Annotated in this window: 198 protein-coding genes, 1 tRNA gene, 1 pseudogene, 2 riboswitches and 1 other annotated feature (1 of these 203 running past the window's edge); of the genes and pseudogenes, 164 read left to right on the forward strand and 36 right to left on the reverse strand. The window is 35.6% G+C overall.

What is annotated here, in order from left to right:
* The 3 genes in view from RBU59_RS00300 to RBU59_RS00310 are tightly spaced (each overlapping or abutting the next) and all read left to right on the forward strand, a layout consistent with a single transcriptional unit that may run on beyond the window.
* Positions 1 to 107: the 3' portion of a hypothetical protein gene (locus RBU59_RS00300; RefSeq protein ID WP_308145895.1), read on the forward strand. Its footprint begins 91 nt before the window's first position; 107 of the gene's 198 nt are visible here — the last part of the coding sequence; the start codon falls outside the window, past its left edge; it ends in the stop codon at positions 105 to 107.
* Positions 76 to 321, forward strand: coding sequence for an iron chelate uptake ABC transporter family permease subunit (locus RBU59_RS28715; RefSeq protein ID WP_442871724.1), 246 nt, complete (start codon positions 76 to 78; stop codon positions 319 to 321). The genes RBU59_RS00300 and RBU59_RS28715 overlap by 32 nt, the downstream gene beginning before the upstream one ends.
* Complete coding sequence (locus tag RBU59_RS00310; RefSeq protein ID WP_308145896.1) at positions 285 to 434, forward strand: hypothetical protein; 150 nt, start codon at positions 285 to 287, stop codon at positions 432 to 434. The genes RBU59_RS28715 and RBU59_RS00310 overlap by 37 nt, the downstream gene beginning before the upstream one ends.
* 243 nt (positions 435 to 677) lie before the next feature.
* On the opposite strand, the gene RBU59_RS00315 is transcribed toward RBU59_RS00310, so the two are convergent.
* The 4 genes from RBU59_RS00315 to RBU59_RS00330 all read right to left on the reverse strand — a co-directional run bounded on the left by RBU59_RS00315 (position 678) and on the right by RBU59_RS00330 (position 4334).
* Positions 678 to 1100 carry a permease gene (locus RBU59_RS00315; RefSeq protein ID WP_330698449.1) on the reverse strand — a complete coding sequence of 141 codons (423 nt, stop codon included), beginning with the start codon at positions 1098 to 1100 and terminating at the stop codon, positions 678 to 680.
* 354 nt (positions 1101 to 1454) lie between these two features.
* Positions 1455 to 2324, reverse strand: a complete 870-nt coding sequence (pstA, locus tag RBU59_RS00320) for a phosphate ABC transporter permease PstA (protein ID WP_308148660.1) — start codon at positions 2322 to 2324, stop codon at positions 1455 to 1457.
* Entirely contained in the window at positions 2317 to 3228 is a 912-nt protein-coding gene (pstC, locus tag RBU59_RS00325; protein WP_308145897.1) for a phosphate ABC transporter permease subunit PstC, read from the reverse strand. Before pstC ends, pstA begins: the two co-directional genes overlap by 8 nt.
* A gap of 116 nt (positions 3229 to 3344) precedes the next feature.
* A complete protein-coding gene (locus RBU59_RS00330; RefSeq protein WP_308145898.1) occupies positions 3345 to 4334 on the reverse strand; it encodes a phosphate ABC transporter substrate-binding protein in 990 nt (329 codons plus the stop codon).
* Between the two features lie 630 nt (positions 4335 to 4964).
* Between RBU59_RS00330 and RBU59_RS00335 the strand changes: the two genes are divergently transcribed.
* From RBU59_RS00335 to RBU59_RS00360, 6 genes are all read left to right on the forward strand, one after another.
* Positions 4965 to 5222, forward strand: coding sequence for a hypothetical protein (locus RBU59_RS00335; RefSeq protein ID WP_308145899.1), 258 nt, complete (start codon positions 4965 to 4967; stop codon positions 5220 to 5222).
* Positions 5223 to 5481: 259 nt separating this feature from the next.
* Positions 5482 to 6297 (forward strand): MBL fold metallo-hydrolase, encoded by an 816-nt coding sequence (locus RBU59_RS00340; protein ID WP_308145900.1) that lies wholly within the window; start codon positions 5482 to 5484, stop codon positions 6295 to 6297.
* Between the two features lie 481 nt (positions 6298 to 6778).
* Entirely contained in the window at positions 6779 to 7513 is a 735-nt protein-coding gene (locus RBU59_RS00345) for a 4Fe-4S double cluster binding domain-containing protein (protein WP_308145901.1), read from the forward strand.
* A 31-nt stretch (positions 7514 to 7544) separates the two neighbouring features.
* Positions 7545 to 7898: a hypothetical protein gene (locus RBU59_RS00350; protein WP_330698450.1), complete on the forward strand. Its 354-nt coding sequence runs from the start codon at positions 7545 to 7547 to the stop codon at positions 7896 to 7898.
* A 53-nt stretch (positions 7899 to 7951) separates the two neighbouring features.
* Positions 7952 to 8389, forward strand: coding sequence for an NUDIX hydrolase (locus RBU59_RS00355; RefSeq protein ID WP_308145902.1), 438 nt, complete (start codon positions 7952 to 7954; stop codon positions 8387 to 8389).
* An 83-nt stretch (positions 8390 to 8472) separates the two neighbouring features.
* Positions 8473 to 8772 carry a hypothetical protein gene (locus RBU59_RS00360; RefSeq protein ID WP_308145903.1) on the forward strand — a complete coding sequence of 100 codons (300 nt, stop codon included), beginning with the start codon at positions 8473 to 8475 and terminating at the stop codon, positions 8770 to 8772.
* A gap of 183 nt (positions 8773 to 8955) precedes the next feature.
* A riboswitch (cyclic di-GMP riboswitch) is annotated at positions 8956 to 9034 on the forward strand.
* Between the two features lie 456 nt (positions 9035 to 9490).
* Here RBU59_RS00360 and feoB read toward each other — a convergent pair.
* Positions 9491 to 11635: a ferrous iron transport protein B gene (gene feoB, locus RBU59_RS00365; RefSeq protein WP_308145904.1), complete on the reverse strand. Its 2145-nt coding sequence runs from the start codon at positions 11633 to 11635 to the stop codon at positions 9491 to 9493.
* 93 nt (positions 11636 to 11728) lie between these two features.
* Positions 11729 to 11968, reverse strand: a complete 240-nt coding sequence (locus RBU59_RS00370) for a FeoA family protein (RefSeq protein ID WP_308145905.1) — start codon at positions 11966 to 11968, stop codon at positions 11729 to 11731.
* A 283-nt stretch (positions 11969 to 12251) separates the two neighbouring features.
* Between RBU59_RS00370 and RBU59_RS00375 the strand changes: the two genes are divergently transcribed.
* Positions 12252 to 12599, forward strand: a complete 348-nt coding sequence (locus RBU59_RS00375; RefSeq protein ID WP_308145906.1) for a cupin domain-containing protein — start codon at positions 12252 to 12254, stop codon at positions 12597 to 12599.
* A 182-nt stretch (positions 12600 to 12781) separates the two neighbouring features.
* Here RBU59_RS00375 and RBU59_RS00380 read toward each other — a convergent pair whose 3' ends face one another.
* A complete protein-coding gene (locus tag RBU59_RS00380; protein WP_308145907.1) occupies positions 12782 to 14455 on the reverse strand; it encodes a ribonuclease J in 1674 nt (557 codons plus the stop codon).
* Positions 14456 to 15075: 620 nt separating this feature from the next.
* On the opposite strand from RBU59_RS00380, the gene RBU59_RS00385 reads away from it, so the two are divergent.
* The 12 genes from RBU59_RS00385 (at position 15076) to RBU59_RS00440 (ending at position 27253) form a co-directional block, all read left to right on the forward strand.
* Positions 15076 to 15402 carry an ArsR/SmtB family transcription factor gene (locus tag RBU59_RS00385; RefSeq protein ID WP_308145908.1) on the forward strand — a complete coding sequence of 109 codons (327 nt, stop codon included), beginning with the start codon at positions 15076 to 15078 and terminating at the stop codon, positions 15400 to 15402.
* Positions 15393 to 17033: an FAD-dependent oxidoreductase gene (locus tag RBU59_RS00390; protein WP_308145909.1), complete on the forward strand. Its 1641-nt coding sequence runs from the start codon at positions 15393 to 15395 to the stop codon at positions 17031 to 17033. Before RBU59_RS00385 ends, RBU59_RS00390 begins: the two co-directional genes overlap by 10 nt.
* Positions 17034 to 17127: 94 nt before the next feature.
* The gene (locus tag RBU59_RS00395; protein WP_308145910.1) at positions 17128 to 17475 is read left to right on the forward strand and encodes an ArsR/SmtB family transcription factor; all 348 of its coding nucleotides are present in this window, start codon (positions 17128 to 17130) and stop codon (positions 17473 to 17475) included.
* Between the two features lie 22 nt (positions 17476 to 17497).
* The gene (gene arsB / locus RBU59_RS00400) at positions 17498 to 18562 is read left to right on the forward strand and encodes an ACR3 family arsenite efflux transporter (RefSeq protein ID WP_308145911.1); all 1065 of its coding nucleotides are present in this window, start codon (positions 17498 to 17500) and stop codon (positions 18560 to 18562) included.
* A 237-nt stretch (positions 18563 to 18799) separates the two neighbouring features.
* Entirely contained in the window at positions 18800 to 19096 is a 297-nt protein-coding gene (locus tag RBU59_RS00405) for an ArsR/SmtB family transcription factor (RefSeq protein WP_308145912.1), read from the forward strand.
* Between the two features lie 115 nt (positions 19097 to 19211).
* Entirely contained in the window at positions 19212 to 20225 is a 1014-nt protein-coding gene (locus tag RBU59_RS00410) for a permease (RefSeq protein WP_308145913.1), read from the forward strand.
* A 178-nt stretch (positions 20226 to 20403) separates the two neighbouring features.
* Complete coding sequence (locus tag RBU59_RS00415; protein ID WP_308145914.1) at positions 20404 to 20748, forward strand: thioredoxin family protein; 345 nt, start codon at positions 20404 to 20406, stop codon at positions 20746 to 20748.
* A gap of 488 nt (positions 20749 to 21236) precedes the next feature.
* Positions 21237 to 21857, forward strand: a complete 621-nt coding sequence (locus RBU59_RS00420) for a TetR/AcrR family transcriptional regulator (RefSeq protein WP_308145915.1) — start codon at positions 21237 to 21239, stop codon at positions 21855 to 21857.
* Positions 21858 to 21935: 78 nt separating this feature from the next.
* Entirely contained in the window at positions 21936 to 23687 is a 1752-nt protein-coding gene (locus tag RBU59_RS00425; RefSeq protein WP_308145916.1) for an ABC transporter ATP-binding protein, read from the forward strand.
* A complete protein-coding gene (locus RBU59_RS00430) occupies positions 23684 to 25414 on the forward strand; it encodes an ABC transporter ATP-binding protein (protein ID WP_308145917.1) in 1731 nt (576 codons plus the stop codon). The genes RBU59_RS00425 and RBU59_RS00430 overlap by 4 nt, the downstream gene beginning before the upstream one ends.
* 94 nt (positions 25415 to 25508) lie before the next feature.
* Positions 25509 to 25994 (forward strand): methyltransferase family protein, encoded by a 486-nt coding sequence (locus tag RBU59_RS00435; protein ID WP_308145918.1) that lies wholly within the window; start codon positions 25509 to 25511, stop codon positions 25992 to 25994.
* Positions 25991 to 27253 carry an ABC transporter ATP-binding protein gene (locus RBU59_RS00440; protein WP_308145919.1) on the forward strand — a complete coding sequence of 421 codons (1263 nt, stop codon included), beginning with the start codon at positions 25991 to 25993 and terminating at the stop codon, positions 27251 to 27253. The genes RBU59_RS00435 and RBU59_RS00440 overlap by 4 nt, the downstream gene beginning before the upstream one ends.
* 93 nt (positions 27254 to 27346) lie before the next feature.
* Here the strand turns inward: RBU59_RS00440 and RBU59_RS00445 are convergent, their stop codons facing one another.
* Positions 27347 to 27721: a helix-turn-helix transcriptional regulator gene (locus tag RBU59_RS00445; RefSeq protein ID WP_308148662.1), complete on the reverse strand. Its 375-nt coding sequence runs from the start codon at positions 27719 to 27721 to the stop codon at positions 27347 to 27349.
* A 49-nt stretch (positions 27722 to 27770) separates the two neighbouring features.
* Between RBU59_RS00445 and RBU59_RS00450 the strand changes: the two genes are divergently transcribed.
* The 3 genes from RBU59_RS00450 to RBU59_RS00460 all read left to right on the forward strand — a co-directional run bounded on the left by RBU59_RS00450 (position 27771) and on the right by RBU59_RS00460 (position 30102).
* The gene (locus tag RBU59_RS00450) at positions 27771 to 28466 is read left to right on the forward strand and encodes an energy-coupling factor transporter transmembrane component T (protein ID WP_308145920.1); all 696 of its coding nucleotides are present in this window, start codon (positions 27771 to 27773) and stop codon (positions 28464 to 28466) included.
* Positions 28467 to 28552: 86 nt separating this feature from the next.
* Complete coding sequence (locus tag RBU59_RS00455) at positions 28553 to 29947, forward strand: ABC transporter ATP-binding protein (protein ID WP_308145921.1); 1395 nt, start codon at positions 28553 to 28555, stop codon at positions 29945 to 29947.
* Positions 29948 to 29979: 32 nt separating this feature from the next.
* Positions 29980 to 30102: a hypothetical protein gene (locus RBU59_RS00460; protein ID WP_308145922.1), complete on the forward strand. Its 123-nt coding sequence runs from the start codon at positions 29980 to 29982 to the stop codon at positions 30100 to 30102.
* 14 nt (positions 30103 to 30116) lie between these two features.
* On the opposite strand, the gene RBU59_RS00465 is transcribed toward RBU59_RS00460, so the two are convergent.
* The 3 genes from RBU59_RS00465 to RBU59_RS00475 form a co-directional block, all read right to left on the reverse strand.
* Complete coding sequence (locus RBU59_RS00465; protein ID WP_308145923.1) at positions 30117 to 30809, reverse strand: hypothetical protein; 693 nt, start codon at positions 30807 to 30809, stop codon at positions 30117 to 30119.
* A gap of 86 nt (positions 30810 to 30895) precedes the next feature.
* The gene (locus RBU59_RS00470) at positions 30896 to 31300 is read right to left on the reverse strand and encodes a DUF3021 family protein (protein ID WP_308145924.1); all 405 of its coding nucleotides are present in this window, start codon (positions 31298 to 31300) and stop codon (positions 30896 to 30898) included.
* A 1-nt stretch (position 31301) separates the two neighbouring features.
* Positions 31302 to 31757 (reverse strand): LytTR family DNA-binding domain-containing protein, encoded by a 456-nt coding sequence (locus RBU59_RS00475; RefSeq protein WP_308145925.1) that lies wholly within the window; start codon positions 31755 to 31757, stop codon positions 31302 to 31304.
* A gap of 154 nt (positions 31758 to 31911) precedes the next feature.
* On the opposite strand from RBU59_RS00475, the gene RBU59_RS00480 reads away from it, so the two are divergent.
* The 8 genes from RBU59_RS00480 (at position 31912) to RBU59_RS00515 (ending at position 42925) form a co-directional block, all read left to right on the forward strand.
* Positions 31912 to 33681, forward strand: coding sequence for an ABC transporter ATP-binding protein (locus RBU59_RS00480; RefSeq protein WP_308145926.1), 1770 nt, complete (start codon positions 31912 to 31914; stop codon positions 33679 to 33681).
* Positions 33674 to 35377 carry an ABC transporter ATP-binding protein gene (locus RBU59_RS00485; RefSeq protein WP_308145927.1) on the forward strand — a complete coding sequence of 568 codons (1704 nt, stop codon included), beginning with the start codon at positions 33674 to 33676 and terminating at the stop codon, positions 35375 to 35377. The genes RBU59_RS00480 and RBU59_RS00485 overlap by 8 nt, the downstream gene beginning before the upstream one ends.
* A gap of 200 nt (positions 35378 to 35577) precedes the next feature.
* The gene (locus tag RBU59_RS00490; protein WP_308145928.1) at positions 35578 to 36192 is read left to right on the forward strand and encodes an MptD family putative ECF transporter S component; all 615 of its coding nucleotides are present in this window, start codon (positions 35578 to 35580) and stop codon (positions 36190 to 36192) included.
* Entirely contained in the window at positions 36185 to 36865 is a 681-nt protein-coding gene (locus RBU59_RS00495) for an energy-coupling factor transporter transmembrane component T (protein ID WP_308145929.1), read from the forward strand. Before RBU59_RS00490 ends, RBU59_RS00495 begins: the two co-directional genes overlap by 8 nt.
* A gap of 12 nt (positions 36866 to 36877) precedes the next feature.
* The gene (locus RBU59_RS00500) at positions 36878 to 38248 is read left to right on the forward strand and encodes an ABC transporter ATP-binding protein (protein ID WP_308145930.1); all 1371 of its coding nucleotides are present in this window, start codon (positions 36878 to 36880) and stop codon (positions 38246 to 38248) included.
* 61 nt (positions 38249 to 38309) lie between these two features.
* Positions 38310 to 39278, forward strand: coding sequence for a helix-turn-helix domain-containing protein (locus RBU59_RS00505; protein WP_308145931.1), 969 nt, complete (start codon positions 38310 to 38312; stop codon positions 39276 to 39278).
* Between the two features lie 121 nt (positions 39279 to 39399).
* On the forward strand, positions 39400 to 41184 hold the full coding sequence (locus tag RBU59_RS00510) for an ABC transporter ATP-binding protein (RefSeq protein WP_308145932.1): 1785 nt from the start codon (positions 39400 to 39402) through the stop codon (positions 41182 to 41184).
* The gene (locus RBU59_RS00515) at positions 41177 to 42925 is read left to right on the forward strand and encodes an ABC transporter ATP-binding protein (RefSeq protein WP_308145933.1); all 1749 of its coding nucleotides are present in this window, start codon (positions 41177 to 41179) and stop codon (positions 42923 to 42925) included. Before RBU59_RS00510 ends, RBU59_RS00515 begins: the two co-directional genes overlap by 8 nt.
* Positions 42926 to 42996: 71 nt before the next feature.
* Here RBU59_RS00515 and RBU59_RS00520 read toward each other — a convergent pair whose 3' ends face one another.
* Positions 42997 to 43143: an iron dependent repressor, metal binding and dimerization domain protein gene (locus RBU59_RS00520; protein WP_330698451.1), complete on the reverse strand. Its 147-nt coding sequence runs from the start codon at positions 43141 to 43143 to the stop codon at positions 42997 to 42999.
* Between the two features lie 40 nt (positions 43144 to 43183).
* Here RBU59_RS00520 and RBU59_RS00525 point away from each other — a divergent pair, with 40 nt between their 5' ends.
* Positions 43184 to 43426, forward strand: coding sequence for a hypothetical protein (locus RBU59_RS00525; RefSeq protein ID WP_308145934.1), 243 nt, complete (start codon positions 43184 to 43186; stop codon positions 43424 to 43426).
* Between the two features lie 212 nt (positions 43427 to 43638).
* On the opposite strand, the gene RBU59_RS00530 is transcribed toward RBU59_RS00525, so the two are convergent.
* From RBU59_RS00530 to RBU59_RS00540, 3 genes are all read right to left on the reverse strand, one after another.
* The gene (locus RBU59_RS00530; protein WP_308145935.1) at positions 43639 to 44055 is read right to left on the reverse strand and encodes a Fur family transcriptional regulator; all 417 of its coding nucleotides are present in this window, start codon (positions 44053 to 44055) and stop codon (positions 43639 to 43641) included.
* 138 nt (positions 44056 to 44193) lie between these two features.
* On the reverse strand, positions 44194 to 45009 hold the full coding sequence (locus RBU59_RS00535; protein WP_308145936.1) for a metal ABC transporter permease: 816 nt from the start codon (positions 45007 to 45009) through the stop codon (positions 44194 to 44196).
* Positions 44996 to 45682 carry a metal ABC transporter ATP-binding protein gene (locus RBU59_RS00540; RefSeq protein WP_308145937.1) on the reverse strand — a complete coding sequence of 229 codons (687 nt, stop codon included), beginning with the start codon at positions 45680 to 45682 and terminating at the stop codon, positions 44996 to 44998. The genes RBU59_RS00535 and RBU59_RS00540 overlap by 14 nt, the downstream gene beginning before the upstream one ends.
* Before the next feature lie 141 nt (positions 45683 to 45823).
* Between RBU59_RS00540 and RBU59_RS00545 the strand changes: the two genes are divergently transcribed.
* From RBU59_RS00545 to lon, 7 genes are all read left to right on the forward strand, one after another.
* On the forward strand, positions 45824 to 46843 hold the full coding sequence (locus tag RBU59_RS00545; protein ID WP_330698452.1) for a metal ABC transporter substrate-binding protein: 1020 nt from the start codon (positions 45824 to 45826) through the stop codon (positions 46841 to 46843).
* A 382-nt stretch (positions 46844 to 47225) separates the two neighbouring features.
* A complete protein-coding gene (locus RBU59_RS00550; RefSeq protein ID WP_308145938.1) occupies positions 47226 to 48215 on the forward strand; it encodes a CobW family GTP-binding protein in 990 nt (329 codons plus the stop codon).
* Positions 48216 to 48224: 9 nt separating this feature from the next.
* Positions 48225 to 49790, forward strand: coding sequence for a permease (locus tag RBU59_RS00555; RefSeq protein ID WP_308145939.1), 1566 nt, complete (start codon positions 48225 to 48227; stop codon positions 49788 to 49790).
* A gap of 61 nt (positions 49791 to 49851) precedes the next feature.
* Entirely contained in the window at positions 49852 to 50790 is a 939-nt protein-coding gene (locus RBU59_RS00560; protein ID WP_308145940.1) for a TIGR03943 family putative permease subunit, read from the forward strand.
* Between the two features lie 43 nt (positions 50791 to 50833).
* Positions 50834 to 52006, forward strand: a complete 1173-nt coding sequence (locus RBU59_RS00565; RefSeq protein ID WP_308145941.1) for a CobW family GTP-binding protein — start codon at positions 50834 to 50836, stop codon at positions 52004 to 52006.
* Positions 52007 to 52604: 598 nt separating this feature from the next.
* Positions 52605 to 53171 carry a TetR/AcrR family transcriptional regulator gene (locus RBU59_RS00570; RefSeq protein ID WP_308145942.1) on the forward strand — a complete coding sequence of 189 codons (567 nt, stop codon included), beginning with the start codon at positions 52605 to 52607 and terminating at the stop codon, positions 53169 to 53171.
* A gap of 101 nt (positions 53172 to 53272) precedes the next feature.
* Positions 53273 to 55654 (forward strand): endopeptidase La, encoded by a 2382-nt coding sequence (lon, locus tag RBU59_RS00575; protein ID WP_308145943.1) that lies wholly within the window; start codon positions 53273 to 53275, stop codon positions 55652 to 55654.
* 401 nt (positions 55655 to 56055) lie between these two features.
* Here lon and RBU59_RS00580 read toward each other — a convergent pair whose 3' ends face one another.
* A complete protein-coding gene (locus tag RBU59_RS00580) occupies positions 56056 to 56973 on the reverse strand; it encodes a glycosyltransferase (RefSeq protein ID WP_308145944.1) in 918 nt (305 codons plus the stop codon).
* A gap of 487 nt (positions 56974 to 57460) precedes the next feature.
* Between RBU59_RS00580 and RBU59_RS00585 the strand changes: the two genes are divergently transcribed.
* The 13 genes from RBU59_RS00585 (at position 57461) to RBU59_RS00645 (ending at position 75007) form a co-directional block, all read left to right on the forward strand.
* Entirely contained in the window at positions 57461 to 58963 is a 1503-nt protein-coding gene (locus tag RBU59_RS00585) for an aminotransferase-like domain-containing protein (RefSeq protein WP_308145945.1), read from the forward strand.
* Between the two features lie 82 nt (positions 58964 to 59045).
* Positions 59046 to 60215 carry an aminotransferase-like domain-containing protein gene (locus tag RBU59_RS00590; RefSeq protein ID WP_308145946.1) on the forward strand — a complete coding sequence of 390 codons (1170 nt, stop codon included), beginning with the start codon at positions 59046 to 59048 and terminating at the stop codon, positions 60213 to 60215.
* A gap of 417 nt (positions 60216 to 60632) precedes the next feature.
* Complete coding sequence (locus RBU59_RS00595; protein WP_308145947.1) at positions 60633 to 61904, forward strand: polysaccharide deacetylase family protein; 1272 nt, start codon at positions 60633 to 60635, stop codon at positions 61902 to 61904.
* A 27-nt stretch (positions 61905 to 61931) separates the two neighbouring features.
* A complete protein-coding gene (locus RBU59_RS00600) occupies positions 61932 to 62693 on the forward strand; it encodes a bactofilin family protein (RefSeq protein ID WP_308145948.1) in 762 nt (253 codons plus the stop codon).
* 152 nt (positions 62694 to 62845) lie between these two features.
* Entirely contained in the window at positions 62846 to 63550 is a 705-nt protein-coding gene (gene pyrH, locus RBU59_RS00605; RefSeq protein WP_308145949.1) for a UMP kinase, read from the forward strand.
* Positions 63551 to 63641: 91 nt separating this feature from the next.
* Entirely contained in the window at positions 63642 to 64196 is a 555-nt protein-coding gene (gene frr / locus RBU59_RS00610) for a ribosome recycling factor (protein ID WP_308145950.1), read from the forward strand.
* A 112-nt stretch (positions 64197 to 64308) separates the two neighbouring features.
* The gene (locus RBU59_RS00615; RefSeq protein WP_308148664.1) at positions 64309 to 65007 is read left to right on the forward strand and encodes an isoprenyl transferase; all 699 of its coding nucleotides are present in this window, start codon (positions 64309 to 64311) and stop codon (positions 65005 to 65007) included.
* 15 nt (positions 65008 to 65022) lie between these two features.
* Positions 65023 to 65820, forward strand: a complete 798-nt coding sequence (locus RBU59_RS00620; RefSeq protein WP_308145951.1) for a phosphatidate cytidylyltransferase — start codon at positions 65023 to 65025, stop codon at positions 65818 to 65820.
* Between the two features lie 259 nt (positions 65821 to 66079).
* Positions 66080 to 67231 carry a 1-deoxy-D-xylulose-5-phosphate reductoisomerase gene (locus RBU59_RS00625; RefSeq protein ID WP_308148665.1) on the forward strand — a complete coding sequence of 384 codons (1152 nt, stop codon included), beginning with the start codon at positions 66080 to 66082 and terminating at the stop codon, positions 67229 to 67231.
* A 44-nt stretch (positions 67232 to 67275) separates the two neighbouring features.
* Positions 67276 to 68643, forward strand: coding sequence for an RIP metalloprotease RseP (gene rseP, locus RBU59_RS00630; RefSeq protein ID WP_308145952.1), 1368 nt, complete (start codon positions 67276 to 67278; stop codon positions 68641 to 68643).
* Positions 68644 to 68745: 102 nt separating this feature from the next.
* Complete coding sequence (ispG, locus tag RBU59_RS00635) at positions 68746 to 69801, forward strand: flavodoxin-dependent (E)-4-hydroxy-3-methylbut-2-enyl-diphosphate synthase (RefSeq protein ID WP_308145953.1); 1056 nt, start codon at positions 68746 to 68748, stop codon at positions 69799 to 69801.
* A 333-nt stretch (positions 69802 to 70134) separates the two neighbouring features.
* Positions 70135 to 74709: a PolC-type DNA polymerase III gene (locus tag RBU59_RS00640; RefSeq protein ID WP_308145954.1), complete on the forward strand. Its 4575-nt coding sequence runs from the start codon at positions 70135 to 70137 to the stop codon at positions 74707 to 74709.
* 226 nt (positions 74710 to 74935) lie between these two features.
* Positions 74936 to 75007 (forward strand) — tRNA-Glu (locus RBU59_RS00645).
* Between the two features lie 114 nt (positions 75008 to 75121).
* On the opposite strand, the gene RBU59_RS00650 is transcribed toward RBU59_RS00645, so the two are convergent.
* Positions 75122 to 75379: a hypothetical protein gene (locus RBU59_RS00650; protein WP_308145955.1), complete on the reverse strand. Its 258-nt coding sequence runs from the start codon at positions 75377 to 75379 to the stop codon at positions 75122 to 75124.
* A 434-nt stretch (positions 75380 to 75813) separates the two neighbouring features.
* Here RBU59_RS00650 and RBU59_RS00655 point away from each other — a divergent pair, with 434 nt between their 5' ends.
* The 12 genes from RBU59_RS00655 to RBU59_RS00710 all read left to right on the forward strand — a co-directional run bounded on the left by RBU59_RS00655 (position 75814) and on the right by RBU59_RS00710 (position 89285).
* Positions 75814 to 76443, forward strand: a complete 630-nt coding sequence (locus tag RBU59_RS00655) for a flagellar brake protein (RefSeq protein WP_308145956.1) — start codon at positions 75814 to 75816, stop codon at positions 76441 to 76443.
* A 397-nt stretch (positions 76444 to 76840) separates the two neighbouring features.
* On the forward strand, positions 76841 to 79480 hold the full coding sequence (alaS, locus tag RBU59_RS00660) for an alanine--tRNA ligase (protein WP_308145957.1): 2640 nt from the start codon (positions 76841 to 76843) through the stop codon (positions 79478 to 79480).
* 141 nt (positions 79481 to 79621) lie between these two features.
* Positions 79622 to 79798 (forward strand): 30S ribosomal protein S21, encoded by a 177-nt coding sequence (gene rpsU / locus RBU59_RS00665; protein WP_033166800.1) that lies wholly within the window; start codon positions 79622 to 79624, stop codon positions 79796 to 79798.
* A 133-nt stretch (positions 79799 to 79931) separates the two neighbouring features.
* Positions 79932 to 80306, forward strand: coding sequence for a YabP/YqfC family sporulation protein (locus RBU59_RS00670; RefSeq protein ID WP_308145958.1), 375 nt, complete (start codon positions 79932 to 79934; stop codon positions 80304 to 80306).
* A 56-nt stretch (positions 80307 to 80362) separates the two neighbouring features.
* Entirely contained in the window at positions 80363 to 81604 is a 1242-nt protein-coding gene (yqfD, locus tag RBU59_RS00675) for a sporulation protein YqfD (protein WP_308145959.1), read from the forward strand.
* On the forward strand, positions 81579 to 82649 hold the full coding sequence (locus RBU59_RS00680) for a PhoH family protein (protein WP_308145960.1): 1071 nt from the start codon (positions 81579 to 81581) through the stop codon (positions 82647 to 82649). Before yqfD ends, RBU59_RS00680 begins: the two co-directional genes overlap by 26 nt.
* 30 nt (positions 82650 to 82679) lie before the next feature.
* The gene (locus RBU59_RS00685) at positions 82680 to 84029 is read left to right on the forward strand and encodes an HDIG domain-containing metalloprotein (protein ID WP_308145961.1); all 1350 of its coding nucleotides are present in this window, start codon (positions 82680 to 82682) and stop codon (positions 84027 to 84029) included.
* Between the two features lie 80 nt (positions 84030 to 84109).
* Positions 84110 to 84607: an rRNA maturation RNase YbeY gene (gene ybeY, locus RBU59_RS00690; protein ID WP_308145962.1), complete on the forward strand. Its 498-nt coding sequence runs from the start codon at positions 84110 to 84112 to the stop codon at positions 84605 to 84607.
* Between the two features lie 26 nt (positions 84608 to 84633).
* Positions 84634 to 85743, forward strand: coding sequence for a DUF3048 domain-containing protein (locus RBU59_RS00695; RefSeq protein ID WP_308145963.1), 1110 nt, complete (start codon positions 84634 to 84636; stop codon positions 85741 to 85743).
* Positions 85744 to 85835: 92 nt separating this feature from the next.
* The gene (locus RBU59_RS00700; RefSeq protein WP_308145964.1) at positions 85836 to 87464 is read left to right on the forward strand and encodes a putative polysaccharide biosynthesis protein; all 1629 of its coding nucleotides are present in this window, start codon (positions 85836 to 85838) and stop codon (positions 87462 to 87464) included.
* A gap of 134 nt (positions 87465 to 87598) precedes the next feature.
* Positions 87599 to 88342, forward strand: coding sequence for a BofC C-terminal domain-containing protein (locus RBU59_RS00705; protein ID WP_308145965.1), 744 nt, complete (start codon positions 87599 to 87601; stop codon positions 88340 to 88342).
* Positions 88343 to 88631: 289 nt separating this feature from the next.
* Positions 88632 to 89285: an HAD family hydrolase gene (locus RBU59_RS00710; RefSeq protein WP_308145966.1), complete on the forward strand. Its 654-nt coding sequence runs from the start codon at positions 88632 to 88634 to the stop codon at positions 89283 to 89285.
* Positions 89286 to 89300: 15 nt separating this feature from the next.
* On the opposite strand, the gene RBU59_RS00715 is transcribed toward RBU59_RS00710, so the two are convergent.
* Positions 89301 to 90167: an AraC family transcriptional regulator gene (locus RBU59_RS00715; RefSeq protein ID WP_308145967.1), complete on the reverse strand. Its 867-nt coding sequence runs from the start codon at positions 90165 to 90167 to the stop codon at positions 89301 to 89303.
* Positions 90168 to 90304: 137 nt separating this feature from the next.
* On the opposite strand from RBU59_RS00715, the gene RBU59_RS00720 reads away from it, so the two are divergent.
* The 9 genes from RBU59_RS00720 (at position 90305) to hemL (ending at position 101337) form a co-directional block, all read left to right on the forward strand.
* Complete coding sequence (locus tag RBU59_RS00720; protein ID WP_308145968.1) at positions 90305 to 92098, forward strand: L-fucose isomerase; 1794 nt, start codon at positions 90305 to 90307, stop codon at positions 92096 to 92098.
* 17 nt (positions 92099 to 92115) lie between these two features.
* Positions 92116 to 93582, forward strand: a complete 1467-nt coding sequence (locus tag RBU59_RS00725) for a rhamnulokinase (protein ID WP_308145969.1) — start codon at positions 92116 to 92118, stop codon at positions 93580 to 93582.
* Between the two features lie 65 nt (positions 93583 to 93647).
* Complete coding sequence (locus tag RBU59_RS00730) at positions 93648 to 94088, forward strand: RbsD/FucU family protein (protein ID WP_308145970.1); 441 nt, start codon at positions 93648 to 93650, stop codon at positions 94086 to 94088.
* 464 nt (positions 94089 to 94552) lie between these two features.
* Positions 94553 to 95710: a glutamyl-tRNA reductase gene (hemA, locus tag RBU59_RS00735; RefSeq protein WP_308145971.1), complete on the forward strand. Its 1158-nt coding sequence runs from the start codon at positions 94553 to 94555 to the stop codon at positions 95708 to 95710.
* A 26-nt stretch (positions 95711 to 95736) separates the two neighbouring features.
* Positions 95737 to 96366 (forward strand): precorrin-2 dehydrogenase/sirohydrochlorin ferrochelatase family protein, encoded by a 630-nt coding sequence (locus RBU59_RS00740; RefSeq protein WP_308145972.1) that lies wholly within the window; start codon positions 95737 to 95739, stop codon positions 96364 to 96366.
* 21 nt (positions 96367 to 96387) lie between these two features.
* A complete protein-coding gene (gene hemC, locus RBU59_RS00745; protein WP_308145973.1) occupies positions 96388 to 97269 on the forward strand; it encodes a hydroxymethylbilane synthase in 882 nt (293 codons plus the stop codon).
* 99 nt (positions 97270 to 97368) lie between these two features.
* On the forward strand, positions 97369 to 98877 hold the full coding sequence (cobA, locus tag RBU59_RS00750; RefSeq protein ID WP_308145974.1) for a uroporphyrinogen-III C-methyltransferase: 1509 nt from the start codon (positions 97369 to 97371) through the stop codon (positions 98875 to 98877).
* A 116-nt stretch (positions 98878 to 98993) separates the two neighbouring features.
* Positions 98994 to 99962: a porphobilinogen synthase gene (hemB, locus tag RBU59_RS00755; RefSeq protein WP_308145975.1), complete on the forward strand. Its 969-nt coding sequence runs from the start codon at positions 98994 to 98996 to the stop codon at positions 99960 to 99962.
* Between the two features lie 100 nt (positions 99963 to 100062).
* Positions 100063 to 101337 (forward strand): glutamate-1-semialdehyde 2,1-aminomutase, encoded by a 1275-nt coding sequence (gene hemL / locus RBU59_RS00760; RefSeq protein WP_308145976.1) that lies wholly within the window; start codon positions 100063 to 100065, stop codon positions 101335 to 101337.
* 125 nt (positions 101338 to 101462) lie between these two features.
* Here hemL and pdxT read toward each other — a convergent pair whose 3' ends face one another.
* Together pdxT and pdxS are read right to left on the reverse strand one after the other, a co-directional pair.
* Positions 101463 to 102053, reverse strand: coding sequence for a pyridoxal 5'-phosphate synthase glutaminase subunit PdxT (gene pdxT, locus RBU59_RS00765; RefSeq protein WP_308145977.1), 591 nt, complete (start codon positions 102051 to 102053; stop codon positions 101463 to 101465).
* Complete coding sequence (pdxS, locus tag RBU59_RS00770) at positions 102054 to 102929, reverse strand: pyridoxal 5'-phosphate synthase lyase subunit PdxS (protein WP_308145978.1); 876 nt, start codon at positions 102927 to 102929, stop codon at positions 102054 to 102056.
* 462 nt (positions 102930 to 103391) lie between these two features.
* Here pdxS and RBU59_RS00775 point away from each other — a divergent pair, with 462 nt between their 5' ends.
* The 14 genes from RBU59_RS00775 (at position 103392) to RBU59_RS00840 (ending at position 118951) form a co-directional block, all read left to right on the forward strand.
* Positions 103392 to 104612 (forward strand): NAD(P)/FAD-dependent oxidoreductase, encoded by a 1221-nt coding sequence (locus RBU59_RS00775; RefSeq protein ID WP_308145979.1) that lies wholly within the window; start codon positions 103392 to 103394, stop codon positions 104610 to 104612.
* Positions 104613 to 104714: 102 nt separating this feature from the next.
* On the forward strand, positions 104715 to 106313 hold the full coding sequence (locus RBU59_RS00780) for an NAD(P)/FAD-dependent oxidoreductase (protein WP_308145980.1): 1599 nt from the start codon (positions 104715 to 104717) through the stop codon (positions 106311 to 106313).
* 27 nt (positions 106314 to 106340) lie between these two features.
* Positions 106341 to 107192 (forward strand): glutamate 5-kinase, encoded by an 852-nt coding sequence (gene proB, locus RBU59_RS00785; protein ID WP_308145981.1) that lies wholly within the window; start codon positions 106341 to 106343, stop codon positions 107190 to 107192.
* A gap of 93 nt (positions 107193 to 107285) precedes the next feature.
* Positions 107286 to 107495, forward strand: a complete 210-nt coding sequence (locus RBU59_RS00790) for a DUF896 domain-containing protein (protein WP_308145982.1) — start codon at positions 107286 to 107288, stop codon at positions 107493 to 107495.
* Positions 107496 to 108056, forward strand: a complete 561-nt coding sequence (locus RBU59_RS00795; protein ID WP_308145983.1) for a 5-formyltetrahydrofolate cyclo-ligase — start codon at positions 107496 to 107498, stop codon at positions 108054 to 108056.
* Between the two features lie 46 nt (positions 108057 to 108102).
* Complete coding sequence (locus RBU59_RS00800) at positions 108103 to 109347, forward strand: glutamate-5-semialdehyde dehydrogenase (RefSeq protein WP_308145984.1); 1245 nt, start codon at positions 108103 to 108105, stop codon at positions 109345 to 109347.
* A gap of 258 nt (positions 109348 to 109605) precedes the next feature.
* Positions 109606 to 110106, forward strand: coding sequence for a hypothetical protein (locus RBU59_RS00805; protein WP_308145985.1), 501 nt, complete (start codon positions 109606 to 109608; stop codon positions 110104 to 110106).
* Between the two features lie 277 nt (positions 110107 to 110383).
* The gene (miaB, locus tag RBU59_RS00810) at positions 110384 to 111832 is read left to right on the forward strand and encodes a tRNA (N6-isopentenyl adenosine(37)-C2)-methylthiotransferase MiaB (RefSeq protein ID WP_308145986.1); all 1449 of its coding nucleotides are present in this window, start codon (positions 110384 to 110386) and stop codon (positions 111830 to 111832) included.
* A gap of 247 nt (positions 111833 to 112079) precedes the next feature.
* The gene (gene rny, locus RBU59_RS00815) at positions 112080 to 113627 is read left to right on the forward strand and encodes a ribonuclease Y (protein ID WP_308148666.1); all 1548 of its coding nucleotides are present in this window, start codon (positions 112080 to 112082) and stop codon (positions 113625 to 113627) included.
* A gap of 689 nt (positions 113628 to 114316) precedes the next feature.
* Positions 114317 to 115513, forward strand: a complete 1197-nt coding sequence (locus RBU59_RS00820; RefSeq protein WP_308145987.1) for a pyridoxal phosphate-dependent aminotransferase — start codon at positions 114317 to 114319, stop codon at positions 115511 to 115513.
* Positions 115514 to 115574: 61 nt separating this feature from the next.
* Positions 115575 to 116375, forward strand: coding sequence for a pyrroline-5-carboxylate reductase (gene proC, locus RBU59_RS00825; protein WP_308145988.1), 801 nt, complete (start codon positions 115575 to 115577; stop codon positions 116373 to 116375).
* A 219-nt stretch (positions 116376 to 116594) separates the two neighbouring features.
* Positions 116595 to 117128: an NUDIX hydrolase gene (locus RBU59_RS00830; RefSeq protein WP_308145989.1), complete on the forward strand. Its 534-nt coding sequence runs from the start codon at positions 116595 to 116597 to the stop codon at positions 117126 to 117128.
* Between the two features lie 197 nt (positions 117129 to 117325).
* Positions 117326 to 117934, forward strand: coding sequence for a stage II sporulation protein M (locus RBU59_RS00835; protein ID WP_308145990.1), 609 nt, complete (start codon positions 117326 to 117328; stop codon positions 117932 to 117934).
* 132 nt (positions 117935 to 118066) lie between these two features.
* Entirely contained in the window at positions 118067 to 118951 is an 885-nt protein-coding gene (locus tag RBU59_RS00840) for a tyrosine recombinase (protein ID WP_308145991.1), read from the forward strand.
* 144 nt (positions 118952 to 119095) lie between these two features.
* Here RBU59_RS00840 and RBU59_RS00845 read toward each other — a convergent pair whose 3' ends face one another.
* The 3 genes from RBU59_RS00845 to RBU59_RS00855 form a co-directional block, all read right to left on the reverse strand.
* Complete coding sequence (locus tag RBU59_RS00845; protein ID WP_308145992.1) at positions 119096 to 120124, reverse strand: 3-deoxy-7-phosphoheptulonate synthase; 1029 nt, start codon at positions 120122 to 120124, stop codon at positions 119096 to 119098.
* A 254-nt stretch (positions 120125 to 120378) separates the two neighbouring features.
* The gene (def, locus tag RBU59_RS00850) at positions 120379 to 120837 is read right to left on the reverse strand and encodes a peptide deformylase (RefSeq protein WP_308145993.1); all 459 of its coding nucleotides are present in this window, start codon (positions 120835 to 120837) and stop codon (positions 120379 to 120381) included.
* Entirely contained in the window at positions 120828 to 121073 is a 246-nt protein-coding gene (locus RBU59_RS00855; protein WP_308145994.1) for a helix-turn-helix transcriptional regulator, read from the reverse strand. The genes def and RBU59_RS00855 overlap by 10 nt, the downstream gene beginning before the upstream one ends.
* Positions 121074 to 121324: 251 nt before the next feature.
* On the opposite strand from RBU59_RS00855, the gene RBU59_RS00860 reads away from it, so the two are divergent.
* The 34 genes from RBU59_RS00860 to RBU59_RS01025 all read left to right on the forward strand — a co-directional run bounded on the left by RBU59_RS00860 (position 121325) and on the right by RBU59_RS01025 (position 161699).
* A complete protein-coding gene (locus RBU59_RS00860) occupies positions 121325 to 122650 on the forward strand; it encodes a pyrimidine-nucleoside phosphorylase (protein WP_308145995.1) in 1326 nt (441 codons plus the stop codon).
* A gap of 22 nt (positions 122651 to 122672) precedes the next feature.
* Positions 122673 to 122999, forward strand: coding sequence for a hypothetical protein (locus tag RBU59_RS00865; protein WP_308145996.1), 327 nt, complete (start codon positions 122673 to 122675; stop codon positions 122997 to 122999).
* A 30-nt stretch (positions 123000 to 123029) separates the two neighbouring features.
* Positions 123030 to 123614 (forward strand): DUF1653 domain-containing protein, encoded by a 585-nt coding sequence (locus RBU59_RS00870; RefSeq protein ID WP_308145997.1) that lies wholly within the window; start codon positions 123030 to 123032, stop codon positions 123612 to 123614.
* 227 nt (positions 123615 to 123841) lie between these two features.
* Positions 123842 to 124183 (forward strand): YmaF family protein, encoded by a 342-nt coding sequence (locus tag RBU59_RS00875; RefSeq protein ID WP_308145998.1) that lies wholly within the window; start codon positions 123842 to 123844, stop codon positions 124181 to 124183.
* A 100-nt stretch (positions 124184 to 124283) separates the two neighbouring features.
* The gene (locus tag RBU59_RS00880; protein WP_308145999.1) at positions 124284 to 125120 is read left to right on the forward strand and encodes a purine-nucleoside phosphorylase; all 837 of its coding nucleotides are present in this window, start codon (positions 124284 to 124286) and stop codon (positions 125118 to 125120) included.
* Positions 125121 to 125473: 353 nt separating this feature from the next.
* Positions 125474 to 126400, forward strand: coding sequence for an MDR/zinc-dependent alcohol dehydrogenase-like family protein (locus RBU59_RS00885; protein WP_308146000.1), 927 nt, complete (start codon positions 125474 to 125476; stop codon positions 126398 to 126400).
* A gap of 93 nt (positions 126401 to 126493) precedes the next feature.
* Positions 126494 to 127561, forward strand: coding sequence for an S-methyl-5-thioribose-1-phosphate isomerase (mtnA, locus tag RBU59_RS00890; RefSeq protein WP_308146001.1), 1068 nt, complete (start codon positions 126494 to 126496; stop codon positions 127559 to 127561).
* Between the two features lie 270 nt (positions 127562 to 127831).
* Positions 127832 to 129088: a BMP family lipoprotein gene (locus RBU59_RS00895; protein WP_308146002.1), complete on the forward strand. Its 1257-nt coding sequence runs from the start codon at positions 127832 to 127834 to the stop codon at positions 129086 to 129088.
* A 240-nt stretch (positions 129089 to 129328) separates the two neighbouring features.
* Positions 129329 to 130867: an ABC transporter ATP-binding protein gene (locus RBU59_RS00900; protein ID WP_308146003.1), complete on the forward strand. Its 1539-nt coding sequence runs from the start codon at positions 129329 to 129331 to the stop codon at positions 130865 to 130867.
* Entirely contained in the window at positions 130854 to 132038 is a 1185-nt protein-coding gene (locus RBU59_RS00905; protein ID WP_308146004.1) for an ABC transporter permease, read from the forward strand. The genes RBU59_RS00900 and RBU59_RS00905 overlap by 14 nt, the downstream gene beginning before the upstream one ends.
* Entirely contained in the window at positions 132038 to 132997 is a 960-nt protein-coding gene (locus RBU59_RS00910; protein ID WP_308146005.1) for an ABC transporter permease, read from the forward strand. The genes RBU59_RS00905 and RBU59_RS00910 overlap by 1 nt, the downstream gene beginning before the upstream one ends.
* Positions 132998 to 133082: 85 nt before the next feature.
* Positions 133083 to 134366, forward strand: a complete 1284-nt coding sequence (locus RBU59_RS00915) for an amidohydrolase family protein (RefSeq protein ID WP_308146006.1) — start codon at positions 133083 to 133085, stop codon at positions 134364 to 134366.
* Positions 134367 to 134523: 157 nt separating this feature from the next.
* Complete coding sequence (locus tag RBU59_RS00920; protein WP_308146007.1) at positions 134524 to 135228, forward strand: ABC transporter ATP-binding protein; 705 nt, start codon at positions 134524 to 134526, stop codon at positions 135226 to 135228.
* 48 nt (positions 135229 to 135276) lie between these two features.
* Positions 135277 to 138669 (forward strand): FtsX-like permease family protein, encoded by a 3393-nt coding sequence (locus RBU59_RS00925; RefSeq protein WP_308146008.1) that lies wholly within the window; start codon positions 135277 to 135279, stop codon positions 138667 to 138669.
* A 104-nt stretch (positions 138670 to 138773) separates the two neighbouring features.
* Positions 138774 to 139346 (forward strand): Ig-like domain-containing protein, encoded by a 573-nt coding sequence (locus tag RBU59_RS00930; protein WP_308146009.1) that lies wholly within the window; start codon positions 138774 to 138776, stop codon positions 139344 to 139346.
* A 183-nt stretch (positions 139347 to 139529) separates the two neighbouring features.
* Positions 139530 to 139865, forward strand: coding sequence for a DUF6442 family protein (locus RBU59_RS00935; RefSeq protein WP_308146010.1), 336 nt, complete (start codon positions 139530 to 139532; stop codon positions 139863 to 139865).
* 9 nt (positions 139866 to 139874) lie between these two features.
* Positions 139875 to 140084 carry a helix-turn-helix transcriptional regulator gene (locus RBU59_RS00940; protein ID WP_308146011.1) on the forward strand — a complete coding sequence of 70 codons (210 nt, stop codon included), beginning with the start codon at positions 139875 to 139877 and terminating at the stop codon, positions 140082 to 140084.
* A gap of 231 nt (positions 140085 to 140315) precedes the next feature.
* On the forward strand, positions 140316 to 142196 hold the full coding sequence (locus tag RBU59_RS00945) for an S-layer homology domain-containing protein (RefSeq protein WP_308146012.1): 1881 nt from the start codon (positions 140316 to 140318) through the stop codon (positions 142194 to 142196).
* 16 nt (positions 142197 to 142212) lie between these two features.
* Positions 142213 to 144048, forward strand: coding sequence for an efflux RND transporter periplasmic adaptor subunit (locus RBU59_RS00950; protein ID WP_308146013.1), 1836 nt, complete (start codon positions 142213 to 142215; stop codon positions 144046 to 144048).
* A 29-nt stretch (positions 144049 to 144077) separates the two neighbouring features.
* The gene (locus tag RBU59_RS00955) at positions 144078 to 144797 is read left to right on the forward strand and encodes an ABC transporter ATP-binding protein (protein ID WP_442871725.1); all 720 of its coding nucleotides are present in this window, start codon (positions 144078 to 144080) and stop codon (positions 144795 to 144797) included.
* A 2-nt stretch (positions 144798 to 144799) separates the two neighbouring features.
* The gene (locus RBU59_RS00960; protein ID WP_308148667.1) at positions 144800 to 145966 is read left to right on the forward strand and encodes an ABC transporter permease; all 1167 of its coding nucleotides are present in this window, start codon (positions 144800 to 144802) and stop codon (positions 145964 to 145966) included.
* Positions 145967 to 146032: 66 nt separating this feature from the next.
* On the forward strand, positions 146033 to 147205 hold the full coding sequence (locus RBU59_RS00965; protein ID WP_308146015.1) for a D-alanyl-D-alanine carboxypeptidase family protein: 1173 nt from the start codon (positions 146033 to 146035) through the stop codon (positions 147203 to 147205).
* Positions 147206 to 147310: 105 nt separating this feature from the next.
* Positions 147311 to 148180 carry a metallophosphoesterase gene (locus tag RBU59_RS00970; RefSeq protein ID WP_308146016.1) on the forward strand — a complete coding sequence of 290 codons (870 nt, stop codon included), beginning with the start codon at positions 147311 to 147313 and terminating at the stop codon, positions 148178 to 148180.
* Positions 148181 to 148190: 10 nt separating this feature from the next.
* The gene (locus RBU59_RS00975; protein WP_308146017.1) at positions 148191 to 148793 is read left to right on the forward strand and encodes a hypothetical protein; all 603 of its coding nucleotides are present in this window, start codon (positions 148191 to 148193) and stop codon (positions 148791 to 148793) included.
* Positions 148794 to 148871: 78 nt separating this feature from the next.
* Positions 148872 to 149654: a segregation and condensation protein A gene (locus tag RBU59_RS00980; RefSeq protein ID WP_308146018.1), complete on the forward strand. Its 783-nt coding sequence runs from the start codon at positions 148872 to 148874 to the stop codon at positions 149652 to 149654.
* Between the two features lie 40 nt (positions 149655 to 149694).
* A complete protein-coding gene (gene scpB / locus RBU59_RS00985; protein ID WP_308146019.1) occupies positions 149695 to 150264 on the forward strand; it encodes an SMC-Scp complex subunit ScpB in 570 nt (189 codons plus the stop codon).
* Positions 150265 to 150427: 163 nt separating this feature from the next.
* Entirely contained in the window at positions 150428 to 151948 is a 1521-nt protein-coding gene (locus RBU59_RS00990) for a spore germination protein (protein WP_308146020.1), read from the forward strand.
* A 67-nt stretch (positions 151949 to 152015) separates the two neighbouring features.
* A complete protein-coding gene (locus RBU59_RS00995) occupies positions 152016 to 154274 on the forward strand; it encodes a GerAB/ArcD/ProY family transporter (RefSeq protein WP_308146021.1) in 2259 nt (752 codons plus the stop codon).
* Between the two features lie 242 nt (positions 154275 to 154516).
* Positions 154517 to 154606, forward strand: a complete 90-nt coding sequence (locus RBU59_RS01000) for a DegV family protein (protein WP_308146022.1) — start codon at positions 154517 to 154519, stop codon at positions 154604 to 154606.
* Between the two features lie 28 nt (positions 154607 to 154634).
* The gene (locus RBU59_RS01005; RefSeq protein ID WP_308146023.1) at positions 154635 to 154928 is read left to right on the forward strand and encodes a DegV family protein; all 294 of its coding nucleotides are present in this window, start codon (positions 154635 to 154637) and stop codon (positions 154926 to 154928) included.
* Positions 154929 to 155071: 143 nt separating this feature from the next.
* Complete coding sequence (locus RBU59_RS01010) at positions 155072 to 155233, forward strand: DUF1328 domain-containing protein (RefSeq protein ID WP_308146024.1); 162 nt, start codon at positions 155072 to 155074, stop codon at positions 155231 to 155233.
* A 141-nt stretch (positions 155234 to 155374) separates the two neighbouring features.
* Positions 155375 to 155968 carry an AAA family ATPase gene (locus tag RBU59_RS01015; RefSeq protein ID WP_308146025.1) on the forward strand — a complete coding sequence of 198 codons (594 nt, stop codon included), beginning with the start codon at positions 155375 to 155377 and terminating at the stop codon, positions 155966 to 155968.
* Positions 155969 to 156378: 410 nt separating this feature from the next.
* Positions 156379 to 157197 (forward strand): DNA-3-methyladenine glycosylase family protein, encoded by an 819-nt coding sequence (locus RBU59_RS01020; protein WP_308146026.1) that lies wholly within the window; start codon positions 156379 to 156381, stop codon positions 157195 to 157197.
* Positions 157198 to 157385: 188 nt separating this feature from the next.
* The gene (locus tag RBU59_RS01025; RefSeq protein WP_308146027.1) at positions 157386 to 161699 is read left to right on the forward strand and encodes a 2-hydroxyacyl-CoA dehydratase; all 4314 of its coding nucleotides are present in this window, start codon (positions 157386 to 157388) and stop codon (positions 161697 to 161699) included.
* A 67-nt stretch (positions 161700 to 161766) separates the two neighbouring features.
* Here the strand turns inward: RBU59_RS01025 and vanT are convergent, their stop codons facing one another.
* The 3 genes from vanT to vanG form a co-directional block, all read right to left on the reverse strand.
* Complete coding sequence (vanT, locus tag RBU59_RS01030) at positions 161767 to 163974, reverse strand: serine racemase VanT catalytic subunit (protein WP_308146028.1); 2208 nt, start codon at positions 163972 to 163974, stop codon at positions 161767 to 161769.
* Positions 163975 to 164053: 79 nt separating this feature from the next.
* Positions 164054 to 164821 carry a D-alanyl-D-alanine carboxypeptidase family protein gene (locus RBU59_RS01035; RefSeq protein WP_308146029.1) on the reverse strand — a complete coding sequence of 256 codons (768 nt, stop codon included), beginning with the start codon at positions 164819 to 164821 and terminating at the stop codon, positions 164054 to 164056.
* 56 nt (positions 164822 to 164877) lie between these two features.
* Positions 164878 to 165927 carry a D-alanine--D-serine ligase VanG gene (vanG, locus tag RBU59_RS01040; RefSeq protein WP_308146030.1) on the reverse strand — a complete coding sequence of 350 codons (1050 nt, stop codon included), beginning with the start codon at positions 165925 to 165927 and terminating at the stop codon, positions 164878 to 164880.
* Between the two features lie 351 nt (positions 165928 to 166278).
* Here vanG and RBU59_RS01045 point away from each other — a divergent pair, with 351 nt between their 5' ends.
* The 8 genes from RBU59_RS01045 (at position 166279) to pheT (ending at position 178098) form a co-directional block, all read left to right on the forward strand.
* On the forward strand, positions 166279 to 166914 hold the full coding sequence (locus tag RBU59_RS01045) for an ABC transporter ATP-binding protein (protein WP_308146031.1): 636 nt from the start codon (positions 166279 to 166281) through the stop codon (positions 166912 to 166914).
* On the forward strand, positions 166911 to 167684 hold the full coding sequence (locus tag RBU59_RS01050) for an ABC transporter permease (protein WP_308146032.1): 774 nt from the start codon (positions 166911 to 166913) through the stop codon (positions 167682 to 167684). The genes RBU59_RS01045 and RBU59_RS01050 overlap by 4 nt, the downstream gene beginning before the upstream one ends.
* A 151-nt stretch (positions 167685 to 167835) precedes the next feature.
* Positions 167836 to 168870 (forward strand): asparaginase, encoded by a 1035-nt coding sequence (locus RBU59_RS01055; RefSeq protein ID WP_308146033.1) that lies wholly within the window; start codon positions 167836 to 167838, stop codon positions 168868 to 168870.
* A 159-nt stretch (positions 168871 to 169029) separates the two neighbouring features.
* Positions 169030 to 170160 carry a GGDEF domain-containing protein gene (locus RBU59_RS01060; RefSeq protein ID WP_308146034.1) on the forward strand — a complete coding sequence of 377 codons (1131 nt, stop codon included), beginning with the start codon at positions 169030 to 169032 and terminating at the stop codon, positions 170158 to 170160.
* A gap of 113 nt (positions 170161 to 170273) precedes the next feature.
* Positions 170274 to 171542: a D-alanyl-D-alanine carboxypeptidase family protein gene (locus RBU59_RS01065; protein ID WP_308146035.1), complete on the forward strand. Its 1269-nt coding sequence runs from the start codon at positions 170274 to 170276 to the stop codon at positions 171540 to 171542.
* 233 nt (positions 171543 to 171775) lie between these two features.
* Entirely contained in the window at positions 171776 to 173977 is a 2202-nt protein-coding gene (locus RBU59_RS01070) for an ASKHA domain-containing protein (RefSeq protein ID WP_308146036.1), read from the forward strand.
* Positions 173978 to 174279: 302 nt separating this feature from the next.
* Positions 174280 to 174568, forward strand: a binding site (T-box leader).
* 89 nt (positions 174569 to 174657) lie between these two features.
* The gene (gene pheS / locus RBU59_RS01075; RefSeq protein WP_308146037.1) at positions 174658 to 175701 is read left to right on the forward strand and encodes a phenylalanine--tRNA ligase subunit alpha; all 1044 of its coding nucleotides are present in this window, start codon (positions 174658 to 174660) and stop codon (positions 175699 to 175701) included.
* 12 nt (positions 175702 to 175713) lie between these two features.
* Positions 175714 to 178098, forward strand: coding sequence for a phenylalanine--tRNA ligase subunit beta (gene pheT / locus RBU59_RS01080; protein WP_308146038.1), 2385 nt, complete (start codon positions 175714 to 175716; stop codon positions 178096 to 178098).
* A 227-nt stretch (positions 178099 to 178325) separates the two neighbouring features.
* On the opposite strand, the gene RBU59_RS01085 is transcribed toward pheT, so the two are convergent.
* Entirely contained in the window at positions 178326 to 179561 is a 1236-nt protein-coding gene (locus RBU59_RS01085; protein WP_308146039.1) for a sensor histidine kinase, read from the reverse strand.
* Positions 179558 to 180274 carry a LytR/AlgR family response regulator transcription factor gene (locus RBU59_RS01090; protein ID WP_308146040.1) on the reverse strand — a complete coding sequence of 239 codons (717 nt, stop codon included), beginning with the start codon at positions 180272 to 180274 and terminating at the stop codon, positions 179558 to 179560. The genes RBU59_RS01085 and RBU59_RS01090 overlap by 4 nt, the downstream gene beginning before the upstream one ends.
* Before the next feature lie 338 nt (positions 180275 to 180612).
* On the opposite strand from RBU59_RS01090, the gene RBU59_RS01095 reads away from it, so the two are divergent.
* From RBU59_RS01095 to RBU59_RS01120, 6 genes are all read left to right on the forward strand, one after another.
* On the forward strand, positions 180613 to 181380 hold the full coding sequence (locus tag RBU59_RS01095) for an ABC transporter ATP-binding protein (protein WP_308146041.1): 768 nt from the start codon (positions 180613 to 180615) through the stop codon (positions 181378 to 181380).
* Between the two features lie 3 nt (positions 181381 to 181383).
* Positions 181384 to 183534 carry an FtsX-like permease family protein gene (locus RBU59_RS01100; protein WP_308146042.1) on the forward strand — a complete coding sequence of 717 codons (2151 nt, stop codon included), beginning with the start codon at positions 181384 to 181386 and terminating at the stop codon, positions 183532 to 183534.
* Between the two features lie 218 nt (positions 183535 to 183752).
* Entirely contained in the window at positions 183753 to 185525 is a 1773-nt protein-coding gene (locus tag RBU59_RS01105) for a GGDEF domain-containing protein (RefSeq protein WP_308146043.1), read from the forward strand.
* A 361-nt stretch (positions 185526 to 185886) separates the two neighbouring features.
* Entirely contained in the window at positions 185887 to 188679 is a 2793-nt protein-coding gene (locus RBU59_RS01110; RefSeq protein ID WP_308148523.1) for a bifunctional diguanylate cyclase/phosphodiesterase, read from the forward strand.
* A gap of 310 nt (positions 188680 to 188989) precedes the next feature.
* On the forward strand, positions 188990 to 189220 hold the full coding sequence (locus tag RBU59_RS01115) for a hypothetical protein (protein ID WP_308146044.1): 231 nt from the start codon (positions 188990 to 188992) through the stop codon (positions 189218 to 189220).
* A gap of 278 nt (positions 189221 to 189498) precedes the next feature.
* A complete protein-coding gene (locus tag RBU59_RS01120) occupies positions 189499 to 192705 on the forward strand; it encodes a DEAD/DEAH box helicase (protein ID WP_308146045.1) in 3207 nt (1068 codons plus the stop codon).
* Positions 192706 to 192873: 168 nt separating this feature from the next.
* On the opposite strand, the gene RBU59_RS01125 is transcribed toward RBU59_RS01120, so the two are convergent.
* Genes RBU59_RS01125 through RBU59_RS01135 form a run of 3 tightly spaced genes read right to left on the reverse strand, consistent with a single transcriptional unit; the run spans position 192874 to position 195779 of the window.
* On the reverse strand, positions 192874 to 193911 hold the full coding sequence (locus RBU59_RS01125) for a hypothetical protein (RefSeq protein ID WP_308146046.1): 1038 nt from the start codon (positions 193909 to 193911) through the stop codon (positions 192874 to 192876).
* A 21-nt stretch (positions 193912 to 193932) separates the two neighbouring features.
* Positions 193933 to 195165 (reverse strand): tyrosine--tRNA ligase, encoded by a 1233-nt coding sequence (gene tyrS, locus RBU59_RS01130; RefSeq protein ID WP_308146047.1) that lies wholly within the window; start codon positions 195163 to 195165, stop codon positions 193933 to 193935.
* Between the two features lie 56 nt (positions 195166 to 195221).
* Positions 195222 to 195779: a folate family ECF transporter S component gene (locus RBU59_RS01135; RefSeq protein ID WP_308146048.1), complete on the reverse strand. Its 558-nt coding sequence runs from the start codon at positions 195777 to 195779 to the stop codon at positions 195222 to 195224.
* A gap of 74 nt (positions 195780 to 195853) precedes the next feature.
* Positions 195854 to 195950: riboswitch (THF riboswitch) on the reverse strand.
* Between the two features lie 296 nt (positions 195951 to 196246).
* Here RBU59_RS01135 and RBU59_RS01140 point away from each other — a divergent pair.
* The 6 genes from RBU59_RS01140 (at position 196247) to RBU59_RS01165 (ending at position 203173) form a co-directional block, all read left to right on the forward strand.
* On the forward strand, positions 196247 to 196672 hold the full coding sequence (locus tag RBU59_RS01140) for a hypothetical protein (protein WP_308146049.1): 426 nt from the start codon (positions 196247 to 196249) through the stop codon (positions 196670 to 196672).
* A gap of 188 nt (positions 196673 to 196860) precedes the next feature.
* On the forward strand, positions 196861 to 198741 hold the full coding sequence (locus RBU59_RS01145; protein ID WP_308146050.1) for a TIGR03960 family B12-binding radical SAM protein: 1881 nt from the start codon (positions 196861 to 196863) through the stop codon (positions 198739 to 198741).
* On the forward strand, positions 198741 to 199532 hold the full coding sequence (locus RBU59_RS01150; RefSeq protein WP_308146051.1) for a TIGR03936 family radical SAM-associated protein: 792 nt from the start codon (positions 198741 to 198743) through the stop codon (positions 199530 to 199532). Before RBU59_RS01145 ends, RBU59_RS01150 begins: the two co-directional genes overlap by 1 nt.
* Positions 199522 to 200703: a ribonuclease E/G gene (locus RBU59_RS01155; RefSeq protein ID WP_308146052.1), complete on the forward strand. Its 1182-nt coding sequence runs from the start codon at positions 199522 to 199524 to the stop codon at positions 200701 to 200703. Before RBU59_RS01150 ends, RBU59_RS01155 begins: the two co-directional genes overlap by 11 nt.
* Positions 200704 to 200728: 25 nt before the next feature.
* Positions 200729 to 201199, forward strand: coding sequence for a Cys-tRNA(Pro) deacylase (gene ybaK, locus RBU59_RS01160; protein WP_308146053.1), 471 nt, complete (start codon positions 200729 to 200731; stop codon positions 201197 to 201199).
* Between the two features lie 201 nt (positions 201200 to 201400).
* Complete coding sequence (locus tag RBU59_RS01165) at positions 201401 to 203173, forward strand: vWA domain-containing protein (RefSeq protein WP_308146054.1); 1773 nt, start codon at positions 201401 to 201403, stop codon at positions 203171 to 203173.
* 260 nt (positions 203174 to 203433) lie between these two features.
* On the opposite strand, the gene RBU59_RS01170 is transcribed toward RBU59_RS01165, so the two are convergent.
* On the reverse strand, positions 203434 to 204621 hold the full coding sequence (locus tag RBU59_RS01170) for an alanyl-tRNA editing protein (RefSeq protein WP_308146055.1): 1188 nt from the start codon (positions 204619 to 204621) through the stop codon (positions 203434 to 203436).
* A gap of 407 nt (positions 204622 to 205028) precedes the next feature.
* Between RBU59_RS01170 and RBU59_RS01175 the strand changes: the two genes are divergently transcribed.
* The 10 genes and pseudogenes from RBU59_RS01175 (at position 205029) to rsfS (ending at position 209902) form a co-directional block, all read left to right on the forward strand.
* Positions 205029 to 205217, forward strand: coding sequence for a hypothetical protein (locus tag RBU59_RS01175; RefSeq protein ID WP_308146056.1), 189 nt, complete (start codon positions 205029 to 205031; stop codon positions 205215 to 205217).
* Between the two features lie 23 nt (positions 205218 to 205240).
* Positions 205241 to 205411 (forward strand): annotated as a pseudogene (locus RBU59_RS28720) (GNAT family N-acetyltransferase); the annotation flags it as partial.
* Positions 205412 to 205523: 112 nt separating this feature from the next.
* Entirely contained in the window at positions 205524 to 205832 is a 309-nt protein-coding gene (gene rplU, locus RBU59_RS01180; protein WP_161839166.1) for a 50S ribosomal protein L21, read from the forward strand.
* A gap of 21 nt (positions 205833 to 205853) precedes the next feature.
* Complete coding sequence (locus tag RBU59_RS01185) at positions 205854 to 206171, forward strand: ribosomal-processing cysteine protease Prp (protein WP_308146057.1); 318 nt, start codon at positions 205854 to 205856, stop codon at positions 206169 to 206171.
* A 49-nt stretch (positions 206172 to 206220) separates the two neighbouring features.
* Entirely contained in the window at positions 206221 to 206508 is a 288-nt protein-coding gene (gene rpmA / locus RBU59_RS01190) for a 50S ribosomal protein L27 (RefSeq protein WP_308146058.1), read from the forward strand.
* A gap of 171 nt (positions 206509 to 206679) precedes the next feature.
* On the forward strand, positions 206680 to 207966 hold the full coding sequence (obgE, locus tag RBU59_RS01195) for a GTPase ObgE (protein WP_308146059.1): 1287 nt from the start codon (positions 206680 to 206682) through the stop codon (positions 207964 to 207966).
* 20 nt (positions 207967 to 207986) lie between these two features.
* Positions 207987 to 208292 carry a ribosome assembly RNA-binding protein YhbY gene (yhbY, locus tag RBU59_RS01200; RefSeq protein WP_308146060.1) on the forward strand — a complete coding sequence of 102 codons (306 nt, stop codon included), beginning with the start codon at positions 207987 to 207989 and terminating at the stop codon, positions 208290 to 208292.
* A 28-nt stretch (positions 208293 to 208320) separates the two neighbouring features.
* A complete protein-coding gene (gene nadD / locus RBU59_RS01205; RefSeq protein ID WP_308146061.1) occupies positions 208321 to 208947 on the forward strand; it encodes a nicotinate-nucleotide adenylyltransferase in 627 nt (208 codons plus the stop codon).
* Positions 208937 to 209515: a bis(5'-nucleosyl)-tetraphosphatase (symmetrical) YqeK gene (gene yqeK / locus RBU59_RS01210; protein ID WP_308146062.1), complete on the forward strand. Its 579-nt coding sequence runs from the start codon at positions 208937 to 208939 to the stop codon at positions 209513 to 209515. Before nadD ends, yqeK begins: the two co-directional genes overlap by 11 nt.
* Positions 209516 to 209542: 27 nt before the next feature.
* On the forward strand, positions 209543 to 209902 hold the full coding sequence (rsfS, locus tag RBU59_RS01215; protein ID WP_308146063.1) for a ribosome silencing factor: 360 nt from the start codon (positions 209543 to 209545) through the stop codon (positions 209900 to 209902).
* Positions 209903 to 210095: 193 nt separating this feature from the next.
* On the opposite strand, the gene lexA is transcribed toward rsfS, so the two are convergent.
* Positions 210096 to 210713, reverse strand: coding sequence for a transcriptional repressor LexA (gene lexA / locus RBU59_RS01220; protein WP_161839158.1), 618 nt, complete (start codon positions 210711 to 210713; stop codon positions 210096 to 210098).
* A 249-nt stretch (positions 210714 to 210962) separates the two neighbouring features.
* Between lexA and RBU59_RS01225 the strand changes: the two genes are divergently transcribed.
* The 5 genes from RBU59_RS01225 to RBU59_RS01245 all read left to right on the forward strand — a co-directional run bounded on the left by RBU59_RS01225 (position 210963) and on the right by RBU59_RS01245 (position 215203).
* Positions 210963 to 211331: a LysM peptidoglycan-binding domain-containing protein gene (locus RBU59_RS01225; protein WP_308146064.1), complete on the forward strand. Its 369-nt coding sequence runs from the start codon at positions 210963 to 210965 to the stop codon at positions 211329 to 211331.
* 163 nt (positions 211332 to 211494) lie between these two features.
* Positions 211495 to 211998 carry a flavodoxin family protein gene (locus RBU59_RS01230; RefSeq protein WP_308146065.1) on the forward strand — a complete coding sequence of 168 codons (504 nt, stop codon included), beginning with the start codon at positions 211495 to 211497 and terminating at the stop codon, positions 211996 to 211998.
* Entirely contained in the window at positions 211995 to 212690 is a 696-nt protein-coding gene (locus RBU59_RS01235; protein ID WP_308146066.1) for an NAD(P)H-dependent oxidoreductase, read from the forward strand. Before RBU59_RS01230 ends, RBU59_RS01235 begins: the two co-directional genes overlap by 4 nt.
* A 17-nt stretch (positions 212691 to 212707) precedes the next feature.
* A complete protein-coding gene (locus RBU59_RS01240; protein WP_308146067.1) occupies positions 212708 to 213499 on the forward strand; it encodes a GNAT family N-acetyltransferase in 792 nt (263 codons plus the stop codon).
* Between the two features lie 402 nt (positions 213500 to 213901).
* Complete coding sequence (locus RBU59_RS01245) at positions 213902 to 215203, forward strand: hypothetical protein (protein WP_308146068.1); 1302 nt, start codon at positions 213902 to 213904, stop codon at positions 215201 to 215203.
* Between the two features lie 154 nt (positions 215204 to 215357).
* Here the strand turns inward: RBU59_RS01245 and RBU59_RS01250 are convergent, their stop codons facing one another.
* Positions 215358 to 216311 carry a S8 family peptidase gene (locus tag RBU59_RS01250; RefSeq protein WP_308146069.1) on the reverse strand — a complete coding sequence of 318 codons (954 nt, stop codon included), beginning with the start codon at positions 216309 to 216311 and terminating at the stop codon, positions 215358 to 215360.
* Between the two features lie 461 nt (positions 216312 to 216772).
* Between RBU59_RS01250 and RBU59_RS01255 the strand changes: the two genes are divergently transcribed.
* Positions 216773 to 219058, forward strand: coding sequence for a DUF5050 domain-containing protein (locus tag RBU59_RS01255; RefSeq protein ID WP_308146070.1), 2286 nt, complete (start codon positions 216773 to 216775; stop codon positions 219056 to 219058).
* 421 nt (positions 219059 to 219479) lie between these two features.
* Positions 219480 to 220790 carry a UDP-N-acetylglucosamine 1-carboxyvinyltransferase gene (gene murA, locus RBU59_RS01260; RefSeq protein ID WP_308146071.1) on the forward strand — a complete coding sequence of 437 codons (1311 nt, stop codon included), beginning with the start codon at positions 219480 to 219482 and terminating at the stop codon, positions 220788 to 220790.
* A gap of 192 nt (positions 220791 to 220982) precedes the next feature.
* Here the strand turns inward: murA and RBU59_RS01265 are convergent, their stop codons facing one another.
* Positions 220983 to 221579 (reverse strand): hypothetical protein, encoded by a 597-nt coding sequence (locus RBU59_RS01265; RefSeq protein WP_308146072.1) that lies wholly within the window; start codon positions 221577 to 221579, stop codon positions 220983 to 220985.
* A gap of 270 nt (positions 221580 to 221849) precedes the next feature.
* Between RBU59_RS01265 and RBU59_RS01270 the strand changes: the two genes are divergently transcribed.
* Positions 221850 to 222350, forward strand: a complete 501-nt coding sequence (locus RBU59_RS01270; protein ID WP_308146073.1) for a cupin domain-containing protein — start codon at positions 221850 to 221852, stop codon at positions 222348 to 222350.
* A gap of 97 nt (positions 222351 to 222447) precedes the next feature.
* Here the strand turns inward: RBU59_RS01270 and RBU59_RS01275 are convergent, their stop codons facing one another.
* Positions 222448 to 223503 (reverse strand): tyrosine-type recombinase/integrase, encoded by a 1056-nt coding sequence (locus RBU59_RS01275; protein ID WP_308146074.1) that lies wholly within the window; start codon positions 223501 to 223503, stop codon positions 222448 to 222450.
* Between the two features lie 489 nt (positions 223504 to 223992).
* Here RBU59_RS01275 and RBU59_RS01280 point away from each other — a divergent pair, with 489 nt between their 5' ends.
* The 3 genes from RBU59_RS01280 (at position 223993) to RBU59_RS01290 (ending at position 230656) form a co-directional block, all read left to right on the forward strand.
* Positions 223993 to 226617, forward strand: coding sequence for an N-acetylmuramoyl-L-alanine amidase (locus tag RBU59_RS01280; RefSeq protein ID WP_308146075.1), 2625 nt, complete (start codon positions 223993 to 223995; stop codon positions 226615 to 226617).
* A 191-nt stretch (positions 226618 to 226808) separates the two neighbouring features.
* Positions 226809 to 229175 carry a family 10 glycosylhydrolase gene (locus tag RBU59_RS01285; RefSeq protein ID WP_308146076.1) on the forward strand — a complete coding sequence of 789 codons (2367 nt, stop codon included), beginning with the start codon at positions 226809 to 226811 and terminating at the stop codon, positions 229173 to 229175.
* A 569-nt stretch (positions 229176 to 229744) separates the two neighbouring features.
* The gene (locus RBU59_RS01290; RefSeq protein ID WP_308146077.1) at positions 229745 to 230656 is read left to right on the forward strand and encodes a helix-turn-helix domain-containing protein; all 912 of its coding nucleotides are present in this window, start codon (positions 229745 to 229747) and stop codon (positions 230654 to 230656) included.
* The last annotated feature ends 30 nt before the right edge of the window (positions 230657 to 230686 follow it).

The following is a 230686-nucleotide window of genomic DNA, read 5'->3' on the forward strand; positions in this document are numbered from 1 at the left end:
ATATAAATGATAAATCAGCTGCAACAAGAGTGATTACCGATGCTTCTGGAAGAGAAGTTGAAATACCGGAATTCTATGGTAGTCGTATTACTTTTGTCCGGACTTAAAAGTTTATCTCCGGAATCCCTGATACTTGCCGGAGTTGCCTTAAGTTCGTTATTCAGCGGAGGTTCTGCCCTGCTTCAATATTTTGCAGCGGACGTACAGGTAGCTGCTGTTGTGTTTTGGACATTTGGAGATATTGGCAGAACAAGTAAAATTGGTCTTTTGAAGAGGCTTGTGGTATGTATATTAACCGTGCCAGGACATATAAGAACATAAACAAGGATGAAGAAGAAAAGATGAAGCAATTTCTTAAGTCAAAACTGAAGGATGGTTTGATTGATGAAAGGGTAAATACTACGATTACAGCCTTATACTGGAGTAAAAAATAGTTTACGCGATTGATGGTAACAAAGTTAAAAATGGCTTACTTCAAAGGGTAAGCCATTTTTTCGGATATCATTTATTAATCTGCAAATCATATTATGATATAGATGGAGGAAAATTCCAGCTCATAGTCTATTAATTCAAGTCCTTTGCTTTTTCATAAAGAACTTCAACTTCATTTTTAGAGATTATTTTCGAAAGAATAAAAGCGATTATGATAATACCGGGAATATCAATTAAAAGTCTGGTTATAGCAAATCTACTTCCCAATGCAGCCGTTTCGAAAAGAAACATAGGAATTTTGGTGTGGACCAGGCACCTATAAAAATTAAAATATTCATGAATTTTACACCTTTTTTCATAAATACTGCTGTAACAGGAAATGCACCGTACAGAGGTCCGGCAGCGGCTGATCCAATTAAGATGGCTAATAATACACCTTTAAGTCCGGAACCTTCTCCCATATATTTTACCATGGTTTCTCTTGGTACCCAGACGTCAAGCAGACCAAGTAAGATAAATATAGGCGGAATTACATGTAACATTTCTTTTATTGAATTTCCTGTAATAGTCAGAGCATTCAGCCCTATTTTGGGGATAAACAGGACAAGTATAACCATCATAACCAGTACAATTATAAAAACACGATATCTTTTTAACCATTTTTTCATTTCTAAATCACCACCAATCCAATTATGATTGCAACGATAAAGGAAAAAATAAATGCCAGGATATTTCTGAAAATAGATATTTTTTTACCAAAATATTTGATTTCAACAGGTTTACACAGACGCAACTTTCAAATGGGGTGTTAAATCAGGAAAAGAGCTCGAGAAACTCTGTGATGGCCTGTTGCTTATTGATGAAAAAAGCTTTAATTGCAAGATGAAAAAATTTTCTATTAGAGGAAGACTATTTGCTGTTATTCCTGTGATATGAAACTTTAATAATCGGATTGCCATTTTTTCGTTATAATGAAAGTAACAACAACTAATTTCTTTCTATTGCTGTCGAAGAGGGAAAGCTTATGGTCTATACATCATTTTATCCATTTTTCTGCTTAACATTCTCGCTATTATACTAAAGCTGAATACTAAAAGAATCAGAATTGCCGAAGAAATATTAGCTATCTGTACTGCATTAGGAGCCAGAGATTCTGTTCTGGAAGCCCAGATATGTAATGCCAGGGTTTCTCCCGGACGGAATGGATTAATAGGGCAGTTTGGGGAAGTAATATCCCAATTAGACCAATTAATATCCGTACCCATACCTGCAGTATATAGAAGCGCAGCTGCTTCACCAAAACCTCTTCCAGCTGCTAAAATTACTCCGGTAACGATTCGTGGAACACATGCCGGGAGCAACACACGGACAATTGTCTGCCAATATGTGGCCCCAGTGGCCAAGCTGCCTTCTTTATATGATTTTGGTAATGATTTAAGAGCATCTTCCGTAACTGTTGTTATTAAAGGAATGCTTAAAATTGACACTGCCAAAGCACCAGCCATTAGATTCCACTTTGAACCGGTCATAACGATAAATACGAGATAACCGAATAAACCTACCACGATGGATGGCAGAGAAGAAAGTGTTTCAATACAGATTCGTATAAAAGAGGTAGTTTTATTCTTTTTTGCATATTCTCCCATATAAATACCTGCAATTATACCAAAGGGAACACTAACTAATAAGGATAGAAATACTAAATAAATTGTATTAAATAATTGATTTCCTATTCCTTTTTTATTAAAAGCCAAAAGCGAAAAGTCAAAATTTCGGAATCCTATCAATAAAATATATACTATAAATAATGCTAAAAAGAGAATAAAACAACTGGCACCTATTATGATTCCCGTAGTCATCATTTTATCTATTAACTTAGCTTTGTTATACATTTCTTTCAATTTTTTTGGTTCCTTTCCGCGAGATAAAATGTACAAAGAATATAAAAATAAGTGAAATAATAAATAAGAGTAAAGCCATTGTCCATAATGCCGTATTATATTCCCCACCTTCCGCAGCTCCACCCATGTCCGATGCAATGGCAACTGTCAAATTTGAAGTGGGGGAAAGTATATTTTTTGGAAAGGCACGCATTTTACCAATTACCATGGCTACTGCCAATGCTTCACCAAAAGCACGAGCAAGTCCCAATATAATACCTGTCAATATTCCTGATTTGGCTGAAGGAAGTATAACATGGCAGATGGTTTGCCAGCGGGTAGAGCCCAATCCATAAGCTGCTTGTTTATATTCATTTGGAACACTGGCGATGGCATCCGATGCAACTCCGGTTATAGAGGGGAATATCATTACTGCTAACACAATTCCGGCTGCCAATACAGAAAATCCAAGTGGCGCTTTTAAATACTTTTGAATAAATGGAACCAGGACAGTAAGACCGATCCAGCCATAAATAACCGAAGGAATTCCTACAAAGATTTCTACAGCAGACCGAAATAAGCTTCCTACTTTTTTTGGTGCAATTTCTGTAAGAAAGATAGCGGAAGCCAGACAAAAAGGAGTTACAATTACTAAAGCAAGTAAGCAGGTACTTATAGAGCCAAATATATAAATAGCAGCACCTACTTTACCTCCGCCTTGAAAATCATCAGCGGGTGTCCAAGCTTGTGAAAATAGAAACTCTGTCACGCTATGATGATATTTGGTAAAGGTACCAATTCCTCTATAAAATAAAAAAGCACCAATGGAGAGAGTAAGTATAATCATTAAAAATCCACATGCTGTTACAATACTTCTTCCTAAATATTCTTTTTTAAACATAGTATACTTGAACAATGAAGTATTCCTCCTTGCAAAAGAAACTGCTGCAATGAATACTAAAACAGCTGAAAATTGTTTTTACGTATCATCCTTGCATCAGTTCCTTTCAATTCTTATAAATGATGTTCCCTTTATCTGGTCACTGTCATTTTTGAAGCAGTATTATAACCAAGAGATTCCATAACCTGACCATATTCATCTGACATTATATAATCGATAAAAGCTTTTACAGCACCAGCAGCTTCACCTTTTGTATACATATGCTCATATCCCCAAACAGGATAACTTCCATTGTATGTATTTTCCAGTGTTGGCTCAACCTTATCAATGGCCATTGTACTTACGGTATCATTATTAACCAAATATGATAATGCGACATAACCGATAGCACCTTTCTGGTTAGCAACGGTTTGTAATAAGGTACCGGAGTCATCTGTTTCCAAAGAGGCATTAGATGCTTCTTCATTGTTATCTAAAGCATATTCTTTAAATAATGCACGAGTTCCGGAAGTAGTAGGACGGGTGACTAATACAATCGGTTCATTGGGACCGCCGACATCTTTCCAATTAGTGGTTTTTGCAGTAAATATATCAATTAATTGTTGTTTCGTTAAACTTTTTACTGTTTCGGCTACATCTTTATTAACAATAGGTGCCATAGTGATTACACAAACTTTATGGTCAACCAAATCCTTAGCCTGATCAGCTTCTAATTTACTTTCAGCTTCAACATCAGAATTTCCGATATCTACACTGCCTTCTGCTACTTGTTTTAATCCCATACCGGAACCGCCGGCACTTAAAGTAATGGAAACATCAGGGTTCTTTTCCTGAAATTTATCAGCTGCATCTTGAGCCAAAGGTAATAATGCTGAAGAACCGGAGCCTGTAATACTGCCGCTTACGCTTTCCTGTGTCGCTGCGTCTGTTGGAGCAGTAGTCTGTGTATCAGTTGATTGAACTTCTTCTGTAGGCTGGGGTGTATCCGTAGGCTGATCGGACCCAGTTTCGCTTTGAACATTACCGCTTCCTGTTTCTGTGTTTGAATTCTTCGAACAACCTGCCATGCTAATTGCTAATACGGATATTGTTACTAATGCAATCAATTTTTTTAATTTCATAATTCTTTCCTCCTATATAATAATTAGGTAGTTTTTCTACCCAAGGAGGAATTATAGGACTAAATTGTAAATTTAAAATTATGCTTTTGTTAATTTATGTAATACTAATGTAAATATAAATTAAGGTTATATATAATTTTTTCAATCAATAACTAAAATGAAAAATTATATTTACCAATTTCAAAGTTGGTAAAATAAAAAAGAAAAAAAGGAATAAATCGCATAAATTCAGTATTCTTGTACAAAAGGTAGCAAAACAAATGGGAATGTAATAAAAGCTGAAAGGCAACTTCATCGTAGGAAGCTGCAAAGCAGATGGGAAGTATTTAGGCTTTCTAACTAGGTAGGAAATGAAGCATTTGAATACACGAGAGTATTAGAATATTAAAAGTTAAATAAACCGTAGCCTTATCTTTTAGGGTTACGGTTTTTTATATTTATAGCTACAATAATCTGATTATCCTTGTAATTTAAACCAAGCTACTCATAGTTCAAGTAAATGAAAGCATAACATATTTTGGTAGAAGAATGGATAATAATGGGGTATAATAATATAAAAGTAGCTCTACATATTAACAAACAATAAAATATCATTATAAGATAAAGCGCAAGTTAAAGTAATTAATTGATGTGCTAGATATTAAATTTCAAAAAGCCTTTACTACTTTTTCTGATATAGCTTCTTCATTGCCTCAAGAATTGTTAAATTTGTTAGCTGTTATTATTTCCTTAGTAGCAATGTTAACAGTAATTCGTAAAGAATATTACCTTGTTTTTTCTATTGCGGATGTTTTGGAGCAATACAAGTTTAAAAATAGAACATTATCTATATTAAATCTAATGATTATCGTAAAAATATTTGATATTGCTAAGGACTGTATGATTTAACCAACCATATAACGCTGCTTTTTTGATGTATTTACTTCCGAAGTGGACGACCATGGAATTGATTTTGTAGTAAGGGGAAAGAAGAGCTATTGATTTGATACTGTTTCAAAGGGCGAAAATGCTTTTATAAAAACGTAGTGTAAAACAGAAATTTTTAGAGAAGGTGAAATCGTGAAGATTTTTTTATGTATGCATCCCAAGAATCGCTTATCCTCTGTGCAACTATGAAATTAATATTGTACAGAGGAGTGTATATTAAATGAATAGATTAAATAAACCAGTTATTACGCGTGAAACAATTAAAGAAATGGAAGATATGTCATTCTTTATCCATGCTAAGATTTTTAATGTCTTATTAATTGTTGCACAAAAACAGACGAATTGTTTTGTACTAAAATCAAGTGAGGGTCTCATAGTAATAGATGCCATTTGGCCGGCAAAAGAAGCTTTTGAGGCAATAGTTGATGCAATCAAAGATGTAGGGTGGAACCCTGACACAATAAAAGTACTAGTTTTAACACATGGACATGTTGACCATACAGGATGTGGGAGATGGTTTGTTGAAAAATATAATGTTACCACATATCTTTCGAAAGCAGATGATAATTTTTGGAGAGAGCATCCTACAAAACCTGATAGACCGGAAACGTGGAAAGATTATAAAATCGATGTTTATATTCATGATGGTGATACCATTACATTAGGCGATAAAACAATATATGTCTACGAAACGCCTGGTCATACTCCGGGAGGATTAAGTTACATATTTCCAGTAAAGGAAGATAATGAAATACATATGGCAGCATTATGGGGAGGTACAACACCACCGTGGACAAAGTATGAAGTGGAGCAATATGTCAAGTCATTAGATTATTTTATCAATGTAGCTGTATGTAAAAAAGTAGATGTTGCTTTGAGTAATCATATAGCTGTGGATAATGGCTTGGAAAGAATTATGTATTCAAAAGCAAGAATGGACTATATGCCCAATATTTATATTATCGGGCAGGATGGATTTTATAATTTTTGTCAGGTATTTCGTACACTGAGTTATGAGATGCTGGAAAAATTATGAGAAAAGCACGCCTATGAACTTCAGTTTGCCAAGATATTATATTTGTTTGATTTTCTGAAAGACAGTCATATGAGTAATTAGAAAAGTCAAAATGAAGATAAACCTATCAACTATCAATTTTTCTGGTTGGTAGGTTTTTCATATCTATGAGACATATTTTAAGATATCGATTATGATATTTAAAGGAATAAAGATTTAAAAATGCGCAAATACGAGAAAATATAAGTGACAACTGGTTATTTGTTGAGGGCAAATGGAATAAATAGGTAGAAATCTATTTTTGGTGATGCTATAATTTGTTTAATAGTTCGAAATTAATGGCAACTGCTTATGAATTTGCATCAATGATATGACAAATAAGAAATTGATTAACTGCAGGAGGATAAATTTATGAAGATTTTATTTATTAATCTTCCGTATTATGGTCATGTAATTCCAACACTTGATAAATCTGAATGTTTGAATTGGAACGAGGTGCTGAATGAATCAAGAAATTGAACGTATTTTATTAGAAAATGGTGCATCTATGGTCGGCTTTGCAAAGATTGATGAACTATATAGTAATGTGGATTTGAATGTACCAAGAAGTGAAGATACGGCAACAGAGCCAATAAACATACCGAATTATCCATTTGGAATATCTATTATTCTTGCCCACCCCAAAGATGTTATAAAGAACATTCATCATGCTCCTACCATGGATTATTATAAAGCATATCATAGATTAAATAATAAGCTGGATAATTTAGCAATTCTATGTGCTGAATACATAAAGGAGCAAGGTTATAATGCATATCCGCAAACGGTCTCAGCTACGAAAGAATATGGTATATTTCGAACAGTAATGCCTCATAAGACAGTAGCCGTTCATGCAGGATTGGGCTGGATTGGAAAGAGTGCATTATTTATTACAGAAAAATATGGTTCAGCTGTTCGATTAACATCGGTACTGACGGATGCTCCATTGGAATATAACAAACAAATAATGACATCAAAATGTGGAAGCTGCATGCTCTGTACATCCGCATGTCCAGGGAAGGCTATTTCCGGACGTGTTTGGAGTCCTGGGCTTGACCGTGATGAATTTTTTGATGCTATGGCTTGCAGGAAGAAAGCAAGAGAAATTGCAGCTAAAACGATTGATAAGCAAATCACACTGTGTGGTAAGTGTATCGAAGTATGCCCATATACCAGAAAATATACACTCGATATATGACAAAGAAATACAAGGGAATGCGGAGGAAAAAATGATAATGAATTGTGAATTTTGGTTGGCATTAGATAATTTAATAAGTCAATCTGAAATAGTAATTGATAGACCAAAAGGGACTGCTCATCCAAGATATCCGGATTTTATTTATAAAGTGGATTATGGCTTTCTGAAAAATACTACCGCTATGGATGGAGCAGGAATCGATGTATGGGTTGGAACGGATGAAAGAAAAAGCATCGATGCAATCATATGTACCGTTGATTTAATGAAGAGAGATTCAGAAATTAAGATACTGATTGGATGCACGGAGGAAGAAAAAGAAATTGTTTATAAAACTCATAATGAATCAGAACATATGAAAGGTATTTTAATAAGACGGGAAAAATAAATAATAGATTCTTAAATTATAATTTTACTGATTGTAAAACAGGGGAGATGTCTATGCTAAAAGTAAATTTTTACGATAATATCGATGACAGTTTATTGAAATTTGCTGTTATTGTATCGAAAAGTCAAGGTAAATGGGTGCTCTGTAAGCACAAGGAACGAAGTACCTATGAATGTCCAGGCGGGCACAGAGAAGCGGGAGAGGATATTTTATCAACTGCAAAAAGAGAACTTTATGAAGAAACCGGTGCAATAGAATACTCCATAATGAAGATATGTGTTTATTCGGTATGTGGTAATGATGGAGTTGTTGAAAATAGTACAGAGACTTTTGGTATGCTATATTTTGCTGATATTACAAAGTTTGAAGAACTGCCGGTATTTGAAATGGAAAAGATAGAATTATTTAATAATCTGCCTGATAACTGGACTTATCCAGAAATTCAACCCAAATTAATGGAGAAAGTACTTAGTGTTATTGAATATGTATAAAGGACTCTATAGAATTATATAGGCTTCTAAAAAAGGAGGGCGTATTTATAACGGAACAAGTCGGTGGTGATAATGAGAGGGATTTGGTAGAAATGGTTTTGCCAGGAACTGAAAAACCATTTCCGCATTTGAATCTTAAAGAACAGCGTAAAGTATTTGAAGATGCAAGATTTGAAATTATCCGGGCCGAAGAAGCCTATAGACCTATTCAGTTTTATGATGTTGGTGCATTTGTATGGTTTGCACACATTATAGAATGGGAGTTTCCGGATTTTTCAGTGGAAAAGTGTTTTTCACAGTTATTAGAAATGCAGAGAATAATTGAAAAAAGCGGTAAAATTAAAGGAACTATACATCGATACTTAATTATTGCGAAGAAATAAGTTTTTTATGCCAATAATATTAACAGCCACAGATATTTTAATCTAATAACGTAGAATTTACTAAAGGCACAGAAAATTCCGTGTCTTTAGTCTGTATAAATAACTCTATTGACTTTTAGACTTATATACTCTAAATTTTGTTTATGAGGAAATTTATGAAATTTTATAAGTATTTTGAAAATGATATTATTCAGGCAAACTTATCGAAAGGTAAGGATGCAAAGCTAAAGGACCGCCAATAATACGGTAGCCAGTTGCGATACGGTTATTACCCTGGTGCCAAAACGCATCGGGGTTTTTCTTTGCAATAGAGAAAATACAAAATTTTTTTCACATTTATAAAAACCAACCTCTCTCCGCATTCGTTTTATTAATATAGGGGAAAATAAGAAGGGAGGTAAAGGATAAGAAAATGAATTTGATATCAAAGATACTAAAATAAATCGCTCTGGAATTTCGAATTCCAAAAGAAATTGATAAGAATTTGTTTCAAAGAGGCTTCTTTTGTTTCTTCTTGTTGTTCTTATATATATCGGAAACTTAGTTTCCGGTGGTTTTCTTGCGCTTTATGGTATCGTAAAATACCGCAGGTTGTTAGAGAGGTATGACCTCCGATACAGGAATTATCTACGGGAAAATTTAAAGGCATCAGGACCGCAAATCTTGATGCCTTACTTTGCAAGTAAGTGAGAAAAGCTTACAAAATGTATTTGTTAATTTAGCCCAACCCTAATAAACGTACTGTACTGGCAACTATAAAGCAAATAACTACACCGGATAGTGTCGGGATAAGAAATGAAACTGCCGTCCATTTTAAACTGCCGGATTCTTTCCGGATTGTCAGGCAGGTGGTACCGCAAGGCCAATGCATTAAAGAAAATAACATAGTACATATGGCTGTGAGCCAAGTCCAGCCATTCGATACCAGTAATGTTCTTAATTCTGACAGGTTATCCAGTTCCACCATGCTTCCTGTGGCCATATAACTCATGATAATAATGGGCACAACAATTTCGTTGGCGGGAAAACCAAGGATAAATGCCATCAGGATATATCCGTCCAGTCCTAATAATTTTGCGAAAGGATTTAAGAAAGCCGCACAGTGAGACAGCAGGCTTAGATCTCCTATCTGTATGTTAGCCAAAACCCAGATGATAACCCCGGCAGGAGCGGCAACGAGAACTGCACGGGCCAGAACAAATAATGTCCGGTCAAAAATGGATCTAACAATTACTCTTGCCACTTGAGGTTTCCGGTAGGGAGGAAGCTCCAGAGCGAAAGAAGAGGGAAGGCCTTTTAGTAGTGTTTTGGAGAGTAACTTAGAGATTAGCAAGGTCATTACTACGCCCAATACGATAACTCCTGTTAGCATTAGTGCAGCTAGTATTGATTGGAAAGGTCCTGCCACTCCTATAAAAAACATGGTTATAATCGCGATAAGGGTGGGAAATCGACCGTTACAGGGAACAAAATTATTCGTTATCATTGCAATCAGCTTTTCTCTCGGTGAGTCTATGATTCGGCAGCCGATAATACCGGCGGCATTGCAGCCAAAACCCATGCACATAGTAAGTGCCTGTTTTCCGTGGGCACAGGCCTTTTTAAAGAAATTATCCAGGTTAAATGCCACCCTCGGCAGATAACCCAAATCTTCCAGAAGTGTAAAAAGAGGAAAAAAGATTGCCATAGGCGGAAGCATGACAGAAACAACCCAAGCCAAAGTACGGAATACACCTAATACCAACAGACCATGCACCCAGGAAGGAATTCCTGCCCAGTGACAAAATGAGGTGAGACGGTCCTCCGTCCAAAACAGAAAATCAGCAATCATACTGGAAGGATAATTGGCTCCGGTAATTGTCAGCCAGAACACGATACCCAGAAGACCAATCATTATGGGAATACCAAAAATCCTGGAAGTCAGAATATGATCGATTTTACGGTCTGTCTGGTTATAGGTTTCATCTGTGTAAGTAACAACTTCTTTCCCTATATTTTCTGCTATACTTACAATTTGAGATACGATTTTATCTCTCAGGTCATCCTCATTGATACCGGCTTTCATTAATTTATTTTTTGCTTCTTTTACATTAAGGGAAATATTTTCACAAGACATAAGATTAACTTTTAAGTACTTTTGCAGAGGCTCTAATAATGATTCATCTCCATCAAGCAGTTTTAAAGAAACCCAACGGCTGTTAAGTGTATCTTTTATAAGCTCTTTTACGGATGGTTCCAAAAGCGCAATTGCTTCCTCAATGATATCATCATAAGTTATTTTAATAGGTGTATTTATCCTTATTTTATTTGTAATATCATAAACAGAATCCATAAGTATATTAAGTCCCTTTTTGCTTCTTGCATTGGTACCGATAACTGGAACCCCCAGTAATTCAGACAGTTTATTTAAGTTGATATTGATTTTCTTTCTCCTGGCTTCATCTAAAAGATTAACACAGACTACAACTTCAGAAGTTATCTCAAGTGTTTGAAGAACCAGATTTAAATTTCTTTCCAAGCAGGTTGCATCGGCTACGATTACCGTAGTATCCGGATTTCCAAAACAAATAAAATCCCTGGCGATTTCTTCTTCTTCCGAATTGGCCATTAAGGAATAAGTACCCGGTATGTCTACTAATATGAAATCGGTGTCCTTATGCCTGTATTTCCCTTGTGCATTTGTAACTGTTTTGCCGGGCCAGTTACCGGTATGTTGGTTCAGCCCTGTAAGGCCGTTAAACACAGTACTTTTTCCTACATTGGGATTTCCACCAAGTGCGATTACTTTTTCTTCACTGGTATTTGCAGTCTTAAGTCCTTTTTCTAAAACGCCAGCTCCTGTAGAATGGCTAGTCAGCCCCATTTTTATGTTACCTCCTGATATAAAATGAATAAGTTAATAAAATAGAATATATAACCATGACCAGAAAATGTGGCTTCATGGTATATATTTAATTTATAGAGCTTCCACCAGGATTTTTGAAGATTCTTCTGTACGTAACGCAATAACAGCACCTCTGATCCGGTATGCAATCGGGTCTCCGGAGGGACTCTTTTGTAAAGCTTCTACCTCTGTCTCCGATATTAAACCAAGGTCCAGCATTCTTCTTCGGCTCATACCGTTTGCGGTAAGTGCCTTTACTTTTGCTTTTCTGCCAACCGGAAGCAGGCTTAATGGAATCATATTTTCATTCATAATGAAACCTCCTAAAAAAGGAAACTTATAAAGTTAGTCGTATCTAAAAATTTTAATTTACACTAACATATGAAAATTAAATGAAAGTGTTACGCGTATAAAGATATAATAATGATATAATTTTAGAGGACTAAGGTAAAATTTTACTTGATAATCAAATAAAAAAGTATTATATAAACAGTGTTATGAAACACTGTTTTGAATCTGGGAGGAAAATGCAGTTATTTTTTGCCCAAATTTGGGTATAATAAAGCTTAAGCTTTAATTAAAGGAGGATTTATCTATGAACAAGTTTATTTTTAATGATTATTTTCATGAGCCACAGGGAAAAATTGCCAAGCGAATGCTGTTCAAAAGCGATAATGTAATTGCCTTTATTCTAAACATTGCAAAAGGGGAAATACTACCGGGGCATACACATCTAGAATCAACCCTATTCCTGCAGGTCATGGAAGGAAATTCCAAGGTTGTCACGGATGGCAATGAAACCTCGTTGCAGGTGGGCGAGTTAATGCAGGTTGATGGGCAGGAAAGTTTGCAGGTTATAAACACCGGTGAAGATGTCTTGCGCCTTTACGTCACAATTTCACCAATGGGTTCAGAGGCCTTTGCAACAGATGCAAATATTTAATAACTTATCTTTATACTTGCTATGAGATAAACTTTTTATCGGTATTGAAAACGGCTGGACTTTCCAGCCAAAAAACGGTATTTATTTCCGGTCATTTTTAGGCAAATAAAATCCAGCACTTTTCATATGTTGATAAGCGGTTTAAGCGATTGCCTTTGAGCACTTCATTGTATTAGCTATAGCTAAGCTTCCATAATAATCGGTAAAATCAGTGGACTTCTCTTCAATTTCTTCCATAAAAACTCATTAAGGTCATCTTTTATCTCTGTTTTAATTTTGTTCCACTCGGTTATATTATTGCGAATACATCTATCTAAAGTTATATTTACTACTTTCTTGGCTTCAATCATTAATTCCTCGGATTCCCTTACATAAATAAATCCACGGGATACCATATCAGGGCCTGATAGAAGTTGATTCGTTTGTTTTTGTAAAGTAAGCACAACGATGATAAGCCCATTTTCTGAGAGATGTTGTCTATCACGAATAACAATGTTTCCAACGTCTCCGACACCAAGACCGTCTACAAAAATGCCCTTAGCCGGAACCTGAGCTATAATTTTTCCCTTTTCTCCTGATAATTCCAATACATTACCGGATTCCAATACAAAAATATTTTCTTTTTTGATTCCTAAAGTCTGAACTAATTCGGCCTGAGCGGTACGATGCCTATATTCTCCATGGACAGGAATTGCATATTTAGGTTTTAGTAATGCATAAATTAATTTGATTTCCTCTTGGCAGGCATGCCCTGAAACATGGGTATCCTGGAAAATTACATTTGCACCTTTCCTGGATAATTCATTGACTACTTTTGAAACTGCTTTTTCATTACCAGGTATTGGTGTAGAGCTGAAAATAATCGCATCACCTGGTTTTATTGTAACCTTTTTATGGCTTGAATCGGCCATTCTGGATAGTGCAGCCATTGCTTCCCCTTGGCTTCCTGTAGTTATAAATACCAATTGTTCATCCGGATAATTCCTCATTTGTTCCACTTCAATTAACGTCTTATCCGGTATTTTTATATATCCTAATTCAGAAGCAACGTCTATTACATTTACCATACTTCTTCCTTGCACGATAACTTTTCTGCCAAATTTATAAGCCGTATTGATAATTTGCTGGACACGGTCAACATTTGATGCAAAAGTCGCAACAATAATTCGGTTTTTCTTGTTTTCCGTAAAAAGATTGTCAAAAGTTCTTGCTACCATTTTTTCTGATACTGTAAAGCCTGGTCTTTGTGCGTTGGTACTATCGCAAAGAAGAGCAAGTACGCCCTTTTTCCCAATTTCTCCAAATCTCTGCAAATCAATCGCATCCCCAAATAAAGGAGTATAATCAATTTTAAAATCTCCTGTATGAACGATAATTCCTGCCGGAGAATAGATCGCAAGGGCAGATGCATCTGCTATACTATGGTTCGTCTTAATGAATTCAATTCTAAAAGCGCCTAAATTTATGGAACCACCGTGTTTTACAACTTTTCTTTTTGTCTTTTTTAATAAATTATGTTCTTTCAACTTGAGATCAATTAGACCTACCGTTAGTTTAGTCGCATAGATGGGTACATTTAACTCCTTTAAAATATAGGGCAGGGCACCAATGTGATCCTCGTGTCCATGTGTGATAATAAATCCTTTAACTTTCTCCTTATTTTCCATTAAATAAGTAATATCCGGTATTACTAAATCGATACCTAACATGTCATCATCCGGAAATGAAATGCCGCAATCCACGACAATAATACTGTTTTCATATTCAAAAGCAGTGATATTCATACCAATTCTGTCTAAACCTCCAAGCGGTATGATCTTTATTTTGTTATTTTTTATTTCTTCGTTTTTTTTCAATCCTTTATTCCTCCAGTTACTATTTGAGTTTTTAAACTCTAAAAAGACTTATTTTATATGGATATACTGTGCTGGAAAGCATAGTATATCCAAATTTGTACCATGATTTACCTAATCTTAATGTTTCAGTTCCCATTCATAAAAACTTCTACATATAAAACATCTGATTTATAACAACGCTTCAACTGTTTTACTTTTATTTTTCTGGTGGCATAATTTTGGCAGGGAATTGCCGATTATAAATTAATTTACATTACTTTTCACAAAACTGTAATATCGTTTGATAGTACAATCTTTTAAAAGCTTAGACAGGTATTGCAAAATAATTCCGGACACATTAGTGCATTTATTATAGCAGTTCTTTGTCTATAAAGTCAAATGATTTATAAAAGCAAGCTATTAAAAGATTTTTATAATATAATTATTACAATGTTAAAATCGTCTTTGAAATAATTCTTGATATAATATTGATACACTAAATGGGAAAGCTAATCCTATAAAATATTTTTTGATTATACTAAATTTACATTAGCATATTGACAACTATCAATATCAAAGATATAATCTGAATATAGATATATTTCTATATCATAGACAAACTTCTATGCGAGGTGATAAAAATGCAATATCCATATACTGATTATGTACCAATCTTTAAAGCGCTTGCTGATGAAACAAGACTTAAAATTGTAGAAATGTTATCCTGTGGTGAAATGTGTGCCTGCGATATATTAGAACCCTTTCAGATCACACAGCCAACATTGTCTTACCATATGAAAATCTTAACCGAATGTGGTCTTGTTTCAGGCAGGCGTGATGGAGCCTGGATGAGGTACCGTGTGAATGAAGAAAAAGTAAATATGGTAAAAGAGATGTGGAATTATATAACAACAGATACGCAATCCTGTATCTGTAAAGTGAAAAAGGAGGTAAATAAATGCGAATAATAATTATAGGGGCAGTAGCCGCCGGTACCAGCGCCGCGGCCAAAGCCAGAAGAAACAATGAAGAAGCTGAAATTATTATTTATGAAAAAGATAGCTTTATCTCTTATTCCGGATGTGGTATGCCATATTATATCGGGGGTGAAGTGGAAACGGCAGAAGAACTGACTCCAAGAAATCCGGCTTTTTTTAAGAGTAAATACAATGTAGATATTTTTATAATGCATGAGGTAATAGCGATTCATCCGGATGATAAGACAGTTATTGTCAAAAACTTATGCACCGGAGAGATGTTTACAGATCATTACGACGGGCTGATCGTTGCCACCGGAGCAAGAGCAGTAGTGCCTCCTGTTAAAGGAGCAGATAGGGAACATGTTTTTACCTTACGTAACATAGGAGATATGAATCGAATTAAAACATATATTAACATGAAGAATCCCAGTACGGCGGTGATTGTGGGTACTGGTTTTATTGGTCTTGAAGTCTGTGAAAACTTAAAAAATCTTGGTATAGAAGTAACTCTGATGGAAAAACTGCCACAAGTCACACCCGGGTTGGACAGTGATATGGCAGTGTATGTGAAAGAACATATCGAAAAGAAAGGTGTTACAGTATTGACCGGTGTCTCTGTTAGTGAGATAACCGGTGACAGCGTAATTTTATCTGATGGGCAAGTAATAGAGGCAGAAATGGTTCTTCTCTCCACTGGGGTTCGTCCGAATACAGAGTTAGCGAAAACAGCGGGGATTGAACTTGGTGCTTCAGGAGGTATCAAAGTAAATAGTAAAATGAAAACCAGCCAAAAAGATATTTATGCATGCGGCGATTGTATAGAGCAATTTCATGTAATAACAGGAAAACCTATTTTTCGTCCGTTAGGCTCCACTGCCAATAAAACAGGACGGATAGCAGGGGATAGTATTACAGGAGGAAACTTGGAATTTAGGGGCATTCTTGGTACCGGAATTTTCAAGATTTTTGATTTGTCAGTAGGACAGACTGGGCTTTCTGAGCGGGAAGCAACGGAGCAGGGATATGAAGTTGTCATATGCCATAATATTAAACCGGATAAGCCGGAATATATGGGCGGTCAGGAATTAATAATTAAAGGAATTGCCGATAAGACAGACGGAAGAATCCTGGGAGTTCAAATCATTGGTTCAGCGGGTGTTGATAAACGCATTGATGTATTTGTGACTGCCATTACTTTTAAAGCAAAAGCAGAGGATTTATTCCATCTTGATTTGGCTTATGCCCCGCCTTTTTCCACCACGAAAGATCCAGTTATGTATACAGGTATGATACTTGAGAATGCGATCCATGGAGGCAGACCGCTTTTGACCGCGAAACAATTGGATAAACTAATGGCATCAGGAGAAAAATACACACTGATTGATGCCAGGGTTTCCCCGCAATATGAAAAAGAGCATGTGGAAAATGCAAAGAGTATACCTCATGCTAATTTAAGAGCTGCTGTCGAGGAATTAGATAAAGATACCATTGCAATTACTTATTGCAATAAGGGGGTTACCGGTAATGCAGCCCAGAATATTCTAATTAATAATGGATTCAAAAAGGTATACAATCTTTCCGGTGGGCATAAACAATATAAAAAATCACATAACCAATAAAATCATATAACAATTGTAACAAATGGTTTTATAAATGCATACTATATGATTAAATGCTCATATGCAAATATAAAAATACAGGAGAGGTTTAAAGATGGTGGATATTTTTAAAGCTTTGTCGGAGCAAAACAGATTAAGGATATTATCTTTACTGCTGGAAGATGAATTATGTGTCTGTGAAATCATTGAATCTCTTAAAATGACTCAGGCCAATGTTTCACGCCATTTAACAGACCTAAGAAAATGCGGTATATTGGAGAATTATAAACGGGCCCAATGGACGTATTATAAGATAAACAACAGATTTATTATCGAGAATGGGGAACTTTGGTTCTATCTTAAAAAAAATCTGAAAGAACTTCCATCTTACACGGAAGATATGGAAGCCTATCAAAAATGCAGAGCGCAGGATTTATGTAATTGTATGAAAAAACCACATTAAAATTAAAGGAGTGATTGTAAGAATGAGTAAAGATAAAACACAGGGAATTGGATTTTTTGAAAAATATTTAACGATTTGGGTATTACTATGTATGGTGGTTGGTGTATTAATCGGTAAATTTCTGCCTGCCGTACCAGAATTCCTGGGAAGATTTCAATATGCTCAGGTGTCAATTCCCATTGCCATATTAATCTGGCTGATGATTTATCCGATGATGATGAAAGTGGATTTTGCCAGCATCAAAAATGTAGGCAAAAATCCGAAAGGCTTATTTGTTACCTGGGTTACAAACTGGCTGATTAAACCTTTTACTATGTACGGAATCGCTGCGTTTTTCTTCTATACAATATTTAAAGCAATGATACCGGCTGATTTAGCGAAAGAATATCTAGCTGGAGCAGTACTTCTTGGTGCGGCCCCTTGTACTGCAATGGTATTTGTATGGAGCCATCTTACCAAGGGAAACCCGGCATATACCGTAGTACAGGTGGCTACTAATGATTTGATTATTCTAATTGCGTTTACACCGATTGTAGCTTTCCTTTTGGGAGTCAGCGGAGTGACGGTACCATGGGATACTTTAATTCTTTCCGTGGTCTTATTCGTAGTAATCCCTCTGGTGGGAGGAATTTTAACCAGAGTGCTAATCACGAAAAATAAGGGGTTAGACTATTTTGAAAATAAATTTATTCCCAAGTTCAACAACGTTACAATAATCGGTTTGTTACTGACATTAATTATTATCTTTTCTTTTCAGGGTGACGTTATTTTGGAGAATCCGCTGCATATTGTTTTGATTGCAGTGCCGTTGATCATTCAGACTTTCCTTATCTTCTTTATTGCCTATATTGCTTCAAGAGTATTGAAATTACCTCACAATATTGCGGCACCTGCAGGGATGATCGGTGCATCTAATTTTTTCGAATTAGCTGTTGCAGTTGCTATTTCCTTATTTGGCTCCACATCCCCCGCAGCCCTGGCAACGATAGTAGGTGTACTCACAGAAGTACCGGTCATGCTGATTCTTGTTAAAATTGCAAATAAAACGACCCATTGGTTTCCACATGGGAAGGTTAATCTGAAATGATAAATTAAGCTTTTAAATAGTAACTACAAAAGTTGCTTTAAGATAAGAACCCGTAGATATGAAATGTCGAATCCTCAAAACAACGCCTCAATGCTATTAATGGTGAGATTGGAAAGCCTTTAAATACTTGGTATAATACTATTACCCTAATAAAATATGAAGAACATATTGACATAAATAGATTTGAAGAATATACTGAAATTATGATATCGAAGAAAATAGATTTGAGGTGATGAAATGGAACGTACGTATGCGGAAGATGCCAAGGTATTTAAGGCTTTTTGCGATGAAAACCGTTTGCAGATTCTGGAGATGCTTCGCAGTGGTGAAAAGTGTGCATGTAAACTATTGGAGAATTTAAATATAGGGCAATCTACTTTATCCCATCATATGAAAATTCTCCTTGATTCTGGTATTGTCAAAAGCCGCATCGAAGGAAAATGGACGCATTATTCCATTAATGAGGAAGGTACTGTCTATGCAAAGGAACTTTTAAATACTCTGACAACTACAAATATTACAAATGAAGTCTAATGTAACATATACAAAGATGAGCATGATGAAAAGCCATATTCGTTTGGCTTTTTATGTATTAGACATATCGATTTTTATAGATATGTTTCTAAACCTGCAGAAAGAAGGAAAGATTATGCAATTATTAGAAAATATCTGGTTATTTTTTCAAAATCAAATACTTGGTATGAAATGGCTTAACACGCTGATTGGTAATGCACTAACTGCTGTCGGTTTGGATATAGAGGGCAGATTGGGAGGCAGTATACAGTTTTTTATTTATGATACGGTTAAGATTTTTATACTCCTGTCCGTCCTGATTTTTTTTATTTCCTATATTCAAAGCCATTTCCCGCCGGAGAGGACAAAGAAAATACTGGGACATTTTCATGGTATTACTGCAAATTCTCTTGCGGCTTTACTCGGAACGGTTACTCCTTTCTGCTCCTGCTCATCAATTCCGCTTTTTATAGGCTTTTCCAGTGCAGGCCTGCCGATTGGTGTTACCTTTTCCTTTCTTATTTCTTCCCCATTAGTAGATCTGGGTTCGCTGATCCTGCTGATGAGTATTTTTGGAGGGAAAGTTGCAATTACTTACGTAATTGTGGGTCTGGTTCTTGCAGTGATAGGCGGAACCCTGATAGAGAAGCTCGGCATGGAAAAGTATGTGGAAGAGTTCGTAAAAACTGCCGGAAGTGTGGACATTGAAGCTCCGGATTTAACCCGCAGGGACCGGATTTTCTATGCAAAGGATCAGGTAAAGGCAACAGTAAAAAAAGTTGCACCCTATATTTTTGCAGGTGTAGGTATCGGTGCGATTATACACAATCTGATTCCGGAAGCCTGGATACAATCTATTCTCGGCAGCAATAATCCATTTTCAGTTATATTAGCAACTCTTGTTGGCGTACCAATGTATGCAGATATTTTTGGTACAATACCGGTAGCGGAGAGTTTATTCGCAAAGGGCGCCGGACTTGGAACTATACTCAGTTTTATGATGGCTGTTACTGCTTTAAGTCTGCCCTCCATGATTATGCTGCGCAAAGCCGTAAAACCTAAATTGTTAGGTGTATTCGTCAGTATTGTAACGGTTGGAATAATATTTATTGGTTATTTATTTAATGCGTTTCAATTTTTATTTATATAAGGAAGAATAGAATGAGCGTAGCTAATGGTATAAATCTTGAGGCTGCCATTCTTATATTGACTGTAGACCAGCCTAATTATATATTTATAAGAAGTACTGGAAGTAGCACAGAAACAGCTTAAACATAATTTAATATAGGATATAATTAAAATTAAATCATATCAAGGAGGATTTACTCATGTCACTTTTTGGAAAAAAGAAAGATGAAAATATCGGATGCTGCTGCGAGGGTGGTTGTGGTGCAAAAACTATGGAAGAAACAAGGCAGGTACAGAAAACAGGTGGCTCAGTTAAGGTTCTGGGCTCCGGATGTGCAAAGTGCAATGAACTGGAGGCAAACACAAAGGCAGCGCTTGCGCAGCTTGGTATGGATACTACGATTGATCATGTGACAGATTTTATGCAAATCGCCGCTTATGGGGTAATGAGCACCCCTGCATTGGTGGTAGACGGCAAGGTAGTAGCCTACGGAAAAGTCCTGAAGACACAGGAGGTTATTAAAATACTGCAGAAAGTTAGATAATGCTAACAGTTTTAAACAATGTGTTTTAAGATATGAAAAGAGTAAGGTTGCAGATTTACTTTAGATGCCATATGATAAGTGATTTAAAAGGAATATTATGAGTTATAATACTTTTCATTGAAATAGTAAGGAAACATGATATAATGGGTTAGTAAACACTAACTAAAATATACTGATTTTAAACTTTTATTTAAACATATAATGGAGATATTAATGTTAGAAATTTGTCCGAATCAAAAATAGCTTATTAGTGATTGGAATCGCAGGAAAGGCAATCAGCCAATATCTTGTCTACAGACTTCAAAGCACGGCTGGTTATGAGGCATGTGTAGACTTTAAATGTTTCTAACCGGATCGTTAAATGTTAATTGATTAAGTGGAATAAGATTCATGAAAAATACACCATATTTTACTTGACAATTGAATCAAGAAGTCCTATATTTAAAACAGTGTTATGAAACACTGTTTTAAATATAGGAGGAAAATACATGGCAAAGCAAATTGAAGGTGTATATGAGAAAGTGTATGAGTGTGGGAAGAAGGAATTCTTAAGTAAAGGATTCAAGGATGCATCGCTTCGTACTATAGCACAGGAAGCTGGTACCAGTACCGGTTCTATTTATACACGTTTTCAGAATAAAGAGGGATTATTCCATGCCATTGTATATCCAGTTGTGGATGAATTGAAATCATGGTTCTTAGAGGTGCAAGAGTTATTTCACAAAAAGGATTCTGATTATCAGAAGAAAAATATGTTTCATTATAGTGGAATGGAAGCTGAAAAATTAGTGTCTTATATTTATGATAACTACGATATATTCAAGCTGTTGCTAGAATGTGCCGAGGGAACAGAATTTTCTGATTTTTTAAATCAGCTGGTGGAGATTGAAATGGAATATACGGTGAAATACATGGAGGTTACAAAGGATGATGCACTCAAAAAGGAGACGATTACATCTGAATTTCTTCACATCGTAACCAGTTCATATTTTTCCGGAATATTTGAGATGGTACGACATAATATGAAAAGAGAAGATGGTATGTTGTATGCAAAGCAGTTAAGAGAATTTTATTATGCTGGATTTGCTAATATTTACAACTGGAAATAAAAACATGCCTGAAAAATACGGGATTACCCGTAATTTTTTTAAACACAAGGTTAGACATAACTAACTAAAGGAGGGTTTATGGAACAAAAAAATCAAAGTCCGCTGAAACGAATATGGGCATTGGCAGAAGTAGAACATAGAAGACTTCGGTTTTCAGTTATTATGGCGGTTTTTGGGGTAATGTCAGGTCTCATCCCTTATTTCTGTGCAGGGAAAATCATTATAATGTTACTCGAACAGACAGCAGATATTAAAAGCTGTATACTTTGGCTGATACTGGCTTTGACAGGCAGTATAGGAAAAGTGCTGCTTACTACTTTTTCAACTTCACAATCCCATAAGGCGACCTTTGCAGTATTGGCAGAGGTACGAAATAAATGTGTACATAAGCTGGCAAAACTGTCTATGGGAACTTTACAGAACCAATCTGTGGGAAGATGGAAGAGCATATTGGTTGATCAGATTGAGAGCATGGAAACAACACTTGCCCACCTTTTACCTGAAATGACGTCTAATGTTTTATCTCCGTTATTACTAATTATTACCTTGTTTTTTCTTGATTGGCGGCTGGCATTGCTATCGGTTGCCACCCTTCCGATTGGTATGATATTTATGATGACTACCATGAAATCCTATCCGGTAAAATATCAGGAATCTGTCCAAATAGGTAAGAAAATGAACGATTCTATCGTAGAGTATATTAATGGGATTGAAGTGATTAAAGCTTATAATCAGGGTCAGGTAGCTTATACAGGTTATGTAAATGCAGTTAATGCCAATGCCTCATATTTTTATAATTGGATGAAAAGTGCTCAGTTTGGCATGGCATGCTATCGTAATTTCAGCCCTGCTGTTTTATTTGGGGTACTACCTGTGGGATTAGCATTTTATCTTGGTGGAAGCATTACATCTTCTGAGTTTATTATGATAATGATTTTATCCATGGGAATTGTGGGACCGATTATCGCAGCTTCCAATTTCATTGATTCACTGGCCCAGACAGGTACCATTATCGAATCCATTGAAACCATATTAAAAGCACCGGAACAACACCATCCAAAAGATCCGGTACAATTAAACGGAACAGATATTGAAATGAATCATGTTTCTTTTTCTTACGAAAAAGAGCAGGGAAATATTTTAACAGATATTACATTAAAAATCCGTCAAGGTACAGTCAATGCTTTTGTCGGACCAAGTGGAGGCGGGAAATCTACGATTACAAAACTAATCGCTGGTTTTTGGGATATTGAAACAGGAAGTATCAAAATCGGCGGAACAGAAATCAGTGATATTCCGCTTACACAAATAGCGGACCAGATTGCGTATGTATCTCAGGATAATTTCCTATTTGATGATACCATCCGGGAAAATATACGCATGGGAAAAGAATATGCTACCGATGAAGAAGTGGAAGAAGTAGCAAGCAGGGCAGGTTGCGATACTTTTATTCGAGGCCTTGAACGTGGGTATGAAACAAAAGTAGGTGGTGGCGGAGCTCACCTTTCTGGCGGCGAACGGCAGAGAATTGCCATTGCAAGAGCCATGCTAAAAGATGCACCGATTATAATACTAGATGAAGCGACGGCTTATATCGACCCGGAGAATGAAGCAGTTCTTCAAAAAGCAATCATAAAACTGGTACAAGGAAAAACCTTGATTATGATTGCTCATCGGTTATCGACGATTGTTGATGCAGATCAGATTATTCTCGTGGATCATGGGAAAATCAGTGCTGCCGGAACTCATAAGCAGTTATTACAGGAATCTGAATTGTATCAGAATATGTGGAATGCCCATATCGGAGCAAAGGATGGTGAACAGGAATGATAGAGATTTTTCGAAAAATATGGAGATTCGCCGGTGAGGAACAAAAAAACATTCGTAACTCTATCCTCATAGGATTTCTGAATGCAATCTTTCATATGCTGCAGATTGGTGCAATTTTTCTTACTATTTCGGCATTGGTTGAAAAAAGTTCTGACCATACAACAATATGGTATGTGTTTGGTCTGATTGTGGTAAGTATAGCAGGTAAAATTGTCACAAATTATTTCTCTCAACTGCAACAAACGCATGCTGGATATTTTATGACTGCCAATAAAAGAGTTTTTATTGGAAACAGAATGAAATTAATACCAATGGGATTTTTTAACCAGAACAGTCTAGGAAATATTATGGGTATTAGTACCACGGTATTGGGAGATGTAGAAACCACAGCACCAATGGTTTTGGTTTTGACTTTAGGCGGTTTTATTACAACTATAGTATTTACGGTTTACATGCTGGTGTTTGACTGGAGAATGGGCTTAATTACAGTGACAGGTGTTCTTTTATTCTGTCTGATTACTTCTGCCATGGAGAAAAAATCAAGAGGTACCGCACCCAAAAGACAAAAAGCACAAGCAGAACTTGTAGAAAATATAGTTGAGACCATACAGGGAATGGGAATCGTAAAAGCCTTTAACCTTACAAAAACTGATAACAAGAAGGTAGATCAAGCAATTGAAAACAGTAAAAAAATGAATCTGGCAATGGAGCAGCTGATTACTCCTTATACGATTATGCAGGCAGGAATATTACGGATATTCAGTGTGATTTTGATGGCGGCAGCATTATATTTCTATTTTGATGGAACCATGCAGCTTACATATTCCCTGATGTTTATTGTGGTTTCATTTATTATATTTGAACAGATAGAATCCGCAGGACACGGAGTTGCAATCCTTCGTGTGTGTGGCAGTTCCATTGAACAGGCAAATCAGATGGATGACGTACCATTAATGGATGAAAAAGGAAAGACAATAAATCCAGAGAATCAGGATATTATATTTGAACATGTGGACTTTTCCTATGAGAAGAGACAGATACTAAAAGATATGAACCTTAAGATCAAGGATAAGACAATGACAGCCATTATTGGTCCAAGCGGTTCTGGAAAAACGACCATCTGTAACCTGATTGCAAGATTCTGGGATGTAGATGGCGGTAATATCAAAATTGGCGGAAAAAACGTCAAAGATTATACACTGGAATCATTAATGGAACAAATCAGTATGGTATTTCAGAATGTATATCTTTTTGGAGATACCATAGAAAATAACATCCGCTTTGGAAGACCAGATGCAACCAGAGAGGAGGTTATAAAGGCAGCAAAAAAAGCATGCTGCCATGAGTTTATCAGCAGGCTTCCAAATGGATATGAAACGGAGATTGGAGATAAGGGTTTTGCTCTTTCGGGAGGTGAAAAGCAGAGAATTTCTATCGCAAGAGCTATTTTAAAGGATGCACCAATCATCATTTTTGACGAGGCGACAGCCAATGTAGATCCGGAGAATGAAGTACACTTGCAGAAAGCTTTTGAAGAACTGACCAGAAATAAAACAATTATCATGATTGCGCACCGATTAAAAACAGTCCGCCATGCAGACCAGATACTTGTAGTAGATGGAGGGAAAATTGTTCAAACAGGGAAGCATGAAGAGCTGATTAAACAGGAGGGAATCTATAAACGTTTTGTTGGTGAAAGAAAAGAGGTTGTTTCCTGGAGCATCTAAAAATAACAGATATCAAAATAATTTCATGGGCAAAAGATGTAAAAACTATATACTATAGTAGTTAACTGAATAAACGGAAAGTCTGGTGATAATGATGAATCAAAGAAAGCATTTGCCAATATTTGGTGTGGGTCCAATTTATGGGGCGGCGATTATATTTTTATCAGTAGTAGGCATTGCGATATCAGAAAAGGGATATCTTAACAGCGGCAGAGTAGGTATGCTCAGAGTGCCTTTTTTAATATTGGGTGTTCTACTGATTGTTTTTGGAATATTAATCTGGCTTGAAGCAGTTTTAAGGTCAAAGATTGATGAGAATATAAAAAACAATCATCTTGTAACAACAGGCATATATGCCAAGGTGCGTAATCCATTATATTCTGCATTTATGATAGTATGCACTGGAGCAATCTTCTGTGCTGATAATCTGTGGTTACTGCTTTTACCAATCCTTTATTGGATTAGTATGACCGTGCTTATGAAAGCTACTGAAGAAAAATGGCTTAAGGAGCTATATGGAATGCAATATATCGAATATTGCAAAAAAGTAAATCGTTGTATTCCTTGGTTAACAAAATGAGTAAAAAGGTGATGGAAATTAATAATTGTAACGTTTGGTATCAGGATACCGCGGTATTACTAGAAGAAAAGAAAGACTATTCCGTATATAAATTCAAATGTACGGGAAAAGGTATTTTGTATACGTATAACATTTTTGATGAAATTGATGTAATCTTTGCAGAAATTGACAGTAAAGATGTTTTTATCCCTGAAATACCCGATAAAAATATCATCGAAATCTCATGGTGTAAAAAAGGACGTGTAGAGTGTGAATTTTCAGATAATACGGTAGCATACATACAAGAGGGAGATTTCGGCATTGATGCAACCAGTTATACTCCAAGATGTTATAGTTTTCCAATGGGTACTTACGAAGCTGTGACAATTGCGATTAATAAGGAAAGATTTTCACATGATACAAGGAAAATCATGAATCAGTTTTCAATTGATATTGATCAAATTTGCGATACACTTGCTGCCATTATAGGATTAAGAAATATTGAAACAGTAGAAGAGGGAAATAAAGAACAATTTTTGGTAAACAATATTGAAATAAAAGATATTACTTTTGTTTATGATAAAGAGCCTGTTATTGAAGAACTGTCTTGTAGTTTGAAGAACAAAACCACTACTGCTATTATAGGTCCATCCGGTTCTGGAAAAACTACGTTATGTCATTTGATTGCGAGATTTTGGGATATTCAAAGCGTTACAATTATGATTTCAGAAAATGATGTAAGAGAGTATCGGTATGATAGCCTCTTATCAAATATCACAATGGTCTTTCAGGATGTTTATTTATTTGCAGATACGATACGAAATAATATAAAATTTGGTAATCCGGATGCAACAGAGGAAGAGATCATTGAAATTTCTAAAAAAGCATGCTGCCATGAGTTTATTATGAAGCTGCCAGAGGGATATGATACGGTATTGGAAGAAAACGGTGCAAGTTTATCCGGTGGAGAATGGCAGAGAATTTCAATTGCCCGCGCTTTGCTAAAAGAGTGCAATCTTGTGATTTTGGATGAAGCAACTTCAAGTATCGATCCGGAAAACGAAGAAAAGTTAATGCTTGCAATTAAAGAATTATTAAAAAACAAAACAGCCATTATTATTGCTCATAGTTTAAATACAATCAGAGAAGCGGATCATATTATTGTAATTGATCATGGAAATATTGTACAGGAAGGTATTCATAATCAATTAAAAGAAGAGGAGGGAATATATAAGAAGTTTATTGCCACAAGACATAAAGAGCTTTCATGGAAAATATAAATGATTTCGTTTTAAGCAAAAGCAAACCAAAGTTTTCCGGTTTGCTTTTGTTTAGTGCTTATACCAGAGGCTTACTCGAAATTCAAAGGCTCTTTATCGCATAACTTTTCGGTACTCTAAAGGCAGAATGCCAACATTTCTCTTAAAAAGCTCTGCAAATCTGCTGGCATTGGAATATCCAATGGTCTGTGCAATCTGTGCGATACTTAAATCGGTATGAGATAATAAGAATTCAGCATGTTCGATTCGTGCCTGTTGGATAAATTCAGTAATAGTACAGCCATGAATTAGTTTAAAACTCTTTTTTAATTTCGTTTGTCCCATACATGCGATTCTTGATAGTTGTTCTAATGTCAGCGGAAAAGCAGCATGATCTTTAATGTATGCTGAAACATTCGTAATCTGTTCGATATCCTTATCCGAAAGGTGGGATTGGTTCTTTCCATGTCCATGAAAATGCTCCACCACCAAAGAAACCGCCTCATTTACCTTTGTTTAAAAAGGCGGGAATTACAGCGTGAGAGGAGTACATTTTGACCCGAGGACAAAGCTGTTTTTGTTATTGCTCTGTGTTATTTGCACCATGCTTGCACCCTCCTTACGATATGAATTGATTCTCGTTTGTCTGATTGCAGTATTTTCACTGTTGTCAGGGAAACCTGGTCATGCTGCAAAAGGCATATTGTTTTATGGGATGATTTATGGAATTACTCTGCTCTCAATGTTTAAAATGACAGGAACCACACAGGCAATTTTTGCTGCATTTTTGGGGCTGGTAAATAAAGTATATCCATGCGGTTTTATGGCTGGGCTGATGATCAAAACCACAAAAACAGGTGAATTCATGGCGGCCTTCTATAAAATACATATGCCGGATCGATTGGTGATACCTTTTGCGGTTATGATGCGGTATCTTCCGGTAGTGAGAGAAGACTGGCGTTATATTAAGGATGCCATGCGTATGAGAGGTATCTCATTATCCATTCAAAATATCTGTCTGCGTCCGATACTGGTAGCAGAATGCCTGTATGTACCGCTTATGATGGCAGCCTCCAATACAGCCGATGAATTGTCCATTGCTGCCGTAACACGCGGAATAGAAAACCCGAGTCCCAGAACAAGCCTTACTGAAATTAGATTTTCGGGAAAGGATCTGATTGTCATTATAATTTTTATCAGTTATCTTGTCATGGGACTTATGAAAGTGATTTAAGGAGGGCAAATGTTAAGAAAAAGCATCTTTACAGTCCTCAGTCAAACATTATATGCACAAAATGCAGCGTAGAAAGGGAGGAAAAGATGGAGAAAATTCAACTTGATAATATTTCTTTTTCCTATGACGGAACAGAAAATGGGATAATTAGAAACATTAGTATATCAGTTCCAGCAGGAGGGTGCATAGTATTAACAGGACGCAGCGGCTGCGGAAAAACTACTGTTACAAGATTGATCAATGGACTGATACCTGAATTCTTTTCCGGAAAATTAACAGGCAGTGTATTTATAGACGGTGAGAATCTTGCAAAGAAGCAGATTTATGATATAGCTAAAAAGGCTGGATCTGTATTTCAGAATCCAAAGACCCAGTTTTTTAATACGGATACGGATGGTGAGATTGCCTTTGGGTTAGAGAACTGTGGAGTGATACGACAGGTCATTGTAGAAAAAGTAAAGAAGACTGCAGATGACCTGAACATCAAAAATCTTCTGAAACGCAATATTTTTTCCTTATCGGGTGGCGAAAAACAAAAGATAGCATTTGCTTCTGTATATGCCATGAATCCTGACATATACCTTTTGGATGAGCCGTCCTCCAATCTTGATACTGATGCAATTATTAATTTACGGGAATATATTCAAATTCTGAAAAATCAGGGAAAGACCATTATCATTGCAGAACATCGTCTATATTATCTAAAAGATCTGGCAGATAAAATCTACTACATGGATGCAGGAGAAATCAAGTATCGGTGGAGACAGGAGGATTTTTTAAAATTGTCTGTAAAGGAAAGATTGAAGCTGGGACTTAGAAGTTTTGAATATGAAGTACCAAAACTGAATGAAACTTCATCTTTCAATGGCAATGCTGCTTTTGAAATTAGAGATTTATCCATTGGTTACGGGAAAAAGGAAGTGTTAGGTGGAATTCAATTTAAGGCAAACAGGGGAGATATCATTGCAGTAACCGGACATAACGGGGTTGGTAAATCTACGCTGTTAAGAACTATATGCGGATTGCAAAAAGCGTTGGAGGGGACTGTATTATGGGATGGAAAAGTTCAGCATCAAAAAAGTATGCTAAACAGAACTTATATGGTTATGCAGGATGTGAACTATCAGTTATTTGCTGACAGTGTGGAGCATGAAACCTGCTTTGGACTAAAAAAAGCCGATTCAAAAAAGGTGGAACAGATATTAAAGAAACTGGATCTATATGATTTAAAAGAGAAACATCCAAATACATTATCAGGTGGGCAAAAGCAACGTCTTGCAGTTGCTGTTAGTATGTGTTGTGATAAGGATATTCTGGTTTTTGATGAACCTACCAGTGGTCTTGACTTAGAAAGTATGGGAATGGTATCGGAATTGATGAAGAAGCTGGCAGGCATGGGAAAAATTGTTTTTGTTGTTACCCATGATTTTGAATTGGTTACTCTGGCGTGTACAAGAATGTTCAAATTAACTTCTCCATGATAAAAAATTATTATTAAATCAAAGAGTTGATCATGGAACAGGAAACAGTGAAAATAGAGCAGGATCACATGTTATCTATAATAGCATTGGATATAAATGAATCGGAAATATCATTATCGATTAAAAATGCTTATGGTACTGTATTCCTAATATAATAACTGAATACAATTTATAACACGAACATAAGAAATAGCACAGGGTATGCTTTCTTTATATTACGGTTCATATTAAGATATGTAGCTCCGAATAAAAATCCTTTAATTGCGCAGAAAATTCCAGCATATAGGCTTCCTTTGGTCAGAATATGAATAAGGCCCCAGGTCAATGCAGTAATAATTCCTCCATATGGAATATTTTTTATGGAAAACCAGCATTCAAATGCTTTTTGTGCAAATATAATAATTAATGAAAAAATCATGGTTTCAAACATATAATAGACATATTGAAAAATAAATAAAAGTGCACCTCGATGCTTATATTCCAGCAATATTTTAAAACCATGCCAATCCATGTAACTTAAGATCAAACAGAATATTATACTAAAAAGTACTAGAAAAATCTGAACGAAAGTTAAGGGTTTTGAAGTTTCAAGTATTTGAAAATTACATCTTTTTTGTGCGGTGCGCAGAAAAATCATAATAAAGACACCCCAACTTATACAAGTTATAACCCAGTGAATAATACTCTGAATTGTACCAGCATCATTAATGAATGTATCAAATAACAATGGCTCTAAAAGATAGCCATAGATTCCCTCTATGCAAGCGCAAAGGAAAATGCCCTGTGCCAATAGTAAATAAGTGAGTCCTGTGTGGAAAGATGATTGTAAAGTTAATTTTTTTTCTTTCTTGATAGGTGTCATATTTAATAGACCTCCATTCTTAATAGACATATTAGTATGTATTCAATTTTGTTGCTTAGTGAAGTCCTATGATAATTAAGTTTAAGTTAATTATTCAAAGAATCAAGAAGCTTATTCATTTCCTTAGCTTCTTCTTTTGCCATATGGTAAAAATAAATATGGATGATAGATATAATACTTAAGTAAATCAGGCTGTTGGTAATAAGATTGCCAATATGAAATAAAAACCAGTGGCCAAAGTAAGCAAATGCGAGAGTAACAGGATAGAGCAGCATGGTTTCAATTAAGAAATGAGTGAGAAACCTGGTGAAAACAACATGATACAATATAGCATCCAATGTAACTGCAATAATCAAATAAACAACAAGCTCAAAATGTAAGGAGGAAAAATTAACATTATAGATTATAAGATTAAAAAAATCAGAGATGAGTGTAATAAATAGATAGGCGATAGCAACAGCAGAAAGATATTTATTAAAGATATGTTTCATGTCAGATTACCTCCTTTGTCATAGTTCTTAATTTGATTTTTAAAGTAGCAATATATTGCCTGGAAATAATTAGTTGTTCGTTACTTTTAAGTGTTGCAAGCATTCTGTGATTTGGATATGGTACAACTTGCTTTAAATAGTCCAGGTTCAGAATGCAGTTTTTACTAATTCGGATGAAGTTAGTCTGGGGTAGTTCCTGTTCTAAATTCTTTAGTGAATTTTTTATTTCATAGATTTTATCTTTGGAATAAAGAAAGGTTGATCCATCAGTTGAATCAAAATATAGTATTTCCTTTAAGGAAATCATTGTATATTCAGATCCGTTATATCCTTTTATATAATAATCATAATTTTGGATATAATTTGCTAAACACTTCATATGATGGTCCAATTTTGTACATATCAGTATAGCTTCATTTTCTTTTACATGAGGATTCTCATGGATTGTTAATTTCATATATGAATTCCTTATCTATTTGTTATTATGTAATCACAGATTGCATTATAGTAATAAAACATAAAACTTTCAAGAGTTGAAAAGTGAAATACCCTATAACTTATATAAAATACCATCGATTAAAAAATACTAAAAATTGAAAGGAATTGCAAAAATGATGAAAAAAAGAGAAAATTCCATAGGTCTGCTTTTGACATGGGCTGGTAAAGATAGATATTTTCTATATTTGTCCGTATTTTGTTCCTTGATCAGCGGACTTTGCACCATGGTTCCTTATTATGGAGTATACCAGGTGCTGACAGCAATTTATCAGAAAGCATGTACAAAAGAGGTGCTTGTTCATAATAGCCTAATAATTTTTGCAGCAATCGTGGTTCGCTTTGCGTTATTTGGCTTTTCCACAGGATTATCACACAGGGGGGCGTATCGTACGCTTTATAAGGTTCGGTGCATGATCCTGGACCATATGGCAAAGGTTCCGTTAGGCGTGTTAAGTGAACATAATACAGGTTCTATGAAAACAGTATTAAATGAGGATATTGAAAAGCTGGAGTTATTTCTGGCACACCATCTGCCGGAGTTTATTTATTATATGTGCGGTCCGGTAGCCATATTTTTTTATCTGTGTTCCGTTAATATTGGGTTGGCCCTGGTTTCCTTAATTCCGCTGGTGTTTGCAATGGCAGTGATGGGAATTATGTTTTCCGGCATGTCAAAGGTGTTAGGTGAGGCAAACCTGTCCCTTGTAAATTTAAACTCGGTAATCATTGAGTATATAAGCGGTATGAAGGTCATAAAAGCATTCCATATGGGAGGCAGCTCTTTTCAAAAATACAAAAATGCCATAGTTAAAGAAAATACCATATGGAATCAGATATCTAAAAAGATGGGACCTTCTTATGCGTCCTATATCGTGATAACAGAATGCGGACTGCTTTTTATGGTACCCATTGGAGGTTATTTTTTTTTGCAAGGCACCCTTACATTAAATGTATTTCTTCTTTTTCTTTTTATCGGATCGCTGTATCTGACAGAGCTAAGACCGCTTCAGGAGCTAGGCTCAAATTTTGCCAAGGTGTTACAGGCGGTTACAAAATCAAAAGAAATCCTGGATATTCCTGTTTATGAGGGTGGTGAGGATTTTCCGAAAAGACATGATATCAGCTTAAATAAGGTAAGCTTTGCATATCCGTCCAATGAAAAGGAAGAGGTCCTGAGAAACTGTAAGCTGTCGATACAGCATGGCGAGAAGGTGGCATTGGTCGGAAAATCCGGTGCCGGGAAAAGTACCATTATTCATATGATTGCCAGATTTTATGATACAGGAAAAGGCAGTATCACCATAGGCGGTAAGGATGTACGGGAATTAAACTATGAGCAGTTGTTAGAAAATGTATCCATCGTCTTTCAAAAGACCTTTTTAACAAGGGACAGTGTGATTGAGAACATTCGAATGGGAACACAGGCAACGTTGGAACAGGTAAGGGAGGCAGCTAAAAAAGCCCGGATTGATTCCTTTATTATGAGCCTGCCAAATGGATATGATACGAAGGTTGGAAGCTATGGCACACGTTTTTCAGGGGGAGAAAAACAAAGAATTGCCATAGCGAGAGCCATCTTAAAGGATGCTCCTATTCTGATTCTGGATGAGGCAACTTCAGCAGCAGATCCCGAGAATCAACTGGAAATAGATAAAGCAATTAATAATCTGTGTAAAGGAAAAACGGTTCTTATTGTTGCCCATCGTCTCAGTGCATTGAAGATCTGTGACCGGATTGCCGTTGTAGAAGACCATAAGGTAAGTTTCATTGGTAATCACGAAGAAGTTTTAAAAGAAAATACTTATTACCAAGGAGCCTGGGAAATATTTCAAAAAGCACGAAGCTTTGCCTATCAGATGGAAGGAGGTACTCTACATGAATAGAAATCGGCCAAGGAAGTGGAATAAAGAACTCTTTATTTCCATATTTTGTGTTATGCTGGAAGGACTGTTATCCGGGTGTAATTTTATGGTAATGTATTATGTATTTCAGTCTTTGTGGAACCGTCAGATGGCTATGGGAAAAATACTTGAAATCACAGGAGGGATTGCTGTTATTTTTCTTCTTAGACTTATGATTTATAGTTATGGTTATGTAAAAGGGCAGATAGGCGGTGCTAATGTCAGCAAAGAGATACGGTTATTTCTTGGAGAAAAATTAAGAAGAATCCCTCTTTCCAGATTTCAGAAATCTCAAACCGGGGAATATATTAATGTTGCAACCGAAAATGTGAACAGCTATGAACAGATTTTGACACATAAAATGGGGGATATCATTAAAAATATGACACTTTCTGTTATGCTGGTTATTTTTGTGGCAATCTTATATGCTCCTTCGGTATGGATTTTATTAATTGCAGAACTTTTATTCTTACCTGCGATTGCAATTTCTTTTTATGCTGTAAAAAAATATGGGATGAAAAAGAATGCGATCTGTGCGGAAAATGTCAGCAGTATGGTGGAATATATTACCGGAATACAGACTTTTCGGGCATATGGAATCGGAGGAACAAAAAATAAGACCGTTACGGGTTCTATGAAACAATTTAGTGACATCAGTTTTATTTATGAATTAAAAATTATTCCGGTTGGAGTAATTTATAGTATTTTAATCGGAAGCACTCTTCCGTTAGAGATATTAGTTGCCGGGAATGGTTGGATAAGCGGAACACTGGATACCGCTCCGTTTATCATGATTTGCCTGCTGCCATTATTTTTATCAAAATTATTAAGTACTATATTTGTAGATATGACAAGTTATAAAAATTTGATGATTGCAAAACAAAAAATCAACACCGTCCTTGAAATTCCTGAAGAGCTGCAAACCAGCCGGATATTTGATCCGAAAAGGCACGATATTGTCTTTGAACACGTTGGTTTTTCTTATGAGAAAGGAGAACCTGTCTGCAAGGATATGAATATTCAGATAGAGAACCAAAAACTGACTGCAATTGTAGGGGATTCCGGGTCTGGAAAATCTACGGTTTTAAATCTGATTGCTAAGTACTATGATCCGGATTCCGGCACCATCCGTATAGGCGGACATTCCATACAAAACGTGGGCACAGAGCAGGTGCTTTCACAGATATCCATAGTGGAACAGGATGTATTTCTCTTTGATGATACCATAAAAAAAAATATCCGGTATGCAAAAGAAACAGCTACGGATGAGGAAATAGAGTGGGCTTGCAGGGAAGCAAACTGCGATGAGTTTATACGAAAAATGCCCCGGGGTTATGAAACAATGGCAGGCGAAAACGGAAATCAGTTATCGGGAGGCGAAAGACAGAGACTTTCCATTGCAAGGGCCCTTTTAAAAGACGCTCCAATTCTTTTATTGGACGAAGCTACGGCAAATCTGGATGTGGATAATGAATTAGCTGTAAAACAGGCGATTGCAAACCTGCTAAAAAAGAAAAAGACAGTTGTGATGATTGCCCATACCATGTCTATTGTAAAACAGGCAGATCAGATTTTTGTGATTGCTGACGGGAAAGTCAAAGAAGAAGGAACACATGAAGAATTGCTTCACAACAATGGAAAATATGCTGCTATGTGGAAGGCTGAGCAGCAGTTATAGAAATAAACAATCGGAAAACTATGCGATGATACTTATCAAGAATTGGTTTTATGTGATTATCCAGTCCAATCGGAATAAAAAAGTCTGATTGGACTAGATTTTTAAAATGACTTCCTATATCCTAACAAATGGAAACGCTCTGTGAGCGGTTTTATCTGACATTCAAGTTAGTCGCAACTAATTAAAAGGAGGAATCATTAATGTTACAATCAGCAAGTAGCGGTAGTCTGAGAGGAAAGGACCTGATTACAATTGGTATCTTTTCAGCAATTTATTTTGTCATCAATTTTATATTTATGCTTATGGGAGGGTTACATCCTATCATGTGGATCCTTATGCCAGGGTTTATCGCCCTATTTACAGGAGTTCCTTTTATGCTTTTGTGTTCCAAGGTTCAAAAAATGGGAGCCATATTATTAATGGGAATTATTACAGGTTTGATCTATTTTGTAACAGGTATGTTTACCGTTGTGATACTGGTCACATTTATGATTGCCTGTGTTTTAGGGGAGATGGCACGTTTTATCAGCAGGTACCATAGTGTAAATGGGAATATTGCAGCGTTTGTCTTTTTCTCTCTTGGAATGACAGGATCACCTCTTCCAATCTGGATGATGCATGAAAAATTCATGGCACAGATTAGTGGGCAGGGGATGCCGGACAGCTATATAAATGCATTGGAAAGTCTTTCCTCTCAGGTTATGCTTATTGTTCTTTTTCTAGCACCGGTGCTTGGGGCCATTCTTGGGGCATGGATTAGCAAAAGATTGTTCCGTAAACATTTTGAGAAAGCAGGAATGGTTTCTCATGCATAACCCGGTAAGTAGAAGTTCCATTTTAGACCCGCGGACATTTTTATTGCTTTTGCTGTTTGCAAATGTGATTACGTTCTTTCAAAATAACTTTTGGGTTGAAGTCGGATGGATTATGTTTATAGATATTTTGATGCTGGCAGCCGGGAGATACAAAATGGCAGTTCAATGGATAGTATCATTTTGTATCCTGTTACTATTACAATACATAATATTGCCGGCAGCACCTGAAGTGATAGCTATGATTTTTGTGATATTAGTGAATTATTCTATTCGGATGTTCCCCTGTTTGATGGTAGGTGCACTTATGATAAGAGAAATATCTTTACGAAGATTTGTTCTTGCTATGAGAAAATTACATTTTTCAGAGAAACTAATCATTGCATTATCCGTTACTATCCGCTATTTTCCGGCAATTAGAGAAGAAACAAACTATATCAAAGAAGCGATAAGTCTAAGAAAAATAAAATCTTCTAAGAAGCTGGAGGTTATGCTGGTACCACTTATGATGTCTGCGACAGCGACTGCGGAAGAATTATCTGCAGCAGCTGTAACAAGAGGAATTGAGAATCCTATTAAAAAGACAAGTTTACTCACATTGAAATTACACTGTATAGATTATGTATGCTGTGTGATTGGAGGTTTGTTTCTTGTCGGAACTTTTATAATACAATAAGGAGTTAAGGTTATGGTATCCATACAAGATGTATCCTTTGGATATGATGGACAGGATCAAATACTAAAAAATATTAATTTGGAAATAAAAGAGGGAGAATGTATCCTTTTATGCGGAGAATCAGGCTGTGGAAAAACAACGATGACAAAACTGGTAAACGGTCTGATACCTCATTTTTGCGGAGAGTGTAAATTAGAAGGAACGGTGCGGATAAAAAACATAGAAGTATCAAAAACCAAATTATACAAAATAGCGGAATCAGTCGGTTCTGTATTCCAGAATCCCAAGAGTCAGTTTTTTCAATTGGATACAGATAGTGAACTAGCGTTTGGAATGGAAAACCAAGGGAAAAGTATGGAGAAAATGAGAACGAGATTTCAGAATCTTCATCTGGAGAAACTATTAGGCAGAAATATATTTGAGCTATCTGGAGGAGAAAAGCAGATATTGGCATTTGCTTCGGTATACGCTATGAATCCCTCTGTCTATGTACTGGATGAACCTACGGCAAATCTGGATTTTTCTGCAATTCATTCGCTAAAAAAGTTACTTCAAATCCTAAAACAGAAGGGATATACTATAATCATAGCGGAACACAGGCTATCCTTCTTGTATGATTTGCTGGATAGAGCAGTCTATTTAAAAAATGGAGAGCTGGTACAGATTTATTCCAGAGAGGAGTTCCTGGCCCTGCCCGAACAGACACGTAAAAGTATGGGCTTGAGATGTTTAAAAGAGCAAGACGGAGAACTACCTGAAGCTCATTTGGACAGAAAGACCTGCGGATTATCTGTTGAGGCACTTGCGGTTGGATATAAAAAGAAGTCACCACTGTTTCAGGACATTTCTTTTTCAGCGGTTCCTGGTGAAATACTCGCCATAACAGGGTATAATGGAATTGGAAAAACAACTTTAATTCGCAGCGTCTGTGGGTTAATGAAACAAATGAGCGGAAATATATCATTGGATGGAATTGTTATGTCTGAAAAAATGAGACGTAAGAACTGTTTCCTTGTTATGCAGGATGTTAATCATCAGTTATTTGCGGAGAGTGTATGGGAAGAATGTAAAATGTCAGGTGATGGGCTGGAGAATTCTGTAATACAATCTGAACTAAAGCAAATGGGGTTATTGGCGTTTGCAGATAGCCATCCTATGGCACTTTCCGGAGGACAAAAGCAGCGTCTTGCTATTGTTACGGCTATTCTTTCTGATAAAAAGATTCTTATTTTGGATGAGCCAACCAGTGGGCTGGATTATGCAAATATGATAATTGTATCCACCCGTTTAAAGAAACTTGCAGATTCCGGACGAATTGTAATTGTGGTGACCCATGACAAAGAGTTTATGCTGTCTATCTGTGACAGGGTTCTTAGGATATAAGGTATCTAAAAACATGTAGAAAAGCAGATTGAGAATATCCGTTTAAAAAAGGGGTGAGTCCATGAAATTTCAGGAAACAAAGGAAGAGGAACAGATGGTTCTTTTGGCAGAATCAAAGGAATGCAGTGTTTTTCAAATGAAAAATAGTACCGGAGAAGGTATCATGACCATGTATCAGGTATTTCCGGGAGTAAGTATTTCTTACAATGATTATCATATGGAAAGTTTTGATTCCACTTATACCACAAACAGGAATCTGTTCTGTATTGATCATTGCAGAGAAGGCAGACTGGAATATGCATCGGCACAGGGAGCTTATTCATACTTTGAGGCGGGAGACTTAAAATTAGACCGAAGAATTACACATCAGGGACATTTTGAATTTCCGCTTGTACATTATCATGGGTTGATGATTACGTTCGATATGGATCAGGCGAGGACGACTTTAAAAGAAGAAATAAGGGATTTCCCCGTAGATCTATTAAGTTTACAAAAAAAATTCTGCAATGGAAAACAACCTACGGTAATTCATAATGCACCTGCAATTGAACACATTTTCAGTGAACTATATGTGGTGCCGGAGAAGATTCGTATCCCCTATTTTAAAATCAAAATATTCGAGCTGCTGCTCTATCTGGATGTACTGGAACTTCCAAAGAACAGAGAGGAAAAACCTTATTTTTATAAAAATCAGGTAGAGAAAATAAAAGCGATGCACAAATTAATGACGGACAATATGGAAAGACATTATACTCAGGAAGAATTAGCAGCGCAATTTGACATTCCACTCACACCAATGAAAAATTGTTTTAAAAATGTCTATGGAAGCCCAATTAATACCTATATGAGAATATACCGGATGAATCAGGCGGCGGTGTTATTAAAAAGTCAAAGTGATATGAGTGTTACGGATATTGCCGGTAAAGTTGGGTATGACAGTCCAGGCAAGTTTTCAGCAGTCTTTAAAATTATAATAGGAAAAACGCCGTTGGAGTACCGTAAAATATTTGGTCCAAATGGAGCAAAGTAGTCGGAACGGAGAAGTAAAAAGAATAGTAATTCATTATGATATGGATGGTCGGATAATTTTGGCTATCCATTTTTATATGGAAAAGGCAGAATCCGATTAGAAAGGAAGGAGAATATCGTATATGGAAAAGAAAGAAAAGTATTGGTTTTCCTGTCTGATGAATTATGCAGATGGAGGCAAAGGTAAGCTTATGCTGTCGGTGCTGCTGTCGGTAATAAGCATCGTATCAGGCCTTGTACCATATTATTGTGTCTACAAAATGATTGCGTTATTTACAGAAAACAAGGTGACTAATGATTCATTGGTTTATTGGGGTGCAAGTATCCTTATGGCTTATGTAGTAAAGGTGATTGCCTTTGGACTTTCAACGGGAATTTCACATCAGGTGGCATATCATATTCTTGAAAAATTAAGACTTCGTGTCTCGGATGTATTTATGCATGCACCGCTTGGAGAGGTCACAAGCCATTCGATTGGAGAAATTAAAAATGTTATGGTTGATAAAATTGAGAACATTGAGCCTCCACTGGCACATATGATCCCGGAGGGAGCGGGACACGTTGTATTGCCAATAACAAGCCTTGCAGGACTTTTTATCGTAGACTTTAGAGTTGCACTTGCTTCACTGGTTACCCTGCCGTTTGCGTTCCTATGTATGCTGCTTACCTATAAATTCAGTGGAAAGAGCTTTAATAAATATAACGAGGCCAATAGTTATATGAATAGTGCGATTGTCGAGTATATTGAAGGAATTGAGGTGATTAAGGCATTTGGACGGGAGGGAACTTCCTATGAGAAATTTGCCAGATCGATAACGGAGTACCGTGATTTTATCCTAAAATGGCTTTCTTCCACCTGGATTACCATGAAATTAGCATTTGCTCTTTTTCCGTCCACACTGCTTGGTACACTTCCGGTTGGGCTGCTGTTATACAGTAAGGGAAGTCTATCTCCTGCACAGGTAGCGCTCTGCTGTATGCTGTCCATGTCCATGATTGGTTCCCTGGCTAAGTTGGAAGTATTTAGTGAGGGCATTAGGGAAATGCAGTTTACCATAGAAAATCTGCAGCAGTTTCTTAATATGCCCTCCTTATCAGAAGCAAAAGATAAGGTAAAGCTACAAGAATATAATATCAACTTTCATAAGGTTACCTTTTCTTACGACGGAAAAGAAGAACATGTGGTATTGCATGGAATCAACATGAGTCTGCCGCAAGGAAGCTTCACGGCGCTGGTAGGACCATCAGGCGGTGGTAAGTCTACGATTGCCAAATTACTTGCGCGTTTTTGGGATGTAACAGGCGGATCAATAGAAATAGGCGGCATAAATATAAAAGACATTCCGCTTAAGCAACTTGCAGATACGGTTAGCTTTGTAACTCAGGATAATTTCCTTTTCCGATGTTCCCTGCTTGAAAATATACGACTGGGAAATCCAAAATCATCCGATGAGGAGGTATATGCTGCAGCCAAAGCGGCCCAGTGTCATGAGTTCATTTGCAAGCTGGAGAAAGGATATGAGACTTCTGTAGGAGAAGCCGGAAAAAGATTATCAGGGGGAGAAAAACAGCGTATAGCAATTGCAAGAATGATATTAAAAAATGCACCAATTGTCATTCTGGATGAAGCAACTGCTTTCACCGATCCGGAAAATGAAGAAAAGATTCAGCGCAGTCTTGCGGCACTCACGAAAGGGAAGACGCTTCTTGTGATTGCACACCGACTTTCTACTATTAAGAATGCAGATAATATCGTGGTTCTCCAAAATGGTAGAATAAATGCAGAGGGAAGGCATGAGGAATTACTGAAAAATTCTCAATTGTATGCAGATATGTGGCAGGCTCATATTGGAGCAAAGTACTGGTCTGTCGGATTACAGGGAAAGGAAGTGGGGCAAAATGTTTAAAACAATAAAGCGTATTATTGACTGGTGCGGTGAATTGAAAGGTAAATTATATATTGGGTTTCTGTTTTCCTTCTTTTCGGGATGGTTTAGTGCGATGCCCGTTATTATAGCTGCTTATACAGTAGGCAAGCTGATTGAGGAGAAAAGAGGAACTGAAAAATTTGATTCAAAATGGATAGGGCTTAGTTTCTTTATAATGCTGCTTTTTATATTTCTTCGTTTTCTGTTTGACTATCTCAGGGCGAAATTTCAAGAAGCAATCAGTTATGAGTTGGTTGCCAGAGACAGACTTGCAATTGGTGATCTTTTAAAACGGGTATCTTTAGGATATTTTCAGAAGGTGAATACTGGCGATATCCTAAGTTCCATCACAACAGGATTACATACGTTAGAAAATATGGGCATCCGTATGCTTGATAATTTTATTGGAGGGTATCTGAATTTCTTGTGCATTTTTCTATGGATCACTATAATCAATCCCAGGGTATCTTTAATAACAATGGCAGCGGTGGCAGGTTCCTTTTTATTTTTGATGGTAATTTCAAAGCATAGCGTACAAAATGCATCCGTATCTGCGCAGGCGGATCGTGAACTGACCAGTACGGCAATTGAATATGCAAGAGGGCTACCTGTTGTAAAGTCTTTTGGACAAGATGGTGCGGCCTTAGTTTCTATGAGAAAGGCTTGTAAAGAGAGTAAAAGGATTCATTTAAAAATCGAATGGGGATTTGTACCCGCCAATTGTCTTCACCAGATTGTGTTAAAGATAGGTTCTATAATGCTTCTGCTGTCATCTGTTTATCTTGGATGGATGAATCAGTTATCAATTACGAATATGCTATTATTATCGTTTTTGTCTTTTGATGTATTTGCTTCCATTGAACCTATCAGTGATAGTTCACATGTATTAGGAGTAATTGAAGATGCGATGAATCAATTAGATGCCTTAAGGTCGGAAGAATTTATAGATGAGGGAGGCAGGGAGATTTCGCTTACTCAATATGGAATCGAGTTTCGTGATGTATCTTTTGGTTATGATTCCAGGCTGATACTAAACCATGTAAGTTTTGTAATTCCAGAAAAAAAGACAACGGCAATCGTTGGATCATCCGGGAGCGGAAAAACAACAATCTGCAATCTTATTGCAAAGTTCTATGATGTAAATAGTGGAAATATTGAATTAGGCGGCGTGAATATAAAGGAATTTACCTGTGACAGTCTGCTGTCTAATATTTCTATGGTATTTCAGAATGTATATTTATTTCATGATACAATTCGTAATAATATCTGTTTTGGAAATCCGAATGCCACAGAGCAAGATATGATGCATGCAGCAAAAAAGGCCTGCTGTCATGATTTTATTATAGCCCTGCCAAACGGATATGATACAGTAATCGGAGAGGGAGGAGGAACACTATCAGGTGGTGAAAAGCAAAGAATATCCATTGCAAGAGCAATCCTTAAAGATGCACCAATTGTTATCCTGGATGAAGCTACTGCTTCAATCGACCCTGAAAATGAACACTATATTCAGGCAGCAATTTCAGAACTGACAAAAGGAAAGACGATTATTACAATAGCACACCGCCTGGCAACGATAGAAAATGCGGATCAAATTTTGGTTGTGGATCATGGAGAAATTGTGGAAAGCGGAACTCATAAGGAATTAGTGAAAAAAGAAGGTGTTTACAAGAAGTTTGTTGATATACGGGAAAAGGCTGAAAGATGGAATATTGCATAAAATAGAAAAAATCTCTTGTTAAAAAGAAAGTAAAAGCAATACGGAAGCTTAAAGTTTTCCATATTGCTTTTTTAGAAATCGCTGTTACATAAATATTTTTTGATACACTGATAGCTTTCGTTGCTTATAACATGTTCTATTCTACAGGCATCCTCCGCTGCTGTCTCTTTGCTGACTCCGGCAGAAATAAGCAGACTGGTAATTGTCTTATGCAGCAACTAACTATATATAGGGTTATAAATATGAAAGGAACTTTAAATGGATATTATTGATAAGGATTTTGGATTGCGAATCCTATATGAAAATGCAGAACAAACTACTTATTCTTTAGATACTGAAAATTCCACCAGCAGAATGATACGGTATCGCTTGTATCCGGGGGTGGATATAATATTAAGTGATTTTCAGGAAAGATATATCTGGGCAGGAGAATGGAAGCTAACTTTTTTAATGTTGCATCGGTTATGTAATAAGGAATCTAAAAGTAGTGCTTGTAGTTGATACAAAAGGAACAACGCCATTCCACTCTATCCAAATTTCATCAAGATCATGATTATGAATAATATTATGAAGTTCTTCCATAATACGTTTAGGCTGCTGTTCCAATAAGCTGATAGGAAAGGTCTGGGTACTGCTCCTAAAAATCCTGATATTATATATATGTCTGTTTTCATATAATACCTCACTGAATAATTATTTTAGGGGGAGAACAATCAGTGTTGATCACAATCCTTACAAACTCCAAATATTTCAAGGTTATGTCCCATTACATGAAAATTTTCATCCTCCAATTTTGGTATAAATTTTTCCATTGGACAATTGTCTAATGTTATAATCTTATGGCAATTTATGCAGACGGCATAATGTTTATGCTTAAATTGATTTATTTCATATACAGCCATTTCATTACTCATCATGTTGGTCTTAATCACAATACCTTTTTTTACGAATAATTCCATTATTCTGTAAATAGTAGATAACCAGACCGGTTCATCGGATGTTTTCTCCATCTGAGTGCATATTTCAGTTGCACTTAAAGGTTTGTCTGAGCTTTCAAGTATTGTGAGTACATTTTCACGCTGTTTTGTTCTTTTTATACCGGCTGGCCAGTTTATTTGTATTTCTTTCATTTTTCGCACCTCGTCTATATACTTATTTATAGAGTTTAATTTATCTTTAAATTTATAAATGAATTTCATTCGCATTTGCAAATAATTATAGAATGTAAATAACAGGAAGTCAAGAGCTTTAAAAACGATATAAATGTACTATTTACTTCGAACAGAACGTATAACTGACTTAAGCTTTTGGGTTATTAATACTATTACAAGAATGCCGACTGAGATAAGAGCAGTAAACCCGCCGGGTGCAACATTGAGATAGTAGGAAAGAAACAGGCCAAGCATAATATCTATGAAACTGAAAACAACCGAAAAGATTAAGGTAACCTTAAAACCTTTCCCAAGCTGCAATGCAGTGGCAACAGGCAGGGCAATCATAGAGCTGAGGACCAGGACACCTACGATTCTGATGGATACGGATATGGCAGCGGACACCAGGACCGAAAAAACATAATTAATCAATTTCACTCTAACACCTGCAATTTTAGCTGCTTCTTCATCATAAGCAATATAAATCATCTGATGATATAATATAATAATTGTTAATACTGAAATTACACTGAGTATTAATACCATAATCATATCAAAGCGTGTTACAGTTAATATACTGCCGAACATAAAGGAATCCGCATTTGCATGAAGTTTCCCGGAACTTATAATGGTAATAGCAGTACCTACACTTAAGGACAGAACAATTGTGAGAATTAGATCCGTATACTTTTTAAAATAACTTCTAAGAAATTCTATCAAACCTCCACAGACAGAGGTAAAGAGAAAGGCTCCAAGAATCGGGTTTTGATTTGTCATCAGACCAATGGTGATACCTGCTAATGATGCATGAGACAATGTATCACCAATCATGGAATACCGGCGAAGAACTAAGAATATACCAATACACGGGCATAATATTGAAATAAATATTGAGACAAAAATTGCGTTTTGCATAAAGCTATACTGAAACATAGTTTTCTTCATCCTTTCCTTTATTATTTATATATTCGTCAGCGTACTGTATGGGAGTGCAGAGATGACCCTGCCCATCTACTAAATGATAGATTAAAGTTGAGTAATTAATAGCGGCATCCAGATTATGCTCTACTGAAATAATTGTGATATTGCTTACTTTATTTAATTTTTTTAAGAAAGCATAGATTTCTCTTTGACTTTTAATATCCACACCAGTTGAGGGTTCATCCAGAATCAGCAAATCAGGGTTTCCCATCAATGCTCTGGCAATCAATATTTTTTGGTTCTGACCGCCGGAGAGATTACCCATCAAGGAATCTTTAAAATCGGTCATTCCAATCTGCTCAAGACTTTCCATTATTATACTGTTATTTTTAAGTTTTAATAATTTTCGATAGGAATTCAGTACTTCATAAACTGTAATTGGAAAATTTGAATTTGTAAAATCATTTTTTTGGGGGACGTATCCAATCCTTTCCGCCTGGATACTAAGTTTTCCTTTTGTGGGTTTTATAAATTTTAGAATCAAACGCATTAGAGTACTTTTCCCACTGCCGTTTTCACCTACTACAGACATGTACTCCCCATTATGAACTTCCAAATCAATACCATCCAAGATATACGGCGGTATACCGGTATAAGAAAAACATAAATTCTCTGCTTTAATCATATGAGCAACACCTTTCTAGATAATAAATATTATTATTAACGCAAATGCGACGCATTTGCACTTGACAAATATATCCTAACAAGTTATTATGTTAATGCAAATGCGATGCATTTGCAAGTAGAAAATTGGAGGTAGATAAAAATGTTGAAAAAATGGACTACAATGCTACTATGTGTAATTATTATTGTCAGCTTTTCTGGTTGCAGCAATAATAAGCAGGTAAACGCACCGGATGAAAATACTGTGTCTGTTAGCAGTACTGATCAAACAAGTGAATCGGTAGAAAGCACTGAATCTGAGAACAGTATGGAACAAACAAGTGAATCACAGTCAAACTCACCAGATAATAGTAAAATTAAAGTTTCTGTAACCTTTAATGCAATGAAAGAATTTGTTTCAGCAGTGGGAAAAGACAAAGTTGAAGTTTCAACGATTATACCCGATGGTACGGAACCGCATGATTTTGAGCCAAAAGCCCAGGACCTTGCACTTCTTAGTACAGCCAACATGTTTGTGTACAGCGGGCTGGGAATGGAAGCGTGGGTGGATGATGCTGTTAAAGCCGCCAATAATACTGAACTGATTACGGTAGAAGCATCCAAAGGTATTGATGCTATCGAAAATAAGGATCAGGAAGAAATCGAAGAACATGGACAATATGATCCCCATATCTGGCTAAGCTTAAAAGGTGCTAAAACCGAGGTTCAGAATATCAAAAATGCACTTATACAGGCTGATCCGTTCAATAAAGATTATTATGAAGCAAACAGCAATGAGTTTGTTTCACAGCTAGAAAATCTGTATAATGAATATAATGACAAATTCCAGTCTGTTGAGAAAAAGAGCTTTGTAACAGGACATGCCGCTTTTGGGTATCTGTGCAGAGATTTCGGCCTGGAACAAAATAGCGTGGAAGATACATTCGCAGAAGGCGAACCCAGTGCCCAGCAATTGACCGAACTGGTTGATTATTGCAAGAAAAATAACGTTAATACTATCTTTGCCGAAGAAATGGCAAGCCCTGATGTATCAGAAACTTTAGCCAACGAAGTAGGTGCAAAAGTTGAAACGATTTATACGATTGAAAGTAATGAGGATGATTTAACATATTTAGACAGGATGAAAAATAATCTGACTAAGATTTATGATAGTTTGAAATAAGTTATTAAAAGGTCAAAGCTAAAAATAGAATAGCAGTGGAATCTCTTAGGATAGTATTTCATTTAAAACCTACTATTTACGCTTATATAAGGCGGTACGAGATATTTAGAGAAAACCTTAGTTAGTTTACTCAAGAAAATAATAATATAAAGGGCCTGAATTAGTGCTAATAACACAAATTTGTGGTCCTTTTCTGGTTAGCATCCTATGGCTAAAGGCTGCCTTAATAAAAAATTAATAAAATGAACACACATATGAGAAATAAAAGCATTATAATTAATTAAAATAAAATTGGTTAAAGAAAGGGCTGCCATGGATAATTATAATTTATTTAGTGTGGCTGACCATTTGTTGTACAATGGTTAATCAGTAGGTGATGAGAATGATAAAAATAGATATTATATCCGGATTCTTAGGAGCCGGTAAAACTACCTTGATTAAAAAGCTGCTGGAGGAAACCTTTGAAGGAGAAAAGCTAGCCCTGGTAGAAAATGAATTTGGTGAAGTTGGAATTGATGGCGCAATTTTAAAGGAATATGGGATAGAAATCAGGGAGATGAATTCCGGGTGCATTTGCTGTACCATATCTGGGGATTTCAGCTTGGCATTGAAAGAAATCTTAAAATTACATCATCCGGACAGAATTATAATAGAACCTTCCGGAGTAGGAAAATTATCGGATGTTATAAATGGCTGCAAACCGTTTCTCAAGGAAGGGATTGTGGAATTAAATATATGTATGACAGTAATTGATGGTATGAAATATAAAATCTATATGAAGAATTTTACTGAATTTTATAAGAACCAATTAATAAATGCCAGAACCATCATATTAAGCAGATCACAGAATATGGAACCGGAAGCGATTGAATATATTATTCATGACATTAAAAAGTATAATTCAAAAGCACTGATTATAACCACTGACTGGAATCAGATAAATGGCAAAACAATTATAGGACTGGCAGAGAATGAAGAAGAAAATAATCTGGAGAGTAAAATTTTAAAAGAACTCAATTTTTCAAAACAGCGTTTAAATGCTCCAAAGAAAATTATAAGTGCGAAAATGCAACTGGATAAAAATCAGGAACACCATCATGCAGATGAAATATTTTCAGTATGGGGAAAGCAGACTGCAAAAGTATTTAATTTTGAAAAGCTAAAAGAAATCCTAAATGGTTTGCAAAATACGCAAGGCACTGTTCTTCGAGCTAAAGGTATTATAAGAATAGAAGATAATAGTTGGATTCAATTTGATTATGTGCCAGGTGAAAGCAATATAAAAGAAACCGTACCCGATTTTACCGGCAGGATCTGCGTAATAGGAGAAGATATTAATGAAACCGAATTATCAGGTTTATTTGGTTTATAAGGAGTAAAGATGGCTGCTTATATCGATGTTATAACGGGTTTTCTGGAGAGTGGTAAAACAAGTTTTATCAAAGAAATCATAGATAAAAATAGCCTTATGGAATATGATAAAACGGTATTACTGGTATGTGAAGAAGGTTTTACGGATTATGAAAAAGAATTGCTTACAAATCACAGGATTGAGTTGATTATAGTGAACGATGAATCAGATTTGAATCATCAGCTTTTTCAAAGAATAAAAAGAGAGTATTCTCCTGACTATATCATGATTGAATTTAATGGAACGTGGGATATAAATGCACTATTTAGCATAAAGACTCCTTTTAATTATAGTTTTAGGAACGTAATTTTTGTAAGTGATGCAACAAAATTCACTGAATATTTAAAAAATATGGCATCAATAATACAACCGCATATTTTAAATAGTGATATTGTTGCAGTCAATCGACACGAACAATTAAGCAAAAAGCAGAAGAAATACCTACAACTGGATATAAAAAATATTAATCGAAAAACAGAGATCATTTACGCTGGAGAATCTTCTGAAATAAATATGATAGAGAAATACTTTGCCCCTTTTGAGAAACATATTAAGATAAGTAAAGGAATAATTGCATTTACAATACTTTTTGCCTGCACTGCGATTCTTCCGGATTTTATGCTGATTAAATTATATGAAAACCTTCAATCAACTGCTACTATTTTTTTAAGCATTTTGATTGAGGCAATACCGTTTATTTTATTGGGTGCGTTTATTTCTTCTATTATTCAAATCTTTATACCGTCCGGATGGATTATGAAAAAGATGTCAGGGCAGAGATTCAGTTCGTTTCTTGCGGCTTCTTTAGCAGGTATATTCATGCCAATCTGTGACTGCGGTACTGTTCCTATTGTTTTAGGACTATTAAAAAAAGGTACGCCTTTACCACAAACATTAATATTTTGGCTGGCATCTTCTGCAGTTAATCCGGTGGTATTAATGACTGTATATTATGCATTTCCTGATAAGCCGTATCTAGTTTTCCTGCGAATGTATGCAGGAATCTTAATCGCACTTGTTACAGGTCTTATTCTAAGTATCAGCAAAATTGAAACAAAAGATGTTATAAATCATAATAACACGGGTCCTAAAATAGGATCAGACATTCTGGATTTAAAATATGAGGGTAAAATCGGTAAATTGGAGGCGGTAGTTAAAGGAGCTAGATTAGAATTCTTCAGAGTAATGAAATATTTAATTATTGGTGCTTTCTTATCGTCCTTTCTGCAGACCGTTTTATCTCAGACATTAAAAAATTTACTTAGTACAAATCTCTCTTTACAGTTTCTTATTATGATTGCAGCTTCTATTTTTATGTCTACCTGTTCCACCTCAAATGCATTCATAGGCAGAAGTTTTCTTAAGAATATATCAATTATGCCGGTTATGTCATTTATTGTTCTGGGGCCTATGCTGGATTTTAAAAATATGTTGATGCTTTCAGAAACAATAAAAAAGAAATATCTGTTATTATTTGCTCTGATTGTAAGTTTATTAGGGTATTTACTGTTTTATACAATCACTTTATTATTATAACTTATAATATCGATTATATATTTAAAGATATTTCCTGATTATTTAAACAGAGGGAGTAAGGATGAAAAAAACGAATAAAGAAGTTATCTTACAATTAATCATATTGATTTTTACTATAACATTATTATTATATGGGATGATAAGCGGTAAAATAAATCAATTTGTACATCCCAGATTCCGATTTGGTCTTTGGATATCAATACTTGTGCTTATGTTATTTGCTTTTAGCCTTTTAACGGATAGTAAGAAAGGCAGACATAATATTAATCTGCAAAAGTATTTTATTTATATTATCCCATTGATTTTCGCCCTTATTTTTCCTCCTATAAGCACAGGCAAAGCAGATATCGTATTAGCAGACAATATAACTTCTGCTAAACCCGATGAAACTAACGGTCGGAGAGAGAATATTGCTTCTACGGAAGAAAATATAAATCAATCCAGTGATGATAATCTTACAGATGATGTGGAGAATAATAGTTATACCGAAGAATCGGATGAGAGTACATCTACTGATAATACGGAATATTCTGACGTAAGCGAATATTTAAAGGATACCCAGGGAACCCAAGACAGCAAGGATAAAAAGAAATTATCAGATTCATCTTTAACATATGATTCGAATAATGTGAACGGCATTTATGTTATCAGTGATGCCGTATATGCAGATTGGATTATGGATATATATGACCACCCCGATGATTTTTTAGGAAAAAAATATAAATATCTGGCGCAGGTATTTTCCATGGACGGGTTAAAAGAAAACCAGTTTATAGCCGGGCGGTATTTTATGGTTTGCTGCGCAGCTGATTTAGTTGGTTATGGTGTAATATGCAATAGTGATATTAGAAACAAACTTAAGGAAGATCAATGGATTTATGTTACAGGTACTATATCGAAAATTAAATATGAGGGGACGTATGTTCCTATAATGAAAGACGCAGTTATTTCAAAAGCCAAGGCTCCGAAAGAGGAGTATATCTATTATAATAACTATTGAAAATCTATATGTTTAATATTGAAATGATAGGAGAGAAATATTAATGAAAAATACAGTAAAAGATAAAATACCGGTTACTCTGATTACGGGATATCTGGGTTCAGGCAAGACGACGCTAATGAATGAACTTCTAAAAATGCAGTCGGATAAGAAAATCGCTATAGTTGTAAATGATATGGGTGCAATCAATATTGATGTTACGTTGATTAAGAATAAATCCCTAACCAGATATCCGGATATGGAACTAATAAACATGCAAAACGGATGTATTTGTTGTACCTTACGTGAAAAATTCATGGAACAGATAATCGAATTATCAAATAAAAACATTGATGCTATTCTGGTAGAAGCCTCTGGCATCAGTGACCCTGTGTCCATCGCAGATGCTTTTCTGGCTTATGAAGAAACACAGGAAGACACACCGGTATACCTGGATTCCGTTATAACTGTCGTAGATGCTGACAGGATATATTCAGAATTTCTCGATGAATTAAGTGATAGAACTGACCTGGAGAGAGACGACCTTAAGACAGAGGAAGAAGAGAAAGACCCTGATATCATTAATTTGATAATGGATCAGATTGAATTCTGCAGTCTCATTTTGCTTAACAAATGTGATTTACTGACAAAAGAACAATTAGGTGAAGTGAAAGAAATCATTAAGATACTTCAACCAGAAGCAAAGATATTTGAAACGAAATATTCTAAAGTAGAATACGATGATATTGTTTCCCATAACCCTTATGATTACGACAGAATCAGGGATTCTTCATTAATCAATAAAACTTTATACAGAAGTAATCATAAGGAAATAAGAAAGGATGGAGTACATGAAGAATATGGAATATCTTCGTTTGTATATACTGAACACCGTCCATTTATCTATGATAAATTTATGAACTTTTTAGAGAATGAATATCCGGAAGCTTTAATACGTGCTAAAGGGTATATCTGGTTTGCAGATGATGATATACATACACAATTGTTTGAACAGACAGGAAGAAATGCATCTGTAACTGAAATATCAAACTGGGTAGCAGCATTACCCAAAGAAGAACAAGAAGAAGCATTCGCTAATTATCCCGAGATATTAGAAGATTGGGATGAAACCTACGGTGACAGGATGAATCAGATTGTTTTTATTGGAAAAGATTATTTAAAGGCCGAGATAATAGAGAAGCTAGATCAATGCCTAGGAACTTATATGAATACTTAATACTGATACGTAATAGATGAGAGGGTGATAAACCACTTTATCGTATGAAGCTTACAAAACAGATGGGAATGTTACTAAAATTAAAAGAATATTTAAAGCCGAAAACCCAGTGCTTTCGGCTTTCTTTAGATGTGTTGTGTCCAGCGAAACTGGACTGCGCAGCATAGGCATAACCAATCAGTTAAAAGTCTGATCTTCAGAAAGCTTAATATAGAAATGTGAACAGATGTTTTTAATTAACAGGATTTACCCTGTTTTGATTCGCCTAGCAGGATAGAACTTCTGTCATTTTGGTTAAAATACTGCAATTAAGTTAAATATCTATTATTGTGATAAATTTGTAGAAGAATTATAATTAACTACAGATTAAACAAATAAATTTAAGCAAAATGACGGAAAGGTGTTGTGCACTATGTCGATATCAAAAAAGATGCAAGTAAATTTAACAATAAAAAGGAAAGAGAAACGGACGGTATTTATAAATCTACTAGTTGAGAAGCGCTCATCCTAATATTATGAAGACTGCTAACAATATATGAAAAAAAGGTTGACAATAAATGAATGATCGTTTATTATAAAACTACGTCGAGGTGATATCATGAGAAGAAAAGATGATGAAAAAGAAAGAAGCATTAAAGAAGCAGTAATCAAACTGATCCTTCAAGAAGGTTTTCATGGAGCTTCCATCTCTAAAATCGCGAAATTGGCGGGGGTTTCGCCGGCAACAGTTTATATCTATTTTGAGAATAAGGAAAACATGCTGCAGGATATCTATACGGAATACTCAGAGGAAATTTTTGATTATTTATTAGACAGAGTAGACTTAAAGATGAATGGACAGCAGATGATTGAAATACTCATCAGGAGCTATTACAATTATATAATCGAAAATAGAGAAATCTTCAGCTTTGTGGAACAGTTTTCTAACTGTCCCTCGTTAGCCAGCGGTTGTTCAGGAAGAAAAAATATCTGTAACATTCATAATCTGATTGAAGAAATGAAGAAGAAACAGATCATTAAAAATTATAGCGACGATAATTTACTTGCTATCATATTTTATCCAGTTAAAGCAATTGCGGCAGATAATCATAAAAGCGAAGCAGAAAGAGCGGATTTGCTGAAAGAGATGATTATTATCATACAGGATGCAATATTAAACCATTAAAATTTAAGCGGGATCATTTTGTAATGAATTTTTCAAAGTAATCTCGCAATAATTTAACTTTATTAATAAATGAATATTCATTTAAAGGAGAGGATGATAGTATGTCAAATATATATAATTCACATAATCAAGGAATAGTATTTCCGGTTTCCAATACAGTTTTATTACCTGGAGTTGTTACAAAAATATACTTAAATACAGTCAATGATCTGCTGACTGAATATCTGAAGGAAGAAAATGTTACCAGGATAGCTTTACCGTTAAAACAGAATTCCGAACAAAAAGAATTAAAAGAAGAGGACTTTTACAGAATGGGAGTAACATTTTATGTAAAAGAGATTGAAAAAACGGAAAAAGGAGTTCAGCTGTCAGTCCAAATAAAGGACAGGGTTGAAATCAAGACGGTCCGGTTCGAAGATACTATCATACATGCAGAGTATGAGTTAAGTCCGGATAACATAGATTTAAATGATAAAAGCAGGGACGAAATGCTGGATTATCTTAAGAAAGTCGTACATGAGATAAGCGGTAAATTCCAGGGCGGTGAACAATACAGCCGGATTATAGACGAGTTCAGGGACTTAAATACTTTGATGGTGTATTTGAGTCATTATATGTCCATACCCAACGAGGAAAAGTATGAATTATTGGAAATAGAATCCTTGAAAGCCAGAAGCCTTCGGTTTATGGATCATCTGTTAAAACAGAAAGAAGCCATAGAACTGCAGCTGCAGATTAATGAAAAATTCTCTGAAAAAGCAAATAAATATTATAGGGAATCGGTACTAAGAGAACAGCTGAAAGTCATTCAGGAGGAACTGAGAGAAGGCAGGGATGAGGGAAACAAAAAGGATAAAGATTATATGACGAGGATTAAAGAGTCAGGGATGCCGGCGGAGATTGAAGAAACGGCATTGGAAGAATTGGACAAACTGGAGGCACAGGGTCCAAATAGTGGCGAATATAATGTTATCCGCAATTATCTCGATCTCCTGGTTTCCCTTCCCTGGAGAAAGGCCGAAACGAAACCGATTAGCCTTGAAAATGCAAGAAGAATATTGGATGAACAGCATTATGGTCTGGAAAAAGTTAAGGATAGAATCATACAGCATTTGGCGGTAATGAAACTGAAAAATGATAAAAGAGGTTCCATACTACTGCTGGTGGGACCGCCAGGAACAGGGAAGACAAGCCTTGGCAAGAGCATTGCAGAAGCGTTAGACAGAAAGTATATACGTTTAAGTTTAGGCGGAATCAGAGATGAAGCAGAGATCAGAGGCCACCGCAGAACTTATATAGGTGCTATGCCGGGAAGAATTATACAAAGTATTAGAAAGGAAGGCGCAAACAATCCGGTTATGGTTTTGGATGAAGTAGATAAACTCTTAACAGGAGGTTATAGCGGGGATCCTGCCAGTGCTTTGTTAGAGGTGCTTGACCCGGAGCAGAATAATAGTTTTACCGACCACTATCTGGATCTGCCTTATGATTTGTCGGATATTTTCTTTATTGCAACGGCAAATTCGCTGGAAAGCATCCCCGGCCCTTTATTGGATAGAATGGAAATCATTCAGGTATCCAGTTATACTATGGACGAAAAATTCCATATCGGAAAGAATTATTTGCTGCCCGCCGTATTAGAGGAGCACGGACTGACATCGGAGCACCTTGCGGTTGAAGATGAAGTTCTTTACAAAATTATCAGTGACTATACACTGGAAGCCGGAGTCAGAGGTCTGAAGAAACAATTAGCCGCATTAGCGAGAGTAACCTCTGAAAAGATTGTATCAAATAAAGCAGAACTGCCTTACAAGGTTTTGGAAAATGAGTTGGAGGAGTTGTTGGGAAGAAAGGTTTCAAGACATGATAAAGCACAGCTGGACAATCCTCCGGGAGTTGTAACAGGCCTTGCCTGGACACCTGTGGGCGGTGAAATACTTTTTATAGAAGCAACAGATATGCCGGGCAGCGGGGCAGTTACATTAACAGGGAAACTGGGAGATGTGATGAAAGAATCAGCAAGAATTTCTCTTAGTTTGTTAAAGTCTAGGTTACCCCTTAATTCCGTGAATTTTAAAGAAAGAGATCTTCATATTCATGTTCCCTCAGGGGCAGTTCCCAAGGACGGTCCATCTGCAGGCATCGCCTTATTTACCGCATTGGCTTCTTTGGTTATTGGTAAAAAGGTAGATTCCAAGATTGCCATGACAGGTGAGATTACATTAAGAGGTGCCGTACTGCCAATTGGCGGATTGAAAGAGAAGTTGCTTGGTGCCCAAAGGGCGGGTATTCATAAAGTGCTGATTCCCAAAGACAATAACATTGATTTAAAGGAAGTACCCGAAGAAGTCAAAAATCAGCTTATAATCATACCTGTAGAAACCATAGAGGATGTATTAAAAGAAACCTTAGGGATCACTCTGCCAAGAATTGAGCATGTTTTTAACCAACAGACTACAGGAGTATTGTCGTTTGAGGTATAAATAATATATTGGATTAAAAGAAATTTTGAGAGCGCGGTGCTAAATAACGGTTAAAGTTAGAAAACGCCGCGCTTTTTCTATTGGAATAATTTGAAAAAATAATTTTATCAAACAGTCACATGGCAATGATATAACAGTATATCCCGTTTTATATAACTTACGTCAGGTCCGATAAAGTACGTGTTAGAAAGGAATATTAAGGGTGTTACTGTTCACTTCCCTGCAAAAAGCAGCAGTTCCGCGAACAATAACACGCTTCGCGATGCACACAAAACGAGGAGGCAGCGTTCCTACGCTGCAATTCTCCGGTTTTCTGTGACAATGCACTCATAAAAAACACATCGCGTTTGTTGCCTGTGAACAGTATCTTAAGGGTCAATGGACTTACATCAGAAACATCTTTAATTACTGTTTTGAATGTAATAATTCATATTCTCCATTGCCCATTCAGTATTATATGAATGGTTCACCATAGAACTGGGATCGTAAATGGATGCGCAATAAGCAGTTCTTTGTCCTGCTGCAAGCTCTCTAAAAAACTCTAGGTATTTCCATTTAAATTTATTGACAAACGGTTCATTTTTATAGGACCTGTTATGAATATTAAAACAGGTATTGGTAATCTTATCCTGTTTACAATATCCCTGTACGGTACATCCAGCACAGGGTATCATCTGTGTCATATCTATATCAATCAGAGGATTCATATATTGATCGCTCATATAACCTGCCTTGAAACCGGTATAGTGCATCACTCTTGGGGTAAGCTCCGCATCACCATAACAGGTCTCTTCACTCCAATAACCTATCTGCTGTATTAGTTCAGGCCTCATACCCATGCAGCACCCATGTACAAAGTCCAGTACCGCATCAATATAACCATTTGTCAGTTCTAGATAGGTAACACCGCCGATTGATTTAGCAATTACTGGCGGATAGATCGGGATGTACGGTGCAGTCCTTTGAACTCCCAATAATCCTACATCAGGAAACGTATTAAATACTCGCATAAAACGTGTAAGCCAATCCTTAGTTCTTATAACAACATCACTGTCAACGGAGAAAAAATACTGATCAGGCCTTCTTTTAGAGAGATTCAGGTTTAAAGCGAATATTGGCCCTGAATTAAGGGGCAGCTGCGTTTTTGACTTAATACGGCTGTCGGTCAGTGACTGAATAAATCCCCACGTATCATCCTTGGAATTGCTGTCAATGATATGCATTTCAAAATCTTCCGGTGTATCCAGGATGGATTTTAGGCTTCTAGCTGTTAAACCCATACGATTAAATGTAATATAACTTAAAAAAGGTGGAACCATATAATCAACCCTTTCCATAATTTTTATATCACAATCTATTTTATGTCAGTAGTACAAAACAGTTACCACTTTATTCTACTAAATAATACAAAATTAGACATTATGAAAATTGATATGATTATTTTCTTATACATATATCCTGGCTAATCCAATATTGTAGATACATTCACATAAGATAATAAGAGATTGTTGTCAAAAAAGAACGAGAAAAGGAATTGGCGTGATGCGGCAAACTGTCTTAAATATCAATAAGCAACTACTAATAACTATTTATATTAAAAATTCTTCACTGTTTCAAAAAATACACCTACCTTTTCTCATTTTGACATAGGCGGGATATCACATCCGGAAGATATACCTTTTCATAAGAGGTAGTTTATCCTGAAATATAATATTGGTTGGTTGTAATTTTTTAAATTGGAGGTTGAAAACACAGGGGTTACTTGTTATAATGTCAAAAAGGTTGAGACCAAAGGGAGATATTGGTATGGAAATAATCATAGACAAGGCGGCTAAGCAGCCAATTTATATTCAAATTTATGAACAGATAAGGTTGATGATAATTTCTGGCGAACTGGAAGAGGGAATCGTATTACCGCCGGAACGAAAACTGGCAGCTGAACTTGGTGTCAACCGAAGTACAATATTAAACGCATATAACCGCTTAAAAACGGATGAATTCATTGAAGCCAGAGTCGGGCAGGGAACCGTAGTATCTGTAAAAGCAGAAAATAGGAATGAAATTGTAAGTCCAAAATGGAATCAGTTATTTAACAGTCGGCTGGATGACTTTAATAATAATATGATAGGCAGGTTGTTCCCATTGCTTGGGAAGAAAGACATTATTTCCTTTGCACTTGGAATGGCTAGTCCGGATTTGATACCGGAATTACCTTTTGAGTCATTAGCGGACCTTACGAAAGCTAAGGCAAACAGAGAGATTTTATCACAGACACCGGTGGCAGGAAATGAGGAGCTCAGAGAGAATATCTGCACACTATTGGCTAAAGAAAATATAAACAGTACACCTGAAGAAATTATGGTGTTAACAGGTTCACAGCAGGGTATCGACATAGCAACCAGAATTTTAATTCAACCCGGTGACGTGGTAATTGTGGAAGCACCAACCTATTTTTTGGCATTAGAAAGTTTTAAAGCGGCAGGAGCAAAAATTATTGAGGTGCCAATAGATAATAATGGAATGTTGATGGATGGGATAGAACAGCTATTTATAAAATATCATCCAAAATGTATTTACACTATCCCGAATTGTCAAAATCCATCCTCTTATTCCATGAGTTTGGAAAGGCGAAAGAAATTACTGGAACTGGCATATCGGTATGATGTTTTTATTTTGGAAGATGATGCGTACGCCGGTCTTGATTTTAAAGAAAAAACACTGCCTACGCTTTATCAGATGGATACAAACGGATATGTCCTTTTACTTAGAACTTTTTCAAAAACAATTTGTTCCGGTATAAGACTGGGTTATATGGCTGCGCATAAGAGAATGATAGCCCAGTGCTGTTATGTGAGGCAGAATATGGATATTCATCCCAATACTATATCGCAGTGGTTAATTTGTGAATATATAAAGGGCGGTACATATGAGACACATATGAAGAAAATAAAAGAAGAATATTTAAAAAAATGCAATCTGATGCATAACGAATTATTAAACCATGCGCCAAAAGGTTTGACATGGTCTAAGCCATCCGGAGGTTATTATTTCTGGTGCCGTTTACCGAAAGAAGTAAGAACTTCAGAATTACTGGTATTATGTATCAGGGATGGAGTAGCCTTTATGCCTGGTATACCGTTTTTTACATATGAATGTGGTGAAAATTTCATGAGACTTAATTTTACTACTCCTACAGCCGGGCAAATTCATAAGGGAATACCAATCTTATGTGCCAACATTAAAAAATTAATTAATACGGAGACAAAGGAAAACAGAGTAAGCCCAAGTAACTTTCTACCGCTCTATTGAAAATTTGCTGCCCCGATATTTTGTTAATAGTAAAACGACCGGTGTATCATCACCCTGTCGTCAGACTCAGAATGGAGGATATATGAATACAACATACTCAGAACGGATACTTAAAACACCGAAATCGTTTATCAGGGAAATATTAAAGGTTACAGAAGAAAAAGATATTATCTCCTTTGCAGGAGGTCTGCCCAATCCGGTTTCTTTTCCGCAGGATATATTGCAGGAATCTATGAACCGTATTGTTAATGTGGAGGGAGCTAAAGCATTTCAATATTCTACAACAGAGGGCCTTAAACCATTACGGAAATATATTGCAGAGCGGTATGAAAAACTGCATAATTTGAAAGTCTCTGCCGAAGATATTCTGATAACAACCGGATCGCAGCAAGGACTTGACTTGATGGGAAAAGTTATGGTAAATAAAGGAGATGTCATACTTCTTGAAAAACCTGGTTATCTGGGTGCGATTCAGTCTTTTAGTTTATATGAACCGAAATTTATTCAGATAGACCTTAAGGAGGACGGGTTAGATACGGATCAATTAGAACAGGAATTGAAAAAGCAGCAGGTAAAGTTAATCTATACAGTACCAAATTTTCAAAATCCAACCGGCCTTACCTATTCTAGGGAAAATCGAAAAAAAATCGCAGATATTCTGTCCGGGTATCCGGCTGTCTTAATAGAAGATGATCCATATGGCGATTTAAGTTTTGATGGGGAAACTTATCCGTATATATCAGATCACACATTAGAAAACGGAGTTCTGTTTGGTTCTTTTTCCAAGATTATAACACCGGGAATGCGTATCGGCTGGATCTGTACGAAAAACAGAGAACTAATGAGTCATCTGGTTACTGCCAAACAGGCCGCTGATCTCCATACAAATATTTTTTCTCAATATCTTATAGATGATTATGTGCGACATAATGATGTGGATACACATATCCGTAAAATAAGCAGCCTATATAAAGATCAGTGCAGAGCAATGTTAAATGCCATTGATAAATATTTTCCAAAGAATGTCCGGGTAACGAGGCCAAAGGGAGGTATGTTTCTCTGGGTTACGCTGCCTGACGGAAAGAGTACCATGGACCTTTTTTATCATGCCCTGGAAAGAAAAGTGTCTTTTGTTCCGGGTAATCCTTTTTATGTATCAGGAGAGTATTTTTCTACAATGCGGTTAAATTATACGAACTCAAGTAAGGAGCTGATAGAAGAGGGTATAAAAAGACTGGCTGATGTAATGTAAACATTACTGCTATTTAGTAAATAATTAATAACTCACAGGAAGATTGATAAGCAGCCCCAATATAGAAATTGAAATATAATAATTCAATTTCTATATTGGGGCATTTTCAAGTAATCACCTGCGGTTGAATATATCATATATATAGTTACTGCTCACTCCCCTGCAAAAAGCGGCAGTTCCGTGAGTAATAACACTCTTCGCGATGCGCACAAAACGAGGAGAAAGCGTTCCTACGCTGCAATTCTCACGGTTTCCTGTGACAATACACTCACAAAAAACACGTCGCGTTGTTGCCAGTGAACAGTAACTATATATATTATGAAATTAATTTTTTATAAAAATTATATATATTATTTTTCATCATAATGTGTTAAAATATTCCTAGTATAAATGAATGGTAATTAAAGGGGAAAAATTTTGGACAAAGCAAAGCAGAATTGTAATAGTAGCTCCAATACTCCAAGAAACAACCGTGTTAAACGAATAAAGTTGTGCATTATTATCATTGCTTTGGTTTTATTAATTCTGCCGACTATCTTATGTATTGTATTGTTTTTTAGATTAAATTATATTCAAAAACAGTTAGATATCTTAATGATAGACAAGTATGGGGTGACTTATAGCAGCAAAAATTGTACCAGCAATGAAACTGTAACTTATTCGGCTACTACATATAAAAGCAGTGGGGGCGCTGGTTTAACAAAAAAGAAACCGACGGAAGATAAAATTTCAGTATATGATAAATTACCTTCTCTTGAAGAAAATAGCAGGAGCGAGTATAATAATAACGGGCAGAACAATAGCCGCAATAAGAACGGTAAAATGGATCAAAAAAAATCCATGGATCAAAATAAATCCAGGAACAAAAATAATTCAAAATATGCTGCAGTCGGGGTAATCGGCGGTACAGCGGTATCTACTAAGAAAACCGGAAATACTGCGAATAAGGATAAAACATCCGATACTAAGGTCCGTTCAGATGGTGCCAAAGCTTCTGTTAAAGATACTGCCAAAAAATCAGACTTTGACAAATACAAAGATTTTGATAAAAAGACAGTATATATTACTTTTGATGACGGACCGAGTAAATATACGGATGATATCTTAAAAATTTTAACAGACTATAATGTGAAAGCAACTTTCTTTGTTATAGGCAAGGCGGATGAACATTCTAAAAAAATGTATAAAGAAATATTAAAAGAAGGCCATTCACTTGGGATGCACTCCTATTCCCATGACTACAATAAAATTTATAAATCAGCAGAAGATTTTGATAAGGACTTTACAAAGATAAGGGATTTGTTATATGATACTACTGGATACTTTTCTTCTATTTATCGCTTTCCAGGTGGAAGCAGCAGTAGTGTTATGAAAGAAGATGTTTCTGTATTTATTAAATATCTGAACCAGAAATCTGTTGTATATTTTGATTGGAATGTTGTGAGCGGAGACGCAACGGGAATGGATTATACTCCGAAACAATTGTATAACAACGTAATAAATGGAATTAAATTACATAACAGATCCATTGTATTAATGCATGATACTGACATGAAAGAAAATTCAGTTAAATCCCTAAAGATGATATTAAAGACATTAACTGAACAAAGAGTAAAAATATTACCATTGAATGAAAATGTAACACCCATACAACAAGTAAAACTTAATTCAAATCTATCAAAAAAGTAATAGGAATTGTATTCAGGAGGATGAAATATGGGGTTTTTTAAGGATTTCAAGGACGATTTATCTCAGGCAGTAAATGAACTATTGCCAGAAGAAGTGTTTGATGGCGATGCGAAGGTTAATACTTTAGAAGATGGAGCAGAAGGAACAGATTCAGAAATTGCTGCTGAAGAGATAGCAGATTCAGATCTGGATGATGACAATGTAGACATGGATATTTTGGATGCCATATTAACTACGGATGAAGATACAAAAGAAGAAAGTCAGGAAGAGAAAGAAGAAACAGAAAACGAATCTGATCAGGAAACTAAGAAAGATACTGACTCCAATGAACCGCCCAGAGATAGCAGTGACGAAGTAACTGTAATAACCAAGGGAACTATACTAACCGGTAACATTACATCAGAAGGTTCTCTGGAAGTTATGGGTACAATAAAAGGTGATATCGAGTGTCAGGGTAAACTATCTATTGTTGGTTTAGTAACCGGAAATTGTATTGCGGCTGAAGTTTATATTGGGGCAAAACGCTTTGAGGGCAGTATTACCAGTGAAAGCAGTATAAAGGTTGGCCTTGGTACAGTGGTAATTGGTGATGTAACAGGCACTTCCTGTGTAATAGCGGGAGCTGTTAAAGGGGATGTGGATGTAAGCGGACCTATAATAATAGATTCTTCAGCAGTAATAAAGGGAAATATTAAAGCCCAATCCATCCAGGTCAATAATGGTGCTGTGATTGACGGTTTCTGTTCTTTATCCTATGCATCCATAGATATTGATAATATCTTTGAATAATGGAAATCTTTGTTCGGATTAACGACTTCAATATCTAGAGCGGATTGTTGAAAGAATAAAATAAAATAGAAAGGACGCCACATTCTGATTCTTTCAACCTATTTTATTGTGGCAGTACCGCAGCAGCTGAGCGGTATATAATGGGTGTTAATATGAACAGATATAAAAGAGTCTTACTGAAATTAAGCGGAGAGGCTTTGGCAGGAGATAAAAAAACCGGTTTTGATGAGACTACCTGCATAGCAGTAGCAAATCAGGTGAAACAGCTGGTAGAAGATGGCGTTGAAGTTGGAGTTGTAATTGGCGGCGGTAACTTCTGGCGGGGAAGGACAAGTGAAACGATTGATCGCACAAAAGCAGATCAGATTGGTATGCTTGCAACTGTCATGAATTGTATTTATGTTTCTGAAATTTTTCGGCATGTCGGAATGAATACGCAGATTCTAACACCTTTTGAATGTGGCAGCATGACCAAACTTTTCTCTAAGGATAGAGCTAACAAGTACTTTAACAAAGGCATGGTAGTTTTTTTAGCAGGCGGTACCGGTCATCCTTATTTCTCCACGGATACCGGTGTAGTTCTGCGTGCAGTTGAATTGGATGCAGATGTTATTTTAATGGCGAAAGCTGTTGATGGTGTTTATGACAGTGATCCAAAAAAGAATCCGAATGCAAAGAGATTTGATGAAATCAGTTTACAGGAAGCCCTGGACCGTAAGCTTGCTGTAGTAGATCTATCAGCAACTGTTCTTAGCTTGGAAAACAAGATGCCAATGCTTGTATTTGCCCTTGAAGAAGAGAATAGTATTGTAAAAGCAGTTCGCGGTGATTTTAAAGGAACCAGAGTAACTGTATAGTAAACGTATTAGCGACTATTCAGCCGCTTAAGATCAACAAATATTGGGATGAACTGAATAGGTGCGAAAATATATCATTGGAGGAATTATTATGGATTCAAGAATCGAACAATACGAAAGCAAAATGATGAAATCTCTAGATAATTTAAAAGAGGAATTTTCAACGATACGTGCAGGAAGAGCAAATCCGCATTTGTTGGATAAGATTAGGGTAGATTACTACGGAACACCGTCAACTCTTCAATCCGTGGCTAATATTTCAGTACCGGAACCAAGAATTATTCAGATACAGCCGTGGGAGAGCAAGTTGATCAAAGAAATTGAAAAAGCTATCATGGCCTCCGATTTAGGTTTAACACCTAATAATGATGGTAAAGTTATTCGTTTAATTTTCCCTGAATTAACAGAGGAAAGAAGAAAAGATTTGGTTAAAGATGTTAAAAAGAGGGCGGAAAATGCGAAAGTAGCAATTCGTAACATAAGAAGAGATGCAAATGATGCCATTAAGAAAATGAATAAAAACAGTGAAATTTCCGAAGATGAAGTAAAAGTGTTGGAGGACAGCATCCAAAAAGTGACAGATAAATATATTAATGATATAGACAAGACGACGGAAGATAAATCTAAAGAAATTCTGACTGTATAAGAATTTAAAAGAGGGGCTGTTGCAAGTGAAATAACACGATGAATAGCAACAGTCCCTTAACTACGAATATTATTTGGAGGTCTCCATGGGAGATAATTATGATCAGGAGGGTATGAAAATACCGGAACATGTTGCTATTATACTAGACGGCAACGGCCGTTGGGCTAAAAAGAAATTAATGCCCAGGAATTATGGGCATGCGCAAGGTAGTAAAAATGTAGAAAAGATTTGTGAAGAGGCATATCACATGGGCGTAAAATATTTGACGGTATACGCGTTTTCTACGGAGAATTGGACCAGACCACAGGATGAGGTCGATACACTTATGAAATTGCTGCGAAGTTACATGAAAGATTGTCTAAAAACAAGCAGTAAAAATAATATGAAAGTAAGAATATTAGGGGATATTTCCAAATTAAACAAGGATATAAAAGAGAGTATTTTAGAGTTGGAAAAAGCATCAGCAGAGAATACAGGACTAAACTTTCAGGTAGCTTTGAATTATGGCGGCAGAGATGAGATTATTAGAAGTATCAAAAAAGTCGCGGCAGATGTAAAAAGTGACAAAATAAGTTTAGATGATATAGATGAAAATAGCTTTAAGGATTATTTGGATACCAAGGGAATACCCGATCCGGACCTTTTGATCAGAACAAGCGGAGAACAGAGGATTTCTAATTTTTTATTATGGCAGATGGCTTACACGGAATTTTACTTTACAAATACATTATGGCCTGACTTTGATAAGAATGAATTAAGGAAGGCATTTGAATACTACAATAGTAGAAATAGAAGATTTGGTGCGGTATAATAGGAGGAAGAGTATATGTTTTGGGTAAGATTCCGTAGTTCCGTAATTCTTGTTATCATTGCAGTAAGTACACTTATATTAGGCGGAGATGTATTGTTTTCTGCAATTTTGGCTATTTCACTCATAGGTATGATGGAGTTATACCGGACCATGAAGTTAAATAAATCTCTTATTGCAATTCTTGGTTACTCAGCAGCTGTATTATTTGATCTTATTATAAAGTTTCACATGGATAAGTATAATATGCTGTTTATCATCCTGTTCTTATTGTTACTAATGATGATTTATGTATTTACTTATCCTAAATACCACGTAGAGGAAATATCAATGATATTTTTTGGTTTATTTTATGTGGCAGTTATGCTTAGTTTTGTATATCAGGTAAGAATGCTTAATGATGGGTTTATACTGGTATGGCTGATTTTTATCGGAGCCTGGGGTTCCGATACCTGTGCTTACTGTGTGGGTATTCTTATAGGTAAACACAAAATATTACCAAAATTAAGTCCTAAAAAATCTCTTGAGGGTTGTATCGGTGGCGTACTTGGAGCGGCGCTTTTAGGTTTTATCTACGCGGTTGTTTTTAGAAACAGGATTGCAGGGGATGGAAATCCTCAAATAGCTTATGCAATAATATGTGCTATTTCAAGTATTATTTCCCAACTAGGTGATTGGGCGGCTTCTGCTATTAAAAGGAATCATAATATTAAAGATTATGGTAATTTAATTCCTGGGCATGGTGGTATCTTAGATCGTTTTGACAGTATTATTTTTGTAGCTCCGGTAGTTTATATGTTATCCAATATGATATGATTATAGAATTATGAAAAGAGAAAATTCAATACGAACCGGAGAGACATATAAACTGTTTCTTCGGTTGTAATCATTTAAAATACATTCGGAAAAATATAACAGTAACAAATATTCAGTTCTGGTGTAATATATATGATAGGGCGTTAGTGTGAAAGAAAATATAATAAACGAAAGGAATGCCACATATTGATTCTTTCAACCTTTTTATTTGTGGCAGTAACACATCTGTGAGCAGATGTGTTATGCAATGGGTATTATGATGAAACATATTTCTATTCTTGGGTCGACCGGTTCTATAGGCACTCAGACTCTGGAAGTTGTCAGATGGAATCAGGATATAATGGTTCATGCGTTAGCAGCGGCCAATAATATAGATTTATTAGAAACGCAGATTCGGGAATTCTCTCCGAAAATCGTTTGCGTTTGGGATGAAAAAAAAGCGAAAGAACTTGCTCTAAGAATTAAAGATTTACCTGTGGCAGTGGTATCCGGGATGGATGGACTAATCAGCTGTGCGACAGAGAAAAATACGGAGACAGTTGTAACCGCAATTGTTGGGATGATAGGAATACAGCCTACTATTGAAGCGATAAAAGCAGGAAAAGATATTGCTATTGCGAATAAAGAAACGTTAGTAACCGCTGGACATATTATTATGCCATTAGTAAAGGAATACGGTGTTAAGCTGTTACCTGTTGACAGTGAACATTCTGCTATTTTTCAAGCGCTTAACAAAGAAGAGACAAATGCGATCAGCCGAATTATTTTAACAGCGTCCGGTGGACCTTTTCGTGGTAAAAAAAGAAATGATTTAGAGAACATACAGGTGGAAGACGCACTGAAACATCCTAACTGGTCTATGGGAAGAAAGATTACCATTGATTCATCCACTATGGTCAATAAAGGGCTGGAAGTTATGGAAGCCAAATGGTTATTTCAAGTTGATTTGGATAGAATACAAGTAGTAATACAGCCCCAGAGTGTAATTCATTCTGCCGTAGAATTTGAAGACGGTGGAATTATTGCCCAGATGGGTACACCGGATATGAAACTTCCGATTCAATATGCCTTATATTACCCGTCCAGAAAAAAACTTCCGGGAACAAGGCTTAACTTTTTTGAACTTGGGAAGTTAACATTTGAAGAACCGGATTTCGAAACCTTTAAAGGGTTAGCTTTGGCTTATCAGGCAGCGGTCGAGGGCGGCAGCCTTCCAACGGTTTATAATGCTGCAAATGAATTAGCAGTTGCCAAATTCTTAAACAGGGAAATTAAATACCTGGATATTGTTGATCTTATTGAGGCAGCTGTAAGAAATCACAAAACCATACAAAATCCATCCGTTTCTGAAATTCTTAATATTGAAACAGAAACATATGATTTTATTAAGAAACTTACTGCAAAAAGATAAATGTGATTGGAATTTATTTTTTTACTAAAATAGAGGAGGTAAGGATGAATATTATTATTGCAATTTTAATATTTAGTTTAATTATTGTTATTCATGAACTGGGTCATTTTCTTCTTGCTAAAAAGAACGGTATATTTGTAACTGAGTTTTCCATTGGTATGGGACCCAGAATAATCTCTTTGGTTAAAACGGAAAAAGGGTATCGACCCAGGCTTTTTTTAAACCAGCATGAGTTTGAATCTACCCCTGAGTGGAAAGATACTACCAAGTATTCCTGGAAGCTGTTTCCTATCGGCGGTTCCTGCATAATGATGGGTGAGGACGAGATTGTTGAAGATGATAGAGCTTTTAGCAAAAAAGGTGTATGGGCAAGAATTTCTGTAGTTGTAGCCGGACCGTTTTTTAATTTTATATTAGCTTTTATATTAGCGATGTTTATAATCGGTGTTGTTGGTTATGATCCTGCATCTATTACAAGTGTGGCAAAAGATTCACCTGCAGCGAATGCAGGAATTCAGGTTGGTGATGTAGTTACGAATATTAACGGAGATAACATAGATATTGGCAGAGATTTATTAACTTATCTGCAATTTAACCCAATAAACGGTGATGAGGTAACTTTAACTTATCAAAGAGATGGTAAAAAAAATCCAGTCACCTTAAAACCGCTTATGGTGAAAACATATATGCTGGGATTAGGTTATACACCAGATAATGCAGCAGCAACGATCAATACCTCCGGTTATGAAAATATGCCTTTATCGAAAGCCGGCTTGCAAAACGGTGATGTTATCGTTAAGATTAATAATACCGCTATTAAAGACGGCAATGCATTAAATCAGTATTTTCATGATAATCCATTATCAGACCAGCCAGTTTCCATAACATATACCAGGGAAGGAAAAGAGACAACTGTGGAAATCACACCTGTTTTTATTAATGAAAATTACAGTATAGGAATATCTGTAAATTCAGCGAGAGTTAAAACAGATGCTTTCGGGGTTGTAAAATATAGTGCAGTTGAAGTAAAATATTGGATTAAAACCACAATCCAGAGTTTAGTTCAGATTATTAAAGGTAAAATCAGCAAAAATGATATTGCAGGCCCAGTGGGTATTGTAAGTTATATTGGTGATACTTATCAAGCCAGTAAAAGTGAGGGAATTTTATCCGTATTTTTAAGCTTGTCTTATATAAGCATTTTACTTAGTGCCAACTTAGGTGTTATGAACCTGCTGCCTATACCGGCACTGGACGGAGGACGACTGGTATTTCTTATATTAGAATTATTCCGTGGTAAACCTGTGGACCAGAATAAAGAAGGTCTAGTTCATATGATTGGCTTGGTTGCATTAATGATACTCATGGTATTTGTAATGTTTAATGATATCAGCAGACTTTTTAATTCATAAGCTGCATTATAAACATAGACTAATTGTTTTAGGCTGGATAACATCTGTCTTAAGGCAGTTAGTCTATGAGTTTATAGAGGATAATAAAGGAGAGCTTCTTTTATGAGAAAAAATACAAAATTAATACAAATTGGAAATAAAGTAATCGGCGGAGGTAATCCGATCCTGATTCAGTCTATGACAAATACGAAAACGGAAGATGTACAAGCTACCGTTAAGCAAATATTAGAACTGGAAGCGGCGGGCTGTGAAATAATAAGGAGTGCAGTTCCTACCATGGAAGCAGCCAAAGCCTTTCGTGAAATTAAAAAACAGATTCATATACCGTTGGTGGCTGATATCCATTTTGATTACCGCCTGGCGATAGCCGCAATGGAAAACGGTGCTGATAAAATCCGTATCAATCCGGGTAATATAGGCACTAATGATAAATTAAAAGCAGTAATTGATACGGCGAAAGAAAGAAATATACCGATTCGTGTTGGAGTGAACAGCGGTTCCTTAGAAAAAGAACTGGTTTCCAAATACCGTGGGGTTACAGCAGAGGGTCTGGTTGAAAGCGCTTTGGATAAAGTTCATATCATTGAAGACTTGGGTTATGACAATCTGGTAATCAGCATTAAATCTTCAGATGTATTAATGTGTATAAAAGCACATGAGCTTATAGCAGAACAGACTGTATATCCTTTACATGTGGGGATTACAGAAGCCGGTACCGTAATAGCAGGTAATATTAAGTCTGCTGTTGGATTAGGGATAATGCTTTATGAGGGAATTGGTGATACGATTCGAGTGTCATTAACAGGTAACCCCTTAGAGGAAGTGAAAGCTGCAAAAATAATATTAAAAACCTTAGGCCTAAGAAAAGGCGGTGTGGAATTGGTATCCTGTCCTACCTGCGGAAGAACCCAGATTGATTTAATAAAATTGGCAAGTGATGTAGAAGATATGATTCAGGATATAGATCTTGATATTAAAGTAGCGGTAATGGGGTGTGCGGTAAATGGACCTGGTGAGGCGAAAGAGGCTGATATCGGAATTGCCGGCGGAAGAGGAGAAGGTATCCTTATTAAAAAAGGAGAAATTATCCGAAAGGTTCCGGAACAGGAACTGTTAACTGCACTCAGGGAAGAATTATTAAAAATGCAAAATTTATAAATAAATCATAGTAACAATAATCAAGTCAGAAACAATATGACAATACTGGTTGTTACTGTTTGCTCCCCTGCAAAAAGCAGCAGTTCCGCGAACAATAACACGTTTCGCGATGCACACAAAACGAGGGGGCAGCGTTCCTGCGCTGCAATTCTCCGGTTTTCTGTGACAATTCACTCACAAAAAACACCGCGTTGTTGCCTGTGAACAGTAACTACTGGTTTCTCAGGTTAATAAGTACTATAAATACGATGTTTAAAGCAATTAATAGAACTGCTATATTGAAATTATTATATATAATTTTCAATGTAAATTATTAAGAAAAGGGGATTGGATATGGGGATGCTTTTTTTTGAAGTCTTTGACCAGTTATCAGATCTTCCGAAAAATTTGGAGAATTTTTTTGGGGAAGTTATAGTAGAAAAAGTTTCCGTATCTAAATCTACTGCGGAAGTTAAAATATATATGCAGAGTAACCGGCTGCTTCAAAGACAGATTATTAAAAAAATGGAATACCAACTTAAAAAACAGCTTTTTGCGTCAGCTCCGAATTCTGTTGTATTATGTGACAATTACATATTATCAGCCCAATATACACCGGAGAAACTATTTGAAATTTACCATGAGAGTATATTAGAGGAATTTCGGGAAAGAAGTATATTAGAATATAATGTTTTTGAATTAGCTGAAATTACTTTCGAAGAAAATGTTATTATTTTTAAATGTGAAGAGAATTTTCTTATTAGAAAGGTATCCGGCGATGTTATAAAACATCTATCGGATATGTATAAAAACAGATTTCATTTTGATGTAACGGTTCGTTTTGATTATTATGAACCGGAGAAAAAAGATGAAGCCGACAAGCCGGAATATGAATTTGTTACCAGAACAGGTGAAATAAGTCGTGAAACTCCATCTTCTTATGCCAGAGCAGAGCAGAATAAAACGGATGATTTAGCTGCTGCTGCATATGTACAGGAGTTAAGAGAGAATCAGATATCTCAGGGCGGAGAAACTGTTAAATCCGTTACTACGAATACCTCCATGGATATCTCCACGGATATCTCCATGGATACGAAAGCAGTTTCAAAAGAGGCCCCTGGTGATAATAAAAACGCGTACGGGAAGAAATCCTATGACAAAAGTAAATATAGTTATAAAAAGGTGATTAATGATCCGGATACCATCTATGGGAAAGGATTTGAAGGAGAAGCAATTCCTATTTCGGAAGTTCAGGATGAAATAGGAGAAGTTGTTATCCGCGGTAAAATATTAAATGTAGAGGCCAGGGAACTTAGGAACGAAAAAACCATTATTATTTTTACCGTTACAGATTTCACCGATTCCATACAAGGTAAAATTTTCATTAAAACGGAAGAAGCCGGAGAAGTAATCAATGTATTAAAAAAAGGCCGGTTTATAAAACTTAAAGGTATGGCTTTAATGGATAAATATGATCATGAAGTTACTATAGGTTCTATTGTAGGTATTAAGACAATACCGGATTTTACTACAACCAAGATGGATACCAGTCCTGTCAAACGTGTAGAACTCCATGCCCATACCATGATGAGTGATATGGATGCCGTGGTAGATGTAAAAGATTTAGTAAAGAGAGCATTTGCGTGGGGGCATAAAGCGGTTGCCATTACGGATCATGGAGTTGTACAATCTTTTCCGGAAGCTAATCATACATTAAGTAAAAAGGATTATCCCGAATCAGAATGGGATCGACTTAAAGAGTTTAAAGTGATCTATGGTGTAGAAGCATACTTAGTTGATGATTTAAAAGAAATAGTCGTGAATCAAAAGGGACAATCCCTAGATGATTCTTATATAGTTTTTGATATTGAAACTACTGGTTTTGGCCCGGTAAAGGATAAAATTATTGAAATAGGTGCGGTGAAAGTAGTTAACGGTGAGATCATTGACAAATTCAGTACCTTTATCAATCCTGAAATACCGATTCCATATGAAATAGAAGAACTCACCGGCATAAAAGATGAAATGGTGTTAGATTATCCGACTATTGATATAATTTTACCTAAGTTCTTAGATTTTTGTTCAGGATGTGCTTTGGTTGCACATAATGCTAACTTTGATGTCAGTTTTATTACTAAGAAATCAGAAGAACTTGGGATTGAAACGGATTTTACCGTAATTGATACGGTTGGATTAGCACGTATTCTATTGCCGGATTTAAGCAGATATAAATTAAATACGGTTGCAAAGGCTTTAAATATATCCCTTGAGAATCATCACCGTGCCGTAGATGATGCCGGCGCAACAGCTGAAATCTTTGTAAAGTTTGTTGCAATGCTAAAAGATATGGATGTACATAATATTGATATGATCAATTCTCTGGGTAAGTTGTCACCGGATGCCATAAAAAAACTTCCTACGTATCATGCTATTATTTTAGCATGTAACGATATCGGAAGAGTTAACTTATATAAATTAATATCACTGTCTCATATCGAGTATTATAATAAACGGCCCCGTATACCTAAAAGTTTGTTTATGGAAAACAGAGAAGGCTTGCTGATTGGATCAGCCTGTGAAGCGGGAGAATTATATCAGGCGATATTAAGGGAGCAACCGCCGGAAGAAATCAACAGACTGGTGAATTTTTATGATTACCTGGAGATACAGCCACTAGGTAATAACGAATTCATGATAAGAAGTGATAAAATAAATATTAATTCTAAAGAAGAATTAATGGATATTAACCGCAGAATTGTGAAATTAGGTGAAGAATCGGGTAAGCCGGTAGTTGCTACCTGTGATGTGCATTTTTTGGATCCGGAGGATGAAATTTACAGAAGAATTATCATGGCCGGTAAGGGATTTAAAGATGCGGATGACCAGGCACCTTTATATTTCCGTACAACCGAGGAAATGCTGGAAGAATTTATGTATTTAGGCAGAGACAAAGCATATGAGGTTGTTATTACCAATTCTAATAAAATAGCAGATAGAATAGAAAAAATATCTCCGGTACGTCCAGATAAATGTCCTCCGGTAATTGAGGATTCCGATAAAACACTGAGAGATATCTGTTATAATAAAGCTCATTCCATGTATGGTCCGAATCTGCCAAAACAAGTAGAAGAACGTTTGGAACATGAGCTCCATTCTATTATTACCAACGGTTTTGCCGTTATGTATATTATTGCTCAAAAGCTTGTTTGGAAATCCAATGAAGACGGATATCTGGTAGGTTCCAGAGGTTCCGTAGGTTCCTCTTTTGTTGCTACCATGTCTGGTATTACCGAGGTTAATCCGTTGGCGGCCCATTATTACTGCACGAACTGCTTTTATTCGGATTTTGATTCCGAAGAGGTGAAAGCATATTCCGGCAGTTCCGGATGTGATATGCCGGATAAACTGTGTCCGGTATGCGGAAAACCTTTGAGTAAAGATGGTCATGATATACCGTTTGAAACATTTTTGGGATTTAATGGAGATAAGGAACCGGATATTGACCTTAACTTTTCCGGTGAATACCAGAGTAAGGCACATGATTATACGGAAGTTATATTTGGTAAAGGACATACTTTCCGTGCCGGAACTATTGGTACTCTGGCCGATAAAACCGCATACGGATATGTCTTAAAGTATTATGAAGAAAGAGGCCAGCATAGAAGAAGAGCCGAAATTGAACGTATTGTAAGCGGCTGCGTTGGCGTCAGAAGAACAACAGGTCAGCATCCGGGAGGTATTATTGTATTACCCCATGGAGAAGAAATCTATTCCTTTACACCGGTACAGCGTCCGGCTAATGATATGACAACGAAAACTATAACCACTCACTTTGATTATCATTCCATTGACCATAATCTTTTAAAATTAGACATTCTGGGACACGATGATCCTACCATGATTCGTATGTTAGAAGATCTAACCGGATTAGATGCGAAAACTATCCGGCTTGATGATGAAAAGGTTTTATCCTTATTTGATAACTTAAGTGCGCTGAGTTTAAAACCTGAGGATTTGGGTGGCTGTGATCTGGGATGTCTTGGTATACCGGAATTTGGAACGGATTTCGTTATGCAGATGCTTCGTGATACAAAACCCAAGAATTTCTCAGACCTTGTCAGAATATCCGGACTTTCCCATGGTACTGACGTTTGGCTGAATAATGCCCAGACATTAATAACGGAAGGAAAATGTACCCTTGGAACAGCAATCTGTACCCGTGATGATATTATGACCTATCTCATTCATACAGGTGTAGACAGCGGCCATTCCTTTAAAATAATGGAAAGCGTGCGTAAAGGAAAAGGCCTTACTTCTGAAATGGAAGAAGAAATGCTTGCAGCGGGAGTACCGGATTGGTATATCTGGTCCTGTAAACGTATTAAATATATGTTCCCGAAAGCCCATGCAGCCGCTTATGTTATGATGGCTTTCCGTATTGCTTACTTTAAGGTTTATTATCCTTTGGCTTATTACGCCGCTTATTTTAGTATTCGTGCTTCTGCCTTTAACTATGAATTAATGTGTCTTGGCCGTGAAAGGCTGGAACGTTATATGGCAGATTATAAGAGAAGAGGTAATGAATTATCCAAGAAAGAACAGGATAGTCTAAAAGATATGAAGATTGTTCAGGAGATGTATGCCAGAGGTATTGAATTTATGCCAATTGATATTTATAGGGCGAAAGCACATCATTTTCAGATAATTGACAATAAATTAATGCCCTCCTTAAGCACCATAGACGGATTGGGTGATAAAGCTGCTGATGCGGTAGTGGAGGCAGTCGGTGATGGTAAATTCCTGTCAAGAGATGATTTCAGAAGCCGCTGTAAGGTAAGTTCTACAGTTGTAGACTTAATGGTGGATTTAGATTTATTGGGTGATTTGCCGATATCCAATCAGATTTCCTTGATGGACTTTTTACAGTGAAAATTATCAGCAAGTAAAATGATGCAAAACAGAAAGAAACTGCCGTACTAAGAAATTAGAGCGGCAGTTATGCTTAAAATCAATATCTATATATAATATTGATCAGTATAGTTATTATATAATAAGTGATTTACCATATTGAATCTATTATTAAAATTTTTTGAAAAACTTTAATAATAGTACTTGCAATCTTAATAAAAATGTTATATAATACTAAATGTTGTAAGGCTCATTGGTCAAGTGGTCAAGATGTGGCATTCTCAGTGCTGAGACAGGGGTTCGACTCCCCTATGAGCTGTTTTAAATAAATAGATATAAAAAAACTGAAACATATTTTATGTGTTTCAGTTTTTTAGTGTCCGCAAAAAAAGGATAGACATTAATTGTCTATCCTATTAGGTAATATTAAATACTACTTATAAGTATTATGATATTTGTTCGAAGATTTAAAATTATAGATCGGGCATAAAATTCTCCATTTTTTGTGAGAAAGAGCTCTGGAGCTACCGGATCGTATGAAGCGGTAATAGGAATAATCCAAAACTTTATTAAAAATAAAAACTGTAACAGCAAAAATAACTACCCAAGGAATAATGGGTTCAATCGGTAATAAAAAATATTTTATATAAGTATTCCAAATCATCTCATTGGTTAATAAATCAGCTAACATATCCTACCTCCGTTTTCTTAGTGCATAAATACCTGCTTTTGGCAGATTCCATTTAAATTATATATAGTATAGTGTATAAGTGTTTCACTGTAAAGTTAGAATTTGATTAAAATAGATAATGTTGCATTCATTAGTTACTGTTCACTGGCAACAACTAGACGTGTTTTTTGTGAGTGTATTGTCAAAGAAAACCGGAGAATTGCAGCGCAGGAACGCTGTCTCCTCGTTTTGTTTGCATCGCAAAGCGTGTTATTGTTCACGGAACGGCTGCTTTTTGCAGGGCAGCGAATCTACATATCCCTAATAATTTATCAAAATATGTAACAATAGGCAAAATAAGGTATTATATTGACGACAAGATATTTCCATATAATCCCTGTTTAAATTGATTCTCCGCTGTCCATATGTTAAAATTCCTATAGGAGGAGAGCGGTATGAGGTTAATTGATTTGCCGGATCATGCTAAATTGGAGCTTCGTTTTATGTTTAAAGGTAAAAATTATAGTATGAAAGTGGAAGCACAGATGAATTTAGTAAATACCATATTCATACAAGCAATTAGTTGTAATGGGGCACCTATAGATAATATGGAAGTAAATGATCCGGTTTTAATTTATAAAACTGAAAAGGGATTATATTTATTTAAAGATGCGGAATATAAACTGGTACATATTAAAGGAGTTAATATGTATGCTGTAACCTGTCAGAAGGAAGCAGATAAAATAAATCGTCGATCAGCATACCGCGTCTATATTAATGAACCGATAAAACTGAAGTTAACCAAACTGAACGGAACTAAAATTGAACTATCAGGAATTTTAAAAGATCTAAGCTTAACAGGTATGGGTATTATTTTACCATATAAAGGCGATGACATAAAAACTATGGAGATACAACTGGAGCTTGGTAGAAACACCGATATAAACTTAATCGGAAGAATAGTAAGGATAAAGGAATTGGCTAATAATAAGGGTTATCTTTATGGCTGTAGTTTTCAGACACAAAAAGAGGCGCTTAGCCGTTACATCATCAGCCGGCAAATGCGTAACAAAATCCATGAGTAATAAAATCTAAAAATAACAATAATAAAAATCATGAGTAACAATAAAAGGGCAGGACGCGTTCCTGCCCTTAATAATGCCGGATAAAGAGATTATTTTGATTACTGTTCACAGACAACGCAACGTGTTCTTTGTGAGTGTATTGACACAGAAAACCGGCGAATTGCAGCGTAGGAATGCTGTCTCCTCGTTTTGTGTGCATCGCGAAGCGTGTTATTGTTCACAACACTGCTGGTTTTTGCAGGGATGTGAACAATAACCGTATTTTATTTTACATTCTGTATCAATCCGTACATTTTATTGACAAATATTTAATTAATACTTATAATAAATTACTAGCGATTCACCTAATTAAGGGAATTAACGAAATATGATAAATTATGCGCAGGAGGCAGATAGAGTGAAGGCATACGGAGTAAATGAACTAAGGAAAATGTACTTAGATTTCTTTGAAAGCAAAGATCATCTTAAAATGAACAGTTTTTCTCTTGTTCCTCAAAATGACAAGAGTTTATTATTAATTAATTCAGGTATGGCACCATTAAAACCATATTTTACAGGACAGGAGATTCCGCCTCGTAACAGAATAACTACCTGTCAGAAATGCATCCGTACCGGCGATATTGAAAATGTCGGTAAAACAGCAAGACATGGTACTTTCTTTGAGATGCTGGGCAATTTCTCATTTGGGGATTATTTTAAAACGGAAGCAATACATTGGTCCTGGGAATTCTTAACAGAAGTTGTAGGGCTAGAAGCTAACCGCCTATATCCTTCAGTTTATTTAGATGATGATGAAGCTTTTGATATATGGAATAAAGAGATTGGTATTCCGGCAGAAAATATCTTTCGTTTTGGTAAAGAGGATAATTTCTGGGAACACGGTGCAGGCCCTTGTGGTCCTTGTTCTGAAATCTATTATGACCGAGGCGAAAAATATGGCTGCAAAAAACCGGATTGTACGGTAGGTTGTGAATGTGATCGTTATATTGAAGTTTGGAATAATGTTTTTACTCAGTTTGAAGGGGACGGCAACGGTAATTATACGGAACTAAGTAATAAAAACATAGATACCGGTATGGGTCTTGAGAGGCTGGCAACAGTAGTACAGGATGTAGACTCTATTTTTGATGTGGATACAATAAAGGCTCTTCGTGATAAAGTATGTGAAGTAGCTGGTGTTGCTTACAAGAAGGATGCAAAGATTGATGTATCTATACGACTGATTACGGATCATATCCGTTCCGTAACGTTTATGATCTCAGATGGCATCATCCCGTCAAACGAAGGCAGGGGTTATGTCCTCAGAAGATTATTAAGACGTGCTGCTAGACATGGAAGATTATTAGGGATAAAAGACCGTTTTCTTGCCACGCTTAGTACAACCGTTATTAAGGAATCCAAAGACGGATATCCGGAACTGGAAGAGAAAAAAGATTATATCCTAAAATTATTAACCATAGAAGAAGATAATTTTAACAAGACCATAGATCAGGGGCTTACCATTTTATCAGAATTAGAAGATACGATGGTAAAGGATGGAACAAAGACTTTATCCGGTGAGGATGCATTTAAGTTATATGATACCTATGGATTTCCACTGGATTTAACAAAAGAGATATTAGAAGAAAAAGGGTTCAAAGTGGATGAAGAGGGCTTTCAGAAAGCAATGAAAGTCCAGAGAGAGACTGCAAGAAGTGCGCGTGCTGTTACAAATTATATGGGAACGGATGAAACAGTATATCAGCAATTAGATCCTGTCTTAACTTCCGCTTTTGTTGGATATGATAAGGTTTCCCATTCTTCAAAAATCATGGCGTTAACTACGGAATCAGAAGTAACAGAGGAATTAATAGCTGGACAGAGCGGAACCATATTTACAGAGGAAACTCCGTTTTATGCAACCAGCGGCGGTCAGGCTGCCGATACCGGTATTATCACTACAGTAGATGCAGAATTCGAAGTAGAAGATACCATTAAATTACAAGGTGGCAAAATCGGACATGTCGGTAAAGTAACCCGGGGTCTGTTTAAATTATCAGAAAAAGTTAATTTGAGCATAGATGTTAACAGAAGATTAGCTACCGGCAAAAATCACAGTGCAACTCACCTTTTGCAGAAAGCCCTGCGTTTAGTATTAGGTTCTCACGTAGAACAGGCAGGTTCTTTAGTAACGAATGAAAGACTTCGCTTCGACTTTACTCATTTCTCTGCCCTGACTAAGGAAGAAATCCAGAGAGTAGAAGAAATCGTTAATGCTGAAATAGCGGAAGCTCTGCCGGTTCATACGGATATTATGACAATTGAAGAGGCTAAGAAAACCGGTGCGATGGCACTATTTGGCGAAAAATATGGTGATAATGTAAGAGTAGTATCCATGGGAGGATTCAGCAAGGAATTATGCGGCGGAACCCATGTAAGTAATACCGGTAATATACTTGTATTTAAAATTGTATCTGAGACAGGTGTAGCTGCCGGTGTAAGAAGAATTGAAGCACTTACTGCTGTTGGAGTTTTCGCTTATTATAACGAACTTGAGAAAGAGTTAAATCTTGCAGCAAAAGCAGCTAAAACTGAACCGGTTAATTTAACCAAGAAAATAGAAGCTTTCCAGGAAGAAATCAAGGCCTTGCTGTCTGAAAATGAAAAATTAAAAAATAAATTAGCAAAAGATGCATTAGGTGATGTAATGAATCAGGTTACGGAAGTGAAAGGTGTTAAATTATTAGCAGCAAAAGTGCCTGATGTAGATATGAATGGATTACGTAATCTTGGTGATCAATTAAAAGATAAATTAGGTGATGGTGTAGTAATCTTAGCTTCGGCAATGGCTGATAAGGTCAATTTAATAGCTATGGCAACGGATACTGCAATGGCAAAAGGTGCTCATGCAGGAAACCTAATTAAGGAACTGGCTGTTTTAGTAGGCGGTGGTGGTGGCGGCCGTCCAAATATGGCGCAAGCCGGCGGCAAGAATCCCGCGGGAATTGATGCTGTAGTGGAAAAGGCACCAAAAACTTTAGAAAACCAATTAAAATAATTCATAAAAAATTAAAACCATGTATAAAAAATGGTTGACGAAAAAAAATTTTATGCTATAATCATAATAGTGCTATTCAAAAAATACCCAAACAGTTGTATAGGCACAATACACAACTGGAGGGAGGTTAGGTGTGAGACTATGTCAAATGTTATTGTAAAAGATAATGAGACTTTAGATAGTGCTCTACGTCGATTCAAGAGAAACTGTGCGAAGGCAGGTATTCAACAAGAAATCCGTAAAAGAGAGCATTATGAAAAGCCGAGTGTAAGACGTAAGAAAAAGTCTGAAGCAGCTCGTAAGCGTAAATTTAAATAGTGGATAATATCTACAAAGGTAAGCCCTTGAGCCCATATGGTTCAGGGGTTTTTATTTGCGCATGTTATGTCATAAGACATGAATTATTCCCATATATTCTATAATAGCACTTAAATAGTATGGAGTGGTATGGATGAACAAAAAAGTCAAATCCAATCATAAGAAATTCAAGCAAAAATCCAATAAAGAATTATATAATCATATTGATAAAAAGAAAAAAAAGGAAGAAACAGAACGTATAACTTATCTCGAAATACTCTCCAGTCAATTAAAACTCCCCTCCGATATGCTGGCAGGAGCTCCGATTGTTACTGCATTAGGCAGAAATGAGGTATGCATAGAGAATTATAAGGGAATTCTTGAGTATAACAGTGCACTGATTAAAATACTTACTAAAATTGGATGTATTCATATTGAGGGTAAAAATCTTAATATTTCCTATTTTACCAACGATGAAATGAAAATAACCGGCATGATTTTTTCTATTAATTATGTAAACAATAAATAATTCTGCACAATGAAACAAAAGCAAAATCTTAAATTTTTAGTACTGGAGGTCCAAACATGCTGATAAAGCTATTTCGCTGGTTGCGCGGTTACTTATTGATAAGAATGAAAGGTCAGTCTCCGGAGCGGTTTATAAATCTATGCAGTAATCGATACATATATCTTTGGGATTTAAATAATTTTGAGGGAGAATATGAATTCCGTATTCTGCTGAAGGACTATTTAAAACTGAAACCGATCGCGAAAAAAACTGGAACAATACCATATATCAAAAAAAAATATGGTTTACCTTTTATTGTTCATAGATATCGAAAAAGGAAAGGATATGCGGCTGGGATTTTGCTTTTTTGTGTTATACTGTACATACTTTCTCTTTATATATGGGATATTAGTATATTAGGCGGACATTCCTATACACCTGAGGCTATGCTGAAATTCTTAAAATCCAATGAAATTTATATCGGGTTACAGAAAAGAAATATAGATTGCCAGGAAATTGAAGAATTGATAAGAGGAACTTATAAGGATATCGGATGGGTTTCTGCCGAAATAAAAGGTACAAGGTTAATTGTTAAAATTACGGAAACGAATATGCCTGCACCTGCAGTTACAGCAACAAAGAATTGCCACATCATAGCATCAAAAGATTGCATTATAACAAAAATAATCACACGGACCGGAACTCCCAAAGTAGAAGTAGGTTCCGTGGTTAAAAAGGGTGATATACTTGTATCCGGTGTTGTGGATATAATAGGTGATAACGACATTTTATTAAATCGGAAACCTGTAATTGCCGATGCTGATGTAATAGGTAAAACGTTATATAGCTATAAAGATAAAATACCTTTAAATTATATCCAGAAATCGTACACCGGAAGAAGTAAAACCAGTTATAATATTTCATTTTTTCTGAAAAAAATAAATTTATATAAACCTAGAATTCCTTATAGTAAGTATGATATAATTGTGGATGAATCTATGCTTCATGTGACTGACAATTTTTACCTGCCGGTTAGTTATTTCAAAATAAAATATCCGGAATATGTAGAAATTAAAAAGAAGTACTCAAAAGAAGAAGTAACGGCTTTAGCAAAAGAAAAATTAAAACGATTTTTGGATGAATTGAAAGAAAAAGATGTTTTAATTTTAGAAAATAATGTTAAAATAGCAATAGAGAATAATACCTGTATAGCGTCTGGTAAAATAGTCGTACAGGAATCTGTTAAAGATTTTAAATCTATTGACGACAGCGAGTGGAGGATTATAGATACAGATGAGTCTGATGGAAACGATAATTGATGTGCCGGCTGAACATGAAAAGAATATATTCGGACAGTTCGACGCTTATGTGAAAATGATTGAAAAGACTTTAAATGTGACTGTTATAGTGAGAAACGGTGAGATAAAACTAATAGGGGAAAATGATAATGTCTCGAAAGCAAAAAGTGTTTTTGTACAATTAATTGAATTATCCAGAAGAGGAAATACCATTACCGAGCAAAATGTAAGTTACGCACTTTCCTTATGTTTTGAAAATAAAGAGTCTGCCATAGTTGAGATTGATAAGGATTTAATCTGCCATACTATATCAGGCAAACCGATAAAACCAAAAACTTTAGGGCAGAAGTCCTATGTGGATTTGATTCGTAAAAAGATGATCACTTTTGGTATCGGCCCGGCTGGAACCGGTAAAACTTATTTGGCAATGGCAATGGCGATAACTGCTTTTAAAAATGATGATGTAAGCAGAATCATATTAACGAGACCTGCAATTGAAGCAGGAGAAAAACTGGGTTTTTTGCCGGGAGACTTACAAAGTAAGGTAGATCCATATTTAAGGCCGTTATATGATGCATTGTATCAGATTATGGGTGCAGAAGGATATCTTAAAAATACGGAAAAAGGTCTGATTGAAGTTGCTCCTTTAGCGTATATGAGAGGCAGAACTTTAGAGAATGCGTTTATAATCCTGGATGAAGCACAGAATACTACACCGGCACAGATGAAAATGTTTTTGACTCGTATTGGATTTGGGTCCAAAGTTATTATCACAGGAGACTTATCTCAAAAAGACTTACCCATGGGGACACAGTCCGGATTAGATACCGCAATAAAGGTTCTAAGCAAAATTGATGATATAGGATTTTCTTATTTGACCGGACAGGATGTTGTAAGACATCCTTTGGTTCAAAAGATAGTTATGGCTTATGAGGCCTACGAAAGTAAAATCAGTAAAACAGATGTTAAGGAAAGTCGCTCAAAATTTCAAAGAAAACATTTAAATGGCACAAAGGTAACTAACTACCAGCATAATACAGATAAAACAAATAGACGAAAGAGATAAAGTCTGTTAAACAGACAGATGGGGGTTTTTGTGAAACATCTTAGTACTGCCGGGAAAAGTCTGCCTATGTCATCACTAAGCGGAATATTAGGAATGCTGTCAGTTCTCGTTATAGTATTCTTTGGCCGTATGAATGGTGCAGACTTAGCTACAATTTTAAAAGTAAGTGTACTTTCCGTAGTTCTCTTATTCATCGCTGTGTTTTATATCTTGTATCAGCATAAAGAAATCAAAGAGCTGCCGGGTTTTTCGATTATTTTTACAATAATCTATATAGGTTCCTTAGTGATTATAATGATGACAAAAGAAAGACCGGAATTAACGGTATGGATGTCCGGCGGTTTGTTAATAGCAGTTTTGTTTAATATGTACCTGGGTTTTTTTGTTATGTTTAATTTCATATTGATCAGCAGTCTGGCAGGAAAACTGGATATAGAATATATTGTGTATCTGCTTATTCTGGGTGCTTTGATGTGCCTGCTTTCCGGTTTTATGAAGAAGATGACAACACTTGGGTATACTGCAATTATTATTTTGTCCATGCAGCTTATTCTAATTTTTATCATTAACAATTTTATACTGAAAAACTCATTGAAGATTACTGCTTTTTATTCATTAGCGTCCAGTTTGTTCTCCATTGGTTTATCCTATGGGATATATAACATTTATATAAAAAAGTATAAAGCTGCCTTAAAATCTCAGGTGGATGAGCCAAACATATGGAATAAAGAATCGAATCATAGGATTGATACTGTTATTACTGATACCGAAAGTGATAAATTAACCATGGATTACAATACAGCAGAATTCTCTGATGCAGAAATCTCTTCGGAGCAGATGCAGGTACATACTATGGAAGAAATACTGGATTCAGAATTTCCTTTACTGCTCCGCTTGAGACAACATTCCTTAAAAGTGTACAAGCATTCTCTGCTAATCAGTGAAATTGCAGCGATGGCTGCAAAAGCGGTTGGAGCGGATGAAAATAAGGCAAAAGCCGGTGGTCTTTATCATGAAATTGGAAGAATAGAAAATAAAGAATATGTGGAGGAGGGAGTAAAATTAGCAGAAGATTATCACCTGCCTGCTTTTATTACTGATATTATACGTCAGCATAATATAAAATATGAAAAACCAAAATCTCCCGAAGCTGCTATTATTATGATAACCATCAGTGTTATCGCTACCAAAGAGTATCTGGAAAAGCAAGGGCAAGGTAATGGCGTTGACAAGCAGTCAGTTATTATCCCGATTGAAAAGATAGTTGATAATGTTTTTCAAATGCGGTTAACCAGAGGCAGTTTGGACGAATCCGGATTAACATTAAAACAATATAATCATTTAAAAGAATTTTTTCTAAATATGGAACAGGTTTTATAAGCAAAAGAAATAGTTATAATTACATAACAGTAATTATAATGTTTCAGAATCGAGTGGGATTAGGATAGAGAGGAACTATAATGACGTTAAATATAGAATATGAGACGGAAATAAAATTGGATTTTGATTATGAAAGTATTATTGAAAAAGTAGTTAAAAAGTCTCTTGACAGGGAGAAATGTCCATATGAAGTGGAACTAAATGTGATTTTAACGGGTAATCAGGAAATGAAAGAAATCAATAAGGAATATAGGAATATAGATACACCTACTGATGTGTTATCATTTCCTATGATTGATTACGAAACCCCGGCAGATTTCTCCGGCCTTGAAGAAGAGGAAGATAATTATTTTAATCCGGAGACAGGTGAACTTTTACTTGGGGATATTATTATATCCGTTGAAAAGGTTATGGAGCAGGCAAAACAATATGGCCACTCTTTAAAGCGGGAGCTTGCATTTTTAACGGCACATAGTATGATGCATTTATTCGGATACGATCATATGGAAGAGGAAGAAAGAATAATTATGGAAGAAAAGCAAAAGAATGTGTTGGACGAGCTTCAAATCTATCGCTAAAGCTTTTAAAAACAGGAGATAAAAATATGAAAAAGAATATAACTTTATTAATTGTCTTTGTCTTAATTATGATCCTTTCCATGGCAGGATGTAAAAAGAAAGATAATAACCAAATCGAACCGACAATTACTCCGACAGTTACAGCGACTGTAACCCCGACAGTTACTCCAACCCCAACGCCTACCGTAAAACCTGAAAGTCACGATGGAGAAACAAAAAGTAAGTTAACCGGCTTATGGGTTTCGAAAAAAATTAGTAATAAAAGACCTTATGCCATTATGTTTAATAATATTAAGAAAGCTTCCCCGCAAAGTGGAACTTCTGAAGCATCTATTCTATATGAGGTTTTGGTAGAAGGCGGGATAACCAGAATGATGGGTATATATGAAGATCTCAATAAAACCAGAATCGGATCGGTCCGCAGTGCAAGACATTATTTTGTCAGTATCGCAGATGAATATGATGCAATTTATGTTCATTATGGAGAGACTACCTATGCAACAAAGAAAATAAAAGCTTTAGGTATTGATAATCTGAGCGGTTTGACCGGTATTGGGGATACGGTTTTTTATCGGGACCATTCCATACCTGCTCCACATAATGCGTTTGCAACAAAAGAGGGTATACTTAAAGGAACGAAAATGAAAGGATATGAAACAGAGTATCCTAAGGATTATGAAGGGCATTTTTCTTTCTATGATGAGGATAAGGATTTAAGCTCAGATAAAAACGTCAACAAATTAACACTTAAATTTTCCAATTATGCCAGTCCATATTTTATTTATGACAGTAAAGAAAAGTTATATGATCGTTTTCAATATGATACCAAGCATATAGATTATAATACAGGCAAACAGTTGGCCTATAAAAATATTATCGTTCAGTTTGTCAAGGAATGGAACATAGATAAAAATGGGTATCAAACGATGGAACTTGAAAATGCGGAAGGAAAGGGTTATTATATAACGAACGGCAAAAAAGTTGATATTACCTGGAAAAAGAATGAAAGTACCAGAAAAATGAGGTATTATGATTCACAAGGGAATGAGTTAACAATTAATCCGGGAAAAACATATATAGCGCTTTTCCCTAAGGACAGAACAGAAGATGTAGTACTTTCGGACAAAGGGCAATAAAAGATAATCTAATTTATTTGTTTAACTAAAGAATAATTATCATAAGCCGCCCCTCTTCAGGCGGCCGGCTTATGTTTATATAGGAGGATTTTATGGGAACAGGTAAGAAAAGTAACAGTTTTTTGGTGCAGGGAGGAATCTTGGCAGTCGCTTCCATAATAGTGCGGCTAATTGGCCTGCTTTATCGTATTCCCTTAAATAACATTATTGGAGATGAGGGAATTGGTTATTATTCCAATGCATTTAATATTTATAATATTGCTTTAATTCTCTCTTCCTATAGTTTACCTCTTGCCGTTTCAAAACTGGTTGCAGACAGGAGGGTTAAAAAGCAGTACCGCAATTCCTACCGTATATTCCTGTCCGCTATGGCTTTTGCCATAATCATAGGTACCATAGCATCTCTTATTATTTATTTTGGTGCGGATTTTTTGGCTAATGCATTAAATAAGTCACCTCGAAGTGCGATACCTTTAAGAATCTTGGCGCCGACTATCTTTGTTTTTGCTGTTATGGGAGTTTTACGGGGTTTTTTTCAGGGAAAGAACACAATGCTGCCAACTGCCATATCACAAGTACTGGAACAGATTCTGAATGCGATTGTCAGCATCGTAGCAGCATATTATTTAATGAAAGAACACAGCGCTTCGCCGGATATAGCAGCATTTGGAGCCGCGGGTGGTACGTTGGGTACCTTTATTGGAGCTTGTACGGCACTTATTTTTCTGGCATTTATTTTTGCCTTATATAAACCGATTATAGATAAACAGCTAAGGAGGGATACGGAAAGTATACGAGAATCCTATCCTGATGTGTTCAAAGCACTTTTAATTACCATAGTACCGGTTATCTTAAGTCAGACGGTATATCAGATCAGTGGAGTGATTGACGGATCTATTTTTGGACATGTCCTCGCTGGTAAAGGTCTGGAGGAAACGGCAAGAAGTGAGTTGTGGGGTATTTATTCCACGAAATATAATTTGCTTATTAATGTTCCCGTATCCATTGCATCCGCTATGGGTGTAGCCATTATCCCAAGTCTTGTAGCTTCAAAAACAGGTGGAACAAACTATGAAGTGAAAAACAAAGTACATCAAGCCATTAAGTTTAATATGATGATTGCAATACCGGCAGCGGTAGGTATGGGAGTATTAGCCTCACCGATTCTGCAGTTATTATTTAGGGATGCAAGGGTATTACCGGCAAACCTATTACGTATTGGCTCTATAGCTATCGTTACATATGCACTATCAACCATTACCAATGCGGTTTTACAGGGAATTAATATGATGAGGATTCCGGTTATTCATTCTGCAATATCACTGGCTATTCACATAATCCTGCTCTACATACTATTACAATTCTTTAATTTAAGCACTTATGCATTGGTTATTGGAAATGTGACATTTTCATTGGTCGTATGTATTTTAAACTGGATTTCAGTTGGAAAGAATCTAAATTATAAACAGGAAGTAAAAAACACTTTCTTAATACCGGCGGTTTGTTCTGTGATTATGGGAGCACTTGCTTTTTTAACTTATTTAGGAATGCACAGATTAACCGGAATAAATTCCATCAGTACATTGGTTGCCGTTTTTGTTTCTGTTTTAACATATGGTTGTTTATTATTATTATTTAAGGGACTTACTGAGGAAGAATTACGAGAAATGCCTATGGGTAGAACGCTTGTTCGGATTGCAGATAAAATACATTTGTTGTAAGAAAAAGAAGTAATTAAATTTTTTAGAAGATAGAATTAGAAACAAGGAAACGATATAGATGAAATTATAGATTATATTTTGTAGTATAAAGTGGGAAAAACTAGTGAATACTTAATGCCAAAGGAGTGATTTTTGTGAAAATCAAGAAGGCATTAGTTTATTTCATTAGTTTTTTTTCATTATCAGTAATGTTCTCCGCCTGTTATTATATAAGTTATAAAAATGCATTAAAAGATTTTAATGAAAGTGCGGTTGAAAGAAATAATGAATTAATAGCTTCACTAGAGAAAAACGGATATCTGCAGATAGGTGGCCAGATTGCAGAAGACAAGCAGTCAAAAACACAGGAGACGGTACAAAGTACCGAAGCTGATGCGGAAAAAACAGTTGAAAATACGACAGATACAAGTATACCGGTCGATCAGGTGAAGGAAGATACTATCCTGCCTACAACCCAATATACCTTACAGACATACGATATAAAGACTGGAGTTACCAATGAAGAAGTATTACCAACACCAAGTTATTTAATAGGTTTAGACCGTGAGGAAGTAATCCAATACCTCAACGATTATATGCAGGATTTGCCGTTAAATGAATTTCAAAAAGGTTTGATTTCCTTTGAGGTTGTTAAATTTTCTAAAGACGATATCACTTTGAAAAAAACATATAATGCAGATAATGCGGTATATAAGTATTATCTTAAAGCACAGAACGGTTATATCATTGCTTATTACGGAGATCAGAAGACAGTATTTGATTATACGGGAGTATCAACAAATAATCTTTCTGCTACTGAACAGCAAAAGCTTGAAGAGGGTATCCCTGTCAAAAACCTGGACGAGTTATATGCCCTGCTGGAGAACTATTCCAGTTAAAAAGATAGTATTAAATTTTAGTTAGAAAACAGAATGAATGTGCAGATAAGTTTGTCGATTGAAAAAGGATTTGCTATTAATAAATTTGAGTTAATTTCTGAAATTTATTAAATAGTAAATCCTTTAAATTTTATCCTGAAGGATGTAACTATTTCGCCATTCATAGATAAGCTGTAAATGTTGCAATTTAGTAAAAAATGTAATAAACTACTTAAGGATGGCGTAAGATTTACACTTAGAGAGCATGGACTTTAGTGTAAATAAGGTAGAAAAAGTGGGAGGATTATATATGATAGATAGTGTCGTTTTTGATATGGATGGTGTATTGTTTGATACGGAAAGAGTGTGTAATGACGTCTGGCTTCAGGTTGGAGAAGAAATGAAAATAAAGGATATGAGTATAGCAATAACAAAATGTGTAGGATTAAATACAGTTGATACTAGACAGTTCTTCTTAAAACAGTTTGGAGCTGATTTCCCTTATGAAAAGTTTAAGGAACGTTCGTCCGTATTATTTAAGGAAAGGATAGAAACAGAGGGGCTTCTGATAAAACCTGGCGTGTTTGAAGTGCTTAATTTTTTACAGGAGAATGATTATAAAATAGCATTAGCTACGTCAACAAATAAAGCCAGTGTTATAAATTACCTTAACAAGGCAGAACTTGCTCATTATTTTCAGGCAATTGTAACGGGAGATATGGTTGAACATGGCAAACCAAATCCTGAAATCTATCAAAAAGCATGCATGGAGCTTGGCTCCAAACCGGAATTCAGCATCGCCATAGAGGATTCCCCCAATGGTTTAAAAGCTGCCTATCATGCCGGTTTAAAACCAATTATGGTACCGGATTTAATTCAGCCGGATGAAGAACTTAAGAAATTAATTTATGGCAAATTTGATTCCTTGTTTGAAGTAAAAGATTACCTGCAAAACCTTAAGTAGAGCGTTGAATACATATCAATATACCGGTATATAATTAAGTTTTCTGTATTTTGCCGGTGTAATCCCTTTATATTTCTTAAAGGATTTGATAAAATAACTTAAATCATTAAAACCGACGCCATATGAGATATCCGTTATGGACGTGTCTGTATTAAGCAATTGGTAACAGGCACGTTCCACACGGTAATAATTTAAATAATCAATCGGACTTTTATGAGTCATTTCCTGAAAAAAGCGGCAAAAATATTTTGGTGACATACCGGCTGCCTTAGATAACTGATCTAAGGTAATCTGGTCAGGGTAGGAATTTTCTATCAATTCCAGCACCTGTTTTAATTGAAGAATACGTCTATGATTCTGCGGTGTCTGCAGGGAATCGGTCACATAATCACCATGTTCTAATATAATACCCAGAAACTGATAGAGGCAGCCTTGTACGATAAGCTGGTATCCGTAGCTTTTATGATCCATTACGTCAAATAATTGCCAAACTGCTTTATGAAATTCAGATGATTGCTTTTTATAGAATTGATTTATATTAATGACATGGTTCATAATATCCTGGATATATTTCTGGCAGACAGTATCTTTTTTCATAAGCATATTCATATCAAATACAATGCATTCGTATATACAATTATTTGGTATACCGGCATGTAACGTCCCGCTGTTAATAAATATTACATCTCCGTGTTCTGCCTGAAATTCATTTTCATCCAGAGATACGGTAAAAGAACCCTCTAAAATACGAATAATTTCATATTCTACATGCCAGTGATACGGCATGGCATATTGGGGGTGCTGACTGTCGATATGGTAAAATTCTATAGGAAAATCAAAGGTTCCGCGTATTTTTCTTTCATTATAATCTATATATTGCATATGATCCCCCGAATGTGAAAATTGTTATATTTTTTGCTATTATATCACAAGTATTAAAATACATTCAAGTATATACTATAATAGAAATGAAGTTAGTATTACCTGTCAAATTATTTTATTAACGGAGGTATTTTATAATGGCTAAAAGCAGATTAATTGGAGATTATCCTGTAATCGGAATCAGACCCACTATTGATGGACGAAGAGGAGTTCTTAAGGTACGTGAATCACTGGAAGAACAGACTATGAATATGGCTAAGGCAGCAGCAGAACTGTTTACTAAGAATTTAAGATATTCCAACGGAGAACCGGTGAAAGTTGTTCTAGCCGATACTACGATTGGACGTGTTGCGGAAGCAGCAGCCTGCGCTGATAAATTTAAGAAAGCAGGTGTGGATATTACTCTTACTGTTACACCTTGCTGGTGTTACGGTTCTGAAACTATGGATATGGACCCAATGACGATTAAAGGTGTTTGGGGATTTAACGGTACAGAAAGGCCGGGAGCAGTTTATCTGGCAGCTGTGTTAGCAGGACATGCACAAAAAGGACTTCCTGCATTCGGCATATACGGACATGATGTGCAGAATGCCGATGATACGGATATACCTGAGGATGTAAAAGAAAAGTTATTACGTTTCGGACGTGCAGCTGTTGCAGCGGCAACTATGAGAGGTAAATCTTATTTACAGATCGGTTCGATCTGTATGGGTATTGCAGGTTCCATTATTAATCCTGAGTTCTTTGAAGAATATTTAGGAATGAGAGTTGAATCCGTGGATGAAGTTGAAATTATCCGCAGAATGACAGAAGATATTTATGATAAAGGGGAATATGAAAAAGCATTAGCCTGGACAAAAGCAAACTGTCCGGAAGGCTTCGATAAAAATCCGGCAGAAATACAGAAATCCCCGGAACAGAAAGAAAAAGACTGGGAATTCGTAGTTAAAATGATGTGTATTATCAAGGATTTATACAACGGTAATCCAAATCTTCCCGATGATGCTAAGGAAGAAAGAGTCGGTCATAATGCAATAGCAGGTGGTTTCCAGGGCCAAAGACAATGGACTGATTTTTATCCAAACTGTGACTTCCCGGAAGCAATGCTTAATTCTTCTTTTGACTGGGAAGGTGCAAGAGAGCCTTATATTCTTGCAACCGAAAATGATACTTTAAACGGTACCAGCATGTTATTCGGTAAATTATTAACCAATACGGCACAAATTTTTGCTGACGTAAGAACCTACTGGAGTCCGGAAGCAGTTAAAAAAGCCACCGGATATGATCTTGAAGGAGTGGCTAAGGAATCCAAAGGTTTCATACATTTAATCAATTCCGGAGCAGCCTGTATTGATGCCTGTGGTGAAGTAAAAGATGCCAAGGGTAATGGTATCATCAAACCTTTCTGGGAAATGACAGAAGACGACCAAAAAGCCTGCTTAAAAGCAACTACCTGGAATGCAGCCGATATCGGTTATTTCAGAGGCGGCGGATATTCCTCCAGATTTTTAACAAGAAGTGAAATGCCGGTTACCATGATGCGTTTAAATATTGTAAAAGGGTTAGGTCCGGTAATGCAATTAGTTGAGGGTTATACAGTAAATCTTCCGGAAGAAGTTTCAGACAAGTTATGGAAGAGGACAGACTATACCTGGCCATGTACCTGGTTTGCTCCAAGACTTACCGGAACTGGTGCATTTAAATCCGCTTATGACGTTATGAATAATTGGGGCGCTAACCATGGTGCTATCAGTTATGGCCACATCGGTGCCGATATCCTCACCTTATGTTCCATCTTAAGAATACCGGTATGTATGCATAATGTGCCGGAAGATAAAATATTCAGACCTGCAGCCTGGAATGCATTCGGAATGGATAAAGAAGGCCAGGATTACAGAGCTTGTGAAGCTTATGGTCCGCTTTATAAATAATAAAGGAGGGTTTAGCCGTGAAAAAAGTATTAGCATTTGATTTTGGAGCTTCCAGCGGAAGAGCTATGCTTGGTATTTACGACGGTTCCTCAATACAGTTAAAGGAAATTCACCGGTTTTCCAATGATCCCGTTATGGTTAACGGAACGATGTACTGGGATATTCTCCGATTATTTCATGAAATAAAGCAGGGATTATTAAAAGCAAAACATGAGTCGGAATTTGACAGTATCGGAATCGATACCTGGGGTGTTGACTTTGGTCTGCTTGATAAGGATGGTAATTTACTGGAGAATCCGATACATTACAGGGATAAGCGGACTTTGGGAATGCTTGAGAAAAGTTTTGAAAAATTGCCGAAAACAGAATTCTACAGCATAACCGGCAATCAGTTTATGGAAATAAACACAGCGTTCCAGTTATTATCCCTGAAGCTAAACAGAACAGAATTATTAGATCGAACAGATAAAATGCTATTAACACCGGATTTATTTAACTTCATGTTAACCGGAGTAAAAGCATCGGAATATTCTATTGCTTCAACCAGTCAGCTTTTGGATGCAAAGAAAGGTATCTGGTCAGATAAGGTTATTGAAACTCTTGGTTTACCAAAGAAAATATTTGCGCCGGTTGTGGCAAGCGGAACTAAAATAGGAGTTCTTTCGGACGAAATCTGCGAGGAACTTGGTGTTAAAAAATGTGATGTCATTGCCGTAGCCGGACATGATACTCAAAGCGCCTTAGTTGCAGTACCGGCAGAAGAAGATAATTTCATATTCATAAGCTGCGGTACCTGGTCCCTGATCGGAACGGAACTGGATAAGCCTCTAATCAATGAAAAATCCGATTATTACAATATAACCAACGAAGGCGGTTATGGCGGTAAAGCTTCTTTTCTTAAAAATATAACCGGTTTGTGGCTGATACAGGAAAGCAGAAGACAATGGATCAGGGAAGGTCAGGAATACAATTTCAGTAAATTGGAAGAGTTAGCGCTTGGTGCAAAAGCATTTGCCTGTTTTATTGATCCGGATGCCACAGAATTCTCATCCTCAGGGGATATTCCCTCGCGAATCCGGGAGTACTGCAGACGCACCGGACAGATGATACCGGAATCAGTGGGTGAGATAGTACGATGTATCAATGAAAGTCTTGCTTTAAAATATCATTATGCACTGGAGCAAATCAGCGATTGTACCGGACATGTATATAATAAGATTCATATGGTAGGCGGAGGAATCCAAAGTAAACAACTTTGCCAGTTTACGGCGAATGCAAGCGGATGTTTCGTAACGGCCGGACCGGTTGAAGCTACGGTTCTTGGTAATGTAGCCCTCCAGCTAATGGCATCCGGTCAGATTAAGGATATAACCGAGGCAAGAAAAATAATCGGCCAGTCACCTGACATTGTAAAATATGAACCTAAAGAGAAAGAGGCCTGGGAAGAAGCCTATAAGCGTTATAAAGAAATCGTCCTGAAGTAAGAGTGTTTTTTATAGAGCAAAACTGCTGTGTAAATAATTAGTACAATAAATTTATGGAGGTCATTATGTTAAAAGGTATACCAGCAATTTTATCACCGGAGTTATTAAAAGTACTGTGTGAGATGGGACACAGTGACCGTTTGGTTATCTCAGACGGTAATTTTCCTGCGGAATCCATGGGAAAAAATGCGATAGTTATTCGTTGTGACGGACATGGAGTTCCGGAACTATTAGATGCTATATTAAAAGTGTTTCCTTTAGATACTTATACCGATAAGCCGGTTAACCTCATGGAGGTTATGCCTGGTGATGCGGTTGAAACACCTATTTGGGATACTTATAAAGAAATTGTAACAAAATATGATAATCGCGGTGAAAAAGCAGTAGGAGGTATCGAGAGATTTAAATTTTATGAAGAAGCTAAAACAGCTTATGCTATTATAGCTACCAGTGAAAAGGCCCTATATGCTAATATTATGCTGCAAAAAGGTGTTGTTGTAGAATAACCATTTTTTTATATCCGTTATTTTAATTCATAAATACTATTAATAGAAAACGGACTTGATGTTTGAGGTGTCATAATTTTTATTAACCTCAATATATCAGGTCTGTTTTTATTTAACAGGATAGTTCTGAGAAATTTCTTGTTAAATAAAAGTCAAATAGATGAAATTCTTGTTTATGTTTAAAAAGTTTATGATATAATGAAAGCGGAATGAGGAATTGCAAGTCGTCTTGCAATGCCGATTGGAGCAACAAGACCATGAACATGAATTTTGTTCATGGTATAATGAAAGCGGAATGAGGAATTGCAAGTCGTCTTGCAATGCCGATTGGAGCAACAAGACCAGGAACATGGTTTTGTTCATGGTATAATGAAAGCGGAAAAAGGAACTGATGATCTGGTATGTAATTATGATTCATTGTTCTGACAGAAATACGCGGGAAACAGACAGAGAGAGGTTTACCAATGAATATTTATAATATTAGTATAAGTTATAAAACAGCTCCCGTTGAAATAAGAGAGTTATTGGCATTTCAGAAGGAAGAAAAAATAGATTTTATGAAAGCTGCACTGCAAAAAAGTGATGTCAGTGAATGTGTCCTGATAACCACCTGTAATCGGACAGAAGTATATGCTGTCGGAGGTAAAATGGCGTCAGATCAGATTATGCAGTTATTAGTGGAAAGAAAAAGATTAAATTATGACCATGTGATAAAATATTATTTTAGGTACCAGAATGAAAAAGCAGTGAAACATTTATTTCAGGTTACCTGCGGTTTAGATTCTATGTTGATTGGCGAAGATGAAATTCTGGGTCAGGTAAAAGAGGATTATCAATTAGCCTTACAGGCGGGTACGACGGATTTTTTACTGAATACCTTATTTCGAATTGCTATTACCTGTGCCAAAAAAGTAAAAACGGAAACCAAAATTTCGAAAACCTCAATTTCTATCGGTACCTTAGCAGCAAATGAAGTAGTTCACTTTTCAAATAAAGATCAGTTGAAAAAAGTTTTAATTATAGGATTATCCGGTAAATTCGGTACCATAGTAATGAAAAATTTGTACCATAATAAAAATGTTGAAATTATGGGGACGATACGTAACCATAATATACCGGACGAATTAGTTATATCCTACCCTGAAGTTAAAATGATTGATTATCATAAACGGTATGATACAATGAAAGAAGCAGATGTCATAATCAGTGCAACTTCAAGTCCGCATTATACCATTACAGCAGAAGAATTAAAGAAGCATATATCAGATAAAAAGGAACAATTGTATATGGACTTGGCGGTACCAACAGACATAGACAAGAATATTGAAAAATTAGAGAATGTGAAGCTGATAGATATTGATTATTTTAAACAAGTTGCTGAAGTAAATAATAATTTAAAACTTCAGGAAATTGAGGCAGCAAAACTAATCATTGATAAACAGGTGGATGAATTCTATAAAGAAATAAATTTTAGGAATTTTATTCCCCGGATGAATGAATTAAAAGAAATATTTGAAAATCAACCATTTGAAAGTATAATGTATAAGATCCGGAATCAAGTAACCAATGATGAGTTGAAAGTGATAATACAAAGCTTGACAAAATTAACTGAAAATAAATAATACATAAAGGTTTAAGGAGATTTAACGTGGCATATTTTCCAATGTTTGTGGATTTAAAAGATGAATTGTGTATTGTAATCGGCGGTGGAATGGTTGCCTGCAGGAAAATAAGAGTCTTATTGGAATTTGAAGCAGAAGTAGTTGTTGTTGCCCCGGAATTTTGTGAATGCGTAATGGTTTTAAAGGATAAAATCACATTGATAAATAAATTCTATGAAGCTACTGATATAAAAGATGCATTCTTAGTAATAGCAGCGACAGATGACATACAATTAAACACAAGGATATCCAGGGAATGCAAGGGACTTAGAATCCCTGTAAATGTAGTTGATAAAAAGGAAGAATGCAGTTTTATATTTCCGGCCTACGTTAAGAAAGGTGCCATAACCGTGGGTATAACCAGTTCCGGCAAAAGTCCTGTTATTTCAAAAAGAATTAAAAGCAGAATAAAAGAAGTTATACCTGATTACATGGAAGAACTGGTTGAGATTCTCGGCGATATAAGGGATGAGGTACAGTTCTTGTTTGAACAGGAGGCAGAGAGGAAACTGGTTTATAAACAGTTAGTGGAATTGGGCTGTTTAAAACAAGGTAAACTGACAAAAACGGATATACAGGATGTTATAAAGAGAGTAAAAGAAAATCAGGAAATCTAACGAATTATTGCGGAGGAATCAGTGAAACAACATATTAAAATAGGAACAAGAAAAAGTAAACTTGCAATGGTACAAACGGAAATGGTTGTGGATGCAATAAAAAAAGCAAATCCTGATATAGAAATTGAACTGGTTCCGATGACCACTATGGGAGATCAGATTTTGGATAAACCGTTAGAAAGTTTTGGTGGTAAAGGAGCGTTTATCAATGAGTTTGAAGATGCCATGCTTACGGGGAAAATTGATATAGCGGTACATAGTGCAAAAGATATGCCAATCAATCTTCCAAAGGGACTGTCAATTCTTGCCGTATCCTTAAGGGAAGACTTAAGAGACGTACTTGTAACCAGAAAAAATTGCCCGCTTCCACCTAACGGTATCGTCGGAACCAGCAGCTTAAGAAGACAGATTCAGATAGAGGAATTATACCCGGTACAGGTAAAAAACCTGAGGGGCAATGTCGGTACCAGGCTATTAAAATTGCAAAATGAAGAATACGACGGTATTATTTTGGCGGCAGCCGGCTTAAAAAGGCTTAACCTGCAAGAGGATAAGGAATATGATTTTGAATATTTAGATGAGGAGAGATTTATTCCTGCGGCTGGGCAGGGTATCATAGCTATAGAGGGAAGAGCGGATGCTGCCTTACAAGGAGTATTGCAATCATTTAATAATATGGAATCCATGTATAATCTGGAGACAGAAAGAGAAGTATTAAAACTTCTTAATGCAGGATGCAGTGAGCCTATCGGAGTTTATTCCCATATTGATAAAGATAAGATAACTCTTCGAGTAATATATAAATATAAAGATAAAGTAATCCGGGTTAAAGGAACTTCCGGAATCGAAGAAAGATTACTTTTAGCAAAAAAACTGGTAAATGAAATCCTTAATCTGGAGTAATCTAGTTTAGTTAAAAAGTTTTTTAATTCAGATTAATGAGGTTTTATTAAAACGTATAGGAACCACTACGAATTAAATGTATACTGGCAGGAGATTTATATGGATAAAAATGGGATGGTTTATTTGGTAGGTGCCGGACCGGGTGATCCGGAACTGCTGACCTTAAAAGGAAAAGCAAGATTAGAGGAATGTGAAGTAGTAATTTATGACAGATTAGCTTCTGATTCTTTGCTGGATTTCGTGCCTTTAAAAAGTGAGAAAATTTATGTAGGTAAAGAAGTCGGAAGACATAGCTTTAATCAGGAAGCCATAAATCAAATTATTGTAGAAAAAGCCTTAGAGGGGAAAAGGGTTGTTCGCTTAAAAGGCGGTGATCCTTTCGTATTCGGAAGGGGCGGAGAAGAAGTAATGGCTTTACAAAAGGCCGGTATACCATTTCAGGTAATACCGGGAATCACATCAGCGATTGCAGCTGCAACATATGCGGGAATACCCGTAACCCATAGAGGTATCAGCAGAAGTTTTCACGTTGTTACAGGTCATACGAAGGATACTGATAATGAGCTCGCGGAAAATTTTGAAACTTTGGCTAAATTAGAGGGAACTCTTATTTTTTTAATGGGAATGGGCAATTTATCGCGTATTGTTAAGGAATTGATAAGATATGGTAAGGATGGCAATACTCCGGCAGCAGTTATTTCAAAGGGGACTACAATTCAGCAAAAAACGGTTAGGGGTACTTTAGTTACCATAGAGGAAAAAGTAAAGGAAGAGAAGGTTGTGGCACCGGCTGTTATCCTTATTGGAGCTGTTACGGATCTTGATATGAATGCGGTACAATATGGCAAGTTGTCAGGGTTAAAGATAGGCGTGACCGGCACTCCTGAATTAGCGGAGAAAATAGCGAATCAGTTAAGAAATGAGAAAGCTTATGTAGATAATCTAAGCTTTTTATATGTGAAAGAATCGGAGAAACTTGCTGAACTAAAAAGCGCTGTCGATAGTATTTCAGAATATACCTGGATTGTGTTTACCAGTACGAATGGAGTTGATCTGTTTTTTCAATATTTAAAGGAAAACCAATTTGATTATCGTAAGTTAGGTCATATTTCTTTTGCGGCAGTTGGAAATGGGACAAAAGAAGCCCTTATGAGGCAGGGATTTATGGCAGATTATGTGCCGGAGTTATATACAACCGTATTCTTAGCTAACGGACTGGTTAAATTATTAACAAAAGAAGATAAAGTACTGATTCCACGAGCTGCGAATGGTTCAAAGGATTTAACGAAAATTTTAAGCGATTATTTAGTACCTTATACGGACATTAAATTATATTCAATTGAGATAGATCAGGAAAAGCGTAAAAGGATAATTTCAGAACTGATAGATTATGATTATATAACTTTCGCCAGTGCTTCAGGTGTTGAGGGTTTTTTTAAAGAAGCAGACAGTTTAATACTTAATACCGAGAAAACTAAGATTATCTGCATTGGTGATATTACAGCGAAGAAACTACGAGAATACGGAGTAACGAATTACTGTATAGCAAGAGAATATAGTGTACCTGGATTGGTTTCTTGTATTATAGAAGATACCAATAGGATATAGGATTTAATTTTAATTAAAGTCTGGGTACGTTTACACAACGTGACACTAATTGACCTATGCAACTTTAATTATATGATAAAAAAGATATATAAAACGATGTTATTCAGGAGGATAATATGATTAGGAGAAGACGGCTTCGAGTAAATGAAACGATACGGGCATTAGTCAGAGAAACCAATATACAGATAACGGATCTTGTATATCCAATCTTTGTAGTGGAGGGGGAAAATCAAAAAAATCCTGTGGATTCCATGCCTGGAATTTATCAATATTCTATAGACAGATTGGAAGAAGAATTAGAGCGTATTAAAATAAGCGGAGTAAAAAGCATACTGATCTTCGGAATTCCGGAACATAAGGATGAAGTGGGTAGTCAGGCTTATGATGAGAATGGAATTGTACAAAATGCAATCCGTTTTATAAAGGAAAACTATCCGGATTTCGTTGTGATTGCTGATATCTGCCTTTGTGAATATACGTCTCATGGTCATTGTGGTTTAATTAAGGACGGAATGATACTAAATGATGAAACATTACCTTTATTAGCTGAAGCTGCGGTTACCTGTGCAAAAGCAGGAGCTGATATAATAGCTCCATCCGATATGATGGATGGTCATATCCATGCGATCCGTATTGCACTGGATGAAAAAGGATATCTTCATACTCCTATTATGGCCTACAGTGCGAAATATTCTTCCGGATATTATTCTCCTTTTCGTGATGCGGCGCATTCCGCACCGGCATTCGGTGACCGTAAAACCTATCAGATGGATTATGCTAACGTGAAAGAGGCTGTGCGTGAAGTAAAGGATGATATTGAAGAGGGGGCCGATATTGTTATGGTTAAACCAGCTTTAGCTTATTTGGATGTCATTAAAACGGTTGCACTTGAGACAGATTATCCTATTGCTGCTTATAATGTAAGCGGTGAATTTGCTATGGTGAAAGCAGCAGCTTTAAATGGATGGATTGATGAGAAAAAGATTGTGATGGAAAATTTGATTGCAATGAAAAGGGCAGGTGCTAAAATAATTATTACCTATCATGCACTGGATGTTGCCGGCTGGATAGCCACTAATGAGTAGTTATGAAAATTAGATTAGGAAAGGTTGCCGTGCTGTGATTCTTCACATATTACGTGGCAATATCACAGATTGATTTAAACGGTATTAATGGAGACAGAACATGAAAAATCAAACATCAGAAATATTGTATAAGGAAGCAGTCGGAATTTTACCGGGTGGTGTGAACAGTCCGGTCAGAGCTTTTAGAGCGGTAGGCAGAACTCCGGTTTTTATAGAAAAAGCAAAAGGCAGCAGAATTTATGATGTAGACGGTAATGAATACATTGATTATGTATGTTCCTGGGGTCCTGCTATTTTAGGTCATGCCCAGGAAGCTGTTATAGAAGCGGTTAACAAGGCAGTAAGGGATGGTTTGACTTTTGGAGCGCCTACTAAAAAAGAAGTGATATTGGCTGAATTAATCAATCAGATAATGCCTTCCATGGAAATGGTACGTTTAGTGAGTTCTGGGACAGAAGCCGTTATGAGTGCCATCCGGACTGCCAGAGGTTTCACAAAAAAGGATATGATAATCAAATTCAGAGGGTGTTACCACGGTCATTCAGACGGTTTACTAGTGAAGGCAGGTTCCGGAGCGCTTACCCAGGCAGTACCTGACAGTGCAGGTGTTCCTAAATCATATACCAAGAATACCCTAATTGCAGAGTATAATGATAAATCATCCGTACAGCAATTATTTGATGAATATAAAGGAAAAATTGCCGCGGTTGTTGTGGAACCGGTAGCCGCCAATATGGGTGTGGTTCTTCCGGAAGAAGATTTTTTACCTTTCTTAAGAAATATTACGGAAGAGAATGATGCTTTACTTATTTTTGATGAAGTAATTACAGGCTTTCGTTTAGGAATCGGCGGAGCTCAGGATTATTATAAAATAAAACCGGATCTTACAACCCTTGGGAAAATTGTAGGCGGAGGGATGCCAATCGGAGCTTATGGCGGAAGAAAAGACATTATGCAGATGGTATCACCCTTAGGACCTGTTTACCAGGCAGGAACCTTATCAGGAAATCCCGTAGCAACAGCGGCCGGAATAAAAACTCTTGAAATATTAAATGATAATCCTCAATATTATAAAGAAATGGAATGGAAAGCAATGCAACTAGCAACTGCTTTTACGGAACGTAACAAAGACAAAAAGGAATCGATTCAGGTGAACCGGATTGGTTCCCTGGTATGTGCTTTTTTTACAGATCATAAAGTAAAAGATTATAATTCTGCTATTACTTCCGATACCGCTAAGTATTCTGAGTATTTTGGAAAAATGATGGATAATGGAATTTATATCGCTCCGTCACAGTTTGAAGCCATGTTTGTATCGGCTGCCCACACAGAGGCAGATATTAAGGCAACCTGTCAGGTAATAAAAAATATATAAAAGCAGTTTTTGCATTTAATAGTTAAAATAGATCTGCTGCAAAATAAAAAATAACTTTACTTATGCTCAAGTAAAGTTATTTTTATTTTGCAGTCAGTCCGAATTTAATAATACGAATCAAGGAATTATTCCTTTATATTAGATATTGTCTTTTCATGAATCATGTTAATAAAATAGCTATGAATCGCTGTGTTATCGGTAAGTTCTGGGTGGAAAGCAATCCCTAATTGATGCTGATACCGTACAGCAATAATCCGGTTTTCTACTACAGCTAAAATGCTGACTTCACTATTTACTGATCGAATATATGGTGCCCGGATAAATTTCATAGGAACGATTCCTAAATCAGCAAAATTACTTTCCATATAGAAACTTCCGGTTTGACGCCCGTATGCATTTCGCTTGACAGTAACTGGCAGGGTTCCGAAATGAACCGTATCGGAATCTGAAATTTCCGAAGCAAGCAATATTAATCCTGCACAGGTACCCATTACAGGCAACCCGTTAATGAGTTTATTTTTGAGTGGCTCATAAAGTCCAGCATCCCGTAATAACTTACCCATTACAGTACTTTCTCCGCCTGGCAGGATGAGTCCGTCTAAATGTCTTTCAATATCTGAACGTTTGCGTATTTCAAAATAATCAACATCTAATTTTTTCAGGGTATTTTCGTGTTCGATAAAAGCTCCTTGAAGTGCCAAAACACCGATTATCATTTAGATACCCCTTTCTGCCATAAGGAGTTTAATTTCATTCTCATTAATTCCAACCATAGCTTCACCCAGGTCTTTGGATAACTCAGCTATCAGCTTAGAGTCATTATAATTAGTGACGGCTTTTACAATAGCAGCCGCTCTTTTTGCCGGATTACCGGATTTGAAGATACCGGAACCTACAAAGACTCCCTCTGCTCCAAGCTGCATCATCAGTGCAGTATCTGCAGGTGTTGCAATTCCGCCGGCTGCAAAATTGACGACCGGAAGTTTTCTGCTATTATGAACAAACAGAACTAAATCATATGAAACCTGCATTTCTTTAGCTGCCTGATATAGTTCATCCTCTCTTAGTGCAGTTAAACGAGCAATTTCTCCGTTCATCCGTCTCATGTGCCGAACTGCCTGCACAATATCCCCGGTCCCCGGTTCACCTTTGGTGCGAATCATGGAGGCACCCTCATTAATACGTCTTAAAGCTTCTCCTAAATTTTTTGCACCACATACAAACGGTACAGTAAACTTTTTTTTATTTATATGATAAACATCATCTGCAGGTGAGAGAACTTCGCTTTCGTCGATGTAGTCAATATCGATGGCTTCTAAAATCTGTGCTTCTGCAAAATGACCGATTCTGCATTTAGCCATTACCGGAATAGATACGGCTTCTTGTATGCCTTGTATCATTTTCGGATCACTCATTCTAGCCACTCCACCGACGGCTCTGATATCTGCCGGTATTCTATCTAATGCCATAACAGCACAAGCACCTGCTTCCTCTGCGATGATAGCCTGTTCAGGTGTAGTTACATCCATAATTACCCCACCTTTTAACATCTGGGCTAATTCTTTATTCAGTTCATATCGGTTCTCTTTCATATAACCTCCAATCAATAATCATATATTTAACACTTATCCGGATAGTATAACTGTCTAAGCAGTTATAGTTATGAGAACAGTATACTGCATTCTGACACTGTTAAAATAGCCAATATAAATTATTTTAACAGTGCCAGATTTGAATTATTTGAAAACAGATATTAATATAAATGAAGTTTTGGTTTAAATGTGATAAAAATACTCTTTTTTGTATCATTTTTAACATGACAGATGGTTATTTAACTGGTATGATAGTAAACATATTGTTTTTTTCAGAATGTCGTATGGGAGTGAACAGTAACGGTTTGCTCACTATGAATATATATTCTTTCATATAATGCTTGAAATAAACATAGGATTATGGTTAAAATATAGTTAACATATAGCTAATATCAGGAAGAATATATAATTCTTTTATTTGATCCTTATTATTAATTAAAATAAGCTGGGAGGATTCCCTTAATGAGTAATATAATAATTATCGGGGGCGGTGCATCCGGACTGGTAGCAGCAATCTATGCAGCCAGGAATAATAATACGGTCACCATTCTGGAACATAAAGATAAGATTGGGAAAAAATTACTGGCTACCGGTAACGGAAAGTGTAATTATACTAATAGGAACCAAAAGGCAGAACATTACAGAGGAAATGACATTTCATTTGCTATGAAAGTATTGTCTGGGTTTGGAGTAGAACAGACTATAGATTTATTTAAAGAACTTGGAATTTATCCAAAAGAGAAAAACGGTTATGTATATCCCAATTCAGAACAGGCATCTTCCGTGGTAGAAGTACTCCGTTTGGAGCTGTTACAGCTGAAAGTCAGGATTATTACCGAAACCCATGTAAAACAGATAGTTAAACAAACGGATCAATTTCAAGTTATAACGGACAAGGACTCCTATTTAGCTGATCAGGTAATATTGGCGGCAGGCGGCTGTGCGTCACCGAATCTAGGATCCGACGGAAGTGGTTATCAATTAGCCAAAAGTTTAGGTCACCGGGTTATAAAACCCTTGCCGGCTCTGGTGCAATTAAAATCCGGTTCCAAATATTTCAAAACTTTGTCGGGTGTCAGGACGGAAGCGCAGATTGCTTTATATATCAATGATATGTTAGCTGTAAAAGAGCAGGGTGAGTTATTATTAGCAGCTTACGGTCTGTCCGGAATTCCAGTTTTACAGATTAGCAGATTTGCATCGAAAGCATTAAGTGAAAATAAAAAAGTACATCTTGTTATAGATTATCTGCCCCATATGACGTTTGAAGAGGCTTACAAACTCATATCTTCCAGAATAACCAGAAATCCTTACAGAACCGTGGAAGAGAATCTGATTGGATTATTAAATAATAAATTAATATTTGTTGGATTAAAAGAGGCCGGAGTGGAACCAACTAAACTCAGTAACTCTGTTAATAAGAATCAAATAAATGATTTGGTAAAGCAATTAAAGGGATGGCGTGTTATCATAACAGAGCCCAATTCCTTTGAACAGGCACAGGTTAGCGCCGGAGGGGTTGATACAACAGAGATAAATCCGGAAACCCTGGAATCAAAGTTAATAAAAGGATTATATATTACCGGTGAAATAATCGACGTTGATGGAACCTGCGGAGGTTATAATCTTCAGTGGGCCTGGTCCACCGGTGTTTTAGCCGGAATGAATTGCGGAATGAAATAGTTGGATGTTGAAAGAAAATATTCAAAGAGAGGAATGCCTTAAGGATTCTTTCAACAATTAGAGGCAGTATTGCAGGATTACTTGTAGTACTAAACGATTCATATGATTCAAATAAATCAGTTGAAAATAAAGATTGATCACTCAAGGGAAGAATTAAAGAAATTAATTGCGAAACAACTAAAGATATCCGAGTCTGAAATTATAGAGTATTCCTTAATTAAAAGATCCATTGATGCAAGAAAAAAGAATGATATCCTTTTTGTATACAGCGTGGAAGTGAAAGTTTCTCAGGAAAATAAGGTAATAAAGCGGGTTCATAACCCCAATATATTATTGGGAGAAAGAAAGAAATATAATTTTAAAGCAACCGGTGAAGAGAAACTTAAAAACAGGCCGGTTATTATAGGAACCGGCCCGGCAGGGCTGTTCTGCGGACTTATGTTAGCGAAAAACGGGTATCGGCCTCTTCTTATCGAACGGGGAGATGAAGTAAGAAACCGTATCAAGGCAGTTGAACAATATTGGGAAAACAACGAATTAAATCTTAATTCTAATGTACAATTCGGTGAGGGCGGCGCAGGCACTTTTTCCGATGGAAAGCTTAATACCTTGGTAAAAGATGAATACGGAAGAAATCTGAAAGTTCTGGAAGTGTTTGCGGAACACGGTGCTCCCGGTGAAATATTATATCTGAATAAACCACACATCGGAACGGATCAGCTTAGGTGCGTTGTGAAGGGAATCCGTGAAGAAATCATATCGTTAGGCGGAGAGGTAAGATTTAATACCTGTCTTACTGACATATTTATAGAAAACGGTCAATTAACCGGTATAGAGGTAAATGAGACAGAGCGGATTGATTGCGGTGTTTTAGTTATAGCAATAGGACATAGTGCAAGAGACACCTTTGAATTAATATATAAGAGGGGCCTTAAATTATCTTCTAAATCCTTTGCCATCGGTGTAAGAATTGAACATCCGCAGTTATTAATCAATAAAAATCAGTATGGAGAGTCTTTCCCAAAGCTCCCGGCTGCAGATTATAAATTGGCCTATAAAACCAGTACAGGAAGGAGCATTTATTCTTTCTGTATGTGTCCGGGAGGTTTTGTAGTGAATGCTTCTTCTGAAAAGGGAGGAATTGCTGTAAATGGTATGAGTAATCATGCAAGGGATGAGGAAAATGCCAACAGCGCTTTAATTATCACCGTAACTCCGGCGGATTTCCCTAAAATAGCAGAAGTTCCGGAAGTTTTGTCAGGGGTGGAATTTCAACGCACTTGGGAAAGAAAAGCATATCAAATCGGTAATGGAAATATACCGGTACAATTATTCGGAGACTTGTTAAATAATCAGCCGAGTGTTACAATAGGCCATATTAAACCCAACATAAAAGGAAAATACGAACTTGCGAATTTAAGACAATGCCTTCCTGAATATGTAATAACATCCCTATCGGAAGGAATTAAGGCTTTTGACAGAATGATACCCGGTTATGCCGATGAGGAAGCAGTGCTCTCAGGAGTGGAGACCAGGACTTCTTCTCCGATTAGAATGGAACGAAATGAACAGTTTGAGTCCAATATATCCGGAATCTATCCCTGCGGGGAAGGAGCTGGGTATGCCGGCGGCATTACATCCGCTGCCATGGATGGTATTAAAGTTTTTGAAGCTATCGCAAATCGCTATGCAATTACCTAAGATTTTTAAGTTTGAAAGGAGCATTTTATGTCTTTTAACAGAGCGGCAATTAAGGATAAAAAAAGAATAGTAATAAAAATCGGTTCGTCTTCATTAACTCATGAAATCACAAACAGCTTAAATTTGTCCAAAATGGAAAAGCTGATAAGAATATTAACAGATTTAAGGAATCAGGGTAAGGATGTGATATTAGTATCTTCCGGAGCTATTGCAGTAGGAAGGGAGACCTTAGGATTAAAAGAAAAACCCAGAGATAAAACCGTTAAACAGGCTTGTGCCGCAGTGGGACAGGCCAGATTAATGATGGTATACCAGAAATTATTTGCGGAATATAATCAGGTACCGGCACAAATTTTAATGACTAAATATACAATGATTAATGATATCAGCAGAAAAAATGCAAGGAATACCTTTGAAGAATTATTAAATATGGGAGTTATTCCTATTGTAAATGAAAATGATACGGTATCCACCGATGAGTTGGAATTTGGTGATAATGATACCTTATCTGCTCTCGTAGCAGCACTTGTAAATGCAGATATGCTGATTTTGTTATCCGATATTGACGGGTTATATACTGACGATCCACGTAAAAATAAGGATGCTGCCTTTATTGATTATGTAGAAGTCATTGATGATAAACTCAGTGAGATGGGGAAAGATTCATCCACATCTGTAGGAACCGGAGGTATGGCAACTAAAATTTCAGCCGCCAGGATAGCAACCGATTCCGGCGCAGACATGATTATTGCAAATGGAGAAGATGTATACATAATTAATGAAATTATGGAAGGCAAAAATGTGGGAACCTTATTTAAAGCTCATAAAGATGAGCATTTTGTTTTATTGGATTATATACGTACAAAACAGTATCCCTGATATTTGGGGGAATATTTGAAAGTACTACAAATGCTTAAGAAAGGTAATTAAGGTGCAGAACCGGGTAAAATATAGGTATGCATGGGTAAAAATATGGATGATAAAAAGTTAACCAGGATAAATGAGTTATATCATAAATCTCAAAATGAGGGATTAACAGAAGAAGAAAAGATAGAACAGGCAGATCTAAGAAATGAGTACATTCAGGCGGTGCGAAAAAATCTCAGAGGTACGCTTAATCAGGTTTCGATTTTAAATCCGGACGGAACAGTTACGGAATTGGCTAAGAAAGATAAACAATAGATGGAAAAGAATGAAATACGTAAATCCATAAAAGAGTTAAAAAAACATTTACCGGAATCGGATCGAGTGGTTTATAGTGAACGTATTCTGGAGCAATTATATGAAATCTCTGAATTTAAGAAATGTAAAAGGATCTTCTGTTATGTATCATTTAATCAGGAAGTCATAACTACTTCCCTTATAACAACTGCTCTAAAGCAGGGTAAAAAAACAGCGGTCCCCAAAGTAACACAGGAGGGTTTGAAGTTTTTTTATATAAATTCACTAAAGGATTTAACCCCGGGTGTGCTTGGAATATTGGAACCAACGACGATAGAAGAAGCGATTCCCGATCCATTGGATGAGAATCTGATTATAGTACCCGGATTGGCATTCGATGAATATAAAAATCGAATTGGATATGGCAAGGGTTATTATGATTCTTTTTTTAGACAATATGCTTCCTGTCCTTTAAAAAAAATTGCGTTAGCATATGATTTTCAAGTACAAAAGAAAATACCGGTCGAAGAGTCTGACATTAAAGTTGATTCTATAATAACTCAATACGGCATAATCAAATAATATTTTTATTTAAATTAAATTATGAAAATATAGAAAGGATGGTCCTATGAAATATTTAGAAGAAATCGGTTTTAAAGCGAAAAAAGCGGCTGCTCTGTTAAATGTTTTAGGCGTGGAACGCAAAAATGAAGGACTTCAAAACGCAGCCAGGTTTTTACTTGAGAATGAATCCGATATATTAAAGGCGAATGAATTAGACATAACAGCAGCCAGGGAAAATGGGATGACAGAGGCCTTAATTGACCGTTTACGCTTAAATCAAAACCGTATTGAAGCCATGGCTAAAGGTCTGCTTGCAATAGTTGATTTAAATGATCCGGTTGGGGAAGTCATTTCCATGACTACAAGACCAAACGGATTAACGATTGGCCAAAAAAGAGTACCGATAGGTGTGATCGGAATTATATATGAATCCCGCCCTAATGTTACAGCAGATGCTTTCGGATTATGCTTTAAGACAGGAAATGCCGTTATATTACGCGGCGGAAGTGATGCAATCCATTCTAATATTGCAATTGTAAATGTAATCAGGGAAGCGCTGAAAAAAGTTGGCCTTTGTGAAAATTCCATACAGTTAATTGAGGACACTGACAGAGAAACAGCCAAGGAAATGATGCGTTTAAACCAATACATTGATGTATTGATTCCAAGAGGTGGGGCCGGGCTAATTCGTACCGTTGTTGAGAACAGTACAATTCCCGTTATAGAGACTGGAACCGGTAATTGCCATGTATATGTAGATGAATACGCTGATTTTGATATGGCGTTAAATATTATTGATAATGCAAAAACACACCGGTTGGGTGTATGCAATGCATGTGAATCTCTTGTAATACACAGCAAAGTAGCTGATAAATTTATCCCTCTGGTATATAAACGATTAACTGATAAAAAAATTGTTTTTCGCGCCGATGAAAGGGCAAGAATAATTTGTGATAAAATGGAACCTGCTACTGAAGAGGATTATGGAAAAGAATATTTAGACCGTTTTATCTCATTAAAAGTTGTTGATTCCATTGACGAAGCAATTGAACATATTAATTATTATAATACCAAACATTCTGAGGCAATTATCACGAATGATTACAGCCATGCCCTGAAGTTTTTAAATGAAATCGACGCTGCTGCGGTTTACGTTAATGCTTCTACAAGATTTACAGACGGAGGCGAATTCGGATTTGGGGCAGAAATCGGAATCAGCACGCAGAAATTACACGCCCGAGGCCCTATGGGGCTGGTAGCGCTGACATCGACCAAATATATTATATTTGGTAATGGGCAAATTCGATAGATTTAAAAATTATTTAGAACTAATGTTATATGAATGTCTTTGGGATATGTGTTAATGGATAAGATGCTGTGCTTTATCTTTAACATGTATCCCTTAAATTATGTTTTTATTAAAAAATAAGAATAGACAATTGCGTAAAAACATATTTTTATGCAATTGTCTATTAATATTGGGAGTATAAGGAGTTATTACAACAGCAGAGAGATTTTATAAGTTAACTGGTTCAAATTTTTTTCTTGACTGACAGGAGGTTAAATTATGACTAAATTGCATAGGTTGATAAAAAGATGTATAGAACAAAACAACCCAAATCTAGGAACGGCTGAATCATTTAGTAATGCGTTGAAAGATTTAGGACGGTGGGTATTAACTCTTTATAGTAACGGAAAATTAACATTTGAAGGTGATAAAAAACATAATTTGAATCTACATGAAGTTTTAAATATCAAGGATTATGTAAATGAAATAGGGGAACAATTTATAGGACTTGGGTATTTTGACGGCAGAGAGAGAGATTTTTTTGAAATGATAGCATTGTGTCACAAAGATTTATCACAAACTTTGGAAGAGTTTTATAATGGGTATCACCCTTGTTACACTTATTACAGGGAAGATAGTGAACCAAAAGGTATACCGGCAGAATTAGCTAATGTTATAATAAGGATATTTGAGATATGTTATCAATATGATATTGATATTGAAACGTTATTGTTAGAAAAATTTGAATATATAAAGCATAAAAATTCTGCCAGTACATAAACGGGAGATATAAAAGTGAATGAATAAAGACAATATAATAAGCCTGGCGATGAATCTTACTTAATGAAAAAAACATAAAAATATAAACCAAATTATCTATATCAAATAGATTGCATTGGGTTGTAATTTTTCTGCGATTCATATATAATCTTACTGTTACAGAGTGCTATCAATAATTTGCCGGTACTAGTAGAGAAACCTTTTATCTGGCTTATATGATTTTTAAGTATTTTAAAAATCATGCCAGTATATATTATTTAGAAAGTTGAGATTAGTTATGAATTATATGGAAATTGATTTAGATAAAATAAATTGCTTAGGAGTTGAGCCCAGCAAAGAACCGGAACGTCAATATTATTTTATGGCTAAATGCAGGGAATGGGTAAAAGCTAAAGAAGAGGAAACAGGTAAACCATTAACGTTCATTACCCAGACATTTGGGTGTCAGATGAATGCGAAAGATTCTGAGAAATTAGCAGGAATTCTGGAAAAAATTGGTTTCCAAGAAACGAATACCGAAGAAGCTGACTTTGTTATATATAATACCTGTACCGTAAGAGAAAATGCAAATACCAGGGTATACGGAAGACTGGGTTACCTGAATAGCCTAAAAAAGAAAAATCCCAATATGATGATTGCATTATGCGGCTGCATGATGCAGGAGGATGCAGTAGTTGAAAAGATAAGAAAAAGTTACCGTTTTGTGGACATCGTATTCGGGACTCACAATATATTTAAACTGGCTGAATTAATCTATAACAGATTATCCTCCAGGGGAATGATTATTGATATATGGAAAGATACGGAACAAATTGTAGAGGATCTTCCAAGTGAAAGAAAATACAAATTTAAAGCAGGGGTTAATATTATGTATGGCTGTAACAATTTTTGCAGCTACTGTATCGTACCTTATGTACGGGGCAGGGAAAGAAGCCGTAATCCGGAAGATATAATAAATGAAATTAGAGATCTGGTAGCAGATGGGGTTATGGAAATTATGCTTTTAGGCCAGAATGTTAATTCCTATGGTAAAACCCTTAGCACACCTATGTCTTTTGCAGACCTGTTAAAGGAAATTGAAAAAATTGAGGGACTGAAAAGAATCCGTTTTATGACTTCCCATCCGAAAGATCTATCCGATTCTTTAATTGAAGTCATGAAAAATTCCACTAAAATTTGCAACCATCTGCATTTGCCCGTACAGTCAGGCAGCAGCAAGATACTAAAAATAATGAACCGCAGGTACTCCAAAGAAGATTATTTATCCTTGGTTGATCGCATAAAAACCGCAATGCCAAATATTTCCCTGACAACAGATATTATTGTAGGTTTTCCGGGAGAAACGGAAGAGGATTTTTTAGAGACTTTAGATGTGATAAAAAAAGTTAGATATGACAGTGCATATACATTCCTATATTCCAAAAGATCCGGTACTCCTGCGGCTAATATGGACAATCAGGTAGAAGAATCAGAGGCCAAGGAACGGTTTGACCGGCTGTTAAAGGTTATTCAGGAGATATCCGCTGACCTTACGAAGACCCAAAAGGGTGAAATACAGGAAATTCTGGTTGAAGAAGTAAATGATCAAAATAATTCCCTATTAACCGGAAGATTAAGTAATAATATGCTGGTGCATTTTAACGGGACTCCGGATATGATTGGCACTCTGCTTAAAGTAAAACTAACGGAATGTAAAGGCTTTTATTATATTGGTGAGAGAATATAGTGAAAATGATCTATTTTGATTCTTATTTTTATGTAGGAAACTTTTGATAAGAAGATTTTTACTTTTACACTGTAATAGGGCGATTAGTATAATAATTCAAAAAAATATCGATTATTTTCGTTATATTATGACATAATGCATAAAAATTTAGGAAGTATACTTGACATACTGAGCAAAACAGTATAAAATTTAAGTGTTGTATCTTTGTACAATGAAAATTAAATAAGGAGGTGCTCCTGTGCAAGAAATACTAAAAATAGTTATAGCTATTTTAGTAACCTTGGTAGTAGTTGCTCCTCTTGTTTGGCATTTTGCTATAGCCTATCGAATCAAAGTCGTTGAGGCTAAGATTGGATCTGCAGAAGAAAAAGCAAGAGAAATCATAGATGAAGCTTTAAAAACAGCTGAAACTAAGAAGAGAGAAGCCTTACTCGAAGCAAAAGAAGAGTCCTTAAAGACTAAGAATGAACTAGAGAAGGAAACTAAGGAAAGAAGAGCAGAAGTGCAGCGCTACGAGAAACGTGTTCTTTCTAAAGAAGAAACTTTGGACAGGAAGACGGAAGCACTTGAGAAGAAAGAATCTAAGCTTACTGCAAAAGAAGCAGAACTTGACAGAATCAAGGCAGAAGCAGAAGAACTTCACGGCAGACAATTGCAGGAGTTAGAAAAAATTTCTGGACTTACCTCCGAACAAGCGAAAGAATATCTTTTAAAAACTGTTGAAGACGAAGTTAAACATGAAACGGCAATGTTAGTAAAAGAACTTGAAAGCAAGGCAAAAGAAGAAGCTGACAAAAAAGCAAAGGATTATGTTGTAACAGCAATTCAAAAATGTGCTGCAGATCATGTAGCAGAGACAACCATATCCGTTGTTCAACTTCCAAATGATGAGATGAAAGGAAGAATCATTGGTAGGGAAGGGCGTAATATACGTACTTTGGAAACCTTAACCGGTGTTGACTTAATCATCGATGATACACCGGAGGCAGTTATTTTATCCGGTTTTGATCCAATCAGAAGAGAAATAGCAAGAATTGCTCTTGAAAAACTGATTGTAGATGGAAGAATCCATCCGGCAAGAATTGAAGAGATGGTTGAAAAAGCTCAAAAAGAAGTTGAAGTCATGATTCGAGAAGAAGGTGAAGCAGCAACACTTGAAGTTGGTGTTCATGGAATTCATCCGGAACTTGTACGATTACTTGGTAAAATGAAGTTTAGAACAAGCTATGGACAAAATGCTTTGAAACATTCGATTGAAGTAGCCCATTTATCAGGATTATTGGCTGGCGAAATCGGTGTAGATATCAGGATGGCAAAAAGGGCTGGATTACTACATGATATTGGAAAATCTGTTGATCACGAGATGGAAGGCTCACATATTCAAATTGGTGTTGATTTGTGCAGAAAGCATAAGGAATCTCCGATTGTTATTAATGCGGTAGAGTCACATCATGGTGACGTTGAACCTGAGTCATTAATTGCTTGTATCGTACAGGCTGCCGATACTATATCAGCGGCAAGACCTGGTGCAAGAAGAGAAACATTGGAAACATATACAAACAGATTGAAACAGTTAGAAGATATATCAAACAGCTTTAAAGGGGTAGATAAGTCATTTGCAATTCAGGCAGGTAGAGAAGTCCGTATTATGGTTATACCGGATCAGATTACAGATGCCGATATGATTTTACTTGCGCGTGACATATCAAAACAGATTGAAACGGAATTAGAATATCCGGGTCAGATTAAAGTAAATGTAATCAGAGAATCGAGAGTTACTGATTACGCAAAATAATTTTATTAAGTTTATAGCGAAATCTTTATAGAGAAATTTATAAAGATTTCGCTTTTTTTATTTCACGGGAAAGTTCTCCGAACTTTCCTGTGAAATAAAAAGCCCGACCGGCAGGATGCGCATGACGCACTTAAGGAAGATGTCACTGTCGTGGCAGCGCGTCAGCGCTAGAGTCTGGCTTGCCAGACTCTTATTCATTCCATAGGAAAGTTCTCCGAACTTCCCTATGAAATAAAAAGCCCGACCGGCAGGATGCACATGACGCGCAAGGGGTAGATTGTCACTAAAGTGACAGCGCGTCAGCGCTAGAGTCTGGTAAACCAGACTCTTTCTTGTTTACTGGAAAAGTTCTCCGAACACCCTTATTAAAAACCTTATCGGGTTGGATATGTAGGAACACACCGCGGTTTTTTTTGGAGGATTGAGCTAAGTTTCCAGTAATTAATAGCTTTCCCGCGAATTTGAAGTACATGGATCCTGAAATGTCTTTTATGCAAAAACAAATGTATGCTTCAGATTTACATAAATTTTAATTTTTTAATAATTTTTACTTGAAATCTATATCCAGATATAATACAATACTAGAGAAACTTTAAAAAGTGTATATTTGTATACAATAAACCAATTGTAAGACAGCGAATTCTTTGGAATGTTCAATTCCATTGAAGCGCTTTATAAGGAGGATAACGATGTCATTAGAACTATCAAAGAAAGCGCAGGCAGTAAAGCCTTCATCAACTCTGGCAATCACTGCAAAAGCAAAAGAATTAAAAACACAAGGAATTGATGTAGTAGGATTTGGAGCAGGGGAACCGGATTTTAATACGCCTGACAATATTTGTGAAGCAGCTATTAAGGCAATTCATGATGGTTTTACAAAATACACTGATGCATCAGGTACCTTAGAGTTAAAACAGGCTGTTTGTAAAAAATTTGAGACTTTCAACAAATTAAGTTATAAACCAAACCAGATTGTAATAAGCAACGGAGGAAAGCATTCTTTAACCAACGTATTTGAAGCAATCCTTAACCCCGGAGATGAGGTAATCATTCCTGCACCATTTTGGTTAAGTTATCCTGAGATTGTAAAACTTGCAGGTGGAGTTCCTGTAATCGTTAATGCCAGTAAAGAACAGAAATATAAAATCACGGCGGTACAGATAGCAGCGGCCTGCACTGAAAAAACGAAAGCATTTATCTTAAATACACCAAACAATCCGACCGGTATGATATATACACGGGAAGAATTAGAGGCGATAGCCAAAGTTGCAGTTGAAAAGGACATCTATGTAGTTGCAGATGAAATGTATGAAAATTTAATCTATGGAGATGAAGAACAAGTCAGTATAGCATCCCTTAATGATGAAATTTATAAAAGAACTATTACCTGCAGTGGTGTTGCAAAAAGCTATTCCATGACGGGATGGAGAATCGGTTATACAGGTTCTTCCGCAGAAATTGCTAAATTAATGGGCAGTGTACAAAGCCATCAGACTTCGAATCCTAACTCAATTGCCCAGAAGGCAGCTACCGAAGCTTTAAATGGCCCTCAGGATACGGTAGCAGCGATGAGTAATGAATTTAACAGAAGAAGAGAATACATGGTAGAAAGAGTTGCATCCATGCCGTTAATTGATGCATTAACTCCACAGGGGGCTTTTTATCTGTTTGTTGATGTAAGTAAAGTTCTTGAGAAAGAATATAAAGGTAATAAAATAGCTACAGGAGATAAACTTGCAGAAATTTTAATTAACGATTATAATATAGCTGTTATACCTTGCGGTGATTTTGGTTTTGATGATCATATCCGTTTATCTTATGCCATCAGCCAGGAACAGATTAAAAAAGGTATGGACCGTATAGAAGATTTCTTAAAGACATTATAATAGTGAATAGATAACTAAATCAAGACTTTCAAGGTGAATTAAAATTCAGGAGGATAATGCAATGGCGATGATGGGATTTATTGGAGCTGGTAATATGGGATATCCCATGATACGGGGAGCCAAAACGGCTTTTGGTACGGAGCAGGTCATATTTACAGACGTTAGTTTAGAAAGATGCGAATTCGTTAAACTGGAAACAGGACTAAATTATGTTCGTGATAATAAATCCATTGCTGCCGCCTGTAAATATATTGTATTAGCAGTAAAACCTCAATTTTATGAAGATGTTTTTAAGGATATAAAAGATATTTTAACAAAGGAACAGGTAATTATATCCATTGCTGCCGGTATAACCATTGAGAATGTTAAATCGGGATTAGGCGGCACCGTAAGGATAGTGAGGGCGATGCCTAATACACCGGCTATGGTAACGGAGGGTATGTCTGGAGTTTGCTATTCACAGGATTCTTATAATGATGAAGAAAAAGAAATAATCCACCGATTATTTTCGTCTTTCGGACAGTACCAGATCTTTGATGAGAAGTTAATGAACGCAGTGGTATGCGCAAATGGAAGTTCTCCTGCTTACGTATATATGTTTATTGAGGCTTTGGCTGACAGTGTAGTTAAGTACGGAATTCCAAGAGATAAGGCATATACTTTGGTTGCGCAGACAGTTCTTGGAGCGGCTAAGATGGTATTAGAAACCGGAGAGCATCCCGGTAAATTAAAAGATCAGGTTTGCTCACCGGGAGGAACTACAATTGCTGCAGTAGCCGCTCTTGAGGAATATGGATTCCGCAATGCTATTATAAAAGCGACGGACGCCTGTTATGAAAAGGCTATTTCCTTAAAGAAATAAGTAAGGTCTGATACGATGTAATAATAACAAGTCTTATATTAATATATATAACTGATTTATATAGTCTTATATTTAGTTTGAAACTACCCGGACTTTGTTACTTATAACATACCAGATACATAAATCATATAATAAATTAATCATACTTTGATTCTAAAAGTCCTAAGTCTGTTATTACAAAGATTTAGGGCTTATACCATATAAATAGGGGGATGTTTAGTGAGCGAATATAAAAGGTTAAAAAGGACATTGATAAATAAAGGACATATAATTGATTTTTATAATGATACCATGGAATTACCCAACGGTAATACTGCGGACTGGGATTTTATCGGTCATAAGGGAGCTGCGGCTATTATTCCGGTGGATAAAGATGGCAAGATTATTATGGTAAGACAATACCGTAATGCAATTGAAAAATATTCTTTGGAAATTCCTGCCGGAGGTATTAATCCGGGGGAAGATATGAAATCCTGTGCTGCGCGGGAATTGGAAGAAGAGACGGGATTTCGTACGGATTGTGTGGAACATTTAATTGATTTATATACTACCGTAGCCTTTAGTAATGAAAAAATCGGTATCTATTATACTACAAATTTAATTCCCTCTAAACAGAATCTGGATGAGGACGAGTTTGTAACCATAGAGAGATACTCGGTAGAGGAATTAGTGCAGTTCATATTTGACGGAATCATTGATGACGCTAAAACTATTTCAGCTATATTAGCATATAAAACTAAAATGGGTTTATAAAGAGTATGCATAAATTCCAGTAAAATTTTTCAAAAGTAAACATAGATTATATTATTCGCTGCAAAGTAAATAAAATGTTGTAGAAAATGCCGATATCTATTTCCTATCGGCATTATTTTTATTCTAAAGACATATGTTAGTGTTAGCAGTCAGTAAATTGATCAAGCATTACCTAATGTAAAAACCGGAGGGATTTTATGCGTTTTATACGATTACAATTAAGAAAACTAGGAGAGGTGAAACTAGGTTTATTTATTTTGGCGACAGGTATCGTGTTAGGGTTTCTATTTTCCAGGATTTTCAAGGGATATTATTGGAACTCCATGGAACTCATTAATACGGATTATTTATATAAAATAAGAGATACGGCAATTGATTATCCGGTGTTATTAAGGTATGTTTTGTGGAATATCTACCGCAGTTTTATTTTGTTTTGGATTATCAGCGCTACTGCAATCGGTATACCGTATATGGCACTTTGTATTCTTTATGGAGGATTTCAGTGCGGGTTTTTCCTTACGGTTATATTAATGCGATATAACCTGAAAGGAATATTGCTTATATTTGGTTATACTTTTCCGCATTACCTGATTTATATACCGGTAGCTATTTTATGTCTGCGCACCGGATATTGGTTATGCCGGAGTATGTATTATGACAATAAATTAGGACGAAAAGGAAAAGCGGAAAAAATTGCAAGACATATTATATTAATTATTCTGCTGTCATTGGTATTACTTATCGGTGCTTTATTAGAAACCTATGTTTCTTCTTTTCTGTTGAAAAAAATACTGCTGTTATTTTAGAAATTTCCAATAATTTATAATTTAAATCAAAAATACAGTTTGCATTTATAGTTGGTACCAACTATAATGTAAAGAGTGAATAAAGCATAATAGATAGGTGATCTATCATGTATAATAAAGGAGATAAATTACATGAAGGCGGCATTGCAGGATTTTATTACATATATGTCGGAAGTGAAAAAGGCATCTGTAAATACAATTATGTCTTATCAAAATGACTTGACCAAATTGATAAAACATTTGGCTGATCAGAACGTTACAGACATTGGGAAAATAAACGAAACAAACTTAAACTCCTATATATTAAATATGGAACGGGAGGGTATGTCCCCGGCGACGGTTTCAAGAAACATTGCCTCCATTAAGGCATTTATCTTATATCTGGTTAGAAAGGGAAGATTGCAAAATGATCCGACTGAAAGAATGCATGCTCCCAAAGTTGAAAAAAAACCGCCTCAGACATTATCTCTGGACCAAATAAATGGATTAATGGAACAGCCCGATATTACTACAATGAAAGGAATTCGGGACAAAGCGATGCTGGAGCTTTTATATGCTACAGGAATACGAGTATCCGAATTGATTTCAATTCGCCTGGAGGATATTAATTTAAAAAACAGATTTTTAACATGTTGTAATGCCAGTAAAGAGCGTATAATACCTTTTGGCAATATGGCAAAACAAGCACTTGAGAATTATTTTATGAAAGCCAGAACAGAACTGGTTGGTAATATGGACACGAATATCTGTTTTACTAATTTATCCGGCGAACCTATGAGCAGGCAGGGATTTTGGAAGATAATCAAAAGTTATGGTAAGATTGCAGGGATTGAAGATGAGATTACCCCTCAGATATTAAGAAATTCCTTTGCAGTACATATGATTGATAACGGAGCTGACATTCAAAGTATTCAGGAACTATTAGGACATTCTGATGTAGCCACCACCCAGGTATATATGCAGAATAGAAATAAAAAAGTAAGAGAAGTTTATGCACAAGCTCATCCAAGAGCCTAAATAGTGTTTTGCAATGAGAAAATTAAGAAAGCAAGAATAAGTAAGTTAGTCTTAAGAGGTTCGTTATAAAGGGCGTGTTGCAAAACTATTACATTGATGGTTTTACAGCACGCTTTTATAATAATATTAAAAGTCTCCCATAACTTACAGATGGTCAGCTATTGTGTAAATCAGCTTTTCTGATTCGTCCCAACCCAAGCAGGCATCGGTAATGGATTTACCATAGACATGATTGGATACTTTTTGATTGCCCGGTTCAATATAACTTTCTATCATAACACCTTTTACTAGTCCTGAGATATCTGAATTTACTGAACGGCTGTGTAATACTTCCCTTACAATTCTTGGTTGTTCATAATATAATTTATTGGAATTAGCGTGGTTTGCATCTACAATTACAGCCGGATTTGCAAGATCCCTTTCATTATACATCTCAAGGAGACGTATCAGATCTTCATAATGATAGTTGGGAATGGATTGTCCATGTTTATTGACTGCACCTCTTAAGATAGTATGGGCAAGGGGATTACCTGAAGTCTGCACTTCATAAGCACGATACAAAAATGTATGATTGCCTTGGGCTGCAACACAGGAATTCAACATAACTGAAAAATCACCGCTGGTAGGATTTTTCATTCCGGCCGGACAATCCATACCGCTGATCGTTAATCTGTGCTGTTGATCTTCTACAGAACGTGCGCCAACCGCAACATAGGATAAGATATCTTCCACATAAGGCCAATTTTCCGGATAAAGCATTTCATCCGCGGCTGTTAATCCGGTTTCTGCTATAGCCCGTAAATGCATTTTACGCATAGCAATCAGGCCTTCCTGCAAGTCAGGTTCCTTTTCCGGATCCGGTTGATGTACAATACCTTTATAACCCTCACCGGTTGTTCTTGGCTTATTGGTATAGATTCTTGGAATGATAATAATTTTATCTTTGACTTTATCCTGCACTTTGGCAAGTCTGCTGATATAATCACAGACAGAATCTTCATTGTCTGCGGAACACGGTCCTATAATAACGATAAATTTATCGGAGCCCCCGGTAAAAACTTCTTTAATCTGATTATCTCTTTCCTTTTTTACTATAGCATCTTTTTCCGGTATTGGATACATCTGAAGCAATTCAGAAGGTGAGATGACTTTTTTCACAAACTTAAAACTCATAGTAAAGCTCCTTTCACTTTAGCATATTTATTAGGTAATTGCGAAACTGTATAGCTTTTGAATATACCATGCTATTGATACTTGTTTCTAACTTCGGAGGCCCTCCGGGATAGATTCATCTCTAAAATTGCATTAAGTACATGACATATAGAGATTTTATGTGAGTTTCGTAATTTACTCTAGTGTATTAATATACATTTAGTGTATTTTAAACTTTTTTAATTAGTAAGTCAATGAAATAAATATTTTCTTTCTTATTTAACATTCACATATTCTGTAACAAAATCTGTAAAAAGAATTCCGTTTAAATGATCGATTTCATGGCAGAAGCATTTTGCCAGATTTCCCGTACCTGTAAGAGTAATAGTTTCACCCTTTTCATTCAAAGCCTGTATGATTACTTTCGCAGGTCGGTTTAATTTTCCCCAGGTACCAGGTATACTTAAACATCCCTCAATTACTTCCTGTGTGCCCTCTTTCTCCATAATGACCGGATTAACCAGTTTTAACAGTCCATCTCCCATATCAATTACGATAAGCCGTTTTAATATACCTACCTGGGGAGCGGCCAGTCCGCCGCCGATTTCAGAATAATACATAGTTTCCGCCATATCATCTAAGAGCTGCCGTATCTTATCATCTACCTGAACTACATTTTTACTTGTTTTCCTAAGTATGGGGTCATTTTTCAGACGTATCTGTCTTAATGCCATAAGTATTTACCTCCTCTTTGTACAGACCTGGATTTATGCTCACTCGCTTCAAACAAAAATACTTCTTCTATAGGAAAGCCAAATACTTTCGATATATCGTATGCCAGCCAAATAGAGGGTTCATACTTTTCCGTTTCAATGGCAATAATTGCTTGTCTTGATACGCCCACAAGAGCTCCAAGCCGTTCCTGGGTCATTCCCATGGATTCACGAAGTTCTCTAATTCTATTTTTCATGAATTGTCTGCCTTTCAATTGATATGCTTTTATTTAAGTAATGTTTACCTTACAATAATATAACATTCAATATTTCATATGTCAAGCCAACCTTACATGCGAAAATGAGTTGTAGTTGAATAATTTTATATTAAATTATATAATGACATGTATGAGATACATTATAAAGTAAATATTTAATAAATAATGTTTTTTAAGTGTTACTTCAGATAATGCAAAAAAAGTATTGTAGTTAATTAGGAGGTACCATTATGGGAATGTATGATTTAATCATGAAAAAGAAATCTGGAAAAACTTTAACAGAAGAGGAAATAACATATATAGTAAATGGATTTACAAAAGGAGAAATACCGGATTACCAAATGTCCGCATTTCTTATGGCAGTATGTCTAAAAGGGATGAATAAAGCAGAGACAATCGCTTTAACCATGGCTATGGCACACAGCGGTGATATGCTGGATTTATCCGAAATTGAAGGCATTAAAGTAGATAAACACAGTACCGGTGGTGTTGGAGATAAGACATCCCTTGTACTAAGCCCAATGGTGGCAGCCTTAGGAGTTCCGGTTGCTAAAATGTCCGGACGTGGATTGGGACATACCGGTGGAACCATAGATAAATTAGAAAGCTTTCCCGGCTTTTCCACCGCTATACCTACCCGGCAGTTTATTGAAAATGTCAACCGAATGAAGATGGCAATTGTAGGGCAGACAGCGAATCTTGCACCTGCAGATAAAAAGATATATGCTTTAAGGGATGTTACAGCAACGGTTGATAATATTTCACTTATTGCAAGCAGTATTATGAGTAAAAAGATAGCCTCCGGAGCCGATGTAATTGTATTGGATGTGAAAACAGGCAGTGGTGCATTTATGAAAACCTTAGAAGATTCCATCGCTTTAGCTGAAGCAATGGTGGAAATCGGGAATGGAGTCGGAAGAGAAACCTATGCCGTTATAACCGATATGAATCAGCCGCTGGGACGTGCTGTGGGTAATTCCATAGAAGTAGCCGAAGCAATTCAAACACTGAACGGAAATGGTCCCGAAGATTTATTGGAAGTTAGTTTAACACTAGGAAGTTATATGTTACTTGGTGCGAAAAGAGCAGGTTCTGTGGAAGAAGCCAGAAAATTATTGCAGCAAACCATCTCAGACCGCTCGGCACTGAACAAATTAGGTGAGTTCGTCCGTACACAAGGCGGGGATAACAGTGCGGTTTATAATACGGAGCTGTTTCCGAAAGCATCTATAATGGAAGAGGTAATTGCAGACAGAGAGGGTTATATATCCAAAATTTTTACAGATGAGGTTGGTATGACATCCCTGGTATTAGGCGGAGGGCGAGAAACCAAGGATAGTATAATTGATTTAAGCGTAGGTATCTATATCCATAAGAAATTAGGAGATAAAGTAAAAGCAGGTGAATCTTTAGCAACTTTATATGGTAATAATGCAGAGAAAGTAAAAGCAGCAAAAGAGAGATATCGCAAAGCTTATACTATAGAGGAGTCTAAACCAGATCTTATGAAATGCGTTTATGGAATTGTTACGAAAGATGGTCTGATTCGATTTTAATAACTGGAAGGAATAATCTTTTATGGGTAACAAGCAGGATGAAGTCAAATTTTTGAAAAAAACGAGAGAAGACAAAGTAATACAAAAGCAGCGAAAGGACGATGATAAGTTAAAAAGGCAGTCCAGGATGAAAGAAATGTTCCAAAGAAACAAGTTAAAAAAAGAGCAAAAGAAACATATTATCTATCTGAATATTATTCAGACTGGTATACTGGTTGTTGTAATTTATACGGAAATACTTTCATTTTACGGATATGTTTCCAAGGTGTATTCAATAATAGGGCTATTCATTTTATGCATCAGTTGTATCGTTATCATGAAAAAGATCAAGAAAAAACTGCAACTATAATATTCGTATGAAAGCAAGGGAGGAAAAAGATTGGAACAGGAAAGAATACCGAAACCAGGTCAGATTTATAGACATTTTAAAAATAATTTTTATCAGATCATTACGGTTGCCACCCACACGGAGACCGAAGAAAAAATGGTAGTTTACCAGGCTCTATATGGTAATTATAAAACCTATGCAAGACCACTTTCCATGTTTATGAGTGAAGTAGATATGGTGAAATATCCCAATATAAAACAAAAGTATCGTTTTGAGCAGGTAATTATCAAAGAGGAAGATGTTAAAGAGTCTTTAGACAATTTTGCATTAACAGCAAATGAAGAGGTAAAAAAGAATACTGCTTCGGACCTAAAGGTATCAGAACAGGGGATAAACGAAGTTCATGAAGAAGGCAGCATTAATCCTGTACTCCTGGAATTTTTAGAAGCAGATTCCTATGAAGAAAAGCTCGCCATTCTTACTCACAAAAAGAAATACATTACGGATAAGATTCTGAATGATATGGCTGTATCCATTGATTGTACTTTAGATGAGGGTGCTATAGAGGAACGAATTGCTGAGTTTGCTTATTGTCTGCAAACCCATGCGCGTTTTGAAAATAGGCGATTACGATAGGAAATAATATTAATAACTGACTAGATATGTAAACAGTAGATAGGAAAATTAGTTTAAACTTATTAAACTACTGAACCCAAGTTTAAAAGTAGCTTACTTAAGAAAAATTTTTAAAAACCGAAGGAACACCTACAGTGTGTTTTTTCGGTTTTTTGCACTTATTATTGTAAACAGCATATGATACTTAGAAGCACTTTTTGCGAAAAAAGAATAAGGAGCTGATTATCTTGAAATATATAAAATTAAATTTTGAGATAAAAGATATTGAAATTCAGTTTCATGTCCACGAATTTCAAGGATACTTAAAAACAGCAGAGGGGCATTATCACAGATGTACTGGAATAACCGGAGAAGCAATTCCAATAGATAAAGTGGATCACATTCACGAGATTGTTTTTCGTACTGATTTTGTAAACGGGCATTACCATGAATATATCGGACGTTCTCAAGGCGCCATACAGATTGGGGACAGACACATACACTATATTGAATCATTTACCAATGCCGCGTCAGGCCATCAGCACGGTTTTCGTCTGATATTGTTACCTCATGACCCAAATGGGGAATGAATATTTTTACAACTGCGTTGAAGATATTATTTTTTTCTGCTATAATATAACGCAATATGAAAAATATAGCATGGTAAATAGAGGCAAGAAGGAGATTAACATGAATCCAGTTTACGAAAAATTAAATCAATGTTATAAAAGTTTCAGTGAAAAAATCAATTTTCACCCTAAAGTAGCCCTTATTTTGGGGTCTGGGTTGGGAGACTATGCTGAAAGCATTAAAATTGAGGCAGTTCTAGACTACAGTGAAATAGAAGGGTTCCCGGTATCCACTGTAAAAGGTCATAAAGGAAGATTTGTATTTGGTTATGTTGGTGCTGTACCGGTCGTGATTATGCAGGGAAGAGTACATTATTATGAAGGTTATCCAATAACCGATGTTGTCTTGCCAGTCAGACTAATGAAGTTAATGGGGGCAGAGGTTTTATTCCTGACGAATGCAGCAGGCGGAATAAATTATTTTTTCAAAAGCGGTGACTTTATGTTAATCACTGACCACATATCTAATTTTGTTCCATCCCCTTTAATTGGTGAAAATATAGATGAGCTTGGTTTGCGTTTTCCGGATATGAGCCATGTTTATGATTTGGACTTACAGGAAATTATAAGGGGCACAGCCCAAAATTTAAATATACCGTTGCAGGAAGGTATTTATGTTCAACTTACCGGTCCTAATTTTGAGACCCCATTTGAAGTTAAGATGTGCAGAATACTGGGAGCAGACGCTGTTGGTATGAGTACGGCCTGTGAAGCGGTAGCCGCTAACCATATGGGGATGAAAATATGCGGAATTTCCTGTATATCCAATTTATGCGCTGGAATGATGGATCAACCCCTGACTCATGAAGAGGTACAGGAAACCGCTGATCGTGTAGCTCCTTTATTTAAGAAATTAATTACGGAAACAATTATAAACATTGGTAGTTCACTGGCATAAAGGAATTACATGAATCCCGAAAAATATCCTTAACGGGCTAAGTAAAACCGACTGGTCAAAAGCTCCCGCAATGCAGGAAAATAAAACTAATATGCACAGCCTTTACATATAATTTATGCTGATAAACTGGTGCGGTATAGAAAAAATTCAAAAAAAGGGAGCAAAAACATCATTGCAAATTAAAGTTTTGAGATTAATTTAAGTAAGAAGAAAGAACGCTGTAAACAGATTTTTTCCAACATCTGTTTGCGGCAGTTTCGCAGGCTAACCTGCGTTAAAAGTACAGCGGTGCTTATTTCTAACTTCTTTCATCAGATTATGTGCCGCCGCTGACGGCGGAATATGAGGTAAATATGAAAGCATTATATTATGATAAGGTGGCAATGTACCTTGAGGATTATAACAAACCTGTTCCTGGTCCAAAAGAAAGCTTAATTAAAATATTAATCAGTGCAGTTTGCAATACGGATAAGGAGATACTGAAAGGATATAAACCGGATTTTTTTGGTGTTTTAGGACATGAATTTGTTGGAGTGGTTTTAGAGTCGAACAACAGGGATTTCATTGGCAAACGGGTGGTTGGTGAAATTAACGCAGGTTGCGGAGAATGTATTTATTGTAAAACCGGCCGCAAAACCCACTGTATTAACAGAAAAGTGATTGGTATTGCAGACAAGGACGGTTGTTTTGCGGAATATATGACCATAAACACGGAATTATTACATCCCGTACCGGATGATATCCCATCAGAGGTAGCTGTATTTACGGAACCTTTGGCCGCCGCACTGGAGATACTGGAACAAGTTCATATAAAACCGTCTCAAAACGTGGCGGTAATCGGCGATGGAAGATTAGCCTATATGATAACACAAGTTATATCATTAACAGGAGCCGACCTGACTGTCATTGGAAGACATAAGGAAAAATTAGTAAATTTTAATAATTTTGCCAAAACCGCAATAGAAACGGAGGAGACTTTTGAAGTTGTAATTGATGCTTCCGGCTCACCTACAGGAATTGTAACTGCCGGCAGATTAGTTCGTAAAAAAGGAACAATTGTTTTAAAAAGTACTTATGCCGGTAAAACTAATATTGACATGAGTTATTTTGTAGTAAATGAAATTACAATTAAGGGCAGCAGATGCGGTCCTTTTGAACCTGCCTTACAGCTGCTGAAACGAGGTCTTATAACCTTACCGCCAATCGAGTTGTACGAACTTAAGGATTACGAAAAGGCATTTGAATCCAAAGCGTTTAAAGCAGGTTTTGAATTTAAATAAATCGACTATGAACTATTGTTTTTACCAGGCAAACAATAATACAGGATTGGACTATTTATTGTATTATAATTACCATTACGAAACGGAGAATCTATGATTAAACTAAATGAAGTTACTCATATTGATAATGTAAAATTAAGTGAAGACGGTAAAAAAGTCATAATAATTGATCAGACAAAACTTCCCAATGTAACAGAATATTTGGCGCTTGGAAGTGATAAGGATATCTATGATGCCATATTTGAATTAAAGGTAAGAGGCGCCCCGGCAATCGGTATCTGCGCAGGATACGGTATCTATGTATTGGCACAGAATATTAAAGAAGACACATTTGATGAATTTTACAGGGAATTTGTAAAATACAAGGAATATTTAAATTCATCCAGACCAACAGCAGTTAATTTAAGCTGGGCCTTAAACCGGATGGAGAAAGTTGTACTGTTAAATAAGGATAAAACTACCGATGAAATCATTAAATTATTGGGCGAAGAATGCAGAGCAATCCATAAAGAAGATATTAAAATGTGTGCTGCTATTTCTGAATATGGTTTGTCCCTGATTCATGACGGTGATGGTATTCTGACTCATTGTAATGCCGGACCGTTAGCAACCTCCCGCTATGGAACAGCACTTGGGCCTCTGTTCTTAGGAAAGGAAAAAGGGTTCAATTTCAAGGTTTTTGCAGATGAAACCAGACCTTTACTACAAGGGGCAAGATTAACCTCGTTTGAGCTTGAGAAAGCAGGTATCGATGTTACCTTAATCTGCGATAATATGGCTAGTATAGTTATGAAAAACGGATGGGTACAGGCCTGCTTCGTCGGCTGTGACCGTATCGCTGCCAATGGTGATGCAGCAAATAAAATCGGTACAAGCGGAGTAGCGATATTGGCGAAATATTACGGTATTCCTTTCTATGTATTAGGACCCACCTCAACAATAGATTTGAATTGCAGAACCGGCGAGGATATTGAAATTGAGCTCAGGGATCCGGAAGAAATCAGAAGTAAATTTTATAAAGAACCGATGGCTTTAAAAGAAGTGAAATGTTATAATCCGGCATTTGATGTTACAGATCACAATCTAATAACGGGAATTGTAACAGAAAAAGGTATCTGTTATGCCCCTTATGAAAAAAGTATTAAGGAACTTTTTGAATAAAGCATCATAATGGTTGCGTATAAAATTACATAAACAAGGTTATTTATTAGTTTTACTAAAAGATTAATGAAATTTATTAATGAAATTTATAAATAAATATAATAGCATAATTTACCTGATAACTTATTGTCAAACGTTCTTAAATGTGTTAACATTGAGAATCATTAGATAGTTTGGGCAAAAACGCTAAGTCCATTCTATCTTTTTTGAGAATAACCCGAATTCGGGTATGCCAGGGAAACTAAAGTCAACCAATAGGAGGTACATATTATGAAAAAAAGTAAGATGCAAGTTTTGTTAGTATTTGCTACAGCTTTAACCTTAATGGCTGCCGCATTTACAGGCTGTGCGAAGAAAGATACCACAACAAGTGCGGGAGGAAACCAGACAGTTACGGAAGATGCCACTGCTACAGAAACTGCTGATTCAGAAACAACGGCTGATGCAGCAACGAGTGAAGCAGCGACAGAATCAAAAACCGATGGAGCTGCGTTAAAGATAGCTATCGTTACCAGTCCATCCGGAGTAGATGACGGTTCTTTTAATCAGGATAATTATAATGGTATCTTAAAGTTTATTGAAGAAAATCCTAATTCGACTGTAACACCGGTTAACGAACCAACCGGAGATACCGCAGCTGCTGTTCAGGCCGTTGCTAATATTGTTGCAGATTATGATGTAATTGTATGCCCTGGATTTCAATTTGCAGGAATCTCCAGCATTGCATTAGAAAATCCTGATAAAAAATTCATATTAATCGATTCCGATCCTGCAGCTCAGGGAGAGCAGAAAGAATTTGATAATATTTATGCAATGACTTTTGCTGAACAGGAAAGTGGATTTTTTGCAGGTATGGCAGCAGCATTGGAATCAGCGTCAGGTAAAGTTGCCGTTGTAAATGGTGTTGCATATCCATCCAATGTTAATTATCAGTATGGATTTGAATCAGGTGTTAATTATGTGAATGCACTTTACGATAAAAAAGTGGAATTTGTTGAGCTGCCGGCTTATGCAGGTACCGACGTAACAAATGCTAATGTTGGCGGTAACTATGTAGGTTCCTTTGCTGACGAAGCAACCGGTAAAGTGGTTGGTAAAGCTTTAATCGATGAAGGTTGTGATATTATCTTCGTTGCGGCGGGTGCATCCGGTAACGGTGTTTTTACAGCTGCAAAAGAAGCAAAAGGAGTTAAAGTGATCGGTTGTGACGTTGATCAGTATGATGATGGTGCCAACGGAGATTCCAATGTAGTACTTACTTCTGCTTTAAAGGTCATGAGCATCAATGTAGACAGAGCATTAAACACTGTTAAAGACGGCAGCTTTAAAGGTCAGAATGTACTTCTTCAGGCTAATACCGATTCTACCGGATATGTAAGTGCAGATGGCCGTCAGCAATTATCTGCTGATACGATATCTAAATTAAATGAAGCTTATGAATTGGTGAAAGCAGGTACAATTGTACCGGCATCCAACTTTAATGGAATTACTTCGGATGCTTTTCCAGGACTTCCTGAAAAAAAATAATAGTTTAGGCGGCGGAGAGTTTTAGCCATGTATATGATTAGGGATATATTTTTATTCCTTTGAATAAGACTTTTAGAAGTTTATTGTTTACTACTTGAAAAATTGGTAGAAAATGATAAACTTCTTTTGGATAAGATAAGTTTTTGCTAAAGGAAATGCTCGCCAGCGCTAGAGTCTGGCTTGCCAGACTCTTGGTTCTAAATAAAAGAAACCAGTAAATATAAGTTAAGGAGACCTATAATGCCTGAGTATATTGTAGAAATGAAACATATTACAAAGAAATTTCCTGGGATTGTTGCTAACGATGATATTACGATCCAAATAAAAAAAGGGGAAATTTATGCATTGCTTGGTGAGAACGGAGCCGGTAAATCAACACTTATGAGTATGCTTTTTGGTATGTATGAACCGGATGAAGGGGAAATATGGATACGCGGCAGTAAAGTTAAGATTGATTCTCCAAACCATGCTGCAAAATTGAATATAGGGATGGTTCATCAGCATTTTAAGCTGGTACAGAATTATACTATAGCAGAAAATATTATTCTGGGAATAGAACCTGTGAAACGATTCGCAGGTATTTTCCCTTATGTAGATGTCCGAAATGCGAATCATAAAATCGAGGAACTATCTAAAAAATATGGATTAGAAGTAGATCCGACAAAAAAAATAGAGGATATTAATGTATCCATACAACAGCGTGTTGAAATCTTAAAGATGCTATACCGAGAAGCAGAAATATTAATTTTTGATGAGCCTACGGCAGTTCTGACTCCACAGGAAATAGAATTTTTACTGGAAATAATTAAAGAGTTGAGAAAAGGCGGTAAAACCATAATACTGATTACCCATAAACTGGAGGAAATTAAAAAAGTAGCTGACCGCTGTGCAGTTTTAAACAGGGGAAAACTGGTAGACGTATTGGATGTAAAAGAAACCTCCACTAAGCAAATGGCAAATCTTATGGTCGGTCGGGAAGTTAATTTTGAAACGGAAAAAAAACCTGCCGAAATGAAAGAAATTGTGCTGCAGGTTGATCATATGACTTTGAAAAATCAGGATAATTTTGAAGTCGTAAAGGATGTGTCTTTTTCCATTAGGGGCGGTGAAGTATTTGCTATTGCAGGTGTATCCGGCAACGGACAGGTCGAAATTGCCGATGCTATTGCCGGCTTAACTAAGATAAGCAGCGGAGTGATCAGGTTAAAAGGAACGGATATTACTAATTATAATATCAGGAAACGAACTTTGTGCGGAATTTCCTACATACCGGAAGACAGGCAGAATTACGGTTTGGTATTAGATTTTTCTTTGTCGGTAAATTTAGCCTTAAAAACATATTTTCAAGAAACCCTCTCACCTAAAGGCATTCTTAATAATGAAGAAATCGATCGTTATGGCAATAAATTAATAAACAAATATGATATCAGAAGCGGTCAGGGAGTTAAGACAAAAGTTCGTTCCATGAGCGGCGGAAATCAGCAGAAAGCTATTATTGCAAGAGAAATTGAACTACAGTCTCCTTTGATGATATTTGTTCAGCCAACAAGAGGTCTGGATATTGGAGCAATCGAAAATATACATAAAATGATTTTAGAAGAACGGGATAAAGGCAAGGCTATTTTACTGGTATCTTTGGAATTGGATGAAATTATGAATGTTGCAGATACCATCGGTGTCATATATAACGGTCAGTTTCAAAAGATAGCAGATGCAAAATCACTAACCACCAATGAAGTCGGAGAATTTATGATGGGGGTAAAGCATGAAGACAGATAAATCAAAAGCAAATAAAAAAGATGAGAAGCAAATGGCAGATACAAAATCAAAAGCAGTCTCCTTTCATTTATTAAGCAATGAAAAGTGGCAGCCGATAACCATACCTTTATTCTCAATACTGCTAAGCTTAATTGCAGCTTCTATTGTAATATTACTCATAGGTAAAAACCCACTGGGGGCTTTCTATAATTTACTTCAGGGAGCCGGGATATTGCCGAAACCTTCTTATGCAGGGTATAAAGGGATTCTTACCGATTTTTTAAGTCTGCTGAATGCAATGACACCTCTGTTATTTGCATCCTTAGCTGTTGCGGTGGCATATAAGGCAGGTTTATTTAATATTGGTGTATCCGGTATGATGTTAGCGGCCGGTTTTACTGCAACAGTAATCATCGGTTACAGTCGGATAAACAGCTTTTTAGCAAAACCCATTGTATTGGTGATAGGAATCATTGTTGGCGCACTTATGGGGGCGTTGGTTGGCTGGTTGAAATATAAATTTAATATTAATGAAGTTGTATCAACGATTATGCTAAATAATATAACCCAATATATATTTGGTTTTTTTATTAACATGTATTTTATAGATCCGGTATCCAGACAGTCCAGATACATATTGGATAATTCCAGGCTGACGCTGATTAATGTGGAATATGGCGGCCTGAAGATGGACATTCCCTTAGGATTTATTTTAGCAATCGCAGTTGCTTTTTTTATCAAATTTTTTATGGATAAGACCGTGCTTGGCTACGAAATTCAAACAGTAGGTGCAAACCGTAATGCTGCAAAATATGCAGGTATTAATGTTGGAAAAAATATTGTCTTAGCTATGGTAATATCCGGAGCTTTAGCCGGATTGGCAGGAGTTACGTTCTATCTTGGCTACTTCTCCTCTATACAACCGAAAGTTCTATCCAGTGTGGGTTATGATGCCATTGCCGTTTCTCTGCTTGGCAACTCCAATCCGGTGGGAATTATTTTTTCCTCTTTGTTAATTTCTATCATTAGTAAAGGAAGTACTTATATGAGTTCGATTGCAGGTATTGATCAGGACATAGCTTCTGTTATAACCGGAACCATATTATTATTTAGTGCCTGCGGTGAATACATAAAATATAAACTTAACCGAAGAAAAGATAAACATCTGGAGAGAAAGGAGAGTGAAGCTTAATGGATTCAATAATAATTGACGGTTTGTCCTTTGCTCTGCCTCTCTTTATTATGGCAATCGGTGGTATTTATTGCGAAAAAAGCGGTATTACCAATCTTGCGATTGAAGGCTTACAGGGTTTTGGAGCATTTATAGGAGCTTTAGCTGTTGTGCTGATTTCGAAATTTGCAGGTATGGACTTAGAATCTTTATTTTACATTGCGATTCTATTTGCTATGATCGGAGGTATGTTATTTTCTGTTTTGCATGCCCTGTTATGTATTAAATTTAAAGCGAATCAGGTTATCAGCGGTGTAGTTATTAATATATTATCAGCTGCACTCACCAGTTTTTTGACCAGCCAGATCAACAGTAATGTATTTAAAGCGGCTTCTGATAAGTTCCAGCTTGGAGTGTCCAAAAGATTTTCTATTGATGGAATTTCAGATATACCGGTATTTGGTGCAATATTTAAAAATATCTATCCTTTTGAAATTGTTATCATAATAATTGCTTTTTTTGCATGGTATGTATTATACAAAACTAAATTTGGCTTGCGCTTAAGAGCTTGCGGTGATAATCCTCATTCTGTTGATGCAGCGGGTATTGAAGTATCCAGAATTCGATTTGCTGCCGTTTTGGTATCTGGTGCTTTATCCGGTTTGGGTGGAATGTGTTTTGCTTATTCCATATCTGCTAATTTTTCCTCTAACATCTACATGGGATACGGTTATTTAGCAATTGCTGCTTTAATATTCGGAAACTGGAAGATATTACCGGCTCTGGGAGCTTGTTTATTATTTGGTTTTGCAAAATCAGGTGGTTACCGAATTGTACAACTAATGAAACTGCCCAGCGCTTATTCCGATTTAATAATGATTTTACCATATGTTTTAACTTTATTGCTTTTAATCTTTTTCTCCAAAACGAATCGTGCACCAAGAGCATTAGGTGAAATCTATGATAAAGGAAAACGTTAAAAGATCATAATTAAAATTGGTTTTCGGCGGGCGAAATTAAAATATAAACTTATAATAATATGGTATACAGGAGGTATAAGGCATTTTGAAAATAAGATTTTATAATGCTAAAATATTAACATTCACAAAGGATGATCAAATTATTGAGGGTGAATTATGGGTTGAGGACAGCAGAATTACCTATGTGGGTAAAAGTATAGTAAATACTGAATGTATCTTTGACAGAGAAATTAATGCAAATGGAAATCTTATAATGCCGGGATTTAAAAATGCCCATACACATTCGGCCATGACATTTTTAAGGTCCTATGCGGATGATATGCCCCTTATGGACTGGCTTAATACACAGGTGTTCCCTATGGAGGCAAAATTGGACGGAGAAGAGATGTATCACCTGTCAAAACTGGCGATTTTGGAATATCTGACCAGCGGGATTACAGCTAATTTTGACATGTATTTCTGCCCGGAAGATGTATCAAAGGCCTCTATAGAAATGGGATTTCGTACTGTCATGTGCAGTGGTATCAGCCAGTTCACCGGAGAGACGGATTATTCCCTTGACCTATTGGACGGGTATTACCGGAAGTTTAATCAATATCATGAGCGGATCGGGTACTGTTTAGGATTTCATGCGGAATACACGGCAACCAGGCCGTTACTTGAAGGAATTGCGTCCTTAGCAGAAAAATACAAAGCCCCGGTATATACTCATAACTCCGAAAGTCTGGCAGAAGTAGAGCAATGTATCAGTCGTAACGGTTTGACTCCCACAGGATATCTGAGCAGTCTGGGTATCTATAATTACGGAGGAGGCGGTTTCCATTGTGTACATATGACGGAAGAAGATTTAAAGATCTTTCAGGAAAAAAAACTAACGGTTATTACCAACCCTGCTTCTAATGCAAAACTTGCCAGTGGAATTGCACCTCTAAAGAGAATGTGTGATTTGGGGATTCCAATTGCAATCGGTACGGATGGTCCTGCAAGTAACAATTGTCTTGATATGTTCCGTGAGATGTTTTTAACGACAGCGCTTCAGAAATTAAGAGAAAATGATGCTTCAGCTATGAACGCGGACCAGGTATTGTATATGGCAACGATTGGCGGTGCAAAGGCAATGGGATTACAGGATTGTGATACCTTAGAACCAGGCAAGTATGCAGATTTAATAGTAATTGATCTGCATCAGCCTAATATGCAGCCGTTAAATAATATTACTAAAAATATAGTTTACAGCGGAAGCAAACAAAATGTAAAATTGACCATGATTAACGGACGGATTTTATATGAAGATAATAATTTTTATGTAGGAGAAGATGTAGAAAAGATTTATTTAAAAGCGAATGAAATAATTAACCGTAAAAGGTAATACTATAGTTTAATATAGAGTAAAATCAGCTTGTCACTTAACTTATATTCTTGATATTGTTAGTAATGATAGATATCAATGAAGAATAAATAAGATGACAGGCTTTTTTATTTATATAGGATGATTTGTGATTATAATTATGGAACAGGAGTAAATCATGGCAGCATTCATTGAACTAAAGAATGTAAAAAAGACTTACAGGATGGGTGAAGTTATTATTCATGCTGTAGATGGAATTGATTTTCAAATAAGTCAAGGTGAATTTGTTGTAATTGTTGGGCCAAGCGGAGCTGGTAAAACAACAGTATTAAATATTTTAGGCGGTATGGATACCTGCAGTGAGGGAAGTATAATGGTTGATGGAATAGATATCAGTACTTTTAACCGAAAACAACTTACCATGTATCGACGGGAGGATATTGGTTTTGTATTTCAATTTTATAATCTGATGCAGAATCTGACTTCTTTGGAAAATGTGGAATTAGCATTACAAATATGCAAAAACCCTCTGAATGCGGAAGAAGTTTTAAGTCAGGTAGGACTTAGTGAACGGGTAAATAATTTTCCGGCCCAATTATCCGGAGGTGAACAGCAAAGAGTATCCATAGCCAGAGCTTTGGCAAAAAATCCGAAATTATTATTATGTGATGAACCGACTGGTGCACTTGATTATAATACGGGGAAAGAAATCTTAAAATTATTACAGGATACCTGCAGGGAGAAAGGTATGACAGTTATTGTAATTACTCATAATTCGGCGATTGCGCCTATAGCCGACAGGGTTATAAAGATTAAAAACGGTATCGTAAGTAATATCATAATTAATGATAGTCCGGTTTCTGTAGAAACGATTGAATGGTAAGCAAAGAAAGCATTTTGTTTGATAATATGACTAGAGGGTTGAATATATATGAAAAAGAATGTCTTAATACAGGATTTTAAAGTGGAAATTAAGAGAAGTATAACTCGTTATTTATCTATTTTATTAATTGTTGCCCTTGGAGTTGCATTTTTTTCCGGAATCCGTGCGTCTCAACCGGATATGAAACTATCTGCCGACCAATATTATGATGATACGAATTTAATGGATATTCGTGTTTTAAGTACTATGGGTCTTACATCAGAGGATGTAAAGGCAATAAAAAATGTGAAAGGTGTCCTTGTAGCGGAACCCTCTTTATCAATGGATGTTTTATGTGATACGTCTGACACGGAAATGGTTGTTAAATTAATGTCTCTTACAAAGATAATCAATAAAATTTATATCACAAAGGGCAGGCTTCCGGAAAAACCAACAGAATGTCTGGTTGATCTTAAGTTTCTGGAAGACTCCGGATATAAGATTGGTGATTCGATTCGTTTTAGATCGGGTACCGATGAAGTTTTGAATCAAAGCTTGAAATATAATGATTTCAAAATAGTTGGTGTGGGAAATACTGCTTTATACTTATCTTTTGAACGTGGAAACAGCTCTATCGGTTATGGTAAGATTAACAGTTTTATCATCATTCCCTCGGAAGCTTTTAAATTAGACGTATTTACGGAGATTTATACAACGGTTAACGGTGCTGCTGAATTAACCAGCTATACGGATGCGTATGATGCCGCAATTGAAGAAACCGTAAATCAAATAAAAGAAATTGAAGCGGTAAGAACAAAGGCAAGATATGAAGAAATTCTTAGTGAATCACAAAAAGAAATAGCAGAATCTAAAGCGAAACTTAGAAAACAAGAAGAAAATACAAACAAAAAATTAGCTGAAGCAGCGAAAAAACTGGAAAAAGGAAAAAGGGAAGTAGCTGCTGGGGAAGAAAAGCTGATCGACGGGAAGAAGACTTTGGAAAAAGGAAAAGCCAAGTTAACCAATAGTAAAAGGAAATTACATGATTTTGAGGCAGAATTACAGGCAGGAGAAAAAAAGCTGAATTCTTCACAAGCAGAACTGACTGCCGGCAAAAAAATACTAGTTGATAAGCAAAAGGAATATCAGACTGGTGTTGCATTACTTGCAGCCGGTTATGAACAATGGAATGAATCAAATAGTATATGGTATAAAAATAAGGAAGAATTAGAGCGTAATAAAGTGATTGTGAAAGAAGCTTTGGTTAACCTATACAAACAAAAATCGGAATTAGAAGCCTTTAAAGACTTATATCGGGATGAGTGGCAGAAGCTGCTCGCCACGGAGGAAAATTTATTAACAAAACAGCAAGACTTAAACAAGGGAAGCGAAACCCTTGAACAGTCCAGAAAAGAACTGGATACAGTAAAAAGAGAACTGGACCAGGAACAGAATAAACTTGATACAGGAAAGAAAGAACTAGCGAATGAAGAGAAAAAAATAAGAGCCGCCGAAGTTGTTTTAGCAGATAAAAAAACAGAAATCAATCTCAGTGCACAAAAGATTAAAGCAGGCCGGAGTGAGATAGCTGATGCCAAAACCGATATTAAGAAATCAGAAAAATTACTATTGGATAAGGAAGCAGAGCTAAAAGAAGCTAAAGCCACAATAGAAAATAAAGATAAAGAATATCGACTTGCCACTTGGACAGCGGAGGAAAAAATATCGGATGCGAAAGAACAAATAGAAGATGCAGAACAAAAATTAAAGGATATCCCTTATCCCAAGTGGTATGTACTTAACCGGAACAGCTTACAGACCTATGTGGAATTTGGGCAGGATTCAGAAAGAATAGGAAATATAGGAAAAGTTTTTCCCGTAATTTTCTTCCTGGTTGCTGCGTTGGTCAGTTTAACCACAATGACACGTATGGTAGAAGAGCAGAGAACCCAGATTGGTACTCTAAAAGCTTTAGGGTACAGTAACATCTCCGTTGCCGGAAAATATATATTATATTCCTTATCTGCAAGTATGACCGGCAGTATCATGGGGGTACTAATCGGTGAACAGATTTTACCCCAGGTAATCATAAAAGCTTATGTCATACTATATAAAACCTTACCTAAAGTAATAACACCATATAACCTGTATCACGGAATTATTTCTGCCTTGATTGCAGTTTTCTGCACAACATTTGCAGCTTATTTTTCCTGTTATAAGGAATTAATGTCATCCCCTGCCGGACTTATGCGTCCGGCTGCTCCTAAATCAGGTAAAAGAGTAATCTTAGAGCGGATTCCATTTCTTTGGAAGCATCTAAGTTTTACAACCAAGGCTACCGTTAGAAATCTGCTGCGATATAAGAAACGTTTCTTTATGACTGTTTTTGGTATAGGGGGATGTATGTCATTATTACTGGTAGGATTTGGTCTGAAAGATTCCATTGGTGCAATGTCAGATATCCAATATGTAGAATTATGGCACCAGGATGTTTCCTTAATGACTAAGGATGATGCAGAGAACTCGGGGGCAGAGAAATTATTGCAACAGCTAGGTCAGGATAGCAGGATAAAGGAGGCAGCTTCAGTTCTTGATCTTGCTGTAAATGCAGGAAATGGAAAGCTTATGAAAAGCGTATCATTGATTGTCCCAAAGAATACGGATTCAATCAATGATTATATTGAATTCCGAAATAGAAAAACACACAAATCGGTTCCTTTAACGGATGGTGGAGTCCTTATAACGGAGAAACTAGCAGATTTATTAAAAATATCAGTTGGTGATAACATATTAATAAAAGAAAACGATACAAAAAGCATTACAGTGAAAGTAAACGGTATTGTTGAAAATTATATGCTTCATTATATTTTTATGACACCGGAATTATATGAACGATTATATGAAAAATCTCCAGATTACAATAAGATATACCTGAAATTTAAAAATAAAATTAATCTTAACGAAAAACTTTTTGCATCAGACATTTTAAGAAATAATGTCATAAGTTCGATTAATTTTACCTCAGAATTTATTAAGCAGATAAATGATATGTTAAAAAACTTGAATCTCGTTGTATACGTTTTAATAATAGCGGCCGGATTATTAGCCTTTATTGTTTTATATAACTTAAATAATATTAATATCAGCGAACGAAAGCGGGAACTGGCAACGCTAAAGGTATTAGGTTTTAAAGATATGGAGGTGGCTGCTTATGTTTACCGTGAGAATTCCATTATAACTGTCATTGGCGCTTTATCCGGAATAATTATGGGAATTGGTCTTCACAGACTGGTTATCCTGACTACAGAGATAGATTCGATTATGTTTGGCAGACAGATAAAACTAATCAGTTACCTGCTTAGTATTATGCTTACTTTTTTATTTTCTGCCTTAGTAAACTATGTAATGTTTTACAAGCTACGAAAAATTGATATGGTAGAATCTTTAAAAAGTGTGGAATAATTTTATTATTATGTAAAGGTAATAAAGTATAGATTTTAAAAGTGTTATGAATACAGTCAATTATAATTTAATAGAATGTTAGAAAGACAATAAGGATTCATAAATTGAAAAAAAATAGTTTGAGTAAATTATTTCAATTTCGAGGAGCTGTATCCATCCTTTATTATATTGCTTTTGCTGCTTTATTATGGTACCTCATTATACCACATACTTCCTTGTATTTTGTAAACAACATTTTTACCCCTTTTGCCAAACGTTTGAATGCAGAAGATATAACTTTAGTAAAAGGAGAGGAATTTAAACTTCGGGTTATGAATTTTAATAAAAGATTATATTTTTCCTCAACAGATATAAAAGTGGCGGATGTAAGTATTTTTGGAAATGTAACCGCTTATCGAGCAGGTGTAACCATAATCAGAGTTAAAATGAGGGATGATGTATTAAAATGCAGGGTACGTGTAATTGATATAAATAAAAAAACATTAACCTTAAAAGCCGGTAAAAGTTATCGGCTGAATGTAAAAGGGATCTGGTTTGGCGTGTCATGGTCCAGTGGGAATACATCCATTGCCAGGGTAAGCCGCTATGGTAATGTAACAGCCGTATCAAAAGGTACAGTAAAAATATATGGAAAGGTAAGGGGTAAAACCTTGTCCAGTACGGTAACAGTAAGATAAACTTGCAATATTTTGAAAATATGAAAGTCTTGTTGTGTCGCAATATAGGTTATTTACCATATTGCGGCATATTTTTGTACAGAAAAACTAAGGAAGAAAAACTTAGTAAGAATAACTTGACAAGAAAACTTGGCAGAGGTACAATAACAAGAAAACTTGGCAAATATTCTGGGAGTGTATTTTATGAACAAAGATGAAATATTATCAAAAAGCAGAAAAGAAAATAGAGACAAAGATTTATTTGAAAGAGAAGTTCTGGTAATATCCGGAAATGTCGGCGGCATCGTAGCTACATTACTGGCCACTATCTTTTTTGTGATGCAGAGACTTGTTGGAGATGAGTTTGATTATGGTCTGTATGCTGTTATAGTATCTGTTTCCGCCGGTGGATTCATTTTAAAGGCGATTCGTATGAAACGTAAGCGGGACATTGTATTAGCCCTCATCTATACACTTGCTACATTTGTTTTGTCGTTTGTCCATATTTATGGATTATTAAGAACTTATTCATTTGCTTAAGGTGTGCTTATGGAAGATGAATTGATTCTAAAAAACAACCTGAAATCAGTAAGGGCTGAAAAGAATTTATCACAGGTGGAGCTCGCAAAAATGGTTGGGGTATCTAGGAATACCATTAGTTCAATTGAAACAGGACAGTTTAACCCAACAGCGAAGCTGGCTTTGATACTTTGTATAGCATTGGATAAAAAGTTTGAAGAGCTTTTTTATTTTGATTGAAGTTAATGAAAAACTGAACTGTAAATTTATAAATTATCCGAATCAAATGTAATAACATCTAATTATAAATTTTTGTTCATAATTATTTTTAAAAATTTAACTATATTTTAACAAAAACCTCAGTGTTTTATTAATACTTTCACGACACGTTCACAGAATGTTCACTTTTTTTCAATAGAATAAAATGGAAAGTATATTATGTAAGATTTTAATATGTGAAGGAGACTGAAGATGCAAAGAAAAATTATAACACTATTACTTGCTGTGACTATGCTGATTGGAACCATTGCAGTTCCGGTGAAACCGGCGGAAGCTGCCTCCAGTACGAATAATGCAGGAAAAGTTATTGATGCCTTAGAAATTATGGATACGGATCAGGGGAACAGTACGAATCCGGCCGCAAAAGTTACAAGAGCACAGTATGCACAGATGTTAGTCAATATGTCGGCCTTAAAAGATCAGACCTCTGCGAAAAGCAATGTATCTTTATTTAAGGATGTAACGAAAAAATATTGGGCAGCAGGCTACATACAGACAGCAATTAACCAGGGATGGATGTCCGGTTACATGAACGGCACATTCAAACCCTCTCAGAGTATTACCTTAATGGAAGCAGTGAATGGTGTTCTGAAGCTTTTAGGATATACCAACAGCGACTTTACCGGTAATTTAAACGCGGCTGAAATGGCACTGTACGAATCAAAGGACTTAGACAAAAATATAACGAAAACACAAAAACAAGCACTGACCAGAAAAGACTGTATGAATCTTTTCTATAATACCTTAATTGCCAAAACCAAAGACGGCAAGATTTATGCGGAAACCCTCGGTTATACGGTTGATTCCAAAGGGGAGATGGATTATCTGTCTTTAGTTAACACCAAAATGGAAGGACCGATCTTAGTGGATAATGACTGGAAGAGCCAGATTCCTTTTTTCTTAGGGGAGGCTACCTTTTATAAAGACGGTACATTAGGAACCCTGAATGATATTCAGCAAAATGATGTGGTTTATTATTCCAAAAATTTAAAATCCGTTTGGGCTTATGATAATAAGGTCACCGGTTCCATCCAGACCATTCTGCCGAACCGTTTAGCTCCGACCTCCGTGAAACTAGGCGGAAAAGAATATTCCTTAGGTTCTAATGATATGTCCGTCGCATTCTCCTCTTTAGGTAAGGTGGATGAGGGTGATGTAGTAACTTTAATCTTAGGCAAGGACGATACGGTAGTTGATGTATTGGGAATTGATGAATATAATGTAACGGTTACCGGAATTGTAGTAGATAACGGAGAGCGGGTAATGACCAATGATAAGGATGAACTTGTAAGTTCGAATTATGTGGCATTCGTGGATGCAGGCGGTAACAAATATGAACAGGATTATGACCTTACCGCAATCACATTTTCAGAAGGAGAAGTTGTCCGTGTCACCTATGATAACGGAATAGCTTCCGTAAATAGTTATAAAGCAGGCAGTACTTCCTTCGGTTCAAATACCTTTTCAAGCGACGGAATGAAATTAGGAAGTTATAAGTTAGCATCAAATGTAAAGATCTTAGATTATTATAAGGGCAGCTATAAAAGCATAAAGCCAAGCAGACTTGCGAATATAACATTAGGGGATGCCAGTGTTAATTATTACGAGTTAAACAGTTCCGGAGATATATCCAAGCTGATTCTAAATAATGTAACAGGTGATGTATATAAGTATGGTATCTTAACAGGTATATCCAGTCAAGGTTCCGATAAAATGAGTTTTGATTATAATATAAACGGAACGACAGGAACAGGAATCGGTGATGAATATGACGTAAAAGAGGGGCCGAAAGGATTTATATTCGATGATGATGATTCTACGCAGATAGAAGACCTGATTGACCTTACAAAAGTGAATGTCAGAGCGATTGGAGCTAGTATCGTACAAGATAGTACACAAAAATACATGATAGCAGATGAAGTCGCCGTATTTTTCCATGATGCCGGAAAATACTCAGTCGCAACTTTAAGTGATGTATCCAATTTAAACAAATATAAATTAACTGCCTATTACGATGGTTCTATGGCTTCAGGCGGCAGAATTCGTGTTATCATTGCAGAAAATATCAAATAATCAGGGGAGTTGAAAAATGGGTATTAAAATGAAATTATTTAAAAAATCCGACAAATTAACCAGTACAGACCAGTTAATTGTGCCTAAAAAGTCAAAAAAGAAAAAAATAATAAAGATAGCAGCAGTTTTAATTGTTTTGATACTGATCATCAGTGTCGTTTATAATCGTTCTCTGGGTAAAAAAGCTGTTTTGACCGGTGCGGAGTCCGGTTCTCAGATAGCAAAAGTGGAGAAACGGGATATTCAAAGTATATTATCATCTTCAGGCACGATTGAACCTTTAAATAAATATGATGTTAAAACATTAATAGAGGGCGAAGTTATTTCTGCAGATTTTGATGAAGGAGATCAGGTAAAAAAAGATGATGTTTTATACCAGGTAACCACAGATGATATTGATAGCAAGATTAAAACGTCGAAAACTTCTGTTGAAAGAGCTAAAGATAGTTATAAAACAGCCGTAGATAATTATGATAAAGCAGTTAAAAAATATAATGATGCATTAGCTGATTACAATGATGCAGAAGAAGAATACAGTGACTTGGCAATTAAAACGAAAAAGACCGGTATTGTGAAAAAAGTCTATGTAGAAGAAGGAGATAAAATACAAATTGGAACACAGATTGCAGATATTTATGATAACAGTTCTATGTTATTAGAAATACCTTTTAATTCTGCCGATGTATCCTCCTCTTTAATAGGTAAAACTGCTAAAATTGAGCTTACAGACGGCAACGAAACACTGGAGGGAAAAGTAACAAAAGTCAGTAGCATAGAAGATGTATTAAGCGGTAACCGTGTCGTTAAGAAAGTAACCATTGAAGTTAAAAATCCGGGAGGATTAACTGCCAATACATCAGCAACAGCTTCTATTGGTGATCTTTACAGCAGTGGTGACGGTACTTTTTCCGTATTAGAGGAAAGTACGATTACAGCAGATAAAGCAGGAGAAATACATTCTTTAAATATAGAAGAGGGAGAAAAAATTAATACCGGTAATACGGTTATTATTTTAGACAGTGATACTTATAAGGATCAATTAGATTCCTATCAAAAAGCCCTGGATAGTGCAGAGGATGTCGTTGATAATGCAAAAAATTCAGTAAAAGACGCAAAAGATAAAATTGAAGATTCAGAAGATTCCTTGGATGACGTTATAGATAATAAAACCGATTACAGTATAACGGCACCTATTTCCGGGCAGGTTGTCAGCAAGGATGTTTTAGCCGGTGATACCATTAGCAGGGAATCTACAACAAAACTTTGTACGATTTATGATTTATCTGCAGTAACATTTGATATGCAGATTGATGAATTGGATATTATGAAAGTGAAAGTCGGACAGAAAGTTAATATTACAGCGGATGCCCTGGAGGGGGAAACATTTACTGGTGAGGTAACGAATATCAGCCTGGAAAGCACTACTAAAGAAGGTGTAACCCAATATCCGGTAACAGTAAGAATTAATGAAGTTGGTGATTTGTTACCAGGTATGAATGTAGACGGTAAGATCATATTAGATGAAGTCAGTGGTGTACTTGCAATACCAAGTGATGCTTTAATGCGCGGTGATGTTGTATATGTTAAAGATGATTCTGTTAAAGAAGCTGTGGGTGATATACCTGCAGGTTTCAAAGAGGTTGAAGTCAAAACTGGTCTTTCTGATGATAATTATACCGAGATTACAAATGGACTAACCGGGAATGAAGAAGTTTATGTTAAACGTAATGCTACGGGATTTCAGATGATGCCAGGACAATATGGTCCAGGCGGAGAAACAAGAGGCCAAGGTGACGATCAGGGTGAAGCTCGTCAGGGTAACCAACAGGCTAGAGCTGCTTCAAGACCTTAATAGGAGGGGTGTTAATGGACGAATTGAATATGGAGGAAACAAGAACCCCACTTATTAATTTGGTTGACATTTATAAGGTTTACCAGATGGGTAACACAGAAGTACGTGCAAATAACGGTATTAATCTTAAAATTTATCATGGTGAATTTGTTGCAATCGTTGGCAAATCCGGCAGCGGAAAATCAACTATTATGAATATCATTGGTGCATTGGATGTTCCTACAAAGGGTCAGTATATCTTAAAAGGCCAGGATGTCAGCACTATGAAAGATGATGAACTGGCTGAAGTAAGAAATAAAACCATCGGATTTATCTTTCAGCAGTACAATCTGTTAGCCAAACAGAATATGCTGGAAAATGTGGAATTACCACTGTTATATGCAGGAATTGGAAAAAGTAAACGAAAAGAGATGGCTATGGCAGCGCTGGAACGGGTCGGAATAGCGGATAAGTGGCATAACAAACCGAACCAGCTCTCAGGTGGTCAACAGCAAAGAGGATCAATTGCCAGAGCACTGGCAGGCAATCCGTCCCTCATCCTTGCGGATGAACCGACGGGTGCACTGGATTCCAGAACAAGCCGTGAAGTTTTGGACTTTCTTAAAAAATTAAATGAGGAAGGCAATACTGTAGTTTTGATAACACATGACCGTGCAATTGCAGAAGAAGCAAAACGTGTTGTAAAAATACACGACGGACAAATCGTGTTCGACGGACCGGTAGAAGATTATAAAAGGAGCCAGCTATGAATATAATCCAATCATTTAAATTAGCAGGAAGAAGTATCATAAGCAGTAAAATGCGTTCATTTCTTACCATGCTGGGTATGATAATCGGTGTAACGTCGGTTATAACATTAGTTGGACTTATGAACGGTGTAACAAACTATATGTTATCCATGTTTGCTGATTTAGGAACCAATTCGATTACCGTGCAGTTAAACAATACGGATACCAGGCATGTAGATGCTGAAGATATCTATAAATTTGTCAAGGAAAATAGTGATATCTTTCAATATGTAACACCACAGGTTAGCGGACAGTACACGATTAAAAACGGAACAGAATCTACCACAACTTCGGTATCAGGTGTTAGTGAAGACTTTGCGGATATGAATAACCTGGATATATCAGACGGAAGATTTATTCAATATTCCGATATTAAAAACCGGTATAAAGGATGTGTAATCGGAACTTACATTGCAAAAGAATTATTTGACAGTAATGTCAAGGTAGGGGATACGATTAAAGTCAATGGGCAGGTATATAATATAATTGGTATTTTGAAAGAAAAAGCAGACTCCACCCAGGGTTCCTCTGATGACTGTCTTTATATACCTTATACAAACGCTGTAAGAATGTCCGGTTCTGCTAACATTTCAGCGTATACTTTATCAACTTTCAATACCGATTTAGTTAATAACGGAAAATACTTATTGGATAATTTTACTTATAGTATTATGAAAAACGAAGATTTATATAATATTTCGACAATGGCTGAATTATTGGATCAGGTTAATGAGATGACCGGTATGTTATCATCAATTTTGGGTGGTATAGCTGGAATTTCTTTATTAGTAGCCGGTATCGGAATTATGAATATCATGCTTGTATCAGTTGTTGAAAGAACTAAAGAAATTGGTATTCGTAAATCCTTAGGTGCGAAAAAGAAAGATATTATGAGTCAGTTCGTTATTGAGGCTGCAACTATAAGCACCATTGGTGGAATTATAGGCATTATTTTTGGATGGATTGGTACGGTAACCTTAGGTAAAGCATTTGGTTTAGAAGCTGTACCAACAATTGGTTCCATTATTTTAGCATTTAGTGTATCTGCCGGAATCGGAATCGGATTCGGATATATGCCTGCTAATAAAGCGGCAAAATTAAATCCTATCGATGCTCTAAGAAGCGAGTAAAAGTTGGTCTAAAATCTACCTCCCTTGCTTAAAATAGTAATATATTATTTGGACGTGAGGTTGTAAATGAAGAGATTTGGAGCGCTTCTAATATGTATTCTTTTACTGATGAATTCTCTGTTTGGCATTAAAGTTTATGCTGCTCCAGAGGATAACCAAATGAACATTACTTCCACCTCTGCGGTCTTAATCGAAGGTTCTACCGGCTCAGTCATATATGAGAAAAATAAAGATGAAAAGCTAAAACCGGCCAGTATAACTAAGATTATGACATTATTACTGATATTTGAAGCATTGGACAGTGGAAAAATTAAGCTTACGGACGAAGTTCCCGTGAGTGAATATGCGGCATCCATGGGAGGTTCCCAGGTTTATTTAGAACCATATGAAACACAGACAGTAGATACAATGATAAAATGTATCAGTATAGCAAGTGCAAATGATGCTTCTGTAGCAATGGCAGAATTAATTGCTGGTTCGGAAGAAGAATTTGTAGCACGGATGAACGCCAGAGCAAAAGAACTGGGAATGCTAAATACTCATTTTGTGAATTGCTGCGGTCTGGATGTAGATAATCATTATTCTACGGCTTATGATGTCGCATTGATGTCACGGGAATTAATTATGAAATACCCCCAAATCAGCAATTATTCCACTGTTTGGATGGATACAATCATTCATACAACAAAAAAAGGTCAAAGTGAATTTGGATTAACCAATACGAATAAATTAATTAAACACTATAATGGGATTACAGGTCTAAAAACAGGCTCAACAAGCCTGGCAAAATACTGTCTATCGGCAACAGCAAGACGCAATGGTATGGATCTAATAGCTGTAATTATGGCAGCTCCGGAGACAAAAGTACGTTTTGCGGAAGCATCTAAAATGTTAGATTATGGTTTCGCTAATTGCAGTATCTATAGAGATGCCAATAAGGAGCTTAAAATAGTTCCCATACCGGTGAAAAAAGGCGTTTCAGACGGAGTTAATTACAGGGTTAATGATGAGTTCTCCTATTTATGTTTAAAAGGGACTAATCCTGCTGATATCACGAAAGAAATTGCTATTAATGAAACTGTTACGGCACCGGTTAAGGAAAATGATAAAGTAGGTGAAATTACATATAAATTAGGAGGCAGCAAAATCGGGTCAGTGGATATTGTTGCAGCTGAGAGTGTAGAGAAAGCTAAATTTAAAGATTATTTTTTGCAGGTTATCTCAAAACTGCTATTATAAACAATATTTTTACTTACTATAGACCACAGGATAAGTCTGTGTTATAATTTATAACGGACTTTTCTGTGGTTTTGTAAATCATAGGAAAAGATTTTGGAGGTAGTCATGGATCGCACCCTAATTACAGTAGTAATATTGCTGATTTTTATACTATATATTGTTTATGAAAATCATAATTTGGAGATTACTTTTTATACTATTCGATCAAAACGAATTCCGAAAGCATTCCATAAGGTTAAGCTGGTTGTCTTAGCAGATCTCCATAATAATAAATATGGCAGGAATAATGAAAAATTATTGAATCAAATCCGCAAAATAGATCCGGATTATATACTGGTCGCAGGTGATATGATAGTAAGCAGTGAACCGGATAATCTATCTGTACCCTACCAACTTTTATCGGAACTGGCTAAAACATACCCTGTTTACTACGGCTTAGGAAATCATGAACAGCGATTATTGCCCAATAATACGATTCACTATAAAAATTACGATTCATTTAAAAATGATCTGCAAACGCAGGGCGTCATATTTCTTGAAAATGAACGTGTTTTAGTGCACAGAAACGGTGAAACTGTGGCATTAACCGGTTTAGTAATTCATATGGATTATTTTAAAAAACTAAAACAGCCGAAGATGAATAAAGGTTATATAGAAAAATTAGTAGGAATTCCCGAGGAAAAATGTTATAATATATTAATTGCACATAATCCCGTTTATTTTAATTTTTACACTTCATGGGGAGCAGATCTGATTCTTTCCGGTCATCTGCATGGCGGTATTATCCGAATACCTGGATTAGGAGGATTTATTTCACCTCAGTATAAATTCATGCCGAAATATGACTCGGGAATTTATGTGAAAGATGGTAAAACTATGTTAGTATCCAGAGGATTAGGACTGCATACGATTAAACTCAGGATCCACAACCGTCCTGAATTAATGGTTGTAACCTTAGATAATATTGAAGATTAAAGGAGTTACTATGAAAATACAGCTAATAAGAGTGTTGGCCGCTTTTATAGCCGGTGGAATTGTAATGATTCTTCATGAATTTCCAAAAGCTTATATATACAATCGGCTAAACCCGACACAGGATATAAAACGCAAGCGAGGCATATATAAACTGCATCATTATATTGATCCCATAGGAATTATATTATGTATTACCAATCAGGCCGGGTTTTCAAAACCTTATATGTATCGGATTAAAGATAAAAAAACTAATTTAATTTTAGGGATGACCGGATTAATCACACTACTGGTCATTTTTATGGTAAGTATGGCAATTCTGCGGTATGGAATCGGAGTTAATTCCAATCTGAATTATTCGGAAACAATTAGCATCAATGAATTAATACTCCAATTTATTACAGTATATATTGCTTTGATCAGTATCAGCATGTTTATTGTAAACTTATTTCCCATATCAACCTTTGATATGGGATTGTGTATCGCTGGCAAATCGCCATCAAAGTATTTTGTTATAATTCAAAATGATTATTTCATAAAAATGGTTCTTTTATTAGTTATTATGTTTCAATTTATCACAAGCTTTAGTACATTGATAATGTCTTCATTTTTATAAAACAACACGATAACTGCAAGTAATAAAAAACAAGTATAAAGTATTAATCTATTATGATATAAAAGGAATGGACAACTTATGAGTATATCCGTGAAATTAGATGTCTTTGAGGGACCGCTGGACCTTCTATTACACTTAATTGATAAAAATAAAGTTAATATTCATGATATACCCATTGCTATTATAACCGAGCAATATATGGAATATATCCGTCAAATGAAGACTAAAAATCTGGATATCATGAGCGAATTTCTAGTTATGGCGGCCACTCTGATTAATATTAAATCCAAGATGCTGTTACCTAAGGATGAGACAAAAGAGGAAGAAGAGGAAGATCCAAGACAGGAACTGGTTGAGCGCTTATTAGAATACAAGATGTATAAATATATTTCTCTGGACCTAAAGGACCGGGAAATGGATGCTGCTAGAATTTTGTATAAGGATGCAACGATTCCCAAAGAAATTGAAGATTTTAAAGAAGAAATTGATCCCAGAAGTTTATTATCAGATCTTACTTTAGCTAAACTACATAAAATATTCGAATCAGTAATAAAAAAACAAGTTGATAAAATTGACCCTATACGAAGCAAATTTGGGAAAATTGAAAAAGAAGAAATAAACCTGACTGAGAAAATATTAGACATTCAAAAATATGGATTAATACATAAGTCGTTTAGTTTCAGAGGTCTATTAATGAAACAATCCGGTAAGATGGATATTATCGTCACTTTTTTGGGTGTATTGGAATTGATTAAAATCGGACAAGTTAGGATTAAACAAGATAATTTGTTTGAAGATATCATGATAACTTTTACCGGAGATGTAATTACTGAATTAGAGAATGATCTGGTTTTAAATTAAGGTGACTTTCTATTACAAAATAGTTACTATTGGAGGATTTATGGAGATAAAGAGACTGGAAGCGGTTATTGAAGCTATATTATTTACAATGGGGGAGGCGGTGGAGTTAGAGCGCATCGCTGCTGCCATTGAACATGATGTCGATACCACCAGAAAAATTATCAGGAATATGATGGATCAATACGACACCCCCGAGCGTGGAATACAAATCATTGAATTAGATGGTGCTTTCCAGTTGTGTACCAAAGCGGCTATGTATGAATCCATTATAAAGATTGCCCATGTCCCTAAAAAACATATATTGACAGATGTTTTGTTGGAAACCTTGTCTATTATAGCATACAAACAGCCAATAACCAAGTTGGAGATTGAAGCAATCCGTGGAGTAAAATCAGATCATGCGGTAAATAAATTAATCGAATATAATTTAGTATGTGAGGTTGGAAGAATGGATGCTCCGGGAAGACCGATTCTGTTTGGGACTACGGAGGATTTCCTTAGAAGCTTTGGAATACAGTCATTGGAAGATTTACCGATTGTGAATCCTGAAAAAATCGAGGATTTTAAACTTGAAGCAGAGGAAGAAATTCAATTAAAATTAGATATATAGTAAGACATTAATCATTCTTTAAATACTTACCTTTTAGATACGGTATAAGAATATTTATACCAGTGTATAAGAAGGGTAAGTATTTTTTTGTTGCAAATAATATAAAAAAAACTGGATATAATATGAAAGAGATTTGTTCCAAATGGTTCTTAAGGAGGTCTAAATGAGTCTTTTACATGATGAACAAAATAGAATAACGGCAATAATGTCCAAAGATTTAGGTGAGAATATAGATACTATAAGTGCATTATTTTCGGACTGTGCAGATGTAACGAAACGCAAACTAACAGTCGGAGATACCAATAAGGTTGATATTTATATCGTATATGTAGACAATATGATAAACAAAGGTTTACTGGAAGAGGTAACTGTCCAGCAGCTTTTTACCAGCCTGACAGATCTGCCTGCAGAGGGCCAATTTGATTATATTAAGGAAAAGGGCCTTAGAACGGTAGATGTAGCCGAAGTTATTACTATGAATGCCATTATAGAGAATATACTGTCCGGTGATACGGTAATCCTGGTGGACGGTTATGATAAAGCAATTAAAGTGTCTGTAAGGGGGATGCCAAACCGAGGTGTTCCGACCAGTGAAAATGAAGTTTCCATTCGTGGTTCCAAAGAAAGTTTCAGTGAAGCCTTTTATATAAATCGTGTTTTATTAAGGCGAAGAATTAAAGATACAAATCTTAAAATAAAACAATTTAAAATCGGTGTAAGAAGCCATACAGACGTTGCAATCTGTTTTCTGGAAGATGTGGCAAAACCGGAAATAGTGGGGGAAATTGAAAAACGCCTGAAAGAATATGTAATAGACGGAATCTTTGACAGTGGGATGTTAGAACAACTTACGGAAAGAAATGTTTATTCGCCTTTCCCGGAATTTCAGACGACAGAAAGACCGGATAAGGCCGCTTCAGCTATTTTAGAGGGAAGAGTGGCTGTATTGGTTGACAACTCACCTTTTGCCTTACTTCTTCCAACAACCTTAAACTCCTTTTTTCAGGCTTCCGACGATTCTTACACCAGATGGGAAGTTGCAACATTTACAAGAATCTTGCGCTATTTCGGTGCTTTTTTATCCATCGCACTACCGGGACTTTATATTGCAGTTATTAATTACAATGCAGAAGTACTGACCTCACCAATGGCATTATCTTTCGCGGCCGCTAGAAATGGTGTTCCTTTTTCTGTTTTATTTGAAGTTATTATGATGGAAGTCGCATTTCAGATGTTATTGGAAGCAGGAATCCGACTTCCGGGGCCAATGGGAAGTACGCTTGGTATTGTCGGGGGTTTGATTATCGGTGATGCGGCAGTCAATGCTAACCTGGTGAGCCCTATTGTTGTCATTGTTATTGCCTTAACCGCAATTTCAGCTTTTACGGTACCAAATGAACCGTTTGCTTCTTCGTTTCGAATTGTTCGGTATTTAATAATTATTTTGTCGGCCTTTTTAGGATTATATGGTTTTATATTAGGAATTATGCTGTTATTAAACCATTTGGGTGGTTTAAAAAGTTTTGGTATGCCATATCTGGTACCATTTGCCGCATCCGGTATCAATGAGGGTACTGATACCAAAGATGCAATTGTCCGATTACCTTTAAGGAATTTAAAGAGGCGTCCTATTTTCTCTAAAAAAGACGAAAGGACCAGACTTGTTAAAAATAAAGATGAATAACGATTATATACTCATTAAAATGATGTGTCGGTATCGTTTCAGATTATTTAGAAAGGCATAGATCAATATGTTTTCAGACAATGAAAAAATCTCCTTAAGACAATTAAAGCGGTTATTGGTTTTTGATTTATTCAGTGTATCAGGAATCATAGTACCGCGTATAGCAACAGCATCTTCCGGTAAAGATGGACTTATCGCCATAATACTTGCTATTCTTTTTGCAATTTTTTATGCTTGGATTCTTTTATCCTTATCAAAGTGCACCGGCGGTAATTATCTGGATTATTCCAAGAGAAGTATAGGCAGTTACCTTACTTTCATAATCGGAGTTCTTTACATTATGAAATTATCAGTATGTTGCATATTTGCTGCCCGATTATTCGGAGAAGTGATAAACGAAACTTTATTGGAAGATACGGGTCCGAGAATTATCATTTTACTTCTATTAATTGTATCAGCTTATGCAGCATCAAAAGGTTTTGAAGTTAGGGCAAGAATTGCTGAAATCCTGTATTTTATTGTTATTGTTCCTATTTTTATTTTTTTAGTTTTAGGCCTTAATAAGATTAAGTTTACGAATCTAATGCCGTTATTTACAGAAGGAACTGCCAATATTTTATGGGGCGGGTACAGCGTATTTCTGACCTTTAGTATATTAGAATTAATTATGTTTACAGGTCCATTGATTAAATTTAAGAAATCCGATCTACGTCAGCGTGGGTCTGTAATGCATTTTGTAACCCATGCAATTGTAGTGGTAGGAATATTGGATATACTATTATTTGTTGTTACTTTAGGTATTTTGGGGAGAGGAGAAACGGGACAGAAATTATGGTCTATGGTTAATATGATTCAGGTGATTAAATTACCCGGAGGTTTTATTCAGAGACAGGATGCAATTATTCTTGGCTTTTGGATGTTAAGCATTTTTACCATAATAAGTGCTTTCTTTTACTATATTAGTTTTATAACTAAATTTATCTTTCACATACCAAAACAAAATTATTTGTTGATTCCTTTTATCATATTATTGTTTTTGGCCTCAGTAATACCGATTGAAACGGAACAATTTTTCTATTATTTTGAATATTATATGAAATTTATAGGTATGCCGCAGTCAATTTTATTACCTGTTTTTATAGTATTTATAGGTAAAGTAAGAAAAATAAAAAATACAAAACCTGTTATTAAAACCCTGTTATTACTGACAACTATATTATCAGTAACCTCATTAACAGGATGCAGTGACATGACAGAAATTGAAGATCGTAATTTTATACAGGCGATGGGAATAGATTTAAACGATTCCGGTGAACTGACAGTTTATTACGTATTGCCGGATCTAAAAGCGTTAACAGAACAGGGAAGCGAAAATCCTGAAAAGTTAATACTCCAGTTAAACGGGTTTGATTATTGGGGAATCGAAGAATTATATAATTTGGAATATAATAAACGACTGGATTTCAGTCATTTAAAGGCTATCATCATTGGAAAAAAATTAGCTGAAGATCAAAAACAGCTTACTCAGTTTTTAACCTACGTTGAAAATAAATATGAGCTGGGTAGAAATACCCTGGTTTTTACTTCTGATTCCACGGCTAAAGATATTATTTCCTTAAACAAGGAATTGGAGGGAGGTATCGGTGATTACCTTGACCGTCTGTATAGAATTAATTTAAAGAATAGTGGAAAAGAAGTTATTACGATTGGTGATTTGGTTTATGCTATGAATGAACAAAATCCTGTAGTTGGTGTCCCTCTCGTAAAAGCCGGGAAAAAAACCATGGAAACGATCGGGCTTGGTATGTACTATCATAACCAGTTAGTTTATGAAGTTAATAAAGAGGAAGCAGACTTTATTGATATAGCAAATGGTTATGGGAAAAACAATGTTATTTTCCTTTCAGAGTATACGGAAGAAGATTTAAAGGAAGAGAACAGTGAAGCAGTTTCAAAGTATGTAGTTAAAATTAATAATATTACCAAGACACTGGATTTTACCAAGGTTAACAATAAACCTCAATTAACCATTAAAATCGAGGGTATAGGAATTATTGAAAAAGGCTTTAAAGATACCGGACAAACCAGTAATAAGGCCAACGCTAATGTAATTGAGGAAATAGAGAACCGATGCAATACCATAATAAAAACAAAAATTGCAAAGAATATTGAGATAATTACGAAAGGCGCTCATGTAGATTTTATGAACTTATATCGTATGACAAGCTATAAGGATAGAAATCTGTATTTATCTTATGAAAATAAAGAGGATCAATTTATAAAGGATTTACAATATACCATTGATGTGGATTTAAAAATACAATAATATATAGCTGTTACAAAATATAAAATTATATTCTGCTTCCGGGCAGAATCAATTATTTAAGAATTTGTAACAGCTTTTTAATTTACCTGCGCGTAAGTGTCAGCATGCTGGCACCTTATTCTATAACTTTTTGACTTGACAGTGTTTATAAAAGTGTTATGATTTATTTTATCGTATAAATTTTGTAGTATACAGGGTTATTTCCGTATCATTATTAAGCATTTAAAACGGAGGGGAGATTAATGAAAAAGATTAAAATTATTGCTGACAGTACCTGTGATTTAACAGATGAGATTCTTCATAAATATAATATAACCATTATTCCATTATGATATCCTAAAACCTTTTATTGAGCAGAAGATGGATATTATTTTTATCGGAATCTCGGAAGATATGTCATCAACCTGTAATGTGGTACGCCTTGCTGCTGGGATTTTAAATTATAAAAAGGTACATATTATAAACTTCGGAAATTTATCTACAGGAATTGGTTTACAGGTAATGAAAGCAGCGGTGATGGCGGAAGATGGACATTCTGCGGAAGAGATAGAAGAATATATAATAAATACCATGCAGGAAAAGGTAAAGACGAGTTTTATCGTTGACACATTAACTTATCTTTACCGGGGCGGCCGTTGTTCATCGAGATTATAATAACAAAAGCCGGTGGAGTAATATCCAGCCATTGCGGTCCTAAAACGTTAGGCGTTTTATTTGTAAGTTAAAGATTAATAAATATGAAGCGATTTGCCAAGAATATCTGTAATAATATATAAAAGGCAAAGGAGCATGAAGTTATGTTAAAATGGGCTATTATATTTTTAGTAATTTCCATTATCGCAGGTTTATTTGGTTTTACTGGTGTTGCAAGGACTTCGAAAACCATAGCGAAAGTATTATTTTTTATTTTTATAATTATATTTATATTAATCCTATTGTTAGGCAAACTGATTTTTTAAATTTCATGAAAAGGAGTGTTAGCATTAACATTACTTGGTCAAATTTTTAAAGAGTTCAGCCCGGTTATGGTAATATTTTTTTTATTATGCTATAATCCTTTAGTAGAATAAGTTAAAAAGTAAATACTGGAGGGAATATGGATGAAAAAATTAATTTTAGTAACATCTCCGCCTGCCTGCGGTAAAACTTATGTATCAAAACAGTTGGCAAAAGCTCTGAAACATGTGGTTTATCTGGATAAAGACACATTAATCTGCTTATCGAAACAGATTTTTAAAGTAGCAGGTGAAGAATATAACAGAAGTTCAAAATTTTTTGAGGAAAATATCCGTGATTATGAATATGAAGCAATTGTTGCTTTGGCATTGGAAGCCTTGGACTACGATGATACCGTACTGATTAATGCTCCATTTACCAGAGAAATCCGGGATACGGCTTATATTGATAAGTTAAAAGATAAATTAAAAGAAAAAGATGCGATTTTGACGGTGATATGGGTTGAAACTACAATAGAGGTATGCAGGCAGCGTATGATTGAAAGAAATTCTGATAGAGATTCCTGGAAGCTTGCGAATTGGGACAAATATATCGCCGGTTGTAATTTCAATATACCCAGTGCTTTAGATAATCCAAACAATTCAAATGATTTATTAATATTTAAAAATTCCTCTGAAGATGAATTTACGGAGTCTTTGAAAAATATCGTAAGTATTCTTGAAAAAGATCCATTCTAAAGCGAACAATAAATATATAGTATTAATTTATAGGCAGATTGGTTAACGGTAAGTCCGTCCAATCTGCTGTTATTGTTCACACCCCTGTCAAAAACAGCAGTGTTGTGAACAATAACATGCTTCGCAATGCACACAAAACGAGGAGGTAGCGTTCCTACGCTGCAATTCTCCGGTTTTATTGACAATACACTCACATAAAACACGTCGCGTTTGTTACCTGTGAATAATAACAATCTGCCCTCTTCCATATACGGATTTATTTCCCTAAGTGACAACCTATTAATTAAATTGTATAATATCTATATATTAAGATAGAAACTGAGTGTCAAAGGCCGTTCTTATATATAAAAAAATTATATTGTTTGTTTCATAGTTACTATAGAAAACAGAAAAGAAAAGAGGGGTTTACGTTGTTAATTTATTCAAATAATTTTAATTTAAAACATATAGCAGATTCTGGACAATGCTTTCGTATGAATCCGGTGGAAGATGCTAAGTATAGTCTGATTGCATATGATAAATACATTGAATTAACACAGGTTAAAGATAATTGTATCGAGCTTTCCTGCAGCGAGGAGGATTATAATCAGATCTGGAAACATTATTTTGATTTGGATTTTAATTATGAACAAATCGTTACAGGTTTATCAGAAGGCCAGGATGATTTTTTAAAAAATGCCGCAAAGTTTGGAAACGGGCTTAGAATATTAAAACAGGATATTTATGAGACGTTAATCAGTTTCATTATTTCCCAGCGAAAAAATATTCCGGCTATTAAAAACTGTATCGAAATACTTTGTGTGAAGTATGGTAAGCGAAAGATAAGCAGAGAGTGTGGAGGTAAAGAATACTATACTTTCCCTTCGCCGGAAAGTTTAGCAAATGCATCAGCCCAGGATTTAAAGATAACCGGTTTGGGTTATCGTGATCGTTATATTTTAAAAACTTCTCAATCAGTTTTAAAAGGTGATATTGACCTTAAAGCTTTAAGACAGTTAAGCTTTGAGGAAACATTAAAACAATTACAAACCTTATCCGGTGTAGGAATAAAAGTAGCAAACTGTGTAGCTCTCTACGGCTTACATCATATTGAAGCTTTCCCTATTGATGTATGGATTGCCAGAATATTGAAAGATATCTATAATGATCAGTTTAACTTAGAACCATATAACGGTTTTGCCGGAATCGTTCAACAATACATGTTTTATTACATAAGAAATAAAAAGTGATTTTTTCTTTGTCGTTCTTTAAGAATTCATTATCTTTCTGAATGATTCAAAATTTCCTGTACATAATAAATAAGTAGAATAAGAGAACAACCTGGTAATTAAAGGTAATTCCTCTGTGAGTAACTTGAAAATGAGCATAGCTTGTTTCAGTTTAAAATTATGTTTTATGTATAGGAGATTTATATAGAATGAGTAAATATAAAATAGGATTAGATATTGGTTCTACGACTGTGAAAATAGCGGTCCTGGATGAAGACAACCGTTTAATCTACAGTGATTACAAACGGCACCTGTCCGATATAAAAAGTACGATTATCAGTATTATAAATACCTGCTATAAAGAACTGGGAGACATAAAATGCACCATTAGTATAACCGGATCAGGTGGTTTGTCTGTCTCTGAATGGTTAAAAATCCCTTTTGAACAGGAAGTGGTATCCTGTACCAAAACTGTAAAAAGTCTAATTCCAGAGGTCGATGTGGTTATTGAACTTGGCGGAGAAGATGCAAAAATTACTTACTTAAAAAATGGGTTGGAACAACGAATGAATAATAGCTGTGCCGGAGGAACCGGCGCATTTATTGACCAGATGGCTGTTTTACTTAATACAGATGCTGCCGGACTCAATGAATATGCTAAAAAACATAAGGTTATTTATCCTATAGCTTCCAGATGCGGGGTATTTGCAAAAACGGATATTCAACCGCTTTTAAATGACGGTGCCGGTAAAGAAGACATTGCTGTCTCAATTTTTCAGGCAGTAGTCAATCAGACCATCGGAGGTCTGGCTTGCGGTAAACCGATACGCGGTAAAGTTGCATTTTTAGGCGGTCCTTTATATTTTCTTCCTGAGCTTAGAGAACGGTTTATAGTAAGCCTCAATCTAGCACAGCAGGATGCGATTATTCCGGAGAATGGAATTCTTTACCCGGCTATTGGTGCTGCACTTTTATCAGGAGAAAAAAAAATAACTGATACTCAGCAAACGGATGAAGTCAGTTTAAAATTAATAATAGAGAAAGTCCACGGTATAACAAATATTAAGGATAATGATGTACGTAACCTTCCGCCATTATTTAAAACGGAAGAGGAGTATCAGATTTTTAAGGAAAGACATAACCATGCTACAATAAAAAGAGCCGTATTGTCCGAGTATCAGGGAAACACCTTTCTGGGTGTTGATGCAGGATCGACTACGACAAAAGCAGCATTAATCAGTGAAAACGGTGAACTTTTGTACAGCTATTACGGCAGTAATGAAGGGGAGCCAATTAAAAAAGTAATATGGATACTAAACGACCTATATAATAGATTACCAAAAGGAATCAGAATTACCAGAAGTACAGTTACCGGCTATGGAGAGGGGCTGATGAAAGCCGCACTTCATATTGATTATGGAGAAATAGAAACCATTGCTCATTATAAAGCCGCTGAATATTTTTTGCCGGGAGTTGATTTTATCCTGGATATCGGCGGACAGGACATGAAATGTCTTAGGATAAAAAACAATACCATAGACAGCATACTGCTAAATGAAGCCTGTTCATCCGGATGCGGTTCTTTCCTGGAGGGGTTTGCCGCATCTTTGAATATGTCGGTGGAGCAATTTGCAAAAGCAGCATTATTTGCAAAATCGCCGGTAGATTTAGGTACCAAGTGCACGGTTTTTATGAATTCAAAAGTAAAACAAGCCCAAAAAGAAGGAGCAGCGATTTCGGATTTATCAGCCGGATTATCATACTCGGTTATAAAAAATGTCTTATTTAAGGTTATTAAAATACGGGATGAAAAAGATATGGGTAAAAAAATGATCGTACAGGGAGGTACTTTCTATAATGATGCCGTATTAAGATGTTTTGAAATGATATCTGGCAGGGAAGTAGTAAGACCGGATATCGCAGGTTTAATGGGTGCCTTCGGTGCTGCGTTAATAGCGAAAGAAAGATTTATAGAGGAATCAGAAGAACTGGTCCAAAAGGGTGTAATAGCTTCCGGTAATCAGATTTTTATTAGTCAAAGTATAGCTGATTCCGCTTTACTCTCACGCTGGCAATTATCCGGTTTTGAAACCATTGCTACGTTTAAACGATGTGAAAAATGCGGAAACCATTGTCTTTTAACCGTTAATAGGTTCTCAAACGGAGAATCCTTTGTATCAGGAAACCGATGTGAAAGAGGATTGGGTACTGATGCGGTTAAGGCAGCCGGTTCTGTTAAGATGCCAAACCTTTATGAATATAAATATCAAAAGACCTTTGCTTATAAACCTTTAAGTCTTTCCAAGGCAAAAAGAGGGATAATCGGAATACCAAGAACTCTAAATATGTATGATAATTATCCATTTTGGTTTACACTTTTTACCAAATTGGAATTCCGTGTTGAATTATCGTCACCATCCAATAAAATAATGTATGAAAAAGGCCTTGGTACCATACCATCGGAATCTGTCTGTTATCCGGCAAAACTTAGTCACGGTCATATTTTTGATTTAATAGAACGGGATATTCATACTATATTTTATCCCTCTATTGTATTTGAAAAGAAAGAATATGAGGATGTAGATAACCATTATAACTGCCCGATTGTTATTTCTTATTCCGAAGTAATAAAAAACAATATTGATGAATTGCATCAAATTAAATTTATCGCTCCGTTTCTATCAATGAATGATGATAAAATTCTTGCGCAAAGAATGACGGAAGTATTATCCGATTATGCTATACCTCTTTCGGAAGTAAAAAAAGCAGTTAACGCTGCAAGAACGGTACTGGAATCCTATAAGCTTGATATACAGAAAAAAGGGGAAGAAGTAATTGAATTTCTGAAAAAGAACCATAAAAAAGGGATAGTCCTTTGTGGAAAACCTTACCATATCGATCCCGAAGTACATCACGGCATTCCTGGACTGATTAATTCTTTTGGTATGGCAGTTTTAACAGAAGACAGCATATCCCATTTAACTCCTTTGAAAAATAAATTACGTGTTGTGGATCAATGGACTTATAACTCAAGGTTATACCGGGCAGCCGCTAAAGTGGCAGAGGAACCGAATTTGGAACTGATACAATTGAATTCTTTTGGTTGCGGTCTGGATTCGGTTACCTCGGATCAAATAGCAGAAATACTGGCATCGGGTGGTAAAATCTATACTATGTTAAAAATAGACGAGGGCAATAATCTGGGAGCAGCAAAGATAAGAATCCGTTCTTTAAAGGCAGCAATCGAAGAACGGGATAAAAGGGTATATCAGCCCGCGATAGAAGATATGAATTACGCTACACCTATTTTTACCAAGGAGAAGAGAAAAGTTCATACTATTTTAGTCCCGCAGCTTTCTCCGGTTCATTTTGATTTGATTAAAGAGGCTGCAAGATCAAGCGATTATCAATTTGAAATTTTACCTGGTATCGATCAGGCGGCAGTAGATGAAGGACTTAAATATGTAAATAATGATGCCTGTTACCCCGCAATCCTGATTATCGGACAAATTGTACATGCCTTAAAATCAGGAAAATATGATGTAGAAAATACTTCTGTCATTATATCCCAAACCGGCGGCGGCTGCAGGGCAACGAATTATATGGCTTTCTTAAAATTAGGTTTAAAACAGGCCGGTTTTGAAAATATACCTATAATTTCTTTAAATGCAGTGGGGCTGGGTGAACAACCGGGATTTAAATTGTCAATTCGTTTTATCAATAAATGCATTATGGCTTTAATCTATGGAGATTTATTTATGAGAGTCCTGTATGGTTCAAGGCCTTATGAGGTGCATCCCGGCTCCTCTGAAGCTTTATACCGTAAATGGAACGAATTGGTTAAAGATAATATCAGAAACGGTAACAAGAGAGAATTTGACCATAATATTAAAAATATAGTAAGAGAATTTGATCAATTGGAAGTAACGGACATTAAAAAGCCCAAGGTTGCTATTGTAGGAGAGATATTGGCCAAATACCATCCCATGGCAAACAACGGAATAATTTCCTCTTTAGAAGAGGGCGGCGCGGAAGTGGTTCTCCCGGATCTGCTGGATTTCTTACTTTATTGCTTATTTAATTCAGAATTTAAGTTTAAATATCTGGGCGGAAAAAGGATAAAGAAAAATGCCTGTGAATTCAGCATGGTATATCTGGACCGCTATCGAAAAGTTATGAAAGTAGAATTGGAAAAGAGTAAACGATTTTCTCCTCCTACGCCAATTCATAAATTAGCGAATATGGCTTCCTCGGTATTATCCCTTGGTAATCAGACAGGTGAGGGCTGGCTTATAACTGCTGAAATGATTGAATGTATAGAAAGCGGAATCAACAATATCTTATGTGTACAACCTCTGGCCTGCCTGCCCAATCATATAACCGGAAGAGGAATGTTTAAACCGTTAAAAGAAAAATATCCAATGGCCAATATTATGCCAATTGACTATGATCCGGGTATATCCCATGTTAATCAATTGAACAGGATTAAATTAATGTTATCCGTCGCTTTAAAAAATATATAAAGGTATTTCAAATTATGTAACAACCTCTAGCCAGATGGTTCATAAGGTCAGGGGTTGTTGCAAAAATTCAGCTGACATAGATGCGTTTAAGGCGGTTACCAAGTCTGGTTAATAATTCATTGGTAATCGTATGGGAATTTGTGGCTATTTCTTCGGCTTTTATCTGATTTGTTCCGTTTATGCCAATCACAGTGACAATTTCATCCGGTACAACACCCGGTATATCTGTAATATCTATCATCAATTGATCCATACATATTCTTCCAATGATCGGCGCCATAGATCCTTTTACAAGGATATATCCATTCTCTAAATTTCTTGGAATTCCGTCAGCATAACCTATTGTCACTGTAGCGATTATTCTCTCCTTAGAGGCGGTAAAGGTTCGTCCATAACTGACAGCATCCCCTTTTTCAATGGTTTTGATCATAACAATTCTGGCTTTCACTGATAATACCGGTTTTAAATTAATAGATACTCTGGTCTTATCATAAGCTGAACTTAATACCCCATAAAGTGCAATTCCGATTCGGGCGTAATCACAGGAAAGTTCCGGATAGTTTAAAACACCGTAACTGCTCTGAATATGAAGTTTACCGGGATTATAACCGGAATTAACAAGTGTTTGTATTGTTCTATAAAAATGCTCTATCTGGGATTTCGTAAAAGCAGTGTCTTCTTTTGATAAACTGTCTGATACGCTTAGATGAGTATAAGTCCCTAATATAATCAGATTTTTTAACTTAAAGATAGCTTCCAGATTGGAGAGATTAGTGTAGTTTTCACCTAAACGGTGCATACCGGTGTCAATCTTAATATGAACCTTAAGTTTACTGCCATAATGATTTAAAATCTGGGCATATTCCAAATCAACCACGGTTTGTATTAAGCGGTATTTTACCAGGAGCTTAAAATCCTGCGGATGAGTATAACCAAATATTAATATTTCCCCTTTTATTCCTCTTTTTCTAAGGTCTACGCCCTCTGACAGGGTAGCAACTGCAAAGGAAGAGACCCCAATTTTATTAAGCCCTTTTGAAATCTCCACATCCCCATGACCGTATGCATTGGCCTTTACTACTGCCATTAGAATACAATTTTTAGGTAAGATGGATTGGAATTCTCTTACATTATGTCTTAAATGGTTTAAATTTATTTCAATCCATGCTCTTCCTTTAATATCCGGATTGCCCTGCTTAATATAACGGGTTGCATATATATATAAATATCCGAATGTTAAGGACAGAAGACTAACAACCAGGTAATGGAGAAGACTGTTATATACCAGAAAACGTTCTAAACTCAAGACTTTTGCAAAACCTCTGACCAGTATGATGGAGAAAGGATGTATAATATACACAATCATGGAAATAGTACGAAAGTTTTTATAGTGATTCCCTTTAAAGTGTAAAAGTAACTGAAATAGAAAATACATACAGGGAAGTAAAAACAAATACATGCTGTCATGGCGCTGCAAATTATTGGCATGTAATAACAATCCCTCTATAAAAAACGGCACGGAGGAGGCGGTTAAACCGGTAATACACTTTCCTAAAGACAGAGGTTTCAAAGAGCAGGCAATGCAGGCACCCATAACCAAAAATATAGGAGCATAAAAAATTCCATTTCTGGTATAATCAAATAATTGGAATAATAAATCATAAAAATCCTTTAATACGGGAATTGATGAAGTTATTCCGTAATAACTGTCGCCTAATAAGCCGATAAGATAGAGTAGTATGCTGATCAATAGCAGCATACTACTTGTACCCTTACTTATTTTTATTAGAAAATATACTAATATTACACCTAAAATAACAGCCGGTAAGTACCATAGATGATACATGGTACCATTAAAAAGGATATCTTTCACTAACCTTAAAAACATATTATTTTGTTTGAAATATCCGTTGTAAAGATTAACCGGGATGTAGAGTAACATGGCAATTCCATAGAGAACTGTAGTTTTATTCAGGTATTTCTTTAAAGGAGACCTGTCAGGGTTTATGATATCTTTTTCGCCTCTTATATAGGAACTTTCTTTTAATAGTCCTGATAAAATAAAAAATCCGGTAACCATAAAAAAGAAAGGAACTGCAACCCGTGCAATTATCCGGGTGAATACAAAATCAGCAGTTGTATTAAGTGATGTAAGAGGGGAGGTATGTATAGCCACAATTAGGAATGCTGCAATCATCCTAAAATAATCTAAACCATCATAATTTTCTTTTATTAAATTTGTCTGCCCTACACGAGTGGGATTGATAGGATTCATATGGATTCCTTTCTGTTTTTTTATATAACCTAATATCCATGCCTTTTGAATATAAAAATAGTTCGTTTATTTTCGCAGTTTATTTAGACTTTCTTAATGTAATAATAAATCCATCTATGTTATTGCCCGAAATCTGATATGGTGTGTTGGTGGGTAAGGTTAATGGATTCTGTTGTATGAATGTTAGACTGCAATAAAAAATTTCATACGTGTATTCATAATTAAAGAATTTTAAATGTTTCCCTTTATAGGGAAACATTCTGATATATTCTATATATTCCTCCAAAGTCAGATTTTTCATACTCATGATTTCTGAATGAGGGTAACCTACATATCTAAAATGCCAGGGTTCATGATAAATTCCTGTAATTTCTTCTTTCCCTTTTGGGTAACGTTCAATAAATCCATAATGTATTGCTTTTTTACGAAACTGCAGACATATACCGGAATATGGAAAGTGAGGTCTTATAAAATCATATTCACCATTATTTTCTGCCAGATCAATAGCCAAGCCTGTCTGGTGTTCACTCCTATTGGGAAGAGCTACATATTTTTCTGTAAATTCAGCCCCATTTTCATTGATGGAATTCGAATAGATCTGTTTTTGTTCGGATAGAGTCCGATAACCGCTTACAGGCAATATTTCATAATTCGCATTTAAGAGATTTATGATTTGTGATAATTCTTTTGCCGCAATATAATCTAATAATATTTCAGGATAACTGGAATTGACAGAAACCAGGGAGGCTGAATATTTATTTTCCCTTCGCGTAATTGGATGTTCTTTGTTGACAAGGATCAGATTACCTCTGTATATGCTAAGCGTATCCAAATTTAAAGTTCTCATTTTACACCTCGCATAACATATCTGCCGGCAGATATGTTACACCCTCCCTTTTCTAATTATTTTTTAATCGCCAATCGTATTAGTTTGTCCAGTATGGTTTCAAAATCAAGGCCTGCACCTTTTAACATATTGGGATACCTGCTATGAGATGTAAATCCCGGAATGGTATTAACTTCATTAAAAACAATGGCGTTCTCCGGTGTTAAGAACATATCAACTCTAGCAAAACCACAACATCCTAATTCTCTATAAATCCGAAGAGCGGTTTCTTTAATACGTTTTGCTGTTTCTTCGGAAATTCTTGCAGGCATATGGATACGGGAGGTTTTTAACGTATACTTTTCCGTATAATCAAAGAATCCGTGGGATAATTCTATTTCATCCACTTCTCCTATAATCAATTCCTCTGTGCCTAATACAGCACAACCTACTTCAAAGCCGTTAATATTTTCTTCAATTACAACTTTTGTATCATGTAAAAAAGCTGTATGGACTGCTTCCACTAAAGCTTCCTCATCTTCAATTTTGGTAATACCGAATGAAGAACCGGACTTAACAGGTTTTATAAATAAAGGATAATTTAAATGTTTTGTCAGCTTTTGTAGTTGGGTTGTTGGTATTCCTTTCCGAATAACTACGGAAACCGGCGTTTTGATTCCTGCCAAAGACACTATTTTGTGAGCGTAATCCTTATCCATACAAAGAGCCGAGCTTAAGGTATCACAACCAACCAGCGGGATACCGGCAAGCTCAATCAGCCCCTGTACCGTACCGTCTTCCCCGTTTTTACCATGAAGCACCGGAAAGGCTGCGTCTAATTGTGTGATAACAATTTCATCTTCTTTGAATTCTATTACACCATGGTCTGATCTGTTCGGAGATATGAACGCAGGAGAACAGGATAGATCCATAAACCACGTATTATCTAATAATTTTGAGGTATCTCCCAGATAACGAAACCAATTGCCCTCTCTGGTAATTCCCAGCATAACAACATCATATAATTCTGTATTCATATGAGTAATAACCGCATAAGCCGACTGCAGGGAGACATCGTATTCGGTAGAACAACCACCAAATAAAACTGCTATTTTTATCTTTTCCATTTTTAACCTCTTTTCTGTTATAGGAGTAAATTATAAATTCATTTTCCTATTCTTATAGAATAATATATCTGTAATCTTATTATTCAAAAGTTCAGATTTGATTATACCAGATAAAATGGGAGTGTTTTTTAAGTTACTCTTATAAAGTATTAAGAAATACTTATGAAAGCCTTAGTATATTCTTTTCAATTATTAACATAAGTAAATAAATTCAATATATGGCAGGTTATACTAACTTTGACACATAAATAGGTAAATGTTATAATTTATTTAAAACCAAAGAAAAAGGTATAAAGTAAATTAATAAATAATAGAGCTATAAGAAAAGAAAGCAGGAAATCGGAGGCGAATATGGGCAATATTATTCTAGAAACAAAATCATTAAGCTTTCAGAACATGATATTTTATCAGGATATTCAAATCTATGAAAATGAAGTAAACTTCATTGTAGGCAAAAGCGGTACCGGCAAATCCACTCTGCTTCGGTTATTTAACGGAACCTTGTCACCAAGCGGAGGTTCTATATATTATCAGGGTAAGGATATAATAACAGTGGATACTATTAACTTACGAAAGGAAATATTATTAATAAGCCAGTCTTTATATCTCTTTGATGAAAGTATTAAAGAAAATTTTTGTAAATTCTATGAATATAGGGGAAAAACTGCTCCGTCAGAGCAGAAGATGAAAGAATTTTTAGATATTTGCTGTATCGATTTTTCGTTGGATAAAGACTGCCTTACCATGTCGGGTGGGGAAAAACAAAGAGTATATACGGCCATCTTTTTATCATTTTTACCGAAAGTAATTATGTTGGATGAACCCACCTCCGCTTTAGATAAATATAACAGTTTTAATGTAATACATAATGTACTTGCGTTCTGTAAAGATAATAAGATTACCGGTATTATTGTCAGTCACGATGAGGATTTGACCAATTCTTTTGCAGATAAAATAATTACAATAGAAAAGAGGGTAAAGGCATGAAGGAAATCGTGGAATTAAATATACTGCAATTTAGTCTGGTTTATTTATTGTTATTAATTGTACTTTTTATCATGAAAAAATCAAAAATAAATCAGACGAAATTATTGCTTCTGGCGAGTTTACGTATGACGGTACAACTTGTTTTGGCTGGATTAATATTAACTTATATCTTTGGGAATCCTCACCCGGCCTTTGTTATCTTTTATATTATTATGATGATTGGGTATTCAATCCGAAGAGTGTTAATGAAAAATAAAAATATTAATAAAAATTTTAAAATAGCAGTAGCTTTATCTATGGGTTTAGCCGGTATTATCGTACTAGCTTTTTTTGTAATGGCAGTAGTAGGAGAAAATATTTTTAATCCCCAATATACCATACCTCTGGCCGGAATGATTATCGGTAACGCAATGACTGGTATGACATTAGGATTAAAAACATTTACAGAGAATATAGAAAAACAAAGAATTAAAATTGATACTTTATTAAACTTAGGTGTCACACCTAAAAAAATATTATTGCCCTATGTCAATAATGCTTTAGAAACAGCACTTTTACCGACCTTAAATAATATGCTTGGGATGGGAATCGTATCCTTACCGGGGATGATGACCGGCCAGATCTTATCCGGTACTTTGCCCACAACTGCCATTATGTATCAGATAGCTATTATGATAGCTATTTGCACCGCAGTCTGCTTAACGGTATTCTGTTCCTTGAATTTTGGGTATAAGACATTATACAACAAGAGGAATCAATTTATTTTTTAATCTATTTTCTAGGAAGTGAGGTATAAAATAGTTGTTTTGATTAGCAAAACTCTTATGTGTAATGTACGGAATTAACATTGCAAATTAATATTTCAGGGCATATAATAGGAAGAACAATTACTTATATGCATAGCAAAGCGGAGGAATCATTTTGAAGAAAATATTGGTTCTTACAACCGGTGGGACTATTGCCAGTTTACAGACTATGGATGGTTTAAAACCTGATAATGAAACTATTATTCATATATTATATGAAAAAATCTATAGCTTGGCAGGTGACTATGATATTACAATCGAACCTATTTTTAATAAAGACAGCAGTAACATAATTCCGAGTGACTGGTATGTGGTAGAAGATTCCATAAGGAAACATATCAACCAATACGACGGTATCGTAATATTACACGGTACCGATACGATGTCTTATAGTGCTGCAATGTTATCTTATCTGTTCCTTGGGATAAATAAATCCATTGTACTGACCGGTTCACAATTACCTATTGTATATGATAACAGTGATGGTGTTAATAATTTAATTGATGCAATTATTACTGCGGGAGATGAAAGATTAACCGGTGTCTTTGTTGTCTTTTTTGATAAAATCATAAATGGAACCAGAGCTTACAAACGCAGTTCCATAAATATGGATGCCTATATTAGCTGTAACTATCCATACGTAGGTGTAATAAAGGACAGAACACTGTTTATAACTTCTGATTTTATGAAAATTAAAAAAAATGAATGCGGATTTAATATATTATCTATTCATAAAAAGACTGTGACAATGATACCAAAAATTTATCTGCTTAAGATGACGCCGGGTATTGATGAGGGCATAATTGATTATATCCGGAATGAGAATTATCAGGGGTTGATAATAGAGGGGTATGGTCTTGGCGGTATGCCGGTTGCCAATACAGAATTGATGAATAAACTGGAGGTTTTGATTAAAAGCAAAATACCTGTTATTATGGCTACTCAATGTGTTTATGACGGAGTAAATCTGGATACTTATGAGGTTGGTATTAAGGCAAATAAAATTGGTATGATTTCCGCATATGATATGACTACAGAAGCGATTTATACAAAACTTATCTGGGTATTGAGTCTGACAGAGACCTATGAAGAAATAATTAAAATATTACAGACTAATTTATGCGGGGAATTAAATACTAAAATTAAATAACTAAGTCAGTTATCTTAAAAATATTAAATTGTGGAATATATTTCTTGTCCTTTTTGGTAATTTATGTTATTATTTTTTTCGCATACCTGTTAATTTGTATTGTTATAGGTGTTATGTGTAATATAATATAAATGGATAGAATTTTATTTAGGAGACATTATGGAAAGCATCTTGTATACAGAGCTTAATATATTCGCTTTTGTTATTTTATTGCTTATATTTATTAATGTCCACCATCAAACGGACACTTATTTTAATGAGCAGAAACTATTTCTGGCTTTATTATTCTGTAATGCTTTGATCCTCATATTTGATACATTTATGTGGATTCTTGATGAAAAACCGGGTTATATTAATTATATTGCATTATCTGTTGTTACAACGATATATTACATATTAAATCCGTTGATATGTATGGTATGGTCAATTTACGCTGATTATCTGATTCATCAGGATGATAATAGAAATAGAAAATTAATTAAAATTCTATTTGTTCCGATTATTATCTTTGCAATTTTAGCAATCTTAAGTAATTATAACCGAAGCTTATTCTACATAGATGCAAATAACCGTTATCATAGGGGAATTTATTTCATATTAATGGCTTTAATCTGTTATGTTTACTTAATGTATACATTAATTTCTCTTATTTACAGTCAAAAAAAAATGAAAAATGAAAAATTTTTACCGATTCTGATTTTTGCATTTCCGCCAATTATTGGAGGATTAATACAATTTGCTTATTATGGTATATCTGTTATCTGGATTTGTATGACAGTATCTATCCTGATTGTATTTATTAATATTCAGAATGATCTGGTATATAAAGATTACCTGACGGATTTATATAACCGCAGACAGTTGGATAAGTATATGAAAGAAAGAATTGATAAAAATAACCGAAAAGGTTTATTGGCCGGAATTATGATAGATCTGAATTATTTTAAAAAGATTAATGACCAATACGGACATTCTGCCGGAGACGATGCTTTAAAATATATAGCTAATATTCTAAAAAAGACATTTCAGAAAAATGCTTTTCTGTCCAGATATGGCGGCGATGAATTTATTGTTATTTTAGAAGTAAAAGAAAAGGCTGAACTTTATCAACATATGGACCGGCTGATTGAAAGTATTGATAAATTTAACGATAAAAAGTTAGTACCCTACCAACTTAATATAAGTTTTGGAGCAGATTTTTATGATATGGAATCAAATATGACGGCATACGAATTTCTAAATTATATAGATCAATTAATGTATCTGGATAAGGAAAATAATCATTTATAATGGTAAGAGCTGGAATAGTAATTTTAATAGATTAGAAATAAGCTAATTTATAAGCATATTATTACGGATTTTCAATAAACTTTAATTAAGTATATTTGTGGGAAGTTAATAAATTGAAGAGGAAAATTTTTGGTATTATTATATCTATAATCGTTCTGTATTTTATGGGAATTACATATTTTGAGGGTATTACAGACAAACTTCAAACAGAAAATATGAATCAGACCAATACGGATAAATCATCCGTAGCCGAAACCAATCAGGAATTAGAACAGCTCGAAAAAAAAATAATGGAGTCCGCAGATTCAGCAAATAACGAAAGTATTAAATTATACGCCCAATCAGCGGCCTTGATGGATGCTGATACCGGGCGTGTTTTATATGAAAAAAACGGATATAAGAAAATGCCGATGGCAAGCACTACCAAAATAATGACGTGTATTGTAGCCTTGGAAAACTCTAAATTAGACGATGTCGTTACCGTATCAAAATATGCATCCACAATGCCGGATGTACAGTTAAATATCAGGGAGGGTGAGCAGTTCAAATTAAGTGATCTTTTATATTCTCTAATGCTTGAGTCACATAATGACGTGGCCGTAGCTATAGCGGAACATGTAGGCGGTTCTGTAGAAGGGTTCGCAAAGATGATGGATAAAAAGGCGAAAGAATTGGGATGTGAACATACTCATTTTGTTACACCCAATGGATTAGATGCTGACGGACATTATACTACAGCAGTAGAGCTTGCTAAAATTGCCAGTTACGCCATAAAAAACAAGGAATTCATTAAAATCACCAATACCTCCGCCTGGGAATTTAAGGAGTTAAAAAACGGAAGAACTTTCTCTGTCAGCAACAAAGACAGATTTCTGTATATGTATGATGGCGCCATTGGTGTTAAAACAGGTTTTACGGGTAAGGCCGGTTATTGTTTTGTTGGAGCAGTAAAAAAGGATAACAAAACTTTTGTATCAACAGTATTAGCCTGCGGCTGGCCGCCACATAAGAGTTATAAATGGGCTGATACAACAGAATTAATGGACTTTGGCAGTAATAATTTTGAATTAAAACAAATATTTAAAGCAGATAAAGTATTTGACCCTGTTTATGTAGAAGATGGTAAGCAAGATCATGTTAATCTTTATTATGATGGAGATATTACTTTATTAATGAGTGATACTGAAAAAGTAAATATAATTTATAAAATTCCATCGATTATTAAAGCTCCCGTGAAAGCGGATACCCCTGTAGGTTTTGCAAAATATTATGTAGGAAAAGAATTTGTTAAAGAGATTCCTATATTAACGAAAGAGGATGTGGATAAGATAGATTTTAGCTTTTGTATCAAAAAATTATGGAATACCTGGTTAATGCATTAATACATAAATCGTATAATTATAAAAAGGCGTTGAACAGTAACTAATAGATGACCAATATCCAGATACTAAGTATTATTTCTATTTATTATACCGGATATATGATATAATTAATTGGAAAAGGTGTTTTATGGGCATAAATTCTGAAGAATAGCCGGGTTTTACTATTCTTCTAATGCCTCGCATGTCTTTTGTGAGACAATTCTACTAATATACTTTAGACTTAAGGAGTTTAAATGGAAGACATTTTATTTAAGAAAGAATTTCATATAGAGATAGAACCGAAAAATGTATTGCAGTTAATCCAATGTTATGAAGATAATCCGATCTATGAGGAAGTTCTTGAAGAATATGAACGGTTGAAACCTTTCGTTCTTAACAGAATCCGCCCCAAAGCCGTGATCTGTTTTACAGAGGTGAAAGAGGACTATGCCATGGTACTGCCTAAGGAAAGTCCGGTATTGTATTCTATTGCAACGGTTGGAGAGGAAATCGGAGAGTTAACCAGCCAATACTTCGCTGAAGATGAGTACTTGAAAGCTATGTTAGTGGATGCCATAGCAGATACTTGTTTATTTGGGATGGAAGAAGAATTAAAAACCTGGATAAAAGAAGAATGCAGAAAACGTAAATTTGGAGTCAGCCATCGTTATGAAGCACCTGTTAACATTCCCATGGAAGCGCAGCAGATAGCTTATATGGAAACAAACGCGGCAAAAAATCTTGGTATTTCTATTACTTCAGCATATATGTTTGATCCGGTTAAAACAAACTGCCAGGTTTACGCTCTTACAAAAAATGAACATATGTTCCGCTTGGATCATGACTGCAGGGAGTGTGATAATGTGAATTGTAATGTAAGAAATGTTTTACCCGTTATTGTTACGGCGGTTACGGATAAAGGAGAACAGGAAATCGAATGCAAAGAAAAAGAAACCCTGCTGGAAGCGATGATCCATAGTGGAATCTACCTTAGTGCCGTATGTGGAGGCAATGGTACCTGTGGAAAATGTAGAGTTAAATTACTGGATGGAGAGTTAAACATAACTCTTGCTGATGAAGCATATTTTTCGAATGAGGAATTGAAATCAGGATGGAGATTGACTTGTCAGGCATACCCAAAGGACGCCTGCAAAGTCCTGGTTATACAAAAAGATGAATCGGATTTTGAGGTATTATCAGGTTTTAAAGAAAATACAGAAAAGAATGTATACAAATATGAAGAAGATTATTCCATTGCAATCGACATAGGGACAACCACGATAGCAATATCTTTAATCGGAAACAGAGGTATACACTTAATAGACACCTATACTGCAGTCAATCTGCAGCGTGCCTATGGAGCAGACGTTATTTCCAGAATGCAAGCTTCAATAAACGGGAAAAGAAGCGAACTCAGACTAAGTATTTGCAAGGATTTATTAACGGGAATTAAACAGCTTTTAAATCGCAATCATTTAGATAAAAATAAGATTAGTGAAATTGCTATAGCCGGCAATACCACTATGGGTCATTTGTTATTGGGTTACGACTGCAGTAATCTTGGTATATATCCCTTTACTCCGGTGGATATTGGCCTGATAAGACGATCTTTTTGTGAGGTATTTGGAGATTCCTATGGAATGAATTGCAATGTTACCCTGTTACCCGGTATTTCTACTTATATCGGTGCTGATATCGTATCGGGTTTCTATTTCTGCGGATTCCATGAAACGGATCGTATTAATCTTCTGATTGATCTAGGTACCAACGGAGAGATGGGAATCGGCAACCGTGAAAAAATCCTTGCTACTTCCACAGCGGCCGGGCCGGCATTTGAGGGTGGTAACATTACCTGGGGAACCGGAAGTATTCAGGGGGCTGTTTGTAATGTGGATTTGACTGCAAATCAGGTAAGGATACGAACCATTGGGGATAAGGAGCCTATTGGCATCTGCGGAACCGGTGTGATTGAAGCCGCTGCTGAACTAAGAAAGGCTAAAATAATTGATGAGACAGGGCTAATGGCAGAAGATTATTTTGAAGAAGGGTTTTTGCTAGCGAAGACACCGGCAGGGGAAAGTATTATGTTTACCCAGAAGGATATCCGTGAGTTACAGTTGGCCAAATCCGCAATAAGGGCTGGGGTAGAAACTTTGATTTTGCGTTATGGAGTAAATTATGATCAAATTGACAAGGTATATTTGGCAGGTGGATTTGGTTTTAAAATGGACCATGAAAAAGCTATCGCAATAGGTCTTCTGCCGGAAGAATTCAGAGGCAAAATTGAAGCTGTGGGAAACAGTTCCTTAGGAGGAGCTGCCAAGTACTTAACGGAAGAAAATTCCAAGGATGCCCTTTTGCATATTGTAAAAATATCTTCTGAGATTAATCTGGCAAATGACATAGCTTTTAATGATTTATATATGAAACATATGTTTTTTGGGGAAGACGAATAACACAACAGGGTGTTAAAATAATTATTTTGGGCGCTGCCTCACTCGGGTAAAAGATAATATGGAGTTAAATACAGAATACCCTTTCGGGATAAGTGAGCAGGTTATAGGAAAATCAGAATTGAATATATCATTGCTAAAAAAATTAGTAATATTATATCTGAGATTTAATAACCATAAACATTTTAAATTATCTATATTTGTTAATTTAGAAGCAAAAATGATTTCATAATAATATAACTTAAATTTTTTAAGTAAGATATTGACAGTTAACCGACAATATGCTAAGTTAAAGCTATTCACTAATAAAAGCTTTGAAGGCGTTTAGTAGATGTTTATATTCTATCAGAGAGAGGAAGTCACCGGCTGAAAGCTTCCTTAAGTTAAGATAAGCATTGAATTTTCACGCTGGAGCTTCATGTCTTAAATGCTGTGGCAGAGTAGGATATGACGTATGTTGCACGTTATGCATAGAAAAGTGTTCATGTCTTAGTAATACAAGATTATTTGCAGAAGAAGCGTAATAATCAGTATTATATTCAGTCATGGGAAACTGGGTGGTACCGCGGATATAGAGATAAATCCGTCCCTGTTATTTTAACAGGGACGGATTTTTTGCGTTGTAAATTAACTGGCTTAAAATTCGTTCCTGAAAACAATTATTACGAAATGGAGGTATTTTTATGAAAGAGAAAATCAAACTGCTTAAGTTTAATTTTCAGGAGGAAATGAAGGCAGTAACGAAAAAAGAAGAAGTAGAGAGAATCAGAGTAAATTATCTGGGTAAAAAAGGCTTTGTTACGGAAATCTTTAATGAGATGAAAAAACTAAACACTGATAATAAGAAAGAAATTGGCAGGGAACTAAACGTCTTTAAAAATAATATTGAAAGAACCGTGGATGAATATAATAAGATGTTTGAAGAAAAAGATTTGGAGGAAGCCTTAAAAAATACGGAAAAATATGATTTTTCCATAATTTCTCCAGTAACAGAAGGTACTCTCCATCCCATTACGATTGTACAAAGACAGGTGGAAGAAATCTTCAAAACCATGGGTTTTATCATTGAAGACGGATTGGAAATACAGACAGAATTTGATAATTTTGAGGCTGTCAATACTCCAAAGAACCATCCGGCCAGAGATATGCAGGATACCTATTATCTGGAAAACGGCCAGCTTCTTAGGACACAGACCTCAGCTGCCCAGAATTATATCATGAGAAAATACGGTGCACCAAAAAAGGGGGATACCCTTAAGGTGCTCTTACCGGGAAGGTGTTTTAGAAATGAGAATATAGACGCCTGTCATGAAAATACTTTTTTCCAGATGGAAGGAATGATGATCGGAGAAGATATATCAATCGCCAATCTTATCTACTTCATGAAATTGCTGCTTTCGGAAGTATTTAAAAAGGAGGTTAAAGTAAGATTGCGGCCAGGATACTTTCCCTTTGTGGAACCGGGTTTTGAGCTTGACATTAACTGCCTCATATGCGGAGGAAAAGGTTGTCCGACCTGTAAGCATTCGGGCTGGCTAGAGCTTCTCCCCTGCGGAATGATACATCCCAATGTCCTTCGGATGGGAGGAATCGATCCAGAACATTATACCGGTTTTGCTTTTGGACTTGGACTGACAAGGCTGGCAATGATGAAATATGAAATTAAGGATATCCGTATATTCAACAGCGGTAACCTTAGAATATTAAGACAGTTTGGGGATAGATAGGAGGTAGAGTTTATGTTGATTTCAATGAATTGGATTTCGGAATTTACGGATCTATCAGGAATAGATTTGAAAGAGCTGATAAATAGATTTACACTGTCAACAGCAGAGGTGGAAGACGTATATGAAATGGGTAAAAATATAAAAAATGTCGTGGTGGGCGAGATACTCTCGGTAAAAGAGCATCCTGGTGCAAACAAACTGCATCTGTTAAAGGTAAATACAGGGGATGAAATTGTGGACTGTGTATGCGGTGCTCCGGGCGTTACAGCTGGCATGTATGTTCCTTTTGCCAAAATCGGCGGTCAGGTAGGTGATCTGTTAATTAAAGAGGTTATACTAGCCGGAGAAAGAAGCTGCGGCATGTGCTGCTCGGAAAAGGAAATCGGTGTCAGTGATGATAATTCAACTTTGATGGTTCTTAGTAAGTCCCACGCTCCGGGCACTGATATCAAGGAGTTTATGGAGCTTGAGGATGTTGTATTTGAAGTGGATAACAAATCACTTACCAACAGGCCGGATTTATGGGGACATTACGGGATTGCAAGAGAAATAGCCTGTCTGAACGGGCGTCCGTTAAGGCCTTTGGAGTTACATGACACTAAGCAGTATGCAGGTCTTCCCAGGGTATCAGTTACGGTTGAAGATACTAAAAAGACTTATCGGTATTCAACGATTACCGCCAGTCATATATCAAGGAAGTTTTCACCCACAGTTATAAAGATTAGACTTACCTATTGCGGAATGAGGCCCATCGATTTGTTAACCGACCTTACCAATTATATTATGCTGGAACTGGGACAGCCGATGCATGCCTTTGATCACAGCATTATAAAGGATATCCGGGTGAAAACCTTTGATAACCCCTTTAAATTCATGACTTTGGATGAAGTGAGCCGAATCATTGATAAGGATATCTTAATGATCTGTTCTGCAGATGGTAAACCTGCCGCCGTTGCCGGTATTATGGGAGGTGAACGCTCCCGAATCAATGAAAATACGACCAGTCTGCTTCTGGAGTCGGCCAATTTTGACAGTGTTTCTGTCAGAAAATCAGCAGCAAGGCTTGGTATACGGACGGATGCCAGTGCAAGATATGAAAAAACAATGGATCCGGAAATGACGGTACCGGCTGTAGAGCGGTTCTTAAAATTATTAACTGAAGCAGATGAAGAGGTTCAGATTACCTCTTCTCTTACCGACGTATACGTAAGAAAATATAACAGCATAACCATTGACTTTGATAAAGCATTTGTAGATAGATATACAGGTATTGATATCAGTACGGATTTCATTATTAAAACGCTTACTGCTCTTGGATTTGGAGTAAATCATAACGGAAGAAATTTCTCCGTAGCCGTTCCTTCCTATAGAGCCACGAAAGACGTTACCATAAAAGCAGATATTATAGAGGAAATAACCAGAATTTACGGATATGATAACATTAAGATCAAATCTAATAAATCCCTGCTGTCACCCGTCCGTCACAGCAGCGCCCGTGAAGATGAATACAGAATTAAACAGCTTCTGGCAGACAGGTTCTGTATGAATGAAGTACACACCTATATCTGGTATGATTCAAAGCTTAATAAGGAGTTGGGAATTGAAACACTTCCTAATGTCCGTGTCATCAACTCTGTAACAGCTGAAAATGATACCGTTAGGGCAACCTTGATCCCTTCTCTGTTAAATATCGTAAGCAGGAATACTGTACTTATACCGGAAATGAGTATATTTGAAATCGGACGGGTTGCAGAAGGTTTTAAAGAGGATGGATTGTGCAGGGAGAGAAAGAAACTTGGTATTGTAATTGCAAGCAGGGAAATGACGGAGAAGCAGACCTGTTTTAAGATGAAAGAAGTAATTGAGAGTATAACCTGTTCCATCAAGAACTGCCAGCCAAACTACCACAATACTGATATCAGTAAGAACTGTAATTATGTCCATCCAGTCAACTTGGCAGTGATTACAATTAATGGAACTGCTGTTGGATATTTCTCCTGTATTCATCCAAAAGTAAGAGATAAAATAGATAAAAAGCTAAATATAGCTTTTGCAGAGATCGATATGGATAACTTCACTGCAGTGGAAAAGGGAACTATTATCTATAGAGAATTATCCAAATATCCGGGTATTTATATTGACTATAGCTTTTTGGTCGATAAAGAAATGCGATATGAAGAAATACAAAGGGATATAGCTGCCTTTCAATGTGAGTACCTGAAAGCATACGGTGTTATTGATGTATACGAAGATGATACCTTATTAAAGGGCAAGAAGAGTATGACTGTCAGGTTTGAATTCGGTTCCGATGAGAGAACCCTGGAAAGCAAAGAAATAAATGAAATGACAGACGTCCTTCTTACAATATTAAAAGAAAAAGGGATACAACTAAGATAAGAAACAACATAATAATTGGCATTTTCTTTGTACCATACGGTTATAGGACTCGCCAGAGTTCCTATAACCGTATAGAAACAGTAGTAAGAGTAAGACCCTTTCGGTATAAGCAATCAAAATAGGACAGTATAATGAACCCGTAAAAGAGAGCTTACTCTCAAACTATTATATATCACAAGATTCTCTTTAAAAACTCAGTTTATCAATACCAATTATTCACTCGAATCCTATAAAGAAAATGGAATATAAAAAAACAACGAGAATTTTCCGTCCTTCGTCTCAATTTCCAACTGTCCCAGGTGCCGTTCTACGATTCCCTGAACACTTCGAAGACCATAGCCATGAGAAGTCTTATCCTCTTTATTTGTAACTGGAAGTCCTTGCTTCAGTTTGACCGAATCATCCATGGGGTTAACGATACGGCTGACCAACAGGCCTTTCTCCGCACGGACCTCCAGAGTAATTTCGCGTTGATCTACCGGAAGTTTCAGACAGGCTTCTATAGCGTTATCAACGATATTAGCGAAGAGAGCACATAATTCGGATTTATCCATATTTCCTCCCTCGGGTACAGACAGAGTGTGGTAAAATCGAATGTTTTCCTGTTCAATCAGGGTTATTTTTGCATTTATTACCGCGTTAATTACGTGATTTTCACAATAGTGAATATTGTTTTGCATTACGGGAAGATGAATTAACTCTTCAATATAGTTGTTTTTTTCTCCCTCCGGTAAAGAAATCAGAAGCTGAAGATGATTTGCCATATCGTGGCGGATGCGTCGAATCTCATACTGCTGCTGTTCAAGGGCCTGATAATAAGCGCGGTTAAGTTCATAGAGCTGTTCCTGCTGTTCTAATCTACGCTGCTTTGCCAGAACAGTTACCGTCCAGAGAAGACCAACAAAAGAGAGGACTGCTATCAGCAGCAGGACGAAATTGGATAGTATGGTAGAATCGGAACTGTCATAGGAAGGAATTTGGAGCAGGACCAGGGACAATACAATACCAAGTGGTGTGGCAGTCAGCAGCAGAAGCAGCCACCACATGGACGGAGTAAGTTCATAATTTTTTTGCGGCCCATAGTGTGACATCAGCAGATAGAGAAGAAACCAAAAAAGTAAACGGGGCAGTAAATAGCTTTCAATTCGAAAGTAAGTATCTGACAGTGCATTAAAGGCAAAAGCGGTGCTTGCAACCATAAGTGCAACTGTGATTTTCTGAAGTCTGGAACCACAGCACCCAAAATATACCGTTATAAGAAAAATTATAATAGTGGGCGGCAGGTTGGCAATATCACCGATAAAAATGATCATACCCGTCAGAAGCCAACAGCCTATAAAAAGAAGTATTTTCCTAAAAGACTCTTTTCGAAACGGCACCAGGATATTCAGTACCCTGGAGCAGAGAAACCCTATCAGTGCCTGGACCGGTAAGCCAATTATCCAATAAAAAATTTCATTCATAATCTTTTATCTCCCAGCATAGCTTTCGCAAGTTTTGAGGAAGCTTGTGCCTTCAAGGAGCGGCTCAAAGGCAATTCCTGCCCGTCAACCACTACTAACTTATTATTAATCTGTTCTACAGCAGCGGCATTGACCAAAAACCGCTGATGGATGCGTATGAATTCAGCTCCAAGCTGATTTTGAACCTCTTCCAGTTTTGCATAAAGAGAAAGGGTTTTGTTCCGTGTCACCACAAATACCTTGCGCCGGTCGCTGAAACAATAAAGAATATCCTTCAAATATAGCCGGTAGGTACCGTCAGCATTCTGGAATGTGAACTGTTCATTATAGGAATCGCATACTAACTTTCGGACTAGATGAAGCACTTCAGACAGGCGGACCAAATTCGTTGGTTTTAGCAGGTAGTCCAATGCCTGAACCCGATAACCATCAAAAACGAAGTCCGGATATCCAGTAACAAATACTATTTTTAAATTTTGATCAAATTTTCTAATTTGTCTTGCTGTCTCTATGCCTGAGATACCCTCCATCTCCACATCCAGGAAGAGCAGATCGATCTCTCCCGGGTGCTGCTTCAACCAGCGAACCGCGCCTGCACCGGAGGAAAATTCGTAAACCACCTCTTCTTTATTCTCCTCCAAGATCTTTTCCAAAGAGAACCGGAGCATATCCCGTGCCCGGTTCTCATCATCACATATAGCAATTCTCAGCACAAAGTTCACCTCACCTTATTTAAAAGACACCATTATCCTAAGTTTCTATGTTATTCTTTTATATTATACCATATCTATCCATTCGTTTGAACGATTAACTTTTTGTATGCTTTACCAAACTTTACATTAGTCCTGCAGAACTTTTCACATATTACAAAAACAAGTCAATATTGACATCAAAGTTGCTGTTTATGACTGGGCAAAACCTGCTTTTATACATTTGTGATATCCTAAAATCAAAGTGACTGATCCAGTTATAGGGTATTAAGTATAGTAATACGATCCTTTCCCGAATCAACTGAATCGTTACAAAAATATATTGGAAAAGAGGTAATGTTATGTTATATGTAAAAAATCTCTACAAAACGTATCGGGCCTTGCATACTCAGTATGAGGTTCTTAAAGATGTCAATCTATGTATCGCACAAGGTGAGTTTGTTGCAGTTATGGGTCCCTCCGGCTCCGGTAAAACTACGCTGCTCAATTGTATTTCCTGCTATGTACCTTTTGAAAAAGGACAAATCTCCCTAGGAGGACAGGAGATATCTGATCTTACTCAAGATGAGCTAGCACAAGTACGCAACAAGAAACTTGGATTTGTATTTCAGGACTTCATGTTATTAGATGGCCTAACTGTAAGAGAAAATATCCTGCTGCCGGCCATCATTGGAGGAGTGGTAAGCAGTAAAGCAGAAGAACGGGCAGACCGGTTGTGCACTGTGTTTGGTATCCATGACATTAAGAACAAATATCCTGCAGAAATCTCAGGTGGAGAAAAGCAGCGAACAGCTGTGGCCCGGGCACTCATCAACGAACCACTGGTAATTCTGGCCGATGAACCTACCGGTAATTTGGATTCCAAATCCAGCCGTACCGTTATTGACAGCTTTCTTTCCGCAAAACAGAATCTCGGAGCTACCATTTTTATGGTAACACATGATTCTTTTGCTGCTTCTTTCTGTGATAGAGTAATCATTATGAAAGATGGTACGGTAGGCAGAAGTTTAAAGCACACCCGAATAAGGAATGAAAATCATGATCGGATTGCTTTTCAGGATCAGCTTTTAGAGGCTATCAGGGAGTTAAATGAAAGAGAGGAGGACTAAATTATGACTTTTGCAAGTGTTTACATTAAACTGCGTCAAAAAAATCGAAATAACTATCTGCTGCTGACAGGCTGCTGCTTTTTTTCTGTATTACTTATTACTGCTTATGTAACTATGATGTCTACTCCTACCGTTCTTAGTGTGCTGCCTGAGGGCGGGGACTCCCGAAAACAGGTCATGATGATCTTTGTACTGGTCGCAATTGGCTGCGGGGCATTCACTACCTATGCTTCCGGCCTTTTCTTTCACTCTAGGGCAAAGGACACGGGAATTTATCTTGCTCTCGGTGCATCCCGCAAACAGATGAAACATCTTTTATATCGGGAACTTGCTTTGATTTCATTCGTCTCCTGTGGTACGGGTGCTTTACTTGGAGTTCCTCTGGCCTGGGGGTTGTGGCAGATCTTTCGTCTTTTTGTAGTGGATACCCAGGAGATGATTTTTATATTTGAACCCAGAGCACTGTATTTTGTACTTTTGTTTTCACTATTTGTAATGATTATGCTCTTTGGGATGGGCGGGAGATTTATCCGGCGTACTAATATTATTGATATCCTAAACGAAGCCAGAAAATCAGAGCCTATACACGCTGTACCGAAGTGGTATGGCCGGATGGGTATTGGACTAATGGTATTTGGCGGTATCACAGGATATTTAATGCCTTCTTTTTTTATCAAAGTACTCCACTGGTATCCTCCGGAAGGATTCGGCACAATCTTTTACATACCGCTTTTCGTGGGGCTTTATGTGGTTCTACTTCACACAGTGGTAAATGGCTGGAGCAGAAAAAATAAACATTATAAAAATATAATAGCAACAAGTATGATGAAATTTCAGGGACGCCAGACCGTCCGCAATATGCTGGTCATGACAGTTCTTATAGCAGGTGCCTATTTTGCCTTGTTCTATACGCCCATGATGGCTACTACTGCAATGCTTGGTTATGATACCCGCCCTACGGATTATGTATATCACTACCGTATGGATCAGGATATGATAGGGCAATCAGAAACGGAAGTTTTAGCTAAAGAATATGGTGTATCCCTTAAAAATTGGAGGGAGGGGCAGTGTGCCATTCTGGGACAGGATGGATTTAAATACATCGAAGATACAAGGGCTATGGGCATTACCTGGCGCAAGGAGTACAGGGAACTGCTGAGTGGCGATTGTTATATGTCTGAAAGGACCTACAATCATCTTACCGGTGAGAATGTTGATGTTCTGCCCGGAACTTTTCGTCCGGTCTTAGGTCTAAACGGCGAAGGTGACTACATGGTTTCTAGCGATCAGACGCTCCTTTTCAACATGGTCACCGGTGAGAAACTGGCTGCCAGGTTTTCCGGATATCTCTATAATGCCATGCTGGCCACCAAGGTACATGTGCTTGATGAAAATGACTATGACCGTATTACTGCCGGTTTAACCAATGAATGGCTGGAGAATTATGTTTTTTTCGATGATTGCGATAAGGGTGATTTATATGGATTCTCCAAGAAATTGTTTTATACCATCGTTGACCGGTCAGGACCAGAGGTGGAACAAGGAGATAACTGGGATCAGGTGGCGAAAAAGATAGCAGAGGATGCCGGAGAGAAGTATGAATATGATAAAGAATCTATTAAAGAACATGGCTTCTCTGCAATTTCTTACCAACAGCGGGATAGCTCAGAATTTCGTATGACCTGGCTTTATATGCCCCATTTCCGTGTTTTGGATAAGGCTGACTTTATTAAAACAATGGCCGTGTTCTTAATGCTTTTTATTTTTATCGCTATTGTCTGTTTTGCGGCGGTTATTGTGATTGCCTATACCCGCTGTCTTACTATTGCATTGAATAACAGGCAGGTCTATGAGGATCTGCGGCATCTTGGAGCTAGCGGTGATTATCTGCGTAATTCAGTGCGGGGTCAGATAAGCCGTGTGATTTTAGTACCCTCATTGGTAGGTACCATTGCTATGTTTGCATTTTATTCCCTAATTATATTTTTCAATGACGGTGGCAAATTTACTCCGGGTGAGCTGGCTGGTATGGGCAATTGTACCCTTTTAGTGGCGATTTTAAGTTTCCTTCTCTATGCAGTTTACCGACTGGCTTATCACAATATTCTATATCTACTTAAAATAGAGAAAGCAACTACAAAGAAAGCGGCTTGATAAAGGGTTAATTTTAATTCCTTCGTGTTTCAATCGGTTTAAAATTTACATAATCTTAACCTCACCATTTATCGTAATTTACATGAATTTTATATGATGATAATTAGATGAAAGTTCACATATGATCGGATAATATTTTATAGATGTTAGTTGTGACTGTAAATAAGATCGGTTCCGTAATATGATCGGTAACTGTATCGAAAACGGAGGAATTTATAATGTCAGATGTTATATCAGATATTATGAAACAGGAATTAGATTATATCATTGAAAAAAAACAAATTAAATCAGTATTTCAACCAATAATTTCTCTTAAGGACGGTAATATATTGGGATATGAAGCCTTAAGCAGAATTACTTGTAAATCAATTATCTCAAATACGGAAGAAATATTCCGTTTAGCAGGAGAACATAATCGCTTATGGGACCTGGAGTTATTATGCAGGGTAAAATCCCTGGAAGCTGCATTCAATCAGATGAAATTTCCATATGACAAGAAATTATTTGTGAATGTAAATCCCAGGGTTATGCATGATATTAAATTCCGTGATGGTTTTACGAAAGAGTATCTAAATAAATATAATATCACTCCGGAAAACATTATTTTTGAGATTACGGAGAGAGAAGCAATTAACGATATGGAGAGTTTTCAAGGTGCAGTGGAGCATTATAAAAAACAGCATTATAAGATTGCCATTGATGACGCAGGAGCCGGTTATTCCGGATTAAATCTTATTAGTGATATTCACCCGCATTTTTTGAAATTAGATATGAAAATGATTCGAAATATTGATAAAGACAATTTTAAATATGTATTAGTGAAATCACTGATAGAATTTTCAAGAATAACAAACATCAGTTTAATAGCGGAAGGAATTGAAACGAAAGAAGAGTTAAAAGCTTTAATAAATTTGGGAGTACAATATGGGCAAGGTTATTATATTCAGAAACCAAATGAAGTTATGGCGAAAATCGATACAGATTTGATCCAATTTATTGAGGGAACGAATCAAAAGAAAAATAATATACAGGGCATAAAATTATCCGGCTTATTTATTGAAAATATTACAAAACAAACTCCGATTATTTCCCCTTTTAAAAAGGTTGAAAAAGTTTTTGATGATTTTAAAGAAAATTCGGATATTTACGGTATGTGTGTTGTATTAGAAGACAAAGTCATGGGAATTATTACCAGAGAAAATCTTATATTAAAAGTCAGCGGGCGATATGGGTTCAGCTTATACCAAAGAAAAGATATCTCTGAAATTATGGATAAAGAATATCTGGAGGTAGATTATCATACTCCCATTAATACAGTTTCCTATCTGGCTATGGAAAGGGATAACAGTAAGATCTATGATATGATAGTGGTAACAAGAGACGGAAAATACTTTGGTACCGTTACCGTTAAGGATCTGCTTCAAAAAACGACTGAGATAGATATCGCCAACGCTAAAAATTTAAATCCTTTAAGTGGCTTGCCAGGTAATCTCATAATTGAGAATGAGATCTCCCAGTGTATTACTTTTAGAAGTGAATATAGTATTTTATACATAGATATCGATAACTTTAAAGCATACAATGATGTTTACGGTATTGAAAAAGGAGATCAGGTAATTAAGGTCCTATCTGCTATTTTATTAAATTATAAAGAGGAGACTACTTTTATCGGACACGTGGGGGGAGATGACTTTATTATAACACTGGATAATTACAAATGGGATGTTATCTCCGATTCTATCATAAGTGATTTTGAAAAAGAAGCGCAGCTTATGTATAATGAAGAAGACAGGGAAAGGGGTTTTATTACATCTGCTAACCGGCATGGAGTTATTGAAGAGTTCCCTCTGGCTTCATTAACAATATCTGTAGTCAGCAACAAAAACAGAACTTATTATAACGGTAATGAATTAACAGAGGAATTAGCAAGGCTTAAGAAAAAGGGAAAGCAATATAAAGGGAGTATTTGTTTCTCCGGTGATACAAATTAATTTAAATATATAGGTTATTATACAGAAAATCCGGATATCCGGATTTATTTTTTTATTTCATAGTAAAGCTCATCCTATATGATAAAGCTCTCCGGGGATGCGCATTCTTGCGTATGGAATTATACCAGCCAGGCTTGCCCACTTTGTTCTATTCATATCTGCCTAAAGATATATATTTTGCTTTAATACGATTGCTATAAAATTATTAATGTAATATAATAAAGAAAATAGTCATTTTAACAAAAAATGTCTACAATTAACTCTGATAAGTAGAGAAAATTATCTTTTTTTTCTTAAATGAAAACCGAATATGTCTATGTCATTTACAATAAGAGAATAAAAGGAGACTATTACTTTGGATATGACGTATAAAGAAGACAATAGTAAGCTTCAGAATGAGTTAAATGAAAGCCATAATACATATAATGGGGTTTATCCGATATTTCGTGAAGAAAGGGATAACCAGACACAATTATTTAATAAAAAAACAGTATTAAATAAAATCGAAAAACATCTAAAAGAAAACCTGAATAAAAAACTCATTGAAAATCATTCCTTTTTGTTAATCGATATTGACAATTTAAAAAGGATAAATGAAACCTGTGGACATATATATGGTGATATTGTTCTTGAAACCTTTGCTGCATATTTAGCGCAAACGGTAGAGGATGGGGATATATTAGGCAGAATTGACGGAGACGGATTTGTAGTAATACATAATACCATAAAAGACAAGGATGATATCTATTATATGCCTCAAACCATATGCAGCTTGGTAAGAGAAAATCTTCCCGGGCTGAAGGAAGATGTCAAGTTAACCGTGAGTATTGGAATATCAAATTTCCCAAAGGATGGGACAACGTATGAGGAACTGCTTCAAAAAGCAGATATTGCTTTAAATAAAGCCAAAATAAGCGGAAAAGATAAATTTGTCATCTACAATTCTGAGTTGAATATAAATATCTTTGAAGGGGAGATGGAACAGAAGAGAAATAAGAAAAAGAAAAAGCAGAATTACGAAGATATCTTAGATGCGGAAAAAAGGTTATTAAATTATGCTTTTGATATTTTAAGTGAAGGAAATTCAGTTGAAGTATCCATTCATAAGATATTTACGGAAATTGGAAAATATTATAATTTATCCCGAATTACTATATTTGAAAATGAGACAATCAATCAGAAAGCAAGAGTTACTTATGAATGGCTTAATGCTGGAATTTCCCCCTGCATAGCAATTCCCAAAAGTGATTATCTGGCAAAACAATATAAAGAAATGTTTATTAATAATAGTATATACTATTTTGAAGATATAACCAGGATTGATATTAGTTCGGAATTAAAATGGTTCTATGAACAAATGAATATTAAGTCCTTAGTGCAATGTGCCATTAATGATTCCAATCAATTAATAGGTACCGTTAATTTTGAAGACTGTGAAAAAGCCCGTATCTGGCCCAAATCTCAATTAAATACTCTCTTAATTATAACAAAAGTTGTAAGTAATTATATCTTGCAATTACGAAATAAAGAAGAATTAGATAACGAAATATTGTTCACCCAGGCGATGTTAAATAATCAAAAGTTAAGTAATTATGCCATAAAAGCAGGTACCTACGAATTATTATATGTCAGTGAGTATACGGAAAAACTGTTCCCTAATGTAAAGTTGGGAGAATTATGCTATAAAGCTATTTTCGGCCGGAGTAAACCATGTGATACCTGTCCTTTGAACGGACTGGATCATGCAAATAAACGGTATTCTGTCGAAGCTTATAATAAGAAATTAGGTGCATGGCTTAGTACAACCGCCTCCACTTTTGATATGCCTAACGGGCAGAAGATGAATCTGCTTTGTTCCTCCGATGTTACAGGATTCATGGAACGGGTTAAATCCAAGGATAATTTAACGGGTCTGCTTACCTTGTCCAAATTTGAAGCAGAAGCAATGAAATTGATTGCAAGTTCAAAAGAATTCCAATATGCAATTGTATATTCTGATTTTGATAAATTTAAATATATTAATGATGAATGGGGATATTCCATAGGGAATGATATTTTAAAATTCTACGCTGAAAAAATATTAAAACATCTTAATCCGATGGAATTATTCTGCAGAATAAGTGGAGATACATTTGTATGCCTGTTTATTTATAAAGACAGAGAAGAGATTTTAGACAGAATAAAAATTATATTACAAGCTATAATTCAGGATTATAAAACCTGCTATCCCAAAATTAATCCGATTATAATCAGCGGGATTTATTTTATGACTAAAGAGGATAAGGTTTTAAGCATTGCTATGGACAAGGCAAACATGGCAAGAAAAAGGTTAAAAGGGTTTCATAAAAGTACCCTATCCATCTATGATGAGAACTTACATAAAACCATTTCCAAAGAGAAAATGATTGAAAACAGAATGCATACGGCTCTTACAAACCATGAATTCATCGTTTACATGCAGCCGAAAATTGAACTAAGATCCTTAAATATAATCGGTGCAGAAGCTTTGGTCAGATGGAAAACACATACTGGTGAGATTATGAATCCATCTGAGTTTATTCCTATTTTTGAGAAAAATGGTTTTATATTGGAGTTGGATTTTTATGTTTATGAGGAAGCTTTTAAAATGTTAAGAAGATGGCTGAATCTCGGAAAAAATCCATTAATCATATCTGTAAATGTATCCAGGCTTCATATTGATGACGATTTATTTATTCAAAAACTGGAGTTTCTAATCCGTAAATATAATTTGCCCACTAACTTAATTGAAATAGAAATAACAGAGAGTATTTTCTTAAATGGGTTGGACCGTTTAAAAAGATTTTTAGGAAAACTGTCTGATAAAGGATTTCTCATTTCCATTGATGATTTTGGTTCCGGTTTTTCCTCCTTGAATCTGTTAAAAACTTTACCGGTTGATATCCTAAAGCTGGATAAAGACTTTTTAACTTATGATGTTATGGGTGAAAAAGATAAAATCGTGATTGCCAATATCATTAACCTCGCTAAAGGGTTGGGTTTAAAGGTAATCTCAGAAGGGGTGGAGACATTGGATCAGGCCAGATTTTTAAAAGAAAATCACTGCGATATGGTTCAGGGTTACTTTTTCTATAAACCAATGCCGATGGAGGAATTAGAAAAATTATTAAGTTAATATTATAAAGGGGTTCATTATTAATAACAACTTTTATTTACCTGTCACAAGCAGTCTTTATACTTTGTGACAGGTTTTTTATGCAATAGTAAGATTTTGTTTCTATTGAATAAAGGTCCAACCGGGCTCCGGGAGGTTCTAAGTATTATTTGATACTATATTTATATTTTCTACAAATTTATTAAAAATTTTGTAAGAATCGTGAAACTTTTTTAAGGTTTCAATCGTTATATATATAGATACTATTTATTCACGTAATAATAATGGATTTTTTCGTTAATGGTTTTATCAGAAGCATAGGAGTTTCGTTATGAAAGAAATTATATCAGCAATTCGAAAAAGCAAATATCATAAAGTAATTATCGGTGCATTATATGCACTTATGGCTATTCCTTTCTTTCTCTGGGGATTTTCTATTATAATACTCTCAAAAGGGACCTATATGGAATTAGTAATATCATTACTGGGTATATTGTTTTGTTTAATATCCGGTCTGTATTCTATGTTTCGGAAAGATAAAGCCGTCAAAGCGGCCTGTTAAATCCTTTTAAGATTTTATTTGTACTGACTGAAATGATTAGGTTTGAAAAAATACTTATAAATTCTCTGATATTCCTCTCATATTATTTAAATCCTCTACCTTTTGTGTGCATCGCAAATATTGTTCACGGAACCACTGCTTTTTGCAGGGGAGTGAACAGTAAGAACTCCTTTTATATTTCTTTGCAAAAACAAAATATGAATATACTTAACATTTATCCTAAAATTGTGGTATAATAATAGGATGCAAAGATTGGACAAGGAAAAAGGAGTTTCAAGATGATACGATTATCCAGAATGGGAATAAGAAATTTAGCTGCAAATGAAACCGTTTATGCAAGAGGCTTGCAGGATTACAAACAAAGCCATGTGGTGAATGCCACTTGGTCTAATTCTAAACAGCAATATCGTATTACAGTCAAGGATAATTTCGAATATTTGGTTACAATTCGTGTTTTTGAAGATGGGTCATTTGAACATAATTGTAATTGTTCAGAGCATCTAAAGGAAGAGGGAGCATGCAGGCACGTGGTTACTGCACTGTTTTTTGTATTAAATTATGTGGAACGTTCTCTGATGGAAGAACCGGATAATCCTGCTGAAAAAACGGTATATCAGATCCTTGGTTATTTCAGTAATCAGGAAGAAAGCGTAATGCAGGGAGAAACTTACCATATAAAGGTATCTTTATCTATTCCCACTATCTTACGTCCTGAAACCGGTTCTGCGATCCTTTCGCTGAGAGTGGGAAATCATCATTATTATAAAGTACAATCTATAAAAAAATTTCTAACAGACTTCTATAACCATGAAAATGTTATGTTAGGAAAAGAGTTTAAATTTATTCACGGAGAGAGTAAATTTGATAAACAATCTAAAAAAGTTTTGGATTATATTCTGCAAATATATGAAATCCAGGAAGCAATCGATAAATTGTTTTATTCAAAACTATTTGCTAAAGCCAATATCATTTTAACCAAAAATATGTTATTTCGTCTATTGGATATAATGGAAGAGAGTACATTCGATCTGGAATTATACGGAAAGGAATATGAAGATGTTATCTATACCGCAGCCAATCCAAAGATAGAGTATGATTTATCTTTAATCGATGACGGAATTGTGATGGATTATCATGGTAAATACAGTGTAGTTCCCATAACTGAGGCAGGTGAACTTCTTTTTTATAATAGTTGTATCTATAAACCGACAAAGAGGTTTTTAGGAAATTATCTGCCTTTTTATAATAATCTGGGTGCCAAAAAAGAACCTTTAATATTTAAGGGTTCTAATAAAAACAAGTTTTTGGAAACGGTACTCCCTAAAATAAGTGAAACAATGGAATTAACCGTACCCCAGGAAATTAAGGACAGATTTATTACTGAAGAATTAAAACCGGTCATTTATCTGGATAAAGTTAAAAATTACATTCAGGCGGAATTACGATACCGGTATGGAGAACATGAATTTAATGCTTTTGAGAATGCACCCTCTGATAATTTTATTATAATCCGCCAGCCTCATAAAGAAGACTATTATATTGATCGACTGGAGAGAATTGGGTTCCAGCCAAAGCAACATGGCTTTATTATGCGTAACGAAGATGAAATTTATGATTTTTTAATCAATCACATTCATGAACTGGCGAAAGAATGTGAATTATATTATTCTGATTCCTTTAAGAAAATTAATATAAAATCACCGGGTAGTTTTAAGGCAGGATTAAGGGTAAGCAACGGTCTTGACCTATTAGAAATGGACTTAAATTATGATGAAGTACCAAAAGAAGAGTTAAAAGATTTATTTAAATCCTATCGTATGAAGAAAAAATACTACCGATTAAAAAACGGCAGTTTTATTAATCTGGAAGAAGAAAATATTAAAGAAGTCTGGGATATATTAAGTTACCTGGGAGTTTCCGGCAAAGAATTAAATAATGAAACGATCGGTTTATCTAAAAATAAAGCTCTTTATCTTAATAATGTATTCCAGGAAAAACATCTCGAAGTGGAGAAAGATGAGGATTTTTCACAATTAGTGGAAAAAATCTTAAATCCGAATATTACGGAATATAATATTCCCGATGGTATCCAGGCCGATCTTCGAGGATATCAGGTCACTGGTTATAAATGGCTTCGTACCTTATCAGATAATAACCTCGGCGGAATTCTGGCAGATGATATGGGATTAGGTAAAACATTACAGACAATTGTATATATAGCTGCGATTAAAAAAATAATTCAATCCGCCAGATTTTTAATTGTTTGTCCTTCTTCCCTGATTTATAACTGGCAGGACGAACTGGAGAATTTTGCACCTGCTCTTACCTCATATGTTGTTACAGGGACTCCAAAAGAGCGTAAAGAATTAATTGAAACAGAAGAGAATATTGATATTCTAATTACTTCTTATCCTTTAATGCGCCGGGATATAAATTTATATCAAAAGCTGCGTTTTCACACAGTATTTATAGATGAAGCCCAATATATTAAGAATGCAGATTCGCTTAATGCAAAATCCGTCAAATTATTGGAGGCAGATCATAGGTATGCACTTACAGGAACCCCAATTGAAAATTCCTTATCCGAGCTATGGTCAATTTTCGATTTTATTATGCCGGAGTATTTATTTAGCCATACTAAATTTGTGAATCAATATGAAAAGCCTATTATGAGATCGGAAGAGGGGGTATTAGAAGATTTAAACAGGCGGATTCTACCCTTTATCCTGCGTCGTATGAAAAAAGATGTATTACAGGAATTACCGGATAAAGTAGAAACTAAAATGCTGAATGATATGGTTGAAGAACAGAAAAAAGTATATCTTTCCTATGTTGAAAGTGCGAAAACCGAATTGGATAATGAAATTAAAGAAAATGGATTGGAAAAGAGTAAACTTAAGATACTTGCAGTTTTAACAAGATTACGCCAGATCTGCTGTCATCCGGGTACCTTTATAGAGAACTATAACGGCGGAAGCGGTAAGTTAGAACTACTAATGGAAATCATTACGGATGCGATTGCCAATGAACACCGTATCTTGGTATTCTCTCAATTTACCTCCATGTTATCCATAATTGAAAAGGAATTAAAAGCCAAAAATATCCCAGGCTTTTATCTGGAGGGTTCTACCAAAATGCAGGATCGGAACGATTATGTGAAGCGGTTTAACCTGGGGGAAGGAAAGGTATTTTTAATTTCATTAAAAGCCGGCGGAACGGGACTGAATCTGGTTGGCGCAGATACGGTAATTCATTACGACCCCTGGTGGAACCCTGCAGTGGAAGATCAGGCTACGGACCGTGCTTACCGAATCGGCCAGGTTAATTCAGTTCATGTTATTAAATTAATCACTAAGGGAACCATAGAAGAGAAGATATACAAACTTCAAATCAAGAAAAAGAACTTATCGGATTCTGTAATTCAATCCCAGGAAGTATTTATTAATTCGCTGACGAAAGAAGAGTTGGAGGATATTTTCGGATAAGGATATTCTGTCTGCTAAATTTGTTTCAATGGTTAATCAGAAATCTAAAATAGATAAAGACAAGCCGTATATGGTAAGCAACCATATGCGGCTTGTTAATTTTGGGTTTCATAATTTGGATATATAATAACCAAAAACAGATCATATTTAATAATTACTAACGAAAGATTATTCTTCCGACTCCTGATTTGTCTCAAAATGATTGTTGTAATATTCCTCTACTAAAAGATCTAAATAGGATTCGTTCATTTCACCAAATTGTGCAGTAATCATTTCTTTCATTTTCTCAAGCTTATGGAAGAAACGGATTTCTGCGGTATCACTGGGATCGGTCAGAGCATCCAGTTGTTCAGCTGTTATATTCCGGCTTAGCCAGTCATTAATAGACTGCGTCACATTATTTTCAGCATCAATTTCTTTTTCTATTTTTTGTGCTTTTGCATATGAGGAAATACCAACATATAAAAACGCAATAAATAAAGCACCCATTACGATATAAGGCATCGGTCCGGCAAAGATATGGATGATTCCAACGGCATTTAATATAAGAACGGCAATACCTAAAATGGATACCACTACAAATGTGGAAGCAGAGGATTTGTAATCCCTATATTGCTCTTCTTTTTTAACATAAACGGTTGAAGGCGCTATTGGCTTAGGTTGCCTGCTATCCACAATATTTTTCAACTCATCTTCACTGAACATGGATTGATATTTCGAATCCGATTGTTCATGAACGGAAGTTTTATCATCCGGATATTCATTTTCGTCAAACTCATCATCGTAACTGTCGTCCAGATCCTCATCTAAAAATTCTTCGTCCTCGTATGCTTCTTCAATTTCAAGCTCAGAGTCAGTTTCGCTTTCCTCCATCTGATGATTATGATTACCCTGTAAAGAGGAGAGTGCATTATCAGATTCCACAGAATAAAAAGCATTATAAAGTTTAGTAACCTGTTTTACTGATTTTTCGTCAATTGTAACGATCCATTGTTGTTTCTCCTCATTAAAGCCACAAGTAGCAGATTCAACGTTTGAGTAGTGAAGAAATTCAACAAATTTTTTAGCAAATAATTCTTTCTCCGTTTCCATGAAAGATATCATAGCTGGTTCTTCCGGTAAATTTTCGACCAATTCTGTACCACAGTCAGCGCAAACTGTTATACCATCCACGTATTCCTCTTTACAATTAGGACACCAAGGCATTTTAATCACTCCTATTCAAGGTTAATTTATTTTAAAACAATGATATGCTTTTTTGCCTTTTCTTACAAGTAAACATCCGTCTGCGTCAAAATCATTGCTTGTAAATACTTTATCAAATTCAGTAATTTTAACATCATTAACGGTAACACCACCCTGCACAATATTTCTTCTTGCATCAGAACGGGATATTGCCATTTTGCTGTCCACTAACAGAGTAATTAAATCAATTCCCACATCAAACTGTTCTGCGGAATAAGTAGTAGTAGGAATATCTTCCGACTTCATACCACCGCTAAATAAAGCTTTGGAAGCTTCCATTGCTTTTTTTGCTTCTTCTTCACCGTGTACGATTTTAGTGATTTCAAAAGCAAGTACATCTTTCGCGTAATTGATTTCGGCATCTTTTAAAGCGCCTAACCTTCTTACTTCATCCATAGGCAGGAAAGTCAGAAGCCCGAGACATTCTTCCACTTTAACATCTTCAATATTTCTCCAGTACTGATAGAATTCGTAAGGTGAAGTTTTATCAGGATCCAGCCACACGGCACCTTTCATGGATTTACCCATCTTAATTCCTTCACTGGTGGTCAATAACTTAAAGGTTAAACCGAAAGCTGGTTTTTGTTCCTTTTTACGGATTAAATCTACACCCCCTAAGATATTGGACCACTGGTCATTACCGCCTAACTGTAAGGAACAGCCGTAAAGCTGGTTTAATTTCAAAAAGTCGTAAGACTGCATAATCATATAGTTAAATTCAAAGAAAGTAAGTCCTTTTTCCATTCTTTGTTTATAACATTCCGCAGTAAGCATTTTATTAACAGAAAAATGAACACCTACATCTCTTAGAAAATCTACATAATTTAAATTCAACAGCCAATCCGCATTATTTGCAATAATAGCTTTATCATTATCAAAATCGATGAATCTTGAAAGCTGTTTGTGAAAACAATCTGCATTATGCTGGATTGTTTCTTTCGTCATGATGGTTCTCATATCGGATTTACCGGTAGGATCTCCAATCATGGTTGTCCCGCCGCCAAGTAATGCGATTGGTTTATGACCTGCTTTCTGCATATGCATCATAGCCATAACAGTTAAAAAATGACCGGCGGTTAAACTATCGGCAGTTGCATCAAAACCTATATAAAAGGTAACTTTTTCCTTCCCTAATAATTCCCTGATTTCTTTTTCGTGGGTTGTTTGCTCGATAAATCCACGTTCCAATAAAATATCATATACATTGGTTGACATTTTATATTCCTCCTTCAATAAGTTATTTTTCATTATAAATGATATTTTCCTATTTTTCAACGTTTTTGATGGATTTCACCGGGACTTGCATAGGTTGTAACTCTTTTTAGAACAATATATAGTATTCCGGTATCAATGGGGAGCATAAGGATTGCTTTTAAGAGACGCATGGGCAGCAAAATGAGAAATGCTTTTCCATATAAAATGGATAGCCATGTAGTTGTAAGAATTAAGTCAACAAAGATAACAACCGTTAATTTAGCCCAAAATACTCTTTGGATACTGACTGGTTTCTTATAAAGATAGAAACCATAAATGAAACCCGATAGAATTGAACTTACGGTGAAACCCGGGAAAAAAGGGCCTGTCGGTTTAATCAGGTAATTTAAGATATCACAAGTACCGCCCAATATACCGGCAATAACCGGACCATAAAGCATACCGGCAATTCCTATAGTGAGAAAGGAAAAACCTATTTTAATAAATTCACCGATGGTAATCGTGAAAAAACCGATTACCGTATTCATAGCCGCGAGCATGGCTGATATAGCCAAATTATGTACTTTCCGCAATTCTTTTGACGATTCTTTGAAAGAATAAATAAAATTATGCATAATATACCTCCTTTTTCTTATATTTAGCTGTCGTAAAATATTGTTACTACTAGAAGGTATAATGCCTATCACGTAGCAGCGGGATGCGAATTTTGCACCGCAAGGAAACTTTTCGTTCATCGGACAACTCCCCGTTCCGTTGACACTTAACGCACAAAATCCTACTCTGCTATCAGTATTTTAGACCTATTTACTATACCAGAACTGGCATATTTTATCAAGAACTCACTTTAAAGCAATTATTGTTAAGCAGTTTCAGGTTTGATTTTAAAGGATCAGAGATTAAAAACCGGTTCAACTTTGAATCTCTGATTCCAGTGACTTATAGATTCCTAAAATATTAAATATGTTAGACATATAATGGAACAAGTCATGAATATATTTTAGTGTGAGAAAAATAAATAAAATACTATAACAGCGTTGCTTTAAGGCGGGTGCCCGTTGAAAATAATGATAGGAGGATAAATATGGACAATCAAGAGCATATGAGAGCTCTATCCAGGGATGAATATATAAGAATGGCAAGAGAGAGCTGTAACAGAAATGCAGGTTATAACAGCAGTAATTCCAAAAACCATGGAACAAATAAAAATAAGGGTTATTTGAATTCAGAAAAATTCAGAACCTGGGACCAGGCTGCTCCTGTGAGCAGACATAACCTTAGTGAAGACGGTCTAAATATGACAGCCGTCAATATAAAATCCTTATTAATCCGTACTATATGTGCGTTGATTTTATTTTTAACAGTTTTTATATTTGATAAATTTGATCTGAAAGTTAATACTTTTAATACCAAATACATACAGGATATGGTTACCTCCAATCAGAGCATAAATCAGGCAGAAGATTATTTTGTATCATTATTCGAGAAGTTTGTGAAAAAGGAAGAATAAATCGTTCTTATTTATAAATTGTATTTTCTATTATTATAAGTTATAATAATAAATAATGGTGGTTCATAGCCGCTGCTGTACAAAACACATTGATTTACATAATTATATTATGTTAACCAATGTGTTTTTCTAAGAAATAGATACTAAGGTTGAAAGAAATTCACTTCAATCTCAAAATGGAGGTAAAAATGAAAAAATTAGCACTATCCGATGAAATCTTATTAACTGTTGATAAGCCTGCCAGATATATCGGCAATGAGATCAATATGTCTATAAAAGATTTGAACAAGATAGATATACGTTTTTGTATGTGTTTTCCGGATGTTTATGAAATAGGTATGTCCCATCTTGGAATCCAGATATTATACGATATGTTTAACCGGAGAGAAGATACGTATTGCGAAAGAGTATATTCTCCCTGGGTTGATTTAGATAAAATATTAAGAGAAAAGCAGATTCCGCTGTTTGCATTAGAATCACAGGACCCTATTAAAAATTTCGATTTTTTAGGGATTACCTTACAGTATGAAATGTGTTATACAAATATACTGCAGATACTTGAATTATCCCAGATTCCTATCTATGCAAAAGACAGGGGAGAGGATGACCCAATTGTATTAGGCGGAGGACCATGTACCTATAATCCCGAACCGGTTGCCGATTTCTTTGATTTCTTTTATATCGGTGAGGGTGAGACTGTGTATGACCAGATATTAGATGCGTATAAGGAAAACAAGAAAAATGGCGGCAGCCGTAAGGACTATCTGGAAAAAGTAGCAGAAATAGAAGGTGTTTATGTTCCGTCCTTTTATGAAGTGGAATATAACGAAGATAACACAATTAAAACATTTTATAAAACTAATGGACATGCTAAGGATAAAATCCGTAAACAGGTTGAAATGAGCCTTAGTGACACTTTTTATCCCAGAAAACCTCTGGTGCCATATATTAAGGTAACCCAGGACAGGGTAGTATTAGAGATTCAAAGAGGCTGTATCAGAGGCTGCCGTTTCTGTCAGGCAGGTATGATTTATAGACCCATAAGGGAGCGGGATGTGGCATTTTTAAAAGACTATGCTTATCAGATGTTAAAAGCTACGGGACATGAAGAGATTTCCCTTAGTTCTTTAAGTTCAAGCGATTATTCTGCCCTTCAGGAATTAGTATATTATTTAATTGAGGAATTTAGCTCCAAAGGCGTTAATATTTCTTTGCCATCGCTTAGGATCGATGCTTTTGCATTAGATGTTATGAGTAAAGTTCAGGATGTAAGGAAAAGCAGTTTAACCTTTGCTCCGGAAGCCGGTTCCCAGAGGCTCCGAGACGTTATCAATAAGGGATTAACGGAAGAGAATATACTAAGTGGTGCAATGGATGCTTTTCAGAGTGGATGGAACCGTGTTAAGTTATATTTTATGCTTGGATTACCTACAGAGACGGAAGCAGATATAGAGGGAATCGCTGTCCTTTCTGATAAAATAGCAAGAGAATATTATACGATTCCTAAGGATCAGCGAAACGGCAAAGTCAGTATTGTTGCAAGTACTTCCTATTTTGTTCCCAAACCATTCACCCCATTCCAATGGACCAGAATGGATACGCCTGAAGAATATATAACGAAACAGCGTTTCTTACGGGGTAAAATCAATGATCAATTGAACCGTAAAAGTATTAAATATAATTGGCATGAGGCGGAAGTCAGCATTTTGGAAGGAGTATTTGCAAGAGGTGACCGTAAGCTAAGTAAAGTTATCCATGATGCGTATAAAAACGGTTGTCTTTATGATTCCTGGTCAGAGTATTTTAAATATGATGTTTGGATGAGAGCATTTGATGATAATAATATTGATATACCTTTTTATACCAGCAGGGAAAGAGATAAAGAGGAAACCTTACCTTGGGATTTTATAGATGTGGGTGTCACAAAGGAATTTTTATGGCGGGAATACAACAGAGGAATTCAGGAAAAGGTAACACCAAACTGCAGAAAGGCCTGTGCCGACTGCGGTGCTAAGGTATTTAACGGCGGAGTCTGTTATGAAGAAAAAGGACAGGAGGTTACTGCATAATGAAAGTTCGTATCAAGTTTAGTAAATCAGGTCCTTTAAAATTTATCGGTCATCTGGATGTCATGCGTTATTTCCAAAAAGCTTTTCGCAGAGCCGAACTAGACGTAGAATATTCCCAGGGCTACAGCCCCCATCAATTAATGTCGTTTGCGGCACCTTTAGGTGTCGGTTTAACCAGCGACGGAGAATATCTGGATGTTTCCATGCTTTCTTGTGATTCTCCGGAGCTGATGGTAAAAAAAATTAATGAAGTTATGAATGAAAATATCCAAATTGTGGATTACAAAATCTTACCCGATAACAGCAAAAATGCCATGTCCATCGTTGCAGGTGCAGATTACCTGCTTTCTTTAAAGGATGGTTATGAATTTATGGACAAAGCAGTATTTGAACAGAAATTTAGCGAGTTTTTTAAGCAGGATAATATAGCAATAACCAAGAGATCAAAAAAAAGTGAAAATATAGTAGATATAAAACCAATGATATATCATATTGCTTTTGAGGGGGATATCTTCCGGGAACGTATTGGTTATGTGAAAGAAACAAAATTAATACAAACAGTTGCGGAAACTTATGAGAACAATATTAAGGTATATATGCAGCTGGCTACAGGCAGTGTCAATAATCTGAAACCAGAATTAGTTATGGAAGCATTTTGTAATTATGCGGAAGTGGAATTTAAACCATTTGCTTTTCAGGTTCACCGGTTAGAAGTATATGCAGATCTTAGCGATGAAAATAATAGAAAACTTATTCCATTAGATCGTTTCGGGAGTCACAATGAATCATAAATTAATTATAACAAAACTGGATAATCATATTGTATCTGCAGTATTTGCGGAAAATGACATGCTCCAGGTTAATCTGGATAAAACGGATAAACAAAGTATATTAGGTAATATCTATAACGGTAAAGTCAAGAATATCGTAAAAAATATAAATGCTGCTTTTGTCGAAATTATGGATGGAAGAATGTGTTATTTAGCAATAGAAGAAAACCCCAAACCGATCTATGCTAAACCAAAGAAAACGGACCGAATTGTAATAGGGGATGAAATTCTTGTACAGATATCCAAAGAAGATGTGAAAACGAAAGCTCCGGTGGTTACGACAAATTTAAATTTTACAGGAAAATATGTAGTTTTAATCCATGGGAAATCTACTTTGGGAGTATCATCAAAAATTGACGATGAGAACGAACGGAAACGTCTCAAAGAAATTATGAAACCCTTTAGACAGGAGACCTATGGTTTTATTATTCGAACGAATGCAGTTTATAAACCGGCAGAACAGATACAGGAAGAAGTTACAGAATTAATCAGGCAATATGAAGAAATAAAAGAATTCGGTATTCATAAATCGGCTTTTTCACTAATTTATGAGACACCTCCTGGCTTTATATGCGATATTCGGGATGGGTTTGCAGATAAAATCAATGAAATACAAACAGATAAACAGGAAATTTATGATAATATTTATTCCTATTTAAAAAGTTATCAAAAAGAAGATCTGCCTAAACTTAAATTTTATGAAGATAAACTAATTACCCTTGGTAATCTTTACGGTATTCGTACTAAACTGGATAATGCATTACGGGAAAAGGTCTGGTTAAAGTCCGGAGGAACTATAATCATACAACCGACGGAGGCATTAACTGTAATTGATGTAAATACCGGTAAAGCAATCAGCGGTAAAAAGAAAGCGCAGGACACCTTTTTAAAGATAAATATGGAGGCTGCCACAGAGATTGCAAAGCAAATCAGGCTGCGGAATCTTTCGGGAATTATAATAATTGATTTTATCGATATGGAGGAACCGGACTATAAGAACCGCTTAATGAAAGAATTAGAAGAATTATTTAAAAATGACCCAATCAAAACAACATTAGTTGATATGACGGCCCTTAATCTGGTAGAGGTAACCAGAAAAAAGGTAAGAAAACCTCTGTATGAGCAATTATAATTTATAAATAAGGATAGTGATTCATATGATAAAGACAAATGTAATGCGTTTGTTAGATCAGGCAAAGATCAGTTATAAAACATTGGAATATGAAGTGGACGAAAATGATCTTTCAGGGGAACATGTTGCAAAACAAATCGGTTATCCTGTAGAACAGGTCTTTAAGACCTTAGTAGCAAGAGGAGAGAAAAAGGGTATTCTTGTATACTGCATACCGGTAAATACCGAGCTGAATTTGAAAAAAGCAGCGGCAGCAGTAGGTGATAAAAGAATTGAGATGATTCACGTTAAGGATTTATTAGGGCTTACCGGTTATATTAGAGGTGGATGTTCTCCAATCGGTATGAAGAAAAAATACCCCGCCTTTATTGATGAGACTGCAATCCTTTTTGATGAAATAACCGTTAGTGCAGGAATCCGGGGTTGTCAGATTATTATCAACCCGGAACAGTTAATAGAATATATCAATGCCAATCTTTTTGATTTAACGGATTGATATATTCTACACAGTAATTTTAACTAACCCCATATTCGCTAACACAAAATAAAACCTATCTGATAGGATTTAAATTTAAAATCTTCCCAAATAGGATTTCATATTTAATTTTTATCCAGTTCTTAACAATATAAATGGAACGATTCACCATTTTAATTCGTCTAATTAACACAAAGAGAATTAATTTAAGGAGGATTGTTTATGAAAAAGGAAAAGTTTTACTTTATCAATGTGTTTTTAATATTGATTTTAATCGTTATCAGCCTAGCCGGGTGTTCCGGTAAAAAAGCAAATCTGGAAATCACCGATTACACTGCCGGTACAAATGTTTCAGGAGGTCAAGCGAATGGTGCCAATACGATTGTATCAGAAAGTCAGGTTTATAACCAGGATATGGATTCATCTATAGCTGGCAGTAAAACTGACGGTAATACGGGATTTACCGGCACAGACGGAGTGGAAGCTAAAATTCAGGTGGATGTATATGGACTGGGAACCTGGACTGAAGAAAAAAATTATGGCTATCCAAACTATAGTGCAGAAGAATACAATTCAATTGTAGAAAACGATTATGTATCTGTTTTAAATAATCCTTTATCTACTTTCTCAGTTGATGTGGATACGGCTTCTTACAGTAATATCAGAAGGATGATCTATGGAAACCAACCAATCGATCCCAATGCGGTAAGATTAGAGGAAATGATTAATTATTTTAAATATAATTATAAAGAACCGGAGTCAGGAAACCCATTTTCTGTTAATACTGAATTATCCGATTGTCCCTGGAATGAAAATGCGAAACTTTTGTTAATCGGTTTGAAAGCAAAAGAGATTGATATGAAAGAACGTCCAAGTTCCAATATTGTATTTTTACTGGATGTTTCCGGTTCCATGGATGAAGGAAATAAACTGCCTCTTATGCAGAAGGCATTTATTATGCTGACGGAAAATCTGAATGAAAAGGACCGTATATCCATTGTTACCTATGCTGGAGAAGAACAGGTAGTCCTTAAAGGGGCAAGAGGAGATGAAACGATGAAAATATCCTCTGCGATCGAAGATCTGACGGCAGGCGGGAGTACGGCCGGTTCAGCCGGAATCGAAAGTGCTTATGATTTGGCGGAAGAATATTATATCAAGGGTGGTAATAACCGGGTTATATTAGCAACGGATGGTGATTTAAATGTAGGTATTACCAGTGAAGAAGACCTCACCAGATTAATAGAAGAGAAGCGGAAAAACGGCGTATTTCTGTCCGTCCTGGGATTTGGAACGGATAATATAAAGGATAATAAAATGGAAGCCTTAGCGGATAACGGTAACGGAAATTACTCTTATATTGATTCTCTTCTGGAGGCGAAAAAAGTTTTAGTAGAAGAAATGGGAGGAACCTTATTTACTATAGCCAAGGATGTAAAACTTCAGGTGGAATTCAATCCGGAACAAATAAAAGGTTACCGATTGATAGGTTATGAAAACCGTTTATTGAATACGGAAGATTTTGAAGATGATACGAAAGATGCCGGCGAGATAGGGGCCGGACACCGTGTAACTGCTTTGTATGAGCTTCTTACTGCAGATTCTGTACAGAAGTTACCGGAAACCAGGTTAAAATATCAAAAGAAAGAAGAATTACCGGACTTTACAAACAGCAAAGAGTGGCTTACCATTAATATACGGTATAAAGATCCGGATAAAAATAAGAGTAAACTCATGTCTGTGCCAGTAGATGGCGGCATTTATACAAAATCTCTGCCGGATAATCTTGCTTTCGCAAGTTCTGTTGCTTCCTTTGGAATGTTATTAAGGGACAGTAAATGGAAAGGCAGTTCTTCTTATGATATGATTTTAGATAACTTAAACAAAGCAGATACGTCTTCTGATGAATATAAAGACGAATTTGTATCCCTGGTAAAAAAAATGAAACGATATAATACGGATTCCATGAATCCTAATCTTGACGGAATCGATTAATAATCGAGAAGAAACTGTATTGTTTCAGTAATCTGCTTGAAACCTTAATTTACCTTATTAAAATTGCGGAGATATAACTATGAGTTTATCTTCATTACCCAATATAAAAAGCCTGTATATGCCGTAAAAGACTGGAACTCTTGTTTTAGTCTTTTACAGCATATAAACAGGCTTTTTGTTTCTTAGCACTTATAATCAAAATAAATTATATCAGTGCAAATTAATATATATCATTATTTCATTATAAGAATCCGGCTATTTCAAATTTTTATATTATTAATAAAGGCCTCAATATCTTCTTTTTTACCACGAACAGATCCTTGTACCATTTCTTTGGAACCACCGCCTTTTCCACCAAAGGTCTCATTAAGACTTTTGCCTAAAGGACGTACATCCATTGTTTTAGAGGCAAGTACATATTTGTATTCCTGATCATCCGTAGTTGTAAATACTGCACAAATTCCCTTACAAAACTCTAAGAGCAGATTCCCATAAGTTCTTAAAGAAGCGGATGCCACATCCTTATCAAAAACACAGATAGAATCAGTACCAGTCTGAAACGCAGCAGCTTTATATGCTAATATCTGGTTTTGTACATTTAATAACTGGCCTTTTAAGGTTTGATTTTCATTTTTTAAGTTTTTTACGGCATCTTTAACTTCATCCGGTTTCGCTGATAATATAACGGATATATCCGTTACACTTTTTTCTTTTTTGTTATAATCTTTGAGTGAGCGGATTCCGCTAAGCATACTGATTCTGACTCCACCTTTATATTTCTGGTAAGAGGTTATCTTAATGCCTCCTATTTCGCCGGTTAAAGCTACATGGGGTGCACAGCAGGCACAGATATCATAACCTGGAATTGTTACGATACGAATATTACCGGAAAGCTCTTTTTTGCTTCGGTAATCCAGTTCTTTTAATTCCTGGGAGCTAGGATAAGTTACCTTGATCGGAACATTCTCATATACGGCCAGATTTGCTTTTAACTCTATATTCCTAATGTCTTCTTCGGTTAGGTTCCCATTAAAATCAATGGTGACCACTTCACTGCCTAAATGAAAGCCTACATTATCATAGCCAAAATATTTATGAATTAAACCGGAAATAATATGTTCCGCCGTATGATGCTGCATTAAATCAAAACGCCTGTCCCAGTTTATCTCTCCGGAAACTGTTTCACCTATGGAGAGAGGAGCTTCCATGATATGATAGATGATTCCGTCATCTTCCTGTACATCTATAACGATAATACCATTTATATTGCCGGTATCGGAGGGTTGTCCGCCTCCTTCCGGGAAAAAAGCCGTAACATCTAACGTAACAATATAACTTGGTTTATCCGGCTGTTCTTCTTTTAGCTGCTTTACACAGGTTAAAACAGTAGCCTGAAATGTTTTTATATAACTGTCTTGATTATATAATTGAATGGTTGGTTCACTCATTAAAATCATCCTTTCTTATATCTATACTATTCTGTCAGCAGTCTGACTTCTGCAAAAAATACATTGAATGCTGCTGATTTGATTTATTTAATTTACCAAGTATTATAATACAGTGAAAGCTCAATGGCAACTATCGAATAAGGAAAGAAGTAAATTGCAGTTACAGTGCCTGGAATGCATATAAAATTAATCAGATTTCTGCCGGAGGAAATCATTATTATAAAATATTCAGCAGAAAAAATCAGGTTTGTATCGTTAAATATACTATAAGTGCCCAATTTAGTTCTCCTGTATTAAGAAAATATATCAGCAATCCCGATATTTTTATCTGTGTAACTTATGTCTTGTTTTTAATAATCTGGGTATTCTACCTGTCATCCGGATTTAGAAGACTTTTTCAAAGGGAAATGAATCAACTCATTGAGATTGCAAAAGAAGTGAAAAAGCAAAATTTGAATTTTCAGATTCAGCCATCCCGTATACAGGAAATTAATATAGTTATGGATTCTTTAAATCAAATGAAGAACTGCCTGCAAGATTCATTGGAAAAACAGTGGAATATGGAGCAGTCAAGAAAAACACAGGTATCTGCTTAAGCACATGATTTTTAACTCATCTCGAAAAAGAGGCAAAGAATCTGGGTTATAAGAGACTTAAGCTGGAGACAAGATTAATTAATAAAAATGCGGTTCTGTTTTATGAAGCCATGGGTTATAAACGGATAGAGAATTATGGTAAATATACGGAGAATAAAGAAGCAGTCTGTTTCGAAAAATGTATTGACAAATAATGTCTTATATGCTAATATACATTAGTGTGCCGCACAACGAGGTTCTAAAATTCTGTGTTTTTATAAATAACAGATACCATAGTTGGCGAGTAATGATAATAGGAGGTGCCATATGTACGCAATTATAGCAACAGGTGGTAAACAGTACAAAGTAGCCGAAGGCGATATCATTAAAGTAGAAAAGCTTGGTGTAGAAGCTGGTTCAACTGTTTCATTTGATCAAGTTCTTGTAGTAAACAAGGGTGAATTAGTAGTAGGAAATCCTACTGTAGCTAATGCAACCGTTACAGCAACCGTTGTTGAAGAAGGTAAAAACAAAAAGGTTATCGTTTACAGATACAAGAGAAAAACCGGATATCACAAGAAAAACGGTCATAGACAGCCATATACTAAGGTTAAGATTGAAAAAATCAATGCATAATAACTAATACAGGTAAATGATATGATTAAAATATCTATTTATAAAAATGCAGAGAGTAAAATTATTGGTTTTCGGTGTCTAGGACATGCAGGGTTTGCCAAAAGCGGACAGGATATTGTATGTGCTGCAGTATCGGTACTGGTAATTAATACTGTGAATTCTATAGAACATTTTACTTCAGATACCTTTGATTTAAAGGAAGATGAGAATAAAGGCGAGATAGATTTCAAGATTGTTTCAAAACCTAGTAAGGAGTCAAGTTTATTATTAAACTCTTTATTTCTTGGTTTACAAGGAATCAAAGAGGATTATGGTCAGGAATATATTAAGTTGATTTAGCAGAATTGATAATCAATTCTGTAGCCAAACATTCAAGGAGGTGTAGGTTATGTTAAAGATGAACCTTCAATTTTTCGCTCATAAAAAGGGTGTTGGTTCTACTAAGAACGGTAGAGACTCCGAATCCAAAAGATTAGGTGCGAAAAGAGCTGACGGACAATTCGTTTTAGCTGGTAATATACTTTACAGACAACGTGGTACTAAAATTCATCCAGGCAATAACGTTGGACGTGGCGGAGATGATACATTATTCGCATTAGTAGACGGTGTTGTTCGTTTCGAAAGAAAAGGCAGAGACAAGAAACAAGCTTCTGTTTATCCAGTAGAAGCTAAATAATATGAGATGATTATGAACCCCAAATTCTTGATTAAATCATGAATATGGGGTTCATTTTTAGTTATATTAATAAATAATAACAGGTTGCAGATATTACATGAAACGTATTTTTTCTTGTAATTTTTGCTAATTCCGATTATAATAAAACACATGAAAAAGAGGTGATATATCATGTTTGCAGATAGTGCTAAAATATATATACGTTCCGGAAAAGGCGGTGACGGACATGTAAGTTTCCGCAGGGAAATATATGTACCTGCCGGCGGACCGGACGGAGGTGACGGCGGTAGAGGTGGAGATTTAATTTTTGAAGTGGATGAAGGTTTAAATACATTATCAGATTTCCGTTTTGTAAAAAAATTCAGTGCCGAGGATGGCGAAAACGGCGGTAAAAAACGCTGTCACGGTAAGGATGGCGAAGATTTAGTTATTAAAGTTCCGGAGGGTACCGTAATTAAAGATACCGAAACCGGTAAAGTGATAGCCGATATGTCCCATGATAACCGGAGAGAAGTTATTTTAAGAGGCGGCAACGGTGGAAAAGGCAATCAACATTATGCAACGCCTACCATGCAAGTACCTAAATATGCTCAACCTGGACAATCCGGTAAGGAATTATATGTAACATTAGAGTTAAAAGTAATTGCAGATGTTGGTTTGGTTGGATTTCCTAATGTGGGTAAATCAACACTTTTATCCAGGGTAACCAATGCAAGACCGAAAATCGCAAACTATCATTTTACAACCCTGAATCCCAATTTAGGTGTGGTAGATTTAGATGGTGGTGACGGATTTGTAATGGCAGATATCCCGGGATTAATTGAGGGTGCTTCGGAGGGCATTGGTTTAGGCCATGAATTTTTAAAGCATATTGAACGTACCAAAGTTATTATTCATATGGTAGATGCAGCATCTACAGAAGGAAGAGATCCGATAGAGGATATTAATACTATTAATGCAGAGTTAGAAGCTTATAATGAAGATTTGTCACATCGACCACAGGTCATAGCGGCAAATAAACTGGATGTCCTTTATGGTGAAGAGGAAGAACAGGCGGTTCTTAAGTTAAAAAATGAATTTGAACCAAAAGGAATTAAGGTGTTTCCTATATCGGCAGTCAGTGGGAAAGGAGTCAAGGAACTTCTTTATTATGTCAAAGAACTATTAGATTCTATTGATACGGCGCCTATTGTCTTTGAACGGGAATTCTTCCCCGAGGAACTTAATTTCTCCAATGAGCCATATACGGTAGTGAAGGAAGAAGAACATCTTTTTGCTGTAGAAGGACCAAGAATAGAACGTATGCTTGGTTATACCAACTTAGACTCAGAAAAAGGATTTGAATTCTTCCAGCGTTTCTTAAAGGAAAGCGGAATTCTGGATGAACTGGAAGCCCAAAATATTCAGGAAGGCGATACGGTAAGAATGTACGGTCTTCATTTTGATTATTATAAGTAAAAGAATAAGGAGATTGAATAATGACAAGTAAGCAAAGAGCTTATTTAAAAGGATTAGCAATGAAAATTGATCCGATATATCAGGTAGGAAAGTCAAGTCTGACACCTGAAATTACAAAAGGGTTAGATGAAGCATTAGAAGCCAGGGAATTAATAAAAATAAATGTATTAAAAAATTGCCTGGATGACCCGGGTGAAATAGCGCAGATTATAGCTGAGCGAACCCATTCTGAAGTAGTACAAGTCATAGGCAAAAAAATTGTTTTATATCGAGAATCAAAAGAAAAAAAGAAAATTGAACTTCCCATTGAAAAAAAGAAGAAGTAATATTTGATTGATACGAAAGGAAAGCCTAATGAGTAAAATAGGAATTATGGGTGGAACCTTTAATCCAATTCATTTCGCCCATTTGATATTGGCTGAAAATGCATATGATGAATGTAAACTGGATAAGGTACTTTTTATGCCATCCAAAAAGCCGCCTCATAAGCTTCATGAGAGTATCGTAAAGGATGAGCACCGGGTACAGATGATAGATCTGGCTATAAAAGATAATCCTCATTTTGAATTATCCTCTTTAGAACTGGAACGGGAAGGCATAACGTATACAGCCGATACTTTGGCAGAATTAAATGCAAAATATCCTCAGGATGAATTTTATTTTATAATGGGGGCGGATTCTTTATTTCAGATAGAGGATTGGTGGCATCCGCAGAATATATTTAGTCTGGCTAATATTGTAGCAGCTGTCAGAGACCATGCGACTAGACGAGAATTGGACAAGCAGGTTAACTATTTAACAAATAAATATGAGGCAAAAATTCATTTATTAAATACTCCTAATATGGATATTTCCTCTAAAATGCTCCGGCAAAATATTAGGGTAAATAAATCCATACGGTATTATGTTCCTGAACTGGTAGTTCAATATATTACGGATCATAACCTGTACGTTGGAGTGGAGGGTAATAATGGATTATGATATATTAACTTTGCAGAAGAGTTTAACGAAGATTATGACTGAGAAGAGGTTTTATCATTCTCTGGGCGTTCAAGGTATGAGTTTCGCATTAGCTATAAAATACGGTTATGATATGGACAAAGCTAATTTAGCCGGTTTACTGCATGATTGTGCGAAAGATATGAAAGATGAGAAATTAATCTCTGAATGCAGAAAGTACAATCTGCCGATTCGTGAAGTGGAAAACCGTAATGGATTTTTGCTGCATGGGAAACTGGGTGCTTATTATGCAGAACATAAATATGGTATTACAGACACAGAAATCCTTTCTGCAATTTATTATCACACAACCGGCAAACCGGAGATGACACCATTGGAAATGATAATTTTCGTATCCGATTATATTGAGCCAAACCGTTCTTCAAAACGGATACCTGCATTAAATTCCATAAGACAAACTGCATTTATTGATTTAAACAAAGCCACAGTTGAGATACTCGAAAATACTCTTTTGTATTTAGAAAAAACAGGTCAGGAAATAGACCAATTAACAGTAGATGCATATGAATATTATAGAAACAGAGTATAGAATTTATGATATTGAAAGGAGATTTAAATGGATAAAATTTCGAAAGAGATAGCAAGAATTACTTACAATGCATTAGATGAAAAAAAAGCAGAAGATATTAAAGTAATAGAAATAGGTGATATAACCGTAATTGCCGATTATTTTATCATTGCCAATGGTACCAACTCCTCACAGGTACAGGCATTAGTGGATAATGTACAACAGGTTCTTTCAAAACATGGATTTGAACCCAAAAGGATTGAGGGTGTTCGTTCAGCAAGCTGGATTCTGTTGGATTATGGTGATGTTGTAGTTCATATATTTTCTAAAGAAGACCGTTTGTTCTATGATCTGGAAAGAATCTGGAGAGATGGAAAAGTAGTTGAAAAAGAGCAGCTGGAAGATTAAAAGAGTCTGTTTATCCAATGCTAGTGTATTTTACACTGCTGCCTATAGGTTTTCAAAAAGCCCTGACCGGTAAATGGAGTAATTCTCCAAACTGGTTCAGGGCTTTTTCTATACTGGCAGTAAAACGAAATATTGGCCGGTAATCGATATTATTTACTTGACATTATAATTATATGTATTGTACCCAGCAGTACTATTGAAACATACGGAATAAACCGATTACTTTACCCAATATATTTAATTCCGGTACGATAATCGGGTCCATGGTATCATTCTCGGGTTGTAATCGATAATATCCATTTTCTTTATAAAAAGTCTTAACGGTAACCGAATCCTCAATAAGAGCAACTACAATATCTCCGTTGGAGGCAGTGGACTGTCTTTGTACAAGAATTTTATCACCGTCAAATATACCCACATTAATCATACTTTCACCTTTTACTTTTAACATAAAGGTTTCTTCGTTGGGCATATATTCTGTTGGAATGGGGAAATAACCATCCAGATTCTCAACCGCTAATATCGGCTGTCCGGCGGTAATCGTTCCAACAATCGGCACATTCACAATCTCTCGTCTGGTTATATTAAATCCATCGTCAATAATCTCAATTGCCCTGGGTTTTGACGGATCACGTCTGATATATCCGTTTTTCTCAAGTGTTTCTAAGTGGGAATGCACGGAAGAAGTTGATTTTAATTTAACTGCCTCACATATTTCTCGTACAGCAGGCGGATAACCTCTGTTCACAATTTGTGATTTTAGATATTCTAAGATTTCTCTTTGTTTTGCACTTATCTTACCATAACTCATATAGTAACCTCCTAATTATTTAAATGATATCGAATTATCGAAAATCAGATATGGTCATTCATAGAATACTCATTAATTTATCCCATTATAACATAGATATTGATGAAATGCAAAACTTATGTTCGCTAATTTAATAAAATTTTCCGTAATTGGTATTGACAAACAAATGTTTGGTTTGTATAATTACAAATATAGAAACATTTGTTCGTATCATATGTTCGATATATCTATTTTAAGGAGGGTATTTCTATGACTTACAGAAATTTTTATGAAATCAGGAAAATGACATCATTTTCAGCGAATTTAATAACATTTATAGAGAAAAAAAGAGCTATGATTTTAATTGGTTTACTGATAACTTGCAGTATAATACTTTCCTTAAGTATTATATCCACAAAAGTTACAGCAGAGCGTGCTGTAGATCGTGAAAAATACGTTACCAGTGTAAAGATAGAAAAAGGAGATTCCTTGTGGAGTATAGCAAGTAAGTATATTACTGAAGAATATGCTGATATGAATTCTTATATAGATGAGATTAAGTATAGTAATGGTTTAACTTCGGAAGTGATTCATGAAGGACGTTATATTATCGTTCCTTACTATGCGGTGAAGAGGTAATTATAGAATAAACAAATACATATTTTTTATTAAAGCGGGTTGTCAAGAAGCATTTATTTTTAAGCGGCCCGCTTTAACTATATCATTTTATCAACTGTTATGTTATACTTTTTAGAAAAATGTGGTTAAAATGCGGTTCTAATAAAAGAGGAGGGTTGCTAACATGAAACTAGTGATACATGATTTAGAAAGCCAGGATTTTGAGAAGTTTTTTCCGAATATAAGCAATGAAGTTACTGTTATTTCGCCAAATGCTCCGATACATAATTGCATCGGCTGTTTTGGGTGTTGGGTCAAAACACCTGGAGCCTGTATTATCAGGGATTCCTATGGTGATATGGGTGTTTTATTGTCTAAAAGTGAAGAAGTAATTATTATCAGTAAATGCCGTTATGGTTGTTATAGCCCTTTTATTAAGAATATTTTAGATAGAAGCATCTCTTATATTCATCCATATTTTACTTTACGCAACAATGAGATGCACCACAAAAGCCGTTATAATAACAGGTTAAATCTGACCGTATATTTTTATGGACCGGATATAACCAGCTCTGAACAAAAAACAGCAGAGAAGTTAGTCACAGGTAATGGAATTAACCTGAATACGCATAAATCAACAGTTCGATTTTTCAAAAAGTTAGATGAAATGGAGGGAATCAAACTATGAAAATAGCCTTAATAAATGGAAGTCCTAAAATTAATAACAGCGCATCCAGATATTTGCTTAGTGAAATTAAAAATTTAATTAAAGACATCAGACGGGATTTAAATGAAACATTTGATAAAAATTTTGAAATAAAGGAATTTAACATACACAAACCAGAAATCGATGAAAAAGAATTGAAACAACTTTATCAATGTAATATATTAATTTTTGCTTTCCCTCTTTATGTAGATTCCATTCCGTCCCATCTTCTTAATGTGCTGACAATATTAGAGAATTATTATAGTTTAAATGGCGGGAAGAATACTATTGTATATACGCTTGTTAACAGTGGCTTTTATGAGGGCAACCAAAATAAAATCGCAATAGAAATTATGCAGAACTGGACATATAAATCAAGACTTACCTGGGGACAGGGGATTGGTATAGGTTCAGGTGGAATGCTGTTATCCTTAACAAATATTCCGTCAGGACGAGGACCGAAGAAAAATTTAAGCAGAGCTTTGGAAAGTTTTACAAAAGAGATTCTGTCTAATCAATCCGAAACGATCCCAACCTCGAATAAAACAACAGATAATCTATACATTAATATGAATATTCCACGATTCGCCTATATCCAGGCAGCTCATTTCGGCTTTAGAATGTCAGCCAAAGAAAATGGGTTAAAACGAAGAGACTTGTTTAAAAGAATGTAGATTTGGAGGGTATCAATTTGATAGAGATTGAGAAAGAAAAACGATATAAGATAGAATATTTATTTAAGAACGCGCATGATACGGTGATTCTAACCTGCCTGCAAGGACATATGGGAAGAGCATTTACCGATGATTTGCAAAACCCGACCTGTGCAATGATTCAAGGAGGCGACTTTTGTTTCCTTAACGGTGATATAACCAAAGAATCGACAAATGAGCTTATTAGCCAGATTCTAAATTTAATCGAGCGTCCGTTAGCATTTGTTATTACGGATAATCGTGATATAGGTGATAGAATAGAACAAATCTTTGGTGAAAATTGCAAAAAAATCAAGCGATACAGCATTAAGAAAAAGAAAGATGAATTTAATTTAGAATACCTTAGAGCTATTGTTGATCAATTGCCAAACGAATATACTTTATCACCTATCAATGAAACGTGGTATGACGAAGCACTACGTGAAACCTGGTCAAAAGACTTTGTGTCTAACTTTTTATCCAGGGAAGATTATTTAAATAGAGGTATTGGCAGGGTTATTACATATAATGGTAAAATAATAAGCGGTGCTTCTTCCTATACCATTTATAATGATGGTATCGAGATTGAAATAGGAACCCGTGAAGAATTCAGAAATAAAGGGCTTGCCCAGATTGTCGGGGCAGCATTGATTCTTGCCTGTCGGGAAAAAGGCTTATATCCAAGCTGGGATGCCGCTAATTTGACATCGGTCCATCTTGCGGAAAGATTAGGATATGAATATGATAAACCTTATGATACCTATATGCTAAGAAGAGCAGTAGAACAATAAAGCTAATTTGATTGTAAATTAATTACTGCAGTAATCGTAATTATAAATTTTTATCAGATTCTAGGGCTTAACAGAAGAATCTCGCATTTAACATGAATATAATAGATTAATATTAGATAACTGATTCTTAATCAGGGAAAAAATATGAAATTTATAATAGATAACACTATGGATATGAAACGATTCAGAATCAATATTAATCGGAATATTTTATAATAGAACATAGGAATGAAATTCTGAATTTATATAAAAAGCTTATAAAAAGTATTGCAGAAACCAATTTACACCTATCTCTTATAAGATGATGTTTACTGTATTTTATATTGCACCAGATAAATGTTCTTTTGCAGTAAATAAGCTGCATAAATTTACCTAAAATTTATGGAAAGGTTATGGTGTATTATGAAAGTGTTGTTATTAACGGATGAAGTGTGGAATGATACTGTTGATAAAAATAATATTCTCTCAAACTGGTTTACTGATTCAGCTTTTGAACTTGCCAATATATATTTAGCACCTGGATCACCGGATAATAAGTGCTGCAGCAAATACTTTCAGATAACTGATAAGATGATGTTAAAAAGCTTACTTACAAAACAAAAAGCAGGTGTCCAGTTTTCTACATTCGATAAGGCGCAGGATAAAAATAAAATTAAAACAATAAAAAAAGGAAACAAAAAGTATTCCAGACCTCATGTAAAATCTGCTTCTGCAGAATCTATCCGGTTTTTTAATGATATTGTCTGGCAAAGGGGTAGATTTAATAAAATCAGTCTTACTTCCTTTATTCAGGATTTTAATCCTGATATTATATTCAGTTTGCGGCAGGCTTCCAGAAAAATGCTGAATTTAGAAAGAGTAATAACAAGCCTTACGGATAAACCGATCGTAGCCTATTCAGGAGATGATGAGTATATATTGGATCAATTTAAACTTTCTCCGCTTTATTGGCTGCGGAGGTATAATCTCAGAAAAGATCTTAGAGAAAATATGAAGCTTTATAGTAAATATTATACTCTCTCGGAGAAACAAGCAGATTTATATAAGAATATATTCAAAGTTGATACCGACGTTTTAAGGAAAAGCGGCGAGTTTAAGGATGATTTCAACATTAAGGAAGTACATTTTCCAGTTAAGTTAGTTTATGCAGGCAGTTTAAGTAATAATCGGTGGAAGACATTATTGCAGGTTAAAAAGGCTCTTGAGAAAATGAATAAAAATACAACCAGAATGACATTAAGTATTTATGTTACGGACAAAATCTCAAGACATCAAAAAAGACTGTTAGACGACGGTGTACAAACTTTTATTAAGCCACCGGTTGCAGCAGAAAGTTTAACAAAGGTATATAAAAATGCCGATATTATTCTCCACCTAGAAGCATTTGACAGAAAAAACAGGAAGCAAAAAAAATTTTATTTCTCTGATAAAATAGTTGATTGTCTGGCGAGTAACTGCTGTACTTTGGCAATCTGCCCTGTTGATAATCCGGGTTATGAATATCTGAATAAAAAAGATGCTGCCGTGTGTATAGAAAATACCAGACGAATCTACAGTGCATTGAAAAAATTATATCTTCAACATGCTATGTTGTATGAATATCAGAAAAAAGCATGGGAATGCGGTGTTTACAATCATAAGAAATCAGTGATTCAGGATAAACTATATAAGGACTTTAAAAATATTGTTGATACAAAGGTCTGAAAGATATTCAGGAAGTAACGGAAATTATGATACTCAAATTGAATCCGATCACTAAAATGAACTGATTGATAAGCTTTTACTTATCAATCAGTTCATAAATCTATTTTTTTGAATGGAGGATGATCATAATTGATAGATTTAGTTAATATATAAATTACTTCGAAAAATATAACATACCATTTCCTTCATTCCTTTTGTCGAAACCAAGAGAAGTAGTATGCTTTACTAATTGGGCGTAGATTTCAGTCTCCGTAAGAGTTCTGCCATATTCCGCTTCACACATATTTATAATTAAGGCGGCTGCACCGGATACATGGGGTGTAGCCATTGACGTTCCACTTAATTTTGCATATTTACTGTCAAGATAGGTTGATATGATTTCATTGCCTGGAGCTACTAAGTCTACATTATTATTGGAATTACTGTATTTTGTTATCTTTTTGTTAAAATCAACAGCACCTACGGATACAGCTTCATTATAAGCAGCCGGATAATTTAACTCATCTGTTTTAAAATTGTTATCCCCATTATTACCGGAAGCACAGACAACAAGGATATTATTATTCACTGCTTTTATTACGGCATCATGTAGTTTGGGTACATCCGCATCTCCGCCTAATGACATGGAAATAATTCTGACCTTTTCATTCTTAGGACCGCGCCACTTAATTGCATAATTAATAGCTTCAATAATATTTTGATAATTTCCACCGCCGGATTTGCCAAGAACCTTTAAAATCAGGAGTTTTGCCATAGGTGCAACCCCAAGAACTCCATTACTATTTTCTGAAGCAGCAATGGTACCGGCGACGTGTGTTCCATGTCCATTATTATCGGTAAAATTATTCGGGTCACCATTAAAGTCTTTCGTAAAGTTTCTCCCGCCAATGATTCGATCTCTTAAATCAGGGTGGTCAATCTGGCAGCCTGTATCAATGACTGCGATAACAACCCCTTCCCCTTTCCGGCTTTTATCCCAGATAGCAGGAGCTTGAATCATCTGAACTCCTTGTGGTATCTCATTAACATTCTCTATAATTTCTTTAACCCTAAACGGAACTAAACGTATTCCTTTTCTTATCAGAAAAATATTAGAAAGTTTAGACATTACAATATTCCTTTCCGGAATTATCTTTATAAGAGGCTCCAAATACAGATACCTGTCTATTTGGGTTAAGAAAATTCGCTTAATCCTATTTCATAATTCCTTAAATGAATTTTAGTGATAACAATCACTACTATATTATATTAAGTAATGTCGAAAAATGTTTCATTTTGAGTTAATAAATAATTATAAAAATACAGGTTAATCCTAAATTTAAAATAGGATGTAACGGTAAATCTTATCTGATTGATAAGATTAAGTGGGTCTTATCACTTAGGAAATATTTACATGTATACGGTAATCAATCTATCTACTATACTTTAAATATAACGAATGTGCCTACATAAAAAATGAATAGAAACGGAAGTTGACAGAGAAAGGATATAAAACTAATGATGTTATGTAAGAATTAAAATAAAAATAATTTAAAAAACTAATTTAAAAATTATAAGGTGATCGTGATTATGAAAAAAAAATTGAAAATATTAGAAGCGCTTTATAGCAGGAAATTACCAAAGAGGAATTTAATCAGCTGTATTTTGATTCTTTCTATCTTAATAACATTAATTCCGTCAGTGCATTTAAAAGCTGTTACCGGAATAAAACTATATAATTATACGAATAAAAGAGAAAGTTATTATACAGGGAAGCAGATAAAAGTTACCTGTAAAAATATTAAAATCAGTAAGGATCTTAGCCCGGGTATCATAACGGATGGAATAACAATGGTATCTGCCTACGATATTTTTGCAAAATCTAAAATTGGTGCAGCTTATTCTTATAACAAAGCAAAGGGTAGTATTGTATTACAAAAAGATGGGAATCGTATCAGTATGACTCTTGGAAGTAAAGCGGCAACGGTAAACGGATATAAGGTGACAATGCCTGCTGCACCGGTGTTAATAAAATATGTAAAGGCGAATGTAACCAAAATATTAGTGCCGGCAAGGTTTGTCACAGAAGCATTTAATTATGGATGTACGCTGTTAAACAGTAAAAATGAACTTATAATTCAAACAGATCTTTATGGTAATACACCCGGTAATATAGCACAGGGTGGTAAATTTATTTATTATGACGGATTAATCTACACAACTGAATTTGATTTTTATTTATCTCGAATGAAACCGGACGGTTCCGGAAAGAAAATGATAGAAGCGATATATCGGCCCCAATATTTAAACATAAAAGATGGATTACTCTATTATTATAGCCAGGGCAGTTTATACCGCAGTACAATAACCGGCTCAAGCAGAAAAAAAATTAATGATTTTAATAGTATTACGCAATTTATTATTTATGATAAATATATTTATTACATTAATCATAAGGATAGTAACCGTATATACCGTATGAATCTGGACGGTTCCGGCAGAAAAAAACTATCAAGCGACATAAATATGAAGAATCTAAGTATATCAAACCGTTATATTTTTTATTCTTCTAATCAGGTGCTGTATCGAATGAATCTGGATGGCAACAGCAGATTAAAAATATCCTCTCAGGGAGCAGAGAATATCGTTACCGATTACAGATATGTTTATTATATAGACCAGGCGACCAGAGATATTATGAAAGTGAAATTTGATGGCACCGGAATAACCAGATTAAGCCACGATAATGCAATAAATCTGAATATTTCCGGAAATACTTTATATTATTCAAACGGAAAAGATTATAACAAATTGTATGCAATCACAACAGAGGGTAAGATTAAAACTAAAATACTTGATGTACCGGTTTATTACCCCAATATTGTAAATGGTTACCTCTATTATATTCCTGATGAGCATAATGACGGTAATCTTCATAGAGTTAAACTAAGAACATTGACTGCAGAAACAACTAATTCTAAGACTGCCGGTAATTATACCGGTAATATCATTAATGATGCATTTACTGCTGCCAGCGGCTCTACTCTATATTTTTGCGATCCCTGGTTAAATCGTGCTCCATTAAATTATACTAGTAATACCTCATTAAAGAAATATGAGAATAAAGATTATACCGACTTTTACGAGATTAATATTGTCGATAAGTATATGTATTTTACCATGTCAAAACATAATACTAATGGAATAGGCGGTATCTATAAGATGAGAACGGACTGGTCGGAAGCTCCGGTCAGACTGACGGATTTAAATGCAGACAATTTAACGGTCATTGGCGGATGGATGTATTTCACAAATTATTCCGGAATGAATCATTATGTTGGAAGCGGTACGATCTACAAGATGAGAACGGATGGGAGCGATTTACAGATGATTAATCCCGGTAAATCCGGCCAGGCAGGATGCTTAAATATTACAGGAGATTATATTTATTACATTAATGAAAGTGATAACTGCAGCATATACCGCATGAACCTTGACGGCAGCGGCTTAAAAAGGCTATCGGCAGATGGTGGTATCATTACCTTTCAAGTTTACGGTGAAGATATATATTATAGAAATCTTAATAACAGAAGTATTATGAAAATGCCAGTAGGTGGCGGTATGGGTTCTGTTATAATACAGAATGCAGACACAAAATTAATTGTATATCAAGATAGAATCTATTTCTTCAAGCTTAATTTAACCGATTTATCCTTTTCACTCTATTCCGGTGATTTAGATGGTTCTGATCTAATTGAAGTAAAAAGTAATGTATTAGAACATGATTTAAATATTACAGCCGGATTTGCTTTTGTAAAAGATAAAAATCATACCGTAATAAAGGTTAATCTAGATGATATATCAACAATAAAATAAAAGTTATTGTTTAAATATTTTGATAGCTTATGCGTATATATGTTCATATAATGTTTGATAATTTGATTTTAACTATATTTTATATCAGAATCCTCTGGGATTAATACTAAGTGGTATTAATCTTAGAGGATTTCTTGTATACTGCCGCAGATAGAAGCAACTATGAATCAATGCAAGTACTATATATGTGATTATGTACTATTCCTGAATAATAATCATTATCTATAACATTGTTAATTGACTATTCCTTTTAAATACACATTGATTTATATGGTAAAAAATAGTAATATTGTTTTATAAAAGAATTGATAACAAAAAATGATGTTAAAAATTCAAGAATGATTAACTTATACTTTGATTTGGAATATTTATAATTAAGAAAGAACTATTGCCTATATGGGGATTAGTGAGGTTATATATAATGATAAATAGCAAAACTTATTTAAAAGTTAATGGTGGTAAAGCACTGCAGGGCAAAGTAGAAATTAATGGCTCAAAGAATTCAATTTTAACCTTAATACCCACTATGTGTTTAGGAAACGGTAAAGGAACCTTAACAAATATTACTGAAATTTCTGATATTGATGCAATGAGAGGTATTTTAGACGAAATCGGCATACAACTGATATTGGAGAATAATGCAGTAATTATCAACGGAAACATGGTATATTCCGATTTAAGTAAACAATATGTGTCTAAAATCAGAGCATCCAACTTATTCCTTGGTGTCTTACTGGCCAGATTCGGCAAAGCAACCGTACCTCTTTCTGGCGGAGATAAGATAGGCAACAGACCAATTGATATTCACTTATATGTTTTTAATAAATTTGGAATTCATACGGAAATCGTTGACGGATACGTGAAATGTAAGGCAACACAATTTCCTTATAAGGGCCAAAAGATATTCTTAAGATTCCCCAGTGTGGGTGCAACAGAAAACGCTATGTTAGTTGCAAGTGCGGCCGATAGTGAAACCGTTATTTATAATGCTGCCATGGAACCGGAGATAGTTGATATGGCTATTTTATTTAACTCTATGGGAGTTAAAATATCCGGTGCAGGTACCCCTGTTATTCATATTAAACCATCGGTAAAGAAATTAAAAAGAGCAATTCATGAAGTTATGCCTGACCGGCTGGAAGTCGGAACTTTTTTATTTATGATTGCGGCAACAAAAGGTTCAGGAATCATTAAAAATGTAATCCCGGAGCATGTAATATCAGTACTTACCATATTATCTGATTCAGGTGCCGATATAAGAATAGAAGAGAATACTATTAGTATAGATGCAGCTAATTGCGAATTAAAACCAATTAATATTGATGCATTGCCATTTCCGGGTTTTCCTACGGATTTACAACCATTTGCAACCGTTTATGCATTAAATTGCAGCGGTACCTCTACTATAAAAGATACCATTTTTCCGGTGAGGTTTAATCATTTATTTGAGATGAACAGAATGGGTATGGCATATGAAAGTGTATATTCCCAGGTTATAATTAAGGGTATTCAAAAAATATCCGGAACAACAATGACAGGAACAGATATTAGAATGTGCGCCGCATTGGTTATGGCTGCATTGATTGCAGAGGGTGAATCAAAAATCTATGGATTGGAGCATATTTTAAGAGGTTATGATAATTTTTTTAACAAACTGATTGATTTGGGTGCAGATATTGCCATTATTGATGAAGAATATCCTGAAATAAATAAAAAAACCCAATATATTTAATTACTTCAGTTAACAAATCGATATCAGAAGAACCAAACGGCTTTGGGGATAATCTTAAGATTATTCTAAAGTTAAATTTGAAAGAGCTGTCTCAAAATTTATAGGATATTTTACTTGGCAGAGATTACATACGAATATGATATATTCGCTGTAACAAGTTTATGCATTTGTAACAGCTCTTTCGTACCCGGTTTAAAGAAGCTGAATAAGAAAAGCAGGACTTTGAGGCGGAATGCTCAACGTTTGAAAGATGGCATGTTCCACCATGACGGATTGCCCCGGTTGTATTTCATTTAAGGAGATCTGGTTATAATTCTGATCCAGTATAAATGTTTCTTCAGAGACGGTAAATATCATTTGATCATTAATATCGTAGGGATTCCCTGTAATAAAAAAACCGTTTATATCATCAATACTTACTACACGGTCAATCTTAATGATTGAGTCCGGAGCCACCGTATTAGCAATGATGCTAAAAGCCCTTGCCTGAGGGGGAATGCTTCTTGTCATGGCAGGAGAAAATTCGGCAGCTACCGTAATACCTTTCTCAAGATCACACAGACAAAGAGATTCTCCGAACTGATTCATAATCTGAGTATCTTTTCCTACGTTTAACCTGAGAAAATCCCGGTACCTCCAATTCTTACGTTCCTCTGCGCCGTAAGATATGAGAACATAACCGGTTCTTTGGCTTGATATATATATTTCTTCAATAAATGCATTATCAATACGTTGGACATTACCATTTTGTAATATTGTTTTCTGAAAAGCTTCCTTGTTATTGTCCATAAACTCCTCTAAATTACTTATTATTATAATTCTATTATATGACATAGGTTAACATCTGGTATTCAATCATTATAATAATAATTTTGAATTTACATTATCTTATAGTAAAGTTCATATTTTAAGTATAATTGTTATAACAATACATTTATTCCAAAAGTTCATTACTTAAACGTTGTTTTGCGTAAATAAGTAATGTATAATATTACCATATAATTATATCCCATCATTAATATTACAAATTAATTGTTAAATTTTGAAAGGAGTGTTATCATGCGAGAATTGGAAATAAAAAATGTAAAGACAGCGCAGTACCGCGATTTTAATTTGAATCTAATTTATAATTACATTGATAAGGGTGAAAAATCGTTCGAATTTCAAAGGAGTGAAAGTGTTTCGCCATACATAAGTGGCGAGGGAAAACTCAGTGTTAACTTCTATACGTTACAACCAGGAAAAAGTAATTATCCATATCATCAGCATACAGGGAATGAAGAAGTTTTCTATATTATATCAGGGACTGCTACATTAAAAACACCAAAAGGTGATATTAATGTTTCCGAAGGTGATGTAATTGTAATGCCGCCAAATGAAAACGGCGCGCATATGTTGACCAATAATTCAAATGAACCGCTTTTTTACCTTGATGTTCATACAGTTAGTTCACCTGAAGTAGTTATCTATCCCAATACAGGCAAAGTGCGTATTCTTACTGGAGACATGCAAAAATCTTTCAAAATAGAATCGGAAGTTAACTATCTTGACGGAGAATGAGACGAATCTTGTCCTTATTGTTATAAAGGCAGAGTCCTTACGGGGTTCAATTACATAATAAAGTTCATAATAAACTATATTTTCTTAAAAATTTTATTTAGTTATTCTTTTCCCTTAACTTAACTTTACTCGCGGCACTCCGGCGTCTGGAGTCTTCTATGGCGGCATAGTGTTTTTTGGTTGTATTTACATCTTTATGGCCTAAAACATCAGCAACGAGATAGATATCTCCGGTTTCCCGGTAAAGACTTGTACCATAAGTACTTCTTAATTTATGAGGAGTAATTTTTTTAAGTCTTGTAACCAAACCGGCATATTTTTTCACCAGATTTTCAACTGCTTTTACACTGATTCTTTTTTTTTGGATGGATAAAAATAAGGCATTTTCACTGCCGGACGCCGGTATAACAGCCTCCCGCTCCAGCAAATAACTTTCCAGAGCCTCCTGTACTTCTTCACCAAAATATATAATAGATTCGTAACCGCCTTTACGTCTGATTTTAATACCGTCATTATTAAAATCCACGTCATTGATATCCAAACCAACACATTCACTGACACGGATACCGGTGCCAAGAAGGAGTGTTATTATAGCCAAATCCCTTACTTTCGTTTTATTATGGTACTTTTGCTGGGATTTTGTCATATTTTCTCCGGTTTCAACTTCGTCTAACATTTTTGCAACTTCATCAATATCAAGCCGGATAATTTCTTTTTGATGAAGTTTAGGTATATCGACCAGTGCGGCAGGGTTATACTGAATCAGTTCTCTTTTATAAAAGTAATTATAAAAGCTTCGTAAGGATATTAATTTTCTTTTCTTACCATTTTCCTGGTTTAAGATTTTTATGTCCCCTTTTTGGTAGTAGGAGAGATATTCTAAATATTCTTCTAGATCAATCGGCTTAATCTGATCTAATATTTCAACCTTTAAATCTCTGATTGAAGTATTTTTAAACAGGGGATTAGAATTGCACAAAAACTGAAAGAAAACTCTTAAATCATAGGCATAAGCAATTCTGGTCAAGGAAGAAGTTGTCGGCTCAATACCACGGAAAAAATCGCTGCAGAAACGAGGGAGTTCTGCTATGATTTCACGTAACTTAACTGTATTTTCAATATTTTTTTGGTCATGATAATTATTCTCAATCATTTCTGCTATCCTCTCAGTGAAATTTCATAATTATTGTAATTATAACATAATTTTAATAATCTGACCATAAAATTGAAAATCAACAAAAAAATGACATACTTTTAACACTATTTAACAGTATTGTATAAATGTATTAGGAAAATTATGCAAAATTAACAAAGAAATAGTGTAACTGGTTTTGATTTACTGATGGGAGGTGTTAATCGTTAAATTTATTACGAAAGAAAAAAGGTTTAACTACTGAGTAATCACAAATGAAAAGACGGTAATAAAAGCATAAAAGTAATAAGTCCGCTGTTTCATTAACAGCTGCCTTATGTAAATAAGAGAAATAGGAAAAGATGAACATGTAATACCTGAAACTAGTTAATACATGAATCGGATAGCATGACATTATATTACATTTATTTACGGCATGTAGTCCTGTCGTAAGCGGTCTATTTTTATGCTATGCAAAGTAATGATAAAATACAAAAGGATGATTTAGATATGTATAGGAAATGTAACAATTTAAAATTATTGCTGATTTTAGCAGTTGTGCTGGTATGTTTGCCGGTAACAAGTGCACTTGCTGCAACGAAACTTAACTTATATTATTACGGGCCAAATAAAAATGTAACCTATACAGGCCAACAGGTTAAATATACATATAATGGCTCTGCTATCAATATGAGAAGTACTCCTGGGATTATTTTTGACGGCACTTCCCTGGCTCCGTTTAACGACGTTTTTGTTAAATCAGCCATAAAAATGGATTATAAATATGATGACACAAAAGGCAAGCTGACCTTATCCCAGAACGGTACAACTTTAGTTTTAACAGCAGGAAGTAAAAAGGCGACCTTAAACGGTAAATCCGTTACTTTGTCTTTAGCTCCCATGAAAGTAAAATATAAAGATCAGAAAGTTACCAAGCTCTTAGTACCTGCAAGATATGTTGCAGAGACTTTTGGTTATAAATATGACTGGAACAGTGCTGCATCAACTGCTTCCATAACATCACCGATGCATCTGTATTATAATAATAAAAATGTATCTTATAATGGAACAGTAGGTAAAGTTACCGTTGACGGCAAATCAGTAAATTTGGGTACTATGCCAAGTATTGTTATTGATAATACGGCAATGCTTCGTGCATATCAAGTATTCAGTGCATCTTCCATCAAAGCTGGATACTCTTATAACAGCAGTACGAAAGTTGTAACGTTAAAGCTAAACGATACTGTTGTTAAGCTGACGCTTGGCAGTAAAACAGCTAATGTAAATGGTAAATCCCGTACGATGGATACTGCTCCCCTGTTAGTTGAGAATAAAGATTCAAAAGTATCTTATGTCATGGTTCCGGGAAGTTTTATTGCTTCTTATCTGGGTTATGATTATGCCTGGAATTCCTCAACCAAAACTTCGGTGATTACATTAAGAGCACCGGAAGATGAGGGAAATCAGAATGGCGAAGACGGTCCCGAATTAGGCGGCGATCCTGTACCGGACTCCATTGCTTTTAATTGGGGTATCTCATCTGATTTTACAGAAGAATATAATAAAGCAAACAGTCATAATACTGCATCCGAAATCTCTGAAGACATTGATACGTCTTCTAATATTACTTCAATAAAAATGGATTCCCCATTCAGCAGCAACATTGAAGTATATGCCATTAATTCCTATGCACCTTTTAGTAAATCTACCGTTAAGATTAATGGTCAAACATTGAATCTGCATATCAACAATTCATATCTTGCAGATGGTGATAGTAAAGAATACAGTTTAGGCGGTAAATTAACCGATCATATCACAGCTGCAACAAATTATGCTGATACATCTACTGATATAGATTTTGATTTAATGGATCCGAATACCAGTTATGAATTATCATTATCCGATGATAGCTGTACCTTATACCTGACTTTATATCCTAACTACATTTCTAATATCGAGGCGGGAACACAAGCTGGTAATGATTATGTAAAGATTACAGGTTTGAAAGAACTTAACGTTGATTTAACAGAAAATGGAAGCTCTATTTCTTTAGAAATACCTAATACAGTTAACAGTGTAGGTGAGCAGTATTTAAATACAGCATTAAATACACTGCAATCCGTAACCAGCACCACAACGGATGGCAATACTACTAAAATTATTTTAGAAACATCCGGTTCAGCCAATTATGAAGTAACTAATACCGGAAATACCTATTTACTTACCTTTACCGGAGATAGCTCCAATCAGGATTTGGATTACGCTTTAAAGATTAAAATTCCGGACGAAGTATTTTATTCTGAAATAACCAATGAGGACCTTTATTATCAAAATCAAATCGTTCTTCGTATACCTGGGGATTATAGGGACATTTATAATACATATCCAATCAATTCCTCTAATAGTGTGATAAGTGATATATCTGTCGATTATAAAAACGATATGACAGAAATTGTTATCAGTACTACTAAACTTCAGGGATATAAATTAAAAGATATGGACGGATATGTTGGCGTAGCGCTAGGAAATCCAAGAGATATCTATAAAAACATTGTCGTTTTGGATGCCGGACATGGCGGAACAGATCCGGGAGCAATCCGTAAATTAAATGGTGTAACAATAAATGAAAAGGATTTAAACTTTAAAATTATGTATCAATTAACACAGAAATATTTTAATGCTGAGGATTCAGAAATTAAAGCATATTATTCCAGATACAATAATACGAAAGTTGACTTATATGATCGAGCTGCTTTTGCAAAAAAAGTTGGAGCCGATTTATTTATCAGTCTCCATATGAATGCAAATAATAGTTCATCACCAAAGGGTACCGAAATCTATTATACAGGTTCTAATAAAGCAACAACTGAAAATGGCTTAAACAGTAAAATCTTAGCTACTATGTTCTTAAATTCTTTACCGGCTAAAGTCGGTACAGATAAAAGATATATCAGTGACCAAAGTCTTGCTGTATGCCGAGCCAATACAGTACCGGCCATATTAATTGAATTAGGTTTTATGTCTAATACAAGTGATTTGACCAAATTAACTGATCCGGATTTTCAGGAAGCATCCGCACAGGCAATTTATGATACATTGTGTGATGTATTTAGTGCCTATCCCACTGGAAGATAAGTAATACAAACGCCTGTCAGCAAAAGTCAAGGAATCTGTGCTTAATAATTATTTGGCTTTTAATGGCAGGCTTTTTCATATATAATTTGCCATTTGGAACAATAATCCAAATTACATAAAAGGAGCGAACAGTTTAAATGAGAGGATATTTAAGGGGATGCCATAACATTTTCTGGAGGGAATTTAGACAAATGATAAACAAGAACAAAACACAATGGTTTTCTGGACTTTTCATGATTTTTATTATAGGAGTGGTCATATTCACTTCCGTGCCCGTGTATGCAGCGGCCGATAAGACAGCTCCTGCAATTACATTAAAAGCTGATACAAAAGAACCAACCAATAAACCAATTAAAGTTGAGGTCAAAGTATTCGATGCCTCCGGCATAAAATCTTTAAAATGGTCTTCCGGCAGTAAAAAAGCCGATTATTTTAAGAAATCTGGTAAATCACTGACTTTAAATTCTAAAAATGTATATACTGTTACAATTACGGCGAATGGAACATACTCTTTTTACACCGTAGATAAAGCTGGTAATGCTTCATTAAAGAAGATCACAATTTCCAATATGGATACCTCAAAACCTAAGATTAAAGTAACAAAAAGTACCAGGGACTTAACAAAAGGGAATGTAATCTTATCTTTCTTAATTGGCGAAAAAGGTTTAGGCATTAAGCACTTACAATACCTAACCGGAACGAAAACAGCAGCTGATTTTAAAGATGCGGGAAAAACTATCAGCTTAACTGAAAACGAGGTAACCAACCCAGAGTATAATTATATGTATAACGGTAAGCTAACGGTAAAAACCAATAATATATTTACGTTTTTAGTAGAAGATACCGCCGGTAATAAGACTTTAAAAGTGGTAACCGTAGAAAATATAGATAAATCATCTCCTGAGATTGCCTACACCTTAAGTACAACAAAACCAACGAAAGGTTCTGTTACGGTTAATCTTACCGCTGCCGATATAGGATCCGGTGTCAAGGACGTTAAATATCTCTCCGGTGAGCGGGCATCTGGGGATTTTACGGATGCAAACAAACAATCTGCAGTAAAACTGGACAGCAACGGTAAAGGCAGTTTTAAAGTAAGCAATAACGGTAACTACACTGTTTTGGTAACAGATATAGTTGGGAATCAATCGATAATAGTTATTACCATATCCAATATTGATACGGCGTTACCTACACTTTCATTAAATTATACGGTTGCCAATCAGAAAGCAATTATTACATATAATGCAAAGGATACTACTTCAGGTATATCCAGTATTAAGTACTTAAAGGGAAATATAACAGATATATCCTCAGACAAGTGGAGTAGTGCAAAGGATGTAACGGGTACAGGGAAATTCACTGTTACAGCTTCTGGTGATTACAGCGTTTTAGCAACGGACAAAGCAGGTAATTCTGTAATTAAAGTAATTAATATCGTCTTGGAGTTTCGTGCAGTTTGGATTTCTTACTTAGAATTTATGAATTACGGTAAAGAGGGATTTACTGAAACCGGTTTTGAATCTACTATTGATAAGATGTTTGATAAAGTAGTTGATATGAATATGAATGCGGTTGTTGTCCATGTAAGACCTTTTGGTGATGCCATGTATAATTCTAGTTATTTCCCATGGTCAAGATATGCATCCGGTACACAAGGTAAGGATCCGGGATTTGACCCTCTTGAATATATGGTTAAAGCTGCACATGAAAGGGGTCTGCAGATTCATGCCTGGCTGAATCCTTACCGTGTAACAACAGCAAGTACGGATTACACTAAATTATCCAAGGATAATCCTGCCAGAGTATGGCATGATGACAAAGATGAATCCAATGACCGTAATGTATTGTCTTATGCAGGTAATCTTTATTACAATCCTGCCTCAAAGGAAGTTCAGACTTTAATTACGAATGGAGTGAAAGAAATCGTACAGAATTACGATGTAGACGGAATTCATTTTGATGATTATTTTTATCCTTCTTTAGGAAGCAGCTATGCAACTAATTTTGATGCGCCCGAATATAAAACCTATGTTTCAGATTGTAAAGATAGTAATAAGACTGCTTTATCCATCGCTGATTGGAGAAGAAATAACGTTAATACCTTAGTGAAAGGAATCTATTCTTCAATTAAGAAGATAGATACTTCCGTTCAATTTGGTATCAGTCCGGGTGGTTTTTATGATTCCTTAACCAGTAATTTAGGTTATTATGTAGATTATAAAACCTGGTTATCCTCTGATAAATACATTGATTATATCTGCCCTCAGATTTACTGGACTTTTTCCCACAGCAGTTATCCTTTTGACAAAACTTTGGATAAATGGCTGTCTTTCCGTACCAGTTCAACGGTTAAAATGTATGTTGGAATTGCCACTTATAAAGCCGGTTCAACCTTAGAAAAAGATTGGAAAAACAATACCAGCGAGTTAAAGGACCAGGTAGAATACAGCAGAGAAACAGGCAAAGTTGATGGATTTATATTCTTCCGTTATGATTTCTTTAATAATAAAACAACAAAACCTGGTGTTGATAAATTATTAGAAATTATGAAATAGTCTGGTATACTGCAATTTAGATCGGGCTTATAATAATTACATTATAAAACATTACATAATAGTTCTTCTTTAAAATACATATTATTGGAAATACAATTATTTCTAATGATATGTATTTTTTAAGTTTATTAAATTATTGTTAAATAAAAGACATGCTATGTTAACCCAGAACCGCAATATATTTATTATTTTCGCACAGACGGTCAAGAAAATTATGTTAAAATAATATATCCTATATCTATCGGAGGCGCTAAAGTGTGAAAAAGAATTTTGAAAAAGTCCAAAATTCTTTCGAAGAACTCCAAAATGAAATTCATAGTTGTTAAGACGTTTTATCTTAACAATTTGGAATTCTCATTTTGAACTTCTTCATCCATTATTTGAGATGCCGCTTTGCGGCATCATGTTTGGAAGTGTGAGGGCAAAAACATCTTGACATTGGAAGAATTCAAAAACGAACACAGCATGTGATCGTTCCAGCTTTCTTCCTTATTATCTGAAATGCCGCCTTACGGCATCATGATTAAATGGTTGAAAGTAAAAGAAAAAAGAAAGGATAGCCATTATAGATGAATAAAGCGGAATCAGCATATATGGTACAAAAAGTGCAGGACTATATTGAACGGAATATAACAAAACCTATAACCATGAGACAACTGTCCGTTGAGGCTGGGTACTCATCCTGGTATCTTGCCAGAATATTTAAAGAGGTTACCGGAAAAGGGCTTTTTGAATATATACGTTTAAGAAGACTTACACAGGCTGCGATTATATTAAGAGATGAAAACATAAAGGTGATCGACGTCGCACTGGATTTTGTTTTTGACAGCCAGGAGGGTTTTACCAGGGCATTTTCAAAAGAGTTTGGAATTGCTCCCGGTAGATACAAACTCAAAACACCTCCTATTAAGTTATTTTTGCCTGAAAAAGCTTATGATACCTACCGAGCATTTCATAATTTAAAAAAAATAGAGGAAAGGATGGAAATTATGACAAAATCAATATTTGTGCAGATTATTGAAAGACCGGAAAGAAAATGTATGCTAAAGCGAGGAAAAAAAGCAGAGGATTATTTTGAATTCTGTGAAGAAGCAGGATGTGATGTATGGAGTGTATTATCCAGTGTAAAAGAAGCCCTTTATGAGCCTATCGGTATGTGGCTTCCGTCCCATTTAAAACCTGAACATACCTCCTTGTATGTTCAAGGAGTGGAACTTCCAATGGACTATAATAAGGATATTCCGGATGGATATGAATTGATTGTATTACCTCCTTGTACGATGATGGTTTTTCAGGGGGAACCCTATAATGATGATGATTTTCAATATGAGATCGGTGAAGTATGGAAACATATAGATAAGTTTAATCCTGAAGTGTATGGATATGCGTGGGCTCCTGAGCAGGCACCGTGTTTCCAGCTGGCGCCTATGGGATACAGAGGTTATATTGAAGCCAGGCCTGTAATAAAATGTAACAATTAAAGTATATAAGATTCGTGATATAAACCCCGT

The sequence above is a fragment of the Anaerocolumna sp. MB42-C2 genome (assembly GCF_030913705.1).
GTDB lineage: Bacteria > Bacillota > Clostridia > Lachnospirales > Lachnospiraceae > Anaerocolumna.

Coding starts and splice junctions, on each gene's coding strand:
- RBU59_RS00965 (WP_308146015.1), top strand. CDS start 146,033: ATGAAGAGATTTGGAGCGCTTCTAATATGTATTCTTTTACTGATGAAT.
- RBU59_RS01285 (WP_308146076.1), top strand. CDS start 226,809: ATGATAAACAAGAACAAAACACAATGGTTTTCTGGACTTTTCATGATT.
- RBU59_RS00390 (WP_308145909.1), top strand. CDS start 15,393: ATGCGAATAATAATTATAGGGGCAGTAGCCGCCGGTACCAGCGCCGCG.
- RBU59_RS01120 (WP_308146045.1), top strand. CDS start 189,499: ATGATACGATTATCCAGAATGGGAATAAGAAATTTAGCTGCAAATGAA.
- RBU59_RS00655 (WP_308145956.1), top strand. CDS start 75,814: ATGAGGTTAATTGATTTGCCGGATCATGCTAAATTGGAGCTTCGTTTT.
- RBU59_RS00315 (WP_330698449.1), bottom strand. CDS start 1,100: ATGAAAAAATGGTTAAAAAGATATCGTGTTTTTATAATTGTACTGGTT.
- RBU59_RS01105 (WP_308146043.1), top strand. CDS start 183,753: ATGTCAGATGTTATATCAGATATTATGAAACAGGAATTAGATTATATC.
- RBU59_RS00425 (WP_308145916.1), top strand. CDS start 21,936: ATGGAACAAAAAAATCAAAGTCCGCTGAAACGAATATGGGCATTGGCA.
- yqeK (WP_308146062.1), top strand. CDS start 208,937: ATGGATTATGATATATTAACTTTGCAGAAGAGTTTAACGAAGATTATG.
- def (WP_308145993.1), bottom strand. CDS start 120,837: ATGGCATTAAGACAGATACGTCTGAAAAATGACCCCATACTTAGGAAA.
- lexA (WP_161839158.1), bottom strand. CDS start 210,713: ATGAGTTATGGTAAGATAAGTGCAAAACAAAGAGAAATCTTAGAATAT.
- RBU59_RS01005 (WP_308146023.1), top strand. CDS start 154,635: ATGGATATTATTTTTATCGGAATCTCGGAAGATATGTCATCAACCTGT.
- RBU59_RS00560 (WP_308145940.1), top strand. CDS start 49,852: ATGAAAAAAACGAATAAAGAAGTTATCTTACAATTAATCATATTGATT.
- RBU59_RS00565 (WP_308145941.1), top strand. CDS start 50,834: ATGAAAAATACAGTAAAAGATAAAATACCGGTTACTCTGATTACGGGA.
- RBU59_RS01250 (WP_308146069.1), bottom strand. CDS start 216,311: ATGTCTAAACTTTCTAATATTTTTCTGATAAGAAAAGGAATACGTTTA.
- RBU59_RS00920 (WP_308146007.1), top strand. CDS start 134,524: ATGGCAGCATTCATTGAACTAAAGAATGTAAAAAAGACTTACAGGATG.
- RBU59_RS00600 (WP_308145948.1), top strand. CDS start 61,932: ATGGGGTTTTTTAAGGATTTCAAGGACGATTTATCTCAGGCAGTAAAT.
- mtnA (WP_308146001.1), top strand. CDS start 126,494: ATGATTAAACTAAATGAAGTTACTCATATTGATAATGTAAAATTAAGT.
- RBU59_RS00780 (WP_308145980.1), top strand. CDS start 104,715: ATGATTCAAATAAATCAGTTGAAAATAAAGATTGATCACTCAAGGGAA.
- arsB (WP_308145911.1), top strand. CDS start 17,498: ATGAGTAAAGATAAAACACAGGGAATTGGATTTTTTGAAAAATATTTA.
- RBU59_RS01175 (WP_308146056.1), top strand. CDS start 205,029: ATGAATCAACTCATTGAGATTGCAAAAGAAGTGAAAAAGCAAAATTTG.
- yqfD (WP_308145959.1), top strand. CDS start 80,363: ATGCTGATAAAGCTATTTCGCTGGTTGCGCGGTTACTTATTGATAAGA.
- rplU (WP_161839166.1), top strand. CDS start 205,524: ATGTACGCAATTATAGCAACAGGTGGTAAACAGTACAAAGTAGCCGAA.
- RBU59_RS01100 (WP_308146042.1), top strand. CDS start 181,384: ATGACTTTTGCAAGTGTTTACATTAAACTGCGTCAAAAAAATCGAAAT.
- RBU59_RS00715 (WP_308145967.1), bottom strand. CDS start 90,167: ATGCAATATATAGATTATAATGAAAGAAAAATACGCGGAACCTTTGAT.
- proB (WP_308145981.1), top strand. CDS start 106,341: ATGTCTTTTAACAGAGCGGCAATTAAGGATAAAAAAAGAATAGTAATA.
- RBU59_RS01170 (WP_308146055.1), bottom strand. CDS start 204,621: ATGAGTGAACCAACCATTCAATTATATAATCAAGACAGTTATATAAAA.
- RBU59_RS00990 (WP_308146020.1), top strand. CDS start 150,428: ATGAGTCTTTTACATGATGAACAAAATAGAATAACGGCAATAATGTCC.
- scpB (WP_308146019.1), top strand. CDS start 149,695: ATGGAGATAAAGAGACTGGAAGCGGTTATTGAAGCTATATTATTTACA.
- RBU59_RS00885 (WP_308146000.1), top strand. CDS start 125,474: ATGAAAGCATTATATTATGATAAGGTGGCAATGTACCTTGAGGATTAT.
- RBU59_RS00345 (WP_308145901.1), top strand. CDS start 6,779: ATGAATCAAGAAATTGAACGTATTTTATTAGAAAATGGTGCATCTATG.
- RBU59_RS00530 (WP_308145935.1), bottom strand. CDS start 44,055: ATGAAAGAAATACAAATAAACTGGCCAGCCGGTATAAAAAGAACAAAA.
- RBU59_RS00405 (WP_308145912.1), top strand. CDS start 18,800: ATGGAACGTACGTATGCGGAAGATGCCAAGGTATTTAAGGCTTTTTGC.
- proC (WP_308145988.1), top strand. CDS start 115,575: ATGGCGATGATGGGATTTATTGGAGCTGGTAATATGGGATATCCCATG.
- RBU59_RS00540 (WP_308145937.1), bottom strand. CDS start 45,682: ATGATTAAAGCAGAGAATTTATGTTTTTCTTATACCGGTATACCGCCG.
- RBU59_RS01110 (WP_308148523.1), top strand. CDS start 185,887: ATGACGTATAAAGAAGACAATAGTAAGCTTCAGAATGAGTTAAATGAA.
- RBU59_RS00800 (WP_308145984.1), top strand. CDS start 108,103: ATGAAATATTTAGAAGAAATCGGTTTTAAAGCGAAAAAAGCGGCTGCT.
- RBU59_RS00455 (WP_308145921.1), top strand. CDS start 28,553: ATGGAGAAAATTCAACTTGATAATATTTCTTTTTCCTATGACGGAACA.
- RBU59_RS01035 (WP_308146029.1), bottom strand. CDS start 164,821: ATGAGAACTTTAAATTTGGATACGCTTAGCATATACAGAGGTAATCTG.
- RBU59_RS01290 (WP_308146077.1), top strand. CDS start 229,745: ATGAATAAAGCGGAATCAGCATATATGGTACAAAAAGTGCAGGACTAT.
- RBU59_RS00480 (WP_308145926.1), top strand. CDS start 31,912: ATGATGAAAAAAAGAGAAAATTCCATAGGTCTGCTTTTGACATGGGCT.
- RBU59_RS00435 (WP_308145918.1), top strand. CDS start 25,509: ATGAATCAAAGAAAGCATTTGCCAATATTTGGTGTGGGTCCAATTTAT.
- RBU59_RS01145 (WP_308146050.1), top strand. CDS start 196,861: ATGAAAAAATTAGCACTATCCGATGAAATCTTATTAACTGTTGATAAG.
- RBU59_RS01050 (WP_308146032.1), top strand. CDS start 166,911: ATGAAGGAAATCGTGGAATTAAATATACTGCAATTTAGTCTGGTTTAT.
- miaB (WP_308145986.1), top strand. CDS start 110,384: ATGAATTATATGGAAATTGATTTAGATAAAATAAATTGCTTAGGAGTT.
- RBU59_RS01265 (WP_308146072.1), bottom strand. CDS start 221,579: ATGGACAATAACAAGGAAGCTTTTCAGAAAACAATATTACAAAATGGT.
- RBU59_RS01155 (WP_308146052.1), top strand. CDS start 199,522: ATGAATCATAAATTAATTATAACAAAACTGGATAATCATATTGTATCT.
- RBU59_RS00460 (WP_308145922.1), top strand. CDS start 29,980: ATGGAACAGGAAACAGTGAAAATAGAGCAGGATCACATGTTATCTATA.
- RBU59_RS00720 (WP_308145968.1), top strand. CDS start 90,305: ATGGCTAAAAGCAGATTAATTGGAGATTATCCTGTAATCGGAATCAGA.
- hemL (WP_308145976.1), top strand. CDS start 100,063: ATGAAAAATCAAACATCAGAAATATTGTATAAGGAAGCAGTCGGAATT.
- RBU59_RS01225 (WP_308146064.1), top strand. CDS start 210,963: ATGACTTACAGAAATTTTTATGAAATCAGGAAAATGACATCATTTTCA.
- feoB (WP_308145904.1), bottom strand. CDS start 11,635: ATGGGGCTGACTAGCCATTCTACAGGAGCTGGCGTTTTAGAAAAAGGA.
- RBU59_RS00545 (WP_330698452.1), top strand. CDS start 45,824: ATGTTGAAAAAATGGACTACAATGCTACTATGTGTAATTATTATTGTC.
- RBU59_RS00350 (WP_330698450.1), top strand. CDS start 7,545: ATGATAATGAATTGTGAATTTTGGTTGGCATTAGATAATTTAATAAGT.
- RBU59_RS00970 (WP_308146016.1), top strand. CDS start 147,311: ATGGATCGCACCCTAATTACAGTAGTAATATTGCTGATTTTTATACTA.
- RBU59_RS01095 (WP_308146041.1), top strand. CDS start 180,613: ATGTTATATGTAAAAAATCTCTACAAAACGTATCGGGCCTTGCATACT.
- RBU59_RS00340 (WP_308145900.1), top strand. CDS start 5,482: ATGAATAGATTAAATAAACCAGTTATTACGCGTGAAACAATTAAAGAA.
- RBU59_RS28715 (WP_442871724.1), top strand. CDS start 76: ATGGTAGTCGTATTACTTTTGTCCGGACTTAAAAGTTTATCTCCGGAA.
- nadD (WP_308146061.1), top strand. CDS start 208,321: ATGAGTAAAATAGGAATTATGGGTGGAACCTTTAATCCAATTCATTTC.
- RBU59_RS00650 (WP_308145955.1), bottom strand. CDS start 75,379: ATGTTAGCTGATTTATTAACCAATGAGATGATTTGGAATACTTATATA.
- RBU59_RS00950 (WP_308146013.1), top strand. CDS start 142,213: ATGGGTATTAAAATGAAATTATTTAAAAAATCCGACAAATTAACCAGT.
- RBU59_RS00515 (WP_308145933.1), top strand. CDS start 41,177: ATGTTTAAAACAATAAAGCGTATTATTGACTGGTGCGGTGAATTGAAA.
- RBU59_RS00855 (WP_308145994.1), bottom strand. CDS start 121,073: ATGAAAAATAGAATTAGAGAACTTCGTGAATCCATGGGAATGACCCAG.
- RBU59_RS01270 (WP_308146073.1), top strand. CDS start 221,850: ATGCGAGAATTGGAAATAAAAAATGTAAAGACAGCGCAGTACCGCGAT.
- RBU59_RS00310 (WP_308145896.1), top strand. CDS start 285: ATGTATATTAACCGTGCCAGGACATATAAGAACATAAACAAGGATGAA.
- RBU59_RS00620 (WP_308145951.1), top strand. CDS start 65,023: ATGTTTTGGGTAAGATTCCGTAGTTCCGTAATTCTTGTTATCATTGCA.
- RBU59_RS00840 (WP_308145991.1), top strand. CDS start 118,067: ATGAAGGCGGCATTGCAGGATTTTATTACATATATGTCGGAAGTGAAA.
- RBU59_RS01115 (WP_308146044.1), top strand. CDS start 188,990: ATGAAAGAAATTATATCAGCAATTCGAAAAAGCAAATATCATAAAGTA.
- RBU59_RS00935 (WP_308146010.1), top strand. CDS start 139,530: ATGAACAAAGATGAAATATTATCAAAAAGCAGAAAAGAAAATAGAGAC.
- RBU59_RS00980 (WP_308146018.1), top strand. CDS start 148,872: ATGAGTATATCCGTGAAATTAGATGTCTTTGAGGGACCGCTGGACCTT.
- frr (WP_308145950.1), top strand. CDS start 63,642: ATGGATTCAAGAATCGAACAATACGAAAGCAAAATGATGAAATCTCTA.
- hemB (WP_308145975.1), top strand. CDS start 98,994: ATGATTAGGAGAAGACGGCTTCGAGTAAATGAAACGATACGGGCATTA.
- RBU59_RS01135 (WP_308146048.1), bottom strand. CDS start 195,779: ATGCATAATTTTATTTATTCTTTCAAAGAATCGTCAAAAGAATTGCGG.
- RBU59_RS00880 (WP_308145999.1), top strand. CDS start 124,284: ATGAATCCAGTTTACGAAAAATTAAATCAATGTTATAAAAGTTTCAGT.
- RBU59_RS00585 (WP_308145945.1), top strand. CDS start 57,461: ATGGAAATAATCATAGACAAGGCGGCTAAGCAGCCAATTTATATTCAA.
- RBU59_RS00805 (WP_308145985.1), top strand. CDS start 109,606: ATGACTAAATTGCATAGGTTGATAAAAAGATGTATAGAACAAAACAAC.
- RBU59_RS00795 (WP_308145983.1), top strand. CDS start 107,496: ATGGAAAAGAATGAAATACGTAAATCCATAAAAGAGTTAAAAAAACAT.
- RBU59_RS01045 (WP_308146031.1), top strand. CDS start 166,279: ATGGGCAATATTATTCTAGAAACAAAATCATTAAGCTTTCAGAACATG.
- RBU59_RS00900 (WP_308146003.1), top strand. CDS start 129,329: ATGCCTGAGTATATTGTAGAAATGAAACATATTACAAAGAAATTTCCT.
- RBU59_RS00410 (WP_308145913.1), top strand. CDS start 19,212: ATGCAATTATTAGAAAATATCTGGTTATTTTTTCAAAATCAAATACTT.
- vanT (WP_308146028.1), bottom strand. CDS start 163,974: ATGAATCCTATCAATCCCACTCGTGTAGGGCAGACAAATTTAATAAAA.
- RBU59_RS00355 (WP_308145902.1), top strand. CDS start 7,952: ATGCTAAAAGTAAATTTTTACGATAATATCGATGACAGTTTATTGAAA.
- pheS (WP_308146037.1), top strand. CDS start 174,658: ATGAAAGAGAAAATCAAACTGCTTAAGTTTAATTTTCAGGAGGAAATG.
- RBU59_RS00975 (WP_308146017.1), top strand. CDS start 148,191: ATGAAAATACAGCTAATAAGAGTGTTGGCCGCTTTTATAGCCGGTGGA.
- RBU59_RS01060 (WP_308146034.1), top strand. CDS start 169,030: ATGGAAAGCATCTTGTATACAGAGCTTAATATATTCGCTTTTGTTATT.
- pdxT (WP_308145977.1), bottom strand. CDS start 102,053: ATGATAATCGGTGTTTTGGCACTTCAAGGAGCTTTTATCGAACACGAA.
- RBU59_RS01140 (WP_308146049.1), top strand. CDS start 196,247: ATGGACAATCAAGAGCATATGAGAGCTCTATCCAGGGATGAATATATA.
- rpmA (WP_308146058.1), top strand. CDS start 206,221: ATGTTAAAGATGAACCTTCAATTTTTCGCTCATAAAAAGGGTGTTGGT.
- RBU59_RS00905 (WP_308146004.1), top strand. CDS start 130,854: ATGAAGACAGATAAATCAAAAGCAAATAAAAAAGATGAGAAGCAAATG.
- RBU59_RS00945 (WP_308146012.1), top strand. CDS start 140,316: ATGCAAAGAAAAATTATAACACTATTACTTGCTGTGACTATGCTGATT.
- RBU59_RS00775 (WP_308145979.1), top strand. CDS start 103,392: ATGAGTAATATAATAATTATCGGGGGCGGTGCATCCGGACTGGTAGCA.
- obgE (WP_308146059.1), top strand. CDS start 206,680: ATGTTTGCAGATAGTGCTAAAATATATATACGTTCCGGAAAAGGCGGT.
- ybaK (WP_308146053.1), top strand. CDS start 200,729: ATGATAAAGACAAATGTAATGCGTTTGTTAGATCAGGCAAAGATCAGT.
- rseP (WP_308145952.1), top strand. CDS start 67,276: ATGAATATTATTATTGCAATTTTAATATTTAGTTTAATTATTGTTATT.
- pdxS (WP_308145978.1), bottom strand. CDS start 102,929: ATGAAAGAGAACCGATATGAACTGAATAAAGAATTAGCCCAGATGTTA.
- RBU59_RS00505 (WP_308145931.1), top strand. CDS start 38,310: ATGAAATTTCAGGAAACAAAGGAAGAGGAACAGATGGTTCTTTTGGCA.
- pstA (WP_308148660.1), bottom strand. CDS start 2,324: ATGTATAACAAAGCTAAGTTAATAGATAAAATGATGACTACGGGAATC.
- hemA (WP_308145971.1), top strand. CDS start 94,553: ATGAATATTTATAATATTAGTATAAGTTATAAAACAGCTCCCGTTGAA.
- vanG (WP_308146030.1), bottom strand. CDS start 165,927: ATGGAAAAGATAAAAATAGCAGTTTTATTTGGTGGTTGTTCTACCGAA.
- RBU59_RS00570 (WP_308145942.1), top strand. CDS start 52,605: ATGAGAAGAAAAGATGATGAAAAAGAAAGAAGCATTAAAGAAGCAGTA.
- RBU59_RS00580 (WP_308145944.1), bottom strand. CDS start 56,973: ATGGTTCCACCTTTTTTAAGTTATATTACATTTAATCGTATGGGTTTA.
- RBU59_RS00485 (WP_308145927.1), top strand. CDS start 33,674: ATGAATAGAAATCGGCCAAGGAAGTGGAATAAAGAACTCTTTATTTCC.
- RBU59_RS00370 (WP_308145905.1), bottom strand. CDS start 11,968: ATGAATGAAAATATGATTCCATTAAGCCTGCTTCCGGTTGGCAGAAAA.
- RBU59_RS00420 (WP_308145915.1), top strand. CDS start 21,237: ATGGCAAAGCAAATTGAAGGTGTATATGAGAAAGTGTATGAGTGTGGG.
- RBU59_RS01010 (WP_308146024.1), top strand. CDS start 155,072: ATGTTAAAATGGGCTATTATATTTTTAGTAATTTCCATTATCGCAGGT.
- RBU59_RS01125 (WP_308146046.1), bottom strand. CDS start 193,911: ATGCCTTGGTGTCCTAATTGTAAAGAGGAATACGTGGATGGTATAACA.
- RBU59_RS00835 (WP_308145990.1), top strand. CDS start 117,326: ATGCGTTTTATACGATTACAATTAAGAAAACTAGGAGAGGTGAAACTA.
- RBU59_RS00640 (WP_308145954.1), top strand. CDS start 70,135: ATGGGGATGCTTTTTTTTGAAGTCTTTGACCAGTTATCAGATCTTCCG.
- RBU59_RS00955 (WP_442871725.1), top strand. CDS start 144,078: ATGGAGGAAACAAGAACCCCACTTATTAATTTGGTTGACATTTATAAG.
- RBU59_RS00490 (WP_308145928.1), top strand. CDS start 35,578: ATGTTACAATCAGCAAGTAGCGGTAGTCTGAGAGGAAAGGACCTGATT.
- RBU59_RS00385 (WP_308145908.1), top strand. CDS start 15,076: ATGCAATATCCATATACTGATTATGTACCAATCTTTAAAGCGCTTGCT.
- rsfS (WP_308146063.1), top strand. CDS start 209,543: ATGGATAAAATTTCGAAAGAGATAGCAAGAATTACTTACAATGCATTA.
- RBU59_RS01255 (WP_308146070.1), top strand. CDS start 216,773: ATGAAAAAAAAATTGAAAATATTAGAAGCGCTTTATAGCAGGAAATTA.
- RBU59_RS00555 (WP_308145939.1), top strand. CDS start 48,225: ATGGCTGCTTATATCGATGTTATAACGGGTTTTCTGGAGAGTGGTAAA.
- pheT (WP_308146038.1), top strand. CDS start 175,714: ATGTTGATTTCAATGAATTGGATTTCGGAATTTACGGATCTATCAGGA.
- RBU59_RS00910 (WP_308146005.1), top strand. CDS start 132,038: ATGGATTCAATAATAATTGACGGTTTGTCCTTTGCTCTGCCTCTCTTT.
- pyrH (WP_308145949.1), top strand. CDS start 62,846: ATGAACAGATATAAAAGAGTCTTACTGAAATTAAGCGGAGAGGCTTTG.
- RBU59_RS00495 (WP_308145929.1), top strand. CDS start 36,185: ATGCATAACCCGGTAAGTAGAAGTTCCATTTTAGACCCGCGGACATTT.
- RBU59_RS00820 (WP_308145987.1), top strand. CDS start 114,317: ATGTCATTAGAACTATCAAAGAAAGCGCAGGCAGTAAAGCCTTCATCA.
- tyrS (WP_308146047.1), bottom strand. CDS start 195,165: ATGTCAACCAATGTATATGATATTTTATTGGAACGTGGATTTATCGAG.
- RBU59_RS01085 (WP_308146039.1), bottom strand. CDS start 179,561: ATGAATGAAATTTTTTATTGGATAATTGGCTTACCGGTCCAGGCACTG.
- RBU59_RS00670 (WP_308145958.1), top strand. CDS start 79,932: ATGAACAAAAAAGTCAAATCCAATCATAAGAAATTCAAGCAAAAATCC.
- RBU59_RS00700 (WP_308145964.1), top strand. CDS start 85,836: ATGGGAACAGGTAAGAAAAGTAACAGTTTTTTGGTGCAGGGAGGAATC.
- ybeY (WP_308145962.1), top strand. CDS start 84,110: ATGACGTTAAATATAGAATATGAGACGGAAATAAAATTGGATTTTGAT.
- RBU59_RS01165 (WP_308146054.1), top strand. CDS start 201,401: ATGAAAAAGGAAAAGTTTTACTTTATCAATGTGTTTTTAATATTGATT.
- RBU59_RS00475 (WP_308145925.1), bottom strand. CDS start 31,757: ATGAAATTAACAATCCATGAGAATCCTCATGTAAAAGAAAATGAAGCT.
- RBU59_RS01150 (WP_308146051.1), top strand. CDS start 198,741: ATGAAAGTTCGTATCAAGTTTAGTAAATCAGGTCCTTTAAAATTTATC.
- murA (WP_308146071.1), top strand. CDS start 219,480: ATGATAAATAGCAAAACTTATTTAAAAGTTAATGGTGGTAAAGCACTG.
- RBU59_RS00430 (WP_308145917.1), top strand. CDS start 23,684: ATGATAGAGATTTTTCGAAAAATATGGAGATTCGCCGGTGAGGAACAA.
- RBU59_RS01185 (WP_308146057.1), top strand. CDS start 205,854: ATGATTAAAATATCTATTTATAAAAATGCAGAGAGTAAAATTATTGGT.
- RBU59_RS00615 (WP_308148664.1), top strand. CDS start 64,309: ATGAAAATACCGGAACATGTTGCTATTATACTAGACGGCAACGGCCGT.
- RBU59_RS00510 (WP_308145932.1), top strand. CDS start 39,400: ATGGAAAAGAAAGAAAAGTATTGGTTTTCCTGTCTGATGAATTATGCA.
- RBU59_RS00730 (WP_308145970.1), top strand. CDS start 93,648: ATGTTAAAAGGTATACCAGCAATTTTATCACCGGAGTTATTAAAAGTA.
- RBU59_RS00680 (WP_308145960.1), top strand. CDS start 81,579: ATGAGTCTGATGGAAACGATAATTGATGTGCCGGCTGAACATGAAAAG.
- RBU59_RS01280 (WP_308146075.1), top strand. CDS start 223,993: ATGTATAGGAAATGTAACAATTTAAAATTATTGCTGATTTTAGCAGTT.
- RBU59_RS00395 (WP_308145910.1), top strand. CDS start 17,128: ATGGTGGATATTTTTAAAGCTTTGTCGGAGCAAAACAGATTAAGGATA.
- RBU59_RS01000 (WP_308146022.1), top strand. CDS start 154,517: ATGAAAAAGATTAAAATTATTGCTGACAGTACCTGTGATTTAACAGAT.
- RBU59_RS00710 (WP_308145966.1), top strand. CDS start 88,632: ATGATAGATAGTGTCGTTTTTGATATGGATGGTGTATTGTTTGATACG.
- RBU59_RS01230 (WP_308146065.1), top strand. CDS start 211,495: ATGAAACTAGTGATACATGATTTAGAAAGCCAGGATTTTGAGAAGTTT.
- RBU59_RS00865 (WP_308145996.1), top strand. CDS start 122,673: ATGGGTAACAAGCAGGATGAAGTCAAATTTTTGAAAAAAACGAGAGAA.
- RBU59_RS00330 (WP_308145898.1), bottom strand. CDS start 4,334: ATGAAATTAAAAAAATTGATTGCATTAGTAACAATATCCGTATTAGCA.
- RBU59_RS00500 (WP_308145930.1), top strand. CDS start 36,878: ATGGTATCCATACAAGATGTATCCTTTGGATATGATGGACAGGATCAA.
- RBU59_RS00535 (WP_308145936.1), bottom strand. CDS start 45,009: ATGTTTCAGTATAGCTTTATGCAAAACGCAATTTTTGTCTCAATATTT.
- rpsU (WP_033166800.1), top strand. CDS start 79,622: ATGTCAAATGTTATTGTAAAAGATAATGAGACTTTAGATAGTGCTCTA.
- RBU59_RS00895 (WP_308146002.1), top strand. CDS start 127,832: ATGAAAAAAAGTAAGATGCAAGTTTTGTTAGTATTTGCTACAGCTTTA.
- RBU59_RS00695 (WP_308145963.1), top strand. CDS start 84,634: ATGAAAAAGAATATAACTTTATTAATTGTCTTTGTCTTAATTATGATC.
- RBU59_RS00525 (WP_308145934.1), top strand. CDS start 43,184: ATGGATATTATTGATAAGGATTTTGGATTGCGAATCCTATATGAAAAT.
- RBU59_RS01070 (WP_308146036.1), top strand. CDS start 171,776: ATGGAAGACATTTTATTTAAGAAAGAATTTCATATAGAGATAGAACCG.
- RBU59_RS00995 (WP_308146021.1), top strand. CDS start 152,016: ATGTTTTCAGACAATGAAAAAATCTCCTTAAGACAATTAAAGCGGTTA.
- yhbY (WP_308146060.1), top strand. CDS start 207,987: ATGACAAGTAAGCAAAGAGCTTATTTAAAAGGATTAGCAATGAAAATT.
- RBU59_RS00925 (WP_308146008.1), top strand. CDS start 135,277: ATGAAAAAGAATGTCTTAATACAGGATTTTAAAGTGGAAATTAAGAGA.
- RBU59_RS01015 (WP_308146025.1), top strand. CDS start 155,375: ATGAAAAAATTAATTTTAGTAACATCTCCGCCTGCCTGCGGTAAAACT.
- RBU59_RS00625 (WP_308148665.1), top strand. CDS start 66,080: ATGAAACATATTTCTATTCTTGGGTCGACCGGTTCTATAGGCACTCAG.
- RBU59_RS01245 (WP_308146068.1), top strand. CDS start 213,902: ATGAAAGTGTTGTTATTAACGGATGAAGTGTGGAATGATACTGTTGAT.
- RBU59_RS00845 (WP_308145992.1), bottom strand. CDS start 120,124: ATGAGTTTTAAGTTTGTGAAAAAAGTCATCTCACCTTCTGAATTGCTT.
- ispG (WP_308145953.1), top strand. CDS start 68,746: ATGAGAAAAAATACAAAATTAATACAAATTGGAAATAAAGTAATCGGC.
- RBU59_RS00470 (WP_308145924.1), bottom strand. CDS start 31,300: ATGAAACATATCTTTAATAAATATCTTTCTGCTGTTGCTATCGCCTAT.
- RBU59_RS01025 (WP_308146027.1), top strand. CDS start 157,386: ATGAGTAAATATAAAATAGGATTAGATATTGGTTCTACGACTGTGAAA.
- RBU59_RS01275 (WP_308146074.1), bottom strand. CDS start 223,503: ATGATTGAGAATAATTATCATGACCAAAAAAATATTGAAAATACAGTT.
- RBU59_RS00375 (WP_308145906.1), top strand. CDS start 12,252: ATGAACAAGTTTATTTTTAATGATTATTTTCATGAGCCACAGGGAAAA.
- RBU59_RS00790 (WP_308145982.1), top strand. CDS start 107,286: ATGGATGATAAAAAGTTAACCAGGATAAATGAGTTATATCATAAATCT.
- cobA (WP_308145974.1), top strand. CDS start 97,369: ATGGATAAAAATGGGATGGTTTATTTGGTAGGTGCCGGACCGGGTGAT.
- RBU59_RS00590 (WP_308145946.1), top strand. CDS start 59,046: ATGAATACAACATACTCAGAACGGATACTTAAAACACCGAAATCGTTT.
- lon (WP_308145943.1), top strand. CDS start 53,273: ATGTCAAATATATATAATTCACATAATCAAGGAATAGTATTTCCGGTT.
- RBU59_RS01235 (WP_308146066.1), top strand. CDS start 211,995: ATGAAAATAGCCTTAATAAATGGAAGTCCTAAAATTAATAACAGCGCA.
- RBU59_RS00940 (WP_308146011.1), top strand. CDS start 139,875: ATGGAAGATGAATTGATTCTAAAAAACAACCTGAAATCAGTAAGGGCT.
- RBU59_RS00550 (WP_308145938.1), top strand. CDS start 47,226: ATGATAAAAATAGATATTATATCCGGATTCTTAGGAGCCGGTAAAACT.
- RBU59_RS00415 (WP_308145914.1), top strand. CDS start 20,404: ATGTCACTTTTTGGAAAAAAGAAAGATGAAAATATCGGATGCTGCTGC.
- RBU59_RS00465 (WP_308145923.1), bottom strand. CDS start 30,809: ATGACACCTATCAAGAAAGAAAAAAAATTAACTTTACAATCATCTTTC.
- RBU59_RS00860 (WP_308145995.1), top strand. CDS start 121,325: ATGGGAATGTATGATTTAATCATGAAAAAGAAATCTGGAAAAACTTTA.
- RBU59_RS00440 (WP_308145919.1), top strand. CDS start 25,991: ATGAGTAAAAAGGTGATGGAAATTAATAATTGTAACGTTTGGTATCAG.